This is a genomic window from Pantoea sp. UBA5035, assembly GCF_002415245.1.
Classification (GTDB): domain Bacteria; phylum Pseudomonadota; class Gammaproteobacteria; order Enterobacterales; family Enterobacteriaceae; genus Pantoea; species Pantoea septica.
On the sequence record NZ_DICD01000011.1, the window covers coordinates 56698 to 280475 of the forward strand.

231 protein-coding genes, 4 tRNA genes, 1 other RNA gene, 6 pseudogenes and 1 riboswitch (2 of these 243 only partly in view) are annotated in these 223778 nt (G+C 59.1%); of the genes and pseudogenes, 80 read left to right on the forward strand and 162 right to left on the reverse strand.

The window, feature by feature from the left end; all coding sequences use genetic code 11:
- The 7 genes from B3229_RS07745 to B3229_RS07775 form a co-directional block, all read right to left on the reverse strand.
- Positions 1–1148 carry the beginning of an EAL domain-containing protein gene (locus B3229_RS07745; RefSeq protein ID WP_286870264.1) on the reverse strand. Its footprint begins 1714 nt before the window's first position, so 1148 of the gene's 2862 nt are visible here — the first part of the coding sequence; it begins with the start codon at positions 1146–1148; its stop codon lies beyond the left edge, outside the window.
- 280 nt (positions 1149–1428) lie between these two features.
- Entirely contained in the window at positions 1429–1782 is a 354-nt protein-coding gene (locus tag B3229_RS07750) for a DNA-binding protein (protein ID WP_048780951.1), read from the reverse strand.
- Positions 1779–2114, reverse strand: a complete 336-nt coding sequence (locus B3229_RS07755; protein WP_286870265.1) for a type II toxin-antitoxin system RelE/ParE family toxin — start codon at positions 2112–2114, stop codon at positions 1779–1781. Before B3229_RS07755 ends, B3229_RS07750 begins: the two co-directional genes overlap by 4 nt.
- Positions 2115–2179: 65 nt before the next feature.
- On the reverse strand, positions 2180–3904 hold the full coding sequence (locus tag B3229_RS07760) for a lysophospholipid acyltransferase family protein (protein WP_286870266.1): 1725 nt from the start codon (positions 3902–3904) through the stop codon (positions 2180–2182).
- Positions 3905–3978: 74 nt separating this feature from the next.
- Entirely contained in the window at positions 3979–4584 is a 606-nt protein-coding gene (locus B3229_RS07765) for a cupin domain-containing protein (RefSeq protein ID WP_286870267.1), read from the reverse strand.
- 148 nt (positions 4585–4732) lie between these two features.
- Positions 4733–6856, reverse strand: a complete 2124-nt coding sequence (locus tag B3229_RS07770; RefSeq protein WP_048780947.1) for a putative bifunctional diguanylate cyclase/phosphodiesterase — start codon at positions 6854–6856, stop codon at positions 4733–4735.
- 155 nt (positions 6857–7011) lie between these two features.
- Positions 7012–9057, reverse strand: coding sequence for a putative bifunctional diguanylate cyclase/phosphodiesterase (locus B3229_RS07775; protein ID WP_286870268.1), 2046 nt, complete (start codon positions 9055–9057; stop codon positions 7012–7014).
- 536 nt (positions 9058–9593) lie between these two features.
- Between B3229_RS07775 and B3229_RS07780 the strand changes: the two genes are divergently transcribed.
- The 5 genes from B3229_RS07780 to B3229_RS07800 are packed head-to-tail and all read left to right on the forward strand — an operon-like array spanning position 9594 to position 14840.
- Positions 9594–10163, forward strand: a complete 570-nt coding sequence (locus B3229_RS07780) for a spore coat protein U domain-containing protein (RefSeq protein ID WP_033752425.1) — start codon at positions 9594–9596, stop codon at positions 10161–10163.
- 49 nt (positions 10164–10212) lie between these two features.
- Positions 10213–10701, forward strand: a complete 489-nt coding sequence (locus B3229_RS07785; RefSeq protein ID WP_235213006.1) for a Csu type fimbrial protein — start codon at positions 10213–10215, stop codon at positions 10699–10701.
- A gap of 24 nt (positions 10702–10725) precedes the next feature.
- Positions 10726–11415: a fimbrial biogenesis chaperone gene (locus B3229_RS07790; RefSeq protein ID WP_286870269.1), complete on the forward strand. Its 690-nt coding sequence runs from the start codon at positions 10726–10728 to the stop codon at positions 11413–11415.
- Positions 11416–13866 carry a fimbria/pilus outer membrane usher protein gene (locus B3229_RS07795; RefSeq protein ID WP_286870270.1) on the forward strand — a complete coding sequence of 817 codons (2451 nt, stop codon included), beginning with the start codon at positions 11416–11418 and terminating at the stop codon, positions 13864–13866.
- Positions 13863–14840: a Csu type fimbrial protein gene (locus B3229_RS07800; RefSeq protein ID WP_286870271.1), complete on the forward strand. Its 978-nt coding sequence runs from the start codon at positions 13863–13865 to the stop codon at positions 14838–14840. Before B3229_RS07795 ends, B3229_RS07800 begins: the two co-directional genes overlap by 4 nt.
- On the opposite strand, the gene B3229_RS07805 is transcribed toward B3229_RS07800, so the two are convergent.
- A complete protein-coding gene (locus B3229_RS07805; RefSeq protein ID WP_286870272.1) occupies positions 14837–16156 on the reverse strand; it encodes an MFS transporter in 1320 nt (439 codons plus the stop codon). The genes B3229_RS07800 and B3229_RS07805 overlap by 4 nt on opposite strands.
- 284 nt (positions 16157–16440) lie before the next feature.
- Between B3229_RS07805 and B3229_RS07810 the strand changes: the two genes are divergently transcribed.
- Complete coding sequence (locus B3229_RS07810; protein ID WP_286870273.1) at positions 16441–17337, forward strand: alpha/beta fold hydrolase; 897 nt, start codon at positions 16441–16443, stop codon at positions 17335–17337.
- 124 nt (positions 17338–17461) lie between these two features.
- On the opposite strand, the gene B3229_RS07815 is transcribed toward B3229_RS07810, so the two are convergent.
- The 3 genes from B3229_RS07815 to exbB all read right to left on the reverse strand — a co-directional run bounded on the left by B3229_RS07815 (position 17462) and on the right by exbB (position 19581).
- Positions 17462–18079, reverse strand: coding sequence for a LysE family translocator (locus B3229_RS07815; protein ID WP_048783556.1), 618 nt, complete (start codon positions 18077–18079; stop codon positions 17462–17464).
- 349 nt (positions 18080–18428) lie between these two features.
- Entirely contained in the window at positions 18429–18851 is a 423-nt protein-coding gene (gene exbD / locus B3229_RS07820; protein WP_033792211.1) for a TonB system transport protein ExbD, read from the reverse strand.
- Between the two features lie 4 nt (positions 18852–18855).
- On the reverse strand, positions 18856–19581 hold the full coding sequence (exbB, locus tag B3229_RS07825) for a tol-pal system-associated acyl-CoA thioesterase (RefSeq protein ID WP_071997460.1): 726 nt from the start codon (positions 19579–19581) through the stop codon (positions 18856–18858).
- 351 nt (positions 19582–19932) lie between these two features.
- On the opposite strand from exbB, the gene B3229_RS07830 reads away from it, so the two are divergent.
- From B3229_RS07830 to B3229_RS07850, 5 genes are all read left to right on the forward strand, one after another.
- Entirely contained in the window at positions 19933–20910 is a 978-nt protein-coding gene (locus tag B3229_RS07830; protein WP_286870274.1) for a TRAP transporter substrate-binding protein, read from the forward strand.
- A 46-nt stretch (positions 20911–20956) separates the two neighbouring features.
- The gene (locus B3229_RS07835; protein WP_286870275.1) at positions 20957–21463 is read left to right on the forward strand and encodes a TRAP transporter small permease; all 507 of its coding nucleotides are present in this window, start codon (positions 20957–20959) and stop codon (positions 21461–21463) included.
- A 9-nt stretch (positions 21464–21472) separates the two neighbouring features.
- The gene (locus tag B3229_RS07840; RefSeq protein ID WP_286870276.1) at positions 21473–22759 is read left to right on the forward strand and encodes a TRAP transporter large permease; all 1287 of its coding nucleotides are present in this window, start codon (positions 21473–21475) and stop codon (positions 22757–22759) included.
- 135 nt (positions 22760–22894) lie between these two features.
- Entirely contained in the window at positions 22895–24085 is a 1191-nt protein-coding gene (gene metC / locus B3229_RS07845) for a cystathionine beta-lyase (RefSeq protein ID WP_286870277.1), read from the forward strand.
- Positions 24086–24190: 105 nt separating this feature from the next.
- Positions 24191–24853: a DedA family protein gene (locus B3229_RS07850; RefSeq protein WP_033752447.1), complete on the forward strand. Its 663-nt coding sequence runs from the start codon at positions 24191–24193 to the stop codon at positions 24851–24853.
- 10 nt (positions 24854–24863) lie between these two features.
- Here the strand turns inward: B3229_RS07850 and B3229_RS07855 are convergent, their stop codons facing one another.
- Positions 24864–25772: an AraC family transcriptional regulator gene (locus tag B3229_RS07855; protein WP_048783567.1), complete on the reverse strand. Its 909-nt coding sequence runs from the start codon at positions 25770–25772 to the stop codon at positions 24864–24866.
- Between the two features lie 193 nt (positions 25773–25965).
- On the opposite strand from B3229_RS07855, the gene dkgA reads away from it, so the two are divergent.
- On the forward strand, positions 25966–26790 hold the full coding sequence (gene dkgA / locus B3229_RS07860; RefSeq protein ID WP_286870278.1) for a 2,5-didehydrogluconate reductase DkgA: 825 nt from the start codon (positions 25966–25968) through the stop codon (positions 26788–26790).
- Positions 26791–26843: 53 nt separating this feature from the next.
- Here the strand turns inward: dkgA and ftsP are convergent, their stop codons facing one another.
- From ftsP to B3229_RS07880, 4 genes are all read right to left on the reverse strand, one after another.
- Positions 26844–28274 carry a cell division protein FtsP gene (ftsP, locus tag B3229_RS07865; RefSeq protein WP_286870279.1) on the reverse strand — a complete coding sequence of 477 codons (1431 nt, stop codon included), beginning with the start codon at positions 28272–28274 and terminating at the stop codon, positions 26844–26846.
- A 132-nt stretch (positions 28275–28406) separates the two neighbouring features.
- Positions 28407–29144, reverse strand: coding sequence for a 1-acylglycerol-3-phosphate O-acyltransferase (locus B3229_RS07870; protein WP_048783573.1), 738 nt, complete (start codon positions 29142–29144; stop codon positions 28407–28409).
- Between the two features lie 46 nt (positions 29145–29190).
- Positions 29191–31464, reverse strand: coding sequence for a DNA topoisomerase IV subunit A (gene parC / locus B3229_RS07875; RefSeq protein ID WP_286870280.1), 2274 nt, complete (start codon positions 31462–31464; stop codon positions 29191–29193).
- Between the two features lie 132 nt (positions 31465–31596).
- Positions 31597–32364, reverse strand: a complete 768-nt coding sequence (locus tag B3229_RS07880) for a transporter substrate-binding domain-containing protein (RefSeq protein ID WP_286870281.1) — start codon at positions 32362–32364, stop codon at positions 31597–31599.
- 159 nt (positions 32365–32523) lie between these two features.
- Here B3229_RS07880 and B3229_RS07885 point away from each other — a divergent pair, with 159 nt between their 5' ends.
- A complete protein-coding gene (locus B3229_RS07885) occupies positions 32524–33102 on the forward strand; it encodes an NAD(P)H-dependent oxidoreductase (RefSeq protein WP_286870282.1) in 579 nt (192 codons plus the stop codon).
- A 32-nt stretch (positions 33103–33134) separates the two neighbouring features.
- Positions 33135–33443 (forward strand): putative quinol monooxygenase, encoded by a 309-nt coding sequence (locus B3229_RS07890; RefSeq protein WP_048783582.1) that lies wholly within the window; start codon positions 33135–33137, stop codon positions 33441–33443.
- 51 nt (positions 33444–33494) lie between these two features.
- On the opposite strand, the gene B3229_RS07895 is transcribed toward B3229_RS07890, so the two are convergent.
- From B3229_RS07895 to nudF, 6 genes are all read right to left on the reverse strand, one after another.
- A complete protein-coding gene (locus tag B3229_RS07895; RefSeq protein ID WP_286870283.1) occupies positions 33495–34394 on the reverse strand; it encodes a LysR substrate-binding domain-containing protein in 900 nt (299 codons plus the stop codon).
- A gap of 76 nt (positions 34395–34470) precedes the next feature.
- The gene (gene parE, locus B3229_RS07900; protein WP_048783586.1) at positions 34471–36366 is read right to left on the reverse strand and encodes a DNA topoisomerase IV subunit B; all 1896 of its coding nucleotides are present in this window, start codon (positions 36364–36366) and stop codon (positions 34471–34473) included.
- Between the two features lie 47 nt (positions 36367–36413).
- A complete protein-coding gene (gene yqiA / locus B3229_RS07905) occupies positions 36414–36995 on the reverse strand; it encodes an esterase YqiA (protein ID WP_048783588.1) in 582 nt (193 codons plus the stop codon).
- Between the two features lie 3 nt (positions 36996–36998).
- On the reverse strand, positions 36999–37826 hold the full coding sequence (cpdA, locus tag B3229_RS07910) for a 3',5'-cyclic-AMP phosphodiesterase (RefSeq protein WP_286870284.1): 828 nt from the start codon (positions 37824–37826) through the stop codon (positions 36999–37001).
- A 45-nt stretch (positions 37827–37871) separates the two neighbouring features.
- Positions 37872–38297: a DUF1249 family protein gene (locus B3229_RS07915; protein WP_033752467.1), complete on the reverse strand. Its 426-nt coding sequence runs from the start codon at positions 38295–38297 to the stop codon at positions 37872–37874.
- Positions 38294–38929 carry an ADP-ribose diphosphatase gene (gene nudF, locus B3229_RS07920; protein WP_033752469.1) on the reverse strand — a complete coding sequence of 212 codons (636 nt, stop codon included), beginning with the start codon at positions 38927–38929 and terminating at the stop codon, positions 38294–38296. Before nudF ends, B3229_RS07915 begins: the two co-directional genes overlap by 4 nt.
- On the opposite strand from nudF, the gene B3229_RS07925 reads away from it, so the two are divergent.
- From B3229_RS07925 to B3229_RS07940, 4 genes are all read left to right on the forward strand, one after another.
- On the forward strand, positions 38838–39119 hold the full coding sequence (locus B3229_RS07925; RefSeq protein ID WP_286870412.1) for a hypothetical protein: 282 nt from the start codon (positions 38838–38840) through the stop codon (positions 39117–39119). The genes nudF and B3229_RS07925 overlap by 92 nt on opposite strands.
- Before the next feature lie 24 nt (positions 39120–39143).
- The gene (tolC, locus tag B3229_RS07930) at positions 39144–40610 is read left to right on the forward strand and encodes an outer membrane channel protein TolC (protein ID WP_286870285.1); all 1467 of its coding nucleotides are present in this window, start codon (positions 39144–39146) and stop codon (positions 40608–40610) included.
- A gap of 309 nt (positions 40611–40919) precedes the next feature.
- On the forward strand, positions 40920–41591 hold the full coding sequence (locus tag B3229_RS07935) for a DUF1190 family protein (RefSeq protein ID WP_033792232.1): 672 nt from the start codon (positions 40920–40922) through the stop codon (positions 41589–41591).
- A gap of 7 nt (positions 41592–41598) precedes the next feature.
- Positions 41599–42759, forward strand: coding sequence for a glutathionylspermidine synthase family protein (locus B3229_RS07940; RefSeq protein WP_048783595.1), 1161 nt, complete (start codon positions 41599–41601; stop codon positions 42757–42759).
- 30 nt (positions 42760–42789) lie between these two features.
- On the opposite strand, the gene ygiD is transcribed toward B3229_RS07940, so the two are convergent.
- Positions 42790–43572, reverse strand: a complete 783-nt coding sequence (ygiD, locus tag B3229_RS07945; RefSeq protein WP_286870286.1) for a 4,5-DOPA dioxygenase extradiol — start codon at positions 43570–43572, stop codon at positions 42790–42792.
- A 191-nt stretch (positions 43573–43763) separates the two neighbouring features.
- Here ygiD and zupT point away from each other — a divergent pair, with 191 nt between their 5' ends.
- Complete coding sequence (gene zupT, locus B3229_RS07950) at positions 43764–44531, forward strand: zinc transporter ZupT (RefSeq protein WP_033752479.1); 768 nt, start codon at positions 43764–43766, stop codon at positions 44529–44531.
- Positions 44532–44593: 62 nt separating this feature from the next.
- Here zupT and ribB read toward each other — a convergent pair whose 3' ends face one another.
- Positions 44594–45250 carry a 3,4-dihydroxy-2-butanone-4-phosphate synthase gene (gene ribB, locus B3229_RS07955; protein WP_033752483.1) on the reverse strand — a complete coding sequence of 219 codons (657 nt, stop codon included), beginning with the start codon at positions 45248–45250 and terminating at the stop codon, positions 44594–44596.
- Between the two features lie 108 nt (positions 45251–45358).
- A riboswitch (FMN riboswitch) is annotated at positions 45359–45506 on the reverse strand.
- Between the two features lie 418 nt (positions 45507–45924).
- Here ribB and ubiK point away from each other — a divergent pair.
- Positions 45925–46230, forward strand: a complete 306-nt coding sequence (gene ubiK, locus B3229_RS07960) for a ubiquinone biosynthesis accessory factor UbiK (protein ID WP_033752486.1) — start codon at positions 45925–45927, stop codon at positions 46228–46230.
- Positions 46231–46267: 37 nt separating this feature from the next.
- On the opposite strand, the gene hldE is transcribed toward ubiK, so the two are convergent.
- The 3 genes from hldE to B3229_RS07975 form a co-directional block, all read right to left on the reverse strand.
- Positions 46268–47692: a bifunctional D-glycero-beta-D-manno-heptose-7-phosphate kinase/D-glycero-beta-D-manno-heptose 1-phosphate adenylyltransferase HldE gene (gene hldE / locus B3229_RS07965; RefSeq protein ID WP_286870287.1), complete on the reverse strand. Its 1425-nt coding sequence runs from the start codon at positions 47690–47692 to the stop codon at positions 46268–46270.
- A gap of 76 nt (positions 47693–47768) precedes the next feature.
- Entirely contained in the window at positions 47769–50612 is a 2844-nt protein-coding gene (gene glnE / locus B3229_RS07970; RefSeq protein WP_286870288.1) for a bifunctional [glutamate--ammonia ligase]-adenylyl-L-tyrosine phosphorylase/[glutamate--ammonia-ligase] adenylyltransferase, read from the reverse strand.
- Between the two features lie 25 nt (positions 50613–50637).
- Positions 50638–51948: an inorganic triphosphatase gene (locus B3229_RS07975; RefSeq protein ID WP_286870289.1), complete on the reverse strand. Its 1311-nt coding sequence runs from the start codon at positions 51946–51948 to the stop codon at positions 50638–50640.
- A 207-nt stretch (positions 51949–52155) separates the two neighbouring features.
- Here B3229_RS07975 and B3229_RS07980 point away from each other — a divergent pair, with 207 nt between their 5' ends.
- On the forward strand, positions 52156–52776 hold the full coding sequence (locus B3229_RS07980) for a TIGR04211 family SH3 domain-containing protein (protein WP_033752493.1): 621 nt from the start codon (positions 52156–52158) through the stop codon (positions 52774–52776).
- Between the two features lie 169 nt (positions 52777–52945).
- The gene (locus B3229_RS07985) at positions 52946–54178 is read left to right on the forward strand and encodes a multifunctional CCA addition/repair protein (protein ID WP_286870290.1); all 1233 of its coding nucleotides are present in this window, start codon (positions 52946–52948) and stop codon (positions 54176–54178) included.
- Between the two features lie 18 nt (positions 54179–54196).
- Here B3229_RS07985 and bacA read toward each other — a convergent pair whose 3' ends face one another.
- Together bacA and folB are read right to left on the reverse strand one after the other, a co-directional pair.
- Positions 54197–55015: an undecaprenyl-diphosphate phosphatase gene (gene bacA / locus B3229_RS07990; RefSeq protein WP_048783608.1), complete on the reverse strand. Its 819-nt coding sequence runs from the start codon at positions 55013–55015 to the stop codon at positions 54197–54199.
- A gap of 194 nt (positions 55016–55209) precedes the next feature.
- Complete coding sequence (gene folB, locus B3229_RS07995; RefSeq protein WP_033752500.1) at positions 55210–55569, reverse strand: bifunctional dihydroneopterin aldolase/7,8-dihydroneopterin epimerase; 360 nt, start codon at positions 55567–55569, stop codon at positions 55210–55212.
- 108 nt (positions 55570–55677) lie between these two features.
- On the opposite strand from folB, the gene plsY reads away from it, so the two are divergent.
- Positions 55678–56289 (forward strand): glycerol-3-phosphate 1-O-acyltransferase PlsY, encoded by a 612-nt coding sequence (gene plsY, locus B3229_RS08000; RefSeq protein ID WP_048783612.1) that lies wholly within the window; start codon positions 55678–55680, stop codon positions 56287–56289.
- Between the two features lie 183 nt (positions 56290–56472).
- Here the strand turns inward: plsY and tsaD are convergent, their stop codons facing one another.
- Positions 56473–57495: a tRNA (adenosine(37)-N6)-threonylcarbamoyltransferase complex transferase subunit TsaD gene (gene tsaD, locus B3229_RS08005; protein WP_048783614.1), complete on the reverse strand. Its 1023-nt coding sequence runs from the start codon at positions 57493–57495 to the stop codon at positions 56473–56475.
- A 281-nt stretch (positions 57496–57776) separates the two neighbouring features.
- Between tsaD and rpsU the strand changes: the two genes are divergently transcribed.
- The 3 genes from rpsU to rpoD all read left to right on the forward strand — a co-directional run bounded on the left by rpsU (position 57777) and on the right by rpoD (position 62253).
- Positions 57777–57992, forward strand: a complete 216-nt coding sequence (rpsU, locus tag B3229_RS08010; RefSeq protein WP_001144069.1) for a 30S ribosomal protein S21 — start codon at positions 57777–57779, stop codon at positions 57990–57992.
- Positions 57993–58110: 118 nt separating this feature from the next.
- The gene (gene dnaG, locus B3229_RS08015; RefSeq protein WP_048783617.1) at positions 58111–59856 is read left to right on the forward strand and encodes a DNA primase; all 1746 of its coding nucleotides are present in this window, start codon (positions 58111–58113) and stop codon (positions 59854–59856) included.
- A gap of 552 nt (positions 59857–60408) precedes the next feature.
- Positions 60409–62253 carry an RNA polymerase sigma factor RpoD gene (rpoD, locus tag B3229_RS08020; RefSeq protein WP_033752514.1) on the forward strand — a complete coding sequence of 615 codons (1845 nt, stop codon included), beginning with the start codon at positions 60409–60411 and terminating at the stop codon, positions 62251–62253.
- Positions 62254–62316: 63 nt separating this feature from the next.
- Here the strand turns inward: rpoD and mug are convergent, their stop codons facing one another.
- Both mug and B3229_RS08030 read right to left on the reverse strand, forming a co-directional pair.
- Positions 62317–62835 carry a G/U mismatch-specific DNA glycosylase gene (gene mug / locus B3229_RS08025; protein ID WP_033792248.1) on the reverse strand — a complete coding sequence of 173 codons (519 nt, stop codon included), beginning with the start codon at positions 62833–62835 and terminating at the stop codon, positions 62317–62319.
- A complete protein-coding gene (locus tag B3229_RS08030) occupies positions 62832–63422 on the reverse strand; it encodes a TetR/AcrR family transcriptional regulator (RefSeq protein WP_286870291.1) in 591 nt (196 codons plus the stop codon). The genes mug and B3229_RS08030 overlap by 4 nt, the downstream gene beginning before the upstream one ends.
- A 131-nt stretch (positions 63423–63553) precedes the next feature.
- On the opposite strand from B3229_RS08030, the gene B3229_RS08035 reads away from it, so the two are divergent.
- The 3 genes from B3229_RS08035 to B3229_RS08045 all read left to right on the forward strand — a co-directional run bounded on the left by B3229_RS08035 (position 63554) and on the right by B3229_RS08045 (position 65218).
- Positions 63554–64348, forward strand: coding sequence for an SDR family NAD(P)-dependent oxidoreductase (locus tag B3229_RS08035; RefSeq protein ID WP_286870292.1), 795 nt, complete (start codon positions 63554–63556; stop codon positions 64346–64348).
- 228 nt (positions 64349–64576) lie between these two features.
- Positions 64577–64652, forward strand: a tRNA-Ile gene (locus B3229_RS08040).
- Between the two features lie 158 nt (positions 64653–64810).
- Complete coding sequence (locus B3229_RS08045) at positions 64811–65218, forward strand: hypothetical protein (protein ID WP_286870293.1); 408 nt, start codon at positions 64811–64813, stop codon at positions 65216–65218.
- 49 nt (positions 65219–65267) lie between these two features.
- Here B3229_RS08045 and B3229_RS08050 read toward each other — a convergent pair whose 3' ends face one another.
- The 9 genes from B3229_RS08050 to B3229_RS08090 form a co-directional block, all read right to left on the reverse strand.
- Positions 65268–65486: an ogr/Delta-like zinc finger family protein gene (locus B3229_RS08050; RefSeq protein ID WP_072010470.1), complete on the reverse strand. Its 219-nt coding sequence runs from the start codon at positions 65484–65486 to the stop codon at positions 65268–65270.
- A gap of 68 nt (positions 65487–65554) precedes the next feature.
- A complete protein-coding gene (locus B3229_RS08055; RefSeq protein WP_286870294.1) occupies positions 65555–66727 on the reverse strand; it encodes a phage late control D family protein in 1173 nt (390 codons plus the stop codon).
- A complete protein-coding gene (locus tag B3229_RS08060) occupies positions 66724–67251 on the reverse strand; it encodes a phage tail protein (protein WP_286870295.1) in 528 nt (175 codons plus the stop codon). Before B3229_RS08060 ends, B3229_RS08055 begins: the two co-directional genes overlap by 4 nt.
- A 3-nt stretch (positions 67252–67254) precedes the next feature.
- Positions 67255–69717 carry a phage tail tape measure protein gene (locus B3229_RS08065; RefSeq protein WP_286870296.1) on the reverse strand — a complete coding sequence of 821 codons (2463 nt, stop codon included), beginning with the start codon at positions 69715–69717 and terminating at the stop codon, positions 67255–67257.
- Positions 69707–69832 carry a GpE family phage tail protein gene (locus B3229_RS08070; protein ID WP_051905661.1) on the reverse strand — a complete coding sequence of 42 codons (126 nt, stop codon included), beginning with the start codon at positions 69830–69832 and terminating at the stop codon, positions 69707–69709. The genes B3229_RS08065 and B3229_RS08070 overlap by 11 nt, the downstream gene beginning before the upstream one ends.
- A gap of 32 nt (positions 69833–69864) precedes the next feature.
- A complete protein-coding gene (locus B3229_RS08075; RefSeq protein WP_286870297.1) occupies positions 69865–70143 on the reverse strand; it encodes a phage tail assembly protein in 279 nt (92 codons plus the stop codon).
- Between the two features lie 64 nt (positions 70144–70207).
- Entirely contained in the window at positions 70208–70717 is a 510-nt protein-coding gene (locus B3229_RS08080) for a phage major tail tube protein (protein WP_286870298.1), read from the reverse strand.
- 12 nt (positions 70718–70729) lie between these two features.
- Complete coding sequence (locus B3229_RS08085) at positions 70730–71899, reverse strand: phage tail sheath protein (protein ID WP_286870299.1); 1170 nt, start codon at positions 71897–71899, stop codon at positions 70730–70732.
- 80 nt (positions 71900–71979) lie between these two features.
- Positions 71980–72558, reverse strand: a complete 579-nt coding sequence (locus B3229_RS08090; RefSeq protein ID WP_286870300.1) for a recombinase family protein — start codon at positions 72556–72558, stop codon at positions 71980–71982.
- Between the two features lie 135 nt (positions 72559–72693).
- Between B3229_RS08090 and B3229_RS08095 the strand changes: the two genes are divergently transcribed.
- Together B3229_RS08095 and B3229_RS08100 are read left to right on the forward strand one after the other, a co-directional pair.
- Complete coding sequence (locus B3229_RS08095) at positions 72694–73146, forward strand: phage tail protein (RefSeq protein WP_286870301.1); 453 nt, start codon at positions 72694–72696, stop codon at positions 73144–73146.
- Positions 73146–73736 carry a tail fiber assembly protein gene (locus B3229_RS08100; RefSeq protein ID WP_286870404.1) on the forward strand — a complete coding sequence of 197 codons (591 nt, stop codon included), beginning with the start codon at positions 73146–73148 and terminating at the stop codon, positions 73734–73736. The genes B3229_RS08095 and B3229_RS08100 overlap by 1 nt, the downstream gene beginning before the upstream one ends.
- Positions 73737–73764: 28 nt before the next feature.
- Here the strand turns inward: B3229_RS08100 and B3229_RS08105 are convergent, their stop codons facing one another.
- From B3229_RS08105 to B3229_RS08190, 18 genes and pseudogenes are all read right to left on the reverse strand, one after another.
- The gene (locus B3229_RS08105) at positions 73765–74160 is read right to left on the reverse strand and encodes a tail fiber assembly protein (RefSeq protein ID WP_286870302.1); all 396 of its coding nucleotides are present in this window, start codon (positions 74158–74160) and stop codon (positions 73765–73767) included.
- Between the two features lie 4 nt (positions 74161–74164).
- Positions 74165–75124 (reverse strand): annotated as a pseudogene (locus B3229_RS21270) (phage tail protein).
- Entirely contained in the window at positions 75121–75729 is a 609-nt protein-coding gene (locus B3229_RS08115; protein WP_286870303.1) for a phage tail protein I, read from the reverse strand. Before B3229_RS08115 ends, B3229_RS21270 begins: the two are co-directional and overlap by 4 nt.
- Positions 75722–76630: a baseplate assembly protein gene (locus tag B3229_RS08120; RefSeq protein ID WP_286870304.1), complete on the reverse strand. Its 909-nt coding sequence runs from the start codon at positions 76628–76630 to the stop codon at positions 75722–75724. The genes B3229_RS08115 and B3229_RS08120 overlap by 8 nt, the downstream gene beginning before the upstream one ends.
- Positions 76631–76634: 4 nt before the next feature.
- Entirely contained in the window at positions 76635–76982 is a 348-nt protein-coding gene (locus B3229_RS08125; RefSeq protein ID WP_286870305.1) for a GPW/gp25 family protein, read from the reverse strand.
- A complete protein-coding gene (locus tag B3229_RS08130) occupies positions 76982–77572 on the reverse strand; it encodes a phage baseplate assembly protein V (RefSeq protein ID WP_286870306.1) in 591 nt (196 codons plus the stop codon). The genes B3229_RS08125 and B3229_RS08130 overlap by 1 nt, the downstream gene beginning before the upstream one ends.
- A gap of 83 nt (positions 77573–77655) precedes the next feature.
- Entirely contained in the window at positions 77656–78450 is a 795-nt protein-coding gene (locus B3229_RS08135) for a hypothetical protein (protein WP_286870307.1), read from the reverse strand.
- 24 nt (positions 78451–78474) lie between these two features.
- Positions 78475–78921 carry a phage virion morphogenesis protein gene (locus B3229_RS08140; RefSeq protein WP_286870308.1) on the reverse strand — a complete coding sequence of 149 codons (447 nt, stop codon included), beginning with the start codon at positions 78919–78921 and terminating at the stop codon, positions 78475–78477.
- Positions 78918–79385 (reverse strand): phage tail protein, encoded by a 468-nt coding sequence (locus B3229_RS08145; protein ID WP_286870309.1) that lies wholly within the window; start codon positions 79383–79385, stop codon positions 78918–78920. The genes B3229_RS08140 and B3229_RS08145 overlap by 4 nt, the downstream gene beginning before the upstream one ends.
- Positions 79318–79605, reverse strand: coding sequence for an Rz1-like lysis system protein LysC (gene lysC, locus B3229_RS08150; RefSeq protein WP_286870405.1), 288 nt, complete (start codon positions 79603–79605; stop codon positions 79318–79320). Before lysC (B3229_RS08150) ends, B3229_RS08145 begins: the two co-directional genes overlap by 68 nt.
- Complete coding sequence (gene lysB / locus B3229_RS08155) at positions 79487–79909, reverse strand: Rz-like lysis system protein LysB (protein ID WP_286870310.1); 423 nt, start codon at positions 79907–79909, stop codon at positions 79487–79489. The genes lysC (B3229_RS08150) and lysB overlap by 119 nt, the downstream gene beginning before the upstream one ends.
- The gene (locus B3229_RS08160; protein ID WP_286870311.1) at positions 79906–80415 is read right to left on the reverse strand and encodes a lysozyme; all 510 of its coding nucleotides are present in this window, start codon (positions 80413–80415) and stop codon (positions 79906–79908) included. The genes lysB and B3229_RS08160 overlap by 4 nt, the downstream gene beginning before the upstream one ends.
- Entirely contained in the window at positions 80399–80620 is a 222-nt protein-coding gene (locus B3229_RS08165; RefSeq protein ID WP_096073700.1) for an HP1 family phage holin, read from the reverse strand. The genes B3229_RS08160 and B3229_RS08165 overlap by 17 nt, the downstream gene beginning before the upstream one ends.
- A 2-nt stretch (positions 80621–80622) precedes the next feature.
- A complete protein-coding gene (locus B3229_RS08170) occupies positions 80623–80826 on the reverse strand; it encodes a tail protein X (RefSeq protein ID WP_033755160.1) in 204 nt (67 codons plus the stop codon).
- Positions 80826–81296, reverse strand: a complete 471-nt coding sequence (locus B3229_RS08175; RefSeq protein ID WP_286870312.1) for a head completion/stabilization protein — start codon at positions 81294–81296, stop codon at positions 80826–80828. The genes B3229_RS08170 and B3229_RS08175 overlap by 1 nt, the downstream gene beginning before the upstream one ends.
- Before the next feature lie 92 nt (positions 81297–81388).
- Positions 81389–82057 carry a terminase endonuclease subunit gene (locus B3229_RS08180; protein WP_286870313.1) on the reverse strand — a complete coding sequence of 223 codons (669 nt, stop codon included), beginning with the start codon at positions 82055–82057 and terminating at the stop codon, positions 81389–81391.
- Between the two features lie 3 nt (positions 82058–82060).
- The gene (locus tag B3229_RS08185; RefSeq protein WP_286870314.1) at positions 82061–83134 is read right to left on the reverse strand and encodes a phage major capsid protein, P2 family; all 1074 of its coding nucleotides are present in this window, start codon (positions 83132–83134) and stop codon (positions 82061–82063) included.
- Positions 83135–83186: 52 nt separating this feature from the next.
- Complete coding sequence (locus B3229_RS08190; RefSeq protein ID WP_286870315.1) at positions 83187–84035, reverse strand: GPO family capsid scaffolding protein; 849 nt, start codon at positions 84033–84035, stop codon at positions 83187–83189.
- Between the two features lie 144 nt (positions 84036–84179).
- Here B3229_RS08190 and B3229_RS08195 point away from each other — a divergent pair, with 144 nt between their 5' ends.
- Both B3229_RS08195 and B3229_RS08200 read left to right on the forward strand, forming a co-directional pair.
- Positions 84180–85943, forward strand: coding sequence for a terminase ATPase subunit family protein (locus B3229_RS08195; RefSeq protein WP_286870316.1), 1764 nt, complete (start codon positions 84180–84182; stop codon positions 85941–85943).
- Positions 85943–86980 carry a phage portal protein gene (locus tag B3229_RS08200; protein ID WP_286870317.1) on the forward strand — a complete coding sequence of 346 codons (1038 nt, stop codon included), beginning with the start codon at positions 85943–85945 and terminating at the stop codon, positions 86978–86980. Before B3229_RS08195 ends, B3229_RS08200 begins: the two co-directional genes overlap by 1 nt.
- Positions 86981–87014: 34 nt before the next feature.
- On the opposite strand, the gene B3229_RS08205 is transcribed toward B3229_RS08200, so the two are convergent.
- The 13 genes from B3229_RS08205 to B3229_RS08265 all read right to left on the reverse strand — a co-directional run bounded on the left by B3229_RS08205 (position 87015) and on the right by B3229_RS08265 (position 94970).
- Positions 87015–87755, reverse strand: coding sequence for an HIRAN domain-containing protein (locus B3229_RS08205; protein ID WP_286870318.1), 741 nt, complete (start codon positions 87753–87755; stop codon positions 87015–87017).
- The gene (locus B3229_RS08210; protein ID WP_286870319.1) at positions 87748–88665 is read right to left on the reverse strand and encodes a hypothetical protein; all 918 of its coding nucleotides are present in this window, start codon (positions 88663–88665) and stop codon (positions 87748–87750) included. Before B3229_RS08210 ends, B3229_RS08205 begins: the two co-directional genes overlap by 8 nt.
- 411 nt (positions 88666–89076) lie before the next feature.
- A complete protein-coding gene (locus tag B3229_RS08215) occupies positions 89077–89334 on the reverse strand; it encodes a hypothetical protein (RefSeq protein WP_286870320.1) in 258 nt (85 codons plus the stop codon).
- 48 nt (positions 89335–89382) lie between these two features.
- Positions 89383–89643 (reverse strand): DinI-like family protein, encoded by a 261-nt coding sequence (locus B3229_RS08220; RefSeq protein ID WP_286870321.1) that lies wholly within the window; start codon positions 89641–89643, stop codon positions 89383–89385.
- A 19-nt stretch (positions 89644–89662) separates the two neighbouring features.
- Positions 89663–89854, reverse strand: coding sequence for a hypothetical protein (locus B3229_RS08225; RefSeq protein WP_033755131.1), 192 nt, complete (start codon positions 89852–89854; stop codon positions 89663–89665).
- A gap of 194 nt (positions 89855–90048) precedes the next feature.
- Positions 90049–92295 carry a replication endonuclease gene (locus B3229_RS08230; protein WP_286870322.1) on the reverse strand — a complete coding sequence of 749 codons (2247 nt, stop codon included), beginning with the start codon at positions 92293–92295 and terminating at the stop codon, positions 90049–90051.
- Positions 92292–93155: a DNA adenine methylase gene (locus tag B3229_RS08235; protein WP_286870323.1), complete on the reverse strand. Its 864-nt coding sequence runs from the start codon at positions 93153–93155 to the stop codon at positions 92292–92294. The genes B3229_RS08230 and B3229_RS08235 overlap by 4 nt, the downstream gene beginning before the upstream one ends.
- A complete protein-coding gene (locus B3229_RS08240; protein WP_286870324.1) occupies positions 93152–93379 on the reverse strand; it encodes a TraR/DksA family transcriptional regulator in 228 nt (75 codons plus the stop codon). The genes B3229_RS08235 and B3229_RS08240 overlap by 4 nt, the downstream gene beginning before the upstream one ends.
- Positions 93379–93606: a DUF2732 domain-containing protein gene (locus tag B3229_RS08245; RefSeq protein ID WP_286870325.1), complete on the reverse strand. Its 228-nt coding sequence runs from the start codon at positions 93604–93606 to the stop codon at positions 93379–93381. Before B3229_RS08245 ends, B3229_RS08240 begins: the two co-directional genes overlap by 1 nt.
- A gap of 69 nt (positions 93607–93675) precedes the next feature.
- Positions 93676–94017, reverse strand: coding sequence for a DUF5347 family protein (locus tag B3229_RS08250; protein WP_286870326.1), 342 nt, complete (start codon positions 94015–94017; stop codon positions 93676–93678).
- Positions 93954–94157, reverse strand: a complete 204-nt coding sequence (locus tag B3229_RS08255; RefSeq protein WP_239315399.1) for a phage filamentation protein Fil family protein — start codon at positions 94155–94157, stop codon at positions 93954–93956. Before B3229_RS08255 ends, B3229_RS08250 begins: the two co-directional genes overlap by 64 nt.
- Before the next feature lie 9 nt (positions 94158–94166).
- Positions 94167–94676, reverse strand: coding sequence for a phage regulatory CII family protein (locus B3229_RS08260; protein WP_286870327.1), 510 nt, complete (start codon positions 94674–94676; stop codon positions 94167–94169).
- Between the two features lie 30 nt (positions 94677–94706).
- Positions 94707–94970, reverse strand: coding sequence for a hypothetical protein (locus tag B3229_RS08265; protein WP_286870328.1), 264 nt, complete (start codon positions 94968–94970; stop codon positions 94707–94709).
- Positions 94971–95101: 131 nt separating this feature from the next.
- Between B3229_RS08265 and B3229_RS08270 the strand changes: the two genes are divergently transcribed.
- The 3 genes from B3229_RS08270 to B3229_RS08280 all read left to right on the forward strand — a co-directional run bounded on the left by B3229_RS08270 (position 95102) and on the right by B3229_RS08280 (position 98540).
- Positions 95102–95674 (forward strand): phage repressor protein CI, encoded by a 573-nt coding sequence (locus B3229_RS08270; RefSeq protein WP_286870406.1) that lies wholly within the window; start codon positions 95102–95104, stop codon positions 95672–95674.
- Positions 95674–96702: a phage integrase gene (locus B3229_RS08275; protein ID WP_286870329.1), complete on the forward strand. Its 1029-nt coding sequence runs from the start codon at positions 95674–95676 to the stop codon at positions 96700–96702. The genes B3229_RS08270 and B3229_RS08275 overlap by 1 nt, the downstream gene beginning before the upstream one ends.
- 470 nt (positions 96703–97172) lie before the next feature.
- Positions 97173–98540, forward strand: coding sequence for a hypothetical protein (locus tag B3229_RS08280; RefSeq protein WP_286870330.1), 1368 nt, complete (start codon positions 97173–97175; stop codon positions 98538–98540).
- Positions 98541–98725: 185 nt separating this feature from the next.
- On the opposite strand, the pseudogene B3229_RS21275 reads toward B3229_RS08280, so the two are convergent.
- Positions 98726–98943, reverse strand: a pseudogene (locus B3229_RS21275) (ogr/Delta-like zinc finger family protein).
- Between the two features lie 62 nt (positions 98944–99005).
- A pseudogene (locus tag B3229_RS08290) lies at positions 99006–99230 on the reverse strand (hypothetical protein); the annotation flags it as partial.
- On the opposite strand from B3229_RS08290, the pseudogene B3229_RS08295 reads away from it, so the two are divergent.
- A pseudogene (locus B3229_RS08295) lies at positions 99213–99502 on the forward strand (capsid portal protein); the annotation flags it as partial. The pseudogenes B3229_RS08290 and B3229_RS08295 sit on opposite strands and share 18 nt — an antisense overlap.
- 359 nt (positions 99503–99861) lie before the next feature.
- Here B3229_RS08295 and B3229_RS08300 read toward each other — a convergent pair.
- From B3229_RS08300 to B3229_RS08355, 13 genes are all read right to left on the reverse strand, one after another.
- On the reverse strand, positions 99862–100746 hold the full coding sequence (locus tag B3229_RS08300; protein WP_286870331.1) for a DNA adenine methylase: 885 nt from the start codon (positions 100744–100746) through the stop codon (positions 99862–99864).
- 69 nt (positions 100747–100815) lie between these two features.
- Positions 100816–102315, reverse strand: coding sequence for a hypothetical protein (locus B3229_RS08305; protein WP_286870332.1), 1500 nt, complete (start codon positions 102313–102315; stop codon positions 100816–100818).
- A gap of 408 nt (positions 102316–102723) precedes the next feature.
- A complete protein-coding gene (locus B3229_RS21280; RefSeq protein WP_376747179.1) occupies positions 102724–102900 on the reverse strand; it encodes a hypothetical protein in 177 nt (58 codons plus the stop codon).
- 1 nt (position 102901) lies between these two features.
- Positions 102902–103195 carry a hypothetical protein gene (locus tag B3229_RS08310; RefSeq protein ID WP_286870413.1) on the reverse strand — a complete coding sequence of 98 codons (294 nt, stop codon included), beginning with the start codon at positions 103193–103195 and terminating at the stop codon, positions 102902–102904.
- 442 nt (positions 103196–103637) lie between these two features.
- Positions 103638–103847, reverse strand: a complete 210-nt coding sequence (locus B3229_RS08315) for an ogr/Delta-like zinc finger family protein (RefSeq protein WP_286870333.1) — start codon at positions 103845–103847, stop codon at positions 103638–103640.
- 75 nt (positions 103848–103922) lie between these two features.
- Positions 103923–105047, reverse strand: a complete 1125-nt coding sequence (locus B3229_RS08320; RefSeq protein ID WP_286870407.1) for a contractile injection system protein, VgrG/Pvc8 family — start codon at positions 105045–105047, stop codon at positions 103923–103925.
- A 14-nt stretch (positions 105048–105061) separates the two neighbouring features.
- Complete coding sequence (locus tag B3229_RS08325) at positions 105062–105553, reverse strand: phage tail protein (RefSeq protein WP_286870334.1); 492 nt, start codon at positions 105551–105553, stop codon at positions 105062–105064.
- Positions 105550–108042 carry a phage tail tape measure protein gene (locus B3229_RS08330; protein ID WP_286870335.1) on the reverse strand — a complete coding sequence of 831 codons (2493 nt, stop codon included), beginning with the start codon at positions 108040–108042 and terminating at the stop codon, positions 105550–105552. The genes B3229_RS08325 and B3229_RS08330 overlap by 4 nt, the downstream gene beginning before the upstream one ends.
- Positions 108035–108157, reverse strand: a complete 123-nt coding sequence (locus tag B3229_RS08335; RefSeq protein WP_053092219.1) for a GpE family phage tail protein — start codon at positions 108155–108157, stop codon at positions 108035–108037. Before B3229_RS08335 ends, B3229_RS08330 begins: the two co-directional genes overlap by 8 nt.
- Positions 108158–108171: 14 nt before the next feature.
- Positions 108172–108468 (reverse strand): phage tail assembly protein, encoded by a 297-nt coding sequence (locus tag B3229_RS08340; protein ID WP_286870336.1) that lies wholly within the window; start codon positions 108466–108468, stop codon positions 108172–108174.
- Between the two features lie 51 nt (positions 108469–108519).
- Complete coding sequence (locus B3229_RS08345; protein ID WP_286870337.1) at positions 108520–109029, reverse strand: phage major tail tube protein; 510 nt, start codon at positions 109027–109029, stop codon at positions 108520–108522.
- Positions 109030–109041: 12 nt separating this feature from the next.
- Positions 109042–110211: a phage tail sheath protein gene (locus B3229_RS08350; protein WP_286870338.1), complete on the reverse strand. Its 1170-nt coding sequence runs from the start codon at positions 110209–110211 to the stop codon at positions 109042–109044.
- A gap of 142 nt (positions 110212–110353) precedes the next feature.
- Positions 110354–110935 (reverse strand): recombinase family protein, encoded by a 582-nt coding sequence (locus tag B3229_RS08355; RefSeq protein WP_286870339.1) that lies wholly within the window; start codon positions 110933–110935, stop codon positions 110354–110356.
- Positions 110936–110968: 33 nt separating this feature from the next.
- On the opposite strand from B3229_RS08355, the gene B3229_RS08360 reads away from it, so the two are divergent.
- Together B3229_RS08360 and B3229_RS08365 are read left to right on the forward strand one after the other, a co-directional pair.
- The gene (locus B3229_RS08360) at positions 110969–111631 is read left to right on the forward strand and encodes a hypothetical protein (RefSeq protein WP_286870340.1); all 663 of its coding nucleotides are present in this window, start codon (positions 110969–110971) and stop codon (positions 111629–111631) included.
- A complete protein-coding gene (locus B3229_RS08365; protein ID WP_286870341.1) occupies positions 111631–112023 on the forward strand; it encodes a tail fiber assembly protein in 393 nt (130 codons plus the stop codon). Before B3229_RS08360 ends, B3229_RS08365 begins: the two co-directional genes overlap by 1 nt.
- A 96-nt stretch (positions 112024–112119) precedes the next feature.
- Here B3229_RS08365 and B3229_RS08370 read toward each other — a convergent pair whose 3' ends face one another.
- The 17 genes and pseudogenes from B3229_RS08370 to B3229_RS08450 form a co-directional block, all read right to left on the reverse strand.
- The gene (locus tag B3229_RS08370) at positions 112120–112710 is read right to left on the reverse strand and encodes a tail fiber assembly protein (protein WP_286870342.1); all 591 of its coding nucleotides are present in this window, start codon (positions 112708–112710) and stop codon (positions 112120–112122) included.
- Positions 112710–113771 (reverse strand): phage tail protein, encoded by a 1062-nt coding sequence (locus tag B3229_RS08375; protein WP_286870343.1) that lies wholly within the window; start codon positions 113769–113771, stop codon positions 112710–112712. The genes B3229_RS08370 and B3229_RS08375 overlap by 1 nt, the downstream gene beginning before the upstream one ends.
- Entirely contained in the window at positions 113768–114376 is a 609-nt protein-coding gene (locus B3229_RS08380; protein WP_286870344.1) for a phage tail protein I, read from the reverse strand. Before B3229_RS08380 ends, B3229_RS08375 begins: the two co-directional genes overlap by 4 nt.
- The gene (locus tag B3229_RS08385) at positions 114369–115277 is read right to left on the reverse strand and encodes a baseplate assembly protein (RefSeq protein WP_048782420.1); all 909 of its coding nucleotides are present in this window, start codon (positions 115275–115277) and stop codon (positions 114369–114371) included. The genes B3229_RS08380 and B3229_RS08385 overlap by 8 nt, the downstream gene beginning before the upstream one ends.
- Positions 115278–115281: 4 nt before the next feature.
- Entirely contained in the window at positions 115282–115629 is a 348-nt protein-coding gene (locus B3229_RS08390) for a GPW/gp25 family protein (RefSeq protein ID WP_376785465.1), read from the reverse strand.
- Positions 115629–116219, reverse strand: coding sequence for a phage baseplate assembly protein V (locus B3229_RS08395; protein WP_286870346.1), 591 nt, complete (start codon positions 116217–116219; stop codon positions 115629–115631). The genes B3229_RS08390 and B3229_RS08395 overlap by 1 nt, the downstream gene beginning before the upstream one ends.
- A 71-nt stretch (positions 116220–116290) precedes the next feature.
- Complete coding sequence (locus B3229_RS08400; RefSeq protein WP_048782414.1) at positions 116291–116746, reverse strand: phage tail protein; 456 nt, start codon at positions 116744–116746, stop codon at positions 116291–116293.
- Positions 116685–116999 (reverse strand): annotated as a pseudogene (gene lysC, locus B3229_RS08405) (Rz1-like lysis system protein LysC); the annotation flags it as partial. The pseudogene lysC (B3229_RS08405) and the gene B3229_RS08400, both read right to left, overlap by 62 nt.
- Positions 116920–117258 (reverse strand): annotated as a pseudogene (locus B3229_RS08410) (LysB family phage lysis regulatory protein); the annotation flags it as partial. The pseudogenes B3229_RS08410 and lysC (B3229_RS08405), both read right to left, overlap by 80 nt.
- Positions 117255–117764: a lysozyme gene (locus B3229_RS08415; RefSeq protein ID WP_048782410.1), complete on the reverse strand. Its 510-nt coding sequence runs from the start codon at positions 117762–117764 to the stop codon at positions 117255–117257. The gene B3229_RS08415 and the pseudogene B3229_RS08410, both read right to left, overlap by 4 nt.
- The gene (locus tag B3229_RS08420; RefSeq protein WP_033755066.1) at positions 117761–117970 is read right to left on the reverse strand and encodes an HP1 family phage holin; all 210 of its coding nucleotides are present in this window, start codon (positions 117968–117970) and stop codon (positions 117761–117763) included. The genes B3229_RS08415 and B3229_RS08420 overlap by 4 nt, the downstream gene beginning before the upstream one ends.
- Positions 117971–117972: 2 nt before the next feature.
- The gene (locus tag B3229_RS08425; RefSeq protein ID WP_048782408.1) at positions 117973–118176 is read right to left on the reverse strand and encodes a tail protein X; all 204 of its coding nucleotides are present in this window, start codon (positions 118174–118176) and stop codon (positions 117973–117975) included.
- A gap of 355 nt (positions 118177–118531) precedes the next feature.
- Positions 118532–118723 carry a hypothetical protein gene (locus tag B3229_RS08430; protein ID WP_033755060.1) on the reverse strand — a complete coding sequence of 64 codons (192 nt, stop codon included), beginning with the start codon at positions 118721–118723 and terminating at the stop codon, positions 118532–118534.
- A 166-nt stretch (positions 118724–118889) separates the two neighbouring features.
- A complete protein-coding gene (locus B3229_RS08435) occupies positions 118890–120860 on the reverse strand; it encodes a replication endonuclease (RefSeq protein ID WP_286870347.1) in 1971 nt (656 codons plus the stop codon).
- Positions 120860–121084, reverse strand: coding sequence for a TraR/DksA C4-type zinc finger protein (locus tag B3229_RS08440; RefSeq protein ID WP_286870348.1), 225 nt, complete (start codon positions 121082–121084; stop codon positions 120860–120862). Before B3229_RS08440 ends, B3229_RS08435 begins: the two co-directional genes overlap by 1 nt.
- Positions 121084–121302, reverse strand: coding sequence for a DUF2732 family protein (locus B3229_RS08445; protein ID WP_286870349.1), 219 nt, complete (start codon positions 121300–121302; stop codon positions 121084–121086). The genes B3229_RS08440 and B3229_RS08445 overlap by 1 nt, the downstream gene beginning before the upstream one ends.
- A gap of 70 nt (positions 121303–121372) precedes the next feature.
- Positions 121373–121693, reverse strand: a complete 321-nt coding sequence (locus B3229_RS08450) for a hypothetical protein (RefSeq protein ID WP_048784799.1) — start codon at positions 121691–121693, stop codon at positions 121373–121375.
- A gap of 329 nt (positions 121694–122022) precedes the next feature.
- Between B3229_RS08450 and B3229_RS08455 the strand changes: the two genes are divergently transcribed.
- The 3 genes from B3229_RS08455 to ddlA all read left to right on the forward strand — a co-directional run bounded on the left by B3229_RS08455 (position 122023) and on the right by ddlA (position 124192).
- Entirely contained in the window at positions 122023–122637 is a 615-nt protein-coding gene (locus B3229_RS08455) for a phage repressor protein CI (protein WP_286870350.1), read from the forward strand.
- A gap of 37 nt (positions 122638–122674) precedes the next feature.
- Positions 122675–123010, forward strand: a complete 336-nt coding sequence (locus B3229_RS08460) for a hypothetical protein (RefSeq protein WP_048784801.1) — start codon at positions 122675–122677, stop codon at positions 123008–123010.
- A gap of 87 nt (positions 123011–123097) precedes the next feature.
- Positions 123098–124192, forward strand: a complete 1095-nt coding sequence (gene ddlA, locus B3229_RS08465) for a D-alanine--D-alanine ligase (protein ID WP_286870351.1) — start codon at positions 123098–123100, stop codon at positions 124190–124192.
- A gap of 15 nt (positions 124193–124207) precedes the next feature.
- Here the strand turns inward: ddlA and B3229_RS08470 are convergent, their stop codons facing one another.
- The 4 genes from B3229_RS08470 to B3229_RS08485 all read right to left on the reverse strand — a co-directional run bounded on the left by B3229_RS08470 (position 124208) and on the right by B3229_RS08485 (position 129573).
- Positions 124208–125635 carry a GGDEF domain-containing protein gene (locus B3229_RS08470; protein ID WP_048784804.1) on the reverse strand — a complete coding sequence of 476 codons (1428 nt, stop codon included), beginning with the start codon at positions 125633–125635 and terminating at the stop codon, positions 124208–124210.
- A gap of 451 nt (positions 125636–126086) precedes the next feature.
- A complete protein-coding gene (locus tag B3229_RS08475) occupies positions 126087–127556 on the reverse strand; it encodes a SulP family inorganic anion transporter (RefSeq protein WP_152904237.1) in 1470 nt (489 codons plus the stop codon).
- Positions 127557–127558: 2 nt separating this feature from the next.
- Complete coding sequence (locus tag B3229_RS08480; protein WP_286870352.1) at positions 127559–128179, reverse strand: carbonic anhydrase; 621 nt, start codon at positions 128177–128179, stop codon at positions 127559–127561.
- Between the two features lie 584 nt (positions 128180–128763).
- Positions 128764–129573: a 5'-nucleotidase, lipoprotein e(P4) family gene (locus B3229_RS08485; protein WP_286870353.1), complete on the reverse strand. Its 810-nt coding sequence runs from the start codon at positions 129571–129573 to the stop codon at positions 128764–128766.
- 98 nt (positions 129574–129671) lie between these two features.
- Here B3229_RS08485 and B3229_RS08490 point away from each other — a divergent pair, with 98 nt between their 5' ends.
- Both B3229_RS08490 and B3229_RS08495 read left to right on the forward strand, forming a co-directional pair.
- The gene (locus B3229_RS08490; protein ID WP_286870354.1) at positions 129672–130385 is read left to right on the forward strand and encodes a polyphenol oxidase family protein; all 714 of its coding nucleotides are present in this window, start codon (positions 129672–129674) and stop codon (positions 130383–130385) included.
- Between the two features lie 107 nt (positions 130386–130492).
- Entirely contained in the window at positions 130493–132508 is a 2016-nt protein-coding gene (locus tag B3229_RS08495; protein ID WP_410477772.1) for an FAD-dependent oxidoreductase, read from the forward strand.
- On the opposite strand, the gene rlmG is transcribed toward B3229_RS08495, so the two are convergent.
- Entirely contained in the window at positions 132509–133627 is a 1119-nt protein-coding gene (rlmG, locus tag B3229_RS08500) for a 23S rRNA (guanine(1835)-N(2))-methyltransferase RlmG (protein ID WP_286870355.1), read from the reverse strand.
- Between the two features lie 81 nt (positions 133628–133708).
- On the opposite strand from rlmG, the gene B3229_RS08505 reads away from it, so the two are divergent.
- A complete protein-coding gene (locus B3229_RS08505) occupies positions 133709–134212 on the forward strand; it encodes a M48 family metallopeptidase (RefSeq protein WP_286870356.1) in 504 nt (167 codons plus the stop codon).
- Here the strand turns inward: B3229_RS08505 and B3229_RS08510 are convergent.
- The gene (locus tag B3229_RS08510) at positions 134209–135897 is read right to left on the reverse strand and encodes a chloride channel protein (protein ID WP_286870357.1); all 1689 of its coding nucleotides are present in this window, start codon (positions 135895–135897) and stop codon (positions 134209–134211) included. The two genes, B3229_RS08505 and B3229_RS08510, sit on opposite strands and share 4 nt — an antisense overlap.
- A 147-nt stretch (positions 135898–136044) precedes the next feature.
- Here B3229_RS08510 and B3229_RS08515 point away from each other — a divergent pair, with 147 nt between their 5' ends.
- From B3229_RS08515 to sstT, 3 genes are all read left to right on the forward strand, one after another.
- Positions 136045–137037, forward strand: coding sequence for a Gfo/Idh/MocA family protein (locus B3229_RS08515; protein ID WP_286870358.1), 993 nt, complete (start codon positions 136045–136047; stop codon positions 137035–137037).
- Between the two features lie 253 nt (positions 137038–137290).
- Positions 137291–138262, forward strand: a complete 972-nt coding sequence (locus tag B3229_RS08520; protein WP_286870359.1) for a TerC family protein — start codon at positions 137291–137293, stop codon at positions 138260–138262.
- A gap of 235 nt (positions 138263–138497) precedes the next feature.
- Positions 138498–139730, forward strand: a complete 1233-nt coding sequence (sstT, locus tag B3229_RS08525) for a serine/threonine transporter SstT (protein ID WP_286870360.1) — start codon at positions 138498–138500, stop codon at positions 139728–139730.
- 220 nt (positions 139731–139950) lie between these two features.
- Here the strand turns inward: sstT and B3229_RS08530 are convergent, their stop codons facing one another.
- The 3 genes from B3229_RS08530 to uxaC are packed head-to-tail and all read right to left on the reverse strand — an operon-like array spanning position 139951 to position 144312.
- The gene (locus B3229_RS08530; RefSeq protein ID WP_286870361.1) at positions 139951–141441 is read right to left on the reverse strand and encodes a UxaA family hydrolase; all 1491 of its coding nucleotides are present in this window, start codon (positions 141439–141441) and stop codon (positions 139951–139953) included.
- Positions 141442–141445: 4 nt separating this feature from the next.
- A complete protein-coding gene (locus tag B3229_RS08535) occupies positions 141446–142894 on the reverse strand; it encodes a tagaturonate reductase (protein ID WP_286870362.1) in 1449 nt (482 codons plus the stop codon).
- Positions 142895–142896: 2 nt separating this feature from the next.
- Complete coding sequence (uxaC, locus tag B3229_RS08540; RefSeq protein WP_286870363.1) at positions 142897–144312, reverse strand: glucuronate isomerase; 1416 nt, start codon at positions 144310–144312, stop codon at positions 142897–142899.
- Between the two features lie 378 nt (positions 144313–144690).
- Between uxaC and B3229_RS08545 the strand changes: the two genes are divergently transcribed.
- The 11 genes from B3229_RS08545 to B3229_RS08595 all read left to right on the forward strand — a co-directional run bounded on the left by B3229_RS08545 (position 144691) and on the right by B3229_RS08595 (position 152097).
- The gene (locus tag B3229_RS08545; RefSeq protein ID WP_048784420.1) at positions 144691–145995 is read left to right on the forward strand and encodes an MFS transporter; all 1305 of its coding nucleotides are present in this window, start codon (positions 144691–144693) and stop codon (positions 145993–145995) included.
- Between the two features lie 107 nt (positions 145996–146102).
- A complete protein-coding gene (gene exuR / locus B3229_RS08550) occupies positions 146103–146870 on the forward strand; it encodes a transcriptional regulator ExuR (RefSeq protein WP_033755003.1) in 768 nt (255 codons plus the stop codon).
- Between the two features lie 327 nt (positions 146871–147197).
- Entirely contained in the window at positions 147198–147875 is a 678-nt protein-coding gene (locus B3229_RS08555) for a DedA family protein (protein ID WP_033755000.1), read from the forward strand.
- Complete coding sequence (gene mzrA, locus B3229_RS08560; RefSeq protein ID WP_048784364.1) at positions 147872–148234, forward strand: EnvZ/OmpR regulon moderator MzrA; 363 nt, start codon at positions 147872–147874, stop codon at positions 148232–148234. The genes B3229_RS08555 and mzrA overlap by 4 nt, the downstream gene beginning before the upstream one ends.
- Positions 148235–148412: 178 nt before the next feature.
- Positions 148413–148787, forward strand: a complete 375-nt coding sequence (locus B3229_RS08565; protein ID WP_033754994.1) for a DUF1090 domain-containing protein — start codon at positions 148413–148415, stop codon at positions 148785–148787.
- 36 nt (positions 148788–148823) lie between these two features.
- Complete coding sequence (locus tag B3229_RS08570; RefSeq protein ID WP_048784365.1) at positions 148824–149129, forward strand: DUF883 family protein; 306 nt, start codon at positions 148824–148826, stop codon at positions 149127–149129.
- Positions 149130–149131: 2 nt separating this feature from the next.
- Positions 149132–149530 carry a phage holin family protein gene (locus B3229_RS08575; RefSeq protein ID WP_187143609.1) on the forward strand — a complete coding sequence of 133 codons (399 nt, stop codon included), beginning with the start codon at positions 149132–149134 and terminating at the stop codon, positions 149528–149530.
- Entirely contained in the window at positions 149527–149817 is a 291-nt protein-coding gene (locus B3229_RS08580) for a YqjK-like family protein (RefSeq protein ID WP_048784370.1), read from the forward strand. The genes B3229_RS08575 and B3229_RS08580 overlap by 4 nt, the downstream gene beginning before the upstream one ends.
- Before the next feature lie 208 nt (positions 149818–150025).
- Positions 150026–150439: a DoxX family protein gene (locus B3229_RS08585; protein WP_033792297.1), complete on the forward strand. Its 414-nt coding sequence runs from the start codon at positions 150026–150028 to the stop codon at positions 150437–150439.
- Positions 150440–150514: 75 nt separating this feature from the next.
- On the forward strand, positions 150515–151489 hold the full coding sequence (locus B3229_RS08590) for a glutathione S-transferase family protein (protein ID WP_033754978.1): 975 nt from the start codon (positions 150515–150517) through the stop codon (positions 151487–151489).
- A 125-nt stretch (positions 151490–151614) separates the two neighbouring features.
- Entirely contained in the window at positions 151615–152097 is a 483-nt protein-coding gene (locus B3229_RS08595) for a YlaC family protein (RefSeq protein ID WP_033754976.1), read from the forward strand.
- On the opposite strand, the gene B3229_RS08600 is transcribed toward B3229_RS08595, so the two are convergent.
- From B3229_RS08600 to rsmI, 3 genes are all read right to left on the reverse strand, one after another.
- Positions 152094–153497 carry a PLP-dependent aminotransferase family protein gene (locus B3229_RS08600; protein ID WP_048784372.1) on the reverse strand — a complete coding sequence of 468 codons (1404 nt, stop codon included), beginning with the start codon at positions 153495–153497 and terminating at the stop codon, positions 152094–152096. The two genes, B3229_RS08595 and B3229_RS08600, sit on opposite strands and share 4 nt — an antisense overlap.
- Before the next feature lie 162 nt (positions 153498–153659).
- An RNA gene (gene rnpB / locus B3229_RS08605) (RNase P RNA component class A) lies at positions 153660–154037 on the reverse strand.
- Positions 154038–154070: 33 nt separating this feature from the next.
- The gene (gene rsmI / locus B3229_RS08610) at positions 154071–154934 is read right to left on the reverse strand and encodes a 16S rRNA (cytidine(1402)-2'-O)-methyltransferase (RefSeq protein ID WP_048784375.1); all 864 of its coding nucleotides are present in this window, start codon (positions 154932–154934) and stop codon (positions 154071–154073) included.
- 62 nt (positions 154935–154996) lie between these two features.
- Between rsmI and B3229_RS08615 the strand changes: the two genes are divergently transcribed.
- The 4 genes from B3229_RS08615 to dolP are packed head-to-tail and all read left to right on the forward strand — an operon-like array spanning position 154997 to position 158569.
- A complete protein-coding gene (locus B3229_RS08615) occupies positions 154997–157027 on the forward strand; it encodes a penicillin-binding protein activator (protein ID WP_048784376.1) in 2031 nt (676 codons plus the stop codon).
- The gene (locus B3229_RS08620) at positions 156985–157380 is read left to right on the forward strand and encodes a YraN family protein (RefSeq protein WP_033754965.1); all 396 of its coding nucleotides are present in this window, start codon (positions 156985–156987) and stop codon (positions 157378–157380) included. The genes B3229_RS08615 and B3229_RS08620 overlap by 43 nt, the downstream gene beginning before the upstream one ends.
- Before the next feature lie 14 nt (positions 157381–157394).
- Positions 157395–157982: a DnaA initiator-associating protein DiaA gene (gene diaA / locus B3229_RS08625; protein WP_286870364.1), complete on the forward strand. Its 588-nt coding sequence runs from the start codon at positions 157395–157397 to the stop codon at positions 157980–157982.
- Between the two features lie 14 nt (positions 157983–157996).
- Positions 157997–158569 carry a division/outer membrane stress-associated lipid-binding lipoprotein gene (gene dolP / locus B3229_RS08630; protein ID WP_033754960.1) on the forward strand — a complete coding sequence of 191 codons (573 nt, stop codon included), beginning with the start codon at positions 157997–157999 and terminating at the stop codon, positions 158567–158569.
- A gap of 325 nt (positions 158570–158894) precedes the next feature.
- On the opposite strand, the gene B3229_RS08635 is transcribed toward dolP, so the two are convergent.
- Complete coding sequence (locus B3229_RS08635) at positions 158895–159599, reverse strand: pirin family protein (protein ID WP_286870365.1); 705 nt, start codon at positions 159597–159599, stop codon at positions 158895–158897.
- A gap of 130 nt (positions 159600–159729) precedes the next feature.
- On the opposite strand from B3229_RS08635, the gene B3229_RS08640 reads away from it, so the two are divergent.
- Positions 159730–160629 (forward strand): LysR family transcriptional regulator, encoded by a 900-nt coding sequence (locus B3229_RS08640; RefSeq protein ID WP_048784382.1) that lies wholly within the window; start codon positions 159730–159732, stop codon positions 160627–160629.
- A gap of 45 nt (positions 160630–160674) precedes the next feature.
- Here the strand turns inward: B3229_RS08640 and B3229_RS08645 are convergent, their stop codons facing one another.
- From B3229_RS08645 to pmbA, 11 genes are all read right to left on the reverse strand, one after another.
- On the reverse strand, positions 160675–162585 hold the full coding sequence (locus tag B3229_RS08645; protein ID WP_048784384.1) for a BglG family transcription antiterminator: 1911 nt from the start codon (positions 162583–162585) through the stop codon (positions 160675–160677).
- Positions 162586–162715: 130 nt separating this feature from the next.
- On the reverse strand, positions 162716–163456 hold the full coding sequence (gene dagF / locus B3229_RS08650) for a 2-dehydro-3-deoxy-phosphogluconate aldolase (RefSeq protein ID WP_286870366.1): 741 nt from the start codon (positions 163454–163456) through the stop codon (positions 162716–162718).
- Positions 163453–164574 carry a DgaE family pyridoxal phosphate-dependent ammonia lyase gene (locus B3229_RS08655; RefSeq protein WP_286870367.1) on the reverse strand — a complete coding sequence of 374 codons (1122 nt, stop codon included), beginning with the start codon at positions 164572–164574 and terminating at the stop codon, positions 163453–163455. The genes dagF and B3229_RS08655 overlap by 4 nt, the downstream gene beginning before the upstream one ends.
- Entirely contained in the window at positions 164558–165691 is a 1134-nt protein-coding gene (locus B3229_RS08660; protein WP_286870368.1) for an amidohydrolase/deacetylase family metallohydrolase, read from the reverse strand. Before B3229_RS08660 ends, B3229_RS08655 begins: the two co-directional genes overlap by 17 nt.
- A gap of 45 nt (positions 165692–165736) precedes the next feature.
- Positions 165737–166378 carry a DUF4310 family protein gene (locus B3229_RS08665; RefSeq protein WP_286870369.1) on the reverse strand — a complete coding sequence of 214 codons (642 nt, stop codon included), beginning with the start codon at positions 166376–166378 and terminating at the stop codon, positions 165737–165739.
- Between the two features lie 10 nt (positions 166379–166388).
- Positions 166389–167165, reverse strand: a complete 777-nt coding sequence (locus B3229_RS08670; RefSeq protein WP_033754938.1) for a DUF4311 domain-containing protein — start codon at positions 167163–167165, stop codon at positions 166389–166391.
- 28 nt (positions 167166–167193) lie between these two features.
- Complete coding sequence (locus B3229_RS08675) at positions 167194–167493, reverse strand: DUF4312 family protein (protein ID WP_286870409.1); 300 nt, start codon at positions 167491–167493, stop codon at positions 167194–167196.
- A gap of 2 nt (positions 167494–167495) precedes the next feature.
- A complete protein-coding gene (locus B3229_RS08680) occupies positions 167496–167858 on the reverse strand; it encodes an SFCGS family glycine-rich protein (protein WP_096072111.1) in 363 nt (120 codons plus the stop codon).
- A 15-nt stretch (positions 167859–167873) separates the two neighbouring features.
- Complete coding sequence (locus B3229_RS08685; protein ID WP_048784390.1) at positions 167874–168206, reverse strand: glycine dehydrogenase; 333 nt, start codon at positions 168204–168206, stop codon at positions 167874–167876.
- A 292-nt stretch (positions 168207–168498) separates the two neighbouring features.
- Positions 168499–168885, reverse strand: a complete 387-nt coding sequence (gene cybC, locus B3229_RS08690) for a cytochrome b562 (protein WP_286870370.1) — start codon at positions 168883–168885, stop codon at positions 168499–168501.
- A 69-nt stretch (positions 168886–168954) separates the two neighbouring features.
- Positions 168955–170295, reverse strand: coding sequence for a metalloprotease PmbA (pmbA, locus tag B3229_RS08695; RefSeq protein WP_048784391.1), 1341 nt, complete (start codon positions 170293–170295; stop codon positions 168955–168957).
- Positions 170296–170412: 117 nt separating this feature from the next.
- Between pmbA and yjgA the strand changes: the two genes are divergently transcribed.
- A complete protein-coding gene (gene yjgA, locus B3229_RS08700; protein ID WP_286870371.1) occupies positions 170413–170955 on the forward strand; it encodes a ribosome biogenesis factor YjgA in 543 nt (180 codons plus the stop codon).
- A gap of 40 nt (positions 170956–170995) precedes the next feature.
- Here yjgA and B3229_RS08705 read toward each other — a convergent pair whose 3' ends face one another.
- Together B3229_RS08705 and mpl are read right to left on the reverse strand one after the other, a co-directional pair.
- On the reverse strand, positions 170996–171736 hold the full coding sequence (locus tag B3229_RS08705; protein WP_286870372.1) for an oligogalacturonate-specific porin KdgM family protein: 741 nt from the start codon (positions 171734–171736) through the stop codon (positions 170996–170998).
- 356 nt (positions 171737–172092) lie between these two features.
- Positions 172093–173445, reverse strand: a complete 1353-nt coding sequence (mpl, locus tag B3229_RS08710; protein ID WP_286870373.1) for a UDP-N-acetylmuramate:L-alanyl-gamma-D-glutamyl-meso-diaminopimelate ligase — start codon at positions 173443–173445, stop codon at positions 172093–172095.
- Between the two features lie 168 nt (positions 173446–173613).
- Here mpl and fbp point away from each other — a divergent pair, with 168 nt between their 5' ends.
- Entirely contained in the window at positions 173614–174618 is a 1005-nt protein-coding gene (gene fbp / locus B3229_RS08715) for a class 1 fructose-bisphosphatase (RefSeq protein WP_048784395.1), read from the forward strand.
- A gap of 58 nt (positions 174619–174676) precedes the next feature.
- Here the strand turns inward: fbp and B3229_RS08720 are convergent, their stop codons facing one another.
- Positions 174677–176236, reverse strand: coding sequence for a methyl-accepting chemotaxis protein (locus tag B3229_RS08720; protein WP_286870374.1), 1560 nt, complete (start codon positions 176234–176236; stop codon positions 174677–174679).
- A 155-nt stretch (positions 176237–176391) separates the two neighbouring features.
- On the opposite strand from B3229_RS08720, the gene B3229_RS08725 reads away from it, so the two are divergent.
- The 3 genes from B3229_RS08725 to ppa all read left to right on the forward strand — a co-directional run bounded on the left by B3229_RS08725 (position 176392) and on the right by ppa (position 177956).
- Positions 176392–176805, forward strand: a complete 414-nt coding sequence (locus tag B3229_RS08725; RefSeq protein ID WP_286870375.1) for a lysozyme inhibitor LprI family protein — start codon at positions 176392–176394, stop codon at positions 176803–176805.
- 71 nt (positions 176806–176876) lie between these two features.
- Positions 176877–177326 (forward strand): DUF441 domain-containing protein, encoded by a 450-nt coding sequence (locus B3229_RS08730; RefSeq protein WP_048784398.1) that lies wholly within the window; start codon positions 176877–176879, stop codon positions 177324–177326.
- A 99-nt stretch (positions 177327–177425) separates the two neighbouring features.
- A complete protein-coding gene (gene ppa, locus B3229_RS08735) occupies positions 177426–177956 on the forward strand; it encodes an inorganic diphosphatase (protein WP_033754908.1) in 531 nt (176 codons plus the stop codon).
- Positions 177957–178181: 225 nt separating this feature from the next.
- Here ppa and B3229_RS08740 read toward each other — a convergent pair whose 3' ends face one another.
- From B3229_RS08740 to tamA, 3 genes are read right to left on the reverse strand one after another with little or no spacing between them, the layout of a single operon-like run.
- A complete protein-coding gene (locus tag B3229_RS08740) occupies positions 178182–178538 on the reverse strand; it encodes a gamma-glutamylcyclotransferase family protein (RefSeq protein ID WP_033754905.1) in 357 nt (118 codons plus the stop codon).
- Between the two features lie 2 nt (positions 178539–178540).
- Positions 178541–182311 carry an autotransporter assembly complex protein TamB gene (gene tamB, locus B3229_RS08745; RefSeq protein WP_286870376.1) on the reverse strand — a complete coding sequence of 1257 codons (3771 nt, stop codon included), beginning with the start codon at positions 182309–182311 and terminating at the stop codon, positions 178541–178543.
- Positions 182308–184023, reverse strand: coding sequence for an autotransporter assembly complex protein TamA (gene tamA / locus B3229_RS08750; RefSeq protein ID WP_286870410.1), 1716 nt, complete (start codon positions 184021–184023; stop codon positions 182308–182310). Before tamA ends, tamB begins: the two co-directional genes overlap by 4 nt.
- A 471-nt stretch (positions 184024–184494) precedes the next feature.
- Between tamA and B3229_RS08755 the strand changes: the two genes are divergently transcribed.
- Entirely contained in the window at positions 184495–185823 is a 1329-nt protein-coding gene (locus B3229_RS08755) for a hemolysin family protein (RefSeq protein ID WP_033792321.1), read from the forward strand.
- Positions 185824–185856: 33 nt separating this feature from the next.
- Here the strand turns inward: B3229_RS08755 and B3229_RS08760 are convergent, their stop codons facing one another.
- Entirely contained in the window at positions 185857–186063 is a 207-nt protein-coding gene (locus B3229_RS08760) for a DUF1107 domain-containing protein (RefSeq protein ID WP_033754894.1), read from the reverse strand.
- A 315-nt stretch (positions 186064–186378) separates the two neighbouring features.
- Between B3229_RS08760 and B3229_RS08765 the strand changes: the two genes are divergently transcribed.
- Positions 186379–186933, forward strand: coding sequence for a YtfJ family protein (locus B3229_RS08765; protein WP_286870377.1), 555 nt, complete (start codon positions 186379–186381; stop codon positions 186931–186933).
- A 30-nt stretch (positions 186934–186963) separates the two neighbouring features.
- On the opposite strand, the gene cysQ is transcribed toward B3229_RS08765, so the two are convergent.
- Positions 186964–187704 (reverse strand): 3'(2'),5'-bisphosphate nucleotidase CysQ, encoded by a 741-nt coding sequence (gene cysQ / locus B3229_RS08770; RefSeq protein WP_033754892.1) that lies wholly within the window; start codon positions 187702–187704, stop codon positions 186964–186966.
- Positions 187705–187976: 272 nt separating this feature from the next.
- On the opposite strand from cysQ, the gene B3229_RS08775 reads away from it, so the two are divergent.
- Positions 187977–189920 carry a bifunctional 2',3'-cyclic-nucleotide 2'-phosphodiesterase/3'-nucleotidase gene (locus B3229_RS08775; protein WP_286870378.1) on the forward strand — a complete coding sequence of 648 codons (1944 nt, stop codon included), beginning with the start codon at positions 187977–187979 and terminating at the stop codon, positions 189918–189920.
- Between the two features lie 56 nt (positions 189921–189976).
- On the opposite strand, the gene fklB is transcribed toward B3229_RS08775, so the two are convergent.
- Positions 189977–190597, reverse strand: a complete 621-nt coding sequence (gene fklB, locus B3229_RS08780; RefSeq protein ID WP_033754889.1) for an FKBP-type peptidyl-prolyl cis-trans isomerase — start codon at positions 190595–190597, stop codon at positions 189977–189979.
- A gap of 343 nt (positions 190598–190940) precedes the next feature.
- Here fklB and B3229_RS08785 point away from each other — a divergent pair, with 343 nt between their 5' ends.
- Entirely contained in the window at positions 190941–191486 is a 546-nt protein-coding gene (locus B3229_RS08785; RefSeq protein ID WP_048784403.1) for an OapA family protein, read from the forward strand.
- 60 nt (positions 191487–191546) lie between these two features.
- Here B3229_RS08785 and rplI read toward each other — a convergent pair whose 3' ends face one another.
- The 4 genes from rplI to rpsF are packed head-to-tail and all read right to left on the reverse strand — an operon-like array spanning position 191547 to position 192987.
- Positions 191547–191996: a 50S ribosomal protein L9 gene (rplI, locus tag B3229_RS08790; protein ID WP_033754882.1), complete on the reverse strand. Its 450-nt coding sequence runs from the start codon at positions 191994–191996 to the stop codon at positions 191547–191549.
- Positions 191997–192035: 39 nt separating this feature from the next.
- On the reverse strand, positions 192036–192263 hold the full coding sequence (rpsR, locus tag B3229_RS08795) for a 30S ribosomal protein S18 (RefSeq protein ID WP_000135199.1): 228 nt from the start codon (positions 192261–192263) through the stop codon (positions 192036–192038).
- A 4-nt stretch (positions 192264–192267) separates the two neighbouring features.
- Positions 192268–192585, reverse strand: coding sequence for a primosomal replication protein N (gene priB / locus B3229_RS08800; RefSeq protein WP_048784404.1), 318 nt, complete (start codon positions 192583–192585; stop codon positions 192268–192270).
- Between the two features lie 6 nt (positions 192586–192591).
- Positions 192592–192987 carry a 30S ribosomal protein S6 gene (gene rpsF, locus B3229_RS08805; RefSeq protein WP_033754871.1) on the reverse strand — a complete coding sequence of 132 codons (396 nt, stop codon included), beginning with the start codon at positions 192985–192987 and terminating at the stop codon, positions 192592–192594.
- 373 nt (positions 192988–193360) lie between these two features.
- Here rpsF and B3229_RS08810 point away from each other — a divergent pair, with 373 nt between their 5' ends.
- A complete protein-coding gene (locus B3229_RS08810; protein ID WP_033754868.1) occupies positions 193361–193567 on the forward strand; it encodes a hypothetical protein in 207 nt (68 codons plus the stop codon).
- 46 nt (positions 193568–193613) lie between these two features.
- Here the strand turns inward: B3229_RS08810 and yjfP are convergent, their stop codons facing one another.
- Entirely contained in the window at positions 193614–194363 is a 750-nt protein-coding gene (gene yjfP, locus B3229_RS08815) for an esterase (RefSeq protein ID WP_286870379.1), read from the reverse strand.
- Positions 194364–194518: 155 nt separating this feature from the next.
- Here yjfP and B3229_RS08820 point away from each other — a divergent pair, with 155 nt between their 5' ends.
- Positions 194519–196450, forward strand: a complete 1932-nt coding sequence (locus tag B3229_RS08820) for a methyl-accepting chemotaxis protein (protein ID WP_286870380.1) — start codon at positions 194519–194521, stop codon at positions 196448–196450.
- 55 nt (positions 196451–196505) lie between these two features.
- Complete coding sequence (gene bsmA / locus B3229_RS08825; protein ID WP_048784407.1) at positions 196506–196832, forward strand: biofilm peroxide resistance protein BsmA; 327 nt, start codon at positions 196506–196508, stop codon at positions 196830–196832.
- Here the strand turns inward: bsmA and B3229_RS08830 are convergent.
- The 15 genes from B3229_RS08830 to nnr form a co-directional block, all read right to left on the reverse strand.
- The gene (locus B3229_RS08830; protein WP_286870381.1) at positions 196806–198434 is read right to left on the reverse strand and encodes an isovaleryl-CoA dehydrogenase; all 1629 of its coding nucleotides are present in this window, start codon (positions 198432–198434) and stop codon (positions 196806–196808) included. The two genes, bsmA and B3229_RS08830, sit on opposite strands and share 27 nt — an antisense overlap.
- Before the next feature lie 86 nt (positions 198435–198520).
- Positions 198521–199255: a 23S rRNA (guanosine(2251)-2'-O)-methyltransferase RlmB gene (gene rlmB, locus B3229_RS08835; RefSeq protein ID WP_048784409.1), complete on the reverse strand. Its 735-nt coding sequence runs from the start codon at positions 199253–199255 to the stop codon at positions 198521–198523.
- Positions 199256–199338: 83 nt separating this feature from the next.
- Positions 199339–201768: a ribonuclease R gene (gene rnr, locus B3229_RS08840; protein ID WP_286870382.1), complete on the reverse strand. Its 2430-nt coding sequence runs from the start codon at positions 201766–201768 to the stop codon at positions 199339–199341.
- 16 nt (positions 201769–201784) lie between these two features.
- A complete protein-coding gene (nsrR, locus tag B3229_RS08845; RefSeq protein ID WP_033754853.1) occupies positions 201785–202228 on the reverse strand; it encodes a nitric oxide-sensing transcriptional repressor NsrR in 444 nt (147 codons plus the stop codon).
- Positions 202229–202446: 218 nt separating this feature from the next.
- Positions 202447–203745: an adenylosuccinate synthase gene (locus B3229_RS08850; RefSeq protein WP_033755291.1), complete on the reverse strand. Its 1299-nt coding sequence runs from the start codon at positions 203743–203745 to the stop codon at positions 202447–202449.
- Between the two features lie 165 nt (positions 203746–203910).
- Entirely contained in the window at positions 203911–204111 is a 201-nt protein-coding gene (locus B3229_RS08855; RefSeq protein ID WP_048784411.1) for a DUF2065 domain-containing protein, read from the reverse strand.
- Positions 204112–204168: 57 nt separating this feature from the next.
- Positions 204169–205173 carry a protease modulator HflC gene (gene hflC / locus B3229_RS08860; protein WP_033792335.1) on the reverse strand — a complete coding sequence of 335 codons (1005 nt, stop codon included), beginning with the start codon at positions 205171–205173 and terminating at the stop codon, positions 204169–204171.
- Positions 205174–205176: 3 nt separating this feature from the next.
- Positions 205177–206412 carry an FtsH protease activity modulator HflK gene (gene hflK / locus B3229_RS08865; RefSeq protein WP_286870383.1) on the reverse strand — a complete coding sequence of 412 codons (1236 nt, stop codon included), beginning with the start codon at positions 206410–206412 and terminating at the stop codon, positions 205177–205179.
- A gap of 167 nt (positions 206413–206579) precedes the next feature.
- Positions 206580–207860: a ribosome rescue GTPase HflX gene (gene hflX, locus B3229_RS08870; protein WP_033754842.1), complete on the reverse strand. Its 1281-nt coding sequence runs from the start codon at positions 207858–207860 to the stop codon at positions 206580–206582.
- A gap of 81 nt (positions 207861–207941) precedes the next feature.
- Positions 207942–208253 carry an RNA chaperone Hfq gene (gene hfq, locus B3229_RS08875; RefSeq protein WP_033754840.1) on the reverse strand — a complete coding sequence of 104 codons (312 nt, stop codon included), beginning with the start codon at positions 208251–208253 and terminating at the stop codon, positions 207942–207944.
- 102 nt (positions 208254–208355) lie between these two features.
- A complete protein-coding gene (gene miaA / locus B3229_RS08880) occupies positions 208356–209306 on the reverse strand; it encodes a tRNA (adenosine(37)-N6)-dimethylallyltransferase MiaA (protein ID WP_048784415.1) in 951 nt (316 codons plus the stop codon).
- Positions 209299–211170, reverse strand: coding sequence for a DNA mismatch repair endonuclease MutL (mutL, locus tag B3229_RS08885; protein WP_286870384.1), 1872 nt, complete (start codon positions 211168–211170; stop codon positions 209299–209301). Before mutL ends, miaA begins: the two co-directional genes overlap by 8 nt.
- Positions 211171–211218: 48 nt before the next feature.
- Positions 211219–212871 carry an N-acetylmuramoyl-L-alanine amidase AmiB gene (gene amiB, locus B3229_RS08890; protein ID WP_286870385.1) on the reverse strand — a complete coding sequence of 551 codons (1653 nt, stop codon included), beginning with the start codon at positions 212869–212871 and terminating at the stop codon, positions 211219–211221.
- On the reverse strand, positions 212868–213332 hold the full coding sequence (tsaE, locus tag B3229_RS08895; protein ID WP_286870386.1) for a tRNA (adenosine(37)-N6)-threonylcarbamoyltransferase complex ATPase subunit type 1 TsaE: 465 nt from the start codon (positions 213330–213332) through the stop codon (positions 212868–212870). Before tsaE ends, amiB begins: the two co-directional genes overlap by 4 nt.
- 6 nt (positions 213333–213338) lie before the next feature.
- Positions 213339–214853 carry a bifunctional ADP-dependent NAD(P)H-hydrate dehydratase/NAD(P)H-hydrate epimerase gene (gene nnr / locus B3229_RS08900; RefSeq protein ID WP_286870387.1) on the reverse strand — a complete coding sequence of 505 codons (1515 nt, stop codon included), beginning with the start codon at positions 214851–214853 and terminating at the stop codon, positions 213339–213341.
- Between nnr and queG the strand changes: the two genes are divergently transcribed.
- Positions 214852–215991 (forward strand): tRNA epoxyqueuosine(34) reductase QueG, encoded by a 1140-nt coding sequence (gene queG, locus B3229_RS08905; protein ID WP_286870388.1) that lies wholly within the window; start codon positions 214852–214854, stop codon positions 215989–215991. The genes nnr and queG overlap by 2 nt on opposite strands.
- Before the next feature lie 348 nt (positions 215992–216339).
- On the opposite strand, the gene B3229_RS08910 is transcribed toward queG, so the two are convergent.
- From B3229_RS08910 to orn, 4 genes are all read right to left on the reverse strand, one after another.
- Positions 216340–216415 (reverse strand) — tRNA-Gly (locus B3229_RS08910).
- 27 nt (positions 216416–216442) lie between these two features.
- Positions 216443–216518, reverse strand: a tRNA-Gly gene (locus tag B3229_RS08915).
- A 27-nt stretch (positions 216519–216545) separates the two neighbouring features.
- A tRNA-Gly gene (locus B3229_RS08920) sits at positions 216546–216621 on the reverse strand.
- Positions 216622–216775: 154 nt separating this feature from the next.
- Positions 216776–217324: an oligoribonuclease gene (gene orn, locus B3229_RS08925; protein ID WP_033754827.1), complete on the reverse strand. Its 549-nt coding sequence runs from the start codon at positions 217322–217324 to the stop codon at positions 216776–216778.
- A 103-nt stretch (positions 217325–217427) separates the two neighbouring features.
- Here orn and rsgA point away from each other — a divergent pair, with 103 nt between their 5' ends.
- From rsgA to mscM, 3 genes are all read left to right on the forward strand, one after another.
- Positions 217428–218471, forward strand: coding sequence for a small ribosomal subunit biogenesis GTPase RsgA (gene rsgA / locus B3229_RS08930; RefSeq protein ID WP_048783471.1), 1044 nt, complete (start codon positions 217428–217430; stop codon positions 218469–218471).
- A 138-nt stretch (positions 218472–218609) separates the two neighbouring features.
- Complete coding sequence (asd, locus tag B3229_RS08935) at positions 218610–219506, forward strand: archaetidylserine decarboxylase (RefSeq protein WP_286870389.1); 897 nt, start codon at positions 218610–218612, stop codon at positions 219504–219506.
- 20 nt (positions 219507–219526) lie between these two features.
- Positions 219527–222862, forward strand: coding sequence for a miniconductance mechanosensitive channel MscM (gene mscM, locus B3229_RS08940; RefSeq protein WP_286870390.1), 3336 nt, complete (start codon positions 219527–219529; stop codon positions 222860–222862).
- A gap of 115 nt (positions 222863–222977) precedes the next feature.
- Here mscM and mdh read toward each other — a convergent pair whose 3' ends face one another.
- On the reverse strand, positions 222978–223778 hold the 3' portion of the coding sequence (gene mdh / locus B3229_RS08945) for a malate dehydrogenase (RefSeq protein WP_286870391.1). It continues 138 nt past the right edge of the window; the window shows 801 of its 939 coding nt (coding positions 139–939); the start codon falls outside the window, past its right edge; its stop codon occupies positions 222978–222980.

Genomic DNA, 223778 nt, shown 5'->3' on the forward strand with positions numbered 1-223778 from the left:
TCCTGCTCGCGGCGCTCGGTGATGTCGCGGGTGATTTTAGCGAAGCCGATCAGCCGTCCTTCGTCGTTATGGATGGCGTCAATCACCACGTGCGCCCAGAAGGCGCTGCCGTCTTTGCGGTAACGCCAGCCTTCATCTTCGAAGCGGCCGTTCGCCAGCGCAATCGCCAGGTTGGCGTCCGGCGCGCCCAGCAAACGCTCTTGCGCGCTGTAGAATACCGAGAAATGCTCCCCGACGATTTCCTCGGCAAGGTAGCCTTTGGCGCGCTGCGCCCCGGCGTTCCAGTTCACCACGCAGCCCTGCAGATCCAGCATATAGATGGCGTAGTCGGTCACGCCTTCCACCAGCAGGCGGAAGCGCTGCTCCTGCTCGCGCTGCGCGCGCAGCATCGCCTGCTGTTCGGTGCAGTCGCGCGTAATCTTGGCGTAGCCGATCAGCTTGCCGCCGTCGTCGCGCACCGCGTCAATGATGACGTGCGCCCAGAAGGCGCTGCCGTCTTTGCGGTAGCGCCAGCCCTGATCTTCGAAACGGCCGGTGCGATACGCCGTTTGCAGGTTTTTTTCCGGGATATGCGCCTGACGATCCTGGGCGCTGTAGAAGCGGGAGAAGTGCTGGCCGACGATCTCTTCCGCCACGTAGCCTTTGGCGCGCTGCGCGCCGGCGTTCCAGTTCACCACCAGGCCGTCGTGATCCAGCATATAGATGGCGTAGTCGGTGACGCCTTCCACCAGCAGGCGGAAGCGCGCTTCCTGCTCGCGCTCTTTGCGCTGCTGCGCCTGCTGCTCGGTGCAGTCGCGCGTAATCTTGGCGAAGCCGATCAGCTCGCCGTGCGGGCCGCGGATGGCGTCGATAACCACATGGGCCCAGAAGGCGCTGCCGTCTTTGCGGTAGCGCCAGCCTTCGGTTTCAAAACTGCCGGTGCGGGCGGCGGTATCCAGACCGCGCTGCGGCACGCCGTTTAAGCGATCGTTTTCGCTGTAAAACAGCGAGAAATGCTTACCCACGATCTCATCCGGCGTGTAGCCTTTTGCCCGCTGCGCGCCAGCGTTCCAGTTAGCGACCGTGCCGTCTGGTTTCAGCATATAGATGGCGTAGTCGATCACGCTCTGTACCAGTAACCGATACATAACATCAGCATTTTTATCCATTGTTATTAGCCTGTTGCTGCGCTGCCTGAAATTGCCCCAAAAATTTAAGAATGGTCTTAATGACGACCCGACTACATCTGAAACGACCTGCTTTGACAAGTACAAATGAGCGGAACACGAAAGTTAGTAGGTGAGTTATCGGCAGTGGCGAGAAAATGTTCAACTGTAAATGCGCTTATGTTAGTGCGGGGAATTTGGCGGTGAAGGATAAGCAGTTAAAAATCAAAATGCACGCAAAGCCCAGCACTAAACGCCGGGCTTAGCCGCGCCGGGCAGAGCGCTACAGGCGATGAGGCGTCAGGCGCACGCCAGCGGCGCGCGTGATTTCAGTGAGCGTTTTAATCGTAGGGTTACCCTCAGCAGATAACGCCCGATATATGTTTTGACGAGCCAGACCTGAGCGTTTAGCGATTTCGCCGACGCCGCCACGCGCCTCGATAACGCGGCGCAAAGCAGTAAGAAAAGCAGGTATCCCGCCTTCCTCGTAAATGTCCTCTAATGCGGTTTGCAGATAGATTTCTGCATAAGCAGGATCGTTGCGTAGCTCTTCAATGAACTGGACGTCGCGATCTGCCGCGGGCGGAAAATCCTGACCAACAGCCGGTAAGCTTTGGTGGTTATCAAATGCCTTCATATCATCGATCTCGCTTTGTAATCCTGTAAATAACAAACGGCTCTTTCCAGATCGCTGTTCTGCGATTTTTTATCGCCACCCATTAACAACAGGACGATCTGCCCATCTTGTAACGCGTAATAAACACGATATCCCGGCCCGTAATGAATGCGCATTTCCCATACGCCAGCTCGTTCAAATTTATGATCGCCAAAATTGCCCGCTTCTGCGCGGTCAATAGCGTTATCGACTTTAGCAAGCGCGCGCAGATCGCTCTTTTTAAGCTTTTCTCGCCAGTCGTTGAAAGGCTGTTTTCCCTGTTCATCCTGATAGTACTTAACCTGATACATCATTGCCTCCTCATTCCCTGAGTAGAGACTGAATGTAACTTATAAGGGACAAGGCATCAAGATTTCTGTCAGGAAACGGCCTCTTGCGGCGCTTCCTGATGCACCGCGATATAGCGCTCGTAGCGCGACGCTTTTAGCCGCGTAAGATCCACCAGCACCAGCCCGTCGATGCAGTGATTGAAGTCGGGATCGCTGCCGAAATCGATAAACTGCACGCCGCCAGGCTCGCACAGCTCGGAATATTGCTTATAAAGCGGCGGGATGGCGCAGCCGAGGTTGCTCAACAGCTGCTTAAGCCTGCGCAGATCCGCCTGATAGTCGCCGCCGCTGAACTGCGCCAGCACGTCCGGCAGCGAAGCGGGATAAGGCTGGCGCGACGTCGCCAGCGGCAGCCCGGTGGGGAAATAGAGACGATAAAAGGCCACCAGCAGATCGCGCGCCGCCAGCGGCATGCCGCCGGAAATAGAGACCGGGCCGAACAGGTAGCGCGTCTGCGGATAGCGCGCCAGATACGCGCCGATGCCGAGCCAGAGATAGTCGAGCCCGCGCTTGCCCCAGTAGGCGGGCTGAATAAAGCTGCGCCCCAGCTCGATGCTCTGCTGCAAAATCGGCATCATGCGCTCGTCATAGTGGAACAGGCTGTGGCTGTAAAAGCCCTCCAGCCCGCGCCTGGCGAGCTGTTCGTCGCCGGGAATAAAGCGGTAGGCGCCGACGATCTCCAGCTGCGCGTCGTCCCACAGGATCAGGTGATAATAGTCGTCGTCGTAATTATCCAGATCGCGGCGGCGGCCGCTGCCCTCGCCCACTGCGCGAAAGGCGATCTCCCGCAGCCTTCCCAGCTCGCGCAGCAGCGGCACCCAGGTGGCGCCGTTGCGCCGCCACAGGTAGATCTGCTTGCCGTCGCTGGTGGTGCCGAGATGCTCGCTCTCGCGCAGCGCGCGCTTCAGCTCGCCGCGATCTTCGGCGCGGGCGATCGCTTTTTCAGTCTGGAACAGGCCGGGACGCTGCTGGCCGATGCGATAAAGGTGTTTGCGCAGCCGCTTCGCCAGCGCTTTGCCCGGCGTATGGCCGTCATGCCAGTGCGCAAAGGGGATCTGCGCGCCGATATGCAGCTTGATGCGCGAGCCGCGCTGGCGGAACATCTCGCGCACCAGCATCAGCAGCGCCAGCGGCTGGGCGATTTTAGCCGCCGCGTAGAACAGGCCGCTGTTGCGCCCGTCGACGAAAACCGGCACCAGCGGCGCACGGGCGCGCGCCGCCAGACGCAAAAAGGCGTGATGCCAGCGGCCGTCGCGCACGCCGCGACTGCCGAGGCGCGATACTTCACCCGCCGGGAAAATAATCAGCACCCCGTCGTTGCTAAGGTGCTGCTGCATACGCTGAAGCTGGTCGCGGCTGGTGCGGTTGCCCATGTTGTCTACCGGCAGCAGCAGCGTACTGAGCGGCTCCAGCATCATCAGCATGCGGTTGGCGACGATTTTCACATCGCGCCGCACCTGCGCCACCGCCGCCAGCAGCGCCAGTCCGTCGAGCGCCCCCAGCGGATGGTTGGCGACGATCACCACCGGTCCGCGCGACGGGATCTGCTCCAGATCGCGCTCGCTCAGCTCGCAGCGCACGTCGAGGTGCTCCAGCATCTGCTCGACCATATCCAGCCCTTTCAGATGCGGATAGCGCGCGGCGAAGCGCTGAAACTCCTCTTCATGCAGCGCCCAGCGCAGCACCCGACGCTGCCAGCCTGCGGGCTGAGCCTGCGGCCAGAAGCGTTCGACAACCTGATCGACAGAGAACATAACGCGCCTTATTTTCGACGATGATGACGCCAAAAATAAGGTGAGATGTTTTCAAATTTATGACGCGACGCCGGTCAGAAATGGTCGGCGATCGGCGTCCAGATATCGGTCAGCGCGCCCTCTTTGCCGGTAAAGGGATCGCGCGTCGGCAGCGGCACCTGCTTCACCTCCTGCTCGGCCGCGCGCAGCCTGGCCGGCTCGTCGCGGTTGGTCTCCGGCGCAAAGCCCTCCGGGTAGGCGCCGACCACCATAAAGTCCTCGCTGGCATAGACCTGCTTATGGCCGACGCCCGCCGGGATCAGCACCGCGTCGCCCGCGCGCAGCGTCACCATACGGCCGGTGTCGCCGCCGAACAGGACTTCCGCCCAGCCCTGCGCCACGCCCAGCAGCTCATGCGTATTGGGATGGTAGTGGGTATAAGGAAAAATGTCGTAACGCCATGAGGGGGGCCAGCCGTTGCGCGCAAAAGTCTGCTCGAACCAGCCGGCGAGATCGGGCTCCTCCTCCTGCGCCTCATCCAGCGCCACGCGCGGCCAGATAATAAGCGGCAGAGGATTGTTTGGCACGCCGCCCGACGGGCCGGCGAGCATCAGGTGTTGCGGATTATTCGACGAGCCGGCGGCAAAGGTGCCCGCCGCGAAGGACATCAGCAACATCAGACTGGAAGAAGAGGCAGTCATACAGGTTCTCCGGGTAGCTTTCCGCTAATTGTGGCAAACCTGATGGTTGTTGCAATGTGCGCCCGCCAGCAGATCCGCTATAAAAGCATGATTTTGCTAACCAAACACAAATAACAAAGCAACAATCCTGCTACTTTGTGCGATCGGCTTATCCCGGCAGCGCCGCGCAGAGCGCAGGCGACGGCAGAACGCCTTTTTTCTGCTCCGGTTCCGGCGCGAAATCGGGCAGCTCCTCGACCTTTTCCGGCGGAACGGGCTTGCCCAGCAGATATCCCTGTAGGGTATTGCAGCCTAAGCCGGTTAAAAAAGCCTGCTGTTCGGCGGTCTCCACCCCTTCCGCCACCACTTTGAGATCCAGCGACTGCGCCAGCGCGACGATGGCGGAAACAATAGTGGCGTCTTCGGTCTGGTGCTGCAGTTCGTTAACGAACGCCCGGTCAATCTTGAGCTCGCTGGCCGGCAGGCGCTTGAGATAGAGCAGGCTCGAATAGCCGGTGCCGAAGTCATCTATCGACGCCTTAACGCCCAGCCGCGTCAGCTCGGTCAGAATGCGCACGCTCTCGTCCGGATCGCGCATCGCGGTGGTTTCCGTCACTTCCAGCGTCAGCAGCTCGGGCGGAATGGCATGCGCCGCCAGCGCCTCGGTCACCGTCTCCACCAGATTGCTCTGCTCAAACTGCAGCGCCGACAGGTTAACTGCGACCGACCAGTTGGTGTGCCCCTGCTGACGCCACTCATGCAACTGACGGCAGGCCTCGTTGATTACCCAGCTGCCGATATTGACGATCATGCCGGTCTTCTCCGCCAGCGGCAGGAAGATATCGGGCGTCAGCAGGCCGCGCGTCGGATGCTGCCAGCGCAGCAGCGCTTCAAAGCCGATAATCGGGCCGCGCGGCGCGCAATATTTCGGCTGGTAAAACAGACGCAGCTCCTGATTTTCCTGGGCGTGCCACAGATCGTTGTTAAGCTGCAGCTGGGTCTGCGCCAGGGTATTCATTGAGGGCTGGAAGAAGTTATGCCCGTTGCGGCCGTTGTTTTTGGTGTGGTACATGGCGGCGTCGGCGTTGAACATCAGCTCGCGCTCGTCGTTGCCGTCGCCCGGATAGACGGCGATGCCGATACTCAGCGACACCATCAGCTCGTAGCGGGAGATCTCAAACGGACGCTCGATAGCCTTCACCAGCGTGTCCGCCACCGTCGCGGCGTCGTTGGGATCGTTAATATCAATCAGCAGCACAAACTCATCGCCGCCCATGCGCGCCAGGGTGTAGTAACCCTTCATCTGATCGCTCATGCGCTCGGTGACGGCGATCAGCAGGTTGTCGCCGACGTGGTGGCCGAAGGCGTCGTTGACCGCCTTGAAGCCGTCAAGATCCATAAACATCAGCGCAAACTGGGTGCGTTCGCGATTGGCTTTATTGATCGCCTGCTCCAGACGATCTTCCAGCAGAATGCGGTTCGGCAGGCGCGTCAGGTTGTCGTGCAGCGCCAGCTGCGCCAGTTCGCGGTTCGCCTCCGCCAGCGAGCGCGCCAGAATGGCGGTGCGCGCCTGCATGCGCGCGTCGAGCATCGACACCAGCAGCGTAATGCCGAGGATCGCCAGCGTTACCACCGTCACCAGAATCGCCAGCCAGTTGCTGTTGACGCCCATCGTGCCGGCGTGGCTGTGCGCCGGGAAGCTGGCCGCCGCCATGCCGGTATAGTGCATGCCTGCGATGGCGCATCCCATTACCACCGAGGCGCCGACGCGCAGCAGCGTCGTGCGGCCAGAGGTGCCGTCGCGCAGGTTGAACGCCAGCCACAGCGCCGCGCCCGACGCTACCAGCGCAATCACTACCGAGAGCGCAATCCAGCCCCAGTTCCAGCTGATGCCGGGCGAGAACATCAGCGCCGCCATGCCGGTGTAGTGCATCGCCACCACGCCGCTGCCCAGCACCAGGGCGCCGCCCAGCAGTTTTTTCAGCGGCAGCTCGCCCTGACAGACCAGCCAGAGCGCGAAGATCGAGGCGATAACGGCAATTGCCATCGAGACGCCGGTGAGCGACGCGTCGTAGCTCATCACCATCTCCATGGTCATCGACAGCATGCCGATAAAGTGCATCGCCCAGATGCCGACGCCCATGGCGAAGCCGCCGCCGAACAGCCATATCAGCGCGACTTTTCCTGTCGAGGTGGCGACGCGTCCCGCCATATCCAGCGCAGTAAAGGACGCCAGCATCGCAACGAGAATGGAAACGATGACGGTAAACGAATCGTATGAGGTCACTAACATAGTGAAGTCCCGTTAAAGCGCAAAATCGCAGCCATGGTGTTGTAATGAAAAAGTCACAAGGATGAATTATCTGCTCAGGTTATCGGCAAAAGGCAAAGGGTAATTAGCCTGCCACGATGAAAGCTTCCGATGCCTGTGAGCGTTAAAATCTATCGTCAGACGGTAGCGAAGTCGGCGATGCGATCGGCCGGCGTCGGTTTGCCCAGCAGATAGCCCTGCAAAGCGTCGAAGCCGAGCCGGGTCAGCAACGTCTGCTGCTCTTCGGTTTCGACCCCTTCCGCCACCATATGCAGGTTAAGCGTCTGCGCCAGCGCCAGCATCGCGCTCACCACGGTGGCGTCCTGGCTGTCGGCGCGCAGGCTGTTGATAAAGCTGCGGTCGATCTTCAGCTCGCTGGCCTCAAGGTGTTTCAGGTGCAGCAGGTTAGCGTAGCCGATGCCGAAATTATCGATCGCCACTCTGACCTCGATTTTTTGCAGCTCGCTGATGCGCTGCTGGCTGAACTGCGGATCGCGCATCGCGATGCTCTCCGTGATTTCCAGCGTCAGCGACCTGCCTGGCAGCTGATGGCGCAGCAGCGCCTGACGCACCGTCTCCAGCAGATCGCGCTGGTGAAACTGCAGGGCCGAGAGGTTAACCGACACCGTCCAGTTTGGGTGCCCGTCGCTGTGCCATTGTTTGAGCTGGCGGCAGGCTTCGTTAATCACCCAGTTGCCCAGCGCGACAATCTGCCCGGTCTTTTCGGCGCGCGGCAGAAAAATATCGGGCATCAGCAGGCCGCGCGTCGGGTGCTGCCAGCGCAGCAGCGCTTCAAAGCCGATCAGTTCGCTGCTGCTGGAGCGGAACTTCGGCTGGTAGAACAGCTGCATCTCCTGACGCTCCAGCGCCTGCCACAGGTCGTTGGCCAGCGCCAGCTGATGCTGCGCGCTGGCGCTCATCGCCGGCTCAAACAGGCAGTAGCCGTTACGTCCGCTGTGCTTGATGTGGTACATCGCCGAATCGGCGTTAAACATCAGCTCCTGCTTGCTGCGACCGTGCTGCGGATAGAACGCGACGCCGACGCTGAGCGAGACGCGCAGCAGGTAGCGATCCAGCTCGAACGGCTCGTCTATCGTATTCACCAGCCGCTGCGCCAGCGCCGCCGCCTGCCGGCTCTCGTTGCCCTGCGCCAGCAGCACAAACTCATCGCCGCCGAGGCGCGCCAGCAATATTTTGTCGTCGCTGAGCTGGCGGCGCAGACGGTCGGCAACCGCTATCAGCAGGCGATCGCCGACGTAGTGACCCCAGGTGTCGTTGACCGCTTTGAAGCCGTCGAGATCCATATACATCAGGGTAAAACCCGGCGTATCGCGCGTTGTCTGGCTGAGCGCGACGTCCAGCCGCTGCTCCAGCATCACGCGATTGGGCAGCGCGGTGAGATTGTCATGCATCGCCAGCTGATGCAGCTCCTGATTCGCCTGGTTAAGGCGCTGCGCCAGGCGCGCGGCGCGCAGCTGGGCGTCCAGCATCGAGGCGAGCAGCGTAAAGCCGAGAATAGAGAGCGTGCCGAGCGCGACCCACACCGCCAGCCCCTGGCCGCTAACGCCCTGCGCCAGCGGCATGCTGTGGCGGTCGAACTGCGCCGCCGCCATGCCGGTGTAGTGCATGCCGGCGATGGCGACGCCCATCACCAGCGCGCCGAGCGCGCGCATCGTCAGCAGATATTTTTCGCCCTGGCGCAGATGAAACGCCAGCCAGAGCGCGGCGCCGGAGGCGAGGTAAGCGATGGCGACGGAGAGCGCCACCAGCGAAAAGCGCCAGTGCGGCGCGGGCGAGATCAGCAGCGCAAGCATGCCGGTATAGTGCATCGCCACGATGCCGCTGCCGAGCATGGCGCTGCCCGCCAGCCAGCGTCGGCGGCTAAAACGCCCGTGCTGCGTCTGCGCAAAGGCCAGCATACAGGCGGCGCAGGCCGCCAGCAGCGACAGCACCGTCAGGCTCACGTCGTAGCGCATCGGCATCATCATCGCCAGCATGCCGATAAAATGCATCGCCCAGATGCCGATGCCCATCGCCATGCCGCCGGCCAGCAGCCATAAACGCGCCATCCAGCCGTGCGACACCGCGACGCGCCCTGCCGTGTCCAGCGCGGTAAACGCGGCGATAAAAGCGACAATCAGCGAAACGCCGACCAGGACGCTATCCCAGGTGACCAACAGCATGTGCAACTCCCCACAGCCTGCCTGTGAGCAGGCGCTGTGTTGTAATCAACAAAGATTCCAAAAAAAACAGACGGATAAAAAAGTGGTCAGCCGTGCAGTTTATTATTTTCAGGGCCGTTTAGCGCTCTCCCGATGCTGACGGGACGTGATTAAGACTTTTCCTGGCATGGTAACTAAAAGGGTAACTGGACCTGATTAATGTATGAACATATCACTGTTAACGAGGCGGCGGTAGAGGGCAAAATACCCCGCGCTTTGCTTTTTTTTCTTTAACCCAAGGTATTGGTATTACAGGTTTATCGGCCTGAAATGCCAATTGATTAAGGAAAAATTCCGCTATCGCTTCACCGGCGCTTGCGCGCTGTTCTATATTAAGTAAAATTTATAAAAAACCCTTAGCTCAAAACTAAGATTATCCTCAGGATGAGGCGCCATTTCCGGCTTTGCCGGGGCCGCAGTTACTAAACTTTGTTTGATTTAATAATTAATCACCGGGCAAAAAAGCACTGACTCTGAATAATCGGTAAGGATTAATTATGAAATTCAAGCTTTTTCTGTTTGCCGCTGCGGGCCTGACCTCGGCACTCCCTGCTGTGACTTTTGCCGCCACCACCACAGGGACGATCAACGCCACCCTGACGCTGACCACCGGCTGCCTGGTGAACGGCCAGTCCGCCACGACCGGCGTTAACTTCGGTACCTTGAACTTCGGCAGCAGCGCGGCGACCTTCGATACCCTTAACGCCACGCTGGTCGGCGCGTCCGGCAACGGCATCTACGTGCGCTGCACCACCGGCCAGACTTTCAACGTGCAGGTCACCAGCAGCAACGCGGCGCCCGCCACCATCTACGGCACCGTTTCCGGCCAGCCGCGCTACCTGATCCTCGGTTCCAACAATACGCAGGGGATCGCCTACACCCTCTACAGCGACGCGGCCTTTACCACCGCTATCGCTAACAACACCAATATCGCACCCAGCGGCACCACCGATCCGACGCTGGGCACCAACTACGCCATCTACGGTCGCGTCGTGGGCGGCGGCTTTAACCCGTTGATTCCGGCAGGCACCTATACCGACACCATTAACGTCGCCGTGAATTACTGATCGCGCGGTCAGGAGCATCCGGGTGGCTGCGCCGCGCGCTTTGCGCAGGCTGATCTACGCGCTGCCTCTGCTGACAGGAAGTCTTAGCGCCTGGAGCCTGCCCACCAGCACGTTTCAAGTCTCGGCTTCCATCGTGGCGGGCTGCGTCGTCTCCGGTACCAATACCGGGGTTTTCGGCACGCTTGATTTCGGCTCGCAGTCGGGCGTTGCCCGCAACAGCGTCAGCGCCAGTTTTGTGCAGAGCGCCGCTATTACGCTCGCCTGCACCCCAGGCACGACGCTGAGCATGAGCATCAGCGGCGGCAGCAACTACACCACGACGCGCAACCTGAAGCACACCAGCAATACCAATACTGTGCCCTACACCCTCTACACCAACGCCAGCCATACCACCGCGATCCCGGTGAACAGCGCCGTCGCGCTGAGCTACAGCAATGCCAATAACATTACGCTGCCGATTTACGGCCTGCTGCAGCTGCCCGGCCCGACGCGCGCCGGCGTCTACACCGACACGCTGACCGTGACGCTGAGCTGGTAGCCGCATGCTTAAAGGAGAAAGTTGATGATGCGCGCCCTGTTGTTCTTTGTTTCCCTGCTGGCGGCCAGCGCCCAGGCGGCAAACTCGCTGATGATCTGGCCAATCGATCCCGCCATCAATCCGGAGGAGAAAGCGAGCGAGCTGTGGCTGGAAAACCGCGGCAGCGTCACCACGCTGATGCAGGTGCGCATCTTCAGCTGGCAGCAGGTCGGCGGCAAAGAGCAGTACGCCACGCAGCAGAGCATCGTCGCCAGCCCGCCGCTGGTGCGCATCGAGCCGGGAAAAAAACAGCTGGTGCGCCTGATCAAGCAGACGCCGCCCGGCGCGGGCCAGGAGCTGGCGTACCGCGTGGTGCTCGATGAGATCCCGACGCCGCGCACGCCGGGCGAAAACCAGGCGGGCCTGAATTTTCAGATGCGCTACTCGGTGCCGCTGTTCGTCTACGGCGACGGGCTGACGCGGGACGGGGCAAAACCGGATTTAAGCTGGCGGCAGGTGAGCGAAGGCGGCCGATCCTGGCTGCTGATCGCCAATCACGGCAGCGGCCATGCGCGCCTCAGCAATGTCACCGTCGGCGGACGCAAGCTGGGCGACGGTCTGTTCGGCTACGTGCTGGCGCGCAGCGAAAACCGCTGGCCGCTGAAAACGCCCCTTAGCGGCCAGATGACGGCGGACACCAATGCCGGCGCGTGGCGCAGCGCGCCCAGCCGCTAAATGCCGCGCGCACTTCACCCCTGCGCGCTGGCGGTGGCCAGCGTCTGCGCCTGTCTGACGCCGGCCGCCGCGCTGGCGGAGACCTTTTCGTCGCTGCCGCCGCCGCCGTCGCAGGAGAGCAGCGGCGATCGTCAGCGCTATATGCTGGAGCTGGTGATCAACCAGCGCGAAAGCGGCGTTATCGTACCGGTAGAGCGGCGCGACGGCCGCCTGCTGGTGCGCGCCGGCGATTTGCAGCGCGCCGGCCTTCCCGCGGAGAAATTGCCCGACCCGCAGCAGGTCGACGTCAGCCAGTGGCCCGACGTCAAAGCGGATTACGACGATCGCCGGCAGCGGCTGCTGCTGACGGTGCCGCCCGCCTGGCTCCCCGGCCAGGTGATCGGCGAGGCGCAGAACGGGCCGCGCTACCCTGGACGCGCCACAACCGGCGCGCTGTTCAATTACGACCTCTACGCCACGCGCACCACCAACGCGGGCACCCGACTTTCCGCCTGGAACGAACTGCGCCTCTTCGGCTCCGCCGGTCAGTTTTCCAGCAACGGCGTCTGGCAGCAGCAGATCGAGGGCCGCGCCCCGGCGCAGGATGACGGCTATATCCGCTACGATACCTGGTGGAGCAACGAGGATGAGAACAACGCGGTGAGCTGGCGCGTCGGCGATCTCACCACCGACGCGCTGAGCTGGAGCAACAGCGTGCGTCTCGGCGGGATACAGGTCGGCCGCGATTTCAGCGTGCGACCCGATCTGGTGACCTATCCGCTACCGGCGTTTTCCGGTCAGGCGGCGGTGCCCTCCACCGTCGATCTCTTTATCAACGGCTACCGATCCAGCCAGGCGAACGTGCAGCCGGGTCCCTGGTCGTTGACCAACGTGCCTTTCGTCAACGGCGCGGGCGATGCGGTGATCACCACCACCGACGCGGTAGGACGTCAGGTCACGACGACGCTGCCCTTCTATGTCTCCAGCACGCTGCTGAAAGCGGGCCTGAGCGACTACTCTTTTTCCGCCGGCGCGTTTCGCGACAACTACGGCATCCGCAATTTCGATTACGGCGAGGCGGCGGCGAGCGGATCGCTGCGCTATGGCGCCACCGACTGGCTGACGCTGGAAACCCACGCCGAAGGCAGCGACAGCCTGGCGATGGGCGGCGCGGGCGCGATGTTTCGCGTTGGCAGTCTCGGCGTGCTGAACGGCGCGCTGGCGCAGAGCCAGATGAGCGGCGCGGGCGGCACGCAGTACAGCTGGGGCTACCAGTACAACAACAGCTGGTTCAGCATTGGCACGCAGCATATTCTGCGCAGCCGCGACTTCGGTAACCTCGCGCTGCTCAGCAGCCGCACCGGCAACAGCGACACCAGCAATACCACCTATAGCCTGGCGCGCCGCAGCGCCCAGTACAACGCCAGCCTGTCGCTGAGCCAGTACGGTAGTCTTGGCGCCGCTTATATCGATATCAGCGGCGGCGACGGCCAGCACACGCGGCTGCTCAACCTCTCCTGGAGCAAAACCCTGTGGGGCAATTCCAGCCTCTACGTTTCCGCCAGCCGCGATCAAGAGCAGGGCGCATGGAGCGGCGCGATTTCACTGGTGATCCCGTTTGGCGAGCACGGCAGCGCCTCGGTGAGCATGGAGCGCGACCAGCAGGGCGAAAATAATCAGCGGCTCTACCTCTCGCGCTCGATGCCGAGCGACGGCGGCTTCGCCTGGGACGCCTCCTGGGCTAATCAGGGCGGCAACAGCGGCGACTACCGCCAGGGAAGCCTGCGCTGGCGCAATAACAAAATCGACACCTCGGCGGGCTTCTACGGCGACGACGACTACAACACCCAGTGGGCGGATCTCACCGGTTCGCTGGTGCTGATGGACAATCAGACCTTCGCCGCCAACGCCATCAACGACGCCTTCGTGGTGGTGAAAACCAGCTATCCCGACGTCAACGTGCGCTATGAAAACCAGTCGATGGGGCGCACCGACCGCAACGGCTATCTGCTGGTGCCGTCGATCAGCAGCTACTATCCAGCGAAGTACGATATCGACACGCTCGATCTGCCCGCCGATATGACAACGCCCAACGTTGAACAGCGCTTCGCGGTGAAACGCCAGAGCGGCTATCTGCTGCACTTTCCGGTGGAGAAGCTGCGCGCCGCCAGCGTGATCCTGCAGGATGCCGACGGCCAGCCGCTGCCGGTCTCCAGCCAGGTGCTGCGCGAAGGTCAGGCGACCGAATATGTCGGCTGGGACGGCATCGCCTGGCTGGAGAACCTGCGCGCCCGCAACCCGATGCGCGTCGCCACGCCGGACGGCCGTACCTGCAGCGCCGAGCTAACCATCGCCAGCGGCCAGCCGCAGGCGCTGAAAACCTATGGCCCCATCACCTGCCCGCTGCCGCCCAGGCCAGCAGGCGCGCCGGCGCCCAGTGCCGATAACTCCACCTCGGGAATTATTCCATGAAAAAAATCCTGCTGCTGCTGGCGCTGATGGCGCTTTTCCCGACGCTGTCGCGCGCCGCCTGCGCCCTGCCCGCCTCCACCGCCAGCTTTGGTTCGGTGACGACCTTTGTGATCAACAGTACGGCGCAGGCGACCTCGACCAACGCCAACGTCAACTGCGGGTCCGGCTCCTCGCTCTCGCTGCTGGGCAATAACCAGATCACCTTTCAGCTGACCGGCGCCACCAACGTCAACGGCACGCGCGGCACGCTCAAGCGCAGCGGCGACACCGGCACCGATAATATTCCGGTGCAGCTCTGCATCGACAGCGCCTGCGCCACCGAGCTGACCATCGGCGCCGCCGCCTACGTCATCAGCCAGTCGGTGCTGGTCAATCTCGCCGGCCTGTTAGGCAGCCTTAACTTCGCCATTCCGGTCTATCTGCGCAGCGTGCCGGGTCAGACGGTGGCCGCCGGCACCTATACCACCACGCTCAACCTGGCGGTGACCTATAACATTTGCACCAGCGTCGGCGTCGGCAACCTTTGCCTGTCGCCGCAGACCGGCAGCGGCGTTATTCCCATCAGCGTCACTATGGTGGTCACCAACGACTGCACCACCATCACCGCGCCCAATATCAGCTTCGGCAGCGCGCCGCTGGTGGGCAGCTTCTCTGCCGTGTCGCAGACGATTAACGTGGTGTGCAGCAAAGGCAGCACCTACACGGTAGGGTTAAGCAATGGTAACTACCTCAGCGGCACGCAGCGTCAGATGGCGAGCGGCACTAACCGGTTAAGCTATGAGATTTACAAGGGAACCAGCAGCAACCGCTGGGGGCCGAGCGGCACCGAGCGCTACAGCAGCGCCAGCTCCACCAGCGTGAGCACGGATGGGCTGACGCGCGGCTACAGCTATACCGCGCGCATCCTCACGACGCAAAACACGCCGCCCGCGGGGAACTACACGGACAGCGTGGTGGTGGACCTGTCTTTTTAGACTGAGGCGCCGGCGGTCGCGCCGCTGTGGCGCGCACGGTACTGCCTGACCATGCGGCCAATCAGCAGCGTGCCGATCAGGCCGCAGACGGCGGCGAAGGTGAGCCAGACGCCGGGCATCGCCTTATCGCCGGTGGCGTGGATCAGGTAGCTGGAGATAGCGGGCGTAAAGCCGCCAAACAGCGCAGTCGCCAGGCTGTAGGCGAGCGAGAACCCTGAGGCGCGCACTTCGGCAGGCATGATTTCCGCCAGATAGACCACCATCGCGCCGTTGTAGCTGGCGTAGAGGAAAGAGAGCCACAGCTCCGCTTCCATCAGATGAGCGAAGTTCGGCGCGCCCACCAGCCAGTGCAGCACCGGCCAGGTGGTGACAATCATCAGCAGCGTAAAGGTAATCAACAGCGGACGGCGGCCGATACGATCCGACAGCGCGCCCATCAGCGGCAGCCAGATCAGGTTTGAGACGCCGACGCACAGCGTCACCAGAAAGCTCTCTTTATCGCTCATCATCAGCACGGTTTTGCCGAAGGTCGGCGTAAAGGCGGTGATCATATAGAACATCACGGTGGTGGTGACCACCATCAGCATGCCCGCCAGCACCAGCGCCCAGCTGCTCGCCAGCGAACGCATAATCTGCCGCATGGTCGGATGCTGTTTGCGCTGGCTGAAGGCTTCGGTCTCTTCCAGCATGCGGCGCACCCAGAACAGAAAGGGCACGATCAGACAGCCGACAACGAAGGGAATACGCCAGCCCCACTCCGTCACCGCCTCTTTCGCCAGCAGATGGTTGAGCAGCAGGCCGAGCAGCGCGGCGAAGATAACCGCAATCTGCTGACTGCCCGACTGCCAGCTAACGAAAAAGCCTTTGCGCCCTTTTGGCGCCACCTCGGCCAGATAGACGGAGACGCCGCCCAGCTCGACGCCGGCGGAGAAGCCCTGCAGCAGGCGGCCAAGCAGGATCAGAATCGGCGCGGCGGCGCCCAGCGTGGCGTAGCCCGGCACCAGCGCGATAGTGAGCGTGCCGATCGCCATCAGCCCTAACGTCAGCAGCAGCCCCTTGCGGCGGCCATACTGGTCGATATAGGCGCCAAGTACGATTGCCCCTAACGGCCGCATCAGGAATCCGGCGCCGAAGGTCATCAGGGTCAACATTAGCGAGGCGAATGGGTCGTCGCCGGGAAAGAAGGTTTTCGCAATGGCGGTGGCGTAGTAGCCGAACACCATAAAGTCATACATTTCAAGGAAGTTACCGCTGGTAACGTTGAAGATAGTTCGGGCGCTGCCCTGAGGCTTTTGTAAAGACGGAGTGTGACTCATAGTGGCTTCCTGCGTTTTTTCTCCGTTTTAGCCTGAGCGAGGCGCGAATAACGTGATTAACCTCACCATTTCACTTTACAATTATGAAACCAAGAGTAACAAACAATTAACCTTACAATTATGCAGCAGGCTTCACCTTTTGACCTGTCCGCGCTGACTGACTCTGCCTTCAGGTAGTCTACAAAGCGACGTATCAGATAAGCAGGTATAACGGGAAAAGTGTCAGAAGAGGCACAATAGCGATACACAGTGGCTTAAACAGCTTAACTTAACAGGGAAATGTAATGCATATCCGTGCCATGTTCGGAGAAACGCTTTTATTCATGTCACTTATATTCTCGGCAACCGCCGCTCAGCCTCTTACCCCGCCCGCTCCCCACGCGCAGCGTATCTCCGTACAGACGCAAGGCGCTGGAACAGATGTCATCTTGATTCCCGGGCTGGCGTCGTCGCGCGAAGTCTGGGCCGATTTAGCCGCAGAATTACGTAAGAAACACCGCATTCATCTGGTAGAACTTGCGGGCTTTGCGAATACGCCAGCCATTGCCAACCCTGAGGGAAAGGTCATCGCGCCGGCAGCTGAGGCCATCGCAGATTATATCCAGGCCCAGCACATCAACGCGCCGGCGATTATTGGCCATTCTCTTGGGGGAGAGATAGCCTTGATGCTGGGGGCGCGCTACCCCAGCCAGGTCGGTCGCCTGATGATTGTCGATGCTTTACCGTTCTACACGTTGATGATTGATCCTGCAGCGACCAGCGAAACGGCTGAGCGGCATGCCGCCCCTATGCGGGACTGGCTGCAGCAGCAGTCGCCGGAGCAATTCGAAGCGTCCCAGCAAGCATCCATCGCCCGTTTAGCCATGACCGAGGCGGTGAGGCCCGCACTGGTGGCGGCGAGCATCCGTTCCGATCGCAAAACCGTTGCGGATGCCGTGTATGAACTGATGGTGACCGATTTGCGTCCCGAGCTTGGCCGTATCAAAGCGCAGATGGAGATCGTCTATGCGTATGACGCCTTATTTGGCATACCGGCAACCCGCGTAGAGGGGATGTACCGTCAGGCCTATGCTTCTGCACCGCATATCCGTTTCACGCGCATTGATGAGAGTTTTCACTTTGTGATGCTTGATCAGCCAGAACGGTTCGCCAGTGCGGTTAAGGCATTTTTAAAGGAGTAAAGGATGCTCAGGGCGCAAGCACCGCTTCTGGCACGAAGGGGCTGACACACAGGCCGATGTCCGCTCTGAGCGAAAAGCGGACATATACACTTCTTGTCAGTAGACTACATCGTGCTCGTCTGACTTATTTCAACAGCAGTCGTATGCCCAGAAGGGCCATAACGCCTCCGCTGAGTTTATCTATAAACTTACGGTATTTAATGTAAGCCTGACGTGGCCCGTCAGTTGATAATAAGCATGCGACGACTGCATACCAAAGCACATCAATAACGAATGCCATTGTGGGCAGGATGATATACATAACAGGCTGAATATTTTTGCTAAGCGCTGCGGAAAAAATACTGGCAAAGACCAGTGCAGTATGGGGATTGCTGATTTGCGTAAATACGCCAGTCATAAAAGCTTTTGAGGCGCTTATTTCCTCGGTACCGGCAGAATCATTAAAACGATTTAAAGGACGACGGAACATTTTCAACGCCAGCCATAAAAGATAACAACCGCCGGCAAGCTTCAGTGCTGTGTAAAGTGATGGAATCAGCGTCAGCAGGGTGTGAAGACCTGCTAACGCTATGACAGCAAAAATAAACGCACCAAAGCCCATACCGGCAGCGACAGATAAAGCCGCTCGTCTCGAACCGGACATGGCCGTTCGTGCCACGAGAAGAAAGCTAACACCTGGGCTCATTGCGCCAAACAGGATAGCTACGCCAATAGCAGAAAGCGCGATCAAATCACTTGTCATTCATCTTCTCCATCATTCATCAGTGTCAGACAGCGCCCTCATTGTGCGAACTGCACACCCTATAAACGGCTGCTCCCGGTTAATAACATAACACGATGTCAATAATGTCCGCTTCTGGCACGGAGCGGACATTAGCACTAAAACCCAGCTATCTGCGTGCAGAGTCTTCTTTAAAGATAAGGGTCTGATGCCAGAGAGCAAAGCCTCCCGCGACAGGATAAAAACGTGGTAAACGAGACAACCTAACGCGCTGGCTCGTTTACGCGCGCTGGCATCAAAGCGATAAGCAATGCCCGCCCAAAAAACAAAAAGGGCAGCCCTCAGGCTGCCCTTTTCCACTCGCGTACATTTACTTCGCGGCGGTTTCCATCCCCATCAGGCCGATCTTGAGATAACCCGCGCCGCGCAGCTTATCCATCGCGCTCATCAGGGTCTCATAATCGACCGACTTGTCAGCCTGGAAAAAGATAGTGGTCTCTTTGTTGCCTTCGGTCTGGCTGTTCAGCACCGCCACCAGCGTCTCCGGCGTCACCTGCTCATTGCCGATGTAAAACTGCTTATCCGCTTTAATCGACAGGTAGACCGGCTTCTCCGGCCGCGGCTGCGGCGCGCTGGTCGAGGCGGGCAGATTAACGCGAACATCCACGGTCGCCAGCGGCGCGGCCACCATAAAGATGATCAGCAGAACCAGCATAACGTCGATAAACGGCGTGACGTTGATTTCATGCATCTCGCCGTCGGTTTCCAGATCGTCGTTTAATCGCATCGCCATAAACTTAACCTACGCGTAATTTCTGAGCGGTCGGGCGAGCTTCAGCGCTTTTCGCGTTAAGGTTGCCCAGGTCGATATCGCGGCTCTGCAGCAGCAGAATCTGCGCGGCCACGTCGCCCAGCGACGCTTTATAGCCCGCGATCATGCGCGCGAAAACGTTATAGATCACCACCGCGGGAATCGCCGCCACCAGGCCGATAGCGGTGGCCAGCAGCGCTTCGGCGATGCCGGGCGCGACAACCGCCAGATTAGTGGTCTGCGTCTGCGCGATACCGATAAAGCTATTCATAATGCCCCAGACCGTCCCGAACAGGCCGATAAACGGCGCGACGGAACCGATAGTGGCGAGGAAGCCGTTGCCGCGACCGGCGTGGCGGCTAAAGGCGGCGACGCGGCGCTCAAGGCGAAAGCTGGTGCGCTCTTTAATGCCGTCGGTATCTTCGACGCCCGCCGAAAGCGCAATCTCGTTTTGCGCGTCATTCAGCAACGCTGCGCTGTGGCTGTGGCTCTTGAACTGCGCGGCGGCGCGGGCGGCGTCGCCCAGGCTGCGGGCTTCGCCCAGCGCCTGCTGCTCGCTTTTCAGTCGACGTTTCGCCGCGCTAAGCTCGGCAAACTTTCCGAAAAAAATCGCCCAGGTCACGACCGACGCTAGCAACAGGCCGATCATTACCACTTTTACCACGATATCGGCATGTTGATACATGCCCCAAACAGAGAGATCCGTTTGCATTAAGTCACTGGCTACCACGCTGCGTCTCCAACTTCATATGCAGGAATAATGGATAAGCGCGAATAATAGCAAAAAACCGGCGAATTGATAGTAGTTCTCATTACTATTTACAAACAGTACGCCGCTCTCACCGGGCTGTTGCTGACCTTTTATGACACTTTTCAGCGCTATTTCAGAAATGTGATTTCCCGTATAATTTTATTAAAACATCGTTTCAAAATGTGAGCTTGTTCATTCAATCAACATTGCCGCATTTTCAGCCAGCGCGATTTCCCTATTCTGGCAGCACGCGGGCCACTTCCTCTGCCGCCTATGACCTGTGCCCTCCTCTACCTGCCTGGAGAATAAATAATGAGAGTGAATAAATGGATCCTTGCCGTTTCCGTCTCTGCTGCGCTTGGCCTGAGCGCGGCTCCGGCGTCGGCGAAGGTATTAAAAGTGGCGGAGGTCCAGCCCGCTGGCTACCCCACCGTCGTGGCGCTGCAGCATATGGGCGATAAGCTGAAACAGGCCACTAACGGGCGGCTGGAGATGAAAGTCTACGCTGGCGGCGTGCTGGGCGACGAAGATCAGACGCTGCAGCAGGTACAGCTCGGCGCCATCGACATGATCCGCGTCTCGCTGGCGCCGGTCACCACTATCGCGCCGGAAACCAGCGTGCTGACGCTGCCCTACATCTTTCGCGACGTCGACCATATGCACAAGGTGCTGGATGGCGAAGTTGGCAAGCAAATTGTCGACAAATTCGACGCCGACGCCAACGCGCGCATGGTGTTTCTCGGCTGGACCGACGCGGGCGAGCGCAACATGATCACCAAAAAGCCGCTCAGCAAGCCAGACGATCTCAAAGGGATGAAAATCCGCGTGCAGAACAGCGCCATCTCGCTGGCGACGCTGAAAGCGATGGGCGCGAATCCGGTGGCGATGGGCGTCAGCGAAGTCTTTAGCGCCATGCAGACCGGCGTGGTGGACGGCACGGAAAACAACCCGCCGACCTTCGTGGCCCACAACTATCTGCCGGTCGCGAAGTACTACACCCTGACCGGCCACTTTATCCAGCCGGAGATGATCCTGTTTTCAAAAACCTCGTGGGCACGCCTGTCGCCGGACGATCAGGCGCTGCTGAAAAAGCTCGGCAAAGAGGCGCAGGATGAAGAACGCCAGCTGTGGGCGACCTACACCCAGCAGTCGATCGAGAAGATGAAAGCGGGCGGCGTGACCTTCCAGGAGACCGACAGAGACTACTTCATGAAAGCGACGCAGCCGGTGCGCGATCAGTTTGGCGGCAAGTATCAGGATCTGATGACGCAAATCGCCGACGTTAAATAACCCTCCGTCGCCGCGCCTTCCGCGCGGCGTTATTCAGGTAACGCATATGAACCGATACTCTCGTCTGATGGATGGGCTCTATCTGCTGTGCATGGGCATCGCCGCCGTCGCGCTGTTGATTATGGTGACGGTGATCCCCATCGGCATTTTCGCCCGCTATGTGCTCAACGGTGCGCTGGCCTGGCCCGAGCCGGTCGCCATCGTCTGCATGATTATTTTCACCTTTATCGGCGCGCCGGTCGGCTTCCGCGCCGGCACCCATATCTGCGTCTCGATGGTGACCGATCGCCTGTCGCCCGCCGCGCAGCGGCTGATGCTGCGCCTGTGCGATCTGCTGATGGTGGCGACCTGTTTGATCATCTTCCAGGCGAGCTACAACCTGTGCGTGGCGATGTGGATCCAGCCGCTCGCCTCGCTGCCCTCGGTGACCTACGGCGAGATGTATTTGCCGATCCCTATCGGCGCGCTGTTTACCCTGTTGTTTGTTATCGAGCGGCTGCTGAACGGCGATCAAAGCCAGCGGCCAGTGGTGGTTTTAGGCGGCACTCATTAAGGAGCGACCATGGACGCATTGATGTTGATCGGCAGCCTGGTTGTGCTGCTGTTGTTGGGATTTCCCGTCGCCTTCGCCGTGGGCCTCAGCGCCTTTATCGGCGCATGGTGGATCGATCTGCCGCTGGAAGCGGTGGTTATTCAAATTACGAACGGCGTCAATAAGTTCTCGCTGCTTACCATCCCCTTCTTTATCCTGGCCGGGGCGATTATGGCGGAAGGCGGCATCGCGCGGCGGCTGGTGAACTTCGCCTATATCTTTGTCGGCTTTATTCGCGGCGGGCTGTCGCTGGTGAATATCGTCGCATCGACCTTTTTCGGCGCGATTTCCGGCTCGTCGGTAGCGGATACCGCCTCGATCGGCTCGGTGATGATCCCGCAGATGGAGCAGAAAGGCTATCCGCGCGACTTCGCGGCGGCGGTCACCGCCAGCGGCTCGGTGCAGGCGGTGCTGACGCCGCCCAGCCATAACTCGGTGATTTATTCGCTGGCGACCGGCGGCGTGGTGACCATCTCCTCGCTGTTCGTCGCCGGCATCTTTCCCGGCCTGCTGCTGGGCTTCTGCCTGATGGTGATGTGCCTCGCCTTCGCGCGCAAGCGCGGCTATCCCAAAGGCGAGCGCATCCCGTTCCGCCAGGCGGTGAAGATCTTTTTCGACGCCTTCTGGGGTCTCTTCACCATCGTGATTATCCTGGGCGGCATTCTCTCCGGCATTTTTACCGCGTCGGAGTCGGCGGCTATCGCCTGCCTGTGGGCCTTCTTCGTCACCATGTTTATCTACCGCGACTTTAAGTGGAATCAGCTGCATATCCTCTTATTCCGCACCATAAAAACAGTGACCATCGTGATGGTGCTGATCGCCTTCGCGGCGGGCTTCGGCGCGGTGATGACCTTTATGCAGCTGCCGACCATTATCACCGACGCCTTTACCAGCCTGTCGGACAACAAGTACGTCATCCTGATGTGCATTAACGTCTTGCTGCTGGTGATCGGCACGCTGATGGATATGGCGCCGATTATCCTGATCCTGACGCCGGTGCTGCTGCCGGTAGCCACCGCGCTCGGCATCGATCCGGTGCACTTCGGCATGATCATGATGACCAACCTCGGCATCGGGCTGATTACCCCGCCGGTGGGCACGGTGCTGTTCGTCGCCAGCGCGGTGAGCAAACAGAAAATCGAGCAGGTGGTAGGCGCGATGCTGCCTTTTTACGGCCTGCTTTTTATCGTGCTGATGCTGATCACCTATATCCCGGCGATTTCGCTCTGGCTGCCGCATATGATGGGGGTGATGTAAGCGGCTGAAAGGCGGCGCCTCGCGCGCCGCCAGCCCGCCATCGGGCAGGTTCTGAATATCAGGATTTGGGGTCAACCCTGACCGGCAATTCGTGGTAACGTGAAGGCTTTGTAGCAAGCCGCAGAGCAGACACGAATGACGACCAAAAAAATCGATACCACCTTAGTCAGCGCCGGGCGTAGCAAACGTTACACGCAGGGCGCGGTCAACAGCGTGATTCAGCGCGCCTCGTCGCTGGTGTTCGATAGCGTCGCCGATAAAAAGCGCGCTACTGCGGGACGCGCTGCCGGCGAACTCTTCTACGGCCGCCGCGGCACCCTCACCCACTTTTCGCTGCAGGATGCGATGACCGAGCTGGAGGGCGGCGCGGGCTGCGTGCTCTATCCCTGCGGCGCGGCGGCGGTCGCCAACGCCATCCTCTCGTTCGTCGACGCAGGCGACCATGTGCTGATGTGCGGCGCCGTCTATGAGCCGACGCAGGACTTCTGCACCAAAATTCTCAGCAAACTCGGCGTCGCCACTACCTTCTACGATCACACCATCGGCAGCGAAATCGGCGCGCTGGTGCGCCCGGAAACCCGCTTGGTATTTCTCGAGTCTCCGGCCTCTATTACTATGGAGGTGCAGGACATTCCGGCGATCGTCGCGGCGGTGCGCGCAAAGGCGCCGGACGCGGTGATCATGATGGATAACACCTGGGCGGCGGGCTTTTTCTTCAACGCGCTGGCGCACGGCGTCGATATTTCGATTCAGGCGGGCACCAAGTATCTGATCGGCCACAGCGATGCGATGATCGGCACCGCAGTGGCGAACGCGCGCTGCTGGGAGCAGCTGCGAGAGAACTCCTATCTGATGGGCCAGACGGTGGACGCCGACAGCGCCTATATGGCGAGCCGCGGCCTGCGCACTCTCGCCACGCGCCTGCGTCAGCATGAGGCGAGCGCGCTGCAGGTGGCGGAGTGGCTGGCGACGCGGCCGGAAGTGGCGCGCGTCAACCATCCGGCGCTGGCGCAGAGCAAAGGCCACGCCTTCTGGAAACGCGACTTCAGCGGCAGCAGCGGCCTGTTTTCTTTCGTGCTGCATGAAAAGCTCAGCGGCGAAAAACTGGCGCATTACCTCGATCGCTTCCACCATTTCAGCATGGCCTACTCGTGGGGCGGCTACGAATCGCTGATTCTGGCGAACCAGCCGGAAGAGCTGGCGGCGATCAGGCCGGCGGGCGGCGTCGACTTTGACGGCACGCTGGTGCGCCTGCATATTGGTCTGGAGCATGTCGATGACCTGATTGACGATTTAACGGCAGGTTTTGCACGCCTGACGCAGTAGTAACTTAAACAGAACCTCAACCACGCCATGGCGACCGGCCGCAGATCAAATCTCTCTGCCGGATTGCCGCTAAAATAGACTCCTTGTGACTCGATGGGATAGCAGATGAGTGTTTTACACGAGATTGTTCATGCGCTCTGGCATCAGGATTTCGCCGCGCTGGCCGATCCAAATGTGGTTTGGGTAGTTTACGGCGTCATGTTTCTGACGCTGTTTCTGGAGAACGGCCTGCTTCCCGCCTCTTTTTTGCCGGGCGACAGCCTGCTGCTGCTGGCGGGCGCGATGGTCGCCAAAGGGGTAATGGATTTTTTCCCCACCATGGTGATCCTCACCACCGCCGCCAGCCTCGGCTGCTGGTTAAGCTACCTTCAGGGACGCTGGCTCGGCAACACGCGACTGGTGAAAAGCTGGCTGATGCACCTGCCGGCGCAATATCATCAGCGCGCGTGGCAGCTGTTTAACCGTCACGGCCTGATGGCGCTGCTGGTTGGCCGCTTTCTGGCGTTCGTGCGCACCATTCTGCCAACCATGGCGGGCATCTCCGGCCTGCAGAACGGCCGTTTTCAGCTGTTTAACTGGCTGAGCGGGCTATTGTGGGTGGCGATTGTCGTGGCGTTTGGCTACGGCATCAGTCAGGTGCCCTTTATCAAACGCCATGAAGATCAGGTGATGGCGATCCTGATGGTGCTGCCGATGGTGCTGCTGTTTGTCGGCCTCGCGGGCAGCATCGTGGTGATCTGGAAAAAACGTCGCCAGAAACAGGCCTGATCGCGCGGCGTCAGGCCTGTGGTTCCGCCACGGTCTGACGCACGCGGCTAATCTCCTCTCCCGGCGTCACGCCGAAATAGCGCTTAAACTCCCGTGAAAACTGCGATGGGCTTTCGTAGCCCACCCGCACCGCCGCCGCGCTCGCCTTCAGCCCGTCATGCAGCATCAGCAGCCGCGCCTGATGCAGACGGTAGCGCTTCAGGTACTGCAGCGGCGAGGTTTGCGTCACCGCCTTGAAGTTGTGATGAAACGCCGAGACGCTCATGTTCACCTCCGCCGCCAGCGCATCGACGCTGAGGTTGTCCGCATAGTGGTTTTCAATGCGGCGCAGCGCGCGGGCGATCTGGCTGAACTGCGTCTGGCGGCTCACCAGCGACAGCAGCGCGCCGCCCGTCGGCCCGGTCAGCACGTAGTAGATAATCTCCCGCACAATCTGCGGCCCCAGCACGCGCGCGTCGCGCGGATGCACCATCACGTCCAGCAGGCGCTCCGCCGCGCACAGCATCGGCTCGGTCAGCCAGGCGGAGTGAATACCAGAGGTCTGCGGCTGCGGATGAAAATCTTCGTCGTCGCCGATCTCGATCAGCAGATCCTGCAGGCTGGCGGTATCGACCGTCAGGAACATGCCGGCGACCGGCTCTTCCGGCGACGCCCAGGTTTCGCACTCGACCGGCAGCGGCACGGTAAGCATCAGATATTTCGTAGCGTCGTAGGTAAAAACGGTGCTGCCGAGATAGCCGGTTTTGCTGCCCTGAAACAGAATCACGATACCGGGCTGGTACATCATCGGCGTACGCGGCTGATATTGATTAAGGTAAATCAGGTTGACGTTTTCCACCGGGCAAAGGCGGTTGCGTCCATGGGTCATTAAGGTCACGACCTGGTTCGCCAGGTGCTGACACAAAGCTTCGTGCGCCATGCATATCTCTCGCAGGGTAAAGAAACCAGTCTGCCAGGCTGCTGCGAAATTCGCCACTGAAATGGAGAAACAGGCAAGACTTCCGCAGGATCAGGCAGGGCGGGAAACGGAATTGCCGCCCACAATGAAACGGGGGCAGGTTTGTTGACTAGACTTAAGCCTCACAGGTTCACTGCAACAGAAAGGAGCACCTATGGCAGATCAACCGATTATCAAACTGCACGACGGCAATATGATGCCGCAGCTGGGGCTTGGCGTATGGCAGGCGAGCAACGAAGATGCCCATCGCGCCGTGCTTAAGGCGCTGGAGGTCGGCTACCGCTCGATCGACACCGCTGCCGCCTATAAAAACGAAGAGGCGATCGGCCAGGCGTTACAGGATACCGACGTGCCGCGCGAAGAGATTTTCGTTACCACCAAGCTGTGGAACGAGGATCAGCAGAATGTGCAGCAGGCGATGGAAACCAGCCTGAAAAAACTGCAGCTGGAGCAGGTCGATCTCTACCTGATGCACTGGCCGTGCCCGGAGAAAGATCACTATGTCGACGCCTGGAAAGAGATGATTAAGCTGCAGCAGCAGGGGCTGACCAAAAGCATCGGCGTCTGTAACTTCCACGAAGCGCACCTGAAGCGTCTGCTGGATGAAACCGGCGTCTCACCGGTCGTCAATCAGATCGAGCTGCATCCGATGCTGCAGCAGCGCACGCTGCACGCGTGGAATGCTATGCATCAGATCCAGACCGAATCCTGGAGCCCGCTGGCGCAGGGCGGCAAAGGGGTGTTCGATCAGGAGATTATTCGCCAGCTGGCGAAGAAGTATGGCAAAACCCCGGCGCAGATTGTTATCCGCTGGCATCTCGACAGCGGGCTGGTGGTCATCCCGAAATCGGTGACGCCTGAGCGTATCGCGGAGAACTTCGCCGTGTTCGATTTCCGGTTGGAGAAGACCGAGCTGAGCGAAATTGCGAAGCTGGATCGCGGCAACCGTCTGGGGCCGGACCCGGAAACCTTCAATTAATGCAGGCTACGCGCGCTGTCCTTGCGGGCAGCGCGCCCTTTTCGCCTGAACCTTTACGCCGTCGGCTGCACCAGCAGCTGTCCCGCCGTGCCGAGATCGGCCAGCTCCAGCGTCTGGCTGTAGTAGACAAAGGGGAAATGATCGGACGAGCTTTGCGGAAAGCTCACCAGCAGCTCGACCTCGCCATCGACCCAGACGGTATCTTTCCAGCCGCGATCTTCGCCCATCGGCTGCGCGCCGTTGACGCTCTTGATCAGGAACATCGCGCCCTGAATATGCATCGCCTGCGGCCGGTCGGCGCGCAGGATCCAGCGCTCGAAGGTGCCCTGCTGCACGGTGGTGTCGATGCGGTTCAGATCCCACTGTGCGCCGTTAATGCCCGGCATATCTTCGCCGATGCGGAATTCGCGCGTGCGCGTCGCCATGCCGTCGAGGATCTGATCCGCCAGCAAACGCATCGGCAGGTTATCGGTCACCAGCGGCAGCAGACCGGTCGGACGCAGCGTCAGCACCAGCGTGTTGGTGAGGATCGATGAGGGTTCGAACAGGCCGCGCAGGCGGTCCATAATGCCCGCCGCCGTGCCTGCGGTAATCGACACCTCGTCGCCCTGCGACATATCGATCAGCACTTCGCGACGCTCGCCCGGCGCCAGCGAGAGCTGCTGCACCGCCACCGGCGCGGGCAGAAAGCCCTGATCGCTGGCGATAACGGTAAAGGGACGGTTATCGCTCAGCGACAGCTGGTAGCGGCGCGCGTTCGAGGCGTTGAGCAGGCGCAGGCGCACCCAGCCGCGCGACACCTCGACAAAGGGATTCTGCACGCCGTTGACCAGCAGCACGTCGCCGAGAAAGCCGCCGTCGCGCGGCGGATCGTAGGCGGGCGTGCCGAAGTTATCGAGGCGCTTGTCCTGGATGATCAGCGGGAAGTCGTCGACGCCGTAGTGGCGCGGCAGCGGCAGTTGCTTGCTCACCTCATCCTCGACCAGCCACATGCCCGCCAGCCCGTTGTAGATGTGCGGCGCCATGTGGTTCGGCGTGTTGGCGTGATACCAGCAGGTCGCGGCGTTCTGGCGGATCGGCAGCACCGGCGCCCAGTCAGCGCCGGCGGACATCATGCGCGGCGCGCCGCCCATCAGCGCGCCCGGCACCTGCAGGCCGCTAACGGTCATCGCCACCGGCTCGTTAAGGCGGTTGCTGTAGATGAGCTTAACGTCGTCGCCGCTGTAGACGCGCACCGTCGGGCCGAGATAGAGCCCGTTTACGCCCCATACCGGCACTTTGTTGCTGTCGCCGAGAAAGGACCAGTGGCTGCGCATCAGCGTCAGAAAGATCGGCTGACCGCGACGCGATTCGATAAGCGGCGGCACCGGCAGCGGCGTATCGCCGCCGGGCGCGGAGGCGGCGCGCGCCGCAGAAGGTAAGAGACCTGCGCTAAGCGCAGCGCCAGCAGAAAGCTGGATAAACTGTCGTCTGCTGAAAGACATAGAACGTCAAACCCTTTACGCGTGGCGCTTGCGCGCCAGCCGATTGTTATTCTTGATTTATTGCTGTGTTGCGTCGCGGCGGGCAGAGCGCGCCGCGTGCATCCGTGCGGGTGCCGGCAAGAGGCTGGCCGGTCAGAGTTTACCGCTTTTTTCGCGCGCTTCGACCTCGGCGTTAAGCGCTTCCAGTTTCTCCATCATCAGCTCACGACAATGGGTAGCGAGCTTGCGCACCGACTGTGTGGTGTAGCCGCTGGTGTCGACCGGCGGCAGCATCTCGACGATCACCAGACCGTTTTTCAGGCGGTTAAGGTTGATTTTGCCGTGCGTGTTGGAGACCACGATAGGAATAATGGGCACGCCTGCCGCTACGGCCGCATGAAACGCGCCGGTTTTAAAAGGTAGCAGACCGCGGCCGCGGCTGCGCGTGCCTTCCGGGAACATCCAGAACGAGATGCGCTTCTTTTTAAACTGATCGACCAGCTGGCTGATGGTGCTGTGCGCCTTCGAGCGGTTGTCCCGGTCGATCAGCAGGTTGCCGGTCAGCCAGTAGAGCAGACCGAAGAACGGCACCCACAGCAGGCTCTTTTTGCCGACCGTCACCGTCGTCGGCTGAACAATCTTCGCCGCCGTGATCATGTCGTAGTTATTCTGGTGGTTGGCGATATAGATAGCGTTGCCGTAATGGGCCGCCTCAGGCGGTTTACGCAGCTCGACCTTTACGCCGAACACGCCGGAAAGACGGCCGAAGAGATGGCCAAAGGTGGCGACGTGGCGCGGGTTACGCGGCGAAAACAGACACCAGATGCAGCCGAAAACACAGACCAGAATCGAGTAAATCACCACAAAGATGGTGCGCAGTACTAGTAACATATATCCCTCATTATGGCGCGGCGGAGAGAAGGCTCCGCCGCATTGCTCAGGCTTCGCCGTCTTCGCTGACGGCACGCGCTGGGGCATCCAGCTCTACCTTGTCGATACGCTGCAGGCCGCGCGGCAGCAGCGTGCCGCGACGTCCGCGGTCGGCGCGGAACTTCTGCAGCTCTTCGCTGCGCAGCACCAGCTTGCGCTTGCCGACGTAGAGCGTAACCGCGCTGCCCGGCGGCAGGATCAGCAGCCACGCCAGCTTATCGTTGCCCGCTGCGGCGTCCGCCGCCGGGATAGAGATAATTTTGTTGCCTTTGCCTTTCGACATCTGCGGCAGTTCGCCGACCGGGAACATCAGCATACGTCCCGCCTGCGTAATCGCCAGCAGCATGTCATCTTCGTGATGCACCGCCATCGGCGTCATGACGCGCGCGTTCTCCGGCAGCGTCAGCAGCGCTTTGCCGGCGCGGTTGCGCGACACCAGATCGGCGAAGGTGCAGATAAAGCCGTAGCCGGCGTCGGACGCCATCAGCAGCTTCTGCTCGTCCGCCTCCATCAGCACCTGCTCTACCACCGCGCCCGGCGGCGGCGTCAGCTTGCCGGTCAGCGGCTCGCCCTGCCCGCGCGCCGACGGCAGCGAGGTGGGATCGAGCGTATAGCTGCGTCCGGTGGAGTCGATAAAGGCGACCGGCTGGTTGCTCTTGCCGCGCGCCGCCGCCAGATAGCTGTCGCCCGCTTTGTAGCTCAGCCCTGACGGATCGATATCGTGGCCCTTGGCGCTGCGCACCCAGCCCATCTGCGACAGAACGATAGTGACCGGCTCGGACGGCACCAGTTCGTTTTCGCTCAGCGCTTTGGCCTCTTCACGCTCGTGGAGCGGCGAACGACGATCGTCGCCGTAGGCGGCGGCGTCCGCCTGCAGCTCTTTCTTCAGCAGGGTATTCATCTTGCGCTCAGAGGCGAGGATCGCCTGAATCTGATCGCGCTCTTTTTCCAGCTCGCTCTGCTCGCCGCGGATCTTCATCTCTTCCAGCTTCGCCAGGTGGCGCAGCTTCAGCTCGAGGATCGCTTCCGCCTGGGTTTCGCTGATGCCGAAGCGCGACATCAGCACCGGCTTAGGCTCATCCTCGCTGCGGATGATATGGATCACCTCGTCGATATTGAGGAAGGCGACCAGCAGGCCCTCAAGAATGTGCAGACGACGCAGCACGCGCTCAAGGCGATGGTTAAGACGACGCTTAACGGTGTCGCGGCGGAACACCAGCCATTCCGACAGGATCTCCAGCAGGTTTTTCACCGACGGACGGTTGTCGAGGCCGATCATGTTGAGGTTAACGCGGTAGCTCTTCTCAAGATCGGTGGTGGCGAACAGGTGATGCATCACCTGATCCAGATCCACGCGATTCGAACGCGGCACGATCACCAGGCGGGTCGGGTTTTCATGATCCGACTCGTCGCGTAGATCTTCCACCATCGGCAGTTTTTTATTGCGCATCTGCGCGGCGATCTGCTCCAGCACGCGCGCGCCGGAAACCTGGTGCGGCAGCGCGGTGATCACCACCTCGCCATCCTCTTTTTTCCACACCGCGCGCTGGCGAACAGAGCCGCGGCCGGTCTGGTAAATTTTACGGATCTCGTCGCGCGGCGTGATGATCTCCGCCTCGGTGGGATAATCCGGCCCCTGCACGATATCCAGCAGCGCATCGAGGCTGGTGTTCGGCTTATCGATCAGGGCGATCGCCGCCTGCGCCACTTCGCGCAGGTTGTGCGGCGGAATGTCGGTGGCCATGCCGACGGCGATGCCGGTGGTGCCGTTCAGCAGAATGTTCGGCAGCCGCGCGGGCAGCATTTTCGGTTCCTGCATCGTGCCGTCGAAGTTCGGCACGAAGTCCACCGTGCCCTGGCCCAGTTCGCCGAGCAGCACTTCCGCATATTTAGACAAGCGGGATTCGGTATAGCGCATCGCCGCGAAGGATTTCGGATCGTCAGGCGCGCCCCAGTTGCCCTGGCCATCGACCAGCGGATAGCGATAGGAGAACGGCTGCGCCATCAGCACCATCGCTTCGTAGCAGGCGCTGTCGCCGTGCGGATGGTATTTACCCAGCACGTCGCCCACGGTACGCGCGGATTTCTTGAATTTGGCGCTGGCGCTCAGGCCGAGCTCCGACATGGCGTACACGATACGGCGCTGTACCGGCTTCAGACCGTCGCCGATATAGGGCAAGGCGCGGTCCATGATGACGTACATCGAGTAGTTCAGGTACGCGTTTTCGGTAAATGTGTGCAGGGCAAGACGCTCTGCACCATCCTGCGTCAATTCACTCATTGAATTTTTATCCTCACTTCGTGTCCCGCAATGGCGAAACACCCGGCGGTTATTTGGCGAGGATAGTACCTCAATCGCCAGAATTAGTCACAGGGGAAGCGCAGTGCGGCCCAGGATCGCCGGCCGCGACCATCAGCGCGCCGCGCCCATCCACTGCGCCGCGATACGCGCATATTCGCCGGTAGCGGTGGCGAGGTGCAGCCACTGATCGATATAGGCTTTCCAGCTCATATCGTCGCGCGGGATCATGTAGGCTTTTTCGCCGTACTGCAGCGGCGCCTGCGGATTAATAGCGCAGAGCTGGGGGTAGCGCTGCTGCTGGTAAAGCGCTTCGGAGGCGTCGGTGATCATCACGTCGGCCTTCCTGTCCACCAGCTGCTGGAAAATCGTCACGTTATCGTGGAACAGGGTCAGCGTCGCCTGCGGCAGATGGCTGTGGACAAAGGCTTCGTTGGTGCCGCCCGCCGGTTCGATCACCCGCACCGCCGGCGCGTTAAGCTGCTCGACCGTGCTGTATTTCGCCTTGTCGGCGCAGCGCACCAGCGGGATCTTGCCGTCGAAGCCGAGCGGCTGGGCGAACCAGGCGATCTGCTGACGCTTCAGCGTCACCGACACGCCGCCCAGCGCGATATCGCACTGCTTCTCTTTAAAATCCTGCGACAGGGTTTTCCATGTGGTCGGCACCCAGCTGATCTTCGCATCCAGGCTGGCGGCCAGCGACTGCGCCATGCTGATATCCAGCCCCTCGTACTGGCCGTCCGGGCGCAGATAGGTGTAAGGCTTGTAGTCGCCGGTGGTGCAGACCTTCAGGGTTTTGCTGGCGAGGATCTGATCCAGACGGGAGTCCGCCTGCGCGACGCCGCTGGCCAGCAGCAGCGCGCTAATAAGGTATGTGCGCATTATTGTTCTTCTGTTTGACGTGATGAGTGTTGTCGGAGTGTGTCATAAGCCGCTGGATTATTGCTTCCAGCGCAAAAGTCTTGTGATCTGAATCCCATTTTTCCGCCGCCGCTAAGGGCGTAGAGTAGCCCTCTATTGCAACACACATGAGATTAGCGAATGAACATTCTGATTATCGACGGCGGTAAAACCTTCGCCCACTCCAAAGGCGAGCTGAACCATACCCTGACCGAGGTGGCGGCCAGCCAGCTGCGCGACTTAGGCCATCAGGTTAACGTCACTCTGGCCGACAGCGACTATGTTATCGCGGATGAAGTGCAGAAGTATCTCGACAGCGACGTGGTGATTTACCAGATGCCCGGCTGGTGGATGGGCGAACCCTGGACGGTGAAGCGCTATATCGACAAAGTCTTTACCGAAGGTCACGGCTCGCTCTACGCCAGCGACGGCCGCTCGCGCGCCGACGCCAGCAAAAAGTATGGCTCGGGCGGTCTGCTGCAGGGCAAAAAATATATGCTGTCGCTGACCTGGAACGCGCCGCTGGACGCCTTTACCGATCCCGATCAGTTCTTTGAAGGCGTCGGCGTCGACGGTCTCTATCTGCACTTCCATAAAGCCAACCAGTTCCTGGGAATGGAAGCGCTGCCGACCTTTATCTGCAACGACGTCATCAAGATGCCGGACGTGCCGCGCGATATCGCACGTTATCGGACACATCTCAGCGAGATCTTTGCTTAACTGACAGCGGACCCGCAAACAAGGAGACGGACATGTTAACGGTAGTGGCTGAAATTTGTATTAAACCAGGACATCGCAATAAAGTGCTGGAGGCGATCAGGTCGCTTATCCCGTCGGTGCTGGCCGAAGAGGGCTGCCACCAGTACGACGCGCTGGTCGATCATCAGGCGCAGGTGCCGTGGAAGCAGAATTCGCCCGACTCCATTTTTATGCTGGAACAGTGGGAGTCGCTGCGCCACCTGGAGCAGCATCAGCAGATGCCGCATATGGAAGCGCATCGCGAGAAGATTAAAGACGACGTGCTGGACGTGAAGATTCTGGTGCTGGAACCGACCGCCTGACGTCACAGGCTGTCACGCGCCGCGCGCCTCAGGACGCGCGGCTTTTTTTTGTCAGAACAGCGCCTGTGAGGCGATCTCCTGATGGAGAAAGTCGAGAAAACAGGTAATGCGCGACGCCAGCTCCGCGTTGCGGTAGTAAACGGCATGCACGGGCAGCCTGACGTCGTGCGTCTGCTGCACCAGCACCTCTTGTAGCCGGCCGGCGGCGAGATCCTGATGGCTGACGAAGTCGGATATGCGCGCGATGCCCTGGCCCGCCAGCGCGAGCTGGCGAATGATTTCGCCGCTGGAAGCGGCAATAGTCGGCTGAATGCGCAGCAGCTCGCCTTCACGCTGCCAGACGGGCCAGACGTTATGCATCTCCAGCTGGCTGAAGCCGATCAGCTGATGCTGCGCCAGCGCCTCGACGCTCTGCGGTTCGCCAAATTTCTGCAGATAGGCTGGGCTGGCCAGCAGCCGAACCCGGCTGCTGCCGAGCATCCGGGCGCGCATGGTGGAATCCCGCAGCTCGCCGATGCGAATCGCGATATCGGTCTGCTGCTCCAGCAGATCGATCACGATGTCGTCGGTATTGAGCTCCAGCTGGATCAGCGGATAGCGCTGCCGGAACGCGCCGATCAGCGGCACGATGACGTGCTGCATAAAAGGCGCGGCGGCGTTGATGCGCAGGCGGCCAGAAGGCGTCTCACGGCGTCGGGCGATCTGCTCTTCCGCCTGTTCGACGGAGAGCAAAATCTGGCGCGCGTGGGTCAGGAAAAGCTGGCCCTCTTCGGTCAGGGCCAGCCGCCGCGTGGTGCGGTGCAGCAAAGTGCTGTTGAGTTTGGCTTCGAGGCGGCTCAGGGCGCGGCTCACGCCTGAACTGGTTTGATCCAGCAGCTCCGCCGCCGAGGTGATTGAACCGCAGTCCGCCACCGCCACCAGCACGCGCAGCTCTTCCAGCGTGACTTTCATCGTCTACTCCGGGTGCGCGGCGGACGCGCGATTCAGGCCGCAGCCCCGAATCGCGCGCCATGCCGCAGCGCGATGATTACACTTCGATATCGGCCATATCGCCTTTTTCCTGCAGCCAGTTGCGGCGATCTTCCGAGCGCTTCTTGGCCAGCAGCATATCCATCACGCGCAGCGTCTGCTCAATGTCGCTATCGTCCACCGTTAGCTGCACCAGGCGGCGCGTATTAGGGTCGAGGGTGGTTTCACGCAGCTGCAGCGGGTTCATCTCGCCCAGCCCTTTAAAGCGCTGCACGTTAGGTTTGCCTTTCTTGCGCTTAAGCTGCTCCAGCACACCCTCTTTCTCATCTTCGTCGAGGGCGTAATAGACCTCTTTGCCGAGATCGATACGGTATAGCGGCGGCATCGCGACGTAGACGTGGCCGCCTTTCACCAGCGAGCGGAAGTGCTTCACAAACAGCGCGCACAGCAGCGTGGCGATATGCAGGCCGTCCGAGTCCGCATCGGCAAGGATGCAGATCTTGCCGTAGCGCAGCTGGCTAAGATCTTCGCTGTCGGGATCGATGCCGATCGCCACGGAGATGTCATGCACCTCCTGCGACGCCAGCACTTCGTCGGACGAGACTTCCCAGGTGTTGAGGATCTTGCCTTTGAGCGGCATGATCGCCTGATATTCGCGATCGCGCGCCTGCTTGGCGGATCCGCCTGCGGAGTCCCCTTCCACGAGGAAAAGCTCGGTTTTATTTAGATCCTGCGCGGTGCAGTCCGCTAGCTTGCCCGGCAGCGCCGGTCCGCTGGTGAGCTTTTTGCGCACCACTTTTTTCGCCGCGCGCATACGGCGCTGCGCGCTGGAAATCGCCAGCTCGGCCAGCTGCTCCGCCGCCTGCACGTTCTGATTGAGCCACAGGCTAAAGGCATCTTTCACCACCGCCGAAACGAAGGCGGCGCACTGGCGCGACGACAGACGCTCTTTGGTCTGTCCGGCGAACTGCGGATCCTGCATCTTCACCGACAGCACGTAAGCGCAGCGATCCCAGATATCTTCCGCCGACAGCTTCACGCCGCGCGGCAGAATATTGCGGTATTCGCAGAACTCGCGCATCGCGTCGAGCAGCCCCTGACGCAGGCCGTTGACGTGCGTGCCGCCCTGCATGGTGGGGATCAGGTTGACGTAGCTTTCGGTCAGCAGCTCGCCGCCTTCCGGCAGCCACAACAGCGCCCAGTCCACCGCCTCCGTCTCGCCGGAGAAGCTGCCGACGAACGGTTTTTCCGGCAGCGTCGGCAGGCCGTTGACCGCTTCGCACAGGTAGTCGGTCAGGCCGTCTTCGTAGCACCAGCGCTGTTCGGTATTGTTGACCTTGTCTTTAAAGACGATCTCCACGCCGGGACAGAGCACCGCCTTGGCCTTCAGCAGATGGGAGAGGCGGGAAACCGAGAAGCGCGGGCTGTCGAAGAAGCTTTCGTCAGGCCAGAAGTGCACGCTGGTGCCGGTGTTGCGTTTCGCCACCGTGCCGGTTTTGGTCAGCTCCTGCACTTTTTCGCCGTTCTCGAACGCGATGTTGTAGACCTCGCCGTTGCGGCGCACCGTGACCTCAACGCGCTTCGACAGGGCGTTGACCACGGAGATGCCGACGCCGTGCAGGCCGCCTGAGAACTGATAATTTTTGCTGGAGAACTTGCCGCCCGCATGCAGACGACACAGGATCAGCTCGACCGCAGGCACGCCCTCTTCCGGGTGGATATCTACCGGCATGCCGCGCCCGTCGTCGATGACCTCCAGCGACTGATCGGCGTGCAGGATCACTTCGACCCGTTTGGCATGGCCCGCCAGCGCCTCATCGACGCTGTTATCAATGACTTCCTGGCCCAGATGGTTAGGACGCGTCGTATCGGTGTACATGCCGGGACGACGGCGAACCGGCTCAAGGCCGGTCAGAACCTCAATAGCATCCGCGTTATAGCTTGATTGACTCATGATAAGTTTCTAATCAGAAGCGTGAAATTATGTGCAATTTCCGCGAGTTATTCGTGATTCAGACCCAGAAAGTCCAGAATCTGCGGGAAATGGCGTTCGAATCCAGTAAACGCATGATTGCCGCCCTGCTCCACCGTTTGTCGGCACGCGCTGTAGTAGTCGAGCGCCTGGCGGTAGTCGAGCACTTCGTCGCCGGTTTGTTGCAGTAGCCAGATCAAATCGGGCGCTTCCAGCGGGTCAATCTGCATGACTTTCAGATCGTAAATGTGGCGAGACTCTAACACATATTGCTGGCCCGTGTAGGGATTCTGGTTCACCCCAAGGTAATCCGCCAGCAGCTCGAAAGGACGCACCGCCGGATTGACCACCACGGCAGGCAGCATAAAACACTGGGAGAGCCAGGTGGCGAGATAGCCGCCCAGCGAGGAGCCGATTAAGCCGAGCGGCTGGCCGCTCAGGGCCATCACTTTCTCTTCCAGCAGCGCGGCGGCGTCGGCGGGAAAAGCGGGCAGCTGCGGCACGATCACCTCGATATGCGGATGCGTTTCTGCCATCCACTGCTGCAGCTGCGTCGCCTTGGCGGAGCGCGGCGAGCTGTTGAAACCGTGCAGATAGAGCAGCGCCGCCATGCGTCAGTACCCGTCCGAGTCCAGGTCCGGCCGAAACGCATCGGTTTGCAGCCGTTCCACTTCGGTCGCGAAAGATCCGTCTGGATAGAGAGTAAACCAGCGCCATCCGGGGGCGACGGTGTCGATGGTGAAGCTGGTGCAGTGCGGTTTGAACTGCACGCAGGTCGAGGGCGTCGCCAGCACGCGGCGGCCGCGCCAGTCGATATCCAGCTCCTGATGAATATGGCCGCACACCAGGGTGCGCGCTAAAGGATAGTGTTGCAGCACCGCGTCGAGCTGATGGGAATTGCGCAGGCTGTGCTGATCGAGCCAGGTGCAGCCGCTGGCCAGCGGATGATGATGCAGTACCACCAGCGTGTGGCGCTGCGGATAGAGCGCCAGCGTTTTATCGAGCCACTCCAGCTGATAGTCGCTCAGCATGCCGTGCGGCACGCCGAACACCTGGCTGTCGAGCATCACCAGCTGCCAGTGGTCGCCGAGCAGCACGTGCTTGCGGGCGTCGATCTTCGCCTCGGCCAGCGTGTCGACCATCGCCGGCTGGAAATCATGATTGCCCGGCAGCCAGACGCAGGGTTTCGGCAGGCGTACGATGCCCTCAGCGAAGTGCTGATAGGCTTCGACAGAGTGATCCTGAGCGAGATCGCCGGTGGCGATAATCAGATCGTACTCGCGCTGCTGCGCCGCAATGGCGTCCAGCACCGCGTCATAACTCGCCCAGGTATTCACGCCCAGCAGCGATTCATTTTTTCCAGCGAAAAGGTGGGTGTCCGTGATTTGCAAAATCCTGATCCCGGCCCCATTCGCCGCAGGAAGTGTTAGCAGGCTATCCAAAGCGTTTCCTTCGTCTCCACGCCGAATAATGCATTATCTGTGCGATCAGCAGACCGGCGCCGCCATCGCGCCCTGTGCCAGACAGTAACGCAACCAGTCTGCCAGAAACTGGTTGATCTGATGTTTCTCGTCGCGCTGATGCAGTTTTTTATTAGGATAATCATAGCGCGCTTTAAAGCGATAGATCTGCTGTGTTGAACACACTTCGGCGACCAGCGCGTCATGATAGAGCCGCACCGACATGGAAGGCAGGCTCCAGTAGCTGACGGTCGGTGCCACCTGGCGGATTTCAACCAGCGTGGTGTAGCGCGTGGACTCTTCAATGGTCAACTGGTAGCGGGCGCCCTTTACCTGATAGACCACCGACGCGCCGGCCTCGTCGCTGCGCGGCAGCAAACGACGCAGCTGGGCGAAATTGGTTTCGCAAAGCCGCATCATTTCGGGGAAATCAGGGATATAGCGCTGTTTCATTTTAGCTTCCACTCTTCTCGTAGTTTTTCATGGTGCAACGCCAGCCATTGCAGGGCGATGACAGACGCCGCGTTGTCGATAATCCCCTCTTCCACCCAGCGGTAAGCCTGTTCGCGGCTTACCACATGCACAAGAATATCCTCATTCTCTTCCTCCAGGCCGTGGCATCCTTTTGCCAGGCTGGCATCCACTTCTCCCACCAGGATCGACAAGCGTTCGCTGGTGCCGCCAGGGCTGGCGAGGTAGTTTAACACGGGTTTAACCCGACCGACGGTCAGGCCCGCTTCTTCTACGGCCTCGCGTCGCACCACATCTTCGGCGCTTTCGTTGGGCTCGATAATGCCCGCCACCATCTCCAGCAGCCAGGGCGTTTCGCTGACGTCAAAGGCGGGAATGCGGATCTGTTCGATCAGCACCACTTCGTCGCGTAAGGGATCATAGGGTAGCAGCACCGCGGCGTGCCCACGCTCGAAAACTTCGCGCACCACCTCGTTGCTCATTTCGCCATTAAAGCGGCGGTGGCGAAACCGGTAACGAACAATGGAAAAAAAACCTTTCCAGGCGGTTTCGCGTGCAATAATTTCTACATCGTTTTTTGTAAAAGTCACTGGAGATTTTTTTTCGCCGCTCATCGTCGGGATCCTTATGCAGATTGGGACGGAGCGGCAAAAAGCCAACCATAGGTCTCCATCCGAGTGGTTCTTTCTGAATTATTTACGTAAATTAGGGGGAGAAGGCACGTTCAGCCAACTTATCTCACAGTCGCACTCTGCTAGAATCTGCGATTATTTTTTGGCTTATCCGGCAGCGCTACCCCTGTAATTTGCTGCAACAAAAGGAATGCAAATGAAAAAACTGCTCCCACTTCTCATTGGGCTGAGCCTGGCCGGTTTCAGCCTTGCCAGTCAGGCAGAGGACCTGCTGCAGGTCTATCAACAAGCGCGTCTGAGCAACCCGGATTTACGTAGCTCCGCAGCTACCCGCGACGCCGCCTTTGAAAAGATTAATGAAGCGCGCAGTCCTTTGTTGCCTCAGTTAGGTTTAGGCGCGGATTACACCTATAGCAATGGTTATCGCGACAGTAGCGGCCTTCATTCCAACACGACCAGCGGATCGCTGCAATTAACCCAGACCATTTTCGACATGTCGAAATGGCGCAACCTGACGCTGCAGGAAAAAACTGCCGGCATTCAGGACGTCACCTATCAGGTTGCGCAGCAGGATTTGATCCTGAATACCGCTACCGCTTATTTCAACGTATTAAAGGCGATCGATACCCTTTCATACATCGAAGCGCAAAAACAGTCGATCTATCGCGAACTGGATCAGACCACGCAGCGTTTCAACGTGGGCCTGGTGGCGATTACCGACGTACAGAACGCCCGCGCGCAGTATGACAGCGTGCTGGCGAACGAAGTGACCGCGCGCAACAACCTCGACAATATGGTCGAGTCGCTGCGTCAGATTACCGGCAACGACTACCTTGCGCTGGCGTCGCTGAATATCGATCGCTTCAAAACCACTAAACCGGACGCGGTCAGCGCGCTGCTGAAGCAGGCGGAGAGCCGTAACCTGAACCTGCTGTCGGCACGTCTGAACCAGGATCTGGCGCGCGAGCAGATCCGCTACGCCGAAACCGGCCATATGCCGACGCTGGATTTGACCGCGTCAACCGGCCTGTCGAACAGCAAATATGGCGGCAGCCGCGCCAACCAGAGCGCGGGCAGCACCGACTCCATCAGCGGCACCAACCAGGTGGGCCTGAGCTTCTCGCTGCCGCTCTATAGCGGCGGCGCGGTCACCTCGCAGGTGAAGCAGGCGCAGTACAACTACGTCAGCGCCAGCGAGCAGCTGGAGAGCGCGCATCGCTCTGCCGTGCAGACCGTGCGTTCCTCCTATAACAACGTCAACGCCTCTGTCAGCAGCATCGACGCCTATAAACAGGCGGTGGTCTCTGCGCAAAGCTCGCTGGACGCCATGGAAGCGGGCTATCAGGTCGGCACGCGCACCATCGTCGACGTGCTGGATGCGACCACCACGCTCTACAACGCCAAGCAGCAGCTCTCTGACGCGCGCTACAGCTATCTGATCAACCAGCTCAATATCAAATATGCGCTGGGTACGCTGAACGAGCAGGATCTGCAGCTGCTGAACAGCCAGCTTGGCAAAGAGATTTCGACCTCGCCAGAAAGCGTCGCGCCGGAAAATCCGCAGCAGACCGCACGCGTCAACAACGGTCCGTCAGCAGAGCCGGCGGCTCCGACAGCGCGCCCTGCCGCCCAGCGCAGCAGCGCGAATCCGTTCCGCAATTAATCCTCAACGGGCCGCTTTGCGGCCCGTCTTGACGGTGCCAACGTGCGCGATATGGACCGATCGCAAAGTCGCAAAATCGGCATCCCAGCCTGCTCGACACGCGCCCTCCCTGGCGCGTGACGCTTTGCTCTTCGGTCCACATCACACCCGTTTCGAATTTCAGCCGCTGGCCATAATGGCCGCTTTGCGGCCCGTCTCGCCGTTAAACGTATAACAACGTAAAGATCCTTTCCTCATCAGGCCCTCAGCTTCATTTTCCACCAGCGATCCCCTATCCTGAGCATCACCTTTGGGCACAGGACGACAACGATGAAACGGACAAAAAATATTCGCCATGCCGCTTTTCGTAAAAGCTGGCAGGCACGCCATTTAACGCCGGTCGCATTGGCCATCGCCGCGGTATTTACCCTGGCGGGCTGCGAACAGAGCGATGAAACGGTCTCGATGTATCAGAACGCGGATGACTGCAGCAAGGCCAATCCAGGCCAGAGCGCGCAGTGCACCACCGCCTACAATAACGCGCTGAAAGAAGCGGAGCGCACCGCGCCGAAATATGCCTCACGCGAAGACTGCGTTGCGGAGTTCGGCGAGAACCAGTGCCAGCAGGCGCCGGCGCAGGCTGGTGTCGGCACCACGCAGAATGCCGAAGCGCAGCAGAGCGGCAGCTTCTGGATGCCGTTAATGGCAGGCTACATGATGGGACGTCTGATGGGCGGCGGCGCGGGCTTCGCTCAGCAGCCGCTCTTCTCTCCGCGTACCCCGAACAGCCCGGCGAACGGCCAGTTTGTTGACGCGTCAGGCAAAAACTACGGCGCCGCTACCTCTGGCCGCACCATGAACGTGCCGAAAACCGCGCTGGCGCCGAAACCGGCTACCACTTCGACCATCACGCGCGGCGGCTTCGGCGAAACGGTCGCGAAGCAGAACAGCATGGCGCGCAGCAGCGCTACCGGCACCTCCAGCCGTTCGCTGGGAGGCTGAAGCCGTTATGCAACGCATTGCAATCAACGAGCGTCCCGACTGGCGCGAAAAAGCCACGGAATACGGCTTTCGTTTTCACACCATGCACGGCGAGCCGTACTGGTGCGAAGATGCCTACTACCAGTTCACGCTGGCGCAGATAGATAGGCTGGAAGCGACCACGGCGGAGCTGCACCAGATGTGTCTGCAGGTGGTGGAAAAAGTGGTGGCCAGTGAGCAGCTGCTGGAAAAATTCCGCATTCCGAAGCACACCTGGGATTTCGTGCGCGACTCCTGGAAACAGCGCCAGCCGTCGCTCTACTCGCGCCTCGATCTCGCCTGGGACGGTCAGGGCGACGCTAAGCTACTGGAAAACAATGCGGACACGCCGACTTCGCTTTACGAAGCGGCCTTCTTTCAGTGGATCTGGCTGGAAGATCAGCTCAACGCCGGTCAGCTGCCGCCGGGCAGCGATCAGTTCAACAGCCTGCAGGAGAAGCTGATCGAGCGTTTCGCCGCGCTGCATCAACAACATGGCTTTCAGTGGCTGCACTTCGCCTGCTGTCGCGATACCGAAGAGGATCGCGGCACGGTGCAGTATCTGCAGGACTGCGCCACCGAAGCGGGTTTGCCGAGCGAATTCCTCTATATCGACGAGATCGGCCTCGGTGATAAGGGCCAGTTCACCGACGTGCAGGATCAGGTGATCAGCAACCTGTTCAAGCTCTATCCGTGGGAGTTTATGCTGCGCGAGATCTTCTCCACCAAGCTGGCGGATGCGGGCGTGCGCTGGCTGGAGCCGGCCTGGAAAAGCATCGTCTCCAATAAGGCGCTGCTGCCGATGCTGTGGCAGATGTTCCCCAATCACCCTAACCTGCTGCCCGCTTATTTCGCCGAAGACAACGTGCCGCACATGGATAAATATGTGGTGAAGCCGCTGTTCTCGCGCGAAGGCGCCAATATTCGCATCGTGGAAAACGGTCAGGAGATTGCGCGCGTAGACGGGCCTTACGGCGAAGAGGGCATGATCGTGCAGCAGTTCTGCCCGCTGCCGAAGTTCGGCGACAGCTACACGCTGATCGGCAGCTGGCTGATAGACGATCAGCCGGCCGGTATCGGCCTGCGCGAGGATCGCGACCTGATCACTCAGGATCTTTCACGCTTCTATCCCCACGCTTTTGTCGAATAAACAGAGCGGGCCGCTTCGGCCCGCCTTCGCTTAGCCTACCTGCACCGACAGCATGCTGATAGCGCCCATCTCAAGGCCGTCTACCGGCACGGTCACCGGCTCGCCAGCCTGACGCGCGCCCAGCACATAGAGCAGCGGCAGATAGTGTTCCGGCGTCGGGTTCGACAGCGCGGCATCCGGATGCTGCATAAAATTCACCAGCGGATGCGCCTCGGTGTCGCCCTGATAGTCCAGGTTATCCCGTACGAACTGATTGAAGCGCTGCGCCCAGGGCCAGGCTTCCGCCGTTTCGTCCCAGCGCACCTTGCGCAGGTTATGCACCACGTTGCCGCTGGCAACGATCATCACGCCGCTGTCGCGCAGCGCCGCCAGCTTTTTGCCCTGCTCAAAGTGCCAGGCGGCCGGCTGCGTCGCATCGACGCTCAGCTGCACCACCGGAATATCGGCGTCTGGATACATCTTGATCAGCACGCCCCAGGAGCCGTGATCGAACCCCCACTCGTGGTCGAAGCGCACCGGCGTTGGCGCGAGCGCATCGGCGATCTCCTGCGCCAGTGCGGGCGAGCCCGGCGCCGGATAGCGCGTGTCGAACAGCGCCTGCGGGAAGCCGCCGAAGTCGTGAATGGTGCGCGGATCTTCCATCGCCGTGACCGCCGTGCCGCGCGTGTACCAGTGCGCCGATACCGCGATAATGGCGCGCGGGCGCGGCAGCGTCTCGCCTGCATGACGCCAGGCCTGGGTGTAGCGGTTCTCTTCCAGCACGTTCATCGGGCTGCCGTGACCTAAAAACAGCGCGGGCATCGTCTGTTGCATTGTTCATCCTCACTTATTCTCAATGGGACAACGATACGCCCTTTAACAGTGCCGGAAACGCGCATAAGCATGATGAAGAGCATCAGTGGATTTGAATAACTTTTGGCCGACACTTCTTTACCAAAAATAACTCGATCTTCCGTAGGGTTATCGCTAACTTTATGCGAATGATTATCATTAAGGAGAGTGCGATGTCGGTCCCTTTGCTGCTTACCATTCTGGCTGGCGGCGCTACGTTTATCGGCGCGCTGTTCGGCGTGCTGGGTCAAAAGCCTTCTAACCGCATGCTGGCGTTCGCGCTCGGCTTCGCCGCCGGGATCATGCTGCTGATTTCGCTGATGGAGATGCTGCCGACCGCGCTGCGTACCGAGGGGATATCGCCGATACTCGGATACGGCATGTTTATGCTGGGCCTGGTCGGCTATTTTGCGCTGGATCGCCTGCTGCCGCATCAGCATCCGCAGGATCTAATGACGGCGCAGCGTCATCCGGCGAAGCTGCGCCGCACGGCGATCCTGCTGACGCTGGGCATCAGCCTGCATAACTTCCCTGAAGGCGTCGCCACCTATGTCACCGCCAGCAGCGATATGGAGCTGGGGCTGGGCATTGCGCTGGCGGTGGCGATCCACAACATTCCCGAAGGTCTGGCGGTCGCCGGTCCGATGTACGCCGCAACCGGCTCGAAAAGCAAAGCGTTGTTCTGGGCCTGCGTCTCCGGCATGGCGGAGATCCTCGGTGGGCTGCTGGCGTTTGCGCTGCTCGGCCCGATGATGTCGCCGGTGGCGATCGCCGCGGTGATGGCGGCCGTCGCCGGTATTATGGTGGCGCTGTCGGTGGACGAGCTGATGCCGCTGGCGCGCGAGATCGATCCTCATAACAACCCGAGTTACGGCGTGCTGTGCGGCATGACGGTGATGGGCGCGAGCCTCGCGCTGCTGCAGGTAAGCGAGCTGGGCTAAGCGCCGGCTACAAACAAAACGGGCCGCTAAGCGGCCCGTTTTTCGTTGGTCAGCAGTGCAGCTTAGCTGGCCTGACGCGTCTCATGCGCGCGGCGATACGCCACCAGGTCTTCAATGGTGACGACCGGCATATTGTTCGCTTTGGCAAAGGTGATAGCTTCCGGCGCGTGCGCCATGGTGCCGTCGTCATTGGTCAGTTCGCACAGCACGCCCGCTGGCTTAAAGCCCGCCAGCGTCACCAGATCGATGGTCGCTTCGGTATGGCCGCCGCGCGTCAACACGCCGCCGTCGCGCGCGCGCAGCGGGAAGACGTGGCCGGGACGATTAAGATCGCTCGGCTTCGCGTTATCGGCGATCGCTGCGCGAATGGTCGTAATGCGATCCTGCGCGGATACGCCGGTGGTGACCCCTTCAGCGGCCTCAATGGTCACGGTAAAACCGGTGCCGTAGGCGCTGGTATTGGTCTCCACCATCATCGGCAGCTCAAGCTGCTGACGGCGTTCTTCAGTCAGGCAAAGGCAAACAATGCCGCTGCCGTGGCGAATGGTGAGCGCCATCTGCTCAACGGTCATGGTTTCCGCAGCGAAGATCATATCGCCTTCGTTTTCGCGGTCTTCGTCGTCAAGCACCATCACGCCGCGTCCCTCACGGAGCGCAGCGACTGCACGTTCTACACGCTGTTCCGGCGTGCCAAATTCAGAAAGAAGCGTCTGATTCATGGTAATAAAACCTTATAAAATATATGAGTTACCAGAATCAGGGCGAGCTTAGGAGTGATGTCATCAAGACATGGCAATAACGCGAAGCGGGCGTAGCCCGGCAGATGTCGTTACCCTCTCCCATCCGGACTTTAACCGTCGGCCCCGGAATTACACCGGATCTGCTGACCTTCCCGTTGCCGGGAAGCGCTCGCGGGCTTTCAGCTCACGCTGATTTACCGCCGGTGGGGAATTTCGCCCCGCCCTGAGAATAAGCAAAATTACTATAGCGCCATTCAACAGGTCGGGCAATCAACAAAACCGCAAATGCTTTTGCATTTCAGGCTGTAGATGAGGCTCAACAGCGGCAGACAGGGTCCGAAGAGCAAAGCGTCTCGCGTCAGGGACAAAAACGCAGGGAGCGTTTTTGAACAACGCAGCGCGTTGGCCCGGCGACGGGCGCACCTCAAGGATGAGGTGCGTATTTACGCGAGCCGAGCGGGCAAGGATGCCGGGTTTTGCGTCTTTGCGATCGGACCCTGTCTGCCGCCTGGCGCATTATTCATCACCGCGTACGTTTTGCATTTCCTGCCATGTCGATTTCGGGTTTAACCTTTTCGTTTCAGGCATTACACTTATCCATTATCAGGATCCACCCCCTGCTGTCCCCAGCAACACGAAACCAGGAAATCATCATGATCGACACGAAAAAAATTGAACAACTTGCGCGTCAGGTGCACGAGGCGATGCCGAAAGGGATTCGTGAATTTGGCGACGATGTCGAAAAGAAAATTCGCCAGGTTCTGCAGGCGCAGCTGACGCGTATGGATTTGGTCAATCGTGAAGAGTTCGATGTGCAGACGCAGGTGCTGCTGCGCACGCGTGAAAAGCTGGCCGCGCTGGAGCAGCGTCTGGCGCAGCTGGAAAGCCATCAGCCTTCCGCGCCCGCTCCGGCGGTCGTTACGCCCGATCCGGCAGGCAAGATCGACACCCCGCAGTAAGCTTTAACGGCGGGCGCGGATGCGCCCGCCCGCATAACTACTCGCCGCGAATGGTTTTAATAATGTTGGTGGTAGAGATGCCGTCCTCAAAATTCAGCACGCGCACGTCGCCGCCGCTGGCCCACACCTCTTTGCTGCCCGCGATATCTTCCGGCTTGTAATCGCCGCCTTTTACCAGCAGATCCGGCAACACGCTGGCGATCAGACGCTGCGGCGTATCCTCTTCAAACGCCACGACCCAGTCCACCGCTTCCAGCGCGCCGAGCACAATCATGCGATTGACCAGCGGATTCACCGGACGGCTGCTGCCTTTCAGGCGCTTCGTTGAAGCATCGCTGTTGACCGCCACAATCAGGCGATCGCCCAGCTTGCGCGCATTGGCCAGGTAAGAGACGTGGCCGGCGTGCAGAATGTCGAACACGCCGTTGGTCATCACCACTTTCTCGCCGCGCTTGCGCGCTTGCTCGACCGCGATTTTCAGCTGCGCTTCGTTCATGATGCCGAAGCCCTCTTCCGGACGCGCATGAATGGCGTTTTCCAGCTCGACCGGACTCACGGTCGAGGTGCCCAGCTTGCCGACCACGACGCCCGCCGCCGCGTTCGCCATAAAGCAGGCATCTTCGAGGGAGTCGCCTGCCGCCAGGGTCGCCGCCAGCACGCCGATCACGGTATCACCCGCGCCGGTCACGTCGAAGACTTCCTGCGCCTGCGTCGGCAGATGTAGCGGCGCTTTGCCAGGCTGCAGCAGCGTCATGCCGTTTTCAGAGCGCGTCACCAGCAGCGCGGAGAGTTCATAATCCGCCACCAGCTGCATGCCGCGGCTGACGATCTCCTCTTCGTTTTTACATTTGCCGACCACCGCTTCGAACTCTGACAGGTTCGGCGTCAGCAGTGTGGCGCCGCGATAGCGCTCGAAGTCGGTGCCTTTGGGATCGATCAGCACCGGCACGTTAGCCTCGCGCGCCAGGCGAATCATGGTCTGCACGCTGGCGAGCGCGCCTTTCGCATAGTCGGAGAGCACCAGCGCGCCGGCAGTCGCCAGCGACTGACGCAGCCGCTGATGGATCGGCTCTGGATCGACCTGCTCGAACCCCTCTTCAAAATCGAGGCGCAGCAGCTGCTGGTTGCGCGACAGCACGCGCAGTTTGGTAATGGTGGGATGGGTTTTGACCGCCACGAAGTCACAGCGAACGTTGACGTTTTTCAGCGTTTCGCTCAGCACGCGCGCCGCGTCATCTTCGCCGGTTAAACCGATCAGCTGCGAGGCGGCGCCCAGCGCTGCAATGTTCATCGCCACGTTTGCCGCGCCGCCGGGACGCTCTTCGATAGCGTCCACTTTTACCACCGGCACCGGCGCTTCAGGAGAGATACGGCTAGTTGGGCCATACCAGTAGCGATCCAACATCACATCGCCTACGACCAGCACCGAAGCACGGTCGAACGCGGGCAAAGTAACTTTCATTCCAGACACTCCAGACTGCAGTAAAAATAGTGCGCGGATGATAGCACAGATGCGATCTGCGCTATCAACAGGCGCTTTAAGGTGCGGGCGGCGACGCCAGCCAGCGCTGCCAGCTCGCCATCACGGTTTGCCGCTCGACGACGAAGGCGTCCGGCTCAACGTGGCCGGGCAGCTCCTGCAGCGCCAGATGATGCAGCGCGTCGCGCAGCGTCACGTAGGCGTGCGTCAGCGCCTGCGCTTCCGCCTCCGGCATTTTGTCGTAGCGCGCCGCCAGTTCGAAAATGCGCACGTTATCGGACCAGCGCGTCAGCTCGGGCTGCTCGGCGGCCCAGGCTAAGACAAAATATTGCGCGATGAATTCAATGTCGGTAATGCCGCCCTCATCGGTTTTGATCTCCCAGCGCCCTTTGTGCCGGTTGCTGAGGTGCGCGCGCATTTTTTCGCGCATCTCGCGCACCTCTTTTTGCAGCGCCTCCGGCGCGCGCGGCAGGCAGAGAATGGCGCGGCGGATAGCGTTAAAGCGTCCCGCGAGCGCCTCATCGCCAAACACCACGCGGGCGCGCACCAGCGCCTGATGCTCCCAGGTCCAGGCTTCGTGGCGCTGATACTCGTCAAAGGCGTCAAAGGTGCTGACCAGCATGCCAGCTGCGCCGGAAGGCCGCAGCCGTGCGTCCACTTCGTAGAGGATCCCCGAGGCGGTGCGCGTGCTGAAGAGATGCATAATGCGCTGCGCCAGCCGCAGATAGAACTGACGGCCGTCGATGCTGCGCTCGCCGTCGGTGACCGTCTCTGCCGGGCAGTCATGCAGAAACACCAGATCGAGATCGGAGCTGTAGCCCAGCTCCCAGCCGCCCAGCTTGCCGTAGCCCAGCACCGCGAAGCCGCGCTCGCGCTCGTTTTTCAGATGCTGCGGCCGGCCATAGCGCTGCACCATCATCTGCCACGCCTGCTGCACCACCGATTCGATAATAGCTTCCGCCAGCCATGTTAAGTGATCGCTCACTTTCATAACCGGCAGCGTACCCGCAATATCCGCCGCCGCAATGCGCAGCAGCTGCGCCTGCTTGAACTGGCGCACCGCCTCCAGCTGCTGCTCTTCATCATCTACCGGGATGCGCATCAGATACTGGCGCAGCTCGTCGCGGTAGGCGTCGGTAGCGGTCGGCTGATAGAGCGTGGCGGGATCGAGCAGCTCATCCAGCAGCAGCGGATAGCGCGCCAGCTGGCTGGCGATCATCGGCGACGCCGCGCACAGGCGGATCAGGTGCCGTAGGGCGCCATGATATTCGGTAAGCAGCTCCAGATAGGTGCTGCGCGTCAGTACGCCCAGCAATAGCGGAACAAGGCGGCTGAAGGTGACCGCGGCGTCGTCGCGCGGGCAGACCTCGCTCAACAGCCGCGGCATCAGCTGGTCGATCGCCAGCCGTCCGCGCGGCCCAATGGTGCGGCGGCTGATGTCCTGGCGAAAATCGTCCAGCGCGCGATGCAGCGCCCGGCGCTGTTCATCGTCGAGCTGCGGCACCAGCGGCGCCAGCTCGGCATCTTCGAGCGAATCCTGCCACATGCCGCTGAATTCCAGCAGCTCCGGCTGATCGCTTATTTCGGGAATATCTTCGCCGATTAGCTCGTCGAAAATGGCGCGCACCGCCGCCATGTGCGTCTCAAGCTGCGCCGTCAGCGCGGGCCAGCTCTCGGCGTTCATCGCCCAGGCGAGCCGCGCGCGGTTAAGCGCATCGCCCGGCAGCGTCTGGGTCTGTTCGTCGTTGAGGCTTTGCAGCAGATTCTCCAGACGACGCAGAAAGAGGTAAGCGTCGCGCAGCGTCGCGACCTGCTCCGGCGTCAGCAGCCCCAGCTCGCCGATGGCTGCAAGCGTCGGCAGCAGAGAACGCAGCTGTAGCGAGCGCTCACGTCCGCCGCGTATCAGCTGAAAGACCTGTACGATAAATTCGGTTTCGCGAATGCCGCCCGCGCCCAGCTTGATATTGTTGGTCAGCCCGCGCCGCCGCACTTCGCGGGTGATCATGCTTTTCATATTGCGCAGCGACTGGATCACGCTGAAGTCGATATAGCGGCGATAGATAAAGGGGCGCAGCATCTGCTGCAGCTCCTGGCTCCAGCGATCCTGATCGTCGCCCATCAGGCGCGCCTTGACCATCGCATAGCGCTCCCAGTCGCGACCCTGCTCCTGATAGTAATCCTCCAGCGCGGCGAAGCTCAGCACCAGCGGGCCGCTGTCGCCGAAAGGGCGCAGCCGCATATCGACGCGGTAGACGAAGCCGTCCATGGTGGGCTGATCCAGCACCTTGATCAGCCGCTGCCCCATGCGCGTGAAGAACTGAGCGTTATCCAGCTCGCGTCGTCCGCCGCGCGTCGCGCCGTTTTCCGGCCAGGCGAAGATCAGGTCGATATCGGAAGAGAAGTTGAGTTCGCCGCCGCCCAGCTTGCCCATGCCGAGGATCAGCATCGGCTGCGGCTCGCCCGCGCTGTTGCAGGGCGTGCCGAAATCCTGGCAGCACGCCTGGTAGACCCAGTCGCGCGCGCGGCCGATCAGCACCTCAGCCAGCACGCTAAGCTGCCGCAGGCTCTGTTCGGTGCTGGCCTCGCCCAGACACTGCATCCAGGCGACCCGCACCAGCATGCGGCGGCGAAACAGCCGCAGCGCGCGCATCAGCGCCGCCTCGCTGTCCACCGCGGTGAGATCCTTATCCAGCCAGCGCGCATAGTGCTGCCACTCCTCCGGCTGCGGCGCCTGCTGCTGGATCGCCAGCCACCATTCAGGATGACGTTGCAGGTTCTCGGCGATGAAATCACTGAACGCCAGCGCGGCGCGCTGCGCGTCGGTTAAGGCGTCGGCAGCGACGCCAAGGCGCTCGGCCGCGCTGGCCGCCTGCGCCTGTAATTCAGCGGGTAACTCTAACAACGTCTTCTCTCCCTGATGGGTCAGATCATCGTGGCGCGCTGCTGTTCAGCCAGAAAGCCGGCTGGCGGATCGCCTGGTTCGCCAGCGATCGCAGCCAGTGCTCCTGGTTTTGCGCAATAGACTGTTGCAGCTGCTGCCACGGCGCCAGCCAGACGGAAACGGCTTCCGCCGGGTAGGCGCCTGCCAGCAGATGCACCGCCAGCAGCTGACGCGACAGGCGCGTCGCCTTGTCGTGATATTCGTTCAGCTGCTGCACGTCGCTGAATGTCTCTTTGAGATCGGCTGCGATGCGGCTCAGCATGATGTCGCTGAAACGCTTGAAGGAGCCATCGAGCTTCGCCTGGTTTTTGGCATCGATCCAGCGCCGCCACTGCGACTCCACCAGCCAGTGAGTAAGCGCTAACTGGGTCTCTACGGAGAGCGACGAGAAGCTCAGCGCCTGCGCATCTTTCACCGGCTCGGCGAGAGTCTCTTCCAGCGTAGTGAGCTTCTGACGCAGCTCGCTGCTTGCCTTGCGCGGCACCAGCGCGCCAAATAGAGAGAAAGCCTGACGCAGCGCTTCCAGCGCCTCGACGACGCTGCGCTGCGCCTCGGCGTTGCCGCGCAGCCAGACCTCTTCATGGTATTGCCAGTGGCTCAGGGCGCTCGACATCGCGGTCACCATCCCCTCTTCCACCGTCGCTTTCGGCGCGGCCTTCAGCAGCGGGAACGGACGCAGCGGTCGTGGCGGATTGCCCTGCGCCAGCTGATAGCCGCGCGCCGCTTTGCTCAGGCTGCCGAGACGCAGGCCGCCGATGGCGACCAGCTTGCGGGCGAAGGTCATCATGTCGCCGCGCTGGCCGCTTTTCAGCTCCAGCTCCACTTCAAACAGATCTTCGCTCAGCGTCTCTGTGGCGACCGCACCGCAATCGAACGCCACTTCCACTTCGCTTTCGCCTACCTGAACCAGCCAGGTTTCGCGCTGGAAATGGGTGCTAAAGAGCGGCTGCAGGCGCTGCTGCAGCGCGGCGACGTCGGTGCCCTGCGGCCAGACCTCGGCGGGCAGCCGCGCGATATCGAGCTTCGCCTCGGGCAGGTCGATGTTATATTCCGCGCGCTGATGCAGGCCGCCGAGCGTTTTCCCGGCGCTCTTCAGCGTCATCTCATAGTGACCGTCAACGCCGCGAATACGCAGGCCCATATCCCAGCGGCGCAGCTGGTTGTCATCTGTCTCAAAATAGATGTTGCTTAGCGCCCGCGCGGCCTGGTGCTGGTGCGGATAAGCGGCGAGAGTCTGCGCCAGCTTGCTGGCGACGTCAGGCGTGGCAATGAACTTTAGTTCGATTTCGATGGTCATAATTTTTTATTCAATACGCTGCTGGCACTTACGAGGATTATCTGGCGAAGAGTAATGCACTGAAGGCGGGCTGTCTCGGCTTTCTTTGCGCTTTCGCTACCCTTTTCGCAGGGAAATGAGACCAGGATAGTTCTCATTCAGATTTATGCGAGGCGGTTCCAGACTGTGCCGGTAAATTTACAGACCCCCAAGCTAAAACGACATCGAATGAAAAAAATTGTAATCGCAGGCCTTACCTTGCTGGCTATCAGCACGCTCGCACCAGCCCATGCAGATGAAAAACGCTACATCTCCGACGAATTATCCACCTGGGTTCGCAGCGGACCGGGCGATCAGTATCGCCTGCTCGGCAAGCTGAACGCGGGCGAAGAAGTGCAGCTGGTGCAGACCAACAACGATACCAACTACGGCCAGATCCGCGATTCGGAAGGCCGTACCGTCTGGATCCCGCTGTCGCAGCTCAGCGCCGAACCGAGCCTGCGCACCCGCGTGCCGCAGCTGGAGCAGCAGGTCAAAGATCTGACCGCGAAGCTGGGCAATATCGACAACAGCTGGAACCAGCGTACCGCCGAGATGCAGAACAAGGTCGCCAATAGCGACAGCGTCATCAACGGGCTGAAAGAAGAGAACCAGAAGCTGAAAAACGAGCTGATCGTGGCGCAGAAAAAAGTCAGCGCCGCCAACGTTCAGCTGGATGACAAGCAGCGCACCATCATCATGCAGTGGTTTATGTATGGCGGCGGCGTGCTGGGCGTCGGCCTGCTGCTGGGGCTGGTGCTGCCGCATATGGTGCCGCGCCGTAAGAAAAAAGATCGCTGGATGAACTAAGCTTTTTTCCCGCGTTTTGCGTTCCTTGCGCTAGGGGCATCCTTTGATGCCCTTTTCGTCATGCCTGCAATCTGGCCATTGTGTGCAACAATAGAGCAACAAGCGCGCTGAATGTTTAGCGGCGGATGTGCCGTCCGGCGCGCCTTTTTATTATCTCTGGAGTTGTTGAGTGAAGACGTATTTAGTAGGCGGCGCCGTTCGCGATGCGCTGTTAAAACTGCCGGTTAAAGACCGGGACTGGGTGGTGGTCGGCGCGACGCCGGAGGCGATGCTGGCGCAGGGCTTTCAGCAGGTCGGCCGCGATTTTCCGGTGTTTTTGCATCCGCAAAGCCGGGAAGAATATGCGCTGGCGCGCACCGAACGCAAAAGCGGCAACGGCTACACCGGCTTCGTCACCTGGTCCGCGCCCGACGTAACGCTGGAGCAGGATCTGCGACGCCGCGATCTCACCATCAACGCCATCGCGCAGCGGGAAAACGGCGAGCTGATCGATCCCTTTCACGGCGAGCGCGATCTGCAGGCGCGTCTGCTGCGCCACGTTTCCGACGCCTTTAACGAAGATCCGCTGCGCGTGCTGCGCGTGGCGCGCTTTGCGGCGCGTTTCGCCCACCTTAATTTCCGCATCGCCGACGAGACCCAGGCGCTGATGCGCCAGATGGCGGCCAGCGGCGAGCTGAGCCATCTCACCGCCGAGCGCGTCTGGAAAGAGACGGAGAAGGCGCTGACCTCGCGCAATCCGCAGGTCTATTTCCAGACGCTGCGCGACTGCGGCGCGCTTGAGGTGCTGTTTCCGGAACTCGACAGGCTATTCGGCATTCCTGCGCCGGCGAAGTGGCATCCGGAGATCGATACCGGCGTGCACACCCTAATGACGCTGACGCTGGCGGCGTCGCTGTCGGACGAGATCGATGTGCGTTTCGCCACGCTGTTCCACGACGTCGGCAAGGCGCTGACGCCGCCGGAGAAGTGGCCGAGCCATCACGGCCACGGCGCGGCGGGCGTGCCGCTGGTGGAGGCGCTCTGTCAGCGCCTGCGCGTGCCCAACGCCATTCGCGATCTGGCGCTGATCGTCACGGAATTTCACGATGTGGTGCATACCATCGAACGTCAGTCGGCGGACGCCTTAGTCGCGCTGTTCGATCGTATTGACGCCTGGCGCAAGCCGCATCGGGTTGAGCAAATCGCGCTGACCAGCGAGGCGGATGCGCGCGGCCGCGCTGGCCTTGAGAACATGCCTTATCCGCAGGGCGACTATCTGCGTCAGGCGTTCGCGCTGGCGCAGTCGGTGCCGACCAAAGCGGTTATCGAGGCGGGTTTCAAAGGCGCGGAGGTGCGAGAGGAGCTGACGCGGCGTCGTATCGCCGCCGTGGCGCAGGGCATTGCGGAGATGCGGCCAGCCTGATGGCTGGCCGCGCAGGCGTTACATAAAGATAGCGTAGACCGCTGCCGCAACGATAAAGCGGTAGATGGCGAACGAGACGAACGAGATACGTTTGATCAGCTCAAGGAAGGCCTTGATGGCAATCAGCGCCACGACAAAGGCGGTCACAAAGCCGACGGCGAACATCGGCAGATCGTTCATCGTCAGGAAACCGATGCTTTTATAGAGATCGAGGCCGGTGGCGCCCATCATCATCGGCACGGCGAGAATAAACGAGAACTCTGACGCCGCGTAACGGCTGACGCCCATCAGCATGCCGCCGGAAATGGTGGCGCCGGAGCGGGAGAAGCCCGGCCAGAGCGCGAGGCACTGGAAGCAGCCGATCATAAAGGCCTGGCGATAGGTAATATCGTCAATGCCCACTGCTTTCGGCTGTTTCGGCTTCAGGTATTCCGCCACCAGCAGCAGCACGCCGCCGACTACCAGCGCGTACATCACGTTGATCGGGTTAAACAGCGTTTTGATCTGGTCATGCAGCAGCAGCCCGATGACCACCGCCGGAACCATCCCCAGCAGGATATGGATCAGCGTCAGATGGCCGCGTCCGACCCCTTCATGCTTCACCTGGCCGAAGTGAATGCCGATTAATCCAAACAGACGACGCCAGAACATCACCACCACGGCAAGAATGGACCCGAGCTGGATCACCACTTCGAAGGTTTCCGCTTTGTCGCCTTCGAAACCCAGCAGGTGGCCGACAATAATCATGTGCCCCGTGGAGGAGACTGGCAGAAACTCCGTCAGCCCCTCCACGATGCCCAGGATTGCAGCCACCCAAAGCTGATGAATATCTGCCATCACATTTTCCTTATATCCGTTTTAAACCCATTAAAAAGGCGGTCGCGAGTCTGCTTCCGCCTGAAATTTTGCCATCGCCTGCCTGAGGGAAACCTTAAGGCTTTCGGCGACCTGTGCGTTTCACAACGCAACGGCGCCTGTTATGACAGACAATAATTTGGGTTGGTTTCATTGTGATGGCAATCACAACGTATTCATTTAGGAATAGTCCCGCGCTCAATGCGAACGCCTACCTGGTTTGCCTGCGCCACCGCGCCTGGTTTGGCGACTTTAATGCGCACGCCAGGCGTGCTGAAACGGGTCATCAGCAGGTCCGCGATTTCCTCCGCTACCCGCTCTACCAGCGCGAAGCGTGTGCCGCTCAGGTGCGTGAGGATCGCCTCAGAGACATCGGCATAGCTCAGACAGTCGTTTACATCGTCGCTGCGCGCCGCCAGCCGATTGTCCCACGCCATTTCGACATCGAGCACCAGCTTCTGCTGAATGCCCTGTTCCCAGTCGTAAACGCCAATGGTGGTGTACACCGTGAGTTGCTCGATAAAAACGATATCCATGATGACAGTCTCTGTTTTTGGCTAAGCCGGATACCACTTCCGGCATATAATGCGTATTATCCACGGTTCACGAAGACAAAACGACCCTAAAGGAAACGGTACGGTAATATGAGTGCTATCGCGCCTGGTATGATTTTTTTCGCGTATCTTTGCGGTTCGATTTCGAGCGCCATTCTGGTCTGCAAAATCGCCGGACTGCCCGATCCGCGTACTCAGGGTTCAGGTAATCCTGGCGCGACCAACGTGTTGCGCATCGGCGGCAAAGCCGCTGCGGCCTGCGTTTTGATTTTCGATATTCTCAAAGGCATGGTGCCGGTCTGGCTGGCTTATCTGCTGCATCTCGCGCCGCTTTATCTTGGCCTTACCGCTATCGCAGCCTGTCTCGGCCATATCTATCCGGTCTTTTTTCGCTTTCGCGGCGGCAAAGGCGTCGCCACCGCGCTGGGCGCTATCGCGCCGATCGGCTGGGATTTAACCGGACTGATGACCGGCACCTGGCTGCTGACGGTACTGCTGAGCGGCTATTCCTCGCTGGGCGCCATCGTCAGCGCGCTGATTGCGCCTTTTTACGTCTGGTGGTTTAAGCCGCAGTTCACCTTTCCGGTGTCGATGCTGTCATGCCTGATTTTGCTGCGTCATCACGACAATATTCAGCGGCTGTGGCGCGGGCAGGAGAGTAAAATCTGGAAGCGCAAGAAAGCGCGCGAAGAGAAAAAATAAAGACTTTTCTGTTTTACGGCCCGGAGCCGACGCGGGTGAGACGGCCCGATCGCAAAGACGCAAAAAGTGGCATCCTGCCAGCTCGGCCCGCGACATCCCTGTCGCGGAACGCTTTGCTCTTCGGTCCGTCTCACCCGCTTGCGAAGTTTAGCTGCCGTCGGTAAGAAAAATAGCGCCGTTATCTTAATGGCTTTCAATAGCCGGCAGTTCCGCCAGCGGCCAGCGAGGCCGTACGCTGACGCCCAGCCCGCCGCGCGTGCCGCCCTTCAGACGCACCATGCCCGCATAGGCGATCATCGCGCCGTTGTCGGTGCAGAACTCAGGACGGGCATAGAAAACTTCTCCGCCGCGCGCCTGCATCATCTGCGCCATCCGCTCACGCAGCGTGCGGTTGGCGCTGACGCCGCCCGCGATCACCAGCCGCTTAAAGCCGGTTTGCTCCAGCGCGCGCTTGCACTTGATCATCAGGGTATCGACCACCGCATCCTCGAAGGCGCGGGCGATATCGGCGCGCGTTTGCGCGTCGTCCGCATTCTCACGAATGGTATTGGCGGCAAAGGTCTTCAGGCCGGAAAAGCTAAAGTCGAGCCCGGGACGATCGGTCATCGGACGCGGGAAGGTAAAACGTCCCGCCACGCCCTGCTGCGCCATTTTCGACAGCATCGGGCCGCCGGGATAGTCGAGCCCCAGCAGCTTGGCGGTTTTGTCGAAGGCTTCGCCGGCGGCGTCGTCGATAGACTCGCCCAGCAGCGCATACTCGCCGATGCCGGTTACGCTAATCAGCTGGGTATGGCCGCCCGACACCAGCAGCGCCACAAACGGGAACTGCGGTGGGTTTTCCTCCAGCATCGGCGCCAGCAGATGCCCTTCCATATGGTGTACCGGAACCGCAGGCACCTTCCACGCGAAGGCGAGCGAGCGGCCGATAGTGGCGCCGACCAGCAGCGCGCCGACCAGGCCAGGTCCCGCCGTATAGGCGACAGCGTCGATCTGCTGCGGCTGCAGGTTCGCCTGTTTCAGCGCTGCCTGAATCAGCGGCACGGTTTTGCGCACGTGATCGCGCGACGCCAGTTCCGGCACTACGCCGCCGTAATCGGCGTGCAGTTTCACCTGGCTGTAAAGCTGATTGGCGAGCAGGCCCGCTTCGTCATCATAGATTGCGATGCCGGTTTCATCGCAGGATGTTTCAATACCCAGAATTCGCATAGCGCTTACCCCTTACTTGCGGCGCGCAGTGTAGCATAGCCACGCCTGCGTTCGTCGACGCTTTCGCTGCAAAAAGTGATTTCGTGGCGCGCAAAGAGTGCGCTATACTCCGCACCCTTGAAAAAAACCGGCAGCCGCATCGGCAAACGCTCCTGTTGGTTCTTAATTGTCCATGGTGCTTTACAAACCGACTCGCGTTGGAGTAAAATGCTGCACCATTTTGAAATGTGCTGACGCCGCAGTCAGCAGCAAAAACCGAATTTTATCGAGGTGAGAGTTACATGCCGGTAATTAAAGTACGTGAAAACGAGCCATTCGACGTAGCACTGCGTCGCTTCAAGCGTTCCTGCGAGAAAGCAGGCGTTCTGGCTGAAGTTCGTCGTCGTGAGTTCTATGAAAAACCGACCACAGAACGTAAGCGCGCTAAAGCGTCTGCAGTTAAGCGTCACGCCAAGAAACTGGCTCGCGAAAACGCACGCCGCACTCGTCTGTACTAAGTACCTCCGGAGGTTCGCCTCCACCGCGTGTTAAACGCAGACAGAGTCAAGTAAGAGGCCGTGCTTTCCGAAAGGAAGCGCGGCTTGTTGCCGTTTATGAGCTGAAAAACTGGGGCTTATGGCTGGAAGAATCCCGCGCGTTTTTATCAATGATCTGCTTGCCCGCACGGATATCGTGGATCTTATCGATGCCCGCGTTAAGCTGAAAAAGCAGGGTAAGAACTTCCACGCGTGTTGTCCCTTCCACAATGAGAAAACCCCCTCTTTCACCGTAAACGGCGAGAAGCAGTTTTATCACTGTTTCGGCTGTGGCGCACACGGCAACGCCATCGACTTTTTGATGAATTACGATCGGCTGGAATTTGTCGAGAGTATCGAAGAGCTGGCGACGCAGCATGGTCTGGAAGTGCCCTACGAAGCGGGCAGCGGCCCGAGCCCGATGGAGCGCCATCAGCGCCAGAGCCTTTATCAGCTGATGGAAAACCTTAACGGGTTTTATCAGCAGAGCCTGACGCAGTCCAATGCGCGCGCGGCGCGCGACTATCTCAGCAACCGCGGCTTAAGCGCCGAGGTCATTGAGCATTTCGCTATCGGCTTCGCGCCGCCGGGCTGGGATAACGTTTTAAAGCGCTTCGGCGGCAATAAAGACGACCGCGAGTCCCTGATGGAAGCTGGCATGCTGGTTTCCAACGATAAGGGCCGCACCTATGACCGCTTTCGCGAGCGCGTCATGTTTCCGATTCGCGACAAGCGCGGACGCGTAATTGGTTTCGGCGGCCGCGTGCTGGGCAACGATACGCCCAAGTACCTGAACTCGCCGGAAACGCCGATTTTCCATAAGGGCCGCCAGCTTTACGGCCTGTATGAAGCGCAAAAGAATCATCCGCAGCCTGCCCGCCTGCTAGTGGTGGAAGGTTATATGGACGTGGTGGCGCTGGCGCAGTTCGGCATTGATTATGCCGTGGCGTCGCTGGGCACCTCCACGACGGCGGAGCATATCCAGCTGCTGTTCCGCAGCACCGATACCGTGATCTGCTGTTACGACGGCGACCGCGCGGGTCGGGAAGCCGCCTGGCGCGCACTGGAAACCGCATTGCCTTACATGAATGACGGACGTCAGCTACGCTTTATGTTTTTGCCGGACGGCGAAGATCCGGACACGCTGGTGCGTAAAGAGGGTAAAGAGGCGTTTGAAGCGCGTATGGAGCAGGCGATGCCGCTCTCCTCTTTCCTGTTCGACTCGCTGCTGCCGCAGGTCGATCTGAGCACGCGCGACGGCAAAGCGCGCCTGAGCACCCTGGCGCTGCCGCTGATTAGCCAGATCCCCGGCGAGACGCTGCGCATCTATATGCGTCAGGAGCTGGGTAATAAACTCGGCATTCTTGACGATAACCAGCTAGAGAAGCTGATGCCGAAGCTGGCGCCCAGCGGCGTAGCGCCGACAGCACCGCCGCTCAAGCGCACCACGATGCGCGTACTGGTGGCGCTGCTGGTGCAAAACCCGCATCTTGCGACGCTGGTGCCGACGCTTGAAGGTCTGGCGCAGGTAAAGATGGCCGGCCTACCGCTGTTTGCTGAATTAGTCAGCCGTTGCACCGAGAATCCTGGATTGACTACCGGACAGCTACTAGAGTTATATCGCGGAACAAATTTTAGTCAGACGCTTGAAACCTTGGCCACGTGGAACCACATGATAGTGGATGAGGAAGTTGAAGCGGTGTTTCATGATTCGCTGGCGAGTATTTACGACGCCGCGCTTGAACAGCGTCTGGAAGAGCTGATCGCTCGCGATCGCACCCAGGGTTTAAGCGCGGAAGAGCGCCGCGAATTCTGGACGTTAAGCCAGGCGCTGGCGAAAAAGTAGAATTTTCACTGGGTCAGAATGTTGCACGTAGTTTAAGGCGCATCTCTGGCCCATTCGTTTCTGGGGCAATGCGCCGCAAGCCGAGGCTAAGCGACGCGATAAGCGAAGCCGGAGACGTGACGAATTTAGCATTACGCAGCGCGCGCTGTTAGCACGACTGGGGCGACGAAGCCGGCCAGTTCAGAGCGCGCTGGCAGGGCCCAGGCGAGAAAGTCAGATAGTCCAGCACAGACTCTTAGCGGCAAGGCGAGAAAGCCTACCGTTCAGAGCGCAAGGTAGCAGGGCCGTCGGCGGTGAAGTCAGTTTCATCACCGCCAGCGCGCAGCACCCGGAGCGTACTGAAGTACGTGAGGAGTGCGAGCACTGCCGGGGATGAAAATGGCGAATAAGCCAGGCCCGAAAAATATTCAAAGCGGCTTAAGTGCCGATATATGAGGGGCAAAAGCCCTGGCCGCGACGAAGGCAGCGGCAATAACACAACGCCTTCACTGTTATAGTTGGCTCGCTGCCGACCGACACCAATCTAATTAACAGAAGTGTGGATACCGTCTTATGGAGCAAAACCCGCAGTCACAGCTTAAGCTGCTTGTCACCCGTGGTAAGGAGCAAGGCTATCTGACCTATGCTGAGGTCAATGACCATCTGCCGGAAGATATCGTCGACTCCGATCAGATCGAAGACATCATCCAGATGATTAACGATATGGGCATTCAGGTGGTGGAAGAAGCCCCTGACGCCGACGATCTGATGCTGAACGAAAACAGCGCCGATACTGACGAAGATGCCGCGGAAGCCGCCGCTCAGGTGTTATCCAGCGTAGAATCTGAAATTGGCCGCACCACCGACCCGGTGCGCATGTATATGCGCGAGATGGGTACCGTTGAGCTGCTGACGCGCGAAGGCGAAATCGACATCGCCAAGCGTATCGAAGACGGTATCAACCAGGTACAGTGTTCCGTTGCGGAATATCCGGAAGCCATTACCTATCTGCTGGAGCAGTACGACAAAGTTGAAGCGGGCGAATCTCGCCTCTCCGACCTGATCACCGGCTTCGTGGATCCAAACGCTGAAGAAGATCTGGCGCCTACCGCCACCCACGTCGGCTCTGAGCTGTCTCAGGAAGACCGCGACGACGACGAAGATGAAGACGAAGAGAGCGAAGACGACAGCTCCGACGACGATAACTCAATCGATCCGGAACTGGCGCGCGAAAAATTCGTCGAGCTGCGCACGCAGTATGAAACGACCCGCCTTGTTATCAAGAGCAAAGGTCGCAGCCATGCTGACGCAGTAAAAGAGATTCAGAACCTTTCTGACGTCTTTAAGCAGTTCCGCCTGGTGCCGAAACAGTTCGACTACCTGGTGAACAACATGCGCGAGATGATGGAGCGCGTGCGTACGCAAGAGCGCATCATCATGAAGCTGTGCGTTGAACTGTGCAAAATGCCGAAGAAAAACTTCATCACGCTGTTTACCGGCAACGAGACTAGCGAGAGCTGGTTCAAAGCCGCGCTGGCCATGAATAAACCCTGGTCAGAGAAGCTGAAAGAAGTGGAAGAAGATGTGATGCGCTGCCTGCAGAAACTGCATCAGATCGAAGAAGAGACTGGCCTGACCATCGAGCAGGTAAAAGATATCAACCGTCGCATGTCTATCGGCGAAGCGAAAGCGCGTCGTGCGAAGAAAGAGATGGTGGAGGCAAACCTGCGTCTGGTGATTTCAATCGCGAAAAAATACACCAACCGCGGTCTGCAGTTCCTCGATCTGATTCAGGAAGGCAACATCGGCCTGATGAAAGCGGTTGATAAGTTCGAATACCGTCGTGGTTACAAGTTCTCGACCTATGCGACATGGTGGATCCGTCAGGCGATCACCCGCTCTATCGCCGACCAGGCGCGTACCATCCGTATTCCGGTGCATATGATTGAGACCATTAACAAGCTTAACCGTATCTCGCGCCAGATGCTGCAGGAGATGGGCCGCGAGCCGACGCCGGAAGAGCTGGCCGAGCGCATGCTGATGCCGGAAGACAAGATCCGCAAAGTGCTGAAAATCGCTAAAGAGCCTATCTCCATGGAGACGCCGATTGGCGACGACGAAGATTCGCATCTGGGCGACTTTATCGAAGACACCACGCTGGAGCTGCCGCTCGACTCTGCGACCTCCGAGAGCCTGCGTTCAGCCACCCACGACGTGCTGGCGGGCCTGACCGCGCGCGAAGCCAAAGTGCTGCGCATGCGTTTCGGCATCGATATGAACACCGACCATACGCTGGAAGAGGTGGGCAAACAGTTCGACGTTACGCGTGAGCGTATTCGTCAGATTGAAGCGAAAGCGCTGCGTAAGCTGCGCCACCCGAGCCGTTCGGAAGTGCTGCGCAGCTTCCTGGACGACTAATCCGCTAGCGTTAAAAAAACCCCGGCTTGTCGGGGTTTTTTATTGCCCTTTTTTCGCCGCCTGCTATTTCACGCCCTGCTGCAGCGCATCATAGAGCTGCCGGTATGCCTCGACGATCTCATCGAGCGAGGCGCGATTCAGCCCGCTGGGATTAGGCAGCACCCAGACCTGAGTCTTACCCATAAAAATGCCCTGTAAGCCCCACTCCACCTTGCGCTGATTGAAGGCGCGCTTGAAGGCGTCTTTGCCGAGGATCGCCAGCACGCGCGGCTGGTAGTTGAGTACTTTGTCAGTCAGGCGCGCGCCGCCGTCGCGCAGCTCCTCAGCCGCCAGCTGGTTCGCCTGCACGGTGGGACGCTCAACCAACATGGTGATGCCGCAGCCGGTCTCCAGCAGCCGCTGCTCCTCTTCGGGCCGGAGCTGCTCCCGGGTAAAGCCAGCCAGATAGAGCACCTTCCAGAAGCGGTTGCCGGGATGCGCGAAGTGATAGCCGGTGTGCGCCGTCGAGTGGCCCGGATTAATGCCGCAGAACAGCACCTCCAGCCCAGGGGCGATAATGTCGCTGATGTTGTGCTCGCTCATGCCGCCTGCTCCAGTCCGGTACGGCGCTTCAACGCCTCGCGGCTGCGCGCCAGCATGGCCGCAGAGAGCGCCTTATCGCTACAGGCGCGCGCCAGCGCCAGCGCGCCGACCATCTCAGCCAGCAGGCTGCTGGCTAGCGCCTCGGCGTCGCGCTGTCCCAGCTCGGCAAGCAGCTCGCCTAACCGCTGTAGCATCGACGTCACGCCCTGGGTAAAGACAGATTTCGCCTCTTCCGGCAGATGGCCGACCTCGCTGACCAGCGCGGGCACCGGACAGCCCTCGGCGCGGCAGTCGCGATGTGTCTCTGAAAGGTAGTAGTCAATCAGCGCGCTCAGCCGCGCGGCCGGATCCGCGCCCTGCCACAGCGGCGCCATACGCTGCGTCGAGTCAGTGAACATTTCGGCGATAACCGCCTGCACCAGCGCCTCGCGCGAGTCGAAGTGCGCATAGAAGCCGCCGTGCGTCAGCCCGACGCGCTTCATCAGCGCCGCCACGCCGATGCTTTCCGTGCCGCATTCGCGCATTACCCGCGCCGCCTCATCCAGAATGCGCTGCCGCGTGCGCGCCTTATGGCTCTGTTTATCCATCACTCTTTCCCGCTGATAGTTTCTGCTGTTCATAGTAATTATTACGACCATCATATTCCAGCTTGACGATGCATATGACGATCGTCATATTAACTACAAATATGACAACCATCATACCAAAGAGGTTTACCATGTCAGCATCATCGCAAGGCTTTGCTTTAGTCACCGGCGCATCCAGCGGTATCGGCGCCACCTACGCACGACGCCTCGCGGCGCGCGGCTACGATCTCATCCTGGTGGCGCGCGACCAGGCGCGACTGGAGACGCTGGCGCAGACGCTGCAACAGCAGCATCAGATCGAGACGCGTATTCTGCGCGCCGATCTGACCGATGCGGGCGATTTGCAGCGCGTCGAGCAGGAGCTGCGGGAAAACACGGCGATTACGCTGCTGGCGAATAACGCCGGCATGAGCGTGGACGGCGAGTTTATCGACGCCAATATCGATCGCATTCAGACCATGCTGACGCTCAACATCATCGCCCCTACCCGCCTGGCGCACGCGGCGGCCAATGCGTTTCGCGCGCGCGGACGCGGCGTGATTATCAATGTCGCCTCGGTGCTCTCGCTGATGCATGAGATGTTCAACGGCGCCTATAACGGCAGCAAATCTTTTGTGCTGACGCTGACCCGCTCGATGCAGCGCGAGCTGGAGAACAGCGGCGTGCAGGTGCAGGCCGTGCTGCCTGGCGCTACGCGTACGGAGATATTCGACCGCTCCGGCAAGTCCATTGACGAGCTGCCGGCCGGTATGGTTATGGAAGTGGAAGAGATGGTGGATGCCGCGCTGGCGGGGCTGGAGGCGGGCGAAGCGGTGACTATCCCGGCACTGGAAGAGATTGCGCTGTGGCAGGATTATGATCGGGCGCGCGGCGCGATGCTGCCCTATCTTTCGCTGAGCCAGTCGGCGACGCGCTATCGGGAGTGAGAGGTTGATGCCTGACGCTTTTCAGATGGGAGCGTGGCTTTAAGTCAGCTTAAAGGCGGCGAAGGCAAGTTTGCTGGCCGCCTTTTCTGTACGGAACAGGTAAAATTAGGCTGCATGTTCTGGAAATGTTTAGTTTAATCAATCACTCATGCAATGGACGTTTTTTCAGCATGTGGCGAGTGAGTGCTGGATCGCTCTAAACAGATACATTATAATCCCCGCTCCGCTGGCCCCTTAGCTCAGTGGTTAGAGCAGGCGACTCATAATCGCTTGGTCGCTGGTTCAAACCCAGCAGGGGCCACCAAATTTACCCAATGAAATCATATATTTAAGCCGCTCACCGAAGCGGTTTTTTTGTATCTGGCTTTTCGAGTGGCGGTAAAGTGGCGGTGCATTTTCACCGCCACTGACGCCCCCCCAACAGATTCGCCAGGCAAACTCACCTCAAAAGGACGTTTGATAATGCGATTACATATAGCCCTGCTCAGCACTTCATTATTATTTTCTTCGGTCGTTGCGGCTCAATCATCCGACGTCACTACACTGCAAAATAAGCTAAAGCCCTGGCAACCTTTGGAAGTTAATCTTAAGCAGGATCAGATCACGGTCGTGTTACCCGCCGCATCCGTCAATGATGAAACCTATAATGCAATAATCTCTAGTGGCGTATGCTCACCTATCTGGACAAAAGGCGTACCTGCTGGCTACCTCAAAAAAATCAAATTAATCAACGTCACCAATAAATTCAAAGCTAGCGGATATTCCTTTGAAAACCCGCTATCGACGTGCGATGAAATGAGTAAATTGATGGATAAGCCCGCTACGGCAGTAATGCTAGGCAATACCCACACTTACAAGGGTGGCGAATAGCACAAACAAAAAACCCCGTCAGTGCGGGGTTTTTTATCGGCATTGCATTTTAGTGCAGTAATGATGGCTGATATTCGTGCTTAGTATGCAAGGGCACGGGATTAATCTGCCCTGGCGTTACAATAATCACTGCCAGCGTTTCATGCGTTTTGAAAGAACAGCTGCAGTTGATATTCTGGCACTGGTGATAGCGTTCTTTTGTCTCTTTAGAAATATAACGGCTGCTTTTAGCGTGTGCGGCGGTCTGGCAAAGCGGACAATGCATCATTGGTGGCGTCTCCCTGTAAGCTCGTAGCTTTAATACTCCAAATCCCCAAAAGGAGCAACAACTTTCACTTATTGTGAATCATCTTTGTCTGATTCTGCCTGATACTCGACGTCTGACAACAAAACTTCAAAGTCCAGCTGCGTGGTATAGCCGCTGCTGCTAAGGCTATGCGTTACCTTGCTGATTAGCCACGGCTGCGCATCGATCACCGACTTAAAGCCGCTCACTCTGACCGGCGTCTCCGGGTACAGGTCAGCGCGCCCTATCGCGAGAGTTAGCGAAAACTCCGCAACGCCGCGCTGCAGCTTATCCCATTTTGCCTTAGCTGCCCGCATTGCTGCTGATTTGGTCGCGTAAACAGTCGTCAGCGTGAATACGTTGTCTTCAGTTCCCGCCAGATAATCTCCCTCCCTGGCTTCCGGCGTTTTGGCCTCGGCCGCCTTTTTCTTCTTTGCCGCCGGGTGCTCCAGCGCGCGCAGGTGCTTTATCTTCGGCTTGCGCTTTATCTTTACCTTTTTGGGCTTCGGGTCTTTGGTATGCAGCCAGCTCGCCGAGACGCCGGTATAAGCGCCACGGTCTGCGATACTGAAGCTGTGCCGGTCGCCATCCTGACGCGCGATGGTCATCTGCGGGATGGGCTTACCGCTGATAGTGACGCCGTTACCCGGCCGGATGAACAACAGCCGCCCAGCCTTTACCGCTGCAACAGCGCCATAAAGCGTGGCAAGGCGCGTCAGAAATTTGGCGTCGGTCTCCTGCGTCTGGTCGATGTGCGCCACGGCGATACCGGCGAAGCCGTCGGCCAGCATTGGCTTGAGCTTATTCCGCTCGGCTATCTGCGTCACGACCTCGCCCAGGGTTGTATCGTGATAGGACACTTCCCGACGGGAATTGAGCGTACCGCGAAAGTCCGCGCTACGGGCGCGAATTGTCATGGTATCCGGCGCGCCGTGGTGCTCTACCTCATCAACGGTAAAATCACCTTTCCCAAAAAGCGTTTGCCCCTTCCAGCCTAGAAACAGCTTTATTACCGCGCCACGTACCGGCATAGCCAGCTGTCCGTCGGCGTCGTCCAGCTCAATATCCAGCTGGTCAGCCTCAAAGCCACGGTTGTCGGTCAGCGTCATCGAGATAAGCCGATCCCTGATGTTGGTCGTAACGTCCTTAAAGTTAACCGTCAGCATAAAATCAGGCGTAAGCCGCGCCCCGGCCTGCACTGGCAGGCTGCTTATTCCGATCATCCGAGTAGCCCTCCCGCTGAGGAAACCAGATTACCGGCCGCCGACTTCACGCTGTCGATGGCTGACGTAAGCTGCTCTGGCAGATTACCGGCGCCACTGATAAGCCCGTCGGCCTGCTTTTTCAGGTCGCCAAACATTGACGTCAGAGACTCATCAACGCGCTTGAGGTTCAGCGTGAACATGATTTTACTGGCCGTCCCGTTAGGGAAAAACTCACTGAAAGAGTTGGAAATGCTCTCGATCACATACATGCCGTAAATCATGCCGCTGCCGCCAATCAGCGGCCACGCCATCCCTTCGTCGGCAAGCAGGCGAATAGTCGTCAGTGACACAGCCCCGCCGGTAATCTCTGGTCGCAGCTCCCCGGACAGCGTGATTTTCTCGTCGCCGGGCCCAATAAACTGCGCGGCCGGCCGCTGCCCGAATCGGCTGTTAGTCGGCCAGCGGTAGTCGATATTCTGCTGCAGATCCCCGTAAGGCAGGGTCTGGCGCATAAACGGCAGCATGCCATAAATCATCATCATCGTTTAATCCTCCCAGCCCATTTTGCTGCGGTTCTGCGCCTGCCGGTTGCGCTGCTCTTTTTCCCTGTGCTGCGCCATCAGCGCCAGCGCATCGTCTTTGCTCATGCCGTCGTGCATGTTGATTTCATACTGGTAGGTATTTTGGCTGCGGTCGGTATACCCGCCCCCGACAGACGGCGACGGAACCGGCTTGTACGAGCCGCCGCCGTAAGCAAGGTTATACTGCTGCCCGCCGGTATCGACGCCCGCGCCGCCTGTCGCCATCGGATCCGGGGATTTTACTTTGTCTTTCAGGCCGTCGGATTTAGTGTCGATGATGCCGAGCTTTTCCAGTACCCAGTCGATACCGCTGCGTAGCTGGCTCAGCGCCTCACTGGGTATTTTCAGCGCCTGCGCCAGCATGTTGCCAAACTTCTTACCCATCTCACCGGCAGACGCCAGCTCAGACTGCGTGGATTTCACCGGATCCAGCAGTTTACCGAACCAGTCCCACAGCTCTTTGAGCTTATTGCCCACCCATTCAAAGACGGGCTTTAGCGGGCTGAATGCATCCCCTATCGGCCCCATCGCGGCGCTGAACCCCTCGGCAACGCCAGCGATAAAGGCTTTGATTGGCTCCCAGTATTTCCGTACAAGAAGCGCCCCGGCCACAATTGCCGCCCCAACGGCGACTATTGGCAGCGAGATGGCGCCGAGCGCTGTTGCGATGGCGCCGCCCGCAATGCTGAATGCCGTACCGAGAAATCCCGCCCCGGCAACAAGCAGGTTAACGGCCGTAATAACCGGCCAGGCAACAAGCCCAATGGCGCCCAGCGCGCCTACAATAATCATCCCGGCTGCGGCGATTTTGGCTATGCCACTTGATAGATTTGGATTGGCCTGCACCCACTTATCTATCTGCAGCAGGAAGTTTGTGGTGTCCTGCGTAAGCGTGCGCAGGCTGTTGTCCATCTGGTCAAAGATATCGGTGCCGAGCGCCTCGTAAGCTGACTGCAGCTCTTTGAAATCGCCGCCGAGGTTGTCCTGCTGCACGTCAACCAGTTTTCCCGTGCTGCCGTCGGATCCCTGAAACGTCTTTGTCAGCTTGTCCAGCTCACCATTGGCCGCGTTTTTCATCAGGGTGACGGCTGAAGACGCTGCCTCTTCCCCGAAGATGGTTTTCAGGTATTCCGCCTGCTGCGCCGTGCCGAGTTTGTTTTTCTCAAATGACTTCTGCAGTTCCTTCAGAATAGTGAAGAAGGGGCGCATGTTGCCTTTGCTGTCGGCAGTTTTGACGCCCAGCTCCTTGATGGCTTTGAAGGCTTCGCCGGTTGGCGCCTGCACGCGCAGCAGCATGGCACGCACTCCCGTTCCGGCCATGCTGCCCGTTGTGCCTTCTTTTGCGAGCGCCCCGATCATGGCCGTCGTCTGCTCGACACTGACGCCAGCGTTTTTCGCAACCGGCGCGATGTAGGTCAGCGCATCGTTTAGCCCGTCAAAGTCGGCGGCGGTTTTGTTAAGCGTGGCGGAAATCACATCGCCTAGGTGGGCAACCTGACTGTTAGCCAGCCCGAAAGCGTTTTTCGTGCTCATCAGCAGCTTGGCGCTTTCTTCCATCGTGCGGTTATTGGCTAGCGACATATTCAACGTAACCGGCGTAGCCGCCTTGATGTCGTCAACGTTCCCGCCAGACTTGGCGATGATGATTTGCGCCTGAGCGGCGTCATTCGCCGAAGCGGCGGTGTTGTCGCCGATGCTGCGCGCCTGCGTGCGCAGGGACTGGAATTCAGGCGAGTTTTTATCAAGGCCGAGGGTTGCCTGCAGCGTTGAGTTTGCCAGGGCAAAGTCATAGCCGGGGCGCAGCACCGATGAAGCCGCAACCGCGCCAACCGTCGCCGCTCCGACACCGGCGGCGCCCGCGTTGCGCACCCTGGCGGACAGCTCCTGCCCCTTGCGGTAGCGCTCACTGGTCATGTTCAGCCGCTCCTGCTGCGCGTTCAGGCGCTGCAGCTCCTGCTTCTGGCGGCTCAGGCTGACGGTTGCCTGCGCCGAGTCGGTTTTAAGGCGCTGCTGCTCGCTGCTCAGGTTGCGCGTGGAAATCCCTGCGTCACGCAGCGCATCGCGCTGCTGCTGCACCGACTGGCGCAGCGCGTTAGATTTGGTCTGCAGCTCAACCGCCGCCTGCCGCGCCTTCTCCAGTGCGCGGGCCTGCTGCGCGGTCGGGCGCTCGGCATTCTTGAATGCCATTGCCAGCGCTGCCGCCTCCTGCTTTGCGTCCTTGAGGTTTTGCTGCGTGACAGCCAGCTGCGCGCTGGCTTTGCGAAAGCCATCGATTTTGCCCGCCTGCGCGTCCAGCTCCTTGATGGTTGCCTGCGTCTGGCGTATGTCAGACGACAGATTTTTAGCGGCGGCCTGTACGGCCTTGAAGGGGCGCGAGGCTTTGTCTACCGCATTCAGCAGCACCTGCACCTTGAGGTTATTGCTCATCCGGGTTTGCTCCGCTGCGGATAAAGGCTTTATGCCGCCAGTCCATCAGCTCGGCCAGCGGCATGTCGTACATCTCGGAGGGTTGCCAGTGGAATATCGTGGCGATGTCGGCCATCAGGTCATTAACCGTCAGGCCGTGCGGCCAGTCTATTCGTCCGACTTCGACTGCAAAAAACCGATCACCTTGCCGCCCAGCACAATCAGGTCAACCGGATCGAGGGCGTTACACTCGCTCTTTGTCAGCGCTGGCAGGGTGATGCGCGGCAGCACGGTCAGCAGGGCGTCTACGTCCGACTGGCACAGATCGGCCAGGCGCACGCCGCGTAGACTTCCGGCCGTTGGCTTAATGACGTCAATCTGCTTGATTTCGGTGTCGCCGCGCTTCAGCGGGGTTTCCAGTACAACGGTATTTTCGTTCTGTTCCATGTTCGCTATCTCTGTTCACTGTAGTCAGGTAAGGCCAGCGCCGCGCCGGGCGCCAGCGTCAGGGTTAAAGCAGGCCGAGGTTCTTGCGGCGCTGCTCCAGTCGGTCGGTGCCGTTGACCTTCTCCACCATGTTGATGGTGTCGATCTCAATCAGCTCTTTGCCGTTAAAGGTCAGCTTGTAATAGGTGTTCTTTGAGGTGACTTTGATTTCCGTATCCTCGCCCTGCTTGGCCTCACCAAAATCAAAGGTCTGGTGTTTACCGCGCACCTCAATCTCTACCGCGATTTCCTCGCCGGTATCGTCGCGCTGGTAGGAGCCGGTAAAGCGCAGGGGAATGTCAGAGGCGCCCCACTGCGTGAGAACCAGCTCATCCATGCCGCCGATGCTCCACTCCATATCGAGCGCGTCATCTTCCAGACCGTTATCAATAAAGGCCGCGCCGCTCATGCCGCCCGCGCGGAACGGGTCGAGCTTGCGCGCCAGCTTGGGCAGCGTGACGGCGGTCACGACGCCCTGATAGCTGTTGGCGTCGTTGAAAAGGTTCATGCCCTTCAGTTTGCGTGGCAGTGCCATTTATCCAGATCCTCAGCTGTTAACGGACGCGGCGAAGTTCGCCAGATAGGTGTCGGTGATGCGCTGGCGAAGGGTCAAATCTTCCAGCGGCGGAACCGGCGTATAGTCGTAGTCGATAAAGAGTTTGCCCGCCTTCAGGCTGTCTTTGTCGTTGGCGCTCTCGTCGTACCAGGCAGACGCGCCCAGCAGATAACCGGCGCTGACCAGCTCGCGGAATTTCGCGTTGATGCCCGCGATAATTTCGCGCACCAGTACCGGCGTCAGCGGCTTGTCTACTGCCCACATGTGCGCCTCGGCCATCGTATCGGCCAGCACCTGCGCGGTGCGGGTGTAGTTCTCAAACTGGAAAAGCGGGTCGTCGCTGCAAGTGCGGTTGCCCCAGAAGCGAAAGCCATCCTTGCGGATCAGCGTGGTGACGTCCGCCTCGTTGAGCAGGTCGGCGTCGGTGCCGGTCTGCTGCAAATCCCAGAATACCGACGCGGAGATGCCGGTCACGCCGTTAACGCCGACGTTGGACAGGGTTTTATGCCAGCCCGTGTCGTTGTCGATTTTGGCGCGCAGGCCCAGCGCGCGTGCGGTCGCGTATGCGGTATCGGATTTGCTGGTCGTGGTGTTCCAGGCGAGGAAATCCGGCCAGATCACCATGACTTCACGCTGGCTGAAGTTCTGGCGATACAGGCGAGCGTCGGAAATGGTTTTGCACTCCCACGCCGAAACGTAGGCGAAGGCGCGCAGCTGCTGCGCGATGCCCGCAAGCGCGGTTGCCACTTCCAGTGAATCCAGCCCCGGCACGCCGAGAATGCGCGGCTTGACGTCAAGCTGGGTCTGCGCGGCAAGCAGCGCTTTCATGCCCGTATACTGGCCGTTTTCATCCGTGCCGCCGATGATGTTAGAGATGGTTTCGGCCTCGTCGGCGCCTTCCGCCACGCGCACCACGACGGTGACGGGCTTTGACTGGTCGGCGATGGCCTGCAGCGCGGCGGCGAGCGTACCTTTTTTGCCAGCCTTGCCGACGGCGCCCTGCACGTTGGTGATCAGCACGGGCGTATTAAGCGGGAAGGTTGCCGCGTCTGCATCCTGCGCGGTGCAGACCATGCCCACGATTGCGGTTGATACGGTGGAGATGGTGCGCGTGCCGTCGTTGACTTCGACGACGCGGACACCGTGATGATAATCTGCCATCTGTTGCACTCCTGATTAAAGGTGTGCTCAGGGTGTCAGGTCAGGCGGGGCTTCGCATTTTGTCATGGCCCGCTGGTATATCACCAAACAGATTCACGCAGGGTGCGCTGCCGCTCCGCCGGGATATAGCGATAGAGCGTTTTTACAGATACTTCAAGAACAAGAGACACCTGCTGTAGCGTCGCCCCTTTGGCGATCATTCTTTCAGCTTTGGCTATCACTTCGCCGGTCATAATCCGGCGCCTGCCTCCAATTCTTCCATGCTCTCGCGCTGCGGCCAGCCCGGCGCGGGTGCGCTCCACTATTAATTCGCGCTCCATTTCGGCCAGGGCGCCCATGATGTGAAAGAAGAAACGCCCCATTGGCGTGATGGTATCAATGCTGTCGGTGAGGCTGCGAAAGTTAATTCCTCTCGCCCTCAGCTCCTCGGTCAGCATTACAAGATTCCGCATGCTACGACCGAGCCGATCCAGCTTCCACACTACCAGCGTGTCGCCCGGCTGCAGGCAGCGCAGCGCTTTCTTTAGCCCCGGCCGATCTGTGCTTTTGCCGCTTTTCCTGTCCTCGAAAATCAGCTCACAATCTGCACTCTGCAACGCTAACCGCTGTAAATCCGTATTCTGGTCATTTGTTGACGCCCTGATATAACCGATTAGCACTCTGCATTCCCTGTAAATGGCCGCAATTTTGCCAGCGCGGGCCGGTACAGGGCCAGGGCTTTGCTTCTCACAAACCTCGGTTTGGGCGAAGGCTCTCCGGTCATAGGTTCGCCGTTCCCTTGGCCGCACGCGAAAATGCCAAACGAGCTGTTTCCCTCAATGGCTGGCATGGTCTTTCTGAAAAGCAACGGTGCGGGCTTTAGCAGCTCACTTTATCCAAAGCTGGCGCAGGCTTATCCGGGACTGGTACTGGCCGATCTGCGCGGTGAATTTATCAGGGGCTGGGATGACGGACGCGGCGTAGATACCGGTCGCGCTTTGCTTACGGCGCAGAGTGATGCTCTGCAGAACGTTACCGGCACTATCGTCTCCCGTGGATACCAGCAGGCAGATACCGGTAGCATTGCAGGCGCGACGGGGGTGTTTGCGTACAGCAGTCAGGGCGGTAATTCGGGTTTTGGTATGCCGGGCGGAACGGCAAACCGAAACGCAGACGTCACGACATTTGATATGTCGAAAGTAGCACGCACAGCGGCAGAAACCCGGTCGCGTAATGTCGCATTTAACTACATTGTGAGGGCTGCATGATGGCTAAGGTTACGCTTGATAAAAATGGCCTGGCGAAAGCATCCGGCACACTGACCGTTTATAACTACAGCAGTCAGACTGGAGAATTTACAGGCTCCAGCGATGAGTTTCTGGCGCAGGGCGTGGGGCTTCCCGCGTGCGCCTGTATCACTGCGCCGCCCGCTACCGATGCGGGAAGTGTTGCGGTTTACCGTAATGGCGACTGGCAGATCGTTGCCGATTATCGCGGCGAAACGGTCTACTCCGTTGCTGATGGCTCGGAAAAAGTAATTGCAGAATTAGGCGATTACCCTGCAGGCACGACGCCCCTTGCGCCCGCAAGCAGCTGGGATAAATGGGACGGTGAAAAGTGGGTAACTGATACGGATGCACAGCAAACTGCTGCTGTAAGCGACGCGGCCAGGCAGAAATCTGCGCTCATCAGCGAGGCGAACGGCGTAACTCAGGCATGGCAGACGCAGCTGCTGCTCGGGATTATTACGGACGAAGACAAAGCCTCGCTAACTGAATGGATGAAATATATTCAGGCGGTACAGGCGGTTAATGTTCGGGAAGCACCCACTATTACCTGGCCGCTGAAACCTCAGTAACAAAAAGCCCGCCGGGGCGGGCTTATAATCAGTCCGGCATTTCCGGCCATATGATGTCCGGCGCATTTGTAATGTCTGTTCGGTTTAACATCACGCGATATTTACGCCAGTTATCGTAACTGGCGTTTTCTTCATCTGTGGCAATGCCCAGCGCAACCGCATCCTCCAGGGGGGCGATTTTATTGTCTGCTACCAGCCGTAAGGCGGCTTTCTGCGCCGTCGCTTCAGTCATATAGTCTTCAGCCGTCCTGACATACTCGATAAGCACTGGCGGCTCGCTGGTAAAGTCGATGATTTTCCCGGCTGACTGACCCTCAAGTAGTTCTTTCCAGAGGGTTTCACTGATTTCCTTTGCATCTTCAGGCAGGTTAGATATGCCCTCAACGTAAAAGCCTGAAGCAGACTGCGAAAAGTAAGTTTTCATAGCGTTAATATCCGATAGCAATCCAGCGCACGACAGTGTTGACAAGTGTGTTGCCCCCAACGATACGCCCAGAAATTTTTAAGGTTGAAAGTGACTTAGGAATAATCGACACAACTTTTATCGAGGAGTCGTCGCCTGCTTCATTACCTGCGCACCCGGCAATCCAGCTGTTAAAAGCAACGGGTAGCGTTACCGTGTTGCCCGCCGTGCCAGTAGCCGTAAAGCCCCACTGAATAATCAATCCTCCAGGCAATTTCTGGTAACCGTTGTTTGCAAAGCTGCGACCAAAGCTGCCCATGTCCGGCAACTGGTTAGCCTCAGTCCCTACATCCCGTTTTGCTGCTTCGCCCAAACCGAGGTTTTTGAGAACGTCCGGCAGCAAACCGGCATCAGCCATTTCCTTCAGCGCATTCTTGATCAGCGGATACTGACTATGCGGATTGTCGGCCTTCACATGCGCGGCCATCAGGCTGTCAGCATAGGACTTCACCTCAATCACGGCGCTATCAACATATTGTCGGGTCGCCAGCACAACAGCCGGGTCTATCTTCAGCGTTACCGCGCTGGTACTGTTCACAATCAAAATCATGCGCACGGTTTGCGTTCTGCCGCTGCCTTCGGCCAGCTGCGGCTTTTAGGTTTCCGGGCAATTCGCCACGGCAATCAGCACGCCGTCGGCGTCATACAGGCCAATCTCACGGATCCAGAATCCGCCTTCGCTTTCGGGGATAATCTGCTCGGCGATAATCTGGCTGCTGTTTGCTGCGTCAACGGTCAGCGAATTTAGCTGCGCGCGCCGCTTCTCTGCGATGAGCTTCGTCTGCGCTGGATCTGGCGTCGGCAACGTGCCGCCACCATCCCCGACGCCCATAGAGGTGATATTCACTTTCGTACCGAGTGCGGCGGCGTTCGCCAGCTTAGCCGCGCCCTGATTGGTCAGCAGGGCAAAATATTTAGTCGTCATGCGCTCACTTCCGTCAGGTCAATAAGATGCACGGCCGCGCCGGAATAACCCGGCCCGCCGACGCTGATAAGTTCAGGGGTGTAAGGGTAAATCGTCAGCTCATCGCCGCTATAGCTGGCAACGGCAACCGGCAGAATGCCGTTCGCATCAAGATTGATGGACAGGCCGATAAGGTGACGGCTGCAGGGCTTCGCGTCAGCTATCAGGCGCTCCAGCTCGTTATACATCTCTTCGGTAATGCCGGTATCCAACACGCCCACATCTAGCCGGAACGTGCCTGGCGCCTCGTTGGTTTTCCACCACTCGATTACCTTGATCAGATAACCCAGCGGCTCAACGACGCGGCGGATAGCGCCAATCGTGCCTTTATGCCGATGCACGTACTGAGAGGCAGCAACCACGCCACGCTTTGTCGATTCGCTCCAGGCTGAATCCCAGCGGTCTACCGACCACGCCCACGCCAGATAAGGCAGCAGCGCAACCGGACAGGTTTGCGGATTCCACAGCTGACGCAGTGGCACGTTCATGGCGCCCAGGCTCGCCAGCGCCTCGGCAGCGGCAACCTCAAGCACTGATGAGCCGGTCGGCAGCAGACGATCACTCATCCGAGCCTCCCACGGTCAGCGCGTAGCCGGTACAGTAGGCCGCCTGCGTTTTATCGAGCACGACGTCTGCTGACGGCTTAATCAGGTTGACGCGCTGCACGCCCTCAACGTGCATGGCGGCATACAGCGCCGACAAACGGATATCCCGGCCGAGGCGCTTCTGCGCGGTGACATAGGCGGCGAGCTTTGCCTCAGAGGCGGCGCGAATAGGTTCTGCCTCCGGCCCCGGATAGAGATACAACTCGGCTTCGATTTCATAGTTCACGATCTCCGCCGACTTCACGCTCACCCGGTCGGCGACCGGGCGCACGTCCTCGTCGTTAAGCGCGGCACTCACTACGGCCAGCAGGTCATCACCGGCGGCGCCGTTGCCCTCGCGGGCGAGCACGGTCACGGTCACGACGGCGGGCGACGGGCTGATGGCCGAGGCGTCCGCCACGCGGCCGTCGGCGCTTTTGGCGTGGTACTCATAGGCGCCGGTCGGCCCGGCTACGCTCAGCCCTTCAAAGGCGGCGGCGATGCGCAGCCGGAAATCGTCATTACTTTCCATCACGGCGGCCGTTGGTGGAATGGTCGTATCGTCGGCCGGGGTAATAATCAGGCGAGAAACGCCATTATTTGCGCCGAGCTGGTCAAGGTCGCCATCCAGCGCATACGCCACCATATTGGCCTTTGCCGCCTCGTTGATACGCTGGCGCAGGATCAGCTCACGATAGGCATTTTCCTGCAGCAGCTTAACGATGGGTTCCGACTCCAGCGCCAGCGTGCGCGCGATAGCGTCCTGCTGTTCTGCCGGGTAAAGGGAAACCAGCGTCGCTTTGCGCTCGGCCAGCAGGCTTTCATAGTCCAGCGTTTCCACCACGTCAGGCGCGGGCAGCTGGCTCAGGTCGATAGTTGCCATGTTCTCAGCTCACAGGAACGGTTAAGGAAAGAGGCTGCGCGTTGTCGGTGCGGTTGCCCGTCAGCTCGACCACCATTGCGCCGCTATAGTCCGTCTCAAAACTGATGGCGGTCAGCTTGATGCGCGGCTCCCACTGCAGGAGCGCCAGATAGCAGGCCGACATAATCTGCAGGCGCAGCGCCTCGTTTTGCGGTTGGTCAATCAGTGCGGAAAGAAGCGAGCCATACTGACGGCGCATCACCCTGGCGCCGAGCGGCGTCAACAGAATGTCACGCACTGACTGCCGAATGTGATCGAGATCGGTCAGGGTGCTACCGCTATCGCGGTTCATACCGATATATTTTTCTGCCATTACTGCGGCCCTCCCGATAGATCGCCGCCCGACTTCACGCCGCCATGCTGATGAGCATCGACCACGATACCGTTAGAGCTAAGGCTGCCGCCGCTGTGCGATACGTCTCCTTTCATCGTGCCGCCCTGGGTGACTTCCAGTTGCGCGGTTTTCAGAAGCTTGGTGCACTCCACCTCTGGCGAATCAAACAGGATTTTTACTGCGGCCTTGATGGTTGCCGTCCGAATGCCGGTTGCGGTCAGCGCGCCGCTTTCCGGCTCATACTCGATCACCGCGCCGTCAGGAAATGACCAGTGCAGCGCATCCGCCGACGCTGACGGCGCCGGGTTGTCGTCCGAGAAGATTCCCGGCATCACAAAGCCGGTATCGAGTTCGCCGCCCAGGCATAAGACGAGCACCTGCTCGCCCACGGACGGCGCATTCCAGGAACGGGTTTTACCCGCGCGGGCGCTCAGCCAGTGAAGCCAGTTAGTTTTATTGTTTCCTGTATCGACGCGGCACAGTCCATCATTCAGATTGACGGCGGACACGGTTCCGATGCGGATCAGGTTGCGCAGCAGGCGCTGAATTTCTGAGATTTGTTCGTTCATGCCGCAAGGTTGCTACGTTGCGGCATGTTGAGCAAAGGAAGGTAGTTTGCTTATGCATCAGCAAACACAGGGCAGCGTAAAAGTTACTTAAACCATGCGTCAGGCCTGCGAATGTCTTTCTGATTTATCAAATATTCAATATCAAGAATATGCTCATTAATTTTAATTAGCATTTGCGCTTTTACACTTTCCGGCACACCAGTTAAATCATGAATTAACTGTTGCAGATGTTGAGGGTAGGTTTTGTAATCTAGGTTTATATGTGCGGCTTCATCATGATAATAGTGGTATCTGTCCCATTCTATTTTTGACAGGTGCTCGCTGAATTGCCGAGTCTCATCATCATTCAGGCTTATTTTCCCTTTATTTATATCTTCGTTTTTTTGTATAGCCTGAGAATGATATGCATGTATTTGCTTTTGAATCTCTGTATGCACAGGTAGAGCCATATCTATTGACGTTGCGAGATACCACGCCTCTCTCACTCTCTCAATTTCTTCTGCCTTGACGCCCATACCTTCAAGTTCTTTACTTATAGAATTTACAAAATCGTATAGCTTTTTTCTTGGAACCACCGAATCATACCTCCCAGCTTGAGAGGCAGTGTTGATGGCAATTTCACTTATCGGCAGCGAAATTCCTCGCAGGGTATCCAGAATTTTATCGGCCTCGCTTATTTTCTCCCGTAACTCTGCTGCAAGACCAAATACATTGAATTTCTTTACATCGAAACTGAATAACAAAACTAACAATATGCCCGCAGCGAAACAGGCAGCTCCGCCAGAAACATTCCCCACAGATGAATCAATAGCCCCCACAACTAAAAAAATAATCCCTAGCCATTGCACACCTTGCGTTACATCAAACCTTCTTTTCATTGCAAGCCCTCTTTAGCCGAAAGCTTATTTTAGAATTGATATAATAACTTCCTCAATCATTTCTAAATCTTTTTCATTTAAACCCAGCAATGGACGGGCCTCATACTGTACTTCTTTCCCTTTACGTGACGGCCGATCGCGCAGGCCGTAATGGTGCACGCGTGCCATGCGCTGCACGTTGCCCGCAAACTCGATCACCGCCTCGCTGGCGCTCGCCTGCGTTTTCATGTATTTCGCCGTGCGCAGTTTGGCGAACATCTCGCGCTTGATGCGCCCCTTTTTGCTGCGTACCGGCTGCGCTTTTCGGGGCTTGAACGGCGTACCATCTGGTGCCCGCTGGCGCTTGATATTTTGCTGCTGACTGGCGCGCAGCTTGCGGCCAATGCTGCGCGCCATTTCTTTACGCGCCGGGGCTGACAGGCTGCTGATGAGCGCCTCCAGACGGTCGTTTACCAGCTGCAGGTCGCTCATGATTGCCACTCGCTGATGAGCTTACCGCCTGCGTAAAGCTGCAACGGCCGCGCATCGTTATCCGGCAGCGGATTCTCGCCAACGTGAGTGACGTGCAGCGCGCCGTCTGCCTGCTTCACGATCACGCGCTCGCTCAGTTGTAACTCTATGCTGATATCGCTGGTCGTGTCGCTGATCACGTCCGCTGTGAAGGTAAAGCCCGTCCGGCGCTTTTCCTCGGTTGCCATAATGTCAGGCTCATTTGTCCGCAGCCATTCAAGCAGCGGCACGATCAGCAGGTCGATATTGTCGGCGTAATCCGTAATCACCATGTTCAGCCGGTACTGATATTCAAACGACAGCGAGCTGGCAAGCGTCGAGACAATGCGCCCGCTGTCGATAAAGACGTTCAGCGCGTCAGGGTTTCGCTGCAGCTCCGGCACGCTGTCGGTCAGCGCCCGGCGCAGCTGTTGCGGTTTCAGCATCGTGTTCCTCCTGGCAATCTTTGATAATTTCGACCTGCAGCCCGCAGGCCGCGAGCGCCGCCTCAAGCTGGCGATTGTCCGCCGCCAGATCGCCGGCCGTTTTAAGGCTGTTTCCCGGCACCGGGCAGCTTGTCACGCGCGGACATCCAGTCCAGATAATCTCTGGCGCTGGCGAAGGCGGGGCGACTGTGCAGCCGGATAATGTCGTCAGGCAAAGCAGCAGCAGACCAGTCACGCAGTATCGGGTTCGCATCGGTTTCTCTCTGTATGTGCATTTCACGGTTCAGCGCGGCCGTGCTGGCGCGCCCCTGCATCAGCCGCAGCGCGGCCTCGCGTTTCTGGCTGGCCTTAGCATCAGCGTCCAGCCTGGCTATCGCCTTGTCGCGGCTCTCGATTCCCGCCGACAGCGTGCCGATGATGCGCTGCGCGCTGCTGAGATCCTCTTTTGCGACCTTCCACTGCCAGCCAGTTACGCCCAGCGCCAGCAGCGCCACGGCCAGCAGCCCCGCTATCAGGCGCGTCATTTCACACCCCGCAGGCAGTACGCCTTTTCCGCCGCGCGGCGGTTTTCCAGCCCGCGATTGCGCGCGCCGTTGACGTACACCCAGCGCGGCAGCTCATTGCAGGCATCAGCCCAGCGCTGCGCGTTGATGTGCCGGGCAAAGGTCGAGCCGCAGGCCGCGCGCACGCCGACGTTGAACGCAAAGGATACGGTCGCGTCGTAAACCGGTTGCGGCATATCAACCGGCATGCAGGCTCCGATCCCGCGTTCGACGCGCATCACGTCATAAACGAGATTAACCGCCGCCTGCCGCTCGCTGACCTGGCTGCGCGGCGTCACGCCTTCTGTGTGACCAATGCCGTTCGTCCAGACTCCGGCGCTGCACTGATACGGCGACGAGCGGCATCCTTCTGCGTTGGCGATAAGCGCCAGCCCTGCCTCGGAGGTTTGCAGGGTTTTGAACTGGGGCAGCAGCGCGGCGATAGCCAGCACCGCCACCACGGCGCAGCGCTTAGCGGTCTGGCTCAAGGCTCACCCCCCGCATGCGCTGCTGCAGCTCGTAGGTTTTGCGGCGGTAATGCCAGTTAATAAAAAACGTCGCCACGTTAATGACAACCGTGATAACGGCCACGCCCGAACCGACCATAAAGGCGATATCCTGTGGCGTATGACGGCCGAACCACATCAGAATCAGGCCAATCAGGTAATTGATCACAGAACTGATTTTTTCCATTTTTAGTCCCACAGGTTCACGCTTTCACCCGTTGAAGAGTCCGGCAGGTCTGGCAGCGTCACCTCGCAGCCGTGCGGCAGCACAGGCCCGCTTTCCGCAAGGCCCGGATTAGCCGCATAAACCAGCTCGACCGCCTGTCCCGTTCGCCCGTAATAGCGCTGGCAAATTTCGTCAACGGTATCGCCCTGCTGCGCGTAAACGTTCATCACAGCAGATCCACAATGCAGCCGGGCTTACCGGCGATGCGGCTGATACTGAATCGCGCGTCGCGCCAGTATTCGTCGGCGCTCGCCTCAACCTCGCCCGCCTTTTTCGTGCCGCTGGCGTCATAGCCGCGATAGCGCTCGACGATGGTTGCGGCGGTCAGGGCGCCGACGGCGGCAAGGTATGCCGTGACCTTTTCGCTTTCGCCGTCGAGTGATTCCGCAGGCACGTCAGCCAGCGCCTTATAGCCCGCAGTCGTCTGCGCGGCGCGCCAGTCGTACAACTCGGCGTTAACTTCTGAAATTGCCGTTTTCACGGCCAGACGCAGGCGCTGCGCCGTGACCGTTCCCTCATAGCGCAGCGACTCGCGCAGCTGCTGCAGGTCAACGTCAGGCCAGAAAAACGTATTCTTTACCGGCGGCTCGGCAGTCTCTGCCGGTCGCGGGGCGGGGATAACAACCGTGTTATTCATAATCGGCCTTTGAAATAGGTGGGCGGTGGAGGTCGGCGCAGACACTGAAAGTGCGTTGCCGTCCTGCCGCCCGTGCGCGGGGTCGCGTTCGGTCAGCGGCTGGCGATAGCCTGCTTTTTCATCGCCGCTCCCAGCCGCTCAATGTCTTTTTTGACGCCGCAGCCGTCGTGCAGCTGCTGCGCCCGTACAAGGTGGGTCATCGCCTCCGAAGCCCTGCCCGCATCGCGAAGCACATACCCGGTTATCTTGTGCAGCTTGGCGCGCACCTGATCGGGCATGTCTTCGGATTCCGTCATCGCAATCGTTGCCAGCAGCGGGCCAACATCGACCGGCTCTTTTGCCGTCCAGGCTCGCGTTGCCGCGCTTGCGACTTCCTCAGCCAGCAGATACGGCAGGCTGGCGCGCTTGAAGCCGTCAGGCGAGACAAGACCATGCGCCAGCGCGTACCGGGCGATTTCCAGCGCGCCGGTCACATCGCCCGCATCGAGCCGCCAGATCATGACGGTCATCAACACGGCATCCTGTGCGCCTTTGCCTTTCTCCAGTACGCCGGATACCCACGGCACGTACTCAGGCAGCAGCTGCCGCTTCATTTCCGCCTTGCGCTCGTTGGAGTGCACTTTCTTCAGGCGGCGCTTGTCGTCGTTCAGCTTGATGAGCATCTGCTCATAGCCGCTGGCGTGGCGCAGCGGGTTGTCGGCGTTCTGCGAGGCTTCAATCGCCTCCTGGCGCATGCGGTGACGTCGGGCAGGGCTTAACATGCGTTACGCCTCCGGGGTTGCCGGGGTTTCTACAGCCGCGCTGAACTCACCGACCTCGATGTTTTCAACCAGGCAACCGGCCGCGTAATCCTCGATCACGTAGTCCTCGTTGATGGACTCGTAATTTTCGATGCGGTCGCGCTTCGGCACCTCGTCAATCAGGCGGCGGTGCGTGCCTTCCTGCCAGTAAATCGACAGGTTATCCGGGCGGGTAATCATCAGCGCATTTGCCGGAAAATACGGCACGCGCACCGCTGGCAGGTTGCCGATGCGTTTCTGGCTGACGATGAGATCGGCGGCCAGCTGCTCGGTGTTGGCCTGCGACTGATTGACGATCGGGAAGTATTTGTCGGCCAGCAACTGACGGCCCACGATAACAACCAGCTCCGGGTCTTCCTGATACCACGGCTCGATCAAAGTGTTGGTTGCGTCCATTACCAGCGCGTCGAGGTTGGCGTAGTCGCCACCTTTGCCGACGCGGATTTTTGGAGACACTACGGCGCCGCTTTCGTCGGTGATTTTGCTCATCACACGCTCAGGCGCATCGTTACGGTACTTCTGCAGCCAGCCGACGGCCACGTCCTGCAGCATCGGGAACTTCAGACGGTTGGAGGTTTTTGCACGCTCTACACCGTTGAAGCCGATCATGATGCGGTCGAGCGCCTGGCGCTTCACGATGGCGTCACGCAGGCGGGCCTGAAAATCTTCATAGCGCGCCCACAGGTCGAGTGTGTTGTAGCGGATATGAAAGTCATAGTTGACCTGGACGCACTCATAACCCTGCTTATCCAGCGCGGCAAAGTCAGCGGTTTCGCGCTCATCGCCGCCTGCCGTGTCGGTCGTGCTGGCAATCGAGCCGGACACGCCGATCCCGATTTTCTCGCCCTTCATTTCTGACACCGGCACGATGTTGACGCGGGTCAGAAAGGCAGACGACTCCTGCACGCGGTTCATCAGGGTCTGCGTGACCGACGGCTCTACGGTGAACTTTTTGTTCATGTCGTCGGTTTCCACGCCGTTCAGCTCGGCGAGGCGGGTCATAAACTGGTTAAACTTGAAGCGGGTATTCTTGCGCATTGGCGTTCCTGTTTATCTCTGTGTTGGGTTTTAACGTTCAGGCCACGCCTGATTAACAGTCGGTCTGGGCGCCGGACTTCGGATCGCTGCCGGTTGACGCCGGACGGCGGGTAAAGCTGCCGTCGGTCTGCGACAGCTGCCCTTGCAGCTCTGCGAAAGCGGCGCGGTCTTCCCCGGCCTGCTGTTCGATGGCTTCCAGACGCTCGTTAACTGACTGCTCCAGCGCAGACAGCTTCTGCATCTGGCTCTCCGCGTTCAGCTGCACCTGCTCGGCAACAACTGTTACCGCTGCGCTGACATCGGCGAATTGTTCGCTGTCAGTTTTTTTCCTGGCCGAGAACATGGCGGCAATACGCTCCAGCAGTTTCGGAGCTGGATCGGCAACCTCTTCAAACTCGATCACGGTTTCTTCAGCGGCGGTGAACAGGTTGCCTTTGTCCTGCTTGCGCGACGCCAGCGGGTTAACTTTGGCCGTGGCGCTGAAGCTCAAAATTTCTGTGCCGAGGCTCGCCGGGTCGTCGGTCACAGCCAGACCAACCAGATACGCCTCGCCCGTGTCGGCGAACTCAGGTTTAACTTCGATGGAGGTATAGATTTTCTGGCGCGCCCTGGTCAGCTCGACCAGCTCAGGCGTCGGATCAATCCATCCATACAGCGCCAGCTTGCCCTTGAGCGGGCCGTCGCCGATTTCTTCAGCCTCGACGGCGGTCACGTCGCCGAAGCGGCGGAAAGTGCTGTCAGCGGCATAGCCCCGGATATGCTCCATGTTGACGCGGGCGCCATACATGTTCGGGTCGTAGTTTTTCGCCATCTGCGAAATCCAGTCGCGGGAAATCACGCGGCCGTCAGTGGTTGCGCCTTCAACTGCGATACGAAAACGCTTTGATTTGATTGCTGCCATTAATCAGGCTCCGGTCAGGGTGTTGGGTCGGTTCGGGGCCAGTTTCCCCGCAGCACCTCAATCCCTCAACGAATGCCAGACCGCTGATGCATCAGCAAACAGAGACAGCAGGCGCGCCATTTTCGGCGCCGGTAGCCTTGCTGCATGAACATGACACCGACCACCATCATCAGCGATCCGCGCCGTCAGGCCGCGCTGCTTTACTGGCAGGGTTATTCCGTGCGCCAGATTGCGGAGACGCTCAAACAGAAAACGCCAACCGTGCAGAGCTGGAAGCTGCGCGACGCGTGGGATGACGTTGCGCCCATCAGTCGCGTGGAATCCAGCATGGAAGCCCGGTTGATTCAGCTCATCATGAAAGAGGTCAAAGGGAATGGTGACTACAAGGAGATAGATGCGCTCGGCCGTCAGATTGAGCGCCTTGCCCGCGTTGAGCGCTACCGCAGCAGCGGCAACGAGGCGGACTTAAACCCGAACGTGCGCAACCGCAATAAGGGCGAGCGCCAGCCGCCGGCTAAAAACGTTTTCAGCGATGAACAGACGGAGAAACTTACCGGGCTGTTTATGGATGGCTGCTTTGAGTATCAGCTCAACTGGCACAAGGCCGGATTAACTCATCGCATCCGCAACATTCTGAAGTCTCGCCAGATAGGCGCGACGTTCTACTTTGCCCGCGAGGCGCTGATAGATGCGCTCACCACCGGCCGCAATCAGATTTTTTTGTCAGCCAGCAAGGCGCAGGCGCACGTCTTTAAAAACTACATCCTCGACTTTGCCCGGCAGGCAGACGTTGACCTGAAAGGCGATCCCATCGTGCTGCCAAACGGCGCGCGGCTGATATTCCTCGGCACGAACGTGCGCACCGCGCAGAGCTATACCGGCAACCTGTACCTGGATGAATATTTCTGGATCCCGAAATTTCAGGAGCTGCGCAAGGTCGCCAGCGGCATGTCACTGCACAAGAAATGGCGCACCACCTACTTTTCTACACCGTCGAGCCTGTCACACAGCGCCTATCCGTTCTGGTCGGGCGCGCTGTTCAACAAAGGACGCCGCAGCAAAGATGACCGCATAGAGATTGACCTCTCGCATTCGCACCTGGCGAAGGGCGCGCTGTGCGGTGACGGCCAGTGGCGCCAGATTGTCACGGTTGAGGACGCGCTGACCGGCGGCTGCAACCTGTTCGACATTGACCAGCTGCAGCTGGAGTACAGCCCGGCGGAGTATCAGAACCTGCTAATGTGTGAATTTGTCGACGACGAGGCGAGCGTGTTCCCGTTTGCCGAGCTGCAAAGCTGCATGATCGACAGCCTGGAGGAGTGGGAAGACTTTAACCCGTACCTGCCGCGCCCGTTTGCTTACCGCCCGGTCTGGATCGGCTATGACCCGTCGCACACCGGCGACAGTGCAGGCTGCGCCGTCATCGCGCCGCCGGTTGTGGCGGGCGGTAAGTTTCGCGTGCTGGAGCGCCACCAGTGGCGCGGCATGGACTTTGCCGCGCAGGCGAAATCCATTGAGGACTTAACGAAAAAGTACACCGTGGAATATATCGGCGTTGATGCAACCGGCATCGGGCAGGGCGTCTTCCAGCTGGTACGCCAGTTTTACCCGGCGGCACGCGAAATCAAATACTCGCCGGAGGTGAAAACCGCAATGGTGCTGAAGGCAAAGGACACCATCAGCAGCGGGCGCCTTGAGTATGACGCCGGGGCGACGGATATCACGCAGTCTTTTATGGCGATCCGCAAAACCATGACGGCCAGCGGCAATCGCTCAACCTACGAGGCGAGCCGCAGCGAAGAAGCCAGCCACGCCGACGTTGCCTGGGCAATTATGCACGCCCTCTTAAACGAACCGCTTACCGCAGCCAGCGGCGGCGCCAGCCCCTCAATTCTGGAGTTTTACTAATGAGCAAACGCAGGGGCCGCAAGGCCCATACCGCCACCGCGCAGCCGGCACAGGCAACCGCACCACAGCAGCACGCCGAGGCGTTTACCTTCGGCGAGCCAACGCCGGTCATGGACAAGCGCGACATTCTGGATTACGCCGAGTGCATCGGTAACGGGCGCTGGTATGAGCCGCCGGTCAGCTTTCACGGGCTGGCGAAAAGCCTGCGCGCGGCCGTTCACCACAGCTCGCCGATTTACGTTAAGCGCAACATTCTGGCCTCAACCTTCATTCCGCACCCGATGATGAGCCAGCAGGAATTCAGCAAATTTGCCCTGGACTATCTGGTTTTCGGTAACGCCTTCGCGGAGATGCGCCGCAACGGGCTGGGCAAGCCGCTGCGCCTTGAGACGTCGCCGGCTAAATTTACCCGCAAGGGGATCGCCGACGGGGTTTACTGGTTTGTGAACGACTGGAAGGAGCCGCACGAATTTTCCGCCGGCCGCGTGTTTCATCTGCTGGAGCCGGATATCAATCAGGAGCTGTACGGCCTGCCTGAATACCTCAGCGCGCTTAACTCCGCCTGGCTGAATGAGGCGGCGACGCTGTTCCGCCGCAAGTACTACCAGAACGGGGCGCACGCCGGTTACATCCTCTACATGACCGACGCAGCGCAGAGCAGCAGCGACGTTGACCGGATGCGCCAGGCGATGCGCGACACGAAAGGGCTGGGCAATTTCCGAAACTTGTTCATGTACGCACCGAACGGCAAGCCGGACGGCATCAAGATTTTGCCGCTCAGCGAGGTGGCGACGAAAGACGATTTCTTTAACATCAAGAAGGCCAGCCGCGACGATTTGCTCAGCGCGCACCGCGTGCCGCCGCAGATGATGGGGATTATCCCGGACAACTCCGGCGGGTTCGGTGACGCGGTGAAGGCATCGCAGGTGTTCGTGCGTAACGAGCTGACGCCGCTGCAGGAGCGGATGAGGGAAATTAACGACTGGATTGGTGAGGAAGTGATTGTTTTTAGAAGTTATGAATTAACCGCAGCATGAAAAAAGGGTTCACCATCTGGTGAACCCTTCAACTTTAGTCAATCACATCAAACTCATTGTGCAGACTAAAAAGCTCTCTCTGAGAAGTAGACGCATACCCGGAAATCTTGCACAACAAACGATAGTTATGCGGTGCATCGTTGCTAATTTTCTCAACCGCAAGCGACACTGACTGAGGGTCATTAAGCAGCAGGCTTTTGATTAATTTGGCAAAGTATCTCGGGCAATATCCTACAATCTCAGCAGGTTGATCAGCTCGAACCACTACGGCTTCAGAATCAAAAGCGTTTTGCAGATCTAAACTCAGTTTCAGCATCTCACCCGGTTTCAATTTAGAAACTCGTTCGTTCGCACTGTCGGTAAGATAACCAAGGCCATGAAGGAAGAAACAGTGCTCAAAGCTGCCGTCTTCTTCTAGTTCGATTTTTTTAAAGATTTGCAGATTGTCGGTGCTTCGCATGCCACCCGTGCGGGCCAAAATATCAATGGGCTTAGCTTTTTCATCCTCAAAACCTAACCATGACATGAAGCGAGGATACTCTGGTCGTCTTGGAGAAAGCAGGCGGTTTTTGAACAAAGGGAATAGTTCCTCTGATACATAGGTCTCGCTTACATCTTTCATCCCGCTAAATTTAGTGAATTTAGGCGATGATAGCGCCCCTTTTGTATATTTGAAGACATAACCCGATTTACGCGCTTGCAAATTACCCACAACATGCCAGGCGCGAGTATCTGGTTCCTGCCAGGCAACATAAACTGAGTTAGTGTTATTCATCTTCTAAAAGCCTTCTTCTGTTTTCCACAACCATCAAGGCAGCAAACTCTCGGGCACTTTCAGAAATGCATTCTGAAGGCACGTCGTTGAAAACCTTAGCTATGGATTCTTCCGACAAACTGTGCAGCCGAGAAACCCAGTGTTGGCTAGCTGCTTCTCTGCCAACGACAGATTGCCTGTATGCATCAATGGTAAGCAGCGGTCTTTTGTCTGTTTTTATTTTGAAAAGTTCAGACCTTGCTTTCCTGACAAAACAGGGTATCTGACGGTTTTTATCGCGACTGCTAAGTCGTTCTTGACGCTCAGCGTCAACCATCTCTCTACCTAAACTGGCTGCATGATCGTATGTAGGACATAAGAATTGTTCTCCAGTTTCATTATTGAGCATGATAGCCCAATTTTCATGATGCCTGTCTTGGTTACTTATCAATGTATCGAGCATAAGATAACCGCAAAAAACATCAGCAGCATTAAGACCGGCAAGATCATAAGGGCTAACGGGAGGCTTTACTGCATCCCTATCTAAGCAAGCCAGAACTCTGCTGACGGTATGCTCCCTTACACGAACAGGCTTCTCGTCGTCCTGTATGGGTTGAGGATAATCGGTCGAAGTACTATGTAATACCTCATTTCCCATCACCATACGAAACTGCTTAGGAATCATGTTTGGCGACATGATTCCGAGTCGGCCATGTGCTTGCGCCAGTTCATACTCAGCATGCGGGATACCTAATAAATGACACAACTCTGCCGCACATTTTTCAGACCAATGCTCACCCGTATTTTCTCGTGAGTATTTGAACAGCCACGGATTATTTTCATCGCCGTAAGGGAACCAAAACTTCTCTTTTGTCCCTAACTGCTCAATGTCGTTAGCTACGGGTGTTATCTGAATGAAATCATATGGCATTAGACGTCCCTGCATGCTTCATCTGAAATTGAGGGCCGTCATTTTACATTCAACCAGGATAAATCCCAACCGGTATGACTTTAGCACAATACTGTTTTTATATACAGATGTCGACGCCTTGATTTCAACCAAAATGCACGCGCGCTCAGACGCATTGTGCGGGCTTTTCCCGTTTCGCCCCCCTGTGATTTGCCCGCAACCGCTGCGCCCGCCTCCGTGGCGCTGGCGCATCCTCCGCATACATGTTTGCACCCCTCGCGCGCAATGCTATCCCCGCCACGCCTGCCCGCTTTGTGCATCGCTTTTAATGCAGTTGCATCAGACAAAAAAAACGAGGCCAGCACTGGCCCCGTCGCATGTTTTCAGCTGTGGTAATCGCATGCAGATCCATGCACGTTATGCATGCATAGCTCACTGCAGCTTAAAATCGTCTGCCGACACCGGCTTAAAGGTGCTCTTTGGCTCCAGGCTATTTAGAAAAAGGATACCCTGGTGAAGCGAAACGGGCTGAGGCAACTCAATGATGAAAACAAAATCGTATGTCCGGCCGAGCCAGTACCCGCCGCCGCTTTCTTTGGATCTTTGAAAAAAGACCCATTCGCCCGGCGTGTAATAAGTTAGCGACTCGCCACGATGCACGATTTTGAATTTATCTGCACTTTTAGCCATAGCCTAACGCCTCGCAATGCTCGTTGTTCAACTCTGCCGCCGCCAAAATCAAGCTTTTGACGTTGGCAGAGTTATCTCTATCAGCCAGCTTTCATCTTCCCACACGTTCTGCAACAGCTCGCTCACGCGTCTTCTGTCCTCATCGAGCTTTAAGTCCGGCATTTCTATTCTTGTATGATTACCTTGGCGCACTTGCACCTCGGCGTCGGGGAAAAGAGCGCAAACGCGGCGGCTAACCTCTGCATCAAAAGCATCTATTACTGGCTGGCTTATCTTTTGATTTTTATCGAGCATGATTTCTATTCGCATACAGTCGTAATCTCGCTCGTTATTCTTCAAACGGCACGGCCGAAAACACCACCGAAAACTGCTTGTTAGTTATCGAGGTGTTCCGCGCTATCTCAGCAATGAGATTTAAAGCAATCACTCTATCCCGCTCTCTGCAGATCCCTTCTGATGTAAGCCTCGCTATCAGCTCTACACGCTCAAGCATTACCCGCTCTTTTAAAACGTTATCCATGCGCCCTCCCCTATAAATATACTGTCTATTTATACAGTAGCACAGGCTCCAGAATCTTCGAAAGAAAAATGTCTCACTAAAAAGCACTTTTTATCTACCTGATATAGATGTGTTTTATTGATTTCTCACCTCTGTCGCCTAAAACCGCATTTACATCAAACTTTTGTCAATGCTTTACCAAAACACCCCTTCAATCAGGCTTTGTTAGACCTGACCAATTCGGCGAGTCTGTTAAATCTTTCTAATATTCCTGCCTTATCGGCCTTAACTTTTGGCCGGAACAGGTCGCCATAAGCCGAGCTGCGGAACAGGCGGCCGCCGATTTTGGTCTGCGTGCCACCAATCAGGCGCACGGCCAGCCCGCGGCTGATGGTTTCACCGCATAAATCCTTCACCTGGCCTATCACGTTATCGCACGCGGCCTCGATTTTGTCCGACCGCCTCAGCTGCAGGTGACGCTTTTCTGGCTCCTGCGCCCTGATCCGGCTCAGCAGCTGCCGCCGTTCTCTTCTGCTCATGCCGTCCAGGTCGATATTGTCGAAACTTTCCGGCGGGTTCGAATCCTCAGATCTCAATCCCCCCGTACAGTTATTGACAGAACTCCGAGAGGACGCGGACGCGTCCTTAAATTCAAAACCCAAATCAACGGCACGTTTCGGCACAATCTTCCACTGTGCGAGACGGGTGAGGATCGGCGTATCTTCGCCAACTTCAGTTGCATAAACGCCCTTAATGCGCACGGTTTCCTCGCCGTACTCGTTCACGTCTTCGCTGGCCTGATACCAGGTGCGCACGGCCAGCTCGTCGCGGCGCACGAACGGGCCGCCTTGTGCGTTAACGTATCCTGCCCAGTCTCCCGCGTCGGCGGCGTCATGCGCGGCCGCAAACTCAACGCTGAGGCCGTGTGCGGTATCGCTGTCTGCCATGCGGCGCAGCTCGCGGTAAACCGTCACCGGCGCGCCGCCCACAAACTGGAATTGCCGGATGTGCCAGCGGGCCGCCCAGGCGGAAACGGCCGAGGCGGTTTCCTTCAGGTCTTTGCCGCTTTCGTCGTCCGTCTCGCCGTCCAGCGCGTAGCCGTCGATATTTTTGGAAATGTACTTAGCGACGTAGCCCGTCGCGCTACCCTTCTCCGGGTCGATAGCCTCCGCATGAAAGCGGGCCTTGCGGGCCTTGTCGGTCGTCAGCTCGCTACTGTCTTCCTGCCATGCGTAGTCGCGCATAATCTCGCGCACGCGCTCAACCTGTTCGGGACGCATGAACATCAGCATGTGCCAGTGCGGGGTCGCGTCGTGATGAGGCTCGGCAACGCGGATCCCGAAGATACGGATTTCCTCACGGTGCAGCTTGGCGCGAATTTTTTGCCAGACGCTGCAGAGATAGCGCTGAGTGTCGGCAGGGCTGGCGCCGTTCCATTTGCGGTTGCGATGACCGCTTTTGATTGTGGCGTGATAGCGCGCCGGGGCGGTCAGCGTGTAGAACTCGCCGATAAAGCCCATCTCGTTGCAGATGTTTTCGAAGCCGCGAATACGGGTCATCAGCTCGCAGCGGCGGATCGCCGGGTTGGCTACGCTGCCGTCGTACTTCTCGATCAGGCTGATGCGGTTGCCTTCCTCGTCTTCCAGCTCCATGCCTTTCAGAAACTCACGGGTGCGGCGCTTCTGCTCGCGCCACTCGGAGACGGTCATGCTGCTGGCGTAGGGGGTATGCTTTTTGCTGACGTTAGCCAGGGCGATCTGCAGATGCTCACGCCATGACGCGGCGACGCGGCGCAGGCGGCCTTTCCACCACTTCTCGGTCTGCATGCGCATGATCGCCGGGGTCACTTCCTCCGGGTCGAACAGGCGGGACGTGACCTTTTCCCACAGCGGCGGCGTCTGGCTCAGCTCGCGGGTGATAGTGGCGGCGGTCATGTAAACGCGGTGCGTATACCGGTAATCCGACTCGTCGCTGGCCTGCGCGTGCGCCTGGACTAATTCAGCCAGGATGAAATTAGCCACATCCCCGGCCAGCAGATCGACGTCAGCGCGCGCCATATCCGGCAGGCGGTTAAAGCGGCGCATCAGCTCCCACAGCGTGCCGGCCGCGCTGGCCGCGCCAGTCTGTTGCGCGGCATTGCCTGCAAGCAGGTTAAACGTGCCGCTGCTCATTTCGCCGAGGCGGTACTGCTCACTGACGCATTCAACGCGTGGCAATGTGCGCTCAACAAAGGTTTTTGCTAAGTACGCATTGGCACGGGCAATGCCCTGGGTCTTTTCAAGCTCGCTGACGCGGCGCTTAACGTCGAGCTGGATCAGCGTCGGCTGCTTTTCCAGTAGCTCCTGTGCACGCGCCAAAGCCGCAATCATCTGACTGCGGCTGTGCATTTCCTCATAGGTGGGATATGGGCTGGCGATGGCTTCCCGTGGAGCATTCCACGGGTAAGCGTATTCCTGAATCATTGAACCGCCTGCACTTCTGCAGACCAGCCAGCGCCTGCCGCCGGATCAACACTGACAAATACTGCGCTCTCCTGCGGACGGCGCACGGCGATGATTTCCGAGGCTCGCTTGCCCTCACCGGCGGCAACGCCAACCGAGCGGGCTACGCTGATTTTGGTAATGTCGAAATCGCGCAGGATGCTGCGGGTGTAGAAGGTATCGCTGTTTGAAACGACAACCGGACAGCGCTCCGAGACGCCGAGCAACATGCTGACAAGATCGTGATGCTCATCCTTGTCAAAGCCCGCCGAGTGATAGTCCGAAAACGTCCCGTCATACGGCGGATCGCAGTACACCACGTCGCCAGCTTTAGTCAGGCGCAGCGTCTCGCGGAAGTCAGCGCAGATAAACGTCGCACGCTGCGCCTTTTCCGCGAATGCCTCAATCTCAGCCAGCGGAAAATAGGGTTTTGCATAATTGCCGAAAGGGATATTGAACTCGCCGCGACGGTTGTAACGGCACAGGCCGCGATAGCCGTTGCGGTTCAGGTACAGGAAGTGCGCGGCGCGCTCCAGCAGGGGCAGCGCCGGGTTGTGATTAAACGCCTCCCGTACAGCGTAATAGCTTTCCCCGGTCTGGTTCTGATTGAACAGGCTGGCCGCCACAACGATAAAGGGGCGGGCGTGCTCTTTTATCTGGCGGTACAGGTTGATCAGGTCGGGGTTGATATCCGCAACCAGATAGGAGGGGTAATCGGTGCTCATCATTACCGCGCAGGAACCGGCGAAGGGCTCGACCAGCCGATCACCTGCTGGCAGGTGCGTCAGCAGCTCCGGCATTACGCGGGACTTGCTGCCTGCCCATTTGAGGATGGTGCTCATGCCGCACCGCCTTTTGAAACTTTCGCGTACCGTTCAGCCATGTCCTGACAGCTGACGCACCGGGTAACGCCACGCACGGCGCGGCGGCGCTGTTCCGGGATCGGGGCGTCACAGTCTTCGCAGAATGAAGCCGCAACGCTGACCGGGCGGTTAACTACGCTGGCGATGTTACGTGCCAGCAGCTCTTCGGCGCGTGCCTGCGCCATGTCCATTGAATCGGCCATTAGTGCAGCTCCTGTGATTCGTTCTGATAACGCTCTGCCTCGCGGCGGATCAGGTCGGCAGCTTCGATGCCGGAAAGCCCTCGCTGATGTACGTGCAAGGCCAGCTCAACAAGGCGCTCAGACACGGCCAGCGCGCGGTCTTTGCGCTCTTCAATGCGCGCCCTGGTGATGACTGCGGCCAGCGCCTCGGTATCAGCATCAAAATTAAATTTCTCGATATTTCGCATTTCACTTTCTCCAGAATTTAGGCAAAAGAATGCCCGGCGGGTGTACGCCATTTATTTGCTTGGGGTTAATTAATTAGGCAGAGCCATTCGCTTCGGAAATAAACTCACGACTGCTTTTAGATGATTCATTGCACGAATAAGCGCCGCTCTTTCATCAGTAGTCAGTTCACTAAATTCAGCGGCGTGCCTGTCTTTACCGATGTTTGCCAGGAAGAGAATCGCGCTCAGTGCGCGCTTGTTGTCCTGATAATTACTGTCTTTCACATCGCGCATTTCAGAAAAGAAGCGAGCCATGTCTTTTTCACAGTTGCCGCCCATCAGCTGCGCGCGGATTAAGGCAACGTGATTCAGCGCCGAAACCCGTTGGCCGGCAGTAAGCTCGACCAGCATTGAATCGCCTTCGATAGCCATGTTTTACCTCTTTGCTCTTTTACCTGTACCTGCTGGCTCAGTACCGGATGCCAGCGCTTACCGTTCTCGCCCATAATCCAGCCATGTCCGTATGACATTGACGGACTCTGGCGCTTGAGGCGTGCCGCAAATGAAATCATCGTGCGCCCTCAGCTGATGCCAATCGAAGCACCTAGCCCGCTGATAGCGTCAACGGTTGAGGCTAAAGTCGGGTTAGAGTGAACGCGATTCTGCACGGCCAGCGCGGCCAGCATCATGCAGCGGATCCCGGTATTGGCAGCTTCAAGAATGCCGCGACGGCAGGTTGCCGTAATGCGCTCCGGGTTCGCGGCGTTAGCGGCCATATGCCCGACTTCGGCGGTCGCCTTCAGCACATACGCCGGAAACTTCTCTTTTGCCAGCTCATTAACCGGCACGCACGGCAGACACTGCAGCTGCGCCAGCATGCCGTCCATCAGCGTGGCGTCCTCTGTCAGATCGGTGAGCAACAGCACTTCAGGAACGGTCAGCTGATGCACCTGCTCCGGGTTAAGCTTGTTGCGCAGGGTCTGCACTTTCATACCTGCCCGCTGCGCCAGCTCCGTCATGTTGTGCGTGAGTGCAAACTTGCGGCAGGCGTCGTCATAGTGGTTATGGGTGGAAGTCTTAAAATCAAACATGTGCGAATCTCCCTATTCACTTAATGTGAATTAGCCGCCAATAATGAGCTGGAAACGGGAATGCCCGAACGCCTTACGCAACTGCTCTTCTTTCCAGCGTGCGTAATAGATACGGATCGGCCCGCCTACTTTCTTACAACCTTTGCGGATGGTGCGCGGCTCGATAGGCAGTTGCGGGTTGTCGCCGGTAGTCCAGCGATAAACAGTGCGACGGGATACGCCTTCCAGCTCGGCAAACTGCTCGGCAGTGACGATCGGCGCGGGAACTTTGATGATTGCGATTTCAGAAGCCATATTGCATGATTCCTTATTTGAAAGTTTAAGACACCGATTGCCATCTGTTTGCCAACGTTTGCCATCGGATGCCACCAACAAAACGAATCCTAATGCCAATTTTGGCATTGGTCAACATGGAAACTCCATTTATGGACTTTGAAAGCCAGATTTCTAACGAGGAAGTTTTAGACAGGATTTGCCAGGTGTATGGGTTCAACCAAAAAATTCAGCTCGCAAACCACTTTGATATCGCTGCAAGCACGCTGCAAAACCGCTATTCGCGCGGCAATATTTCCTATGATTTCGCAGCCCATTGCGCTCTAGAAACTGGCGTCAACCTCAAATGGATTCTGACCGGGGAAGGCCCGCAGAGAAACGACGATCGCTCAGCTTCATCTGTCCAGCTTCAGATGTTCACATTAAGTGAAGGCAGGCTTTCAGAAAATGGGATCCTGACGGTCGGCCAGGAACTTTTCGGTAAGACCTTGAAGAATGCCATGTGCGTCAGAAATGAAGGCAAAAGCTATATCGTTGAACAAGATGCACCTTTAGCTGATGGTAGCTGGCTTGTAGATGTTGAAGGCGCGGTGAGCTTAAGAGAGCTTACGGTGCTGCCCGGCAAGCGACTGCATGTAGCAGGCGGCAAAGTCCCTTTTGAATGCGGCATTGATGAGATCAAGCAACTGGGCCGCATTGTCGGTATTTATTGCGAGGTTGCCTAATGTCAGTTAGGAAATTGCCCTCTGGCGGCTGGCTCTGTGAGATTTACCACAACGGCAAGCGCACCCGCACCAAATTCGCCACCAAAGGTGAGGCAATCGCCTACGAGCAGCATAAGGTTCAGCAGCCTTGGCATGAGGAAAAAGAAGACCGTCGCACCCTTAAAGACCTGATCACAGCTTGGTATGGTGCGCACGGGATCACCTTAAAGGATGGTGAAAAGCGACAGAAAGCCATGAATCACGCCTTTGAATGTATGGGTGAACCACTGGCTAAAGATTTCGATGCGCAGATGTTTTCTCGCTATCGTGAGCGCAGATTGAAAGGTGATTTTGCTCGCTCAAATCGTGTAACCGAAGTTTCGCCGCGCACGCTTAATTTAGAGCTAGCCTATTTCCGAGCCGTGTTTAACGAGCTAAGCCGGTTAGGTGAATGGAAAGGTGATAATCCTCTAAAACACGTTCGGCCATTCCGCACCGAAGAATCCGAAATGGCTTGGCTGACTCATGAGCAGATTAATTGCTTGTTGTCTGAATGCAAAAAGAGCGAATACAAAGAATTAGAAGCTTTGGTAAAAATTTGCCTCGCAACTGGCGCGCGCTGGTCTGAAGCCGAGGGCCTGAGAAGAAGTCAGATCACTAAATACAAAATCACCTTTACAAAAACTAAGGGTCGAAAAAACAGGACAGTCCCCATCACTGAGGATATTTATAAAATCATCCCTGATAATAAGACCGGCAGAATATTCTTAGATTGTTACGGCGCATTTCGCTCAGCATTAGAAAGAACGGGAATTGAGTTACCTGCAGGCCAGCTTACGCATGTTTTACGCCATACTTTTGCAAGTCACTTTATGATGAACGGCGGAAATCTTTTAGTTTTACAGCGCGTTTTAGGGCATACAGATATCAAAATGACAATGCGCTATGCCCACTTCGCGCCAGACCATTTAGAAGAGGCTGCAAAGCTAAACCCGCTGGCTACAAGTGGCGGTAAAGTGGCGGTAGAGATGGTTAATGATGGCAAATAGAGGCTATCATTGTCACAATATGTTCCTGATTTTAAACGCAAACTATTGTTTTTCCGTTGCTTCGCATAGTTCTCATAATCGCTTGGTCGCTGGTTCAAACCCAGCAGGGGCCACCAAATTTAATGATTAAAATCATTCATTTAAGCCGCTTTTCCAGCGGCTTTTTTTGTAGCCAAAAAACTGCTTGGCAGCAAAATGACAGCAGTTTTTCTACAAACCGTCTTACACTGACCACCGTCACTAGTTCAAAAACAGGTTTTACTTTTCAAATTTTCATAACCTTAATGGCGAACAGATTGTTAAAGGATACTGCGTTCATATCATTGTGAGCCTAGTATCGAAATTTTAATCAACCCATGACGTAACTACATGTATTATTCATGAACGCTTTAATCCGTAGTTCTGAGAAATATATTTGAGCGCAAGGTCGCGTGCTATCTGACTATTTAGTATAAAACAATGGGCCTCATATGAAATCTAACGTAATCAAACCAATAGCTTTATCTAGATTTAATGCTTTAGCTACATACGCGAGAAATCCCCAAGTCAAATCACATTCAAAAGAGCTTGAATGGTTTGAAACACATGACATGAAGGTTTTAGGTGCTTTATTGATTGACACAATAGACAGTGATTATTTAGGTTTGATATTCTCTCGAGACCTTAATAAAAGATATCGCTTTATTAGCATGACAAAATTTGGTGAGGACAGAAATAAGACAAAAAAAGAACTAATAAAAAAAATAGAAGAACTGCATCCATCTGCTGATGAACTGGGGATTCAGGGTGACGAAACTAAAGAAACCATGGACTTTTTTATTGAAACAAAAAAGAAAAACATCAACTCAGATTTTTTATTGCTGATTAACTCATCAAATTACTCAGCAGCAAAAAACATAATTGAACCACTAATGAGATGGTATGTTGATATTGATGGAAACTTTGTTGAGCAATTTCAGACAACAGGTTTTAACCAAAGGATATGGGAACTTCTTCTCTTTTGCATCTTCACAGAAAATGATTGTGTTTTTGATAGTTCTTATAATGCTCCTGACTTTAATCTCCATTTCATTAATGGATTAATATCTATTCCTTTCGCAATCGAAGCAACGACAATCAACCGTCCAATAGATCGGGGAGGCAACCCCATTCCTATGCCTGAAATTGATATTTCTAACATCGAAGAGTACAACAACTTATTAATTAATTATTTCCCTACACGTTATTCTGGCCCACTGCTTGCTAAGCTCAAAAAAAAATATTGGAAGCAAGAGCATGTTTCAGGCAAGCCGTTTGCTATTGCTATAGCTGACTGTCAATTTAAAGGCGCTGGCAACATAAGTCATGATGCCTTACCTTTATATCTATATGGGTTTCAGCAAAAAATTGCAGAGAATGGAGTTGAAAACCGCATAGATATTGATTTTCATGTCTGGGGAACAAAAGAAGTCGCTTCAGGTTTCTTCAACTTTCCGGAATCAGAAAACATCAGTGCCGTGATATTCTCACCTGCTAGCGACATTGAAAAATTCAACAGAATGGGATTAAAAGATAAATTCAATAGTACAAAATATAAAATAAAGAGAACAATAAAAACTCCAAACGAAAAAACATGGGAAATAGAATCCATCACAAGGATAATCCCAACAAAAAATTATACAGAAAGTTGGGATGAAGGCTTAATTGTTTACCATAATCCAAATGCATTACACCCCTTCCCTAAAAATATATTATTTAATGCAGCTCACTATAGTGTTGTTAATGGGAAGCTAATTGTTGAATTTAATAGACTCCCTGTTATTGAAGATACGTCAGAAGTTCTAGAAAATCGTTTATGAAAATTTCCTCAACTTTTAAAACAATCCACTTTGCCACCTCATAGAAGGATTTATAGAGATTTCATTTCGATGTCGATGCAAAAGAAACTTAAAATTTGGCAAAATATTTTTGACAGTAAAGAGTAAAGAATAGATGTAAAATCATAGCCCGTGCAATACGGGCTTCATACTTGATATGTCAGCAATCAAAGCCACAATGGTTGCTGCTGGTTTCTTCCCGAATGCGGCGGCACAGGTTTAACGCTACCTGCTTCATAATGATCTCTGACACGGTTTCATGAGATTTAAACGTACAACTGCAATTGATGTTCTGGCACTGGTTATATCGTTCTTTGGTTGTTGCTGATACCTGAAAGCTGCTGCGGGTATGTGCGGCGTTCCCGCACAAAGGGCAATTCATCATAGCATCGTCTCCAAAACTCAACTGAGATAAACTATACTTAATCAAAAAATTATGAGATGTCACTAATCAATTTCAAATGAGTCTATTTTCACTTCAAGCTCGATACTGGTAGTAAATCCGTTATTAGCGCTCAGTCTGGGCGTCGATGTTATAATGATCCATTCTCCTGCATCTATCTGCTGCCTAAAGCCGCTGACCTTCACCGGCATTTCTGTATAGAGCTCCACGCGTTTTTTCACCAGCTGAATTGAGAACGTCGCTACACTGCGCTGCAGGCGTTCCCACTGGTGGCGGCAAAGAATGAGTTCCTGAAAATCAAAAATGAGTCACGCGATGACATGCTGGCCACGCACCGGGGGCCGCCGCAGATGATGGGCATTGTCCCGAACAACACCGGCGGGTTCGATTACGTAGAGAAAGAGTCATCCGGGTGTTCGTGCGCAATGAACTGATGCCGCTGTAAAAACACTTCGAAGAGCGGAATGCATGGCTGGGTGAAGAGGTGATCACATTCACGCTTTATATCTTTGACTTGGCCGAAGACACCCACCCCACCTGACATCTCATCACCCCCCTTCACCAGAGCGCCTTACCAGCATCCAGCGGGGCGCTTTTTTTTACGGTCTTGCATTGGTCCCGCAGTACCGACACGCCAGCGGCCCGGAAATTGCGCCGCAGAGTTTGACCACCAGCACCCCACAGCGCGCTCGTACCTCCGCCACGCGTGCCCGCTTTAGGTAATGGTTTTCATGCAGGTGCATGGTGTAAGCGAAAACACGTTAGTAAAGGCTTACAGAGATAAGAGGGGATCATCTGAATACAGGCCATTCCATGCATATGCTTGCGAAATCACACAAGATCAAAAGAGTAGTCTGCAGGATTGTGTATATAACACTTTTTGAAAGTAGTTTATTTTACTCAAGCTGAGATTGGCACTGAAACACCTTTAAGAGTGTCAGGTACTGTAATTTTCGGCGAGAATATCATGACTTCTTCTCCGGACTTTTTCTGTTGTGCAGTATATTGTAAGGAATATTCAATTCGGGGAAAATTGCTATAGATATTTTTGATTTCCTCTGCATTATCGTAAGAAACAAGCCAGTTTGGAAAGTTTATTTCCTTAAGTTTTTTCATGACAAGCACATGATCATCGTGATCGTAAAAATTACGATACAAACCTTGACCTTTAACATAATAGGGAGGATCTAAATATAAAAGAATTTTATCTTTATCGGCCTTACCAAGACTATCCATGATATTTAATCCCTCAAGGAAATCTATCGCATCCAAATTAGTAACAATAATTCTTTGATTATAATTCGCTATACTTTCAATTCTTGTTATTAAATCCTCACGATTAAAGCGCACATCCATCTTCCATTTTCCATCTTGTGCTTTTCCACCGATTACACCTGCTTTTAAAATACCAGAACGATTGGTCCTGTTTAAGAAGAATGCAGAAAAACCAACTTCAAGTTTTGAGAACTCTGAAGGATTAGATATAACATGCCGATGAAAGCACCATTCTTCCATATTAATTTTGGCCGTACTGATCAAATTGCAAAGATTTTCAGTATCATCGACCACTGATGACCAAAAAGAATAGACGGCAAAGTCAGCATCATTGATATAAATCTTACGGACATACTCTTCTAATAACAGCTCTAAGGCTACCCCAGCACCTCCAGCATATGGTTCAGCATAAGCTCCATCATTTAACATGTTTTGCTCAATGACATCTTTTAAAAAATAAGATAACTTTCCTTTGCCGCCGGGATATCGTAATGGGGTATAAAATTTCATGTCTACCTCTCAAGCCTGATCCCATACTATATCAAAATACAGACATCCATGTCTATATTTGTCTTAATTTTAATCGCCCCAGATCAGGCTAAGTAGAACTTCAAAATTATCCCATTCAGTATTGACAGCCTCTTTGGATAAAAGCAGATGAGGATTATGAACATACTGCTGTAACGAGCCATTATGCTTAGTGATTTGGCTTGAATAGGTTATTACTGCTGTGCATTGACTGCCTGTCATTTTTTTTGCATCACGAAGATAATTCGCGCACATTATAACTTTGTCGTGCAAGCCTGGATTCCTGTTTGTATCTTTTTGACCAATTTGATTGTCTTCTATAAAAGTAGTCACAGAAAGGTCGATAAATATATGTAATAATATAGATATTGCGTTAGGAGTAGAATCAAAGGTTAAATGGCTTTTGAGCTCATTAAAAATACGAGAGCACTTTTTATGCCCCCTAAAATTAAGTTTCACATAAGATGGTATTAAATTGTTTCGATCAATTTTTGGAGTGGCTTTATTCTTTCCTTTTTTCTTATCATCTGCATCTCCGTCAAATTTAGTTCTTGATTTATCTTTGTCTTCAGAAGACTCATCATTCTTTTCTTCTTGATGGACAAAAGAGCGGCCCTTGCTTTTTTTAATATCATCTGTATCTACAGGACTATCATCTTCGAAATCCTCTTCAACTGGTTCGGTCGAAAAATCAGGATTAGATTCAAGTAAACTCCAAGGTTTATTCAAAACGATATCAGATGCTTTAATGCTTTGTTCAATAATAAAATTGACCCTATCATCTTGGCTTCGAATTCTATTTACGGTGAAGCAAGGCCTTCCCTTTTCATCCTCTTCAATCATAACTGTTAAAATATTTTTAAGTTGAGACTGAAAGCGTTGATAAGATTGGAAACAATATAATATGCCATTGATGCTTTTTAAATTGAAGTAGTCACGGACTTTGAGATCGCCAAAAAGGCGAGTTATGTTTGTTATTCTTAATATTTTCTTTTTCTCTAAAATCTCTTTGAAATAATCAGAGTTTAACTCTAAAAAAGTAAATAATTGATTCCCAAATGACTGTTTACCATTTCTAGCCATATGCCTGGCTTTTTCAGGTGCTGTCCACTCAACCCTTCCTACTCCTCCATTTTGGCCGGTATGCTTTAAATTTACCCAATGTTCGTAATCGTCGTTATCAAAAACCACACAATTATCTATAATTTTTATATCTTTGGATTGAGTGATTTTAAGCTTTTCGAAAGCCTTCCTTGCTTTTTCATTGGGCGCGAGTTTAGGGGATAACAACAACTTGAGTGCAGTAACTCGTCGATTGCCTTCTGCTACCACATAGAAACCATCTTCATCTTCACTAGGATAAACCAAAACATTCTCAGATGGGTCCAAGCCTTTTGCAACGATATCCTTGGCCAATCGGTAGATGCGGTCGTACTGCAACTCTAACATTTTAGCTATAGCGTCGCGTTGGTTTTCAGCCGATACAGGAAAGCGAGAGTTGTCTACATCTAAAAGTAACTTATTGATATTCATTGATTTAATTTGATTCATCGAAACATCCTCTGTCGAATTATTGACGCCGAAAGAATATTTTTTATCATAATTTGCATACTAGCAATAGGGTTAAATATATTATCCCTTTTATGGTAAATAGTTCTCATTCCCATATATTTAGCACTTATTAGCTTGAAAATTCAGGCAGATAGTTTAAATTTTTAATAAATCTTGGTGACATGCTATAACCGCTAAACAAAAACATTTAGACAACGCTACTCATGCATTTTGAAAAGAAAGTTTATGATATTGCTATGGTCAAGGAATCAAAAGGCAGCTCAACTACGCGCCTATGAACTTCGCCGACCTAATTAAGAACAGCCGCAGTTTTTCATCGTTGAAAAAATCATCCTTCGGGAAAAAAAATATCCGACGTAGACGCCCCGGTAAATGATCTGATAGCTATTATCTTTGCCATCCATAATCTGACGCCTCGCAGGCTTGTTGCTCAACCCAGTAGGCGCGAAAAGCAAGTTTTAGCAGCCACCGGGTTCTCTCAATATACCACTTGTCATTTTTCCAGAAATTCTGGATGATTTCGCTAATGCGTTGTTTATCTTTGTATATGCTGAACCACTGCATTTCAATCCAGGACACGCTTCCCGGATGGACGCGAAAGGTAGTGGCGGGATATATGATAATGATCCCGGCTATGAATCTCTGCCTGCATAGCCTTGACTAACGCCTGGCTTAATTTCTGCATGATTTCAATTTGCATCACAATCTCCTTATTCAATAGGGTATAGTATTTCTTTAGCAGAATCCTGCCGAGTTTCTGAGTTTCCAATGCGGCAATATTGGTGAGTGCCAGTTTCAGGCCAGACAGCTTGCAGTTAGCAATCAGCGAAACCTCCGCAATAAACTGCGTGCACGCCATTTTTTATGCCTCTGGCTTGATTCCTGAGCCGTCATCCCTTCCAAATTTTACTGTTAATTTAAACAGTATCGCAGCATTTATAACTAGAGAAAAAAATGTATGAGCCAGATATTTTTTATTTCGCAGATACGAAAAAAGTTTCCTTCCTCACTCAAGCTATGCACGGTTGAGTGCAGCATATAATAGTAAGACTATCATTAGCCCGCTAATCACTAACTTTAGCTCGTTATTGATTGTTTTTAGTCGTGAAATCTGCGCCAATTGACCGAACTCGAACTCCAAGTTGCATACACGTTATAATGTATTCGAATCAGTTATCGCCAGCACTTCCAGCACTACAAGCCCCCCACCACCGTACACTTATCGCCAGAACTCCAAGAGGCGGCGCTGCCGCCATAAAAAACCCGCTTACGCGGGCTTTGCTTTTCAAACGCTTAAACACTCAGGCACGAACCTCAGCCTGCTTCTTCGCTATCTCCACCTTTTCGATTTTACCCGGCGTCACGATCATGCCGGTCACGCTCTCGTGCGTCTTAAAGGTGCAGCTGCAGTTGATGTTCTGGCACTGGTTGTAGCGCTCTTTGGTCTCGTTAGAGATGTAACGGCTACTGCGCGTGTGGGCAGCGCTCTGACACAGCGGGCAATGCATCATTTGTGAGTTCCTCAGTAGTTGACGCGATGATTATCACCCACATAACTCACAAAAAGCAAATTAATTAACTATTAGTTAGTTAATTCTCTCATATTCCACATCCGTGATATCGTTCTCCAGCTCCAGCGTCGTGGTAAATCCCTCTTTAACGTTCAGATTATGCGTCACCTTGCTGATCACCCAGGCGCTGGCGTCAATCACCGCTTTAAAGCCGCTGACCCTGACCGGTGTTTCAGGATAGAGATCCGCACGCCCGCTCGCCAGCTGAAAGGTAAAGTGAGCCGCGCCGCGCTGTTTCTCGTTCCACTTCGCCTGCGCCGCCTGAATCGCCGCCTCTTCGCTGTTGAAGACGTCTGGCAGCACCAGCAGGCTCTCTTTCGCACCGGAAAGATAATCCCCTTCCTGCTGACCCGTTAGCCGCGGCGCGCTTTGCGCATCAGGATGGGCAACCGCAGCCTCGTTCGTGGCCTTTGCCTTGCGCTGCATCTGCACCACATGCGTTTTCGCCTCTTTTGTTGAGAGCCATCGCGCCTGCACGCCGCTATAAGTGGTGCGATCGGCAACAGTAAAATTGTGTTTATCGCCATCCTGGCGCGTCAGCGTCACCGTGGGTATCGCGCCGCCGCTGGCTAACTGGCCGCTGCCGGGCCGCAAAAAAAGCAGCCGCCCCGCTTTGATAACCGCGACCGCGCCATAGCGTTGCGCCAGGCGAGTGACAAAGCTGGGATCGGTTTCGTGGGTCTGATCGATATGATCGATCTTGATCCCGGCGAACCCTTCCGCCATCTGCAAAATCAGCCCGCAGCGCTGGGCTATCTGCGTCACGATGCTGCCCAGCGTGGCGTCGTGATAAGAGAGGTCACGCGCCTTGCCCAGCTCCCCGCGAAAATCGACGCTGCGCGCCACAATGGTCAGCACATCGGGCGCGCCGCCGTGGCTCACCTGATCGACCGTAAAGTCGCCCTTGTTGTGCAGCTGGCCAACCCAGCCCAGGAACAGCGATACGACCGTGCCGCGCTGCGGCAGCTGCAGCAGGCCGTCGCTGTCGTCCAGAGCAAGGTTAAGCGTATCCGCTTCGAAGCCGCGATTATCGGTAAGCGTCAGTGAGATCAGCCGATCGCGCAGATTGGGCGTCACATCCTTGCTGCCGATCCACAGCATAAAATCGGGTGCCGGCCGGCTGCCCGCCTTAATCGCCATCGCGCCGAGTTCGCTCACAGTGAGAAGCCTCCCGCCGCCATGCCTGACGAGAGGTTGCCCGCCGCCGCTTCCGCCTTCGCCCACAGCGCGCTGCCCTGCGCTTTCAGGTCGCCGAACATTGAGACCAGCGACTCGTCGACGCGCAGCAGGTCGAGGGTAAAGGCAATCACGCGCGCGCTGCCGTCGGCGTAGAAGTCGCTGTGCGTGGTCTTAAAGCTCTCGATGACATACATGCCGTAGATGGTGCCGTCGCCGCCGATCAGCGGCCAGGCGCGTCCTTCGTCAGCCAGCAGCTGAAACGCCTGCGCCTTAACCGGACCGCCGGTCAGCTCGGGGCGCAGCTCGCCGCTCAGGGAGATTTTGTCGCTGCCTTTGCCGGTAAACTGCGCTGCGGCGCGCATGCCGACGCGGCTGTTGCTGGCCCAGTTCCAGCCGCTGCTGTGTATCAGCTGGTTATAGGGCAGCGTCTGCCGCATAAAGGGCAGCATGCCGTAGATCATCATCATGGATAAAATCCTCCTGTCATGGCGCTGCGCTGCCGGTTTTGCTGCTCAAACTGCTGCTGAGCAAAATGCTGCTGCACAACCCGTCCAATCTCATGAGCATCCATGCCGGCTGGCGCATTCACCGTGATATTGCTGGTGTAGGCGTTCTGCTGCGTCATGCTGCCTGCGGCGGGCGCGACTACCGGCCGGTAGCTCGGGCCGCCGGTCAGCAGGTTAGGTTGCAGCTCGCTGGCGGCGGCGTTCTCGACGGGCGCCGCGTCTGGCGGCAGATCCGCCTTCAGCTGTTTGCTTTTACTGCTGGCGATGCCGAGCTTGTTCAGCACCCAGTCGATACCGCTGGTGAGCTGGTCCAGCGCGTGGCCGGGGATCTTTAGCGCCTCGGCGAGCATATTGCCGAAGCTTTTCCCCATATCGCCGGCGGCGGCCAGCTGCTCCTGGGTCGCTTTCACCGGCTCCAGCAGCTGCGTAAAGCCGTTCCACACCGACTTAATCTTGTCCGTCACCCAGGCGAACACCGGCTGCAGCGGCGCAAAGGCGTCGCCGATCGGCCCCATCGCCGCGGAGAACCCCTGCGCGACGCCGCTAATAAAGGCGCTGATGGGCTCCCAGTACTGACGGATCAGCAGCGCGCCGCCGACGATGGCCGCAACGATAGCCACGACCGGCAGCGTGATAGCGCCGATGGCGGTGACGATCGCGCCGCCCACTACAGTGAACAGGCCACCGAGGATCTCCACCCCGGCCATAATGGCGCCAACGCCGCTGACCACCGGCCAGACCGCCATGCCGATAGCGCCCAGCGCGCCGACAAAGGTCAGCGCCACCGCCGCCGCCGTTGCGATGCCGCTCGCCAGCGTTGGGTTATCCTGCAGCCACTGATCGATGGTCTGCAGGAACTGCGTCGCCTCCTGCGTCAGCGTGCGCAAAGGGCCGTCGAGCGGCGCAAAAAGGTCAACGCCGATAGCCGCCCTGGAGGCGTCCAGCTTTTGCAGATCCCCGCCGAGGCTGTCCTGCTGCGCCTGCGCCATTCGCGCCGTCCCGCCGTCGGCGTGTTGTACCGATGCGGTGAGCGTCTCCAGCTCGCCGCTGGCGGCGCCCCGCGTCAGCAGCGAGGCTGACGAGGCTGCCTTCGCGCCGACGATGCTCTTCAGCGCGTCGGTCTGCTGCGCCGCATCCATCCCCTTGCTGGCGAACGCGGCCTGGATATCTTTCAGCAGCGGCAGGATCTGCCGTGCGTCGCCGTTTTCGTCGCGAGTGGACACGCCAAGCGCGGCGATAGCGCCCTCGCCTTCGCGCGTCTGCAGCCGCGTCAGGATCGCCCCGACCTCGTCGCCCGCCGCCACGCCGGTAATGTGATTTTGCGCCAGCAGTCCCAGCATGGCGGAGGTCTGCTCAACGCCGACGCCGGCGCTTTTCGCCACCGGCGCGACGCTGCCCAGCGCGCTGCTCAGATCCTCAAACTTCATGCCGGTCTGGTCGAGGGTGGCGTTAATCACATCGCCCAGGTGGGCGATGTCGCCGCTGTCGAGACCGAACGCGCTTTTCGCGTCCATAAGCAGACCGGCGTTGTCCGCCGCCGAGTGGCTGTTGACCTGCGCCATGTTCAGCGCCACCGGCGTCGCGAAGGCGATGTCGTCGACCGAGCCGCCCGCCTGGGCGATATCGAGCTGGGTCTGCGCCACCGCCTGCGCCGGAACGCCGGTCTGCACGCTGAGGCTGCGCGCCTGTTTATCCAGCGCGACGGCCTGCGGCGATCCTTTCTGCAGGCCGGTTTTGGCCTGCAGCGCGGCATCGGCGCGCGCCAGCTCGTAGCCGGGACGCAGCAGCGCGGCATCGGCGCGCGCCAGCTCGTAGCCGGGACGCAGCAGCGCGGCGCCGGCGGTGAAGCCCGTTTTCGCCAGGCCGAGCGCTGCTGCGCCGCCGCTGCGGATCTGGCCCGCCAGCGCCTGCCCTTTACGGTAGCGCTCCGCCGTCTGGTTTTGCCGCTCCTGCTGCTGGTTCAGCCGCTGAAGCTGCTGCTGCTGACCGCTAAGGTGCTGGCTGGTCTGCGCCGCGGCCGCTTTCAGCCGCAGCTGTTCGCTGCTCAGGCTGCGCGTGGAGATGCCCGCGTCGTTCAGGCTCGCGCGCTGCTGCTGCACGGCCAGACGCAGGCTCTGCGCCTGGCTTTGCAGCGCGGCGGTATGCTGACGCGCCTTCTCCAGCGCGCGGCTCTGCTGCTCCGCAGGTTGACCGCTGGCGCGCATTGCCAGCGCCAGCGCCGCTGTTTCCGCCTTCGCCTGTTTAAGCTGCTGCTGCGTGTCGCTCAGCTGGCGGCTGGCGGCGCGAAAGCCGTCGATTTTCGCCGACTGCGCCTGCAGCGCCGCCAGGCTCTGTTGCGTATCGGCAATCGAACTGGCGACGTTTTGCGTTTCGTTCTGGAGGCTCTGTAGCGGGCGCAGCGCCTGATTAACCGCTTTCAGCAGCGCCTGCAGTTTGAGGTCTTCACTCATCCGTATTTGCTCCGCTGCGGATCAGGGCTTTATGCCGCCAGTCGAGCAGGTCGGCCAGCGGCAGGTCGTTCATTTCAGAAAGGGGCCAGTGAAAAATGGCGGCGATATCAGCCATCAGATCGTTGACCGTCAGTCCGCCGGGCCAGTCGACGCTGCCGACTTCGCTTGCAAAAAACCAATCACCTTGCCGCCGAGCGCGATGAGATCTACCGGGTCAAGGCTGTTGCACTCCGCTTTGGTCAGCGCAGGCAGCGTAATACGCGGCAGCACCGTCAGCAGCGCATCGACATCGCTTGATGCGAGATCGGCAAGGCGCACGCCGCGCAGCGAACCGGCGCTCGGCCTAATCAGCTCAACCTGCGCGATCGTGGCGTCGCCGCGTTTCAGCGGGGTTTCCAGCTCAACGCTATTCTCTTTTTGTTCCATGCTTCTCTCTCATACAGATGAAAAAGCCAGCGCCGGGCGCTGGCGTCAGGGTTAAGCCAGGCCGAGATTTTTACGGCGCTGGGCAAGGCGATCGTCGCCGTTCACCTTCTCGACCATGTTGACGGTGTCGATCTCAATCAGCTCTTTACCGTTCCAGGTGAGTTTGAAGTAGGTGTTTTTGGTGGTGATTTTGGTTTCGGTATCCTCGCCCTGCTTGGCTTCGCCGAAGTCGAACGCCTGATGACGGCCGCGCATCTCAATCTCCACCGCGATCTCTTCGCCGGTGTCGTCACGCTGGTAGGAGCCGGTGAAGCGCAGCGGTACGGCGGAACCGCCCCACTGCGTCAGCACCAGGTCGTCCATACCGGCAATGGTCCACTCCATATCGAGCGCGTCGTCGTCCAGACCGTTATCGATAAAGGCCGCGCCGTTCATGCCGCCGCCGCGATAGGCATCCAGCTTGCGGGAGAGTTTCGGCAGGGTGACGGAAGAGACAACGCCCTGATAGCTGTTTGAATCATTGAAAAGGTTCAGCCCTTTCAGTTTGCGGGGTAGTGCCATTTATCCGGCTCCTCAGCTGTTAACGGATGCGGCGAAGTTCGCCAGATAGGTATCGGTGATGCGCTGGCGCAGCGTCAGATCTTCCAGCGGCGGCACCGGCGTGTAGTCGTAGTCGATAAAGAGCTTGCCCGCCTTCAGGGTCGCGGCGTCGTTAGCGCTTTCGTCATACCAGCAGGAGGCGCCCAGCAGATAGCCGGCGTTGACCAGCTCGCGGAATTTGGCGTTGATGCCTGCCACGATTTCACGCACCAGCACCGGCGTCAGCGGCTTGTCGTTGGCCCACATGTGTGCTTCGGCCATGGTGTCGGCCAGCACCTGCGCGGTGCGGGTGTAGTTTTCAAATACAAAGAGCGGATCGTCGCTGCAGGTGCGGTTGCCCCAGAAGCGGAAGCCATCTTTGCGGATCAGCGTGGTGACGCAGGCTTCGTTCAGCAGGTCGGCGTCGGTGCCGCTCTGCTGCAGATCCCAGAAGACCGATGAGGAGATGCCGGTCACGCCGTTGACGCCGACGTTCGACAGGGTTTTATGCCAGCCGGTGTCGTTGTCGATTTTGGCGCGCAGGCCAAGGGCGCGCGCCGTTGCATAGGCGGTTTCGGCGGCGTTGGTCGCGGTGTTCCAGGCGACGAAGTCGGGCCAGATCACCATCAGCTCGCGCTGGCTGAAGTTTTTGCGGTAGTTCATCGCCTCGCTGATGGTTTTGCAGTTCCAGGCGGAGACATAGGCGAAGGCGCGCAGCTGCTGCGCGATGCCTGCCAGCGCGGTCGCCACTTCCTGCGAATCGAGCCCCGGCACGCCGAGAATGCGCGGCTTGACGTCGAGCTGCGTCTGCGCGGTGAGCAGCGCCTTCATGCCGGTGTACTGGCCGTTTTCATCGGTGGTGCCGATAAGGTTGGAGATCGTTTCCGCGGCGGTCGCGCCTTCGGCGACGCGAACCACGACGGTAACCGGTTTCGACTGGTCGGCAATCGCCTGCAGCGACGCCGCCAGCGTGCCTTTGCTGCCGGCTTTGGCGATAGCGGCCTGCACGTTGGTCAGCAGCACCGGGGTGTTGAGCGGAAAAGCCGCAGCGTCTGCGTCGTCTGCGGTGCAGACCAGGCCGACTACGGCGGTGGATACGGTAGAAATGGTGCGCGTGCCGTCATTAATTTCGACAACGCGTACACCGTGATGATAATCAGACATCTGATGCACTCCGTGTTGAGGGTGCGCTCAGATTGTCAGGTCAGGTGAGAGAAATCATGCGGTTGCGGTCTGCTGAGGGATGAGTGAACAGCGGCCTCTCGCAGGAAGGTTCACAGCGCTTTTTTAGCGGTCGCCATGACGTTCAGGAGGTCGTTGCCGACGGGCCTTCGAGCGCCTTTGCCGGAAAGTATTTATAGAGGGTCGATAGCGCGACGTTATAAATAATCGCCAGCTGCTGGCGGCTATGTCCCTTAGCCAGCAGCCGGCTAATTTGCTCGACCTCATCCGCGTTTAGCGCTCTGGGCCGTCCGCCCAGTCGCCCTTTCGCTCTGGCCGCAGCCAGCCCCGCCAGAGTGCGCTCGACGATAAGCTCGCGCTCCATTTCAGCCAGCGCCGACATAACGTGAAAAAAGAAGCGCCCCATCGCGCTGCTGGTATCGATGCTGTCGGTTAACGAGCGAAAGTGCGCGCCGCGATCGTGCAGCTCGGATATCAGCGCAATTAAATTTTTCACGCTGCGCCCAAGTCGGTCCAGTTTCCAGACAACCAGCGTATCGCCTTTGCGGATGCATTTAAGCGCCTGCCTGAGGCCTGGGCGGGTTGCCGTCTTCCCGCTGATACGATCTTCAAAAATACGGTCACAATTCGCGCTTAAGAGCGCATCGCGCTGTAAGTCGCAGTTCTGGTCAATTGTTGATACGCGAATATAACCAATCACGGCCATACGTTTTTCTCTTCAGCTTGTCTGGGGCGGATTTTGGCGGATTTTGCCATGCGTGGTGGGTTTATCAAAAACCTTGGTATTAGCGAAAAGTTTTCTGGCCGCTTCCTTAACCGGCAGATATTCATCACGCCAGGGGCCGTCAGCTATAAGCCGTCGCCTGGAACGAAGCGCATCAAAATCATTCTGACAGGCGGTGGCGGCAGAGGCTATGGCTACCTTGGCTGGGGCAATGGATTTCGTTCGCGTGGCGCAGGCGGTGGGGCAGGCGGGACTACAATCGCCTGGCTGACAATTGATGAAGGCAAAACTTATACAGGCGTTGTTGGCCAGGGAGCGGATGAAACGTCAGACTCATCAAGCAGTTCCTTCGATGGGCGATTAACCGCAGGCAACGGTGTTTCTGCGAATGGCAATGCGGGCGGCGGTGGCGGCAACGCGGTTGGCGGCGATTTAAATATTCGCGGTGGTGACGGCAGCGACGCGCCCGGTATTGTCAGCGATTCATCTAATCCTTACTTCGGAGGCTCTGGCGATGGTGGCGCAAGTTACTGGGGCGGCGGTGCCCGCAGCGGTGAAGGGTCAAATTCAAATCGTGCGCCAAGGTTTGGTGCGGGCGGTGGTGGTAATACTCGAACCGATCCATATGTTGGGGCTTTTGGCGCGCACGGAGTCATCTACATTGAGGAGTTTAGTTAATGAAAACTTATGCCCGAATTGAGGAACAGCGCGTTGTTGAAATGGTCTCACTCAGTGTTGATCCTTCTGCTATTTATCATCCTTCTCTAGAATGGATTGATATTACACCATTATCATCGCCGCCTGAAGTTGGTTACATTTTTAATAACAATGTGTTCACTGCACCTGTTATTGAATCTGAGAATGCTGGGTTGATTGCTGATATCACCTTCAATTTCTTGATGGAAGAAGCAGCTAAAATTATTGCTCCTTTACAGGATGCTGTCGACATTAACATGGCAAATGAAGAAGAAGTTGCACGGCTTGCTAAATGGAAAAAATATAGAGTGCTTCTCAATCGAGTCAATATAAAAAGTGCGCCAGATATAGAATGGCCGGACAAACCTGAATAATTAATAAGCCGCACCTAAATTATATTTAGGTGCGGCTGCTTTAAGAACCGCTTGGAAAGAATGGAAGGCACGCTATCATGTAACGAAGTTTGCGTATTAAACAGCTACTACTGGCCATTTTATATCTGGCGCAGAGCTGGTATCTGTTTTTTGTAGCACTTTAATATAGGATAACCAGTTTATCAAACTCGCTTTATCCTCATTTTCGATAATACCTAACTGCAGCTCAGTCTGCCAAATACTGATCTTTGCCTGCGCTTCTGCCAATAAGGATGCCTTTTTACGCTCTGCGGACTTAACTTGTGCAGCGTTTAGTTCCTCAGTATCTGTTACCCACTTTGTCCCATCCCATTTATCGAAATCGGTAGCCGGCTTTGACGCGGTTGTTCCAGCTGGATAATCACCTGGCTCAGTAACTTCTATCTCAGCACCATCCGCAATCGCGTATACCGTTTCACCCCGGTGATCGGCCATGGCCTGCCATTTACCTTCACGAAAAACAGCTACATTATTTTTCTTAACAACTAGCGGCGACACAATAGTTGCATTTGCAGGCACGCCAACGCCCTGCGGCAAATACTCTTCAGTGGTATTTATATACTCGCCGCTTTTCGCATCGTAATTGTAGATAGTTATCATACCAGCTGTATCTGCCAGACCGTTTTTATCCAAGACTATTTTCAACATTATGCGGCTCTCACAATGTAATTGAATGAAATATTACGTGGGCGGGTTTCACCTGCAATACGGGCAGCTCCGCCATTAAAATTACGCCCTGAAACTTCTCCAATTAAATCTGCATCCCCTGTAAAATCAGCACTCCCGTCTGGGATAGCAAAGTTGCTTCCTGAGCCGCCGACAAAGCGTAACCTCATAGTCCGATGGCCATGGTTCTGTAATGCGTCTATCTGGCTGCTCATTAAGGTGCGACCAGTATCAATCCCGCGCCCATCATCCCAGCCGCGAATAAACTCGCCGCGCAGATCGGGAAGCTTCAACGTCGGATATGCCTTGGCCAGCAAGGGATACGTCGCGGCAGAAAACGCCGCCCCGTTACACTTCAGCCAGCCTGATGGCGGTGTGGCGGACGGCCACGGAATCGGCACGCCTACCGGTAGCGCCGAGCCTTCTCCTAAACCAAGGTTTTGTAGAACATCCGCCACCTTCCCCGCACTCTTCACCTCCGCCAGCGCGTTCGCAATCTGCAGATACTGTTTATGCGGGTTCGCCGCCGCGACATGATCAGCGATGCCCTTATCCGCGTACTGCTTCGCCTCGATAATGTTGTCATCCACATACTGGCGCGTCGCCAGCACCACCGACGGGTCGATCTTCAGCGTCACTGACGCGGCGCTGTTGACGATGATAATCATGCGCACCGTCTGCGTGCGGCCGCTGCCCTCCTGCAGCTGCGGCTTATAGGTCTCGGCGCAGTTGGCGACGGCAATCATCACGCCGTCGGCGTCAAACAGGCCGATTTCGCGGATCCAGAAGCCGCCTTCGTTCTCGGGGATAATCTGCTCGGCGATAATCTGGCTGCTGTTGGCCGCGTCGACGCTTAATGAATTCAGCGCCGCGCGGCGTTTCTCGCCGATAAGCTTCGTCTGCGAGGCATCTGGCGTCGGCAGCGCGCCGCCGCCGTCGCCTACCGCCATTTCAGTGATCTGCAGCTTAGTGCCGAGCGCCGTGGCGTTCGCCAGCTTAGCCGCGCCCTGATTGGTCAGCAGGGCATAATATTTCGTTGTCATGTGCGCACTTCCGTCAGGTCAATTAAATGTACCGCTGAGCCGGTGAAGCCAGGCCCGTTCACGGTGATGATTTCAGGGGTATAGGGATAAACCGTTAGCTCGTCGCCGCTGTAGCTGGCGGCGGCTACCGGCAGCGTTCCGCTCGAATCGAGATTGATCGAAAGGCCAATCAGATGCCGACTGCATGGCTTCGCATCGGCGATCAGCCGCTCCAGCTCGTTGTACATCTCCTCGGTAATGCCGGTATCGAGCACGCCGACGTCGAGGCGAAACGTGCCCGGCGCGTCGCCGGTTTTCCACCACTCGATAATGCGGATCAGATAGCCGAGCGGCTCGACGATGCGCCGCAGCGAACCGATAGTGCCTTTATGCCGGTGCACGTACTCCGAAGCGGCCACGACGTTGCGTTTGGTCGCCTCGTTCCACCCGGCGTCCCAGCGGTCGACCGACCAGGCCCAGGCGAGATAAGGCAGCAGCGCCACCGGGCAGGTCTGCGCGTTCCATAGCTGGCGCAGCGGCACCGGCATCGCCTCGATATCGGCGCACGCCCGGGCGGCGGCGACCTCGAGCAGCGAGGAGCCAGTCGGCAGCAGCCGATCACTCATCGGAACCTCCTACAGTGATGCTGTAGCCGCTGCACCAGGCAGCCTGGGTTTTATCCAGCACCACATCGGCCGTCGGCTGCGCCAGCTCGACGCGCTGCACGCCTTCTACATGCAGCGCGGCGTAGAGCGCCGACTGGCGAATATCGCGTCCCAGCCGCGACTGGGCGTTGATAAAGGCGAGCAGCTTCGCTTCGGCGGCGGCGCGGATCGGCTCCGCTTCCGGGCCAGGATAGAGAAACAGCGTCGCGTCGACGCGGTAGCTGACGATGGCGGCCGCCTGCACCCGAACGCGATCGGCCACCGGACGCACATCCTCGTCGTTGAGCGCGTTCGCCACGATGGTGAGCAGATCGGCAGGCGCGGTGCCGTCGCCTTCGCGGCTCAGCACGGTGATCACCACCTCCGCCGGCGCCGGGCTGGTAGCGGAAACGTCCGCTATGCGTCCATCGGCGCTTTTGGCGTGATACTCGTAGGCGCCGCTAGGCCCCGCCACGCTCAGCCCTTCGAACGCGGCGGCGATGCGCATGCGGAAGTTGTCGTCGCTCTCCATCACCGCCGCGGTCGGCGGCAGCGTGCTGCTGTCCGCCGCCCTCAGCGTCAGCCGGGTCACGCCGTTGTTGGCGCCGAGCTGGTCGAGATCGGCGCCGGTCGCCCAGGCGACCATATTGGCTTTGGCCGCCTCGTTGATGCGCTGGCGCAGGATCAGCTCGCGATAGGCGTTCTCCTGCAGCAGCTTCACCAGCGGCTCCGACTCCAGCGCCAGCGTGCGGGTTATCGCCGCCTGCTGCTCGGCCGGATAGAGGGAAATCAGCGTCGCCTTGCGCTCGGCCAGCAGGGTTTCATAATCCAGCGCCTCCACCACGTCGGGCGCAGGCAGCTGGCTCAGGTCAATGGTTGCCATAGGTTCAGCTCACGGGAATGGTCAGGGAAAATGCTTGCGTTGTATCGCTGCGGCTACCGGTAAGCTCTACCGTCATGCCGCCGTCATACGACGCCTCATAGCTGATAGCGCTCAGCTGAATGCGCGGCTCCCACTGCAACAGCGCCATATAGCAGGCGGACATGATTTGCAGGCGCAGCGCCGGGTTTTGCGGCTGGTCGATCAGCGCCGACAGCAGCGAGCCGTAGCGGCGACGCATGACTCGGGAGCCGAGCGGCGTGGTCAAAATATCGCGCACCGACTGGCGGATATGCTCCAGCTCCGCCAGCGCCGCGCCGCTGTCGCGGTTCATCCCGATATATCTTTCGGCCATCACTGCGGTCCTCCAGAAAGATCGCCGCCCGACTTCACGCCGCCATGCTGATGGGCGTCCACCACGATGCCGTTAGAGCTCAGGCTGCCGCCGCTGTGGGTCACATTGCCCTGCAGCGTGCCGCCGCCGGTCACCTCCAGCGTGGCGGTTTTCAGCTTTGCGCTGCACTCCACCAGCGGCGCGTCGAGCAGGATGCTGGTCGCCGCCTGCAGGCGTGCGGTCTGAATGCCGCTCGCCCTGAGCGCGCCGCTCTGCGGCTCATACTCGATAACCGCGCCGTCGGGAAACGCCCAGTGCAGCGCATCAGCCGAGGCGGAAGGCGCAGGATGGCTGTCGGAGAAGATGCCCGGCAGGATAAAGCCGGTATTCAGCTCGCCGCCCAGGCTCAGCACCAGCACCTGCTCGCCGATTGACGGCGCGCTCCAGGCGCGAGAGCGTCCGGCGCGGGCGCTGAGCCACGGCAGCCAGCCGGTTTCATTGTCGCCGCTGCGTACGCGGCAGCGCCCGCTCTGCGGATCCACCGCCGAGACGGTGCCGATGCGGATAAGGTTGCGCAGCAGGCGCAGGATTTCGCTGATATGTTCGTTCATGTCGCTAGTGTTACCTCCGGTGCATGCGGCCAGCAACGCGACGCCGACCGCTGAGAGATGACAGAACAGCTTTAGCGCTGCCACTCGCTGACCAGCGCGCCGTGCACCCAGAGCTGCAGCGGCGCGTTATCGTTAGCGGGCGGCGTCGGCTCGCCGGGAAAGGTGACCTGCAGCGCGCTCTCCTGCTGCGTGACCAGCACGCGCTCGGTCAGCTGCAGGCCGATGCTGAGCGCGCCGGAGGCGTCGGCGGCGAAGGTAAAATCGCTGCGTCGCTTCTCGGCGTTGCCCATCATTTCCGGCTGGTTATCCCGCAGCCAGGCGAGCAGCGGCACGATAACGGCCTCGATATCCTGCTCAACGTCGGCGAGGGTTAATTCCAGCCGGTAGCGATACTCAAAAGAGAGCGACGGCGCGCTGGTCGCCACCACCGTTCCGGCGGCGATCGCCATGGTCAGCCGCTCCGGGTTTTGCTGTAGCTGCGGCACGCTGCGGCTCAGCGCCGCGCGTAGCTGTTGAGGTTTCTGCATCCTGTTGCTCCTGACACGCTTTAATGGTTTCAATCTGCAGCCCGCAAGACGCGAGCGCAGCCTCTAGCTGACGGTTATCTGCCGCCAGATCGCCCTGCGTCTGCAGGCTGTTGCCCGGCACTGGACAGCTGTTCACGCGCGGACAGCCAGCCCAGATAATCGCGGGCGTTGTCGAAGGCGGGACGGCTGTGCAGCCGGATAAAATCGTCAGGCAGAGCGGCAGCAGACCACTCGCGTAACGCCTGGTTTGCATTGGTTTCCCTCGCTATTTGCACTTCGCGGTTAAGAGCAAGGCGGCTGGCCTGACTCTGCTGCTGACGCAGCGCCGCCTCGCGTTTGCTGTTCGCCTGCGCCTCCTGATTGACGCGGACGATGGTCCGATCGCGGCTGGCGGGCTCGGCGGAGAGCGCGGGGCTGGCGCGCTGCGCCTCGCGTGGCTGCGCCGCGACCTGCGCGCCGCGCCAGCCGGTGAAGGCGAGCGCCAGCAGCAGCGCAAGGCACAGGCGCGTCATGGGACGCCTCGCAGGCACCAGGCGCGCTCCCGCTCGCGCCGCTGCGCCAGCCCGGCGCTTTTCACGCCGTTAACGTAGATCCAGCGCGGCAGCTGGTCGCACGCCGCGCGCCAGCGCTGCTGATTGAGATAGCTGGCCAGGGTCGAGCGGCAGGCGGCGCCGGCGCCGACGTTGAAGGCGAAGCTCGCCAGCGCGTCCCAGACCGGCTGCGGCATCGCCACCGGCACGCAGAGAGAGAGCTGGCGTTCGACGCGTATCAGGTCGTCGACCAGATTGACCGCCGCCTGGCGCTCGCTGACAGCGCTCTGCGGCGTCACTCCTGCGGTGTGGCCGATGCCGTTGGTCCAGACGCCGGCGCTGCACTGATAGGGCGAGGTGCGGCAGCCCTCCGCGTCGGCCAGCAGTTGCAGACCGCCGGAGGAGATTTTCAGGGTCTCGAACTGCGGCAGCAGCGCGGCGATCGCCAGCACGGCGACCACGGCGCAGCGCTTCGCGGTCTGGCTCACGACAGCCTCCCTGCGCGCCGGCGCTGAAGCTCATAGGTTTTGCGACGGTAGTGCCAGTTGATGAAAAAGGTCGCTACGTTGACGATCAGGGTAATGACCGCCACGCCGGAGCCGACCAGAAACGCGATATCCTGAATGGTGTGGCGGCCCAGCCACATCAAAAACAGGCTGACCAGGTAGTTAATCAGCGAGCTGGTTTTCTCCATCTTCAGTCCCACAGATTGACGGTTTCGCCAGTGGCCGCGTCTGGCAGTTCGGGCAGCGTCAGCGCACAGCCGTGCGGCAGGACGGCGCCGCGCTCGGCGAGGCCGGGATTGGCGGCGTAAACCTGCTCGACCGCCTGCTGCGTGCGGCCGTAGTAGCGATAGCAGATCTCATCGACCGTATCGCCCTGGAGCGCGTAAATATTCATGGCGATAGCTCCCCATCGGACCCGCGGACGGGCACGCTAAAATGGTGCGTCACTGTTCTTGTTCCCCGCTGGAGGTGGTGTCGGCAGACCCGGGTTCGGGCCGTTAATTGCGGCGGCGCTTGCGCGTCGTCCGGCATAGCCAGTCTCCTCGCTGCGGGGCGACGGCTCAACGCCGTCCCGCCCGCTGGAATATGGGCAAACAGCCAGATCGCGGCGCAAAAAAAACGGCACCCGAGGGTGCCGTTATTGCTTCAGTTCAGCCGTCGTCAGACGGCGCGAGCGTCAAAGGGAAAGGTGTGGGATCTGCCGCTTATGATGCGTCGAGCCATCGCCTCTCATCGCTATACCTGCATTGTTATTTATTAGTGGGTATGGCGGAGAACGAAACGGCAAATTCCTTGTTTTTTATCATCATGTCGCCGGCAATCTCGGCGATCAAAGCGAGGGCCACTTCCCGGTCGCGTTCCCTGCAAACTCCTTCAGTGGTCAGACGTGCAATGAGCTCGACGCGCTCAAGCATTACCTGTTCTTGTAAATCAGTATCCACTTTCCCTCCCCCATTTTATAACTGTATATCTATACAGTAGCACAGCATGCAATCTGATATAAAGAAAATTAAGATCTGAGCGACCTCCCTTTAGGCTATTGATATAGAAACTTTTTTGGCGTGATAACCCCTAAGCCAAATTAGTAAAAAAGGCGGAAAAAGCGCGTCAGGGCGGCGTATTTTGACTGTATAAAGCGCCATCGCCAGCCGGTTTCGCCCTTTTTTTCACTGCCGGATCAGGCCAATGATTTAACCGCGCTAATACGCCTGGCCGGCGCGCCATCCGCGTACAGTTAATGACAGAACTCCAAGCTGAAGCATCCTGTTCGAGATTGTCAGCCTCCGCTTTACGCTTCGGCACCAGCTTCCAGTTAACCAGCCGGGTCAGCAGCGGTTTCTCGTTGCCCGTGGCGCTGAGGTAGACACCTTTAATGCGCGTGATCTCTTCGCCCCAGCTGTTGCGCTCTTCGGCCTGTTGATACCAGACGCGCACCGCCAGCTCATCGCGCCGCACGAACGGGCCGCCCTGGGCGTTGACGTAGGCGGCCCAGTCGCCGCTGTCCGCCGCCGCGCGCGCTTCGGCCAGCTCGTCGCTCATCCTGCGCAGCCCCTCGCCGTCGGTGAGACGGCGCAGCTCGCGCCAGACGGTCACCGGCGCGCCGCCGACAAACTGAAACTGACGGATATGCCAGCGTCCCGCCCAGGCGGAAACCGCGGCGGCGCAGTCGCGCAGCGGCTCGCCGCTCTCGCTGTCCCGCTCGCCGTCGAGCGCGTAGCCATCGATGTTTTTGGCGATATATTTCGCGATGTAGCCGGTGGCGCTGCCCTTTTGCGGATCGATGGCGGTGGTGTGAAAGCGCGCCTTGCGTGCTTTTTCGCTGGTCAGCTCTTCGCTCTCCTGCTGGCAGGCGTACTCTGTCAGGATCTGGCGCACCTGCGCGGCCTGTTGGGGACGCATAAACAGCAGCAGATGCCAGTGCGGCGTGCCGTCATGGTGGGGTTCGGCGACGCGGATGCCGAACAGGCGGATCTGCTCGCGGTGCAGCCTGGCGCGCACTTTTTGCCAGAGCTGACAGAGGTAGCGCTGCGTCTCAGCCGGGCTGGCGCCGCGCCATTTTGGGTTGTGCTGGCCGCTGCCGAGCGTGGCGTGATAGCGCGCCGGCGCGGTTAGCGTGCAAAACTCGCCGACGTAGCCCATTTCATGGCAGATGGTTTCAAAGCCGCGAATGCGCGTCATCAGCTCGCAGCGGCGGATGGCAGGATTGGCGACGCTGCCGTCATGCTTGTCGATCAGGCTGATGCGGTTGCCCTCTTCGTCCTCTAGCTCCATGCTCTGCAAAAAGTCGCGGGTGCGGCGCTTCTGCTCGCGCCATTCGGCAATGGTGGCGCGGCTGGCGTAGGGCGAACGCGTTTTGCTGACCTGCGCCAGCGCAATCTGCAGATGCTCGCGCCATTCGGCGGCGATGCGGCGCAGCCGCCCTTTCCACCACGTCTCACCCTGCATACGCATAATCGCCGGCGTCGCCTCTTCCGGCGCGAAGAGGCGAGTAGTGACCTTCTGCCACAGCGGCGGCGTCTGGCCGAACTCGCGGGTAAGGGTCGCGGCGGTCAGATAGAGGTCGTGGCTGTAGCGCCAGTCCGATTCGCCGTGATTCTGCGCGTGCAGCTGCACCAGCTCGGCGAAGATAAAGCTGGCAATATCGCCCGCCAGCCGATCGACATCGGCGCGCGCCATATCGGGCAGCTGATTAAAGCGGCGCATCAGCTCCCACAGCGCGCCTGCCGCCGCCGCCGCGCCTTTTTCCTGTGCGGCTTGGCCGCTCAGCCGCGCGGCGACGCCGCGACGCATCGCGCCGAGCCGATACTGCGCGTTGACTCGCTCCACGCGCGGCAGCAGGCGATCGGCAAAGGAGGTCGTCAGCCAGGTCGCGGCGCGGGCCGCGCCGCGCTCGTGCGCCAGCCGATCGTGACGCAGCCTGATGGCGCGCTGCACCAGCGTCGGCTGTTGCTCCAGCGATCGCCACGCCTGCGACAGCGCCGCCAGCTCGCGACTGCGCTGCTGCATCGCGGCGTGAGTAGGATAAGGCGAGGCGATAGCCTGACGCGGCGCGTTCCACGGCCAGAAGAGGCGCTGCATTACCGGCCGCCCTGATAGTGGCGGCCGCGCAGCTCGGCAATCTCCTGACAGGCGACGCAGCGCGAAACGCCACTGATGGCGCGGCGACGCGCCTCGGGGATCGCGCTGTCGCACGCCTCGCAGAAGAAGGCGCTGACGCCTTTCGGCCGCTGCGTCACGGCGGCGATATCGAGCGCCAGCTGCTCCGCCTGACGCTGCTGCTCAATGTCCATACTATCGACCATTAGCGCAGCTCCTGCGATTCATCGCGGTAGCGCTGCGCCTCATAGCGGAGCAGCTCGGCGGCCTCGACGCCGCTTAGTCCCTGGCGGCCGATATGCGTCGCCATCGCGGCCAGACGGTCAGCGACCGCCTGCGCGCGGCCTCTACGTTCGTCGTAGCGCGCGGCGGTTAGCAGAACGTTCAGCGCATCGCTGTCGGCGTGAGGATTAGGGTATTTCATCTTTTCTCTCCTGAATTCAGGCAAAGGGAAGCCCGACGGGTTGACGTCATCGATTTGCGGTTAAGGTCAGTTACTCAGACAGATACTGGTCGGCGTCAGAAAAGGGACGCGGCAGCAGCCTGCCCCAGCGCACCAGTTTGTTCATGGCGGCGATAATCAGCGCGCGGCGCGGCTCATCGAAGGATTCAAAGGCGTCGCCGACCTCCTGTAGCCGAAAGCTCCCCGGTTTCTCCCGGTTCGCCAGCGTCAGCACGCAGAACTTAAACTCCTCGCTCTGCCGGTTAAAGGCGATCAATGCCGGATTACGGCTGTCGCTCCGCATTCGCCGCCAGCTTTTGCGGAACTCATCAAAGCTCATGGCCGCCGCAGGTTCAGAATGGCTATTCATCATAAGTGAATCAGGCTGGCTGAAAGTTAACAGAAAAAGAACAGGGCGCTTTCCTCATGCGCGCTGGCGCGCTCTGCACGCCGCACGTCGCTATAGCCGATGCGCTGCGCCTGGCGCCAAACGCAGGCAAGAGGCGCTCTGCCTGAATAAAAAGCGCTGAAACGGGACGTTTTACGCTGATTCTTAATAAAAGGAGCGCAGCTATGGCATTTGTAATATCAGGCCTCATAGGGCATCATCTCCAGTTAACGTAATGTCAGTTATATGCGATAACATTCACAACGCAGTGATGCTAATTCAAATATGTTAGTAACACAAGAGGAAGCTCAAAAATGTTAGTCACTAATTTTAACGGGAGCGGCGGGGCTATCCTCGACAGGCTGATTCAGGCCTATGGGTTTAAACAGAAGTCGCAGTATGCCGAGCATGTCGGCCTCTCTTCGAGCAACCTGGCAATGCGTTATAAAAGAGACGCTTTCCCGGCTGATCTGGTGGTGCAGTGCCTGATCGATACCGATGCTGAACTGAACTGGATCCTCTATGGCCAGGGCAATCCGCCCAGCGCGGTGCAGGCGCTGACGGCGGAAAAAGGCAGCGAAAGTCACCCGATGAAGAGCCTGACCGATATTGAGCGGGTTAAATTAACAAATGGTGAACTCTCGCCTGTCGATTTTGTGACTCTGGAGAGCAAGCTGTTTCTGGATAAGGTGGCGCCCCACAGCAATCTGCTGGCGGTGATTGAAGGCGAGCAGCAGTACATCGTTAACCGCAGCTTTAAGGCGGTGGTGGACGGCAAATGGCTGCTGGATATCGAGGGCATGGCCAGCCTGCGCAACCTCGCGCGACTGCCTGGCGGCCGGGTGAGAATCAGCGGCGGCGACGCGGAGTTTGAGTGCGCGCTGAACGAGATTTCCGCCACCGGCATCGTGGTGATGACGTTAATTTAAAGGAGCCGCGCTTCGCCTCAGCGGACCGAACCGATACATGCGATTCAGACTTAACATCCTTATTCCCCTTCTTCTCCTCTGCGTAGCCGCCGGCTGGTACTGGCTGACGCCGCACTACAGCAAAGAGGACGAGGCCTATTACATCTCGGTGTTCTGCGCGATTCACCATGACGACAGCCGCCGCTTTGTGGCCGATATGCGCACGGTGATCGAAGGCGGCAACTCCGACTACGCGCTGCAAAAAATTCACTTCCAGCCGCGCCTGGGCCAGCACGTGGCGGATGCCTGGCAGACGCTGAGCGCCGGGCAAAAGGCGCAGGCGAGCGCCGACGCCGCCCAGTGCCGCGCCCTGCTCTCCGCTACGCTAAATTAAGCCGACGCTACGCTGCGCCACGCCGTTACAGCGCGAAATCCGCGTGTTATCTTGTGGGTTTCGCAACATCTTTTCAGGCAAGCTCTAATGACAAAACTGCGGGTAGGCATTGTGTTCGGCGGCAAATCGGCCGAGCACGAAGTATCGTTACAGTCGGCTAAAAATATCCTTGATGCGATCGATAAAACGCGTTTCGAGCCGGTGCTGTTAGGCATTGATAAACAGGGTCAGTGGCATCTTAACGACGCCTCGAACTTTCTGATCAACGCGCAGGATCCGGCGCTCATCGCGCTTAACCGCGCTGGCGAAAGCGTGGCGCTGGTGCCGGGCGCGTCGCAGCAGCAGATGATCGCCCGTCAGAGCGGTCATGCGCTGTCGCAGATCGATGTGATTTTCCCTATCGTGCACGGCACGCTCGGCGAAGATGGATCGCTGCAGGGCTTGCTGCGCATGGCGTCGCTGCCTTTTGTCGGCTCTGGCGTGCTCGGCTCGGCGGTCAGCATGGATAAAGATTTCACTAAACGTCTGCTGCGCGACGCCGGGCTGCAGGTCGCGCCCTGGATCAGCGTCACGCAGGCGCAGCGTTCGCGTATTGAGGCGGCGGAGATTGTCGCGCAGCTTGGCCTGCCGCTGTTTATCAAACCAGCCAATCAGGGCTCTTCAGTGGGCGTCAGCAAAGTTGACAGCGTCGACGACGTCGACCGCGCGCTGGATCTCGCCTTTACCTTCGATCGCAAGGTGCTGATTGAAACCGGCATCAAAGGCCGCGAGATCGAGTGTGCGGTGCTGGGCAACGACGATCCGCAGGCGAGCCCGTGCGGCGAAGTGGTGGTGCACGACGCCTTCTACTCCTACGAGACCAAATATATCAGCGAAACCGGCGCGCAGACGCAGGTGCCCGCCGCCATCGACAACGCGCACAGCGAAGCGATCCGCGCCGTGGCGATTAAGGCGTTTCAGGCGCTGGAGTGCAGCGGAATGGCGCGCGTCGACGTTTTCCTGACGGAAGCGGGCGAGATTATCGTCAACGAGGTGAATACCCTGCCCGGCTTCACCAATATCAGCATGTATCCCAAGCTGTGGCAGGCGGCGGGACTCAGCTATCGCGATCTGATTACCCGCCTGATCGAGCTGGCGCTGGAGCGCCATCAGCAAACCAGCCAGCTGAAAAGCAGCGTTTAGTCGCGAAGCGTCGCGTTACGCCACGTCGCTGGTGGCCAGCGCAAGGGTTCTGAAGGCGGGCGTGGTCTGATTGCGCCCGTTGCGCTTGGAGAGATAGAGGTTTTTATCCGCGGCGGAGATCAGCTGGTTAACCAGGCTGTGCCAGTCGCGCTCTTCGCCCGCCTTGCCCTGCGCCAGCCCCAGGCTGACGGTGACGGTAACGGTGTTGCCCTGCAGCCAGAACTTCTCTTTGCCGATCGCCTGTCGCACCGCTTCCGCCAGCTGGTAGAGTCGCTCGGGACGCGCGTCGAACAGCACGATGGCAAACTCCTCCCCACCGAAGCGGCAGATGCGCCCCTGCTTGCCCACGACTTGCTGCATGCGCAGCGCAATCTCCTCCAGTACGCCGTCGCCGGCGTCATGACCGAAGTTGTCGTTGATGGCTTTAAAATAGTCGACATCCAGCAGGATGACCCCAACGTTGCGCTGCGCCGAGAACGGCTCCTCTTTCAGACTTTCATACAGCCCGGAGCGCGACAGCAACTGGGTAAGAAAATCGTAGTTGGCGCGCAGCGCGAGCCGCTGATTAAGCTGACGTACCGCATCCATACTGACGGCGACGATCAGCGGGCTGATGGCGACGGTGGCGACGCCGAGACGCGCCGAGGTGAGATGGCTTAAGTGCAGCAGGTTATCGTTGCCCTGAATGTTCATCACGCCGTGCGATACCAGCACAATTTCGCTGATGCCGGTCAGCAGGATCACCAGGCTGGTGACCGGGATCGGCAAGACGATGGCGCACCAGATCAGCGCCGGAACCGGAAAGGTCAGGCTGCCCGCGCCGCCCATCATCGCCCCGACCGCCAGCGACAGCACCACGCTCAATAGCGGCAGCCATTTGCCCGGCGAGAGCAGCGCGGCGAACGACAGGCCGCGCCAGTTGCGCGTCAGCAGGAAGGGCAGCAGCATCAGGCCGGTAGAGAACTGTTCGCTGAACCAGTCGCCCCAGGCGGTGGCGAAGCGGGTGTCGAAGCTCAAATCCTGCGCCAGCCCGCCCCAGGTGGCGCAGGCAAAGGCGGCCAGCAGGCAGGCGGGAAAGATGCGCAGCGCGTTGCTGATCTGTCTGCGGTCGGAGTCGCGCAGATAGTGCTTCACCAGCATCGAGACGGAGATAATGATGAACAGCAGGTTGGCGACGTTAAGCGTCACGGCGGGCCACGCCCAGCCAGAAAAGAGGGTATCGTTCGCCACCATGGCGGCGAAGCTGGCAAGATAGTAGCGAATGCGGTGCAGCCAGGGATGCCGGACGATGACGGCAGCGACGATGGCGTTTACCGGCCAGAAGAGAGAAAGCTCCGCAGGCACGCGCAGATGGCTGCCCAAAAAGCAAAACAGCAGGGTGATAAGAAACAGCGAGAGGAGATTCGTTGTCGTGTTGTGCTCTGCAAACAGCTTAACGCGCATAGGTTTGAACCCTGTAGCCTGTAAATTCTCCGCTCCCTGCCCTTCCCGGACCTTCGCCGTACGCCATTAAACCGCACTTGCCGCCCGGGCAATTCAGTGAATAAACGGCAGAGATCGGCGCTACTCGCAATCTGGGCTGCGCCGTCTGGCTTATGGCGCGGAAATTATGCCTTAAATAAAAAAATCGGCTATCCGAGATATCCGATTTTTCAGACAGCTACTAAGTCAAACTAGCGGGTGACATGGCCTGAAGAGCAAAGCGTCCCGCGATAAGGACAAAAACGCCGGGAGCGTTTTTGAACAACGCAGCGCGTTGGCCCGGCTACGGGCGCACCTCAAGGATGAGGTGCGTAATTGCGCGGGACGAGCTGGCAGGGATGCCGTCTTTTGCGTCTTTGCGATCAGGCCATATCACCCGCGTAATCACCTGACTAACAGGCGAATCCCTCTTTTACTTCACCGCCACCGGCCACTGGCTGAGGCGAATGCCGCGCTTATCTGCGTTGTCGCCGAAATCCTTCAGCACCGCCTTCACGTCGGGATCCAGATACTCGGCGTTATCGTGATCCACAATCACCACGCTGTTCTCCGGGATCTCCGCCAGCAGACCCTGCAGCTTCGGGTTATGCAGAAAGGTCAGATTCTGCTGAAAGCGCAGCACATAGTGATCGTCATAGCGCGTCAGCTGCAGCGCGTTGCGGTGGCTCTTGTAGAGGCTGTAAAGCATCTGCGTCGCCAGACCGATGCCGATGCCTGCCAGCATGCCGAACAGGATAATGCCGCCGATGGTGGCGAGGAACGGCACGTACTGCTGCGCGCCCATGCGGAACTGCTCCACAAACAGGCGCGGCGTCGCCAGCTTATAGCCGGTATAGAGCAGCACCGCCGCCAGGCTGGCCAGCGGAATGGCGTTCAGCATATCGCTGAACCAGAGCCCGCAGATCAGCAGCAGCACGCCGTGGATCAGAATAGAGAGCTTGGTCTGCGCGCCGGTGCTGACGTTCACCGAACTGCGCACGATTACCGCGGTAATCGGCATGGCGCCCAGCAGGCCGGCGCTGAGATTGCCGATCCCCTGCGCGAACATTTCGCGATTGGGCGACGGCGGCGGATTCTGCGGGCGCAGCTTCTTCAGCGCCTCCTGGCTCAGCAGCGTCTCCAGGCTGGCGACCAGCGCCAGCGTCACCGCCACCACCCAGACCGACGGATTTTGCCATGCGTTCCAGGCCGGGCTCTCCAGCTGCGCCGCCAGCGCGGAGAGGCTGTCGAACTCCGGCAGCGCGATGCGCGACAGCTGAGCCGCCATCTCCGGCATCCACTCTCCGCCGAATACCGTGGCGGCGCAGCCGAACAGCACCGCCACCAGCGGACCGGGTATCCAGCCCAGCACGCCCGCCTTTTTCACCAGCGGCGTGGTCCAGAGCCAGAGAATCGCCAGACTGCCGCCGGCGACCAGCATCGCGGGCGCGGAAAAGGTCGCGGCGCCGCTGGCGAATCCGGCCAGACCGGCATCGCCCTCAATACCGAACGCCACCGGGATCTGCTGGATAATCAGCAAAATGCCGATAGCCGCCAGCATGCCCTTAATAACACTGCCCGGCACCAGCGAGATAAAGCGGCCGGCGCGCAGCAGGCCGAGGCCGCACTGCATCAGGCCAGCCAGCACCAGCGCGGTAAGAAAAGCGCTGAAGCTGCCGAGCGTCTCGATAGAGGCGACGACGATCGTCACCAGGCCCGCCGCCGGGCCGCTGACGGCAAAGCGCGACGGGCTAAGCGCGGTGACCAGCAGCCCGCCGATCACCCCGGTCAGCAGGCCGGCGAACGGCGGCAGTCCGCTCGCCTGCGCAATGCCCAGACAGAGCGGCAGCGCCACCAGAAAAACCACCAGGCCGGCAGGAATATCCTGACGAAGCGTATTCACATTCATGGCGAAGATTCCTCTGCTGATTGCTGGATTAACTCTTTAAGGTGGCCCGACTGCAGATCGTAAACGCAGCCGAACAGATCTAACGCCTGGCCCGCGCGCCACGCGTCGCGCACTGGGGCGGCGGCGGCGAGACGGGCGAACTGCGCCAGCACGTTAACCTCCACCAGCCGGTTCAGCGTCTCCGCGGCGGTCTGCGGCGCGTCGGGCAGCCCGTCCCCTAATGCCTGACGCAGCGCGGCGATACGGCGCGCCAGCGCCGAGTCTTCATGCGCCAGCGGGCTCTGCGGCAGGTCAATCGCCGCCTGAACGCCGCCGCAGCCGTAGTGGCCGCACAGCACGATGCGTTTTACGCCGAGATAGATGATGGCGTACTGCAGCACGCTCATCAGGTTGTCGTCGCCGTCGACCACCATGTTGGCGATATTGCGATGAACGAAGAGTTCGCCGGGATGCGAGCCGGTCAGGACTTCAGCCGGTACGCGGCTGTCTGAACAGCCAATCCAGAGTGAATGCGGTTTTTGTTGATGGAGGTATTTTTCAAAATAGTCAGGATTACGCTCGCGGCGCTGGAGCGCCCAGCTGCGATTTTTCGCTAATAAAGGTTTCAGTGTCGTCACAATCGTCTCTCTCAACAACCGGGGATCGAATATTCAGGCGAACAAGGTGGTGAACCGGCTCACAGTTAGCCGGTGTCGGTTTAAGAAATAACGCAGTTGATCACAGAAATTGTTTATAGACGTTTATGATTGATTACGCATCCGTAATTTTTTTCCAGGCCAGGGTGGCGCGCTTTTTGTAAGGAATAATTCAACAGAGGTAAATTTCAGGTAAAGCTATTTAAGTGCGCCTGATTTAAGCGACGCGGGAGAAACCATTAAAATTAAGAAATTTCAATTGATTGGAATAACCTTATTATTTAAAAGCTCTTTCCGCTGACAAATAATGACATTCCAGCTGGCGACGTTTTTACACACGCTCAGTTACCAGCGGTACTTTATTACAGAAAAATCCGAATTAATTTTTTAACCAATAGCGATTAACACTGGCTGCTGGCAAAAAAGGCAGCGTAATAAACTTAATAAAGGTGGTTTTGAAAGTAAGAGATAATTAAATTAGTTTGCAGCAAAATAGTTACCTGTAAACGTAAATATCGACGGATAAAAACAAGAGCCTGCTGGCGCAGGCTCTTTCGCTTGACGAATTATTTACCGTTCCACGCTTTTAGCTGCGCATCGCGCGTTGAGAGCTGCTGCTGCGGCGTCAGCTTGTTGTAGTTTTCCGCCATGCCGCTCTCCCAGTCGCCATAGAGCGGATTAGGCAACACGATGAACTGGGTGCCGAACAGCGCGTGATTCTGGCTGACAAAGGCGCGACGCTGCGCGTTGCCCTGATGCCATGTCGCCGCGCCGAAATCATTCAGGTTATCGCCGACGTAGAGCACCACGTTGTAGCCCGCCGCTTTGATGGCGTCGAAACGCGCCTGTTTGTTAGAGCTGCCGGTGCTGAGGCGCACGGTCTGCGGCGTCACCTGCGGGAAGCCGAGCTGCGTCAAATTCGCGACGGTGGCGTCGAAATCTTTCTGGTCGCGGTTCGACACATAGAACAGCGTGCCGCCGTGCGAGGTGACGTAGCGGGCGAAATCGACCGCGCCGGGCACCGCCAGCGCCTGCTTCGCCTGGGTCCACGTCGACCAGCTTTGCGCGCTGAACGGCTGGCCGTTTTTCGCCTGCCAGGCGCTGTAGGCGCTGTTATCGATCATGGTTTCATCGAGATCGACGATCACCGCTTTAGGCTTGCCGGTCAGCGACGGCGCGGCGTCGAACGCCAGCCGCGCGCCGTTGAAGGCCTGCCACGTCAGTGCCTGATACTCGCCGGACTGCTGGAACCAGTTCAGGGCCAGCACCGACTGCTGGCCGAGCTGTTGCTGCGCATGTTGCGTTGTCTGCGAGGCGCAGCCCGACAGCATCAGCGCCATCAGGCCGCTGGTCAGCAGCGTTGCGGTCATTTTCATCCTGTTATCCTTAAGCCGAAAGTGGGAAGAGGTAACGCTTTAAAAATGTAGCAGTTAACCTAAGCTGAATGCAGCCAAACGCCTCAGAGGAGATTCATATGGGAATCCGCGTACGCTCTACCCTGCTTGATGCGCTGGAGTGGGTTGACTATGCCTTTCAGCCCGCAGGCGAAGCGCCGCCCGACGATGTCGCTTACGGCCATCAGCGCCACAGCGCCACGGTAGTGGATGACGAAGCCAACGTGCCGCCGAAAAGCTGCGAGTCCGACGGGATTATCGGACTGGGCGCCCGGCCGGTCGCGGTCTATACCGCCGACTGCCTGCCGGTGCTGATTGCCGATACGCAGCAGCGGCGCGTGGCAGCGGTGCATGCCGGGCTAAAAGGCACGCTGGCGGGCGTGCTGGAGCGCGCCGTCGTAAGGCTGTGCGAAACGGGCAGCTCGCCGGACGGTCTTTATGTCGCCATCGGGCCAGCCATCGCGCCCTGCTGCTATGAGCTGGGCGAGGAGATGCTGAGCGCCGTCGCGCCCACGCTCTCCGGATCGCAGCCGCCCTGCTGGCAGCGCGAGCAGCCGCACAACCCGCTCGCCGTCAGGCCGCAGGCGAAGGCGACCCGCAACGGCGTCTGGTTCGATCTGCCGCAGCTGGCGACGCTAAGACTGACAGAGGCGGGCGTGCCGGCGGCGAACATCGAAAACGTCAGCTTTTGCACCTATTGCATGGCGGAAACCGGCTCCAGCTATCGCCGCAATACCCACTTCAACAGCGGCTATCAGTCGCGCTTCTCATGGATACGCCGTCGGGGCGGCTAAGGCTCGCTTTTTTGATGCGCCTCACAGCGCGGCAAACTTTCACTTTTTTTTAACATCACGGCAGCTACATTACACTCATCCGACCACTTAACCTGAGTGATGCCGCCGTGAAGAGTCATGCCTACCCTGCCCTGTTCGCCCCGCTCGACCTGGGGTTTACGCAGCTGCGCAACCGCTTCCTGATGGGCTCGATGCATACCGGACTGGAAGAGCATGCCGACGGCGCCCAGCGCCTTGCCGCATTTTATGGCGAGCGCGCGCGCGAAGGCGTCGCGCTGATCGTCACCGGCGGCGTCGCGCCCAACGCGCAGGGCGTGGCGATGAAGCATGGCGCGACGCTGGTCTCGCCGGAACAGTGCGGCTGGCATCGCCAGATTACCGACGCGGTACATGCGGAAGGCGGCAAAATCGCCCTGCAGATCCTGCATACCGGCCGCTACAGCTACCAGCAGGATCTGGTGGCGCCCTCGGCGATCCAGGCGCCGATTAATCCTTATCTGCCGCAGGAGATGAGTGAGCAGGCGATCCTGCAAACCATCGACGACTTCGCACGCTGCGCGCGGCTGGCGCAGCGCGCGGGCTATGACGGCGTAGAGATCATGGGCTCGGAAGGCTATCTGATTAATCAGTTTTTAGCGCCGCGCACCAACCAGCGCAGCGACCGCTGGGGCGGCGACGCGACGCGCCGTCAGGCGTTCGCGCTGGCCGTCACCCGCGCGGTGCGCGACGCCGTGGGCCGCGACTTTATTGTGATTTTCCGCCTGTCGATGCTGGATCTGGTGGAGGACGGCAGCTCGCTGGAAGAGACGCTCACGCTGGCGACCGCGCTGGAGAAAAGCGGCGTCACCCTGTTCAATACCGGCATCGGCTGGCACGAAGCGCGCGTTCCCACCATCGCCACTTCGGTGCCGCGCGCGGCCTTCGCCTCGGCGGCGCGGCGGCTGCGCCAGCATGTTGCGGCGCCGGTGATCGCCACCAACCGCATCAACCATCCGCAGGTGGCCGAGCAGCTATTGCAGAGCGGCTGCGCGGATATGGTGTCGCTGGCGCGTCCGTTTCTCGCCGACGCCGCCTTCGTCAGCAAATCGGCGCGCGGCGCGGCGGAGAGCATTAATACCTGCATCGCCTGCAACCAGGCCTGCCTCGACCAGATCTTTGTCGGCAAGATCACCTCCTGTCTGGTGAACCCGCGCGCCTGCCACGAAACCCTGATGCCGGTAACGCCCTGCGCCGCGGCGAAGCTTATCGCAGTGGTGGGCGCCGGTCCGGCAGGCATGGCCTTCGCGCTGCAGGCGGCGCAGCGCGGCCATCGGATAAGGCTCTACGAGGCCGCCGAGGCCATTGGCGGCCAGTTCAACATCGCGCGCCAGATCCCGGGCAAAGCAGAGTTTAGCGAAACCCTGCGCTACTTCACCCACCAGCTTGCCGCGGCCGGCGTCGAGGTGCAAACCGGTTGTCGGGTGACGGCGGCGGATCTGGTCGAGGCGGACGAGGTGGTGCTGGCAACCGGCATTCAGCCGCGCACGCCGGCGATCCCCGGCATCAATCATCCGAGCGTGCTCAGCTATCTTGCGGTGCTGCGCGACAAAAAACCGGTGGGCCGCCGCGTCGCCATTATCGGCGCGGGCGGCATCGGCTTCGATACCGCTATGTACCTCTCTCAGCCGGCGGAAGCGCAGACCAGCGAAAGCTTCTGCCGCGAATGGGGCATCGACCTGACGCTGGCGCAGCGCGGCGGCCTGACGCACGCCGAGCCGCAGCCTGCTGCGCGCGCCATCTGGCTGCTGCAGCGCAAACCGGGCAAACCGGGCGCGGGTCTGGGCAAAACCACCGGCTGGATCCATCGCGCCACGCTGCAGGCGCGCGGCGTGCGCATGTGGGGCGGCGTCGAGTATCTGGCGATCGACGATGAGGGGCTGCTGCTGCGCCGCGACGGCGCAGTAGAGAGAGTCGTCGTGGATAACGTGATTATCTGTGCCGGTCAGGAGCCGCAGCGCGAGCTGGAGGTGGCGCTGCGCGCGCGCGGCAAAAACGTTCACCTTATCGGCGGCGCCGACGTGGCGCTGGAGCTGGATGCCCGCCGGGCGATCGCCCAGGCGGTGCAGCTGGCGCTGGCTATCTGATCAGCGCATCTTCACCGCGCGCAGCACCACGAACTTCTGGTTCGAGGCCACCAGCGTGCAGTTGCCGAACAGTTTTTTCAGCTTGTGGTGGTAGTCGAGGTGGCGGTTGCCGACGATGCGCAGCTCGCCGCCGTACTGCAGGCAGCGTTTGGCGTCGCGGAACATCTGCCACGCCAGGTGATCGGTGACGGCGTGCTGCTGATGGAACGGCGGGTTGCAGAGCACGGCGTGCAGACGGTCTGACGGATAGCCGCTCAGCACGTTGTTGACGCGAAAGACGCAGCGCGTCAGATCCTGCGGACGGTTCACCTCGACGTTGAGCTGGCTTGACGCCACCGCCATGTAAGACTCATCGAGAAAATGCACTTCAGCCTGCGGATTGCTCTCCAGCGCCATCAGGCCAATCACCCCGTTGCCGCAGCCGAGATCGACGATCTCGCCTTCGATATTTTCCGGCAGATGATGCATAAAGAGGCGCGCGCCGATATCCAGCGAGGTGCGCGAGAAGACGTTGGCGTGGTTGTGGATCTGCCAGGGCGTCTCGTCCAGCGGCCAGACGGTGGTCGCCGCCTGCGGCGCCAGCGTCGGCGCGCTGAACTGGGTGTAGATCAGACGCGCTTTTTTCCACGCCAGCGAAGTGCGCGTGTCGCCGAGGATCTTCTCGAACAGCTGCAGCGTGGAGTTATGGATCTCTTTAGCGCGCGCCGCCGCCAGGATCACCGTATCGGCGGTCACCACCTCGCGCAGGGCGCGCAGCTGCTGCTCCAGCAGCGCCAGGGTTTTCGGCACCTTGATCAGCACCGCGGCCGGCGCGGCGGGCAGCGGGTCGAGGCTGCTGAGAAAGCGCACTTCGCCGTCGTCAAGTTCATTAAGGCGCAGGTTTTGCCGCGTCGCCTGCTGGCTGAGCCAGGAGTCGCTGACGTGCCAGACCGGACGCGGGTTGAGCGCGCAGGTGAGCGCGCCGAAGCTGTCGTTGAACACCAGGATCGGCCCTTCCGGCAGCGTCTGCTGCAGCAAATATTCATCCGCCGCATCCCACGCCTGAAGCGGACTCTCTTCACGCATTTGCGGAAAACGATGCAGGATCAGGGTGCGATCCGCTAGTTCAAGTTGGCTCATGAATTCTCCGGCTGGTACAATCTGGCTGTTTTACGCCCTAAAAAGGGGGCGCAGTATACTGTCTTTCGCCGGGAATCCCTAATGTCCTCACTCATCTATCTGCAGGGTTATCCTGAGAACATCCTTCAGCAGGTTCAGACGCTGATCAAACATGAAAAGCTTGGCGCTTTTTTGCAGCAGCGCTATCCCGACACCCACAATATCGTTAGCGATAAAGCGTTATATGACTATACCCAGGCGCTGAAAAATCGCTTTATGCGCAACGCGCCGCCGATTAGCAAAGTGATCTGGGATAACAAAATCAAGGTGATGAAGCACGCGCTGGGCCTGCACACGGCCGTTTCGCGCGTTCAGGGCGGCAACCTCAAGGCCAAAGCGGAGATCCGCGTCTCGACCTTTTTCCGCCTTGCCCCCGAGCCTTTCCTGCGCATGATCGTGGTGCACGAGCTGGCGCACCTGAAAGAGAAAGATCACGACAAGGCGTTCTATCAGCTCTGCTGCCATATGGAGCCGGACTACCATCAGCTGGAGTTCGACGCCCGGCTCTGGATGACGGATCAGGCGATGCGCGGCAACGTGGCCTAAAGGAACTCCTGCGCTTTCTGGATCAGGCTGGTTTTAGTCAGCGCGCCGAGAAAGCGCTTCTCCTGCGGATTATTCAGCACCGGCAGACGCTCCAGCGTCACGCGCGCGAACGCCTCCCAGCCTTCGCGCATGCTCTGGTTCTGGTAGACGAAGGGAAAGTTGTCGTCCATGACCGTAGAGACCGGCGAATCGAGCGTGATCTCCTGCGCCAGCACTTTGCGCGCGATATCGTGGATTGAAACCACGCCGAGAAAAGCGCCCGCCGCGTTAATTACGTAGACGTAGCGTTCGCGCTTCAGCGAGCTGACCGCCAGCGCCTGCCCCACCGACTCCTGCGGCTGCAGCGCCGCCCCCGGAATAATTAGCTGCGCCACGCGCATGTTGTCGAAGTCATATTTCGCCTCCGAGCGGTTAAAGTGGTTGCCGACCACCGGATAGGTGCTGGCGGACTGCAGCCGATAGACCACCATCGACGCCAGCACGGCGGCGATCATCACCGGAAAAAGCAGCGAGCTGTTGAGGGTCATCTCCAGCACCATCAGGATCGCCATCAGCGGCGCCTGACTGACGGCAGCCAGCACCGCCGCCATGCCGATGGCCGCGTAGAGCAGCACGTTGCCGAGCGGCAGATGCAGCGCCGCGCCCAGCGTCGCCAGCGCCACGCCGAGCAGCGCGCCGATCAGCAGCGACGGCGTAAAAAGACCGCCCACCGCGTTGGAGCCGACCGACAGCGTGGTCGCCAGCGTCTTTAGCAGCAGCAGCAGCAGCAGGCCCGGCAGCAGATAGTCGCCCGCCATGATTTTGACGATCACTTCGTAGCCGTTGCCCAGGATATCGGTGGAGATCAGCGCCAGCAGCCCCACCGCCAGCCCGCCGGCGCCTAGCCGCAGCGGCAGCGAACGGATATGGCCGAACAGCGCTTTGCTGCGCGCGATAAGCTTAATCAGCAGCCAGCCCGCCAGCCCGGCGACCAGGCCAATGACCACCGTTAGCAGCAGGCTGCTTACGTCCATCTGAAAGCTGACGTCCGCCAGCGGATAGAGCGCGTTGCGGAAGCCCAGCGACCACATGGTCATCACGGCGACCGACGAGGCGATCACCAGCGGGATCAGGCGCTGCAGCGCCGAGATGCCGAAGGCGATTTCAGCCACGAAGATCGCCGACGCCAGCGGCGCGTGGTAGACCGATGAAAGCCCGGCGGCGGCGGCCATCGCCACCACGTCGCTGTTTTTCAGGTTGAGCGAGGCGGGGATCCAGCGGCCCAGCACGCTGCCGCACAGCGCGGAGAGCTGCACCATCGGCCCCTCTTTACCGATAGAGGCGCCCGAGCCGATGCTGGCAATAGAGGAGAGCGCGCGAAACAGCGAGGTGCGGGTCGGCACCGCGTCAAGCCGCGCGTTAATCACCTCCAGATAGTCGGTTTTTACCGTCTGCTGCTGTTCGATGCTCACCGCGTAGCGCAGGAAAAAGCCCGCCAGCACGCCGCCCGCGCCCACCAGCAGCGGCCAGAAGATCCATGGCCAGACGTGCATCGCCACGGTGATCTCACTGCCGCTGTTGAACAGCACACGGTTAATCAGCTCGATAACGCCGCGAAACGCCAGCGTCACCAGCGACGCCGCCAGTCCGACCGGGATCGCCACCAGCAGCGTGGTCCAGTTCAATGCGTGTTTACTTCCTTTCAAGCGCGTTCTCCACCTTTTTCAGCCAGTCGCCGTTGCATCATCACTATATTGGAAGGCGGATCGCAGGATCAAACTCCCTTTGTTTCCGACGCTTGCGCCCAATGCCCGGCGTGCTACTCTGCCGCTATTTGCCGCAGGAGAGCCGACGTGATCCGTTTTGCTATTGTGGGAACCAACTGGATAACGCGCCAGTTTATCGATGCCGCGCATGAAACTGGCCATCTGCGTCTGAACGCCATCTATTCGCGTTCGCAGCAGCAGGCGGAAACCTTCGCCGCAGACTATCCCTGTTCGCATCTCTTTACCTCGCTGGAGGCGCTGGCCGCCAGCGATCTTATCGATGCGGTTTATCTGGCGAGCCCCAACGCCCTGCACTGCGAACAGGCGCTGCTGTTTATGTCGCACGGCAAGCACGTTATCTGCGAAAAGCCGCTCGCCTCCAACCTGCACGAGGCGGAGCGGATGATCGCCTGCGCCCGTCAGCATCAGGTGGTGCTGTTCGAGGCGTTTAAAACCGCCAGCCTGCCTAATTTCGCGCAGCTGCAGCAGGCGCTACCCGCCATCGGGCCGCTGCGCAAGGCGCTGTTCAGCTACTGCCAGTATTCGTCACGTTATCAGCGCTATCTCGACGGCGAGAATCCCAACACCTTTAATCCGCGCTGGTCGAACGGCTCGATAATGGATATCGGCTACTACTGCCTGGCAACGGCGGTGGCGCTGTGGGGCGTGCCGCAGGCGGTAAAAGCGAGCGCGACGCTGCTGGCCAGCGGGGTCGACGGCCACGGCAGCGTGCTGCTCGACTACGGCGACTTCGACGTCACCCTGCTGCACTCCAAGGTCAGCGACTCGCGCATTGCCAGCGAAATTCAGGGCGAAGCGGGCTCGCTGCTGATTGAAAAGCTGTCGGAGATGCAGTCGGTCAGCCTGGTGCCGCGCCATAGCGCCGCCCAGGTGCAGGATCTCAGCCAGCCGCAGCATATCAATACCATGCTTTATGAGGCCCAGACCTTTGCGCAGCTGGTGCGGCAGCGTCATATCGCGCATCCCGGGCTGGAAACCTCGCGCGTCACCGCCGCGCTGCTGACCGAAATCCGCCGCCAGACCGGCGTGGTTTTCCCTGCCGATGAGCAGGCTGTGTAAATATGTCTAAATATGAATGGCTGCGCTTGCCTCTTTCATGGCCAGCGCCTATCTTAACGCACAGCAAAGGGGAGTAACTTGTAAGCTGCACGATCGTCATTACGATGCGTAAGCATCCGGTCGTCAGGCAACCCGGAATCTGATTCTGTGTTGTAAGTGAGACCTTGCCGGAAGGCGAGGTTTGCTTACATCCCTGTAAAGCGGCTGACGTCTTCTGACTTCAGCCGTTTTTTATTTCAGGGCAGGAAACGCTATGCAGACAGTAGGAACGCCTCTTCTCTGGGGCAGCTTTGCGGTGGTGGTGCTGATTATGCTGGCGATCGATCTCTTTTTGCAGGGACGACGCGGCGCGCAGACCATGAGTTTTAAACAGGCGGCCGTCTGGTCACTGATTTGGGTGTCGGTGTCGCTGCTGTTCAGCGCCGCCTTCTGGTGGTATCTCGAGGGGAGCGCCGGGCGCGAAGTCGCCACCACGCAAACCCTGGCATTTTTGACCGGTTACGTGCTGGAAAAGGCGCTGGCGGTCGATAACGTCTTCGTCTGGCTGATGCTCTTCAGCTACTTCTCCATTCCCGCCGCGCTACAGCGCCGCGTGCTGATTTACGGCGTGCTGGGCGCGATCGTGCTGCGCACTATTATGATTTTCGCGGGCAGCTGGCTGGTGACGCAGTTTAGCTGGATCCTCTATCTGTTCGGCGCTTTCCTGCTGCTGACCGGCCTGAAGATGGCCTTTTCCAAAGAGGATGATGAGAACGCGGTGGGCGACAAGCCGGTAGTACGCTGGCTGCGCAAGCATCTGCGCATGACCGACGAGCTAGAGGGCGAGAAGTTTTTCACCCGCCGGAACGGCGTGCTGTTTGCGACGCCGCTGCTGCTGGTGCTGATTATGGTAGAGCTGAGCGACGTGATTTTTGCGGTCGACAGTATTCCAGCGATCTTCGCCGTGACCACCGATCCCTTCATCGTGCTGACCTCTAACCTGTTCGCTATTCTCGGCCTGCGCGCAATGTATTTTCTGCTGGCCAACGTCGCCGAGCGTTTCTCGATGCTTAAATATGGCCTGGCGATCGTGCTGGTCTTTATCGGCATTAAGATGTTGATCGTCGAGTTCTACCATATTCCGGTGGCGATCTCGCTGGGCGTCGTCGGCGTGATCCTCGGCTCGACCCTGTTAATCAACGCCTGGGTAAATCGCAAAAGCGACCAGAAAAAACGCTCGCAATAATCCGCTACAGGGGCAGGTAATGCCCCTGTTTTATTTTGCCAGCTCCGGATGCGACATATCATCGCTCTGTCACACTCTCTTCATACAGCATATTAGAAATCCGATCCTCCTCGCACTGACAGAATTATCTCTTTCTTCGCCCGCTCTTTTCCTTATACTCCGCCGTGCAAACCGCTTCAGGCGCGTTAATCGACGCCCTCTGAAGCCACATCCCGCTACAACCTAAAGAACAATTATGCAGAACTCACTTTCCGGTCGTCTGGGCGCGCTACTCGCAGGAAGCCTGGTGAAACAAATTATGGTAGGGCTGGTGGCTGGCGTGGCACTGGCCTGGGTCTCGAAAGATGCGGCGCTGGCCGTCGGCCTGCTGGGCGAGCTGTTCGTTAGCGCGCTGAAAGCCGTTGCACCGCTGCTGGTGCTGATGCTGGTGATCGCGTCGATCGCTAATCACCAGCAGGGCCAGAAAACCAATATAAAACCGATTATCGCGCTCTATCTGCTGAGCACCTTTTTCGCGGCGGTGGTCGCGGTGGTGTTTAGCCATCTCGCGCCGCAGACGCTGACGCTGGCCGTAGGCACCACCGAAATCACGCCGCCGTCCGGTATTACCGAGGTGCTGCGCGGCCTGCTGATGAGCATGGTAGCGAACCCCATCACCGCGCTGATGCAGGCCAACTATATCGGCATTCTGGTATGGGCGATTGGTCTGGGCCTGGCGTTCCGTCATAGCTCACAGACCACGCGCGACCTGCTTAATGACGCTTCAAATGCCGTAACCTGGCTGGTGCGCTGCGTAATCCGCTGCGCGCCGATCGGCATTTTTGGCCTTGTCGCCTCGATTCTGGCCTCGACCGGCTTCGGCGCGCTGTGGCAGTACGCCCATCTGCTGGCGCTGCTGCTGGGTTGTATGCTGCTGATGGCGCTGGTGGTGAACCCGATGCTGGTTTACAGCAAGATCCGTCGCAACCCCTACCCGCTGGTGTTTACCTGCCTGCGCGAGAGCGGCGTGACCGCCTTCTTTACCCGCAGCTCGGCGGCCAATATTCCGGTGAATATGGCGCTGGCGAAACGCCTGAATCTGGATGAGGATACCTATTCGGTGTCGATTCCGCTGGGCGCCACCATCAGCATGGCGGGCGCCTCTATCACTATTACCGTGCTGACGCTGGCGGCGGTGCATACGCTGGGGATCAGCGTCGACGTGCCGACGGCGATTCTGCTGAGCCTGGTAGCGTCGCTGTGCGCCTGCGGCGCATCCGGCGTGGCGGGCGGTTCGCTGCTGCTGATCCCGGTCGCCTGCAATATGTTCGGCATTCCCAACGATCTGGCGATGCAGGTGGTCGCGGTCGGCTTTATTATCGGCGTGCTGCAGGACTCCGCCGAAACGGCGTTGAACTCCTCGACCGATATTCTGTTTACCGCGGCGGTGTGTCAGGCAGAAGCCGAGCGCGAAACCAGCCGGGCTTGATAACAAAATGGCGACCATACAGGTCGCCGGTCTATGCGCTGACGTTGATGTAGCTGCTTCAGACGGCGCAAAAGCTCAAAAAGCGGGTGGCATGGAACGAAGAGCAAAGCGTCCCGCGCCATGGATGGCGCGGGCCGAGCGAGCAGGGATGCGTAAAGCGACTTTGCGATCGATCCATGCCACCCGCGACAGTGCCCAGCGAAAAGACAGCAATGGCGATCTATAACGTCACGCCGCTTTTAAAAATCGCCAGCTCGCGGAAATCGTTCTTCTCGTTGTTGGTCAGCTCGCCGCTGGCAATCGCCACGATGGTGTCGACGAAATCCTCCAGCAGCGCATCCATGCTCATCCCTTCCAGCAGACGACCGGCGTTAAAGTCGATCCAGTGCGGCTTCTTCTCCGCCAGCGGCGAGTTGGTCGCCAGCTTCACCGTCGGCACGAAGCCGCCGTAGGGCGTGCCGCGTCCGGTGCTGAACAGCACCATATGGCAGCCCGCGCCCGCCAGCGCGCTGGTGGCGACCGCGTCGTTGCCCGGCGCGCTCAGCAAATTCAGTCCCGGCGTCTTCAGCCGCTCGCCATACTTCAGCACGTCCACCACCTGACTGGAGCCCGCCTTCTGGGTGCAGCCCAGCGACTTCTCTTCCAGCGTAGTGATGCCGCCCGCTTTATTGCCCGGCGACGGGTTCTCATATATCGGCTGCTGATGGTCGATAAAATAGCGCTTGAAGTCGTTAATCATCGCCACCGTCTTCTCAAAGGTCGACTCATCGCGACAGCGGCTCATCAGGATACGCTCCGCGCCGAACATCTCCGGCACCTCGGTCAGTACCGTGGTGCCGCCGTTAGCGATCATCTGATCGGAAAAACGCCCCAGCAGCGGATTAGCGGTAATGCCGGAGAAACCGTCCGATCCGCCGCACTCCAGGCCGAACTTCAGCTCGCTCAACTTGCCCGGCTGGCGCTTGTCATGGCGCATCGCCTCATACAGGGCGCGCAGATGCTCCAGCCCTGCTTCCACTTCGTCGTCGTGCTGCTGGCACACCATATACTGGATACGTTCGCTCTCCGGCAGGCCTAACGTCTCGCGAAAGGCGTCGACCTGATTGTTTTCGCAGCCGAGCCCGATCACCAGCACGGCGCCGGCGTTGGGATGACGCACCATATTTTGCAGCATGGTGCGGGTATTCTCATGATCCTGGCCCAGCTGCGAACAGCCGAAGGTATGGCTAAACAGAAACGCGCCGTCGGTGCCCGCCGCGTTGTCGGTCTCTTTCAAAAAGCGCTGCAGAATCTGACGCGCGATGCCGTTGACGCAGCCTACGGTCGGCAGGATCCACAGCTCGTTGCGGATCCCGACGTCGCCGTTAGCGCGGCGATAGATCTGCACCTCGCGATCGCCTGGCTGCGGCGGCACCTCGACAAACTCCGGCCGGTAGTCGTACTCGTCCAGATCGCTCAGGTTGGTGCGCGCGTTGCTGGAGTGGATCACCTCGCCTGCGGCGATCGGCTGCGTGGCGTGGGCGATCGGCAGCCCATACTTGATCACCAGCTCGCCTTCGGCGATGGGCCGCAGCGCGAACTTGTGGCCGCGCGTCACCGCCTGCTGCAACTGCACCGCCGTCTGCTGCAGATCGATGGTCTGCCCCGCGTCTAAATCACGCAGCGCCACGGCGACGTTATCCTGAGAGTGAATCTTAATCGCGTCTTGCATAGCTTTATCCCAGTGTGCTCAACGCCTCACGCATGCCGTGGACGATGATATTTTGCAGGTGTCGGCTGACCTCGGCCGCCAGCTGAGGCTGCCGGGTCAAATCTTCGCCCCAGTGCTGCGCGTCGCTTAACACCTCGCGCACCAGCTGTTCCGGGGAGATCTGGTCGTTATTAAGGGCCTGCCAGTTTTTTTCAAAGCGCGCCAGCCAGTGCGCGTCATCCTGCAGCGGCCAGCTTTTTTCCGCCGATGCGCCGCGATAGAAGGCGATCAGCGCCGCCAGCGCAAAGGTCAGACGCGGCGGCCAGACGCCGCTCTGCGCGTGCGACGCCAGCAGCGGCGTCAGCAGGCGAGTGCGGAACTTGGTCATGCCGTTGAGCGCGATAGAGAGCAGCGCATGGCGGATAAAAGGGTTGCGGAAACGTCGCTCGACCGCGTCGGCGAAGGCGTGCAGCTCGTTGCGCGGCAGATCGAGCGTGGGAATGATCTCCTCGCGCAGCAGGCGATCGACGAAGCCTGCAATGGCCGGATCCGCCATCGCCTCGCCGACGCTCTCCAGACCGGCCTGAAACGCCACCGGCACCATCGCGGTATGGGCGCCGTTGAGGATCGCCACCTTCTGCGCCTTCCACGGCGCGATGTCATCCACCAGCCGCACCTGCGGCGCCAGCGCATCAAGCTTCAGCTCGTCGAACAGCGCGCGCGGCCCCTGCAGAATGAACTGGTAGTAGACCTCGCCCGCCACCAGAAAACGATCTTCATAGCCGAGCTGAGCGGCGAGCGCCTCGCTCTCCTGCGGGAATCCGGTCACGATGCGATCCACCAGCGTGTTGTAGAACACGCAGTGCTGCGACACCCAGGCGGCGAAGCTTTCCGGCAGCTGCCAGTGGCGCGCATAGCGCAGCACCAGCTCGCGCAGCGCGTCGCCGTTATGGTCGATCAGCTCGCAGGGCACAATCAGCCAGCCTTTGTCGTCGGCGCCGCTAAAGTGCTCAAAGCGCGCCCACAGCAGCTGCGTCAGCTTACCGGGAAAGCTGGATGCGGGCGCATCCGTCAGACGATCTGCTTCAACAAAGGCGATGCCCGCTTCGGTGGTGTTGGAGAAGACGAAGCGCATCTGCGGCGCGCGCGCCAGCGCCAGAAAATCCTCGTGCTGGACGTAAGGCTGGATCTCGCGATTCAGGCTGCGGATCAGGCGCGTTTCGCTGACGCGCTCGCCCTGCTCGTTAAGCCCGCGGATCAGCGTGGTATAGAGCCCGTCCTGCTGATTCAGGCTGTCGCTGACGGCCCGGTTGCGCGGCCGCACCACCACCACGCCCGCGTCGGTGCCCTGGTGCTGGTTCAGCCAGTCGAGCTGCCAGTCGATAAAGGCGCGCAGAAAGTTGCCTTCGCCGAACTGGATGACGCGCTCGCTGTAGGTCGCGCCGGGAAAGTCGTGACGGTTTAGCCGCTGCATGATCAGGCTCCCAGCTCGATGCCGAAGTAGTCGCGCGCGTTATTGAAGCAGATGTTTTGCACCATCTGGCCCAGCAGCGCCTCGTCGCCCGGCGCTTCGCCGTTCTCGACCCAGCGGCCAATCATCTGGCACAGCAGGCGGCGGAAATATTCGTGGCGCGTATAGGAGAGGAAGCTGCGGCTGTCGGTCAGCATGCCGACAAAGCGGCTGAGCAGACCAATCTGCGCCAGCTGCGTCATCTGGCGCTGCATGCCGTCGAGCTGATCGTTGAACCACCAGGCGGAGCCGAACTGCATTTTGCCCGCCTCGCCTTCGCCCTGGAAGTTGCCCGCCATGGTCGCCAGCACTTCGTTGTCGCGCGGGTTCAGGCAGTAGAGGATGGTTTTCGGCAACGCGTTATGCAGGTTCTGCGCGCCCAGCAGCTTCGCCAGCGGTTCCGCCAGCGGCTGATCGTTAATCGAGTCGAAGCCGACGTCCGGCCCCAGCAGTTCGAACTGGCGGCGGTTGGTGTTGCGCAGCGCGCCGATATGGTACTGCTGCACCCAGCCGCGACGCGCATATTCGCCGCCCAGCCACACCAGCACGGCGGTTTTGAACTGCGCGATCGCCTGCGCGTCCGGCGACCCGCCGGCGCGGCGGTCAGCCAGGATGGCGTCCAGCGTCGCATCGTCCGCTTCGGCGTAGAGCACCACGTCGAGCGCGTGGTCCGACACTTTGCAGCCGTGCTCGGCAAAGTAGTCGAGACGCTTGCTGAGCGCGCTGCGCAGATCGTCGAAGCGGCGCACGCTGACGTCGGTCAGCGACTCCAGCTTCTCAATCCAGCCCAGGAAACCGTCCGCTTCGATATTAAAGGCTTTATCCGGACGCCAGCTCGGCAGCACCTTAACGCCGAAGCTGCCGTCCTGCGCCAGCGCGCGGTGGTGCTGCAGATCATCCAGCGGATCGTCGGTGGTGCCGACCATTTTCACGTTCATCTGCTGCATGATGCCGCGCGCGGTAAAATCATCCTGCGCCAGCAGCGCGTTGCAGCGCTCCCAGATGCTGTCGGCGTTTTTTTCAGAGAGCAAGGTGTCGGTAATGCCGAAAGGACGACGCAGCTCAAGGTGCGTCCAGTGGTAAAGCGGATTGCCGATGGTGTGCGGCACGGTGCGCGCCCAGGCGTCGAATTTTTCGCGATCGCTGGCGTCGCCGGTGCAGAAGGCCTCCGGCACGCCGTTAGCGCGCATGGCGCGCCACTTGTAGTGATCGCCTTTCAGCCAGATGTCATAGAGGTTGGCAAAGCGGTAATTTTCGGCAATCTGCTGCGGGGGAAGATGGCAGTGATAGTCGAAAATCGGCTGATCCTTTGCGTAGTCATGATAAAGACGACGGGCAAATTCGGTATCCAGCAAAAAATCCTCGGTCATAAAACGCGACATACTTGCTTCCTCTTGGATAGAGCCTTAATGCGCTCAAAGTTATCATACCAATTTTCGCCAGCTACAGAATTCTTTGAGATCTCGCTCACATAAACAGCAGCTATTCACTGTGCTCATGGACGTTTTTGCTCTCCGCAGCGTGCTAAATGGCTGTCATTACGCAGGTTTAAAGTATCCCACATTGCAAAAGGGGCTTTTGTGATGGCTCTCAACTTTTAAAGTTGTATAACAAGTTACGCTCTCGCTCCGTAATGGCAAGGTAAACACAGGGTCGCTTTTGCGCGGCCTGCGGGCGTGAGAGTAAGTCGGCTCACGGTTGTCCCGCTCCAGATAACAACAGCGGCAAGACCGCAGACAGAACACTGGAAGAGGTAAATGATGCGTAAGATTAAAGGGCTACGCTGGTATATGATCGGGCTGGTGACGCTGGGCACCGTGCTGGGTTATCTCACCCGTAATACCATCGCCGTCGCCGCGCCGACGCTCCAAACCGATTTGCATATCACCACCCAACAGTACTCCTACATCGTGGCGGCCTACTCCGCCTGTTATACCGTTATGCAGCCGGTCGCCGGCTATGTGCTCGACCTGCTCGGCACCAAAGTCGGCTATGCCGTATTCGCCGTGCTGTGGGCGATCTTCTGCGCCGCGACGGCGATGGCCGGCAGCTGGGGCGGATTCGCGCTGGCGCGCGGCGCGGTGGGCGCGGCGGAAGCGGCGATGATCCCGGCGGGCCTGAAGGCGAGCAGCGAATGGTTCCCGGCTAAAGAGCGTTCCGTCGCCGTGGGCTACTTCAATGTCGGCTCCTCTATCGGCGCCATGCTGGCGCCGCCGCTGGTGGTGTGGGCAATCGTGGCGCACAGCTGGCAGATGGCGTTTATTATTACCGGCGTGCTGAGCCTGCTCTGGGCGATCTGCTGGCTGATCTTCTATAAACATCCCAAGCAGCAGACCAAACTCAGCGAAGAAGAGCGTCAGTACATTATTTCCGGTCAGGAAGCGCAGCATCAGACCGGCAATACCAAAAAAATGACGGCGCGTCAGATCCTGCGCAACCGCCAGTTCTGGGGCATCGCGCTGCCGCGCTTTCTGGCGGAACCGGCCTGGGGCACCTTTAACGCCTGGATCCCGCTGTTTATGTTTAAGGTTTATGGCTTCAACCTGAAGGAGATCGCGCTGTTTGCCTGGATGCCGATGCTGTTCGCCGACCTCGGCTGCATCCTTGGCGGTTATCTGCCGCCGCTGTTTCAGCGCTGGTTCGGCGTGAACCTGATCGTGTCGCGCAAACTGGTGGTCACCATGGGCGCGGTGCTGATGATTGGCCCCGGCACTATCGGTCTTTTCACCAGCCCTTACGTCGCTATCGGCCTGCTCTGCGTCGGCGGCTTCGCCCATCAGGCGCTCTCCGGCGCGCTGATCACCCTCTCCTCCGACGTTTTTGGTCGTAATGAAGTCGCGACCGCCAACGGTCTGACCGGCATGGCGGCCTGGACAGCCAGCACCATGTTCGCGCTGGTGGTCGGCGCGCTGGCCGATACGCTGGGCTTCAGCCCGCTGTTCGCCGCGCTGGCGGTGTTCGATCTGCTGGGCGCGGTGGTGATCTGGACGGTGCTGCGCAATAAGCCCGTCTCGGAGCTGGAAAAAGAGGTGACGCCGCCTCAGGCCGCGCCGGTACGCGGCTAACAGCGCTGACCGAAGAGCAAAGCGTCCCGCGCAATCCTTGCGCGGGACCTTTTATTTAACGGCCGCAAAGTGGTATAACAACTTTATTTGCGACACGGGAATGCGCTATGGAACTGACCGAACCTCGTCGACTTTATCAACAGCTCGCCAGCGATCTGAAAAGCCGTATTGAAACAGGCATTTACCCGGTGGGAGACAAGCTACCTGCGGAACGCCTGATCGCGGAAGAGATGAACGTCAGCCGCACCGTGGTGCGCGAGGCGATCATTATGCTGGAGGTAGAAGGCTACGTTGAGGTGCGCAAAGGTTCCGGTATTCACGTTATCGCCAGTCAGCAGCAGAATCGGGTGATGACCTCCAGCCAGCTCGAATTCGCCAGCTTTGGCCCGTTTGAACTGCTGCAGGCGCGCCAGCTGATTGAGAGCAACGTCGCCGAGTTCGCCGCTACGCAGGTGACGCGTCAGGACATTATTGAACTGATGGCGATCCAGGAAAAGGCGCGTCAGGAAGATCACTTTCGCGACTCTCAGTGGGACATGCAGTTTCACGTGCGCATTGCGCAATCCACTCAAAACAGCGCGCTGGCGGCCATTGTCGAAAAAATGTGGCTGCATCGCCTGCACAATCCCTACTGGCTCAAACTCCACGAGCATATCGACCAGCGCAGCATCCTGAGCTGGTGCGACGACCACGATCAAATCCTCAAAGCACTGATGCGCAAAGATCCCGCCGCCTGCAAACTGGCGATGTGGCAACATCTGGAAAATACTAAGCAGATGCTGTTTAACGCGACCGCCGATGACTTTGAATTTAATGTGGATCGTTACATGTTTGCCGAAAATCCCGTTATCCTGCCGGACGGCGCAAGTAATTAACATTGATTCTGCTGCGTTTTCACGCAGGAAAGTCAGTTAATCTGCAATAGTGTCAGGTCGTGTAAAGCTCCTTTTGACGGACCGCGTCAACAGGTAAAACTCCTGTGCGGCGGGCACATTCCCCTGTCTCAAACCTGTGATTTTTGTTACAGTTATCGACCCTTTCTTACCCTTTGCGACAGGGTTTAAAAATTCGCTGATTTAACAATCTATTCTGGAAGGATCCGGAAAACCCTGCACAGACTGCGCTCCTAAAACAGATAACAACCGCCGGTCTGCGCTTATGTCTTTTAAGACGCGTTAAACAATGATGTTCAGGAATGATTGATGGATATTTTGCAAGCGTTGCTGCAGGCGTTGTGGCAACAGGACTACGAAACCCTCTCCGATCCAACGCTGGTCTGGGCCATTTACGGCGTGCTCTTCTTGATCCTGTTTCTGGAGAATGGCCTGCTGCCCGCCGCCTTTCTGCCAGGCGACAGCCTGCTGATTCTGGTAGGCGTGCTGATCGCCAAAGGCACCATGAGCTTTCCACTTACCGTACTGGTGCTGACCACCGGCGCCAGCCTCGGCTGCTGGGTCAGCTATATCCAGGGCCGCTGGCTTGGCAACACGCCGACGGTGCAGAAATGGCTCTCTCATCTTCCCGCGCAGTATCACGCCCGCGCGCACAGCCTGTTTCATCGTCACGGCCTGTCGGCCCTGCTGATTGGCCGCTTTATCGCGTTCGTGCGCACCCTGCTGCCGACCATTGCCGGTTTATCCGGGCTGAATAACGCCCGCTTCCAGTTTTTTAACTGGGTCAGCGCGCTGCTCTGGGTGCTGATTCTGACCGTGTTCGGCTTTGCGCTGGGCAAGACGCCCATTTTCCGCCGCTATGAAGATGAGCTGATGTTCTGCCTGATGCTGCTGCCGCTGGTGCTGCTGGTGATAGGCCTGGTGGGATCGCTGGTGGTGCTGTGGCGCAAACGCCAGGCAAATCAGAACGGCAAGGGCGAGTCATGAAAATTTATGGCCCTGTCCCCCGCCGCATGCTGCCCTGGCTAACTATCGCCGTGCTGCTGCTGCTGGCGATCTGCCTGACGCCGACGCTGCTGCGGCACGAAAGCGTGGTGCAGATCCGCGTATCCCATGCCGGCGGCCCGCTGCCGGACGGGTTTTACCTCTATCAGCAGCTGACGGCGCAGGGCATCCGCATTAAAAGCATTACCCCGTCGGGCGATGCGCTGATTATTCATTTCGAGAACGAAGAGCAGAGCCTCGCCGCGCAAAAAGTGCTGCGCCGCCTGCTGCCGGACGGCTTTGTGGTCGCCAGACATCCCGACTCCGCCTCCGCCGCCTCGACAACGCTAAATATCTCCTGACGCGACATCGCCGTCCTGCGCTGGCAGGACGGCAACAGAATAATCCGTATCCCCCCGTCTTTTTTGAACTTTTTGCAGGCGCTGTCTATGCTTAGTGGATGGCTCAGCTATCTGACACGCCAGGAGATGACGCTGTCCGCTCGCGGCAGGTCAACAACAATGGAAGGTAATAAGCCTGATGAAACATCAATTACTTCTTGGCCTCGCGCTGTTTTCTCTCTCAGGTTCGCTGATGGCGGCGGAATCGCTCTGTCAGCAGAAAGAGCAGGATATTCAGCATGAAATTGCGATGGCGAAACAGCATAACAATCAGCGTCGCGTTAATGGACTGGAGCGCGCTCTGACCGAAGTGCGCGCTAACTGTAGCGACAATAAACTGAAAGCGTCTCACCAGGCGCGCATCAAGGCGCAGCGAGAGAAAGTCGCTGAGCGCGAGCGCGAGCTGAAAGAGGAGCGTCAGGACGGCGACGATAAGGAAAAAATCGCCAAACGTGAACGTAAACTGGAAGAAGCACGCCAGGAGCTGAAAAAGTTACAGGCGGAGCCTTATTAACCCGGACTCAACCACTGAAGCTAAAAGGAACATTACATGTCAAAAGACACTTCATCAGAACATTTGCGTGCTGAGTTAAAGAATCTGGCGGACACTCTGGAAGAGGTGCTGAGCAGCACAACGGATAAGTCCAAAGGCGAACTGGATAAGCTGCGTCAGAAAGCGCGCGTCGCGCTCGACAGCTCGCGCGAAAAGCTGGGCGATTCTGGCGAATATCTGGCGCAGACCACGCGTGAAGCCGCGCAGAAAGCGGACGGCTACGTGCGTGAAAATCCCTGGCATGGCGTTGGCATCGGTGCGGCAATCGGCGTGGCGATCGGCATCCTGATTTCACGGCGTTAATTATGGCGGATTCACAGCAGAGCCACGGCCCCGGCAAAGGGGTCATCAACATTGGTCAGCGCATCGTCACTACGCTGGTCAGCATGGTCGAGACCCGCGTACGGCTGGCGGTGGTCGAGCTGGAAGCGGAAAAGGCCAACCTGATTCAGCTGCTGCTGATGGTTGGCCTGACCATGCTGTTTACCGCATTCGGGCTGATGAGCCTGATGGTGTTGATTATCTGGGCCGTCGACGCGCAGTATCGCCTGATGGCAATCGGCATCACCACCGGCGTTCTCTTTCTTCTGGCGATTATCTTCGGCCTGTGGAGCCTGCGCAAATCGCGTCAGTCCACGCTGCTGCACCACACCCGCAAAGAGCTGGAGACCGATCGCAAGCTGCTGGAGGATGACCGCGTATGAGCCGCAGCAAACTGGAACGTGAAGCGCGTATTCATGACTTAATCGGCGAAATACAGCAGCAGCGGCTCGACCTGAGCGCCAGCCGCCGCGACTTCCTGCTAAGCACGGCGCAGTACGATCGCGGCTGGTTGACGTTTCTCAGCATGCGGCGTTATCTGGCCATCGGCAGCAGTGCGTTAGCTATCTGGTCGGTGCGCAGCCCGAATAAGTTTATGCGCCTGCTCAAGCGCGGATTCGGCGTCTGGAGCACCTGGCGTATGCTGAAATCGGCTCTGCCGCAGCGCTAATCCTCTCTGTATTCAGCCGGTGCGAAATCGCCGGCTTCGCTTCATCAGATTTCCTGAATAACACCTACAGAATATCTCGCTTACAACCTTTCCCCTGCGCGACTATTATCTCCAGCTATCAGCTCAGCAAACGGCAACGCCGCCTTTCGCTGGGAATTATCTAACGCAGGCGCGACTGCCCTGCCGACAATCTAGCCTGGAGTTAATGATGAAAAAATTCGAAGATACTGGTCTGCTACTGGCGCGTATTTTAATGCCAATCCTGTTTATCACGGCTGGCTGGGGCAAAATCACCGGCTATGCGGGAACGCAGCAGTATATGGAAGCGATGGGCGTGCCGGGCTTTATGCTGCCGCTGGTGATCCTGCTGGAGTTCGGCGGCGGCCTGGCGATTCTGTTCGGCTTCCTGACCCGCTTCACCGCGCTGTTTACCGCCGGCTTTACCATCCTGACGGCGTTCCTGTTCCACAGCAACTTCGCGGAAGGCGTCAACCAGCTGATGTTTATGAAAAACCTCTCTATCGCGGGTGGTTTCCTGGTGCTGGGCCTGGTCGGTCCGGGCGCGTACAGCATCGACCGCCTGCTGCGTAAGAAATCTGCGCCAGCTGCGGCGCTGCGTTAAGCACACATCTGGCGTAATGCCACATATACTTAGCAGGGCGAGGATACTCCTCGCCCTGTTTGCATTGGAGGCGATATGGGCCAACTGATTGACGGTGTCTGGCACGACACCTGGTACGACACCAAATCAACCGGCGGACGCTTTAAGCGCACTGAAGCGGTCTGGCGCAACTGGGTGACCGCGGACGGCAGCGCTGGTCCGACAGGCGACGCGGGCTTTAAGGCCGAGCGCGATCGCTATCATCTGTATGTTTCTCTCGCCTGTCCCTGGGCGCACCGCACGCTGCTGATGCGTCAGCTCAAAGGGCTGGAGTCGATGATTGACGTCTCCGTGGTGCATCCGCTGATGCTGGAGAACGGCTGGACGTTCGACGACGATTTTCCCGACGCCACCGGCGACAAGCTTTATCAGAACGAATTTCTCTATCAGCTTTACCTGCATGCCGATCCGCACTACACCGGACGCGTGACCGTGCCGGTGCTGTGGGACAAGCAGCAGGGCACCATCGTCAGCAACGAATCGGCGGATATCATCCGCATGTTCAACAGCGCCTTCGACGCCGTCGGCGCGCGCGCCGGAGACTACTATCCGCCCGCCCTGCGCGAAAAGATCGACGAGCTGAACGGCTGGATTTACGACACGGTCAACAACGGCGTCTATAAGTCTGGCTTCGCGACCTCGCAGGCGGCTTATGACGAGTCGGTGACCGCGCTGTTCCATTCGCTGTCGCGCCTGGAGCAGATTCTGGGGCAGCACCGCTACCTGACCGGCGACCAGCTCACCGAGGCGGATCTGCGTCTCTGGACCACGCTGGTGCGTTTCGATCCGGTCTACGTTACGCATTTTAAGTGCGATCGCCACCGCATCGGCGACTATCTCAATCTGAGCGGCTTCCTGCGCGATATCTACCAGATGCCGGGCATCGCCGAGACGGTGAACCTGCCGCATATCCGCCATCACTATTACGTGAGCCATAAAACCATCAACCCGAACGGCGTGATTTCGCTGGGGCCGGCGTTTGACTGGGATGAGCCGCACGGGCGCGGCTAAACGCGCGCGCCGTTCTTACCGGGACGGCGCGCTTCAACTGTTATAAAAATTCTGCGCGTTTCTGTGTCTGCCCCGGCTAACTGTTATCTGTTCTACTGAGCAGAAAAGTGACGGTGAGGTGAACAATGGACGCCATTAAACAAATCTTAATCGACGAAATCGCGACGCTTAATCGTGAAGAGCGCCGCGATAACCGGCCGCGTTTTAGCTTCTCTTTTCTGAAAACCCATCCCGGCCTCTGGGCGCTGATGTATCTCTGCTACGGCCTGTGCGTGGCGCTGATCTTCTCCACCGAGATGCTGGGCTGGCCCGCCTTCTGGTTCGCCACTCTGTTCGTGCTGGTGATGAGCTTTCTGATGCTGCTGGATATCAACCCGAAATATCGCTTCGAGGATATCGACGCGCTGGATCTGCGCGTCTGCTATAACGGCGAGTGGTATTACGTGCAGCCGGTCTCTGAAGGCGGGGTGAAAAAGATCCTGAATCTGCCGGACGCGCCGGAAGAGGTGAAAAGCGGCATTCATCGCCTGCTGCGGCAGAAAGGCGAAGTGGATTTCTATGACGTCTACTATCTGACCTGGGGCCACCAGCAGGCGGCGCAGGTTTAACCGCTCCGCTGGTCGGCAATCAGCCTGCCCAGCGTCTCGACCGCCGCCTCGGCGCGCGTATCCCACGGCCAGGCGGCGTTAATGCGAAAACTGTGGGTAAACTCTTCGCCCGCTGAAAACAGCCGCCCCGGCGCGATGCTGATCCCCTGCTGCAACGCCTGCTGATAGAGCTGCGTGGTGTCATAGCCGTGCGGCAGCGTCACCCACAAAAAGAAGCCGCCCGGCGAATCGCTTACGCTGGCGTCCACCGGCAACGCCCGGCAGAGCGCCTGGCGCACCCACTCTTTGCGCCGCCCCAGCGTCTGCCGCAGTTTTTTCAAATGGGTATCGTAGCGGCGCGTGGCGAGGAAGTCCGCCAGCGCCAGCTGCATCGGCGCGCTGGTGGAGAGCGTGCTCATCAGCTGCAGCCGCTGGATACGCTGCGCATGCTGCCCCGCCGCGACCCAGCCGACGCGGAACCCCGCCACCAGACATTTGGAAAAAGAGCCGCAGTGCAGCACGTCGCCGCCGCGATCCCAGTATTTAGCCGGATGTGGCGCCTCAGCGCCCGTCCAGAGTTCGGCGTAAACGTCATCTTCGATCAGCGGCACCTGATAGCGCGCCAGCAGCGCCACCAGCTGCGCTTTGCGCGCGGGCGAGAGCGTTACGCCGAGTGGATTTTGCAGCGTGGTCATCAGCCAGCACGCTTTTACCGGCCAGCGCTGCAGCGTCTCTTCCAGCTGCTGCATATCGATGCCGTGCTGCGCGTCGCTCGGCACCGCGAGCGCTTTGAGCTTGAGCCGCTCGATCGCCTGCAGCGCGCCATAGAAGGTCGGCTGCTCAATCACCACGTAGTCGCCGGGTTCGGTCAGCGCCTGCAGGCTGAGATTGAGCGCTTCCAACGCGCCGTTGGTAATGACGATTTCATCTGGCGACAGCGTGATGCCCTGCCGCGCGTAGCGCTGCGCCAGCATCTGCCGCAGCGCGGCGTTGCCTGGCGGCAGATTGTTGAGCGCGTCGAGCGGCGTCAGCTGATGGGAGACGTTGGTCAGCGAGCGCATCAGCTGACGCTGCGGGAAGAGTTCGGGATCGGGAAAAGCGGAGCCAAACGGGACAATCGCCGGGTCGCGGATCGCCTGCAGCACGTCAAAGACGAAATTGTTGATATCGACCTGCTCGCTGAGCGCCACCTGCGCCGGCGCGGTTTGCAGCGCGCGCGGCGCGACGTAGTAGCCGGACTGCGGGCGCGAGACGATCCAGCCCTGGCTCTCCAGCACCTCGTAGGCGTGCATCACCGTCATCAGGCTCAGCCCGTGCTGCGCCACCTGCTGACGCAGCGACGGCAGCTTTGTGCCCGGCGGCCAGATGCCCGCCTCGATCTGCTGCTGAATCTCATCCGTCAGTTGCTGATATTTCGCCACGGGCTGCTCCTTTCGTTGCCGGGGCGCAGTTTAGCATGAGGGGAACAGCAGTGGCGTCGTCTGACCACGAATGCGGCAAGATTGAGATAAGGGACAGAGCGTCAGGCGCGCAACAAATAGCAGAAAGCAAAAACCCCGCTTGCGCGGGGTTTTCACCTGAAAAGTCGAAACTGACCGATAAGCCGGGTTCTGTCGTGGACAGTCATTCATCTAGGCCAGCAATCGCTCACTGGCTCAAGCAGCCTACCCGGGTTCAGTACGGGCCGTACCATGCGAACCCCTATTTGGCCTTGCTCCGGGTGGAGTTTACCGTGCCGCGAACTGTTGCCAGACGCGCGGTGCGCTCTTACCGCACCCTTTCACCCTTACCTGATCCCATAAATGGGCCATCGGCGGTTTGCTCTCTGTTGCACTGGTCGTAGGCTTGCGCCCCCCAGGCGTTACCTGGCACCCTGCCCTATGGAGCCCGGACTTTCCTCCCCTCTGCCCGTCTCCCTACAAGAGGGACGACGACAAAGCGGCGACTGTCTGGTCAGCTTCGGCGCGAGATATTAGGGCATTCGGCCGCATTTGTCACGCCTCTTGCTGATCGAGCGCAAAGCGATAGAGCGCATTTTTCTTCACGCCGTGGATTTCCGCCGTCAGCGCCGCGGCCTTTTTCAGCGGTAGCTCTTTCTGCAGCAGCGCCAGCGTGCGCAGCGCATCGGCGGGCAGCGCCTCTTCATCCGCCTTATGCCCTTCGACGACCAGCACCATCTCGCCTTTGCGGCGATTCTCATCCTCTCTGATCCAGGCGAGCAGCTCGCCCACCGGCGCGCCGTGAATCGATTCCCAGGTTTTGCTCAGCTCGCGCGCCAGCACCACGTAACGATCGGCGCCGAGTTCCTTCACCATATCTTCCAGGCTGTCGAGCAGACGGTGGGTGGACTCATAGAAAATAATGGTGCGCGGCTCCTGCGCCAGCGCGCGCAGCGCGTCGCAACGCGCCTTGGTTTTGGCGGGCAGAAACCCTTCGTAACAGAAACGATCGGACGGTAACCCGGCGGCGCTTAATGCTGTGACGGCGGCGCAGGCGCCGGGCAGCGGCACGACGCGGATGCCCGCCTCGCGGCAGCGGCGCACCAGATGGTAGCCCGGATCGTTGATCAGCGGGGTCCCGGCATCGGAGACCAGCGCGATGCTCTGCCCTTGCTGCAGCTTCGCCAGCAGCAGTTCGGCCTTCTGCTGTTCATTGTGGTCGTGAAGTGCGAAGAGCCGCGCAGCGATGGCGAAATGTTGTAGCAACAGTCCGGTATGACGTGTATCTTCCGCTGCGACCAGATCGACGCCCGAAAGCACCGTCAGCGCCCGCTGGGTGATATCACCCAAATTACCAATCGGGGTTGGAACGATGTAGAGCGTGCTGGCAGAAATCTCTGCCCGATCGAGTTGTTTCATTGTTTCATCCGAATTGCCGATTTAATATTGAGCATCTTGAAAAAAACATCACTGGATACAGTATGCTTCCTTCAAAAGTCGTTCGTCATAAAGCAGGACGCTTTGTGCCTGTCCTTCTTGCTGGGCTGATTTTAGCCGCCTGTAGCGGTCAGGGGCCGCAAACCTCAAACGTAAATATTCAGGGGCCCATTACCGGCGGGTCTGATTACTATCTGCAGCAAGTGCAGCAAAGCAGCGATGATAGCAGGACAGACTGGCAATTACTTGCCATCCGTGCCCTGATGAAAGAAGGAAAGTATCCTCAAGCCGGCCAGCAGATCAACCTGCTGCCGAGCCAGCTCAGCGACACCCAACAGCAGGAGCTGCTGCTGCTTAAATCGCAGTTCCTGTTCAGCCAGCAGAACGTGCCGGGCGCGACGCAGCTGCTGAATCAGGTCAAAGTCGACGACCTGTCGAAAGAGCAGCAGGCGCGCTATTACGGCCTGCAGATCGCCGCCGCGCAGGGCAAACCCTCGCTGGCGCTGCTGCGCGCCTATATTGCGCAGGAGCCGCTGCTGAGCGGCGACGATCGTCAGAAAAACATCGACGCCACCTGGCAGGCGCTGACGCAGATGACGCCGCAAGAGGCGAGCAGCCTGGTGATCAACGCCGATGAAAACACCCTGCAGGGCTGGCTGGATCTGCTTAACGTCTGGCGCGCCAACGCGCAGGACGGCGAGATGCTGAAATCCGCCCTGAAAGACTGGCAGACGCGCTATCCGCAAAACCCGGCGGCTAAAACCCTGCCGACGCCGCTGAGCCAGGCGCAGAACTTCACCAAAGCCTCTACCAGCACCATCGCGCTGCTGCTGCCGCTGAACGGTCAGGCGCAGGTCTTCGCCAGCGCCATTCAAAAAGGCTTCAACGATGCGAAAAACGGCGCCCTGAACGCCGCGCCGCAGCCTGCCGCGCAGCCAGCGACCCAACCGGCCGCTGCGGAAAGCGCGCAGCCTGCGCCGACCAGCGAAGCCAACGCCGTAGTTAGCCCGGCCGCCGCGGCTATTACGCCGGCCGCAACCCCGCAGCCCGCTGCCGCCCAGACTCAGCCTGAAGCCAGCGCGCCCTCCAGCAGCGCGCAGATCAAGGTGTACGATACCAGCAGCCAGCCGATTCAGCAGGTGATGCAGCAGGCGCAGCAGGATGGCGCGACGCTGGTGGTCGGCCCGCTGCTGAAAAACAACGTCGAAACGGTCGCCAACAGCCAGACGCCGCTCAACGTGCTGGCGCTCAACGCGCCGGAGCAGATCCAGAACCATCCGAATATTTGCTATTTTGCGCTTTCTCCTGAAGACGAAGCGCGCGATGCCGCGCACCATATGTGGAACCAGGGCAAGCGCCAGCCGCTGCTGCTGGTGCCGCGCAGCAGCTTCGGCGATCGCGTGGTCAACGCGTTTGCACAGGAGTGGCTGAAGCTGGGCGGCACGGCGCCGCTGCAGCAGCGCTTCGGCTCGACCGCTGAGCTGAAACAGGGCATCAACAGCGGCGCGGGCATTACGCTGAGCGGTACGCCGGTCAACGTTCAGCCTGCCGCCGCCGAATCTCAGGGCGTGACCATCGCCGGGCTGACGATCCCGTCGCCGCAGCAGCAGAGCGAACCGGCGGCGGCGAGCGGCGGCAACGTCGATTCGGTCTATATCGTGTCGACGCAGGATGAGCTGCAGCTGATTAAGCCGATGATCGCCATGCGTACCGGCAGCCGCAGCGTAGCCTCGCTCTACGCCAGCTCGCGCAGTTACCAGGCGGGCGCAGGTCCCGACTTCCGTCTGGAGATGGAAGGCCTGCAGTTCAGCGATATTCCGCTGCTCTCGGGCCGTAACCCGGCGCTGATGCAGCGCGCGGCGCAGTCGTTCAATAATGACTACTCGCTGGTTCGCCTCTATGCGATGGGCATCGACGCCTGGACGCTGGCGAACAGTTTTAACCAGGTGCGCCAGACGCCGGGCTTCACCATCGACGGCAATACCGGCAAGCTGAGCGCGAATCAGGATTGCGTGATCAACAGGACGTTGTCATGGAGCCAGTATCGTCAGGGCGAGATCGTTCCCGCCTCCTGAACACCCGGCGCTTCGGCGCCGAACAGGAACAGCGCGCCCGGCGCTATTTAGAGCGTGCCGGGCTGCGCTGGGTCGCCAGCAATGTGACTTATCGCGGCGGCGAGCTGGATCTCATCATGCGCGACGGCGCATGCTGGGTCTTTGTGGAGGTGCGCTACCGGCGCGATGCGCGCTACGGCGGGGCGCTGGCCAGCGTCACTCGCCTCAAGCGACAAAAGCTGTTGCGCGCCGCCGCGCTCTGGCTCGCCCAGCGCGGCGGCAGTTTTGAGACGGTGGATTGCCGTTTCGACATCATCGCCATTACCGGTACGGCGCTGGAGTGGCTGCCCAATGCCTTTAATGCAGACGTATAGAACCAGGTGGTCGTGTGCAGGACAGAATTAAAGCGTGTTTTACTGAAAGTATTCAAACCCAGATTGCCGCCGCAGAAGCGCTGCCGGACGCCATTTCCCGCGCCGCGATGACGCTGGTGCAGTCCCTGCTTAACGGCAATAAAATCCTCAGCTGCGGTAACGGCGCTTCAGCCGCCAACGCGCAGCATTTCGCCGCCAGCATGATCAACCGTTTCGAGACCGAGCGTCCCAGCCTGCCAGCGATGGCGCTCAGCGCGGACAACGTAATGCTGACGGCGATCGGCAACGATCGTCAGCACGATGAAATCTACGCCAAGCAGGTGCGCGCGCTGGGTCAGGCCGGCGACGTTCTGCTGGCGATCTCTACCCGCGGCAACACGCGAGACATCGTTAAAGCGGTGGAAGCCGCGGTTACCCGTGATATGACCATTGTTGCGCTTACCGGCTATGACGGCGGCGAGCTGGCGGGCCTGCTCGGCCCGCACGACGTGGAAATTCGCATCCCGTCGCACCGCAGCGCCCGCATCCATGAGATGCATATGCTGACGCTGAACTGTCTGTGCGACCTGATTGATAACACCCTGTTTCCACACCAGGAATGACTGAAGGAGCAAACATGAAAGCATTGAATGCTGTCGCTATCCTGTTAACCGCCATGCTGTTGCAGGGCTGCGTTGCCGTCGTCGCCGGCGGCGCGGCCGTCGCCACCAAAACCGCCACCGACCCGCGCACCGTCGGCACCCAGGTTGACGACAGCACGCTGGAGCTGCGCGTCAGCAACGCGCTGGCGAAAGATCAGCAGATTAAAACCGACGCGCGCATTATCGCCACCGCCTATCAGGGCAAAGTGCTGCTGACCGGCCAGGCGCCGTCGCAGGATATCGCCAGCCGCGCCAAACAGATCGCCATGGGCGTCGACGGCGCGACCGAGGTCTTCAACGAAATTCGCATCGGCCAGAAGGTCAGCCTCGGCACCTCCTCCTCCGATACCTGGATCACCACCAAAATTCGCTCTCAGCTGCTGGGCAGCGATCAGGTGAAATCCTCGAACGTGAAAGTGACCACCGAGAACGGCGAAGTGTTTCTGTTAGGTCTGGTGACGGCGGAAGAGGCAAAGGCGGCGGCGGATATCGCCAGCCGGGTCAGCGGCGTGAAGCACGTCACCACCGCGTTTACGATGCTGAAATAAGCGTGCATCAGGCCGCTCATCCGCTGGCACAGCGGCAACATACACAAAAGGGCGGCTTTAGCCGCCCTTAACTTCACTGGCATTGTGCCAGCGCGGGCGATATGGCCCGATCGCAAAGACGCAAAAACGGCATCCCTGCCAGCTCGGCCCGCGCAATTACGCACCTCATCCTTGAGGTGCGCCCGTCGCCGGGCCAACGCGCTGCGTTGTTCAAAAACGCTCCCGGCGTTTTTGTCCCTGGCGCGGGACGCTTTGCTCTTCGGTCCATATCACCCGCTTTTACGCTTTGTGAGCCGTCTGTCGAAGGCCTATCCCATCAATTTTTTTATACCGGTATATCGATCACCAGCGCCCTGGTCGCGGTTTTCGCCCGCAGCCTGATCTGCTGCTCTTCCTGCAAAAACGCCCCGTCGCCGCAGCCCAGCTTCTCCGGACGATCTTCGCGCGTGACCGCCTCCAGCGAGCCGTGAATCGACTGCAGATAGGCGCGTGGCCCGCGCAGCGTCAGCGACTGCTCTTCGCCCGGCGCCAGCCGCAGCTGATGCACCCACACCTGCTGACGCAGCTGCAGGCTATTGCCCGCGCCGTCCGGCGAGGCGATCAGCTGCAGATTGCCGCGCTCCGGCAGCGCGATCTTTTGCAGCGTCGGGTTTTCCCGCTCGGGACAGGCGGCCAGCCAGAGCTGCATCCGCGTCAGCGGCTGATCCTTGCGCAGGTTGATTTCGCTGTAGCTGACGCCCGGCTGCGTGGCGAGCAGCAGCGCTTCGCCCTCGCGCGCGACGATATGGTTGCCTTCGCTGTCGCGATACTCCGCCTCGCCCTGCAGCACGATATTCAGCACGTCCACCTGCGGATAGGTGCGCGGCTGAAAGGCGGCCCCTGGCGCCAGCACTTCCTGATTCAGCACGCGTAGCGAGGCGTAGCCCATTAATTTGGGATCGAAATAGTGACCAAAAGAGAAACTGTAGCGTGCCTGCAACCAGCCGAAATCGGCCTGACCGCACGCGGACGCACTACGCGTCGTTATCATGATTTACCTCCAGCTCGCTGCGGCAGAGAACGACCGCAGACTTGATACCCATTATGGTAAAAGGCTGGACGCCGTATTGTTAGCCAGTTAATCTGCCGTGCATATTCAAATTTCCTGAAAGAGAGTTCGGATGGCTAAAGAGCGTGCCTTAACCCTTGAAGCGTTGCGCGTGATGGATGCGATCGATCGCCGCGGCAGTTTTGCGGCAGCGGCGGATGAGCTGGGGCGCGTTCCTTCGGCGCTCAGCTATACCATGCAAAAGCTGGAAGAGGAGCTGGACGTGGTGCTGTTCGACCGCTCCGGCCACCGGACGAAATTCACCAACGTTGGGCGCATGCTGCTGGAGCGCGGACGCGTGCTGCTGGAAGCGGCGGACAAGCTTACCACCGACGCCGAAGCGCTGGCGCGCGGCTGGGAAACCCATCTGACCATCGTCACCGAAGCGCTGGTGCCGACCGACGCCCTCTTCCCGCTGGTCGAGAAGCTGTCGGAAAAGGCCAATACCCAGATTTCGCTGATCACCGAAGTGCTGGCGGGCGCGTGGGAGCGGCTGGAGCAGGGCCGCGCCGATATCGTTATCGCGCCCGATATGCACTTCCGCGCCTCGACCGAAATCAATACGCGCAAGCTCTACACCATGATGAGCGTCTATGTGGCCAGCGCCGACCATCCGATTCACAACGAGCCGGAACCTCAGTCTGAGGTGACGCGCGTGAAGTATCGCGGTATCGCGGTGGCCGATACGGCGCGCGAGCGCCCGGTGCTAACGGTGCAGCTGCTGGACAAACAGCAGCGTCTGACGGTGAGCAGTATGGACGACAAGCGCCGCGCGCTGCTGGCGGGGCTTGGCGTCGCTACCATGCCCTATTCGCTGGTGGAGAAAGATATTGCGGAAGGTAGGCTGCGCGTCGTCAGCCCGGAATATACCCGCGAAGTGGATATTATTATGGCGTGGCGCCGCGATAGCATGGGTGAAGCCAAAGCCTGGTGCCTGCGCGAGATCCCGCGTCTGCTGGCGAAGAAAAGCTAAACGCCGCCGTCGACTCCAGCCTGCCCCGCAGGCTGGAGCCTGCTGTTACAACCGCCCCAGACACTCAATCGCCACCGCCTTGAATGCGGCGAAATCTTTGCTGTCGCGCAGCCGGGGCATCGCCCTTTCGCGCAGAAAGGTCACGAAGAGATCGTAGATCGCCATCGCCTCTTCATATTCGCTTTTACTGATCGCCAGCAGAAAGATGACCGAGGCGGTGTCGTCGCCCCACGCGATGCCCTGCGGCGCCAGCACCGTATAAACCACGGTTTTTTTCGCCAGCAGGCCGAGCGAGTGCGGCAACGCGATGCCTTCGCCCAGCATGGTGCTGACGATCGCCTCGCGCTCCTCTACCGAGGGATAAAAGCTCGCGTCGACAAATCCTTCCGCTTCCAGCCGATCGCACAGCTGGCGGAACAGCTGCGACTGCGTCATCGGCTTATCGACGATCAGGAAGTGCTGCGCGTCGAAAAACTTCTCCAGCATATAGGGCCGCGTGCGGTCCACCAGCACCAGCTTGCCGATCTGCTCCAGCTGGAAACCGGTGGGAAACGGCGACATCACCACCACCGGCTTATCCTTCTCGCTCAGCCGCGTGGTAGAGATAACGAAATCTTCATCGATGCGCGCGCGCGCCTCATATTCGCGCTGCGACAGCCGACCGGCGACCTGTAGCTGCGGATATTTGCGCAGCAGCATCGCCTCAATCATCCGCAGCGTGGAGTTACCGCTGTCGCACACCAGCAGCACCTGCGGATGGCGCTGGTAGCCGACGTCGTAATGACGCTCCAGCCCGACGCCGATATGCAGCACCAGAAAGCCGATTTCATTCTCGCTGATAACGTAAGGCGTGTATTTGCCCCAGCTGGAGACCGCCGCCAGCGTCACGTCATAGGCCATCGGATAGTGCTGTTTAATATTATCCAGCAGCGGGTTGGGAATATGGATCTGGTAACGCACGCGGGTGATCATGGTTTTAATGTGCGTCAGCAGATCGGCGCGCAGCTGTTCATCACCCTGCAGATCGTAGTTGTAGTGGGTATTGATATAGCTCAGCAGATAGTCCACCAGCGCGTCGGCGTCATCGGCGTTGATGGCGCTCGGCGCCACCTCCTGCATCTGGCGCGCCGCGATATTAACGCGCAGCCAGCCCTCTTCCGCCGGCGACACCGGCTTGCCTACCAGCGGCCGCAGCAAATTAATCAGCTCGCGCGCCGCCTCGCGCACGTCCAGCCCGACATCCTCCGCGCCGGGATCGCTCAGCGGATAGCCTTCGCTGATGCGCCGCACCGCGACGGCGCAGTAGAGACGCAGATAGCGCTCGCCCTCGTCGCTGAGGCGAACGTTATGGCGCGTCAGGCACTGCTGCAGCAGCGGACGCAGCGTCTCCAGAATATTGCTGTGCAGCGCTTCGATAGTAATCAGCGGGCTGTCGGCCTGCTCCTGGTCGATCTGCCACAGCAGATCGGTTAAACAGGTGCGGATCGCCACTTCGCTGCCGAACAGCTTCATGCCGTAGTGGGGTTTGCTCTCGATGTGCAGGTGATAACGCGCCAGCCACTCGCGCACCTCGGTCATGTCGTTTTGCAGCGTGGCGCGGCTGACGAACCACTCATCGGCCAGATCCTCCAGCTTGAGCGACCAGGCGGCGGTCAGAAAGCGCGTCAGCATATAGCGCACCCGTTCGGCGGAGGTGCGCGGCACGCGCAGCGGCGAGCGGTTTTGGCGCTCCAGACGCTGGAAGCGCTGCGCGTCGTCGATTTTTAGCTGATAGCCCGCGCCGCGGCTGAGCACGAACTGCGCGCCGTACTCCTCTAACAGCGCGTTGAGCGCGCTGATGTCGGCACGCACGGTGCGCGTTGAAACGGCGAAGCGCCGCGCCAGCTCATCCTGAGGCAGCGTTTCGTTTTGCAGGGCGTCAAACAGTTGCGCAAGGCGTTGATTTGGAAATCTCAAGGCGGTCTACCTGTTACGGCGCTGGCATGCATTCAGCGGCATCATGTCGAAAAATAGCAGCTTAAAGCGAACGGCGCGTGACCTCCAGGCAAGCGCCGACGCCCTGTGAAGCGCGCCGGCGTGACTGTCGCTACGGCAGCAGTTTTTTGCAAATGGCCAGCAGCTGGCGCACATCTTCCACGCGCGTATCGCCGCTGACGGGATCGATAATAGAGCTGTAGACATGCGGGATAATTTTACTGACGCCCGCCTCCAGCGCGATCGTCAGGATCGCCTCGACGTTATCGAGATCGATGCCGCCGGTCGGCTCCAGCCAGAAGTCATGCGCCGCGCACGCCTGGGCGACGGCGCGGTACTCGTCGACCGCCTTTAGTCCGCCCATCGGGAAATATTTCACCGAGCTGCCGCCCATATCCTTCAGCAGCGCGATGGCGCTGTCAATCGGCACCCGCGCGTCGCTGCCCTGCGAGCTGAGCGGGCCGGTAGAGATCTTCACCAGGCCCGGCGTGCCGGTCGGCGAAATCAGGCCGTTGACCACGGTTTGCGACTGGCCCAGCAGCGCGCGGCTGGTGCCGACGCCGGTGAACACCTGGTTAACATGCTGCGGCTGCAGCACGGCGGAAATCTCGCTCACCATTTTTGACTGATTCGGGTCGCCCGCGCCGAGTCCAACCGAGAGCGCGTTGTCGATCAGCGCGGCGTACTCGCGCATATCGGCGATAGCCGCCTCGTTGCTGCTGTAGTTTTTCGACAGCACGCCCACCAACACATGCCCTTCCGCTGCCTCCCAGATGGCGCGCGCGTTCGCTTTCGAGCCTGCCAGCACGTTAAGACAGAGACGATCCTGATAGAAATTCGGGGTCAGCTTCATGCGGTTTTTCCTCCGTTCAACAGCGTTTGAATCGAGGTAAAGATGGTGTGCAGCTGTTCAGCGCTGACGCTGCGCACATCCGCCTCGATAATGCCCTCATTGGCTTTGTAGCCGCGAAAATAGATAGCAGTCGCGCCATTTTTCAGCGCCTGCACGATGTCGCCGGTACGCTGGCCGATGGCCGCCTCGTCGAATTTGATCTCGGCGCGGGCGATATCGCGTCCTGCCGCGTCCCACACTACGCGGGCGCTCACGCCGCGCAGCTGATTGAGGTTGTCGATAAAGGGCGTCATTTTCTCCACCATCTGCGCGCCGCTGGTTTTTTCCAGTCGCAGATAATTTTCAATCGCCTGCGTCAGGCCGAGAATGCCCTCTTTGCCCACCTTCATCGCCCGGCCAATGCCGTTGCTCTGGCGCTTCACCCACTCCACAGGCTGCGCTCTGCCGATCACCAGCCCGCTGGTCGGCCCTTCAATCGCCTTCGCGCCGCTGTAGATCACCAGATCGGCGCCGTACTGGTAGTAGCACTGCAAATCTTCTTCGGCGGCCGCGTCGACGATCAGCGGCACGCCGTGTTTGCGCGCCACCGCCGCCGCCTGCTCGACGTTCAGATGGCTTTTCTGCACGCAGTGGTGCGATTTCACGTAGAGGATGGCGGCGGTCTGCGGCGTGATCGCCGCCGCCAGCTGCTCGGGCGAGCACTCGTTGCTGTATCCCGCCTCGACCAGACGACCGCCACCCAGCGCCACCATGCTGCCGACCGGCGCGCCGTAGTTAACGTTATGGCCTTTTGGCACCACGATGTGGTGCGGCACCTCAAGCGGCGCGGCGTGCAGATTATCCAGCAGCCAGTCGTTCTCTTTGACGATCACCGCCGCGACGCACTGCGCGATGCCCGCCGAGGCGCAGGAGACCACCACCGCGTTTTCCACATTCAGCAGCTGCGCGATGTAAGCGCCGGTTTTGTTGACCAGATCTTTCATTTCAAAATAGTGGCTGAGGCCGATCTGCACGGTGTCGACCACGTCCGGCGACGGCGTAGAGACGCCGAGGATCGTCATGCGGCCGGAGGCGTTGATAACCGGCTTCAGGCCATATTTTTCATAGATCGAAGACATTGGCTTTCCCTTCTTCTGTCAGGAACCACTCGCCCGCCACCACGGCGGCCAGCGGCGTAAGATGTTTCTCCCCGGTGACCTGTTCGCCTTCGGAATCGACAAACAGGCGGGGCGCTTCGGTAACGCTGAAAAGAGTGAGATCGGCGTCGAAACCGACCTCCAGACGCCCTTTGCGCGTCAGGCGCAGCCCGTCCGCCGCCTTCCAGGTGACGCAGTCGATCACCTGTTGCAGCGTCATGCCGACGCTGAAAAACTTCGACATAACGTGCGCCAGGTTATGCACCGGGCCGTTGAGGCGGTTGCGGCAGTAGATATCCGAGCTGATGGTGTCGGGCAGAATGCCCTGCGCGATGGCGACGCGCGCCACCTCGAAGCTGAAGCTGGCGCTGCCGTGGCCGACGTCCATCCTGACGCCGCGCGCGATGGCGTTGCGCACCGACGCCTTCAGTTCACCCTGCGGCGTCAGCACGCGGTTGGGCTTGCCGTTAAAGCAGTGGGTAATGATGTCGCCGGCGGTGAGGCGCTCGGCGATCTCCGCCAGATCCGGCGGGTTATTGCCGATATGCACCATCAGCGGCAGACCGCCGATCCGCTGCTGGATCGCTTTGGCTTTGATCAGCGGCTGAATACCGTTCTCGCCGACTACGCTGCTGCTCATGCGCGCCTTCAGGCCGACGATAAAGTCGGGCAGCCGTTCTACGGCTTGCTGCACCGCGTCGCCGTCGATCTGCCGCATATCCGCCAGCTCGTTCTGGGTGACGATGCCGGTGCGCGCGATATTGATCAGCGCGTAGACCTGGGTGGTAGCGGCGCGGGTAATGGCATAAAAATCATCGATATGATCGGCGCCGGTGCTGCCCGCGTCGATAACCGTCGTAACGCCCGTGGCGACGCCGATAGCGTCCGCTTCGTCGTGATAGATGGGCGATTTGGGGTAGCAGTGGACGTGAGAATCGATCCAGCCTGCGCTGACGTAGCAGCGTCCGGCCAAATCGCGTTCGCTTTTCGCCTCGCCCGGCAGGCGGTCGGCGATGGCGGCGATTTTGCCGTCCTGCAGCGCGATATCCACCAGCCGCTCATCCGTCAGCCGTGCGCGGCGAAGAATCAGATCGAACATAGCAACTCCTTAACGCGGCGGCCCGCTGGCGAGCCGCCGCCAGCTTCAGATAGCGACCGGGAAAATCGCGCCGAGGATCATGGCGCCGAGGATCGCGCCGCCGGTGATCGGCTTGTTCCAGAGGTAGAAGAGCAGCGCGCCGAGCAGCGAGCCCAGGCCGATAGGAATCGAGGCCGCCATAGCGGAAAGAATGATCAGCGGCCCTAAAAAGCGGCCGGAGGCGTTGCCCGCGCCCATCATCACGTCCGCGCCGTAGGTCGAGTCGCTCTGGTTGATGGTGAACTTGCGCGCCAGAATGATGATGTAGCCGATCGCCAGGCCAATCCCCAGGCCGGTCGCCAGCGAAGCGGCGAAGTTAGCCACTGGAAAGACGATGCCCGCGCCCAGCAGCAGCGCCGGCACGCCCAGGCCGACGCCGGTCTGAATGGCGCCGCCGATATCGAGGATGCCCACCAGCGAGCCTTCGATGATACGGGCGAAGAGAAAGCTCGCGCCGAAGGCCGCCACCGCGCCGTAGACGCCGGTTTCCATGCCGGCACGCAGCATAGAAACAAACGCCACTTCGTTAAACGCGCCGATGCCGTAGAGGTAATACATGTGCGTACCGGCGAACACGCCCGCCGAGAGCAGGCCGACGAAGATCGGGAAAGACCAGTCGGCGTACCAGAAGCCTTTATTTTCAGTCATGTCGTTAGCCTTACTTGCCGCTCAGAGAGTTGTGGATCGCGTCGAGCCAGCCGGGAATGCCCAACTGGAAGGACTGCAGCAGTTTCATATCGAAGCCGCGGAAGAAGCCGCTCAGCACGAACAGCAGCACGATCGCCACCATCATCACTTTGGTCACCTTATTCCAGCCGCTCTCCTCGACGCCTTTGCCGATCAGGATGCCGAGCACCAGGCCTGGCACGGCGTTGCCCATGATCAGCTGCGCCAGACCGCCGAAAATCGTCGCCCAGAAGCCCGATTTTTTGCCGGCGTCGATGGCCGCCAGCCAGAAGATCACCGGCATGACGGTATTGACCAGCAGGTTTGCCGCCGGTACCAGCACTTTCACCGCGGTTACCTGCAGCGCGGCCGGCACCGCCGAGGCGGTAGAGTTCAGAAAGGCGACGACGATCATGCCGATAATGCCGCACGCGATGGCCATCTTTTTCGGGTCGTGCAGGGTTTCGGCGAGATTGCGGTTTTTCACCATCAGCGCGGCCGCGCCCCAGTTAGGAATGATGCGGTGGTCAACGTCCTGAGTGAAGGAGCCTGCCGCAACGGATGATGCCCAGGCATTGAAGAAAAAGCCGAGACCAAAGGAGAAATGCGAGGCGGGATCGCCTTCGCAGGAGTTAAGCTCGCCCAGCGTACGGAACGCGCCCATCCCCTGCGAGGTCGGCGCGTGGAACATACGCGCCGCACCGGCGCCGACGCCCACACCTACCAGTCCCCCAATGATCAACGACTTAAACAAAATAATTAAAAACATGTTTTTTTACCTTTGTTGTCGTCTGTTTTTACGGTGCCGCCGTGAATGTCACCTGCCCGGTATCAATCACGGTGACGCTGACGGAGATCTCCAGCTCGACGCTGTAGTTCCGCCGCTGGCGCGCCAGAAAGAAGAACAAAAACTTCTCCGTTTTGACGCTCTCCTGCGCGCGCAGCATCCGAACATCCAGGGGTTCGATGCGCAGCAGAATCTTTTGCGTCGCGCGCAGAACCTGGTTCTGCACGCGACTCAGAGCATCGGCAAAAGCTTTCTCTTTACTGTCGCCTTTGCCCTGCACCGTCACCTGAGTAACGTATTGTTCTTTCATCATCAGCTGCCGTGCTTCTTGTTCCAGGCCTGCACCAGCCGCTCGCCTAGCTCTTCTTTGTCCATAAAGCCGAAGCCGAGCACGTTGGCGCCTTCGTTGATGGCGGTGACGCCTTCGTCAACAGAGCGCATGCCGTGGCGCGCCTTGTAGCCATATTTGTTCTGCGCGGTGATGGCGCCTGCGCCGCCGCTGCCGCAAAAGGAGATACCGAAGTCGGCGTTTTCCGCCTTCATCACGTCGCCCAGCTTCATATCCGCCGCAACGCCCGGCACCACAACGGCGCGGCCGCCCGCCTTTTCTACGCCCGCCGCTACCTTCTGTCCTTTACCTAAACGATCGCCAATCACTACGGTTACCATGATGATTTCCTCTTTATACAGTCAGTTAGATCGAGCCACTTCTATATGGACGGAGAGAAGCCAGGCCTCTTCGCGCGGCAGATTGCCGAACAGATCGACCACCTGCTGCGCCAGTTGCATGGTCTCCGGCGAAATATCTTCAAACAGCTCCGCTTCCACCTCGGGAAGGGGTTCACCGGTTAGCGAGCGCAGCGCCATGGCGCGTACGTGCGACGCCAGCATCTGCTGCTGCACCGCGTTGGGCGCGATATCGTGTTGGGCGTAGATCGCCGCGATTTGCGCCATAACCTTGTCGGCCAGGGCCTGAATCTCTTCCGGCGTTGCCTGCCGTACCGAAGCTCCGTTACTGCTCACCTTGCTACTCCTGTTCACGAAAATTCGCGTTGCGAATAAATTACGGCGTGACGAGGTGGAAGTGCAGACGCACTTTTTCCGCATGGAAGTGGAAATCGCAGGGCAGGCTGTGCGCCAGATCGCAGGACGCACGGATTGTGTGACAGAAGCCGCGTTATGCGCGCTTTAAAAGTTAAAAAGCTGTGTCAAAAGAGAAGCGTGCATGTAGCGGCACGCGGCGCGGCGGTAAAAAAAAGTGAGATAAGAAAAGCTGATGACGCGGTAAAGCCGGTCGCGCGGACCGGCCCGAAGGTCAGCGGAATTTTTTATGATTGGCGTTGCGGATCTCAGCCAGCTTTTTCGCTTCGGCTTTAGCGCCGTCCAGGTTGTTGGCCTGCGCCAGCTTGTCGACCACGTCAATCTGCGCAATCAGCGAATCCAGTCCGGCATGGAAATCCTTCATCTGCGCGCTGTCGGCCGGCTGCCCTTCGAGCTTATCCGGCGTCGATTTTTTCGCATCCTGCGCCGCCTGACGCATTTCGCCCAGCGCTTTATGCATCTCCTGCGCGTCGCCTGTTTTCATCACGGTATTCAGCCCGTCTTTCAGCGTATCCATATCATTTTCTAAATCCGCCGCGTACAGGCTGGCACTTCCAGACAACAAGGAGAGAGACAACATTGCAATCACACGCTTACGCATCGGTATATCCTTTTTATTGTGGGTAAAAAAAAAGCAGCCAGAGCGGCTGCTTTCAGGAAGCGAGTTTTATTATTGTCCGGCGATTTTCATCTCCGGCAGCAGCACCGAACCACATTGTATGTTGCTGCGGGTTTCAATGTCGTTACCGACCGTGACGATATTGCGCCACATATCCTTGAGATTTCCTGCAATAGTGATCTCGCTCACAGGATACTGAATCTCGCCGTTCTCTACCCAGTAGCCGGCCGCGCCGCGCGAATAGTCGCCGGTAATGGCGCTGACGCCCTGCCCCATCAGTTCGGTAACCACCAGGCCGCGTCCCATCTGCCTGATAAGATCCTCAAAGCTGCTGCCCTGCCCGGCAATGCGCCAGTTGTGGATGCCGCCCGCGTGGCCGGTGCTTTTCAGGCCCAGCTTGCGCGCCGAATAGCTGGTCATCAGCCAGGTTTGCAGTACGCCATCCTTAATGATGTCGCGCGCCTGGGTGCGTACGCCTTCGCTGTCGAACGGCGTTGACGCCAGGCCTTTCAGCAGATGCGGCTGCTCCTGAATGGTGAGCCATTCCGGCAGGATCTGCTGGCCGAGCGCGTCAAGCAGGAAGGTCGATTTACGGTAGACGCTGCCGCCGCTGATGGCGCCGACCAGATGGCCGAAGAGGCCGGTGGCGACTTCCGGCGCGAAAATCACCGGCGCTTTCATGGTAGAGAGCTTGCGCGGCGCCAGCCGCGACAGCACGCGACGCGCGCACTCTGCGCCAACCCAGTCGGGACTTTGCAGATCCTCGAAGGCGCGGCCGATGGTATAGGCGTAGTCGCGCTCCATATCGCCGTCCTGCTCGGCGATAACGGAACTGGAGAGTGAATGACGGCTGGAGCAGTAGCTCTGCAGCATGCCGTGGCTGTTGCCGAAGACTTTAATGCCGACGTGGCTGTTGAAGCTGCCGCCTTCGGTATTGGTAATACGCGGATCCGCTTTCAGCGCCGCCTGCTCCGCCTGCGCGGCGAGCTCGATGGCGCGATCGGCGTCGATCTCCCAGGGATGGTAGAGATCGAGATCCGGCGCGTCGAACGCCAGCAGATCGGCATCCGCCGGGCCAGCATAAGGATCCGTCGAGGTGTAGCGCGCGATATCGATCGCCGCCTGCACGGTGCGTTTGATCGCCTCCGGGCTAAGGTCGGTCGATGAGGCGCTGCCCTTGCGGTTCTGATGATAAACGGTGATGCCGAGCGCGCCGTCGCTGTTGAACTCGACGTTCTCCACTTCGCCGTAACGGGTGCTGACGCCGATTCCGGTGGTTTTGGTCACTGCCACTTCCGCGCCGTCGGTGCTGGCTTTCGCCAGATCGAGCGCCTGCGCCACTGCCTGTTCCAACACTTTTCGCTGTTCTGCAACCTGAGTAGATACGTTCATCGGCCTGCCGTCTAATCTTAAGTATGAAAGTTTTGAGTCTATCAGAGTCAGAGAACAATTTCGCAGTCACCCGATAAACTGATAGGATTAGCCTCTTTTTTTAGGGGAGCCCAGAAAATGACCAAACAGCCCGATGAGTGGCTCGACGATGTGCCGGATAATCAGGAAGAAGAAGATGATGAGATTATCTGGGTCAGTAAAAGCGAAATTAAACGCGACGCTGAAGAGCTGAAACGCCTGGGTGCCGAACTGGTCGATCTGGGCAAGAACGCCCTGGAGAAGATCCCGCTGGATGAAGAGCTGCTAACCGCCGTTGAGCTGGCGCAGCGCATCAAGAAAGAGGGCCGCCGCCGTCAGCTGCAGCTGATCGGCAAAATGCTGCGCTCGCGCGACGTCGATCCGATCCGTCAGGCGCTGGACAAGCTGAAGAATCGCCACAACCAGCAGGTTGCGCTGTTCCACAAGCTGGAAGCGCTGCGCGATCGCCTGATCGAACAGGGCGACGAAGCAATGAACGAAGTGATTACGCTCTATCCGCACGCCGATCGTCAGCAGCTGCGCAGCATGATCCGCAACGCGCAGAAAGAGAAAGCGGGTAATAAAGCGCCTAAATCGTCACGTCAGATTTTCCAGTATCTGCGCGAGCTGGCGGAAAGCTAAGCCACGCCGAGGCGGGCAAGTCTGCCCGCCAGAACAGCGGTTAACGATAGTTGTAGAGAATGCCGGCGCGCAGACGCAGCTGGCGTTCGCTGGAGGTCGACGCGCGGCCGATATCGCCGAAGGTCACATAGGGTACCCAGGCGCGATCGTTGCCGAGCGCATAGTCGAACTGCAGCTCCTGCTCATAATCATCGTGCTTATTGGCGAAAAGCTTCGCGTCCGCATGCTTATAGACCAGCTTATAGGTCGTGGTCAGCCGATCGCTTTTATTACGTAAATAGAGGTCGAATCGGTTAGCGGTGCGATGGCGATCGGTATCGCAATAATCGATGCCGCCGGTGCGGCATTTATCTTCATGCGCATAATCGGTCAGCTCAAGGCGATAAAGTCCGCCGATAAACCAGCGATCGTTGATTTTATACCAGGGCGCGACGCCAAATTTCCATTCGGTGCGCGCGGAATTAAACTCCGGCTGAATAAAGGGCGAAATCGTCCAGTTCTCCCAGTAATAAGATTTCAGAAAGGTCACTTCGACCACGTTCAGCACCGTGTCGTTATAAAATTTATCTTTAGGATCGGCGCCGCCGGTTTTATATTTGGTTTCAATGCCGATAAACATATCATTGGGCAACGTAGTGCTGAGTCCCAGTTTGTCGTAGTGCGTTCGGTCGCGCAGCCGGTATTCATGGCGATAATCTACCGTCGCCGTTGCCAGCGCCGCCGCAGAACCAAGCAGCAGCGCCATGCCCAGAGAGGCGCGTAATAATTTACTCTTTCCCATAATAACATCCTTATTTAAAAGCGTGAGGCAGCCCAAATAAATAAGCTTGCTCACAATGCCCATTAACTTATAATTAACCCGCATACCAAAATAAGCATGATCTCATCATGAACACCTGTTATTTATATAATTAACGGGGAAGCTGTTATTTCTTATATGGCAGCAGAGCCGATGCTAAAAATTATCGCAGCGGTAATCCTTTCTGTTTTTGACAGGAAAAGAATAAAGATGGCAATGGCGGAGAGAGTAGAGAGATCGGTTTCAAATATTAACGCGACCGTCTGGAAAAAAATAAAAACCAGGCCAGCGCTGGCGACGAAATAAAAAAGGCGCCTGGAAGAAAGGCGCCTGATGCGTTAAGCGAGTCGATCCAGCAGCTTTTGATGAATGCCGCCAAATCCGCCGTTGCTCATAACGAGAATCGAATCGCCCGGCTGGGCGGCTTTCGCGACCATCTCCACCAGCGTATCGATATCGGCGCTCCAGTGCGCAGGCGGCATGCAGGCTTCGGCCACGTCGGAGACCTGCCAGGGAATATGGTGCGGCTGGAACAGAAATACCTCGTCCGCGCGCGCCAGCGAAGGCGCCAGATCGTTTTTGCTCACGCCCATTTTCATGGTGTTTGAGCGCGGTTCCAGCACCGCCAGAATACGCGCCCGGCCGCCAACTTTGCTGCGCAGCGCCGATAAGGTCGCCAGAATCGCTGTCGGATGATGGGCGAAATCGTCATAGACCTTGATGCCGTTGACGTCGCCGCGCAGCTCCAGGCGGCGACGCGCGTTGATAAAGCTGTCGAGCGCCTGCGCCGCGTCTTCAGGTTTGACGCCGACGTGACGCGCAGCGGCGATCGCCATCAGGCCGTTATGCATGTTGTGCTCGCCCACCAGCGACCAGTTCACCTCGCCGACCCTTTCGCCGTCGAGCAGCACTTCCCAGCGCGAGGCGTCCTGCACCAGCTTCTTCGCCTGCCAGCGGCCGCCCTCGCCGACGCTCTCCTGTTCGCTCCAGCAGCCCATCGTCATCACCTGGCGGATGTTGTGATCGTGCTCCGGCAGCAGGATTTTGCCCTGGCCCGGCACGATGCGCACCAGATGGTGGAACTGCTTCTGGATGGCGCGCAGATCGTCGAAGATGTCCGCATGATCGAACTCAAGGTTATTGAGGATCAGCGTGCGCGGGCAGTAGTGAACGAATTTGGAACGCTTGTCGAAGAAGGCGCAGTCATACTCATCCGCCTCGATGACGAAGAATGGACTTTTTCCTAATTTTGCCGAGACGTCGAAGTTGCCGGGCACGCCGCCGATGATAAAGCCCGGCTCCAGTCCGCACGACTCCAGTATCCAGGCTACCATACCAGAAGTGGTTGTTTTGCCATGAGTTCCTGCTACCGCTACCACCCAGCGATCGCGCAGCACGAAGTCATGCAGCCACTGCGGGCCGGACAGGTAGGGAATGTTGCGCTCCAGCACCGCTTCCACGCAGGGGTTGCCGCGCGTCATGGCATTGCCGATGATAACGAGGTCCGGCGCGGGATCGAGCTGAGAGGCGTCGTAACCCTCAGTTAATTCAATGCCTTGCTGCTCAAGCAGCGTGCTCATCGGCGGGTAAACGTTGGCGTCCGAACCGGTCACCTGATGGCCAAGGGAACGTGCCAGCATCGCCAGACCGCCCATAAACGTGCCGCAAATCCCAAGGATATGAATACGCATAACGAGATCCATTACTCAAAAGTTCGGCGCACAGTGTAACCCCGCTCGCAGACTTAAGAAACGGATTAGGACTATGGTTTTTGAAGTTCATTCGGCTAAACTGCGTACGCAAACGTTGGCGGTTTGCCAGGCAGGCTGCCACTCCATCGAAGATTCAGGGAATGTGTTATGAAAACGTTAGGCGAATTTATCGTCGAGAAACAGCACGACTTTCCTCACGCAACAGGTGAACTGACGGCGCTAATTTCTGCTATTAAGCTGGGCGCGAAAATCATCCATCGCGACATCAACAAAGCCGGCCTGGTAGATATTCTCGGCGCAAGCGGCGTTGAAAACGTCCAGGGCGAGCAGCAGATGAAGCTCGATCTCTTCGCGAACGAGAAGCTGAAAGCGGCGCTGAAAGCGCGCGGTATCGTGGCGGGCATCGCCTCGGAAGAAGAGGACGAGTTTGTAATCTTCGAAGGAGTAGAACACGGCAAATACGTGGTGTTGATGGACCCGCTGGACGGCTCTTCCAATATCGACGTTAACGTCTCCGTTGGCACCATCTTCTCTATCTACCATCGCGTTAGCGCGCCTGGCACGCCAGTCACCGAAGCGGACTTTATGCAGCCAGGCCACAAGCAGGTCGCGGCAGGCTACGTGGTGTATGGCTCCTCGACCATGATGGTCTACACCACCGGCTGCGGCGTACACGCCTTTACTTACGATCCGTCGCTCGGCGTCTTCTGCCTGAGCCACGAGCGCATGACCTATCCACCGACGGGCTACACCTACTCAATTAACGAAGGCAACTATATTCGTTTCCCGCAGGGCGTGAAGAAATACCTGAAGTTCTGCCAGGAAGAGGATCATGCCTCGCATCGTCCTTACACCTCGCGCTACATCGGCTCGCTGGTGGCGGATTTCCACCGCAACCTGCTGAAAGGCGGCATCTACCTCTACCCGAGCACCGCCAGCCACCCGAACGGCAAGCTGCGCCTGCTCTATGAGTGCAACCCGATGGCGTTCCTCGCCGAGCAGGCTGGCGGCAAAGCGAGCGACGGCGCGAAGCGCATCCTCGACATCCAGCCGGAAACCCTGCATCAGCGCTGCCCGTTCTTCTGCGGCAATAACGCGATGGTCGACGACGTTGAGCGCTTCCTGCGCGAATACCCGGACGCCGCGCAGTAAAGCGTTCAGGCCATCTGACTCGCGTAAAAAAAGGGCGCAAATCTTGCGCCCTTTTCTTTTACGCCGTTTCCAACCGGAACAGCGATACCGTGGATTGCAGATGCTGCGACTGCGCCTCCAGCGACTGGGTCGCCGCCGTAGCCTGCTCAACCAGCGCCGCGTTCTGCTGCGCCGCCTCGTCCATCTGCGTCACCGCCTGATTTACCTGCTCGATACCGCGGCTCTGCTCATCGGACGCCATGGAAATCTCCTTCATCAGCGTCGTGACGCGCATCACCTCGCTGGAGATCTCATCCATGGTCTCGCCCGCGCGCGTCGCCATATCGCTGCCCTCTTTCACCCGCGTCTGCGACTCCGAGATCAGCCCGCGGATCTCTTTCGCCGCGTTGGCGCTGCGCTGCGCCAGCGTGCGCACTTCGTTGGCCACGACGGCGAAGCCGCGCCCCTGCTCGCCCGCGCGCGCCGCTTCCACCGAGGCGTTCAGCGCGAGGATATTGGTCTGAAAGGCGATGCCGTCGATCACGCCGAGAATGTCGCCGATGCGGTTCGCGCTGGCGGTAATCTCCTGCATTTTCTCCATCACGTAGCTCACCACCTCTGCGCCGCGGTCGGCGCTGTCGGAGACGCTGCTCGCCAGCTTATTCGCCTGCTGCGCATTGGCGGCGTTGAGGCGCACCGTAGCGGTCAGCTGCTCCATGCTGGCGGCGGTCTGCTCCAGCGACGCCGCCGACTCTTCGGTGCGCTGGGAAAGATGCACATTGCCCGCCGCCAGCTCGCGGCTGCCGACGTCGATCTGCTGGCTGGCGTGAAGCACCTGGCTCACCTGAGCGCGCAGCGCCTGCTGCATCTCTCCTAGCGCGCGGTTAAGGCGGCCCAGCTCGTTGTCGCCCGCCGGCGGCAGCGTCTGCGACAGATCGCCTGCCGCGACCTGCTCCAGATGGGTAATGGCGCGGTTCAGCGGCAGCAGCAGCAGACGGCGCATCAGCACCCAGGCCAGCACAAACAGCAGCAGCGTCAGCGCCACCGCCGCGCCGATAAGCGCCTTCATCAGCGTTTCGTTCCAGGCCGCCTGCGCCAGCTGCGCGTCGGTCACCTGAGTGGCATAGCTGCCGAACGCCGCCACCGCGTTGCTGTAATTCAGGGCGAGCTTCGCGAGATTGCCCTCCAGCACGCTGTAATATTCGTCGGTGTACTGTTTCTCCAGCGCATCCATAATGGGTTTGATGCCCTGCGCCAGGTAGGCGTTGTAGGACGATACGATGTCGTCAGCCAGCTTTTTTCCGTGCGCCGTTACCGTTCCCGCCGCGATAAAAGCTTTCATATTCCGCTGCGAATCCTGCACGTCAGCCTGCGCCTGCTTCACCGAGGCGTCGCCCTCGTCCAGCAAGCCGATCTCGATTTTGCGCACCGCCAGCGCGGCGGTGGCGCGCGCGCGCATCAGGTCGCCGTTGCTTTGATAGAGCGCGTTAAGTTCGATACCCTGGATGCGGTTGATCACATCCAGCGATCGGTTTCCTTTGTTAATGGCAATGATACCCATGACGCTGACCGCCAGCAGCAGCAGAGTCATAAAGGCGAGTAAAGCTAATAATCCTGTGCGTAGTGAGAGCTTTTTCATGATGTTGTTTTCCGTTTGCTTATATAAAGGCAGAAAATCCAGTCGCCCTAAAACGTACAAGTTATCGGCAGTTGCTCAGGGAAACTTTACCGACGTTGATGGTCATTTCCCTGATGATCACCCACGCTTAACCTTTCTTAATAAGGATTCACAGCATGAAAAAAGGTATGGCCGCCGCCGGTCTGCTGTTCTGCTCCTCTGCGCTGGCAGAGCAAAATCCGATCGATCATGCGCTGGAGCAGTGTCTCAACGGCGCATCTACCACCGTGGCGATGGTGTCGTGCTACGACCGCGCCAGCCAGGCCTGGGATAGCGAGATGAACACGCAATATGGCCAGTTAATGAAGAGGCTCACCAGCGAGCCTAAAAATAAGGTGCGCGATGCGCAGCGTCAGTGGCTGGCGTATCGCGATAGCTGGCAGTCGGCGAGCGCGGCCTATTTCAACAGCACGCAGGGCACGCTGGCGCAGATTTCGCTGGCGGCGCAGCGCGTCGATCTGGTGCGTAATCAGGCGCTGTTACTGCGATCGATGAATAAAGGCAGTTGCGCCGACGGCGGCGATTGTTGATAAATGGAGACGGTTCTTTTATTCACGCGTCGGCATCGGCTGACGTATCCGTCTATTTTCAGGGAGAAATCATGGCTGCGTACGCCTCTACCCTTATTCTTATCGGCCTCGCGGTCCTCAGCTATTTCGTTCACAACAGCGCGGTCACTATCTCTATTCTGATCCTGCTGGCGATCAAGCTCACCCCGCTGTCGCAGTTCTTTCCCTACGTCGAGAAACAGGGCATTCAGCTGGGCATTATTATCCTGACGGTCGCCGTTATGGCGCCGCTCGCCAGCGGTTCGCTTCCCGCCTCGTCGCTGCTGAAATCTTTCGCCAGCTGGCAGTCGATCGTGGCGATTCTGGTCGGCATTTTCGTCGCCTGGCTGGGCGGGCGCGGCGTGAACTTTATGAGCGCGCAGCCGTCGGTAGTCGGCGGCCTGTTAATCGGCACGGTGATTGGCGTCGCCTTCTTTCGCGGCGTGCCGGTTGGGCCACTGATTGCTGCGGGGATCGTCTCACTGTTCGTCGTCGCGAAGTAGGACGAGGAGCATTCCGAAAGGTCAAAATTGGGGCATACTTTCCCAGGCAGTTGGCTATAATAGCCGACACTCAACATGTGACTATTGAAGGAATGCCCGATGAGTTTGAACCAGGTGCCTGCCGGTAAAGAACTGCCAGAAGATATCTACGTTGTCATTGAGATCCCGGCCAACGCCGATCCGATCAAATACGAAGTCGACAAAGATTCCGGCACCCTGTTCGTAGACCGTTTTATGTCTACGGCGATGTTCTATCCGTGCAACTACGGTTATATCAACCACACCCTGTCACTGGATGGCGATCCGGTTGACGTGCTGGTTCCGACCCCGTATCCGCTGCAGCCGGGCTCCGTGATCCGCTGCCGTCCGGTTGGCGTGCTGAAAATGACCGACGAGTCTGGCGAAGATGCCAAACTGGTTGCCGTGCCGCACACCAAGCTGACCAAAGAGTACGATCACATTAAAGATGTGAACGACCTGCCGGAACTGCTGCGCGCGCAGATCACCCACTTCTTCGAGCAGTATAAAGCGCTGGAAAAAGGCAAATGGGTGAAGGTTGAAGGCTGGGACAACGCCGAAGCGGCGAAAGCTGAAATCATCTCCTCTTTCGAGCGCGCAAAGCAGAAATAATCTGCCGCCGCCCGATAAAAAACACCGTCCTCTGGACGGTGTTTTTGTTTGTGCGCCGGGTGACTGAGCGGGTGATATGGGCCGAAGAGCAAAGCGTCCCGCGTCAGGGAAGACGCGGGTCGAGCTGGCATGGATGCCGCTTTTTGCGTCTTTGCGATCGGCCCATATCACCCGCTCTTTAAGGCCGCAGATAAAAAAACACCGCCCTCTGGACGGTGTTTTCGTTTATGCGTCTGACGGAGGATCGTCGCGCCGTAGCCAGTCGCCGCTGGCGATGCGCTCACGTCCCTTAACCGGGCGCTGATAGACGTAAAGCCATGCGCTGCCGTAAGGCGTTTGCATCAGCTGGCGTTTGTATTCGCCAGCCTTAGTGCGCAATGCATCCAGCTCGCCCAGCGTCGTGGCATCGATGCGGTAAACTTCACAATAGACGGTTCCTTCGCCCGGGATCACGCCCGGATAATGGCCGAGACTGTAGAGCTCGTAGCCCTCAATCTGCATATCCCCCAGCCATTGCGCATTCGTCATCCAGTGACTGTTTCCCTGTTTGCGCCGTAAACTGCCGTAGACAATTATTCGCATTGCTAAAACTCAAACTGATAGAGCAAATCAAGAGCCTGGTCCACACCAGACACGGCTTCCAAATAGAGTTTGGGCATCAGGCGATAACGCAAGGTTAAGGTCGCCAGTGAATCAAATATGCCGACACCATATTTTACTTGTAGACCCGGCAGCACATAGCCGCTGACCTGCACCTGCTGGCTGTCGCCAACGCCGGTGGTATCCAGGGCAAGATTGCTGACGCCGAACGTCTCGCCGATTTTACCCACAACCTGACCACTTTGCGCAACCCCCAGGCCAATTAAGGCGGAGGTTAATGCGTTACCGTCGCCGTCCGAGCCCAGTCCCTGGCCGCGCAGCAGGTAGGAAAGCGCTTCCTGCTGCGACATCGCCGGATCGGAGAAGACCTCGACCTTCGGCTCATCCGCCAGCCCGGTCACGCGCAGGCCGGCCGTCACGTCGTCCTCGGTGGCTTCGGGGTTACGAATCGCCTCGAGGTTGATATAGGGCTGATCCGGCGGACCGGCGAACTGCAGCTCGCCTTTGCGCACGATAAGATCCTGACCGTAAGCGTGGAAGCGGCCGGACGGGATATTGATCTGGCCGTTGAGGCCCAGCCCGGTTTTGTCCTGCACTACTTTCAGGTCGCCGTTGAGCTTCGCCTTCAGGCCAAAGGCCGACAGCCGCACGTCGTTGCCGACGTGGATCACCAGATTGCTATTGATCGGGATGGCGGCGGTTTTCGGCTGAATCGGCTGCAGATTTTTATCCAGCAGCACCTCGTCCGAGGAGACGCCGGTGGCGCTCTCCGGCACCTCCTGCACGGTGATGCGCGCCCAGGGAATATCGACGCTGCCATCCAGGCTAAAGGCCGCCGGCGTCGCCTCGAAAACCAGATCCGGCGAGACGTCCATGCGCACCATCGGCGGCACGGTCACGCGCACGCGGCTGCCCTGCGCGGCGATGCGGGCGCGCCAGTTGTCGAGCTGGCTCCAGTCCGCATTGCCGTTGAGGTTGATATTGCCCTGCGCGGTCTGCACCAGACCGTTGAGCGTCGAGCTCATGCCGTTGAACACCATATTCAGGTTCGCGGCGGTGAGATCGACCGGCATAAAGTTGCCGTCGACGTCGACGCCCTGCAGGCCAAGCTGGCCGAAGATCTGCGGCTGCTTCACGCTGCCGGCGAGGCGCAGCGCGCTGTTAAGGTTGCCTTTGATCTTCTCGCCCTGCATCAGCGCCGGATTGAGCATCGCCAGTGAGATATTGCGGATGTTGACGTTGCCGCCCAGCGTACGGCGGTTCTGCGGATCGCCGATCTGCACGTTGCCGTCGAGCTGGCCATTGTTGGCGATGCGGATCAGCCAGTCGAGATCGGCGCGGCCGTTGCGCAGCGCTGCGTTGAGGTTGAGCGCGCTGAAATCGATGGGCAGCGTATTGCCCTGTACGTCCTGCCGCACCTTGACGCCGTTGCCTTTCAGCGAGACGGTGCCGGTCGGCAGCGCGCCGTCCGCCGTCCAGTTCACGCGCGCGTCGCCGCTAAAGACGCCTGCCAGCTGGGTTTCATCCGGCAGGAAGGGTTTAATCATCGCGAGGTCGAAGCGGTTAAGCTGAATATGCGCGTGGCCGCTCGGGCCAGCTTCAATCGGCTCGGGCACGCAGAGCTGCGCGTTGGGGTTCTGCCAGCAGTGCGGCCCGATGGTGGCGGTCTGCTTCGCGTTGAGGTAGTCGATCGCCATCGCGCGCGTCAGGCGCCATTCGCCCACCGGCGTATCAAAGCGCGTATTGTTAAGCGTACCCTGCCAGCGCTGCTGCTGGCGATCGAAGCTGCCGTTGAGCGCCAGCTGGCCGGAGACCGGCTCGCCCTGCACGTTAAGTTTCAGCTGATGCGCTTTTTCATTGCCGTCGGCGTTGAGCGTCAGCAGGCCGATCTTGAGCGCGTCCTGCTGCAATTGTTCAACGCGCAGCTGCAGCTTGCCGGCCACCTGATCGCTGGAGCGTACGTCGCCGTCCAGCGTGACGCGACGGATCTGCAGCTGCTGCCAGCGCAGGCCGGTGGCGTTGAGATCGGCCAGCAGCTGCGGCGCCTGCAGCGTGCCGCGCGCCTTGATGGTGCCTTTGGCGACGCCGCCCAGCCCCGGCAGCGCGTTATCGAGATGGGGCGCGTCGATGATGGCGTCGAGATTAAGCGCGTCGCCCAGCGAGCCTTTGACGTCCAGGTTGTTGCGGCCCAGCACGATTTTCACGCCCGGGATATCCCACTGGTTATAGCTGTTGCCTTTCAGCGAGCCTTCGGCGCTGACCGCATTCTGTTTGACGTTGCCCTTCAGCTGCAGCTGCGGCACGCTCATCTGCCAGCTGCCGCCGTAGAGGCTGCCGCGCGTGGCGATTTTGCCGTCCAGCTTCGCCGGCCAGTCAGGATACTGGCGCGCGGTGTCGATGCCGGAGAGCGTTAGCTCGCTGCGCCAGCTGATGGCTTTGCTCCAGTCCACCAGCGCCGTCAGGTCGATGTTGCCCTGCAGCGCGCCGATGCGCAGCTTGTCGAGGTTGAACTGCTCGACGTTGCCTTTGCCGTCCAGCGCCACGGTGGCGGGCGGCACGCTGTCGCCCTTCACCGCCGTGCGCAGCGACATCACATAGTCAGTGGCTTTGCCTTTGAACTGGTAGTCGAGATTGTCCGCCTGGTACTGCACCGCGCCGGTCAGCGGCCAGCGCAGCTGCGGGCTGGTGAGGCGCAGCGACAGCGGCAGCCCCGCCACCGCCAGCTGGGTGGCGGCGTCGAGCTGGGCGCGTACCGGACCAGAGAGATTCAGACCCAGCTTCAGCTCGTCGCGCATGGCGCCGCCAAGATCCAGCTTGATCTTCTCTCCTTTCAGCGGATCGACGTTCGCCGTGCCGTTAAGCGTAAAATTCACCGGCCAGTTGTCCGCCAGCGTCGCTTCGCCGCTGCCGTTAAGCTGGCCGAGGTTCGAATCGACGTCCAGCGTCTGCAGCTGCAGACGCCGGTCGGCGGTTTTCGCCTTCAGCAGCAGGCGATTCACCGCAATGTCGGTATCGCCGGTGAGGCGCAGCTGTTCGCCGAGGATCTCCTGCACGTCGATATCGAGCGGCAGACGGAAGTCGGGCAGTTCAGGCAGCAGCGGTTTGGCGAACATCGCCTGTAGCGTTTCGCCCAGCGGCTTCTCATCCGGCTGCGGCTGCTGCACCTTGCGCTGCACCACCTCTTCGTTGGCGACCTGCGCCGCTTTCGGCAGCGCCACCAGCAGGCTCTGGATATGGGTCGGATTAAGCGTCAGCGCGCGATCCTGCCACTGCAGACCGGTAGTGAAGTCGAGCAGCGAGATAGCGGTGTCGTCGATCTTCACGTTGATGTTATGCAGGCCGAGATGACGCAGCGTAATCGGATAAGGGGTGCTGAGATCGCCGCCGCCGCTCTCCTCTTCCGGCGGCGCCTCCTGCGCTGGCGTCATCTTTTTGCTGTCGACTACCACGCTGACATCCTTCAGCGCGATATCGTTGACGCACACCGAGGAGTGCAGCAGGCAGTTAAGATCGACCGCCAGATGAAACGTGCCGGCATCAACGTTGACGCCGGGCATCTCATAACGCAGCCCGCGGATAGTCAGGTTGCGCCAGCCGCCGTCGACCTGCTTGATCGATAAGCCCGGTACCCAGCGCGCCGCGCCGTTCAGCACCAGATGCAAGCCAGGCGTGGTGCCGATTAAAAACGCCACGCCGCCCAGCAGCACCACCAGAAAAATCAGTACGCCGATCAGGACCTTTTTCCACAGCTTCATAGTTCAGGCCCCAGTCCGATATAAAATTGCAAACCATGCTCCTCGCTGTCGCCAATCGGCCGGGCGATATCCAGTTTGATCGGCCCGACCGGCGACGCCCAGCGCACGCCGAAGCCCGCGCCGGTTTTAAAATTGCTCTGTTTGATGTCGTTGACCGCTTCGCCTGAATCGATAAAGGCCGCGCCCCACCATTTCCCGGTGACGTTGTACTGATACTCCAGCGAGCCGGTGGCGAGCTTCGAGGCGCCGGTCAGCTTGCCGTCGTCGTCGCGCGGGGAAATATCTTTATATTTGTAGCCGCGAATGCTGCGGTCGCCGCCCGCGAAGAAGCGCAGATCCGGCGGCACTTTTTCGAAGTTGTTGGTTTCGATCCAGCCGAGGTTGCCGCGCGCCACAAAGCGGTGCTTATCCGCCAGCGTGCGGATCCAGACGTTCTGCGCCTGCATGATCAGGAAGTCGACGTCCGATCCCCATGTGGTGTCGGAGACGTCGATAGAGTAGCGCTGCGAATCGCCCCACGTCGGCATCAGGCCGCCGCGCGAGCGCGTACGGTTCAAGCTGACGCCCGGATAGAGCAGCATCGTGGTGTTGGTGACGCTGCCCTGGGTAAAGTGATCGAGACTCCACTTGAGGTTGACCGCTTTCTGCCAGCCGGTGCTGTTCTCCCAGTAGCGCGACACGCCGAGCGTGGTGGTGTCGGCCTTGGTATCGTTCAGATCGGTGCGCTTCAGTCCGCCGGAGAAGATGTAATACTGCTCCAGCGGGCTTTTCAGCAGCGGCACTTTGTAGCTCAGGTCGAGCTGCTGCTCCGGCGCGGAGAGATAGGCGCTGGCCGCCATGCTGTGCCCGCTGTCGTTAACCCAGGGTTTTTTCCACGTTGTCTTCAGGCGCGGCCCGACGTCGGTAGAGTAGCCGACACCGGTCTCGATGGTGTTTTCGGTGCGCGGCGTAACGGCGGCGTTGAGCGGCAGCACCTTTGTTTTCCGCCCCTGCGCGAACTCCGGCGCGACCACCACCGAGTTAAACCAGCCGGTGGCCGACAGGCGCCGGTTCAGCTCGGCGAGCTCGCGCGAGCTGTAGTAGTCGCCTTTTTTAAACGGTACCAGGTTTTCCAGATACTCCTCGCGGATTTGCGAGCCGGAGAAGCTGACGTCGCCGAAGCGGTAGCGCTGGCCGCTGTCGTAGTCGATATCCCAGAAGGCTTCGCGCCGCTCGACGGAGACGCCGAGCTGGCTCTTTTTAAAGTCGCCGTCGAAATAGCCGTTGCGCAGCGCAAGGTTCGAGAAGCCGCTTTTAAATTTGTCATACTCGCCGTGATTGAGCTGCCGCCCTTTTTTCGGCGTGCCCTCTTTTACCCAGGCCTGATAGTCGGGGTCGCGCAGCGCGTCGCCTTCGAGCACGATGGTGCTGCCGGCGATTTTAACCGGCTCGCCGGGTTTGACGTGGGCGATAAGCACCGGCCGTCCGCCCTGCGGCGGTGCCGGACGCGCCTCGAAGTCAATATCGGGCTCGTAGTAGCCGAGCGCTTTGAGTCCCTGCTGGATCGCCTCTGAAACGCGCGCGCGAAAACGGCCATCGTTCGACACCTCGTCGGCGCCGATGGTCGAGAGGCGAGCACGCACGTTCTTGTTAAGGTCCCCGGTTAAGCCTTGCACTTCAAGGCGCACTTTCGCTGCCTCAGCGACCGGCGCGGCGGCCAGCAGGCAGGTCATAAAACAGACGTGAATTCGTGGCACGCGTACTCCTGTTAATCATGCCGACCCCTATTCCGCGGGGCGTGATATATCCCTGGATAAGAACATCGCAGCGGCGCAGTGATCATCATAGCCGTAGAAAGCGGCCTGCGGCTGCGAAAAAACGGTAACAAAGCCAAATAGCGCCCTATTGTCGGCAAATGGCCGGAGCGATACAACCGCTGCGCAACAGATGCGCGCGCCACTCGGATTAATCTGAGCTCAACGGTGTTGCTGCGAACTCTGGCGGCGTTGAGGGCGCTGCTGCTATAATCAGCGGCGCAGGCTTCGCCTGCTCTATTTCTGCCCCGGCGCTGCTTCGCATCGTCGATAAGGCGCAGACATTTTTGGCACGGACAGCCCAGACTATGAGGTGAGTACGAATCGGTACGCCCTTCAGGCGCGCTGCCCAGGCCAAAAATGACAAGTGGATAACCCTTTGGAAACCCTATGTTAGATAGCTTGCTTGTCATATTGTTGCTGATCGTGATCAGCGCCTTTTTCTCTCTCTCGGAAATCTCGCTGGCGGCCGCCCGCAAGATCAAACTCAAACTGCTGGCCGACGAAGGCAATATTAACGCGCAGCGCGTGCTGAAGATGCAGGAAACGCCTGGCACCTTCTTTACCGTGGTGCAGATCGGCCTGAACGCGGTGGCTATCCTCGGCGGTATCGTCGGCGATGCGGCCTTTTCGCCCGCCTTCAGCAGCCTTTTCAGCCGCTTTATGGAGCCGGCGCTCGCCGACCAGCTCAGCTTTATCTGCTCCTTCATCATCGTCACCAGCTTCTTTATTCTGTTCGCCGATCTGACGCCGAAGCGCGTCGGCATGATCGCGCCGGAAGTGGTGGCGCTGCGCATCATCAACCCGATGCGTTTCTGCCTGCTGGTGTTTAGTCCGCTGGTCTGGCTCTTCAACGGCCTGGCGAACGTCTTCTTCCGCGTCTTTAAGCTGCCGATGGTGCGTAAAGATGATATCACCTCCGACGATATCTACGCGGTGGTGGAAGCGGGCGCGCTGGCGGGCGTGCTGCGTAAGCAGGAGCATGAGCTGATCGAAAACGTGTTCGAGCTGGAGTCGCGCACCGTGCCCTCCTCGATGACCTCGCGCGAAAACGTGGTCTGGTTCGATCTGCGGGAAGATGAAACCACGCTGAAGACTAAAATCGCCCAGCACCCGCACTCTAAGTTCCTGGTGTGCGACGGCGATATCGACCATATCGTCGGCTATGTCGACTCCAAAGAGCTGCTGCTGCGCGTGCTGGGTAATCAGAGCATGGCGCTCAACAGCGGCGTGCAGATCCGCGCGGCGCTGATCGTGCCCGATACGCTGACGCTCTCCGAAGCGCTGGAAAGCTTCAAAACCGCCGGCGAAGACTTCGCGGTGATCATGAACGAATACGCGCTGGTGGTGGGGATTATCACCCTCAACGACGTCATGACCACGCTGATGGGCGATCTGGTGGGCCAGGGGCTGGAAGAGCAGATCGTGGCGCGCGACGAAAACTCCTGGCTGGTAGAGGGCGGCACGCCGATCGACGACGTGATGCGCGTGCTGCATATTGACGAATTCCCGCAGTCGGGCAACTACGAAACCATCGGCGGCTTTATGATGTATATGCTGCGCAAGATCCCGAAGCGCACCGATTTCGTCAAGTTCGCCGGATTTAAGTTCGAAGTGGTGGATATCGACAGTTATCGTATCGATCAGCTGCTGGTGACGCGGATTGACGATCGTCCGCCGGTGCTGAATGTGGCGAAAGCCACGGAAGCTGAAGAGTAGAAAATCAGAGGGCGCCGTCGGCGCCCTTTTTTATCAGTTGAACTCCGCCTGAAGGCGCAGAACCTGACGGTTAATTTCGGACATTACGCTCAGATGCTGAATGTCCTTTACGCGCGGAATCAACACTTTTCCCTTGTCGAATTCGAACGCGCCAACGTCCTTGATATACATCCGTCCTTTGAACAGCGTTTTTACGTATTTCGCTATTTGCAATGGATTATAGCGTTGGAAGATCTTCATGCTGTCTAACTCCTGTACATTTATAAATACGCTTCGCCGTTGCCAAGTTCGGTACGAGCCCATGAAGCGCAAAGTGCCGGTAAACTATAGAACACTCCACTGGGGTAATGTTCCGAAAACTGAACTTTTTTACTGAATTGACACATCATTACAGAATAGTCTGTTATGTCGCTTTACCAACACAGTATAAATCCAAACTTGTTAAGAGATTGTGGCATACATAGCAAACCTGACACCTTAACAAGACAGGCGCATCATCCCCGCTTACTATTGCAGAAAAATGACTAACTGGTCCGATCACCGAGGAGACTGATAATGCGACTCGCCTGCACTCTGTTTGCGCTGGTTCTCTTGCCCGGCGCCGTTTTCGCCCACAGCCTGAAACAAGACCAGCGCGTGCCCGCGGTTGGCGTCGAGGATAAAGGAGAGCTGATCTATCAGCAGGATGATTTCCGCTACCAGCGCTGGAACAGCGCGCAGCTCGCCGGCAAGGTGCGCGTGATTCAGCACATCGCCGGGCGCTCCTCCGCGAAAGAGAAGAACGCCGCCGTGATTGAGGCGATTAAAGCCGCGGCCTTCCCGCACGATCGCTACCAGACCACCACCATCGTCAATACCGACGACGCCATTCCCGGCACCGGGATGTTTGTGCGCAGCAGTATTGAGAGCAATAAAAAGCAGTATCCCTGGTCGCAGTTTATCGTCGACAGCAAAGGCAACGTAAAGCACGTCTGGCAGCTGGCGGACGCCGGCTCGGCGATTGTGGTGCTGGATAAGAGCGGCCGCGTGCGCTTCGTTAAAGACGGCGCGCTGACGCAGGAGGAGGTGATGCAGGTGATTAGCCTGGTGCGGACGCTGCTTAAATCCTGAAAAAAGGGAGGCGGTGGCCTCCCTTCGTGATCAGAACAGCGAGACGCGGAATCCCGGATTAAGGAAAGATTCGCGCGGCGCGTAATCCAGGGTTTTGCCTGTCCAGTCGTGAACGTGCGCGCCGGCCGCCACGGCGACGGCGTGCCCCGCGCCGGTATCCCAGATGTTGGTCGGCCCAAAGCGCGGATAGAGCTGCGCTTTGCCCTCCGCCACCAGGCAGAACTTCAGCGAGGAGCCGATGGCGACGGTCTGATGTTCGCCCAGCTGCTTGAGATACTCTTTCAGCTCTTCATCGGCGTGAGAACGGCTCACTACCACCAGCGGCGGCCGCGCCTCCTGCACGTGGATCTGCGTCTTGTTGCCGCCCTCTTCTTTCCAGGCTTTGCCTTCTGCGGCGGCGTAAAGCACGCCGAGCGCAGGCGCGTAGACCACACCCAGTACCGGCTTGCCTTGATCGATCAGCGCGATATTGACGGTAAACTCGCCGTTACGCTTGATAAACTCTTTGGTGCCGTCGAGCGGGTCGACCAGCCAGTAGCGCTGCCACTGCTGGCGCTCGCTCCATGAAGGGGGATCTTCCTCCGACAGCACCGGCACTTCCGGCGTTAGCTGTTTAAGCCCCTGTAGAATAATATCGTGCGCGGCAATATCCGCAGCGGTCACCGGGGAGTCGTCGGATTTGCGGGAAACGTCTACCGGCGTTTCTTTTTCATAAATCAGCATGATCGCGTTGCCCGCTTCGCGCGCCAGCTGGCAAATTTGCTCTAACATTTTTCACCTCCTTTTCGGTGGCAGCCGCACGACGTTATCGTGCGCTACTTCGGTTAAATTTTAGCAGCTACTGCGCTTCCGCCCGGCCTTCCAGGCGCTAAAGTCTCAATATTTTAACAATATCAATACCATAGATTGCGACCCGCCGCTACGCCGCGCGCTTTTCAGCTTTTTCAACGCGCAAAACGTTAAACCCATCACGTAATCCTCTGACACATCATCATTCTTTTACATTAATTTGAGAGACTTAACTTTTTGCAGCAGGAGCACGCATGTTTAAACCCACTCTCACCCTTCTGGCGCTGAGTCTCTCATTGAGTTTGCACGCCGCCACCGTCGATCTACGTCTGCTGGAAACCACCGATCTGCACAGCAACATGATGGATTTCGACTACTACAAAGATACCCCGACCGAAAAGTTCGGGCTGGTGCGCACCGCGTCGCTGATCCATGCCGCGCGTCAGGAGGTAAAGAACAGCGTGCTGGTGGATAACGGCGATATTATTCAGGGCAGCCCGCTCGGCGATTATATGGCGGCGAAAGGCCTGCAGCAGGGCGAGATCCATCCGGTCTACAAGGCGATGAATACGCTGGACTACAGCGTCGGCAACCTCGGCAATCATGAATTCAACTACGGCCTGCCCTACCTGCGCAAGGCGCTGGCGGGCGCGCGTTTTCCCTATGTGAACGCCAATATTATCGATCTCCAGACCAACCGGCCGATGTTTACGCCCTGGCTGATTAAGACGGTTGAGGTGACGGATCGCGACGGCAAGCCGCAGCGGCTGAAGATCGGTTTTATCGGCTTCGCGCCGCCGCAAATTATGGTGTGGGACAAAGCCAACCTGCAGGGCAAAGTGCGCGTCGAAGACATCACCGAAACCGCGCGTCGCTATGTGCCGCAGATGCGCGCCCAAGGTGCAGATCTGGTGGTGGCGATCCCCCATTCCGGCCTCAGCAGCGAGCCTTACCATGCCATGGCGGAGAACTCGGTCTACTACCTCAGCCAGGTCGAAGGCATCGACGCGATTCTCTTTGGTCATGCACACGCCGTCTTTCCCGGCAAGGAGTTCGCCGCCATCAAAGGGGCCGATATTGAGAAAGGCACGCTGAACGGCGTTGCGGCGGTGATGCCCGGCATGTGGGGCGATCATCTCGGCGTGGTGGATCTGGTGCTGACCAATGAAGCTGGCCGCTGGCAGGTCAGCGATCGCAAAGCAACCGCGCGGCCGATTTACGATGCGGCGCAGAAAAAGTCGCTGGCGGCAGAGGATCCGGCGCTGGTGAAGGTGCTGGCGGACGATCACCGCGCCACGCGCGAATTTGTCGCGAAGCCGATCGGCAAGTCGGCGGACGTGATGTACAGCTATCTTTCGCTGGTGCAGGACGATCCGACCGTGCAGATCGTCAATAACGCGCAGCGTGCCTACGTAGAGCATTTTATTCAGGGCGATCCCGATCTGGGCCATTTGCCGGTGCTCTCAGCCGCCGCGCCCTTTAAGGCGGGCGGGCGCAAGAACGATCCGGCCAGCTATACCGAAGTAGAGAAAGGCGAGCTCACCTTCCGCAACGCCGCCGATCTCTATCTCTATCCCAACACGCTGGTGGTGATGAAAGTCAGCGGCGCGCAGGTGAAAGAGTGGCTGGAGTGCGCCGCAGGCCAGTTCAACCAGATCGATCCGCAGCGCCGCGATCCTCAGTCGCTGATCAACTGGGATTTCCGCACCTACAATTTCGACGTGATCGACGGCGTTAACTATCAGATCGATGTCACCCAACCGGCCCGCTACGACGGCGAATGCCAGCTAATCCATCCAGAGGCTTCACGCATTAAAAACCTGAGCTGGCAGGGCAAACCGGTCGATCCGCACGCCACTTTCCTGGTTGCCACTAATAACTATCGCGCCTACGGCGGCAAGTTCGCCGGCACCGGCGATCGCTTTATCGCCTTCGCCTCGCCCGATGAGAACCGTGCGGTAGTTGCGGCCTATATCAGCGCCGAGACCAAAAAACAGGGCGAAGTGCGTCCGCAGGCGGACAATAACTGGCGGCTGGCGCCGATAGAGAGCAGCGTTCCGCTCGATATCCGCTTCGAAACCGCGCCGGGCGAAAAGGCGACTGCCTTTATTCGCAGCCATGCGCGCTATCCGATGCAGCCGCAGGGCAGCGATGAAATCGGCTTTGCGCTGTGGAAAGTCGACTTACAGCAGAAATAAGCGCGTAAAAAAGCCAGCCCGAAGGCTGGCTTTTGCGTGCTGAAAAGCGGCGAAGATTAAAGAATTTCCAGCAGCTCGACTTCGAAGATCAGGGTGCTGAACGGCGGAATCGATGCGCCTGCGCCGCGCTCGCCGTAAGCCAGGTTGTGCGGGATGGTCAGCTCCCACTTCGAGCCGACCGGCATCAGGGTCAGGGCTTCAATCCAGCCTGCAATCACGCCGGTCACCGGGAATTCCGCCGGTTCGCCACGTGCGACCGAGCTGTCGAATACCGTGCCGTCGATCAGCTTACCGGTATAGTGCACGCGCACGCGATCCTGACGTGACGGGATCGGACCGTCGCCCTGCTTGATCACGCTGAACTGCAGGCCCGACTCGGTGCTGTTGACGCCTTCGCGCTGCGCGTTTTCCGCCAGGAAGGTCTGGCCTTCGGCAGCCATCGCCTCGACGCGCTCGCGGCGTACGCCTTCCGCACGCTCATGCACTTCACGCAGCGCGCGATGCACGACGTCGACCGGCACGGCCGGCGAATTCCCTTCCAGCGCGTCGCGCAGGCCCGCGAGCAGCGCTTCCGGCTGAAGTCCCTGCAGACCGGACTCGAGCAGCTGCTGGCCAACCTGTAAACCAATTCCGTAACTTGCTTGTGATTCGACGCTGTCGAATGAAGGGGTCGTCATCTTGATACCTGTCTCTTTCGCTAATTTGAACCGGCAGCATAGCAGCGTGGGCCGCTGGCGTAAAATCCCGCGCCGCGCAGGTGACTTTTGGCGGTGAAACAGAAACAATACGCAGGTCATATTTCTTAAGGCTGACAGGCACGTCGCGCCCGTATTGCCCATACTATAACTCTGGACGAGGGCAACCTCGGCAGCGTACTGAAAGAAGAGAAGATACATGGGTCAAATCGCCCCACAACGCCGCAGGACGCGCGCGCCACGCACTTTGCGCACATTGCGCCAACGCTTCGCCTGGCGGCCTGCTAAACCGTCGCGCGCCGCTGGCGATGAGGAGGATTCACGAATGGCTTCAGAGGCGCCTTCCCGTTTGCCCGCCTGGCTCAGCACGGTCTGGCACTATACGGATACTATCCGCTGGATGTCCCCGCTGCCGCCCGCGCACCGGCGCGGCATCGTTATCGCCCTGCTGGTGATGCTGCTGGCGTTTTTGTGGCCCTCCAGCTCGCCGCAGTATCCTGTCGAGCGTCCGCAGACGGCAGGCGGCGAAAAAGAGGTGCCGATGCAGGCGGAGATCTACGACCAGAAAGCGCCGCAGCAAAACGCGCAGCCGCCGAAAGCGGATTCTCAGGGCGAGTGGCGCAACTATACCATCGCCTCAGGCCAGACCCTGGCACAGCTGTTTCGCGACAATAATCTGCCGGTGGGCGACGTATTCGCCATGGCGCGCGTCGAGGGCAGCGATCAGCCGCTGAGCGCGCTGCAGAGCGGACAGCAGGTGAAGATTCGACAGAATGCGCAGGGCGTGGTGACGGGACTGACCGTGGACGGCGCCAGCGGGCCGGTGCTCTTTACGCGTCAGCCGGACGGCAGCTTTATTCGCGCGCAGTAGCCGTGCGGCAAAAACAAAAAAGCCGGCACAAGGCCGGCTTTTTCGCATTACCGAGTAAAATTACTCAGCAACTACATTCACAACCAGTTTAGCGAAAACTTCGCTGTGAACCTGGAAGTCAACTTCATGCTCACCGGTGGTGCGCAGAACGCCGTTCGGCAGACGAACTTCGCTCTTAGCCACTTCAACGCCAGCCGCAGTTACAGCGTCAGCGATGTCGCGAGTACCGATAGAACCGAACAGTTTACCTTCGTCGCCTGATTTAGAGGCGATGGTCACTGAACCCAGTGCATTGATTTTCTCAGCGCGTGCGTTGGCAGCAGCCAGAACGTCAGCCAGTTTGGCTTCCAGTTCAGCGCGGCGAGCTTCGAAATATTCAACGTTTTTCTTGGTAGCCGGGACAGCTTTGCCCTGCGGTACCAGGAAGTTGCGCGCGTAGCCCGCTTTAACGTTGACCTGGTCACCCAGGCTGCCCAGGTTTGCTACTTTATCAAGCAGAATAACTTGCATTACCTTATCCTCTTAAAGTCGTTAATGGACAGTTGCCGATTACTGATGACGATCAGTGTACGGCAGCAGAGACAGGTAACGCGCGCGCTTGATAGCACGAGCCAGCTGACGCTGGTATTTTGCGCGAGTACCGGTGATACGGCTCGGTACGATCTTGCCGCTTTCAGTGATGTAGTTTTTCAGCGTTGCGATATCTTTATAATCGATCTCTTGAACGCCTTCCGCGGTGAAACGGCAGAACTTGCGACGACGGAAATAACGTGCCATTTGGCTAGTCTCCAGAATCTATCAATTCAATCTGCTCGGCATGCAGCACCATTTTACTCTGTCCATTTCGCGCCTGATGGCAGCTAATGAAGCCTTCGAGAATGAGCGGCGTGCCGACCGTTATATGTTGAGTAATCTCCTGATAGAGCGTGCCGCTGATAATCACGGGCATTCTGCACCAGGCTTGCCGGTGGAAACCGGCTTCTTCCTGCACTGAGCGGTGCTCAAGCACGAACTGACAGTGAGGAATTCCTGACGGGCTCACTTTTCGAACCGGCGTCTTGCACACGGTGCCAGACAGGCGCAGTCGATTGGCCGTCACGGATGATTACTCTTCAGAATCCCCAGCATCTGACTCGTCAGAGGTTTCGTTAGCAAAATCTTCACGACGCTCACGGCGCTCGTCTTTCGCTTTAACCATCGGAGATGCTTCGGTTACCGCGTGCTTAACGCGCATAACCATGCTGCGGATAACGGCGTCGTTGAAGCGGAAGTTCGTTTCCAGCTCGTCGATCACTTCCTGCGGCGCTTCTACGTTCAGCAGAACGTAGTGAGCTTTGTGCAGTTTGTTGATCGGGTAAGCCAGCTGACGGCGGCCCCAGTCTTCCAGACGGTGAATCGTGCCTTCTGCACCAGTGATAGCACCGGTGTAACGCTCGATCATGCCCGGAACCTGTTCGCTCTGGTCAGGATGGACCATAAATACGATTTCGTAATGACGCATCGAAATTGCTCCTTACGGATTATTCAGCCTCCTGTCAGGGTCAGCTGCGGCCCACGGAAGCAAGGAACGTTATAGGTCGTGAAACATTCGCTGAATGTAACGCGCCCCTGAATGCAGCTGAAAAATTGACGCGTAATCATACTGACGCAGGGCGCTAAACTCAAGCGCACATTTCATTAAATCGTCATTAAAGCGGCTTTCCGTGCTAAGGCAGGCGATTCAGCGGGTTGCGCGGCCTTTATCAATTTTCCTGATGAAGGTGTTCAACGGCGCGGTCTGGCATTGGCGACGGCGCGCGCTAAAATTAACCAATGACGACGCTTTTTTAATCAGCAGCGTCGCAGAGTGTGTTCCCATCAGTGAGGAGTCGGGCATGAAAACGTTCGTCATCGCCACTTTACTGGGTCTCTTCCTGTCTCCACCCGCCCTTGCCAGCCAGACTGACTGTGCGCAGCAGATGAGAAGTAACAGCAGCAAAGCGGCCTCAGGCTATGTCTACGTCAATCGACTGGACGCGCCGGGCAATACGCACGCCAGCGCAACGACCAGCGCGGCGCAGCGATTATCGAATCAGTTGTGATCTCTGCAGGGCAACGGGCTGACGGCACGCCGTCAGCCCGGCTGCGTCATAAATTCCGCTTAAAGAAATCCACCAGCGCGCGCAGCGCGAAAGGGGTGATTTTGTGGTTGATGCCTTTTTCCGCGAAGAAGGTCATCTTGTCCGCCTGGTCACTCTTCTGCAGCGCCTCCACCAGCCGCGCGGTCTCCGCGAAAGGCACCACATCGTCCGCTTCGCCGTGCCACAGCAGCAGCGGCCGGTTCGCCAGCGCGTCCAGCTTTTCGCTGGGATCGTAAGCCGCCAGCGGCGCCATCAGCCGATCGAACTGCGCCCGATCTTCAGGGGAGCTGACGCTTACCGGCGGAAATAGCGAGTGGCTGAGCTGCATAAAGTAAGCCGATCCCATCAGGCAGGCGACGCTGCGGATCTGCGGATAGCGCGCCATCGCCCCCAGCGCGGTCATGCCGCCCAGCGACGCGCCCGCTACGGCGAAGCGGTCGCCGTCGATCAGACCCGCGGCGCGCAGCGCGTTCTCCAGCTGCGGCATCTCGTCGATATTGCGCTGCAGGATCTGCCAAAAACGGGAAAGCCGCACCGCGTCGTTGCCGTTGTCTCGCGCCCCGTGCAGATCGGCGTCGGGCATCACGGCGCGAAATCCCGCCTGCGCCAGCGCCACGGCCAGATAGGCGTAGACCTCTTTAGAGGAGGTAAAGCCATGGTAAAGCAGCACCGTCGGCAGCGCCGCTTCGCGCTGGCCCGCAGGCGCGGCGTGCAGCACCTGAATGCCCGCCAGCCGTTCCGTATTCAGTTCAATCATGTTCGCTCCGCTGTGGATATCGACTCCGCTGAGTTTACGTGCCCCGCGCTTAATCTGCGAACGACTTCACACATCCGCTGTTCAATTTAGGGCGTAAACCTTTTGCTGCCGATGCCGTTAATCGTATATCCCCTAAACCGATCCAAAGGTATTTTATGAAGCGTCTCTCTCTCAGCCCCATGAGTCTTGGAGTCAAGCTGTCTGTACTGACGTCTCTCAGCGTCGCGCTGCTGCTGCTCGTCCTGACACTGACTCAAAGCCACAACGCAGCCCGTCAGCTGGAAAGCCTCGCCACGGATGATATGCACAATCAGGTGCAGGGCATCAGCGAAATGGCGTCGATGTTTAACGCTACCCTCACCGAAGAGGTCAACAATTACACCCAGCTGTTCGCCAGCTTTTTGCCGCAGCGCTTTAGCCGCGACGAGAGTTCGCGTATTCAGGTCGGGGAGTTTTCGACCCCGACCCTGCGCGCCGGTCTGAAAACCCTGAACCTCGATCAGGTCGCGGTCGACGACTTTTTACAGCGCACCACCGCCGTCTCCACCATCTTCGTGCGCGACGGCGACGATTACTACCGTATCTCTACCTCGCTGAAGAAAGAGGACGGTAGCCGCGCCATCGGCACCCGCCTCGATCGCGCCAGCGCGGCCTGGAAAAGCGTCAGCCGCGGCGAGATCTATCGCGGGCTGGCGACGCTGTTCGGCCACCGCTATATCACGCAGTATCAGCCGGTTAAAGATGAAAGCGGCGCGGTGGTCGGCATTCTGTTCGTCGGCGTGCAGATCGATAAGCAGTACGCGCTGATGCGCGATAAGGTGCTGGCGCGCAAGCTGGGCGACAGCGGCCATTTCTACGTGCTGAACGGCGCGCCGGGCGCGGCGCAGGGACAATATCTTTTTGCCGCGCAGAATGAAGGCAAACTGCCAGGCTGGGACGCCAGCGTGCAGCAGGCGCTGCTGAGCCAACCGCAGGGCGTGCAGGAAGCGGAGCTGAACGGCGAAAGCAAGATGCTGGCCTGGCAGCAGCTGCCAGGCTGGAACTGGATAGTGGTGGGCGAGGTGAGCCGCGACACGCTGCTGGCGCCGATTACCCACAGCCGCAACCTGTTTATGCTGACCGGCCTGGCGCTGGTGCTGCTTTTTGCGCTGGGCTTTGTGTTTTACAGCCGCCGCGCCATTACGCGTCCGCTGCAGCAGGTGATCCACCTGGCCGAAGAGTACGCGGCGGGCAACCTGCGCGTCCATCTGGATACGCGCCGTCATGACGAAGTCGGCCAGCTGATTACCGCTATCAACGGCATCGGCGACGGGCTGGAGAAGATTGTCGGTCAGGTGCGCGTCGCCGCGCAGGAGATCAGCGACGGCACCGACACCATCGCCGCCAGCAGCCTCAATATCAGCGAGCAGATCGGCCGCCAGGCGAGCAGCGTCGAAGAGACCTCGGCGAGCATGGAGCAGTTCGGCGCCACGGTCGAGCATACCGCCGACAACCTGCGCCAGGCGATGACGCTGGTGGCGGAAGCGAGCAGTCTGGTAACCCACGGCAGCCAGACGGTGAGCCGATCGGTTAACACCATGTCGGCGATTCAGATCTCTTCCCAGAGCATTGCCGATATCACCCACGTTATTGAGTCGATCGCGTTTCAGACCAATATTCTGGCGCTTAACGCGGCGGTAGAAGCGGCGCGCGCCGGCGAACACGGTCGCGGATTCGCGGTGGTCGCGGCGGAAGTGCGCGCGCTGGCGCAGCGCAGCGCTCAGGCGGCGAAAGAGATCGACGGCCTGATCGCCACCTCGATCAGCAACGTCTCGGAAGGGCATCAGCTGTCGCAGCAGACGCATGACGCCATGACCCATATCGTGTCGCATATCGAACAGGTGCAGGCGCTGATGAGCGAAATCAACGTCGCGGCGCAGCAGCAGGCGGCCGGTATCGGTCAGGTGAATCAGGCGATGAACCAGATCAGCCAGGCGACCCATGAGAACAGCGAGCTGATGGCGCAGGCAGACGCGTCGGCGCAGAACCTGAGTCACAAAGGTCATCATCTGACGCAGCTGGTCAGCGTATTTCATCTGAAATCCTGACCCGCTTTGGGACGGTGGCTTACACTTACTGCACCGTCCCTCTGGAGTAAACCTTATGCGTTACGCTTACTTACTGACAATGGCGCTGCTGTTGAGCGGCTGTTCCGCGCTGAAAACCACGCCGCAGCCGCCGCCTGCGCCCACCCATCAGGCGCAGGAAATCACGCGCGCGCAGAGCGGCGGACTGCCGAGGCTCGGCAGCGTTAGCACGCAGGTTCGCGGCTCGCCGGATGACGCGCAGCGCGCGCTGGCGGCGGAAGCCAATCAGCGTGGCGCGGTCTACTATCAGGTCATCATGGTGGACGAAACGGTGACGCCGGGATACTGGTACGCCACGGCGATCCTTTACGGCGCGTCACCCGCCGCTGGCGCGCAGCAGTAAGCGTTCCGCCACCTGACTTTCCAGCGGTCGGACGCCGCGCGCGTCGAGCCACTGCCGGCACCAGGCGTCCGCCAGCGGCGGCTCGGCATATTTCAGCAGCTGCGCGCCGGTCGCCAGCAGAAACAGGCGCTGGGCGATTTCCCGCCCCTGACTCTCCTGCAGTCGGTTCAGGCGCAGCTTTAGCTGGCGCCAGGCGGCGTCAAACAGGCGATTCACGCCTCTGACCGCTTCAAACTCCTGATGCAGCATCTCTGCCGCGCCGGGCTGTTTGCGCAGCACGCGCAGCACGTCGAGACACATCACATTGCCCGATCCTTCCCAGATGCTGTTGACCGGCATGTCGCGGTAGAGGCGCGGCAGTTCGCTCTCCTCGCAGTAGCCCACGCCGCCCAGTACTTCCATCGCTTCGGCGACAAAGGGCATGCCTGCCTTGCAGACGGCGTACTTCGCCGCCGGAGTGAATAGTCGGGCGAACGCGCCTTCCAGCGGCTGCGCCGGCTGCGACCAGGCGCGCGCCAGCCGCATCAGCAGCGCCGTCTGTCCCTCAAGCTGCAGCGCCTGCGCCGCTAAAACCTGACGCATCAGCGGCTGATCCACCAGATTTTTGCCCATGACCTGGCGCTGGTGCGCATGGTACAGCGCGACAGAGAAAGCGCGGCGCATCTGGCCGTGGCTACCGAGCGCGCAGTCGAATCGGGTCATGCCGCCCATTTTGAGGATCAGCCGCACGCCGTCGCCCTCTTCCCCCACCAGCCAGCCGGTGGCCTCCTGAAACTCCGCTTCGCTGCTGGCGTTGGCGCGGTTGCCCAGCTTATCTTTGAGCCGCTCCAGGCGAATGGCGTTGCGCGTGCCGTCCGGCAGCAGACGCGGCAGGAAGAAGCAGCTTAAGCCGCTGCCGCTTTGCGCGAGGATCAGATGCGCGTCGCTCTGCGGCACGGAGAAGAACCATTTATGGCCGGTAATGCGCCAGATCGAGCCGGGCGAGCGATCCGCCAGCGGCTCCGCGCGCGTGGTGTTGGTAGTAACGTCGCTGCCGCCCTGCTTTTCCGTCATGCCCATGCCGATCAGCAGGCCGCGCTTCTGATCGCCAGGCAGCGCGTGGGTGTCGTAGCGATCGCTGAGCAGCGGGTCGCGCCAGCCGCTGAAAGCGTCAGGCAGCCAGCGCTGCAGCAGCGGTACGGCGGCGTGCGTCATGGTCGCCGGACAGAGCGTGCCGGCCTCGACCTGAGCGTGGAGAATAAAGCGCGCGGCGCGCGCCACCATGGCGCGATCGAGCACGTCGGGCTGCCAGCTGAGATTATGCAGTCGGCTGGCGCAGACGCCCTGCATCAGCAGGTGCCACGCGGGATGAAAACGGACCTCGTCGATGCGTACGCCGCGCGCGTCGTAGCGCAGCAGCTCCGGCGGCGCGGCGTTGGCCAGCCTTCCTAACTCCAGCGATTCGGCCCCGCCAAGCTGCGCGCCGACCGAGGCCAGCCATTCGCGATCCCACTCGGCGCCTTCGCGCGCAAGCGCTTCGCGCAGCGGCGTGTCGGAAAGAAAGAGGTTGCTGTTGCTGAGGGGCTGCGGCTGATTAAAAACGGTATGGGTTGTCCAGGTCATAACCACTCCTCGCGATGCGTATCCCGCTAAGTATGGGAGAGCGACGCGCAGTTATGCCTGGCACTGAGGAGGTTTTGCGGCGGCGATCACGCCCCGCGCTGGCGTACCGCTTCGAACAGACAGACGCCGGTGGCCACAGAGACGTTAAGCGATGAGACGCTGCCCGCCATCGGTATGCTGATCAGCTCGTCACAGTGCTCGCGCGTCAGGCGGCGCATGCCTTCGCCTTCCGCACCCATTACCAGCGCCATCGGCCCGGTCATTTTGCTCTGATAGAGCGTATGATCCGCTTCGCCAGCCGTGCCGACCACCCAGATGTTGTACTCCTGCAGCAGACGCAGCGTGCGCGCCAGATTGGTGACGCGGATCAGCGGCACGTTCTCCGCCGCGCCGCTGGCGACTTTTTTCGCCGTGGCGTTCAGCGAGGCGGAGCGGTCTTTCGGCACGATCACCGCATGGACGCCTGCGGCGTCGGCGCTGCGCAGGCAGGCGCCGAGGTTATGCGGGTCGGTCACGCCATCCAGCACCAGCAGCAGCGGTTTTTCCAGACTTTGCAGCAGATCCGGCAGGTCGCCCTCCTGGTACTGACGGCCAGGTCGGATGCGCGCCACGATACCCTGATGCACGCCGCCTTCAACCTGACTGTCCAGCCACTGGCGGTTCGCCAGCTGGATAACGATGCCCTGAGCTTCCAGCGCCGCCACCAACGGCTGCAGGCGACGATCGTCGCGGCCCTTGAGGATAAAGACTTCCTGGAAGCGCTGGGGATCGCGCTCCAGCAGCGCCTGCACGGCATGGATACCAAAAATAATTTCGCTCATCGATCTGCTCAGTTAGGAATTGAATGGACTTCAGCGGACGCTTTCTGCGCGGCAGAAAGCGTCCGTTAACGCATCAGGCTAAATCAGGCCTGCTTTTTCGCGGCGCGCTTCGCCTTGGTGGCGGCGGCGATTTTACGGGTTTTTTCCGACGGGGTTTTGCTTTTTTTCTCTGTCTTCGCCTTGTCAGGCGTCGACTTCGCATCGCGGAACGCTTCATTCGGCTCGAAGTTGCCTTTTTTGCCGACCTGACGACGACGCTTCGACGCTGGTTTGCCTTCGCGCTTTGCTTTGTCGCGCGCGGTTTTGCCCTCGCCACGCGGCTGACGCTGGCTGGAGATCAGCGCGAAGTCGATCTTGCGCTCGTCCAGATGCACCGCCTCTACCCGCACTTCAACCGCATCGCCCAGACGATAGGTGCGTCCGCCCGACTCGCCGATCAGACGCTGTCCCACCGCATCGAAACGGTAGTAGTCGTTGTCCAGCGTGGAGACGTGCACCAGGCCGTCGATAAAGAGATCGTTCAGGCGCACAAAGAAGCCGAAGCCGGTGACGCTGGAGATGACGCCGTTAAAGGTATTGCCGACCTGATCCTGCATAAAGTCGCATTTCAGCCAGTCGGCGACGTCGCGCGTGGCCTCGTCGGCGCGGCGTTCAGTCATCGAACAGTGCTGACCGAGCTGCAGCATCTGCTGCATTTCGTAGTGATAGCCGCCGGTCGCCGTGGTGTTGCCTTTCACCTCGCCTTCCGCCTGCGCCAGCAGATATTTAATGGCGCGGTGCAGCAGCAGGTCGGGATAGCGACGGATCGGCGAGGTAAAGTGCGCGTAAGACTGCAGCGCCAGGCCGAAGTGTCCGCGGTTTTCCGGATCGTAGACCGCCTGTTTCATTGAGCGCAGCAGCATGGTTTGCAGCATTTCCGCGTCCGGCCGATCGGCGATCTGCGTCAGCAGCTCGGCGTAGTCGATCGGTTCCGGCTTGACGCCGCCCGGCAGCGAAAGGCCCAGCTCGTTGAGCACGGTGCGGAAGCTGGTGATGCTGTCGTCGCTGGGACGATCGTGATCGCGGAACAGCGCCGGCTCCTGGTGCTTCTCGACAAAGCGCGCCGACGCGATGTTGGCGAGGATCATGCACTCTTCGATCAGCTTGTGCGCGTCGTTGCGCACGGTGCGCTCTACGCGCTCGATACGGCGTTCCGCGTTGAAGATAAACTTCGCTTCTTCGGTCTCGAACGAGATGCCGCCGCGCGACTCGCGCGCCTGTTCCAGCACCTTATACATGTTGTGCAGCTCTTCCAGCGGCTTCACCAGCGGTGCGTACTGTTCGCGCAGCTCCGGGTTGCCCTGCAGGATATTCCACACTTTGTTATAGGTGAGTCGCGCATGGGAGTTCATTACCGCTTCATAGTGTTTGAAGCCGGTCAGCTTGCCTGCGGAGGAGATAGTCATCTCGCACACCATGCAGAGACGATCGACCTGCGGGTTGAGCGAGCAGAGCCCGTTGGAGAGCACTTCCGGCAGCATCGGCACTACCTGCGACGGGAAGTAGACCGAGGTGCCGCGCTGCAGCGCTTCGTCGTCCAGCGGCGTGCCGGGACGCACATAGTAGCTGACGTCGGCAATGGCTACCCATAGCCGCCAGCCGCCGCCGCGTTTTTTCTCGCAGTAGACCGCATCATCGAAGTCGCGCGCGTCTTCGCCGTCGATGGTGACCAGCGGCAGCTGGCGCAGATCGACGCGCCCTTTTTTCGCCGCTTCAGGGACTTCTTCGCTGAGCTTGCTCACCTGTTTTTCAACTTCCGGCGGCCAGCTGTGCGGGATTTCATGGGTGCGCAGGGCCATATCGACCGCCAGGCTGGTACCCATATCGTCGCCGAGGATCTCTGCGACTTTACCAATGGCTTTGGTGCGGCGCGTCGGGCGCTGCACCAGCTCGACCACCACCACCGATCCCATACGCGCCTGCAGGGTCTCTTCCGGCGGGATCAGGATGTCGAAGCTCAGACGGCTGTCGTCCGGCACCACGAAACCAGCGCCCGCATCGGTGAAGTAGCGGCCGACGATCTGGTTGTTGCGCGGCTCCAGCACGCGCACCACGCGCGCTTCGCGGCGGCCTTTGCGATCGGCGCCCAGCGGCTGCGCCAGGATAACGTCGCCGTGCATGCACATTTTCATCTGCTCGGCGGAGAGATAGAGGTCATCTTTCTGCCCTTCCACGCGCAGGAAGCCGTAGCCGTCGCGATGGCCGATGACCTTGCCGCGCAGCAGATCGAGACGTTCCGGCAGCGCATAGCACTGGCGGCGGGTGAAGACCAGCTGACCGTCACGCTCCATGGCGCGCAGACGACGACGCAGCGCTTCAAGGTGCTCTTCGTCGGTAAGGTTTAGCTCTTGCGCCAGCTCGTCACGGCTGGCCGGCTTTTCGCGTTTTTCCAGGTGAGCCAGAATAAACTCACGGCTCGGAATAGGGTTTTCATATTTTTCAGCTTCTCGTTGCTGAAAAGGATCGTTTGACATAGCGGTTCCTCCGATGTCATTTCAGATTCATTGCCACCGGCGGTTCGGACAATAAAATTTGGTATAAGGGTTCGTTCCCCTCGACTAAGTCTGCCAGCGTATAGCTGTCCAGTTCCCGCAGGAACAGCTGTACCGCATCGTTTAGCGCCTTTTTTAAGCGGCAGGCTGGCGTGATGGCGCAAGTCGCGCAGTCTACTAACTGTAGCGGCTCCATTTTGCGCACTACATCACCGATGACGATATTATGCGGATCCATCCCAAGACGGATGCCGCCGTTTTTGCCGCGCGTCGCGGCGATAAAGCCCGCCCGGCTGAGTTGATTGATGATTTTCACCATATGGTTGCGCGACACGCCGTAGGTCTCGGTGACTTCAGTAATATTCGTCATTCTGCCTTGTGGCAAACTAGCCATATAAATCAAGGCCCGCAGACCATAATCGGTAAAACTTGTCAGCTGCACAATTACCTCGGTAGATCACCCATAGCGTGTTTATTCATTTCGTCCGCGTTGCGGTTGATTTTAATAGTAAACCGGCTTGCGGCTACTGTAGATGATAAACCAGAGTCGAATCCAGAGTGTGTTTTTTTCAGCCGAACGGCGATGCGGCAAAGCGAAGGGAGAGTAAGCGGCTTGCTAAGCGGGAAACAGAGGCCGGCGCAGCGCCGGCCTTTGCAGGATTATGCGTCGAACGGATCGCGCAGAATCATGGTTTCGCTACGGTCCGGGCCGGTAGAGATGATATCAACCGGTACGCCCGTTACTTCTTCCACGCGCTTGATATAGTCGCGCGCGGCCTGCGGCAGACCTTCCAGCGTTTTCACGCCGAAGGTGGTTTCGCTCCAGCCTGGCAGGGTTTCATAGATCGGCTCGATGCCTTCCCAGTTCTCTGCCGCCAGCGGCGTGGTGGTCACTTCGCGACCATCCGGCAGGCGATAGCCTACGCAGATTTTCACTTCTTTCAGACCGTCCAGCACGTCCAGCTTGGTCATGCAGAAACCTGACAGGGAGTTAATCTGCACCGCGCGACGCACGGCGACCGCATCCAGCCAGCCGGTGCGACGACGACGGCCGGTGGTTGCGCCGAACTCGTTGCCTTTAGCGCACAGGAACTCGCCGATGTCGTCGAACAGTTCGGTCGGGAACGGGCCCGCGCCAACGCGCGTTGAGTAAGCCTTCACGATGCCCAGCACGTAGTCGACGCAGCGCGGACCGATGCCTGAACCGGTCGCCACGCCGCCAGCGGTAGTGTTAGAGGAGGTCACATAGGGATAGGTGCCGTGGTCGATATCCAGCAGCGTGCCCTGCGCGCCTTCGAACATGATCAGGTCGCCGCGCTTCTGCGCCGTATCCAGCAGATCGGAGACGTCAACCACCATGCTGGTCAGCACGTCGGCTACCGCCAGCACGTCGCTCAGCACTTTGTCGTAGTCAACCGCGTCTTCTTTGTAGTAGTTCACCAGCTGGAAGTTGTAGTAATCGACAATCTCTTTCAGCTTAACGGCAAAGGTCTCTTTGTTGAAGAGATCGCCGACGCGCAGACCGCGGCGCGCCACTTTATCTTCATAGGCCGGGCCGATGCCGCGACCGGTGGTGCCGATGGCTTTGGCGCCGCGCGCTTTCTCGCGCGCCAGATCCATTGCGACATGGTATTGCAGGATCAGCGGGCAGGCTTCAGAAATCAGCAGACGTTCGCGTACCGGTACGCCACGCTCTTCCAGGCCTTTCATCTCTTTCATCAGAGCTTCAGGCGACAGCACCACGCCGTTACCAATGATGCTGGTAACGTTTTCGCGCAGGATGCCAGATGGAATTAAATGGAGGACGGTTTTTTCACCGTTGATGACAAGCGTATGGCCTGCATTGTGGCCACCCTGGTAACGCACCACGTAATTAGCGCGTTCAGTCAGCAGATCTACAATTTTACCTTTGCCTTCGTCACCCCATTGGGTGCCCAGTACGACGACGTTCTTACCCATTTTCAAAATCACCGATTGCTTAAAAATGGATTCTACCATCTGATCTTGCGGCTTTCAGCACTTTTAGCATACGTTTGCGCGCATTTTTCGCCTGAGTTTTGCGCACTACAACATCCTGGGGAATGGGCGCGCGGGAGGCACAATTTAGCCCTGCCGGTAGAGCAATCAGCTGCCGCCGTGCGCGCCGATCATGTAGTAAATGACCACGCCCGCCACCACCAGTCCGCCGCCGAAACGGTGCAGCAGACGATCGGGCAGCTGCGCCATGCTCAGGATCATACGACGCCAGATGCGCGGCAGAAACATCGGCCCCAGCCCTTCCAGCACCAGTACCAGCGCCAGCGCCATCCATATGGTTTTATTCATTTACCATTCCCAAAAAAAAGGCCGACATCATTGTCGGCCCGTAGGTTATAGCAGTTCTTATCGCGTCGCGTTAGAGGGCGCTTTCATATATCGGAAGAAATCGCTGTCCGGGCTGAGCACCATCACGTCCTGATTGTCGCTGAAGCTATTTTCATAGGCGCGCAGGCTGCGGATAAAGGCGTAAAAGTCCGGATCCTGGCTGAATGCGTCGGCAAACAGCTTCGCTGCTTCAGCATCACCGTCACCGCGCGTAATCAGCGCGGTACGCTGCGCTTCCGCCAGCGTGCGGGTGACCTGATAGTCCGCCTGCGCACGCAGTTTTTCCGCCTCTTCCTGACCCTGAGAACGCTGGCTGCGCGCGACGGCTTCACGCTCGGCGCGCATACGATTGTAAATCGCGTCCGAGACCTCGGTCGGCAAATTGATCTGCTTGATGCGCACGTCGACGACCTGAATGCCCAGCGCCGCCATGCTGTTCGGGTTAATCGCCGGCTCTTTGCTGTTGGTTTCGCGCTCGACGCGCGCCGCCGCGCTGGCGATGGCGTCATCCGCCGCCGGCGTCTGCACTTCGTCGTCGCTGCCGGCGCTGCCGGTATTCAGCGCGTCGCGCACGTCGGTGGTCAGACGGCCGCGAGAGTCCGTCACGATATCTTTCACATCAAGACGGCCCATCTCGGAACGCAGACGGTCGCTGAATTTACGCTTCAGCAGCACTTCCGCCTGTGAAACGTCGCCGCCGCCCGTCGCCAGGTAGTAGCGGCTGAAGTCGCTGATGCGCCATTTAATGTAAGAGTCGACGATCAGGTCTTTCTTCTCTTTGGTGACGAAGCGATCCGCCTGGTTGTCCATGGTCTGAATACGCGCGTCCAGCGTTTTTACCGTCTCGATAAACGGCACTTTCATATGCAGACCCGGCGCGAACACCTGCGGTTTGTTTTCATCGTCGCGCAGCACTTTGCCGAAGCGCAGCACAATGCCGCGTTCGCCTTCCTGCACCACGAACAGTGAAGCGTAGAGCGCCACCAGTACAACAATAATGACTACAATTATGGGCTTACGCATCGATTACTCTCTCCCTTCGCGCTGGGTATCGTTGCGCAGAGCATTGGCCCGACGCTGATCCATGATGCTCTCTGGATTGTAGGCTGACGTGTCGCTGCGGCTGGCAGTGCTGCCAGGCGAAGCGGGCAGCGTGTTCAGACTCGCGCCTTTGTGGCCGCCCTGCGCCGCGCCGGTTGCGCCACGCATCAGCTGGTCGAGCGGCAGCACCATCAGGTTATTGCCGCGATCGTTAACCAGCACTTTGCGGGTATGGCTCAGCACGCGTTCCATGGTTTCGATGTAGAGACGCTCTTTAGTGATGTCCGGCGCCGCCTTGTACTCAGGCAGCAGCTTGGCGAAACGCGCCACTTCACCCTGCGCTTCCAGTACGGTACGTTCTTTATAAGCGCGCGCCTCTTCGAGGATACGCTGCGCCTGACCATTAGCGCGCGGCTGCACTTCGTTCGCATAGGCTTCCGCCTCGCGCACGTACTGCTCGCGGTTTTCACGCGCGGCGATGGCGTCGTCGAACGCTGCTTTCACCTCTTCCGGCGGACGCGCCGCCTGGAAGTTGACGTCAAGCAGCGTGATGCCCATGTTGTAAGGGCGAATGGTTTCGTCGATTTCGCGCTGCGTATCGCTACGCACCACGGTACGGCCTTCGGTCAGAATGCGGTCCATGGTAGAGCGGCCGATGACGCCGCGCAGCGCGCTGTCGGTCGCCTGGCGCAGGCTGTCGTCCGCGCTGGTGACGGCGAACAGGTAGCGTTCAGGATCGGTCACGCGGTACTGTACGTTCATCTCGACGCGTACCACGTTCTCATCGGAGGTCAGCATCACGCCGGAGGCAGCAAGCTCGCGCACCGCTTCAACGTTTACCGCGCGCACCTGATCGATAAAGGTCGGTTTCCAGTTCAGGCCTGGCTCCACCAGATGGCTGAACTTGCCGAAGCGCGTAACGACGCCGCGCTCCGCTTCTTTAATGGTGTAGAATCCACTGGCGGCCCAGATTACAACCGCCGCGACAGCGACGATCCCGACCAGTTTGCCACCGCTGCCGCCGCTGCGCTGGCCATTGTCACTCTGTTTGCCACCGCCCAGTCCGCCGAGCTTTTTGCTCAACTTACGGAAGATATCATCCAGATCCGGCGGTCCCTGTTCACGACCGCCTTTGTTTCCCCCAGAGTTGCCGCCTTTATTATTGCTGCTTCCCCACGGGTCGCGGTCCTGTCCGTTATTACCGGGCTGATTCCACGCCATGTTCTACTCCATTTATTGTAAGTGCGCTGTTTACCCTGCAGCTTTCAGGCTGTAGCTGTGTTGGCTGCCTTTGTTCGCCCTAAAGAGCTAAAGAAAAAGATCCCAGAAAAGCGGCAGCCGCCTGCTACACCATACCAGCTATTGCGTAAGGACGTTTGGGCAACGTGTCAAACTATGTAATCAAGCAGCGCCGGTTCCTGCTTGCACAGGCGTCGCCAGTCAACCATCGGCAGACGCACGCGTAGGCCGATGCCGCCTTCTTCTTCATTCCATTCATCTTCAATGGCCTGCAGCTGGTAGAAGCGGCTGCGCAGGCGCCCCGCTTCCGGCGGCAGGCGCAGTTCGAACTGTGCGATTTCGCCTGCCAGACGCTCGGAGAGCGCCTGCCATAGCAGCGGCAAACCTTCGCCGCTCTGTGCGGAAAGCCAGACGCGGATCGGCTGATTTTCTTCATTGCGATCGATGCGCGGAACGAAGCCGTCCAGCATATCGATTTTATTCATCACCAGCAGCGTGGGAATTTCATGCGCCTCGATCTCTTCCAGCACCGCATCGACCGCTTCGATGTTCTCACTGACGCGCACGTCGGCGGCGTCGATCACATGCAGCAACAGCGTCGCCTGTCGCGTTTCCTGCAGCGTCGCTTTAAACGCGGCCACCAGATCGTGAGGCAGATGACGAATAAAGCCGACGGTATCCGCCAGCACCACGTCGCCGACGTCCGCCACGTTCAGACGGCGCAGCGTCGGATCGAGCGTCGCAAACAGCTGATCCGCCGCATAGACGTTAGCGGAGGTGACGGCGTTAAACAGGGTGGATTTACCGGCGTTGGTATAGCCGACCAGCGACACGGTCGGCACGTCCGCTTTGGCGCGCGCCTGACGTCCCTGATCGCGCTGTTTTTCTACGCGTTCAAGGCGGGACAAAATCTGACTGATTCGATTGCGCAGCAAACGACGGTCGGTTTCCAGCTGGGTTTCGCCCGGGCCGCGTAAGCCGATGCCGCCTTTCTGACGTTCAAGGTGCGTCCAGCCGCGTACCAGTCGGGTAGCAAGATGGCGCAGCTGGGCCAGTTCGACCTGCAGCTTACCTTCATGCGTTCGGGCGCGTTGGGCGAAGATATCCAGGATCAGACCGGTACGGTCAATGACGCGACATTCGCACAGACGCTCCAGGTTGCGTTCCTGCGCAGGGGTTAAGGCATGATCGAATAATACGACCGATGCTCCACTTGATTTTACCGCATCGGCAATTTCAGCTGCCTTTCCTTCACCGACAAAATATTTGGGATGTGGCGCTTTACGACTGCCGGTAATGACCTGCAGCGCTTCTACGCCCGCAGAAGAGACCAGGGTTTCAAATTCCTGGAGATCTTCCATCTCTTTGTCTTGGGAGAACCAGATGTGTACCAGTACGGCCTGCTCACCGGCTTCATAACGGTCAAACAAGCTATAACCTCGCTTAGAAAATAGAAGACCAGGACGGAAAACGGTCTGCGTTCTCCCGCCCTGGCTTGTACGGGTAGCGCGTTATTCCGCGTTATCGCCGTCTTGTTGTGGCTGCGACGGCGCAGAAGCGTTGCTACCGCCATGGTGGTAGTTGTTGCTGCCGCCACCGGTGTTGTTGCTGTGATGAGAAACCGGGCGCGATGGAACCACGGTAGAAATGGCGTGCTTGTAAACCATCTGGCTTACCGTGTTCTTCAACAAAATAACGAATTGATCGAAAGACTCAATTTGTCCCTGCAGTTTGATACCGTTGACCAAATAAATCGAAACCGGAACACGTTCACGACGCAGTGCGTTCAAAAACGGGTCTTGTAATGATTGCCCCTTAGCCATTCTATCTTTTCCTTATATGCTTGTTGTTTATTACTTGTAGAACCGAAGTTCTGAAAAAACTGCGTAAAAATTTGCGCACGATAACCAGCCAATTGTACACAATCACCCATGCTTCGCACTAAGAACCTGAAGCACCTCGTCACGCGCGGATTCTGGGCTGTCGCTGTCAAGCCAGCGTACATTTTCCCAGCCGCGTAACCAGGTCATCTGGCGTTTAGCGAGCTGCCGGGTTGCGCAAATTCCCCGATAAACCATCTCGTCGTAATCGATCTCGCCAGCCAGGTACGACCACATCTGACGATAACCGACACAGCGAATGGAAGGCATATCCGTATGCAAATCACCTCGTGCAAACAGGGCCCGAGCCTCCGCTTCAAATCCTGACGCCAGCATCTGCTGAAAGCGTAGTTCGATGCGCTGATGCAGCAGTTCACGGGTCGCGGGGGCGATGGCGAACTGATACACATCGTAGGGTAACGCTTCGCCGGATGTTTTAGTCAGTTCCGTTAAAGTTTTACCCGAAATAAAAAAAACTTCCAGTGCTCGCGAAAGTCTCTGCGGATCATTCGGATGAATACGACTCCCGGCCACCGGGTCGATGTCGCACAGCTGACGATGCAGCGCCTCCCACCCCTTTTCGCGCGCCATCTGTTCAATGCGCTGACGTATCTCAGGATCGGCCGAGGGGAGCGGCGACAATCCTTCCAGTAACGCCTTGAAATAGAGCATGGTTCCACCGACCAGCAGCGGAATCCGGCCGCGCTGAACGATCTCCGCCATCGCCGCCAGCGCATCGCGGCGGAAGTCGGCGGCGGAATAGGCTTCCGAAGGATCGCGGATGTCCAGCAGGCGATGCGGCGCCTGCGCCAGCTCTTCCGCCGAGGGTTTGGCCGTGCCGATATCCATCCCGCGATAGATTAAGGCAGAGTCGACGCTGATAAGTTCCACCGGCAGCTGCTTTCTTAGCGCTATCGCCAGCGCGGTTTTGCCCGAGGCGGTCGGCCCCATCAAAAAAATAGCCTTTGGTCGGCCAGCCGGGTTTTGTTCACTCATGGGTTAATGCAGCAAGCGCGCTCTCAATATCCAGGGCCTGAATCAGGCCAGAAGGCGGCGATTTCAGCAGTTGCGGGCAGAGCCGTTCCAGCTCCGCCAGCAGCGTAATCGCCTGCGAGTGATTCCAGTGGAGCGCGTCGGTATCGCAACGTCGCGCCAGCCATTGAGCCAGCTGAGGGGCGCCGCTCTCCGGCTGCTGGGCGAGATAGCCTAGCAGCTCTGGAATCAAGATTTGTAAATTTTGCGTGCGCAAGGGTAAAGGCACCGCGCGCAGGGTTACGTGGTCGCCTTCAGGCTGCAGATCGATGCCCATCTCATTCAGCAGGCTCTGCTTCTCTGCGGCGCTCTGGCGCTCCGGCCGCGCGACCTTCATGCGCACCGGGATGAGCAGCGGCTGTGACTTCAGCCCCGTCTCGCCCGGCTGTAGCTGCGCATGCCGCACCCAGCGCGCCGCCACCGGCAGCGACAGCAGCAGCAGCGCCTGCTCCTGCTCCAGCAGCGCATAGCGCTCCCGCACCACCGTTAACACGCGGCCGAAGCTTTGCGCATGCGAGGAAAGCGGCGCCTCGGCTGGCTGCGCGCGCGACGGCACCGACGGCGCGGCCGGTTCAGCCGGCACGCGCTGACCTGCGGTCGGCGTTTTCAGCAGTTGTTGATAGACCGCGCCTTCGCGCTTGCTGTAGCCATTCTCTTTATGCTGCCAGCCCGGCTGCGCGGCTGGCGGTGATGCTGGCGCCGCTGCGCCGCCTTCGCTGCGGCGCGGCGCGGCGGGCTGGGAAAAGTGGTTGCCGCCCGCCGCCTGGCGATTTTCCGGCTGCCAGCGCGGCGCCGGCTCTTCCGCCTGCATCGACGGCAGGGTCGGCGCGCTGCTCTCCTGCAGCACGCTCATCACGCCCTGAAAGATAAAGTCGTGCACCAGCCGTGACTGATGGAAGCGCACTTCATGCTTGGCGGGATGCACGTTGACATCCACCTGATGCGGATCGATTTCCAGGTAGAGTACATAGGCTGGCTGCTGGTCGGCCTGCAGCTGCGTCTGAAACGCCTGACGTATCGCATGATTGATCAGTTTGTCGCGCATCATGCGGCCGTTGACGTAGCAATACTGAATATCGGTCAGCTGGCGCGATCCGGCCGGATCGGCGACCCAGCCGCGCAGCAGCAGATCGTCATGTCGCCAGTCGATGCGCAGCGCATGCTGCATAAAGGTCGTGCCGCAAATCGCTCCCAGCCGCCGTTCGCGCTGCGCCTCATCATTGACCGCGCGATACTGGCGCATCAGCTTGCCGTTATGGCTGAGCGAGATGGAGACGTCAAAACGCGCCAGCGCGATGCGACGAATCACCTCGTCGATATGGCCAAACTCGGTTTTCTCGGTGCGCATAAATTTGCGACGCGCGGGCGTGTTGTAGAAGAGATCGAGCACCTCCAGCGTGGTGCCGCACGGATGCGCCGCAGGCTTAACCGTGACCGCCATCTCGCGGCCTTCGGCATACGCCTGCCAGGCCTCGCTCTGCGCTTCGGTGCGCGAAGTCAGGGTCAGGCGCGAAACTGAACTGATGCTGGCCAGCGCTTCCCCACGAAAGCCCAGGCTCATAATCGCCTCCAGATCGTCGAGCGAGGCGATTTTGCTGGTGGCGTGGCGCGCCAGCGCCATCGCCAGCTCCTCTTTGCTGATGCCGCAGCCGTTATCGCGGATGCGGATCAGTTTCGCGCCGCCTTTTTCAATGTCGATGTCGATGCGCGTCGCGCCGGCGTCGAGGCTGTTTTCCACCAGCTCTTTTACCACCGATGCGGGACGCTCGACGACTTCGCCCGCCGCAATCTGGTTAGCCAGCTGCGGCGGTAAAATTTGAATGGGCATGGTGATTATCCTTGTAGAGCCTGGCCCGGCGCCTGGCCGGGCTGACCGTCAGGAGGCGGGTATTTTCAGGGTTTGCCCCAACATCACGTTTGAGGACTTCATATTGTTCGCCTGGATGATCGCCTGCGGGCTGACGCCGTAATGCGCGGCGATAGCCGTCAGCGAGTCGCCCCGCACCACTTTATGACGCGCCGGGCCGCGCGCGGCCACCGTATTGCTGGCCGGCACCTTCAGGCGCTGTCCGACCCAGACCACATCGCGCTTCAGCCGGTTCATCTCGCGCAGCGTCCCCATGCTGACGCCATATTTCGCGGCGATGCCGGAGAGCGTTTCGCCGCGGGTGACGGTATGACGCTGCACCGCGCCAGTATACTGCGTGGTGCCGGTCGCCGGATTACTGGCGACGCTCACCGTCGGCGATGAGCCGATCGGACGGTTTTCCTCCTTTGGGAGCGATTGTAGCGGGTGCGCCAGGAAATAATTGCGCAGGCCTTTGTAGATAGCCATCGCAATTTTATCCTGGTAAGCGCTACTGCCGAGCAGTCGCTCCTCCGAGGCATTACTGATGAAGCCGGTTTCCACCAACAGCGAGGGAATATCCGGCGAACGCAGCACGCCGAGGCTGGCGTGCTCCGGCAAACGCTTATGCAGCGGCGAAACGCCGCGCAGCTGCTGCAATACTTTCATCGCCACGTCATAACCGACGCGCTGCGAATGACCGAACTGCAGATCCAGCACCGCCTGGCTCAGGTAGGGATCGGCCTGGCTGTTCGCCAGCAGATCGCCTGCCCCGCCCAGCAGCTCAGACTGTTTCTCGCGCTGCTCCAGCCAGTTCGCCATTTCACTGTTGGCGCGACGGTTCGACAGCACCCATACCGACGCGCCGGTGGCGCTGTGGCTCGGCGCCGAGTCGGCGTGAATGGAAACCAGCAGGTTGGCGTTCTCTTTACGCGCCACTTCGGAACGGCCCATCACCGAAATAAAGTAGTCGCCATCGCGCGTCAGCACGCCTTTAAACATCGGGTCGTTGTTCAGCAGCACCTTCAGCTTGCGCGCGATGGCGATGGTGACGTTCTTTTCATGCAGTCCGCGCTGGCCGGTAGCGCCGGGATCCTGGCCGCCGTGCCCGGCGTCGATCGCCACAATCACCGTGTCGTTGCTGGTGGGCAGCGCATTGCCTGGACGCGTGGTGGTGTTGGTATTGCTGACCGCCGTCACCTGGTTGGCGTTGAACGGGTTCGCGGCGGGTCGGCTCGGTGCCGCCCGGCTCGGCGTCGTCGCGGTCGAAACCGGCGCGGCGCGGCTGACGGGCTGCTTGCCCTGAATAGTGAACACCACGTTGTAGCTGCTGCCGTTGCGCTGGGTCACCGCGCGGGTTTTGCCCGCCTGCGTCAGCTCGAACACCAGCCGAATGCTCTGCTTATCCTTTGGCGTGCTGGTGCGAATGCGCCTGACGATATTTTCGCCGCTGAAGTTAAGCGGCAGCCCCTGAATCACGCCGCTCTGACGAATATCCAGCACCACGCGATCGGGGTTGCGCAGCGGAAAAAAGCCGTACACCGGCTGCCCGGCGAAGCTCAGGGTTACCGTCGCCTTGCTGTCGCCGTTTTCAACTTTGATATCGGAGAGGCTGGCCGCCAGCGCGGGCGCTGTCGCCAGGCAGAGTATCAGCAGCAGCGCGCTTTTCATCCGTGCGATCATGCCTGCGCCACCTGCTCTGTCAGGAGTTCGCCCAGCGCGGAGTGCGCCTCAAGGCGCGCCTCGCGCGCGGCGCCGACGTAGCTTAGCGTTAGCGCCAGATCGGGCGGCGGCAAGACGCCCGCGCCCTGCTGCGGCCACTCCACCAGACAGATAGCCTCGCCGGTGAAATAGTCGCGGATCCCCATGAACTCCAGCTCTTCCGGATCGGCCAGGCGATAGAGATCGAAGTGATAGAGCGCGCGCGCGTCGAGCTGGTATGACTCTACCAGCGTATAGGTCGGGCTTTTGACGTTGCCCTGGTGGCCAAGCGCCTGCAAAAATCCACGGCTGAAGGTCGTTTTACCCGCGCCCAGATCGCCATAGAGATAGATTACCGCCGCGCCGGTACAGGCGCGGGCCAGCTTAGCGCCCAGATCGAGGGTCGCCGCCTCATCGGGCAAGGAAATAACACAGGTCTTCATGCTTTATTATTGGGTCATCTCTGGATTAACAAACTGCCAAAGCAGCTCGAATAAATCTGTTGCCAACATGCCGCGCGTTCCGCGCCGCGCCGCCACTGCGTCCGCCGCCGCGCCGTGCGCCACGCAGCCTGCGCAGGCCGCGTCGAACAGCGCCAGTTGCTGCCCCATCATCGAGGCGATAATACCACTTAATACGTCGCCCATGCCGCTGGAGGCCATGCCGGCGTTGCCGACGTCGGCGAAGGCCATGTCGCCCTGCTCGCTGGCGATAAGGGTGCCGGCGCCTTTCAACACCGCGACTCCGCCGTAGCGCGCCGCGAGTTGCTGTGCGGCGAGCAGGCGATCGCTCTCGACTTCGCTGGTCTTAATGCCCAGCAGTCGCGCCGCTTCGCCTGGGTGCGGCGTAATGATGCGATTCTGACGTTTCTCCGCATTGATTGCCAGCAGGTTAAGCGCATCAGCGTCCCAAAGCATCGGCTTTTCACTGGCGGCGACCGCTTTCAGCGCATTCTGTCCCCATTCCCGCTGCCCCAGGCCCGGACCGATGGCGATGACGTCCGCCCACGCCAGCCCGCTTTGCAGGCTGGCGTCGGTCAGCTCGTCCACCATGATCTCCGGACGCGCCGTTAGTACCGGCGCAATATTATCGCGATGCGTCAGGACACGCACCAGACCCGATCCGGCGCGCAGCGCCGCTTCGGCGGTCATGCGAATCGCGCCGGCGGTGCCGGTGTCGCCGCCCACCACCAGCAGGCGGCCGTGGTTGCCTTTGTGCGAGGTTGGCTTGCGCGGCTTCAGCCAGCGCGAAAGCGAGGTCGCGTCGTAGCGCGCCATCGGCGCATTTTCACCGGCGAGAAAGGCGCCTAGCCCGAGATCGGCGTAGCGCAGCTCGCCGATAAGGTCGCGCGCTTTGCCGGTGATCTGGCCGGGCTTCAGCGCGATAACGCTCAGCGTCTGGGTCGCAACGATTGCCTCGCCCGGCGCGCAGCCGGTCGCCGCCGACAGCCCTGACGGCATATCGATCGCCAGCACCGGCGCGGCATGAGCGTTCGCCTGTTTAATCAGGCTGAAGTAAGGTTCGGCAGGCGCGCGGTTGATGCCGGTACCCAGCAGCGCGTCGACGATAAGATCGACCTGCTCCGGCCAGGGGGCGTCAGCGGCATGGATCTCGCCGCCCGCTTCCAGCCAGGCCTCGCGCGCGCGCTGCGCCTCGTCGGGCAGCGGTTTATCACTGTCGCACGCCAGCAGCGTGACCGCATAGCCCGCCGCCTGCGCCAGGCGTGCCGTGACATAGCCGTCGCCGCCGTTATTGCCATGCCCGCAGAGAATCAGCCAGCTGCGCGCCTGCGGCCACTGCGCGCGCGCCAGCTCGAACGCCGCCTGCCCGGCGCGCTGCATCAGCTCGTAAAGCGTAATGCCCAGCGCGTCGGCGCCGTCGCGCTCCAGCTGGCGCAGAGCCTGCGCAGGCCAGACGGAATATGGTAAACTGCAGCCGTTCGCTTTCGATTCCTGGTTACTCATGTCATACCCTCTCGATCTTCATCAGCTTGCTCAACAGATTAAACAGTGGGGCAAGGATCTCGGCTTTCAGCAGGTCGGCATCACCGACACCGATCTCAGCGCGGAAGAGCCGCGTCTGCAGGCGTGGCTGGACAAACAGTATCACGGCGAAATGGAGTGGATGGCGCGCCACGGCATGATGCGCGCACGTCCGCATGAACTGCTGCCCGGCACGCTGCGCGTTATCAGCGTACGCATGAACTACCTTCCGGCCAAAGCCGCCTTTGCCAGTACGCTGAAAAACCCGCAGCTCGGCTATGTCAGCCGCTACGCTCTGGGACGCGATTACCACAAAGTATTGCGCAATCGTCTGAAAAAGCTCGGAGAAATGATTCAGGAAAAGTGCGGCGAGCTCAATTTCCGCCCCTTTGTCGACTCTGCGCCGCTGCTGGAACGCCCGCTGGCAGCCAAAGCGGGCCTCGGCTGGACCGGTAAACACTCGCTGATCCTGAACCGCGAGGCGGGCTCATGGTTTTTCCTCGGCGAACTGCTGATCGATCTGCCGCTGCCGATCGACGCGCCGCAGGAAGAGCAGTGCGGCCGCTGCGTCGCCTGTATGACCATATGTCCGACCAACGCCATCGTCGAACCCTATGTGGTGGATGCGCGCCGCTGCATCTCCTACCTCACCATCGAGCTTGAGGGCGCTATTCCAGAAGCGCTGCGTCCGCTGATGGGCAACCGCATTTACGGCTGCGACGACTGTCAGCTGATCTGTCCCTGGAATCGCTATGGGCAACTCAGCGACGAAACGGCCTTCTCGCCGCGCGCCGCGCTGCATGCGCCGGAGCTAATGACGCTGTTCCAGTGGGATGAGAAAACCTTTTTACGCGTGACGGAAGGCTCGGCGATACGCCGCATCGGCCATCTGCGCTGGCTGCGCAATATCGCCGTGGCGCTAGGCAACGCCCCCTGGCGCGCTGAAATCGCGGGCGTGCTGGAGAAGCGACTAGGCGAAAACCCGCTGCTTGATGAACATATTGAATGGGCGCTGCTTCAGCAGCAGGAAAAACGGCAGGCGCTGGCGATTGACGTGCAGCCCGCGCAGCAAAAACGGCTGGTACGCGCTATTGAGAAGGGTTTGCCGCGTGACGCATGATTAACCAGCGGCGATCGCCAGCTACTTTTCCACAAGCTGTGCATAAAAATAAAAAGCTGTTGTCATTCAACTGCCACAGAGCGCGTCAAAGAAGATTTTAACAAAATGAAATATCTTCACTACCTTTTAATTCAAGCAGTTAAACAGATAATGTGTACAAATAAGAATGTGGATAGCGTGCGGAGACAGAGAGGAAGTTGTGGATAACTCTGTTTAAAATAGTTTTACAGATCGCCCTGAGCAGCGGTGAAACACGGCTGGCGCGCTGTGGATAACCTGATAAGCGCAGCGTCGTGCGGCGATCGTCAACGGCTCAACTAAGCGTATGATTTTTAGTGATGTAAAATTTGGAGCGGGAAACGAGACTCGAACTCGCGACCCCGACCTTGGCAAGGTCGTGCTCTACCAACTGAGCTATTCCCGCACTGGAAAGGTACTGCTAAACAAATTTTGGAGCGGGAAACGAGACTCGAACTCGCGACCCCGACCTTGGCAAGGTCGTGCTCTACCAACTGAGCTATTCCCGCTTAGGAAAGGTACTGCTAATCAAATTTTGGAGCGGGAAACGAGACTCGAACTCGCGACCCCGACCTTGGCAAGGTCGTGCTCTACCAACTGAGCTATTCCCGCGCCTTGTACCGTTGTATAAATTCTTCATCGGTACGGGGTGCGCATTATACGAGAAATTATTGCTGCTGCAAGAGTCTAAAAGCAAAATTTTGCGCTTTCGATTCGTTTGCCGATTAAAGCAGCAACCTGCTGTTTTCCTGCGCACCTTTCAGGGCTAAAGCTGCAAAAAGTGCTCGCGGTAGTATGCCAGTTCGGCGACCGATTCGCGAATATCATCCAGCGCCTGATGCGTGCCCGCCTTTTTGAAGCCTGGCAGAATTTCCGGCTTCCAGCGACGCGCCAGCTCTTTTAAGGTGCTGACGTCGAGATAGCGATAGTGGAAGTAGGCTTCCAGCTCCGGCATGTATTTGAAAAGAAAGCGGCGATCCTGGCCAATGCTGTTGCCGCAAATCGGCGAGCTGTTAGCAGGCACCCACTGTTTAAGGAATTCAATCGTCGCCAGTTCGGCGCGGCGATCGTCGAACTCGCTGGCTTTGACGCGCTCCACCAGCCCGCTCGCGGTATGAGTGCGCACGTTCCACTCGTCCATCAGCGCCAGCTGCGCGTCGGACTGATGCACCGCCATGACCGGCCCTTCCGCCAGAATATTGAGATTCGCGTCGGTCACCAGCGTGGCAATCTCGATAATGCGGTCGCGCTCCGGATCCAGTCCGGTCATCTCCAGATCGATCCAAATCAGATTATTTTCATTTCCTGTCGCCATGCTTTTTTCCCGCCGTAGCCGTAGTCGTCATCAAGAGTGAATAAGGTGTATCATAGACGTTTTGCCCAACCGGGCGAAGTCTGACGAAAGCCTGAGAGGATGCGTGAGCAAAAATAAACTGTCGAAAGGTCAACAACGTCGCGTCAGCGCTAACCATCAGCGTCGTCTGAACCAGCGCGATGCGCCGGAAGCTGACGACAATCTGTTCGGTGAAGCGGCGGAAGGCGTCGTGATTAGCCGTTTCGGCATGCACGCAGACGTCGAAGACCGCGCGGGCGAGGTGCATCGCTGCAACCTGCGCCGCACTATCCGTTCGCTGGTGACCGGCGATCGCGTCGTCTGGCGCCCGGCGCTCGGCGGCGGCAAAGGCATTGTCGAAGCGGTGCACGAGCGTAGCAGCGTGCTGACGCGCCCCGACTACTACGACGGGCTGAAGCCGATCGCTGCCAATATCGACCAGATCATTATCGTTTCGGCGATTTTGCCTGAGCTGTCGCTTAATATTATCGACCGCTATCTGGTGGCGAGCGAAACCCTGGGCATCGAACCGCTGCTGGTGCTGAACAAGACCGACCTGCTGGATGACCAGGCGCGCGCCTTCGTCGACCAGCAGATGGATATCTATCGCCGTATCGGCTATCGCGTGCTGATGGTCTCCAGCCATGCTAAAGCGGGCCTGGCGGATCTCGAAGCGGCCCTGACCGATCGCATCAGCATATTTGCCGGACAGTCCGGCGTCGGCAAGTCGAGCCTGCTGAACGCCCTGCTCGGCCTGGACGCGGCGGTGGAAACCGCCATCGTGACCAACGACGTCTCTGACGTTTCCGGGCTGGGCCAGCACACTACCACCGCCTCGCGCCTGTACCACTTTCCTCACGGCGGCGACGTGATCGATTCGCCGGGGGTGCGCGAGTTCGGCTTGTGGCATCTTGAGCCGGAACAAATTACCCGCGGATTTGTCGAATTTCGTGAATTTCTCGGCAGTTGTAAGTTCCGCGACTGTAAGCACGGCAGCGATCCCGGCTGCGCTATTCGCGCCGCCGTCGAGGCGGGCCAGATAGACGTTTCGCGCTTCGACAACTATCACCGTATTCTGGAGAGCATGGCGCAGGTGAAAACGCGCAAGAATTTCTCTTCCAGCGAGTGATACTCGCTGCTTACCGCGGCATTGACCCTGCATCGCCTCTGTAACAGACGGGATCACGGGGAAATTCGCCATCTGACCGGGGCGCTGATATGATTCGCCCCCTTTTTGACTGACGCGAAACAAAGCCAGGAGGCTAAGGTGTTTGATCGTGTAAAACTCGGCCTGAATCATGTACTGCCGAAAAAATGGTTAACGGAACTTGCCGGTTGGGGTGCCAGCCGTCGTGGCGGCTGGTTGACCAAACTGGTGATTGATATCTTCGTCTGGTTCTACAAAGTGGATATGTCGGAAGCGCGGAAGTCCGATACCGCCAGCTATCGCACCTTTAACGACTTCTTTGTTCGCCCGTTGAAAGATGACGCGCGTCCAGTCGATCCCGACGCGAACCTGATCGTGCTGCCCGCCGACGGCGCCATCAGCCAGCTGGGCCGCATCGAAGGCGACCAGATTTTCCAGGCGAAAGGCCATCACTATACCCTCGACGCGCTGCTGGCGGGCCAGGAAGCGATGGCGGCGCAGTTCCGCGACGGCCATTTCGTTACCACTTACCTTGCGCCGCGCGACTACCACCGCGTGCATATGCCGTGCAACGGCATTCTGCGCGAGATGATCTACGTGCCGGGCGATCTCTACTCGGTGAACCCGCTGACGGCGCGCAATATCCCCAATTTGTTCGCGCGCAACGAACGCGTTATCTGCTATTTCGATACCGATATCGGTCCGATGGTGCAGATCCTCGTGGGCGCCACTATCGTCGGCAGCATCGAAACCAGCTGGGCCGGCACCATTACGCCGCCGCGCGAAGGGGTGATCAAACGCTGGCACTATCCGGCTGCGGATAGCGAAGGCGCCGTTGTGCTGCTGAAAGGCCAGGAGATGGGCCGCTTTAAGCTCGGCTCCACCGTGATCAATCTGTTCGAGCCGGGACGCGTGAAGCTGGCAGAGAGCCTGGAAGCGGAAAGCAAGACGCGCCTCGGCCAGCCGCTGGCTATCGCGCTGCCGCAGACCGACCCCGTCGACGTTATTGTCGACTAACCGCTGAGAGTGTTTTTGCTGTGCGATCGTTTCTCATCCTGCTGCTGAGCTTCTGGCTCAGCACCTCAGCGCTGGCGGCCACCGTGCCGGACGCCAGCCAACTTAAACAGGCGCTGGACGAGGCGAAAGCGGCAAAAAGCTCTCCCGCGCAGGCGGAGCAGGTGCAGTCTCTTGAGGCTGCCCTCAACTATCTTTCCGAACGCGATGCGTCGCTGGAGCGCGCAAAGCAGTATCAGCAGGTTATCGACGACTTCCCCCGCCTCGCGCGCGAACTGCGCCAGCAAATCACCTCGCTAGACGACGGCAGCAAAAGCGCGCGCAGCACCAGCAGCATGAGCAGCGCTCAGCTCGATCAGGAGATCCTGCAGGTCAGCAGCCAGCTGCTGGAAGAGGGCCGCCTGGCGCAGCAGGAGCAGGACCGCGCCCGCGAGATCAGCGACTCGCTGTCGCAGCTTCCGCAGCAGCAAACCGACGCGCGCCGGGCGATGACCGAAAGCGATCGCCGCTTGCAGAGCGGAGCCGCCGCCGCCTCGCCGCAGAGCCAGGCGCAGATATGGGCGCGCCAGGCGGAAAACGCGGTCAATAAAGCGCGCGTAGACGAGCTGGAGCTGGCGCAGCTCTCCGCCAACAATCGTCAGGAGCTGGCACGCATGCGCGCCGATCTGCATCAGCGCAAAGCGGCGCAGCTCGACAACTATCTGCAGGCGCTGCGCAATCAGTTAAACGAACAGCGCCAGCGCGAGGCGGAGCTGGCGCTGGCGCGCACCGAACAGCTGGCGGAAAACAGCGGCGACCTGCCGCCCGTTATCAGCGATCAGTTTCGCGTTAACCGCGACCTTTCCGCCGCACTGAACCAGCAGGCGCAGCGCATGGATCTGGTAGCCTCTCAGCAGCGGCTGGCGACCAATCAGATTATCCAGGTGCGTCAGGCGCTGGGCACCCTGCGCGAACAGTCACAGTGGCTCGGCGCCTCCAATCTGCTGGGCGAAGCGCTGCGCGCGCAGGTGGCGCGACTGCCTGATATGCCTAAGTCGCAGCAGATCGACAACGAAATGGCGCAGCTGCGCGTGCAGCGCCTGCGCTACGAGGATCTGCTGCAGCAGCAGGAGACGCTGCGCAAAGCGCATCAGCCCGACGGAAAGTCCTTCAGCGCCGAACAGCGCCGTATTCTTGATGCGCAGTTGAAAACCCAGCGAGAGCTGCTTAATTCGCTGATCTCCGGCTGCGATACGCTGATCCTCGAAATTACCAAGCTCAAGGTCGCCAATACCCAGCTGCAGGATGCGCTGACCGACGTGAAAGACGCCACCCACCGCTACCTGTTCTGGACGGCGGACATCAGCCCGATCGGCCTGAACTATCCGGTGGAAGTGGCGCGGGATCTGTCGCGCCTGCTGTCGCTCGATACCCTGGGCCAGCTGGGCAAAGCGCTGGCGATGATGGTCACCAGCCGCGAGACCGTGCTGCCCTTAATTGGCGCGGTGCTGCTGGTCGGCTTCAGCCTCAGAACGCGTCGCCATTTCAACGCCTTCCTGGCGCGCTCGGCGAGCAAGGTGGGCAAAGTAACGCAGGATCGCTTTCGTCTGACGGTGCGCACCGTTTTCTGGTCGATTCTGGTGGCGCTGCCGCTGCCGGTGCTCTGGGCGGCGCTCGGCTACGGGCTACAGCACGCCTGGCCCTACCCTATCGCGGTGGCATTCGGCGACGGCATTACGGCGACGCTGCCGCTGCTATGGGCCTTTATGATCAGCGCCGCGTTCGCCCGGCCGAACGGCCTGTTTGTGGTGCATTTTCGCTGGCCGCAAACCCGCGTGGCGCGCGCGACCCGCTACTATTCGCTGACCATTGGCTTGATCGTTCCGCTGATTATGCTGCTGATCGCCTTCGCCAATATGGAGGATCGCCAGTTTTCCGCCTCGCTTGGCCGACTCTGCTTTATCCTGATCTGCGGCGCGCTGTCGATCGTTACCGTGAGCCTGAAGCGCGCCGGCATCCCGCTCTATCTGGATAAAGAGGGCAACGGCGAGAATCTGGTGAACCGCGTGCTGTGGAACCTGATGATCGCCATTCCGCTCGCGGCCGCCCTCGCCTCAATGATCGGTTACCTGGCGACCGCGCAGGCGCTGCTGGCGCGACTGGAGACCTCTGTCGCTATCTGGTTCCTGCTGCTGGTGATTTATCACATTATCCGCCGCTGGATGCTGATCCAGCGCCGACGCATCGCCTTTGACCGCGCGCGTCAGCGCCGTGCCGATATGCTGGCCAACCGCGCGCGTCACGAAGACGAGAAAGAGTCCGCCGCGCAAAACGGCGAGGTCGAGGTAGATGAGCCGATTATCGACCTCGACGCCATCAGCGCGCAGTCGCTGCGGCTGGTGCGCTCGATCCTTACCCTGATTGCGCTGGTGTCGGTGATCGTGCTCTGGTCGGAGATCCATTCCGCCTTCGGCTTTCTCGAGAATATTCGACTGTGGGACGTCAGCACCACGGTGCAGGGCGTAGAGAGCATTCAGCCTATTACGCTGGGCTCGGTGCTGATTGCGATTCTGGTGCTGATTATCACCACCCAGCTGGTGCGCAATATGCCCGCGCTGCTGGAGCTGGCGCTGCTGCAGCACCTTAATCTGACGCCCGGCACCGGTTACGCCATTACCACGCTGACCAAGTATGTGCTAATGCTGGTCGGCGGCCTGATTGGCTTCTCGATGATCGGCATCGAATGGTCGAAGCTGCAGTGGCTGGTCGCCGCGCTCGGTGTGGGACTCGGTTTTGGTCTGCAGGAGATTTTCGCCAACTTTATTTCCGGCCTGATTATCCTGTTCGAAAAGCCGATCCGTATCGGCGATACCGTAACCATCCGCGATCTGACCGGCAGCATTACGCGCATCAATACGCGCGCCACCACCATTATCGACTGGGACCGCAAAGAGATTATCGTACCGAACAAGGCTTTTATTACCGAGCAGTTCGTCAACTGGTCGCTTTCCGACTCGGTGACGCGCGTGGTGCTGACTATCCCTGCGCCCGCGCATGTGGACAGCGAAGAGGTGACGACGGTGCTGAGACAGGCGTGCGAACGCTGCAGCTATGTACTGGACGTGCCGGCGCCGGATGTCTTTCTGGTCGATCTGCAGCAGGGCATTCAGCTGTTCGAGCTGCGTATCCACGCGGCGGAAATGGGCCACCGCATGCCGCTGCGTCACGAGCTGCATCAGCTGATCCTGAAAGGCTTTGCCGAGCACGGCATCGAAATGCCCTTCCCGCCTTTCCAGGTGCGTATGGAGACGCTGGGCAAGAAGACGCCAGCCAGCAACGGCACGCCGGCAGCGCGTACTTTTAAGTCTGGCGGTCTGTAGCGCGGCGGTGAACGGGTAAAGGGGCGTAATGAAGGGAAGTGGGAAGCGGCTCGCATGCCGCAGAGGCCCGTTAAGCCGGGCCTCGTCAGCGGTGAAAAAAGTCTGAACGCAGCCCTTAATGCTTCACAAACTCCTCGCCCTGCGCGATATCTTTCTTCAGCGTCTCCAGCATGCCATTCAACGCCTGCTGTTCAAAATCGCTCAGCGCGCCAATAGCGCGACGCTCGGCGATGCCGTTCTTGCCCAGCAGCAGCGGCTGCGAGAAGAAACGGGCGTACTCGCCGTCGCCCTCTACGTAAGCGCACTCCACCACGTTCGCCTCGCCCTGCAGGGCGCGCACCAGTGACAGGCCGAAGCGCGCCGCGGCCTGGCCCATCGACAGCGTCGCGGATCCGCCACCCGCTTTAGCTTCAACCACTTCCGTCCCCGCATTCTGGATACGTTTCGTCAGGCTGGCGACCTCATCGTCGCTAAAGCTCACGCCTTTCACCTGCGACAGCAGCGGCAGGATAGTCACGCCGGAGTGGCCGCCGATTACCGGCACCTCGACCTCGTCTGGCTGCTTGCCTTTTAACTCGGCGACGAAGGTATTGGCGCGGATAATATCCAGCGTAGTGACGCCGAACAGGCGATTTTTGTCATAGACGCCGTGCTTTTTCAGCACGTCGGCGGCGATTGCCACCGTGGTATTGACCGGATTGGTAATAATGCCAATAAGCGCTTTAGGCGCGGTTTGCGCCACCTGCTCGATAAGGTTGCGCACGATGCCTGCGTTAACGTTAAAGAGATCGGCGCGATCCATGCCCGGCTTACGCGCGACGCCCGCCGAGATCAGGATGACGTCCGCACCGTGCAGCGCAGGCGTCGCGTCTTCGCCGCTAAAGCCCTGGATTTTAACCGCGGTAGGAATATGACT

Coding starts and splice junctions, on each gene's coding strand:
- B3229_RS07750 (WP_048780951.1), bottom strand. CDS start 1,782: ATGAAGGCATTTGATAACCACCAAAGCTTACCGGCTGTTGGTCAGGAT.
- B3229_RS07755 (WP_286870265.1), bottom strand. CDS start 2,114: ATGATGTATCAGGTTAAGTACTATCAGGATGAACAGGGAAAACAGCCT.
- B3229_RS07760 (WP_286870266.1), bottom strand. CDS start 3,904: ATGTTCTCTGTCGATCAGGTTGTCGAACGCTTCTGGCCGCAGGCTCAG.
- B3229_RS07765 (WP_286870267.1), bottom strand. CDS start 4,584: ATGACTGCCTCTTCTTCCAGTCTGATGTTGCTGATGTCCTTCGCGGCG.
- B3229_RS07770 (WP_048780947.1), bottom strand. CDS start 6,856: ATGTTAGTGACCTCATACGATTCGTTTACCGTCATCGTTTCCATTCTC.
- B3229_RS07775 (WP_286870268.1), bottom strand. CDS start 9,057: ATGCTGTTGGTCACCTGGGATAGCGTCCTGGTCGGCGTTTCGCTGATT.
- B3229_RS07780 (WP_033752425.1), top strand. CDS start 9,594: ATGAAATTCAAGCTTTTTCTGTTTGCCGCTGCGGGCCTGACCTCGGCA.
- B3229_RS07790 (WP_286870269.1), top strand. CDS start 10,726: ATGATGCGCGCCCTGTTGTTCTTTGTTTCCCTGCTGGCGGCCAGCGCC.
- B3229_RS07795 (WP_286870270.1), top strand. CDS start 11,416: ATGCCGCGCGCACTTCACCCCTGCGCGCTGGCGGTGGCCAGCGTCTGC.
- B3229_RS07800 (WP_286870271.1), top strand. CDS start 13,863: ATGAAAAAAATCCTGCTGCTGCTGGCGCTGATGGCGCTTTTCCCGACG.
- B3229_RS07805 (WP_286870272.1), bottom strand. CDS start 16,156: ATGAGTCACACTCCGTCTTTACAAAAGCCTCAGGGCAGCGCCCGAACT.
- B3229_RS07810 (WP_286870273.1), top strand. CDS start 16,441: ATGCATATCCGTGCCATGTTCGGAGAAACGCTTTTATTCATGTCACTT.
- B3229_RS07815 (WP_048783556.1), bottom strand. CDS start 18,079: ATGACAAGTGATTTGATCGCGCTTTCTGCTATTGGCGTAGCTATCCTG.
- exbD (WP_033792211.1), bottom strand. CDS start 18,851: ATGGCGATGCGATTAAACGACGATCTGGAAACCGACGGCGAGATGCAT.
- exbB (WP_071997460.1), bottom strand. CDS start 19,581: ATGCAAACGGATCTCTCTGTTTGGGGCATGTATCAACATGCCGATATC.
- B3229_RS07830 (WP_286870274.1), top strand. CDS start 19,933: ATGAGAGTGAATAAATGGATCCTTGCCGTTTCCGTCTCTGCTGCGCTT.
- B3229_RS07835 (WP_286870275.1), top strand. CDS start 20,957: ATGAACCGATACTCTCGTCTGATGGATGGGCTCTATCTGCTGTGCATG.
- B3229_RS07840 (WP_286870276.1), top strand. CDS start 21,473: ATGGACGCATTGATGTTGATCGGCAGCCTGGTTGTGCTGCTGTTGTTG.
- metC (WP_286870277.1), top strand. CDS start 22,895: ATGACGACCAAAAAAATCGATACCACCTTAGTCAGCGCCGGGCGTAGC.
- B3229_RS07850 (WP_033752447.1), top strand. CDS start 24,191: ATGAGTGTTTTACACGAGATTGTTCATGCGCTCTGGCATCAGGATTTC.
- B3229_RS07855 (WP_048783567.1), bottom strand. CDS start 25,772: ATGGCGCACGAAGCTTTGTGTCAGCACCTGGCGAACCAGGTCGTGACC.
- dkgA (WP_286870278.1), top strand. CDS start 25,966: ATGGCAGATCAACCGATTATCAAACTGCACGACGGCAATATGATGCCG.
- ftsP (WP_286870279.1), bottom strand. CDS start 28,274: ATGTCTTTCAGCAGACGACAGTTTATCCAGCTTTCTGCTGGCGCTGCG.
- B3229_RS07870 (WP_048783573.1), bottom strand. CDS start 29,144: ATGTTACTAGTACTGCGCACCATCTTTGTGGTGATTTACTCGATTCTG.
- parC (WP_286870280.1), bottom strand. CDS start 31,464: ATGAGTGAATTGACGCAGGATGGTGCAGAGCGTCTTGCCCTGCACACA.
- B3229_RS07880 (WP_286870281.1), bottom strand. CDS start 32,364: ATGCGCACATACCTTATTAGCGCGCTGCTGCTGGCCAGCGGCGTCGCG.
- B3229_RS07885 (WP_286870282.1), top strand. CDS start 32,524: ATGAACATTCTGATTATCGACGGCGGTAAAACCTTCGCCCACTCCAAA.
- B3229_RS07890 (WP_048783582.1), top strand. CDS start 33,135: ATGTTAACGGTAGTGGCTGAAATTTGTATTAAACCAGGACATCGCAAT.
- B3229_RS07895 (WP_286870283.1), bottom strand. CDS start 34,394: ATGAAAGTCACGCTGGAAGAGCTGCGCGTGCTGGTGGCGGTGGCGGAC.
- parE (WP_048783586.1), bottom strand. CDS start 36,366: ATGAGTCAATCAAGCTATAACGCGGATGCTATTGAGGTTCTGACCGGC.
- yqiA (WP_048783588.1), bottom strand. CDS start 36,995: ATGGCGGCGCTGCTCTATCTGCACGGTTTCAACAGCTCGCCGCGCTCC.
- B3229_RS07915 (WP_033752467.1), bottom strand. CDS start 38,297: ATGAAACAGCGCTATATCCCTGATTTCCCCGAAATGATGCGGCTTTGC.
- B3229_RS07925 (WP_286870412.1), top strand. CDS start 38,838: ATGGAAAAAAAACCTTTCCAGGCGGTTTCGCGTGCAATAATTTCTACA.
- nudF (WP_033752469.1), bottom strand. CDS start 38,929: ATGAGCGGCGAAAAAAAATCTCCAGTGACTTTTACAAAAAACGATGTA.
- tolC (WP_286870285.1), top strand. CDS start 39,144: ATGAAAAAACTGCTCCCACTTCTCATTGGGCTGAGCCTGGCCGGTTTC.
- B3229_RS07935 (WP_033792232.1), top strand. CDS start 40,920: ATGAAACGGACAAAAAATATTCGCCATGCCGCTTTTCGTAAAAGCTGG.
- B3229_RS07940 (WP_048783595.1), top strand. CDS start 41,599: ATGCAACGCATTGCAATCAACGAGCGTCCCGACTGGCGCGAAAAAGCC.
- ygiD (WP_286870286.1), bottom strand. CDS start 43,572: ATGCAACAGACGATGCCCGCGCTGTTTTTAGGTCACGGCAGCCCGATG.
- zupT (WP_033752479.1), top strand. CDS start 43,764: ATGTCGGTCCCTTTGCTGCTTACCATTCTGGCTGGCGGCGCTACGTTT.
- ribB (WP_033752483.1), bottom strand. CDS start 45,250: ATGAATCAGACGCTTCTTTCTGAATTTGGCACGCCGGAACAGCGTGTA.
- ubiK (WP_033752486.1), top strand. CDS start 45,925: ATGATCGACACGAAAAAAATTGAACAACTTGCGCGTCAGGTGCACGAG.
- hldE (WP_286870287.1), bottom strand. CDS start 47,692: ATGAAAGTTACTTTGCCCGCGTTCGACCGTGCTTCGGTGCTGGTCGTA.
- B3229_RS07975 (WP_286870289.1), bottom strand. CDS start 51,948: ATGACCATCGAAATCGAACTAAAGTTCATTGCCACGCCTGACGTCGCC.
- B3229_RS07980 (WP_033752493.1), top strand. CDS start 52,156: ATGAAAAAAATTGTAATCGCAGGCCTTACCTTGCTGGCTATCAGCACG.
- bacA (WP_048783608.1), bottom strand. CDS start 55,015: ATGGCAGATATTCATCAGCTTTGGGTGGCTGCAATCCTGGGCATCGTG.
- folB (WP_033752500.1), bottom strand. CDS start 55,569: ATGGATATCGTTTTTATCGAGCAACTCACGGTGTACACCACCATTGGC.
- plsY (WP_048783612.1), top strand. CDS start 55,678: ATGAGTGCTATCGCGCCTGGTATGATTTTTTTCGCGTATCTTTGCGGT.
- tsaD (WP_048783614.1), bottom strand. CDS start 57,495: ATGCGAATTCTGGGTATTGAAACATCCTGCGATGAAACCGGCATCGCA.
- rpsU (WP_001144069.1), top strand. CDS start 57,777: ATGCCGGTAATTAAAGTACGTGAAAACGAGCCATTCGACGTAGCACTG.
- dnaG (WP_048783617.1), top strand. CDS start 58,111: ATGGCTGGAAGAATCCCGCGCGTTTTTATCAATGATCTGCTTGCCCGC.
- rpoD (WP_033752514.1), top strand. CDS start 60,409: ATGGAGCAAAACCCGCAGTCACAGCTTAAGCTGCTTGTCACCCGTGGT.
- mug (WP_033792248.1), bottom strand. CDS start 62,835: ATGAGCGAGCACAACATCAGCGACATTATCGCCCCTGGGCTGGAGGTG.
- B3229_RS08030 (WP_286870291.1), bottom strand. CDS start 63,422: ATGGATAAACAGAGCCATAAGGCGCGCACGCGGCAGCGCATTCTGGAT.
- B3229_RS08035 (WP_286870292.1), top strand. CDS start 63,554: ATGTCAGCATCATCGCAAGGCTTTGCTTTAGTCACCGGCGCATCCAGC.
- B3229_RS08045 (WP_286870293.1), top strand. CDS start 64,811: ATGCGATTACATATAGCCCTGCTCAGCACTTCATTATTATTTTCTTCG.
- B3229_RS08050 (WP_072010470.1), bottom strand. CDS start 65,486: ATGATGCATTGTCCGCTTTGCCAGACCGCCGCACACGCTAAAAGCAGC.
- B3229_RS08055 (WP_286870294.1), bottom strand. CDS start 66,727: ATGATCGGAATAAGCAGCCTGCCAGTGCAGGCCGGGGCGCGGCTTACG.
- B3229_RS08060 (WP_286870295.1), bottom strand. CDS start 67,251: ATGATGATGATTTATGGCATGCTGCCGTTTATGCGCCAGACCCTGCCT.
- B3229_RS08065 (WP_286870296.1), bottom strand. CDS start 69,717: ATGAGCAATAACCTCAAGGTGCAGGTGCTGCTGAATGCGGTAGACAAA.
- B3229_RS08070 (WP_051905661.1), bottom strand. CDS start 69,832: ATGGCCGACATCGCCACGATATTCCACTGGCAACCCTCCGAGATGTAC.
- B3229_RS08075 (WP_286870297.1), bottom strand. CDS start 70,143: ATGGAACAGAACGAAAATACCGTTGTACTGGAAACCCCGCTGAAGCGC.
- B3229_RS08080 (WP_286870298.1), bottom strand. CDS start 70,717: ATGGCACTGCCACGCAAACTGAAGGGCATGAACCTTTTCAACGACGCC.
- B3229_RS08085 (WP_286870299.1), bottom strand. CDS start 71,899: ATGGCAGATTATCATCACGGTGTCCGCGTCGTCGAAGTCAACGACGGC.
- B3229_RS08095 (WP_286870301.1), top strand. CDS start 72,694: ATGCCAAACGAGCTGTTTCCCTCAATGGCTGGCATGGTCTTTCTGAAA.
- B3229_RS08100 (WP_286870404.1), top strand. CDS start 73,146: ATGGCTAAGGTTACGCTTGATAAAAATGGCCTGGCGAAAGCATCCGGC.
- B3229_RS08105 (WP_286870302.1), bottom strand. CDS start 74,160: ATGAAAACTTACTTTTCGCAGTCTGCTTCAGGCTTTTACGTTGAGGGC.
- B3229_RS08115 (WP_286870303.1), bottom strand. CDS start 75,729: ATGAGTGATCGTCTGCTGCCGACCGGCTCATCAGTGCTTGAGGTTGCC.
- B3229_RS08120 (WP_286870304.1), bottom strand. CDS start 76,630: ATGGCAACTATCGACCTGAGCCAGCTGCCCGCGCCTGACGTGGTGGAA.
- B3229_RS08125 (WP_286870305.1), bottom strand. CDS start 76,982: ATGGCAGAAAAATATATCGGTATGAACCGCGATAGCGGTAGCACCCTG.
- B3229_RS08130 (WP_286870306.1), bottom strand. CDS start 77,572: ATGAACGAACAAATCTCAGAAATTCAGCGCCTGCTGCGCAACCTGATC.
- B3229_RS08135 (WP_286870307.1), bottom strand. CDS start 78,450: ATGAAAAGAAGGTTTGATGTAACGCAAGGTGTGCAATGGCTAGGGATT.
- B3229_RS08140 (WP_286870308.1), bottom strand. CDS start 78,921: ATGAGCGACCTGCAGCTGGTAAACGACCGTCTGGAGGCGCTCATCAGC.
- B3229_RS08145 (WP_286870309.1), bottom strand. CDS start 79,385: ATGCTGAAACCGCAACAGCTGCGCCGGGCGCTGACCGACAGCGTGCCG.
- lysB (WP_286870310.1), bottom strand. CDS start 79,909: ATGACGCGCCTGATAGCGGGGCTGCTGGCCGTGGCGCTGCTGGCGCTG.
- B3229_RS08165 (WP_096073700.1), bottom strand. CDS start 80,620: ATGGAAAAAATCAGTTCTGTGATCAATTACCTGATTGGCCTGATTCTG.
- B3229_RS08170 (WP_033755160.1), bottom strand. CDS start 80,826: ATGAACGTTTACGCGCAGCAGGGCGATACCGTTGACGAAATTTGCCAG.
- B3229_RS08175 (WP_286870312.1), bottom strand. CDS start 81,296: ATGAATAACACGGTTGTTATCCCCGCCCCGCGACCGGCAGAGACTGCC.
- B3229_RS08180 (WP_286870313.1), bottom strand. CDS start 82,057: ATGTTAAGCCCTGCCCGACGTCACCGCATGCGCCAGGAGGCGATTGAA.
- B3229_RS08185 (WP_286870314.1), bottom strand. CDS start 83,134: ATGCGCAAGAATACCCGCTTCAAGTTTAACCAGTTTATGACCCGCCTC.
- B3229_RS08190 (WP_286870315.1), bottom strand. CDS start 84,035: ATGGCAGCAATCAAATCAAAGCGTTTTCGTATCGCAGTTGAAGGCGCA.
- B3229_RS08195 (WP_286870316.1), top strand. CDS start 84,180: ATGAACATGACACCGACCACCATCATCAGCGATCCGCGCCGTCAGGCC.
- B3229_RS08200 (WP_286870317.1), top strand. CDS start 85,943: ATGAGCAAACGCAGGGGCCGCAAGGCCCATACCGCCACCGCGCAGCCG.
- B3229_RS08205 (WP_286870318.1), bottom strand. CDS start 87,755: ATGAATAACACTAACTCAGTTTATGTTGCCTGGCAGGAACCAGATACT.
- B3229_RS08210 (WP_286870319.1), bottom strand. CDS start 88,665: ATGCCATATGATTTCATTCAGATAACACCCGTAGCTAACGACATTGAG.
- B3229_RS08215 (WP_286870320.1), bottom strand. CDS start 89,334: ATGGCTAAAAGTGCAGATAAATTCAAAATCGTGCATCGTGGCGAGTCG.
- B3229_RS08220 (WP_286870321.1), bottom strand. CDS start 89,643: ATGCGAATAGAAATCATGCTCGATAAAAATCAAAAGATAAGCCAGCCA.
- B3229_RS08225 (WP_033755131.1), bottom strand. CDS start 89,854: ATGGATAACGTTTTAAAAGAGCGGGTAATGCTTGAGCGTGTAGAGCTG.
- B3229_RS08230 (WP_286870322.1), bottom strand. CDS start 92,295: ATGATTCAGGAATACGCTTACCCGTGGAATGCTCCACGGGAAGCCATC.
- B3229_RS08235 (WP_286870323.1), bottom strand. CDS start 93,155: ATGAGCACCATCCTCAAATGGGCAGGCAGCAAGTCCCGCGTAATGCCG.
- B3229_RS08240 (WP_286870324.1), bottom strand. CDS start 93,379: ATGGCCGATTCAATGGACATGGCGCAGGCACGCGCCGAAGAGCTGCTG.
- B3229_RS08245 (WP_286870325.1), bottom strand. CDS start 93,606: ATGCGAAATATCGAGAAATTTAATTTTGATGCTGATACCGAGGCGCTG.
- B3229_RS08250 (WP_286870326.1), bottom strand. CDS start 94,017: ATGGCTATCGAAGGCGATTCAATGCTGGTCGAGCTTACTGCCGGCCAA.
- B3229_RS08255 (WP_239315399.1), bottom strand. CDS start 94,157: ATGATTTCATTTGCGGCACGCCTCAAGCGCCAGAGTCCGTCAATGTCA.
- B3229_RS08260 (WP_286870327.1), bottom strand. CDS start 94,676: ATGTTTGATTTTAAGACTTCCACCCATAACCACTATGACGACGCCTGC.
- B3229_RS08265 (WP_286870328.1), bottom strand. CDS start 94,970: ATGGCTTCTGAAATCGCAATCATCAAAGTTCCCGCGCCGATCGTCACT.
- B3229_RS08270 (WP_286870406.1), top strand. CDS start 95,102: ATGGACTTTGAAAGCCAGATTTCTAACGAGGAAGTTTTAGACAGGATT.
- B3229_RS08275 (WP_286870329.1), top strand. CDS start 95,674: ATGTCAGTTAGGAAATTGCCCTCTGGCGGCTGGCTCTGTGAGATTTAC.
- B3229_RS08280 (WP_286870330.1), top strand. CDS start 97,173: ATGAAATCTAACGTAATCAAACCAATAGCTTTATCTAGATTTAATGCT.
- B3229_RS08300 (WP_286870331.1), bottom strand. CDS start 100,746: ATGAAATTTTATACCCCATTACGATATCCCGGCGGCAAAGGAAAGTTA.
- B3229_RS08305 (WP_286870332.1), bottom strand. CDS start 102,315: ATGAATCAAATTAAATCAATGAATATCAATAAGTTACTTTTAGATGTA.
- B3229_RS21280 (WP_376747179.1), bottom strand. CDS start 102,900: ATGCAGTGGTTCAGCATATACAAAGATAAACAACGCATTAGCGAAATC.
- B3229_RS08310 (WP_286870413.1), bottom strand. CDS start 103,195: ATGGCGTGCACGCAGTTTATTGCGGAGGTTTCGCTGATTGCTAACTGC.
- B3229_RS08315 (WP_286870333.1), bottom strand. CDS start 103,847: ATGATGCATTGCCCGCTGTGTCAGAGCGCTGCCCACACGCGCAGTAGC.
- B3229_RS08320 (WP_286870407.1), bottom strand. CDS start 105,047: ATGGCGATTAAGGCGGGCAGCCGGCCGGCACCCGATTTTATGCTGTGG.
- B3229_RS08325 (WP_286870334.1), bottom strand. CDS start 105,553: ATGATGATGATCTACGGCATGCTGCCCTTTATGCGGCAGACGCTGCCC.
- B3229_RS08330 (WP_286870335.1), bottom strand. CDS start 108,042: ATGAGTGAAGACCTCAAACTGCAGGCGCTGCTGAAAGCGGTTAATCAG.
- B3229_RS08335 (WP_053092219.1), bottom strand. CDS start 108,157: ATGGCTGATATCGCCGCCATTTTTCACTGGCCCCTTTCTGAAATGAAC.
- B3229_RS08340 (WP_286870336.1), bottom strand. CDS start 108,468: ATGGAACAAAAAGAGAATAGCGTTGAGCTGGAAACCCCGCTGAAACGC.
- B3229_RS08345 (WP_286870337.1), bottom strand. CDS start 109,029: ATGGCACTACCCCGCAAACTGAAAGGGCTGAACCTTTTCAATGATTCA.
- B3229_RS08350 (WP_286870338.1), bottom strand. CDS start 110,211: ATGTCTGATTATCATCACGGTGTACGCGTTGTCGAAATTAATGACGGC.
- B3229_RS08355 (WP_286870339.1), bottom strand. CDS start 110,935: ATGGCCGTGATTGGTTATATTCGCGTATCAACAATTGACCAGAACTGC.
- B3229_RS08365 (WP_286870341.1), top strand. CDS start 111,631: ATGAAAACTTATGCCCGAATTGAGGAACAGCGCGTTGTTGAAATGGTC.
- B3229_RS08370 (WP_286870342.1), bottom strand. CDS start 112,710: ATGTTGAAAATAGTCTTGGATAAAAACGGTCTGGCAGATACAGCTGGT.
- B3229_RS08375 (WP_286870343.1), bottom strand. CDS start 113,771: ATGACAACGAAATATTATGCCCTGCTGACCAATCAGGGCGCGGCTAAG.
- B3229_RS08380 (WP_286870344.1), bottom strand. CDS start 114,376: ATGAGTGATCGGCTGCTGCCGACTGGCTCCTCGCTGCTCGAGGTCGCC.
- B3229_RS08385 (WP_048782420.1), bottom strand. CDS start 115,277: ATGGCAACCATTGACCTGAGCCAGCTGCCTGCGCCCGACGTGGTGGAG.
- B3229_RS08390 (WP_376785465.1), bottom strand. CDS start 115,629: ATGGCCGAAAGATATATCGGGATGAACCGCGACAGCGGCGCGGCGCTG.
- B3229_RS08395 (WP_286870346.1), bottom strand. CDS start 116,219: ATGAACGAACATATCAGCGAAATCCTGCGCCTGCTGCGCAACCTTATC.
- B3229_RS08400 (WP_048782414.1), bottom strand. CDS start 116,746: ATGCAGAAACCTCAACAGCTACGCGCGGCGCTGAGCCGCAGCGTGCCG.
- B3229_RS08420 (WP_033755066.1), bottom strand. CDS start 117,970: ATGGAGAAAACCAGCTCGCTGATTAACTACCTGGTCAGCCTGTTTTTG.
- B3229_RS08425 (WP_048782408.1), bottom strand. CDS start 118,176: ATGAATATTTACGCGCTCCAGGGCGATACGGTCGATGAGATCTGCTAT.
- B3229_RS08435 (WP_286870347.1), bottom strand. CDS start 120,860: ATGCAGCGCCTCTTCTGGCCGTGGAACGCGCCGCGTCAGGCTATCGCC.
- B3229_RS08440 (WP_286870348.1), bottom strand. CDS start 121,084: ATGGTCGATAGTATGGACATTGAGCAGCAGCGTCAGGCGGAGCAGCTG.
- B3229_RS08445 (WP_286870349.1), bottom strand. CDS start 121,302: ATGAAATACCCTAATCCTCACGCCGACAGCGATGCGCTGAACGTTCTG.
- B3229_RS08450 (WP_048784799.1), bottom strand. CDS start 121,693: ATGATGAATAGCCATTCTGAACCTGCGGCGGCCATGAGCTTTGATGAG.
- B3229_RS08455 (WP_286870350.1), top strand. CDS start 122,023: ATGTTAGTCACTAATTTTAACGGGAGCGGCGGGGCTATCCTCGACAGG.
- B3229_RS08460 (WP_048784801.1), top strand. CDS start 122,675: ATGCGATTCAGACTTAACATCCTTATTCCCCTTCTTCTCCTCTGCGTA.
- ddlA (WP_286870351.1), top strand. CDS start 123,098: ATGACAAAACTGCGGGTAGGCATTGTGTTCGGCGGCAAATCGGCCGAG.
- B3229_RS08470 (WP_048784804.1), bottom strand. CDS start 125,635: ATGCGCGTTAAGCTGTTTGCAGAGCACAACACGACAACGAATCTCCTC.
- B3229_RS08485 (WP_286870353.1), bottom strand. CDS start 129,573: ATGAAAATGACCGCAACGCTGCTGACCAGCGGCCTGATGGCGCTGATG.
- B3229_RS08490 (WP_286870354.1), top strand. CDS start 129,672: ATGGGAATCCGCGTACGCTCTACCCTGCTTGATGCGCTGGAGTGGGTT.
- rlmG (WP_286870355.1), bottom strand. CDS start 133,627: ATGAGCCAACTTGAACTAGCGGATCGCACCCTGATCCTGCATCGTTTT.
- B3229_RS08505 (WP_286870356.1), top strand. CDS start 133,709: ATGTCCTCACTCATCTATCTGCAGGGTTATCCTGAGAACATCCTTCAG.
- B3229_RS08520 (WP_286870359.1), top strand. CDS start 137,291: ATGCAGACAGTAGGAACGCCTCTTCTCTGGGGCAGCTTTGCGGTGGTG.
- sstT (WP_286870360.1), top strand. CDS start 138,498: ATGCAGAACTCACTTTCCGGTCGTCTGGGCGCGCTACTCGCAGGAAGC.
- B3229_RS08530 (WP_286870361.1), bottom strand. CDS start 141,441: ATGCAAGACGCGATTAAGATTCACTCTCAGGATAACGTCGCCGTGGCG.
- B3229_RS08535 (WP_286870362.1), bottom strand. CDS start 142,894: ATGCAGCGGCTAAACCGTCACGACTTTCCCGGCGCGACCTACAGCGAG.
- uxaC (WP_286870363.1), bottom strand. CDS start 144,312: ATGTCGCGTTTTATGACCGAGGATTTTTTGCTGGATACCGAATTTGCC.
- B3229_RS08545 (WP_048784420.1), top strand. CDS start 144,691: ATGCGTAAGATTAAAGGGCTACGCTGGTATATGATCGGGCTGGTGACG.
- exuR (WP_033755003.1), top strand. CDS start 146,103: ATGGAACTGACCGAACCTCGTCGACTTTATCAACAGCTCGCCAGCGAT.
- B3229_RS08555 (WP_033755000.1), top strand. CDS start 147,198: ATGGATATTTTGCAAGCGTTGCTGCAGGCGTTGTGGCAACAGGACTAC.
- mzrA (WP_048784364.1), top strand. CDS start 147,872: ATGAAAATTTATGGCCCTGTCCCCCGCCGCATGCTGCCCTGGCTAACT.
- B3229_RS08565 (WP_033754994.1), top strand. CDS start 148,413: ATGAAACATCAATTACTTCTTGGCCTCGCGCTGTTTTCTCTCTCAGGT.
- B3229_RS08570 (WP_048784365.1), top strand. CDS start 148,824: ATGTCAAAAGACACTTCATCAGAACATTTGCGTGCTGAGTTAAAGAAT.
- B3229_RS08575 (WP_187143609.1), top strand. CDS start 149,132: ATGGCGGATTCACAGCAGAGCCACGGCCCCGGCAAAGGGGTCATCAAC.
- B3229_RS08580 (WP_048784370.1), top strand. CDS start 149,527: ATGAGCCGCAGCAAACTGGAACGTGAAGCGCGTATTCATGACTTAATC.
- B3229_RS08585 (WP_033792297.1), top strand. CDS start 150,026: ATGAAAAAATTCGAAGATACTGGTCTGCTACTGGCGCGTATTTTAATG.
- B3229_RS08590 (WP_033754978.1), top strand. CDS start 150,515: ATGGGCCAACTGATTGACGGTGTCTGGCACGACACCTGGTACGACACC.
- B3229_RS08595 (WP_033754976.1), top strand. CDS start 151,615: ATGGACGCCATTAAACAAATCTTAATCGACGAAATCGCGACGCTTAAT.
- rsmI (WP_048784375.1), bottom strand. CDS start 154,934: ATGAAACAACTCGATCGGGCAGAGATTTCTGCCAGCACGCTCTACATC.
- B3229_RS08615 (WP_048784376.1), top strand. CDS start 154,997: ATGCTTCCTTCAAAAGTCGTTCGTCATAAAGCAGGACGCTTTGTGCCT.
- B3229_RS08620 (WP_033754965.1), top strand. CDS start 156,985: ATGGAGCCAGTATCGTCAGGGCGAGATCGTTCCCGCCTCCTGAACACC.
- dolP (WP_033754960.1), top strand. CDS start 157,997: ATGAAAGCATTGAATGCTGTCGCTATCCTGTTAACCGCCATGCTGTTG.
- B3229_RS08635 (WP_286870365.1), bottom strand. CDS start 159,599: ATGATAACGACGCGTAGTGCGTCCGCGTGCGGTCAGGCCGATTTCGGC.
- B3229_RS08640 (WP_048784382.1), top strand. CDS start 159,730: ATGGCTAAAGAGCGTGCCTTAACCCTTGAAGCGTTGCGCGTGATGGAT.
- dagF (WP_286870366.1), bottom strand. CDS start 163,456: ATGAAGCTGACCCCGAATTTCTATCAGGATCGTCTCTGTCTTAACGTG.
- B3229_RS08655 (WP_286870367.1), bottom strand. CDS start 164,574: ATGTCTTCGATCTATGAAAAATATGGCCTGAAGCCGGTTATCAACGCC.
- B3229_RS08660 (WP_286870368.1), bottom strand. CDS start 165,691: ATGTTCGATCTGATTCTTCGCCGCGCACGGCTGACGGATGAGCGGCTG.
- B3229_RS08665 (WP_286870369.1), bottom strand. CDS start 166,378: ATGACTGAAAATAAAGGCTTCTGGTACGCCGACTGGTCTTTCCCGATC.
- B3229_RS08670 (WP_033754938.1), bottom strand. CDS start 167,165: ATGTTTTTAATTATTTTGTTTAAGTCGTTGATCATTGGGGGACTGGTA.
- B3229_RS08675 (WP_286870409.1), bottom strand. CDS start 167,493: ATGAAAGAACAATACGTTACTCAGGTGACGGTGCAGGGCAAAGGCGAC.
- cybC (WP_286870370.1), bottom strand. CDS start 168,885: ATGCGTAAGCGTGTGATTGCAATGTTGTCTCTCTCCTTGTTGTCTGGA.
- pmbA (WP_048784391.1), bottom strand. CDS start 170,295: ATGAACGTATCTACTCAGGTTGCAGAACAGCGAAAAGTGTTGGAACAG.
- yjgA (WP_286870371.1), top strand. CDS start 170,413: ATGACCAAACAGCCCGATGAGTGGCTCGACGATGTGCCGGATAATCAG.
- B3229_RS08705 (WP_286870372.1), bottom strand. CDS start 171,736: ATGGGAAAGAGTAAATTATTACGCGCCTCTCTGGGCATGGCGCTGCTG.
- mpl (WP_286870373.1), bottom strand. CDS start 173,445: ATGCGTATTCATATCCTTGGGATTTGCGGCACGTTTATGGGCGGTCTG.
- fbp (WP_048784395.1), top strand. CDS start 173,614: ATGAAAACGTTAGGCGAATTTATCGTCGAGAAACAGCACGACTTTCCT.
- B3229_RS08720 (WP_286870374.1), bottom strand. CDS start 176,236: ATGAAAAAGCTCTCACTACGCACAGGATTATTAGCTTTACTCGCCTTT.
- B3229_RS08725 (WP_286870375.1), top strand. CDS start 176,392: ATGAAAAAAGGTATGGCCGCCGCCGGTCTGCTGTTCTGCTCCTCTGCG.
- B3229_RS08730 (WP_048784398.1), top strand. CDS start 176,877: ATGGCTGCGTACGCCTCTACCCTTATTCTTATCGGCCTCGCGGTCCTC.
- ppa (WP_033754908.1), top strand. CDS start 177,426: ATGAGTTTGAACCAGGTGCCTGCCGGTAAAGAACTGCCAGAAGATATC.
- B3229_RS08740 (WP_033754905.1), bottom strand. CDS start 178,538: ATGCGAATAATTGTCTACGGCAGTTTACGGCGCAAACAGGGAAACAGT.
- tamB (WP_286870376.1), bottom strand. CDS start 182,311: ATGAAGCTGTGGAAAAAGGTCCTGATCGGCGTACTGATTTTTCTGGTG.
- tamA (WP_286870410.1), bottom strand. CDS start 184,023: ATGACCTGCCTGCTGGCCGCCGCGCCGGTCGCTGAGGCAGCGAAAGTG.
- B3229_RS08755 (WP_033792321.1), top strand. CDS start 184,495: ATGTTAGATAGCTTGCTTGTCATATTGTTGCTGATCGTGATCAGCGCC.
- B3229_RS08760 (WP_033754894.1), bottom strand. CDS start 186,063: ATGAAGATCTTCCAACGCTATAATCCATTGCAAATAGCGAAATACGTA.
- B3229_RS08765 (WP_286870377.1), top strand. CDS start 186,379: ATGCGACTCGCCTGCACTCTGTTTGCGCTGGTTCTCTTGCCCGGCGCC.
- cysQ (WP_033754892.1), bottom strand. CDS start 187,704: ATGTTAGAGCAAATTTGCCAGCTGGCGCGCGAAGCGGGCAACGCGATC.
- B3229_RS08775 (WP_286870378.1), top strand. CDS start 187,977: ATGTTTAAACCCACTCTCACCCTTCTGGCGCTGAGTCTCTCATTGAGT.
- fklB (WP_033754889.1), bottom strand. CDS start 190,597: ATGACGACCCCTTCATTCGACAGCGTCGAATCACAAGCAAGTTACGGA.
- B3229_RS08785 (WP_048784403.1), top strand. CDS start 190,941: ATGGCTTCAGAGGCGCCTTCCCGTTTGCCCGCCTGGCTCAGCACGGTC.
- rplI (WP_033754882.1), bottom strand. CDS start 191,996: ATGCAAGTTATTCTGCTTGATAAAGTAGCAAACCTGGGCAGCCTGGGT.
- rpsR (WP_000135199.1), bottom strand. CDS start 192,263: ATGGCACGTTATTTCCGTCGTCGCAAGTTCTGCCGTTTCACCGCGGAA.
- rpsF (WP_033754871.1), bottom strand. CDS start 192,987: ATGCGTCATTACGAAATCGTATTTATGGTCCATCCTGACCAGAGCGAA.
- B3229_RS08810 (WP_033754868.1), top strand. CDS start 193,361: ATGAAAACGTTCGTCATCGCCACTTTACTGGGTCTCTTCCTGTCTCCA.
- yjfP (WP_286870379.1), bottom strand. CDS start 194,363: ATGATTGAACTGAATACGGAACGGCTGGCGGGCATTCAGGTGCTGCAC.
- B3229_RS08820 (WP_286870380.1), top strand. CDS start 194,519: ATGAAGCGTCTCTCTCTCAGCCCCATGAGTCTTGGAGTCAAGCTGTCT.
- bsmA (WP_048784407.1), top strand. CDS start 196,506: ATGCGTTACGCTTACTTACTGACAATGGCGCTGCTGTTGAGCGGCTGT.
- B3229_RS08830 (WP_286870381.1), bottom strand. CDS start 198,434: ATGACCTGGACAACCCATACCGTTTTTAATCAGCCGCAGCCCCTCAGC.
- rlmB (WP_048784409.1), bottom strand. CDS start 199,255: ATGAGCGAAATTATTTTTGGTATCCATGCCGTGCAGGCGCTGCTGGAG.
- rnr (WP_286870382.1), bottom strand. CDS start 201,768: ATGTCAAACGATCCTTTTCAGCAACGAGAAGCTGAAAAATATGAAAAC.
- B3229_RS08850 (WP_033755291.1), bottom strand. CDS start 203,745: ATGGGTAAGAACGTCGTCGTACTGGGCACCCAATGGGGTGACGAAGGC.
- B3229_RS08855 (WP_048784411.1), bottom strand. CDS start 204,111: ATGAATAAAACCATATGGATGGCGCTGGCGCTGGTACTGGTGCTGGAA.
- hflC (WP_033792335.1), bottom strand. CDS start 205,173: ATGCGTAAGCCCATAATTGTAGTCATTATTGTTGTACTGGTGGCGCTC.
- hflK (WP_286870383.1), bottom strand. CDS start 206,412: ATGGCGTGGAATCAGCCCGGTAATAACGGACAGGACCGCGACCCGTGG.
- hfq (WP_033754840.1), bottom strand. CDS start 208,253: ATGGCTAAGGGGCAATCATTACAAGACCCGTTTTTGAACGCACTGCGT.
- miaA (WP_048784415.1), bottom strand. CDS start 209,306: ATGAGTGAACAAAACCCGGCTGGCCGACCAAAGGCTATTTTTTTGATG.
- mutL (WP_286870384.1), bottom strand. CDS start 211,170: ATGCCCATTCAAATTTTACCGCCGCAGCTGGCTAACCAGATTGCGGCG.
- amiB (WP_286870385.1), bottom strand. CDS start 212,871: ATGATCGCACGGATGAAAAGCGCGCTGCTGCTGATACTCTGCCTGGCG.
- tsaE (WP_286870386.1), bottom strand. CDS start 213,332: ATGAAGACCTGTGTTATTTCCTTGCCCGATGAGGCGGCGACCCTCGAT.
- queG (WP_286870388.1), top strand. CDS start 214,852: ATGTCATACCCTCTCGATCTTCATCAGCTTGCTCAACAGATTAAACAG.
- nnr (WP_286870387.1), bottom strand. CDS start 214,853: ATGAGTAACCAGGAATCGAAAGCGAACGGCTGCAGTTTACCATATTCC.
- orn (WP_033754827.1), bottom strand. CDS start 217,324: ATGGCGACAGGAAATGAAAATAATCTGATTTGGATCGATCTGGAGATG.